The 230686-nt window shown below is 46.1% G+C and carries 173 protein-coding genes, 3 tRNA genes and 1 pseudogene (2 of these 177 cut by a window edge); 76 read left to right on the plus strand and 101 right to left on the minus strand.

Annotation, left to right across the window (positions count from 1 at the left end):
• The 4 genes from xth to ACMXI2_RS18185 form a co-directional block, all read left to right on the plus strand.
• A protein-coding gene (xth, locus tag ACMXI2_RS18170) for an exodeoxyribonuclease III (protein ID WP_483777501.1) crosses the window boundary here: on the plus strand, positions 1-268 show its 3' end. It extends 506 nt beyond the left edge of the window; the window shows 268 of its 774 coding nt (coding positions 507-774); its start codon lies off the left edge, out of view; it ends in the stop codon at positions 266-268.
• A 52-nt stretch (positions 269-320) separates the two neighbouring features.
• Entirely contained in the window at positions 321-569 is a 249-nt protein-coding gene (locus ACMXI2_RS18175; protein WP_483777502.1) for a DUF4342 domain-containing protein, read from the plus strand.
• Between the two features lie 82 nt (positions 570-651).
• Positions 652-1953, plus strand: a complete 1302-nt coding sequence (locus tag ACMXI2_RS18180; RefSeq protein WP_483777503.1) for an esterase-like activity of phytase family protein — start codon at positions 652-654, stop codon at positions 1951-1953.
• A 138-nt stretch (positions 1954-2091) separates the two neighbouring features.
• On the plus strand, positions 2092-2841 hold the full coding sequence (locus ACMXI2_RS18185) for an AAA family ATPase (RefSeq protein WP_483777504.1): 750 nt from the start codon (positions 2092-2094) through the stop codon (positions 2839-2841).
• Between the two features lie 152 nt (positions 2842-2993).
• On the opposite strand, the gene ACMXI2_RS18190 is transcribed toward ACMXI2_RS18185, so the two are convergent.
• The 12 genes from ACMXI2_RS18190 to ACMXI2_RS18245 form a co-directional block, all read right to left on the minus strand.
• Positions 2994-5270: an FAD-dependent oxidoreductase gene (locus ACMXI2_RS18190; protein WP_483777505.1), complete on the minus strand. Its 2277-nt coding sequence runs from the start codon at positions 5268-5270 to the stop codon at positions 2994-2996.
• 33 nt (positions 5271-5303) lie between these two features.
• Entirely contained in the window at positions 5304-7262 is a 1959-nt protein-coding gene (locus ACMXI2_RS18195; protein ID WP_483777506.1) for a glycoside hydrolase family 2 protein, read from the minus strand.
• Between the two features lie 2 nt (positions 7263-7264).
• Entirely contained in the window at positions 7265-8950 is a 1686-nt protein-coding gene (locus tag ACMXI2_RS18200) for a hypothetical protein (protein ID WP_483777507.1), read from the minus strand.
• An 8-nt stretch (positions 8951-8958) separates the two neighbouring features.
• Positions 8959-11793, minus strand: a complete 2835-nt coding sequence (locus ACMXI2_RS18205) for a hypothetical protein (RefSeq protein WP_483777508.1) — start codon at positions 11791-11793, stop codon at positions 8959-8961.
• Positions 11786-13666, minus strand: coding sequence for a glycoside hydrolase family 97 protein (locus ACMXI2_RS18210; protein WP_483777509.1), 1881 nt, complete (start codon positions 13664-13666; stop codon positions 11786-11788). The genes ACMXI2_RS18205 and ACMXI2_RS18210 overlap by 8 nt, the downstream gene beginning before the upstream one ends.
• A 146-nt stretch (positions 13667-13812) precedes the next feature.
• Positions 13813-15228, minus strand: a complete 1416-nt coding sequence (locus tag ACMXI2_RS18215) for an SGNH/GDSL hydrolase family protein (RefSeq protein WP_483777510.1) — start codon at positions 15226-15228, stop codon at positions 13813-13815.
• A gap of 7 nt (positions 15229-15235) precedes the next feature.
• Positions 15236-18625, minus strand: a complete 3390-nt coding sequence (locus tag ACMXI2_RS18220; protein WP_483777511.1) for a hypothetical protein — start codon at positions 18623-18625, stop codon at positions 15236-15238.
• Positions 18606-21200, minus strand: coding sequence for a glycerophosphoryl diester phosphodiesterase (locus ACMXI2_RS18225; protein ID WP_483777512.1), 2595 nt, complete (start codon positions 21198-21200; stop codon positions 18606-18608). Before ACMXI2_RS18225 ends, ACMXI2_RS18220 begins: the two co-directional genes overlap by 20 nt.
• 13 nt (positions 21201-21213) lie before the next feature.
• Positions 21214-22932, minus strand: coding sequence for a sodium:solute symporter family protein (locus ACMXI2_RS18230; RefSeq protein ID WP_483777513.1), 1719 nt, complete (start codon positions 22930-22932; stop codon positions 21214-21216).
• Between the two features lie 31 nt (positions 22933-22963).
• Positions 22964-23854 carry a DUF5017 domain-containing protein gene (locus ACMXI2_RS18235; protein ID WP_483777514.1) on the minus strand — a complete coding sequence of 297 codons (891 nt, stop codon included), beginning with the start codon at positions 23852-23854 and terminating at the stop codon, positions 22964-22966.
• A gap of 23 nt (positions 23855-23877) precedes the next feature.
• Positions 23878-25485 (minus strand): RagB/SusD family nutrient uptake outer membrane protein, encoded by a 1608-nt coding sequence (locus ACMXI2_RS18240; RefSeq protein ID WP_483777515.1) that lies wholly within the window; start codon positions 25483-25485, stop codon positions 23878-23880.
• 20 nt (positions 25486-25505) lie between these two features.
• The gene (locus ACMXI2_RS18245) at positions 25506-28673 is read right to left on the minus strand and encodes a SusC/RagA family TonB-linked outer membrane protein (protein ID WP_483777516.1); all 3168 of its coding nucleotides are present in this window, start codon (positions 28671-28673) and stop codon (positions 25506-25508) included.
• Between the two features lie 337 nt (positions 28674-29010).
• Here ACMXI2_RS18245 and ACMXI2_RS18250 point away from each other — a divergent pair, with 337 nt between their 5' ends.
• Positions 29011-30024 carry a LacI family DNA-binding transcriptional regulator gene (locus tag ACMXI2_RS18250; protein WP_483777517.1) on the plus strand — a complete coding sequence of 338 codons (1014 nt, stop codon included), beginning with the start codon at positions 29011-29013 and terminating at the stop codon, positions 30022-30024.
• A gap of 86 nt (positions 30025-30110) precedes the next feature.
• On the opposite strand, the gene ACMXI2_RS18255 is transcribed toward ACMXI2_RS18250, so the two are convergent.
• The 7 genes from ACMXI2_RS18255 to ACMXI2_RS18285 all read right to left on the minus strand — a co-directional run bounded on the left by ACMXI2_RS18255 (position 30111) and on the right by ACMXI2_RS18285 (position 41274).
• Positions 30111-31709, minus strand: coding sequence for an FAD-dependent oxidoreductase (locus ACMXI2_RS18255; RefSeq protein WP_483777518.1), 1599 nt, complete (start codon positions 31707-31709; stop codon positions 30111-30113).
• A 34-nt stretch (positions 31710-31743) separates the two neighbouring features.
• Positions 31744-33195 (minus strand): RagB/SusD family nutrient uptake outer membrane protein, encoded by a 1452-nt coding sequence (locus ACMXI2_RS18260; RefSeq protein ID WP_483777519.1) that lies wholly within the window; start codon positions 33193-33195, stop codon positions 31744-31746.
• A 42-nt stretch (positions 33196-33237) separates the two neighbouring features.
• A complete protein-coding gene (locus tag ACMXI2_RS18265; RefSeq protein WP_483777520.1) occupies positions 33238-36477 on the minus strand; it encodes a SusC/RagA family TonB-linked outer membrane protein in 3240 nt (1079 codons plus the stop codon).
• Between the two features lie 247 nt (positions 36478-36724).
• Complete coding sequence (locus ACMXI2_RS18270) at positions 36725-37918, minus strand: FecR family protein (protein ID WP_483777521.1); 1194 nt, start codon at positions 37916-37918, stop codon at positions 36725-36727.
• An 82-nt stretch (positions 37919-38000) separates the two neighbouring features.
• Complete coding sequence (locus tag ACMXI2_RS18275) at positions 38001-38561, minus strand: RNA polymerase sigma factor (protein ID WP_483777522.1); 561 nt, start codon at positions 38559-38561, stop codon at positions 38001-38003.
• Between the two features lie 158 nt (positions 38562-38719).
• Positions 38720-39475, minus strand: a complete 756-nt coding sequence (locus ACMXI2_RS18280; RefSeq protein ID WP_483777523.1) for a LytR/AlgR family response regulator transcription factor — start codon at positions 39473-39475, stop codon at positions 38720-38722.
• Positions 39472-41274: a tetratricopeptide repeat-containing sensor histidine kinase gene (locus ACMXI2_RS18285; protein WP_483777524.1), complete on the minus strand. Its 1803-nt coding sequence runs from the start codon at positions 41272-41274 to the stop codon at positions 39472-39474. The genes ACMXI2_RS18280 and ACMXI2_RS18285 overlap by 4 nt, the downstream gene beginning before the upstream one ends.
• Positions 41275-41417: 143 nt before the next feature.
• On the opposite strand from ACMXI2_RS18285, the gene ACMXI2_RS18290 reads away from it, so the two are divergent.
• Positions 41418-42602, plus strand: coding sequence for a vWA domain-containing protein (locus ACMXI2_RS18290; RefSeq protein WP_483777525.1), 1185 nt, complete (start codon positions 41418-41420; stop codon positions 42600-42602).
• Positions 42603-42631: 29 nt separating this feature from the next.
• Here the strand turns inward: ACMXI2_RS18290 and ACMXI2_RS18295 are convergent, their stop codons facing one another.
• The 10 genes from ACMXI2_RS18295 to ACMXI2_RS18340 form a co-directional block, all read right to left on the minus strand.
• Entirely contained in the window at positions 42632-43405 is a 774-nt protein-coding gene (locus tag ACMXI2_RS18295; protein WP_483777526.1) for a hypothetical protein, read from the minus strand.
• An 80-nt stretch (positions 43406-43485) separates the two neighbouring features.
• Complete coding sequence (locus tag ACMXI2_RS18300) at positions 43486-44484, minus strand: S41 family peptidase (protein ID WP_483777527.1); 999 nt, start codon at positions 44482-44484, stop codon at positions 43486-43488.
• On the minus strand, positions 44481-45140 hold the full coding sequence (locus ACMXI2_RS18305) for a hypothetical protein (protein WP_483777528.1): 660 nt from the start codon (positions 45138-45140) through the stop codon (positions 44481-44483). The genes ACMXI2_RS18300 and ACMXI2_RS18305 overlap by 4 nt, the downstream gene beginning before the upstream one ends.
• 148 nt (positions 45141-45288) lie before the next feature.
• Positions 45289-46689 carry a hypothetical protein gene (locus tag ACMXI2_RS18310; RefSeq protein WP_483777529.1) on the minus strand — a complete coding sequence of 467 codons (1401 nt, stop codon included), beginning with the start codon at positions 46687-46689 and terminating at the stop codon, positions 45289-45291.
• Positions 46690-46781: 92 nt separating this feature from the next.
• Complete coding sequence (locus tag ACMXI2_RS18315) at positions 46782-48212, minus strand: hypothetical protein (RefSeq protein WP_483777530.1); 1431 nt, start codon at positions 48210-48212, stop codon at positions 46782-46784.
• A 191-nt stretch (positions 48213-48403) separates the two neighbouring features.
• A complete protein-coding gene (locus ACMXI2_RS18320) occupies positions 48404-51694 on the minus strand; it encodes a TonB-dependent receptor (RefSeq protein WP_483777531.1) in 3291 nt (1096 codons plus the stop codon).
• Positions 51695-51722: 28 nt separating this feature from the next.
• Positions 51723-52715 carry a FecR family protein gene (locus ACMXI2_RS18325; RefSeq protein ID WP_483777532.1) on the minus strand — a complete coding sequence of 331 codons (993 nt, stop codon included), beginning with the start codon at positions 52713-52715 and terminating at the stop codon, positions 51723-51725.
• Between the two features lie 89 nt (positions 52716-52804).
• A complete protein-coding gene (locus ACMXI2_RS18330) occupies positions 52805-53359 on the minus strand; it encodes an RNA polymerase sigma factor (protein WP_483777533.1) in 555 nt (184 codons plus the stop codon).
• Positions 53360-53527: 168 nt separating this feature from the next.
• Positions 53528-54025: a DinB family protein gene (locus ACMXI2_RS18335; RefSeq protein ID WP_483777534.1), complete on the minus strand. Its 498-nt coding sequence runs from the start codon at positions 54023-54025 to the stop codon at positions 53528-53530.
• A 310-nt stretch (positions 54026-54335) separates the two neighbouring features.
• On the minus strand, positions 54336-55319 hold the full coding sequence (locus tag ACMXI2_RS18340; protein WP_483777535.1) for a GlxA family transcriptional regulator: 984 nt from the start codon (positions 55317-55319) through the stop codon (positions 54336-54338).
• A 130-nt stretch (positions 55320-55449) separates the two neighbouring features.
• Here ACMXI2_RS18340 and ACMXI2_RS18345 point away from each other — a divergent pair, with 130 nt between their 5' ends.
• The 5 genes from ACMXI2_RS18345 (at position 55450) to ACMXI2_RS18365 (ending at position 60385) form a co-directional block, all read left to right on the plus strand.
• Positions 55450-55902 carry a DUF1569 domain-containing protein gene (locus ACMXI2_RS18345; RefSeq protein ID WP_483777536.1) on the plus strand — a complete coding sequence of 151 codons (453 nt, stop codon included), beginning with the start codon at positions 55450-55452 and terminating at the stop codon, positions 55900-55902.
• Positions 55903-56042: 140 nt separating this feature from the next.
• Positions 56043-56801 carry a subclass B1 metallo-beta-lactamase gene (gene bla / locus ACMXI2_RS18350; protein WP_483777537.1) on the plus strand — a complete coding sequence of 253 codons (759 nt, stop codon included), beginning with the start codon at positions 56043-56045 and terminating at the stop codon, positions 56799-56801.
• A 152-nt stretch (positions 56802-56953) separates the two neighbouring features.
• Positions 56954-57286, plus strand: coding sequence for a PadR family transcriptional regulator (locus ACMXI2_RS18355; protein WP_483777538.1), 333 nt, complete (start codon positions 56954-56956; stop codon positions 57284-57286).
• 1 nt (position 57287) lies between these two features.
• Complete coding sequence (locus ACMXI2_RS18360) at positions 57288-59936, plus strand: ABC transporter permease (RefSeq protein WP_483777539.1); 2649 nt, start codon at positions 57288-57290, stop codon at positions 59934-59936.
• A gap of 110 nt (positions 59937-60046) precedes the next feature.
• Positions 60047-60385 (plus strand): hypothetical protein, encoded by a 339-nt coding sequence (locus tag ACMXI2_RS18365; RefSeq protein WP_483777540.1) that lies wholly within the window; start codon positions 60047-60049, stop codon positions 60383-60385.
• A gap of 159 nt (positions 60386-60544) precedes the next feature.
• On the opposite strand, the gene ACMXI2_RS18370 is transcribed toward ACMXI2_RS18365, so the two are convergent.
• The 16 genes from ACMXI2_RS18370 to ACMXI2_RS18445 all read right to left on the minus strand — a co-directional run bounded on the left by ACMXI2_RS18370 (position 60545) and on the right by ACMXI2_RS18445 (position 82329).
• Entirely contained in the window at positions 60545-61468 is a 924-nt protein-coding gene (locus ACMXI2_RS18370) for a helix-turn-helix domain-containing protein (protein WP_483777541.1), read from the minus strand.
• Between the two features lie 16 nt (positions 61469-61484).
• Complete coding sequence (locus ACMXI2_RS18375; protein ID WP_483777542.1) at positions 61485-61907, minus strand: hypothetical protein; 423 nt, start codon at positions 61905-61907, stop codon at positions 61485-61487.
• 26 nt (positions 61908-61933) lie between these two features.
• Positions 61934-62212 carry an NAD(P)H-binding protein gene (locus ACMXI2_RS18380; RefSeq protein WP_483777543.1) on the minus strand — a complete coding sequence of 93 codons (279 nt, stop codon included), beginning with the start codon at positions 62210-62212 and terminating at the stop codon, positions 61934-61936.
• Positions 62213-62218: 6 nt separating this feature from the next.
• A complete protein-coding gene (locus ACMXI2_RS18385) occupies positions 62219-63109 on the minus strand; it encodes an SDR family oxidoreductase (protein ID WP_483777544.1) in 891 nt (296 codons plus the stop codon).
• 174 nt (positions 63110-63283) lie between these two features.
• On the minus strand, positions 63284-64765 hold the full coding sequence (locus ACMXI2_RS18390; protein WP_483777545.1) for a S41 family peptidase: 1482 nt from the start codon (positions 64763-64765) through the stop codon (positions 63284-63286).
• 53 nt (positions 64766-64818) lie between these two features.
• A complete protein-coding gene (locus tag ACMXI2_RS18395) occupies positions 64819-66138 on the minus strand; it encodes a MutS-related protein (RefSeq protein ID WP_483777546.1) in 1320 nt (439 codons plus the stop codon).
• A complete protein-coding gene (locus tag ACMXI2_RS18400) occupies positions 66135-67448 on the minus strand; it encodes a MutS-related protein (protein ID WP_483777547.1) in 1314 nt (437 codons plus the stop codon). Before ACMXI2_RS18400 ends, ACMXI2_RS18395 begins: the two co-directional genes overlap by 4 nt.
• A gap of 34 nt (positions 67449-67482) precedes the next feature.
• Positions 67483-69813 (minus strand): ABC transporter permease subunit, encoded by a 2331-nt coding sequence (locus ACMXI2_RS18405; protein ID WP_483777548.1) that lies wholly within the window; start codon positions 69811-69813, stop codon positions 67483-67485.
• Positions 69813-70748, minus strand: coding sequence for an ABC transporter ATP-binding protein (locus ACMXI2_RS18410; RefSeq protein WP_483777549.1), 936 nt, complete (start codon positions 70746-70748; stop codon positions 69813-69815). The genes ACMXI2_RS18405 and ACMXI2_RS18410 overlap by 1 nt, the downstream gene beginning before the upstream one ends.
• Positions 70749-70777: 29 nt before the next feature.
• Positions 70778-71545, minus strand: coding sequence for a hypothetical protein (locus ACMXI2_RS18415; RefSeq protein ID WP_483777550.1), 768 nt, complete (start codon positions 71543-71545; stop codon positions 70778-70780).
• Between the two features lie 27 nt (positions 71546-71572).
• Entirely contained in the window at positions 71573-73033 is a 1461-nt protein-coding gene (locus tag ACMXI2_RS18420) for a RagB/SusD family nutrient uptake outer membrane protein (RefSeq protein WP_483777551.1), read from the minus strand.
• Between the two features lie 10 nt (positions 73034-73043).
• The gene (locus tag ACMXI2_RS18425; protein WP_483777552.1) at positions 73044-76343 is read right to left on the minus strand and encodes a SusC/RagA family TonB-linked outer membrane protein; all 3300 of its coding nucleotides are present in this window, start codon (positions 76341-76343) and stop codon (positions 73044-73046) included.
• A gap of 228 nt (positions 76344-76571) precedes the next feature.
• Positions 76572-77783 carry a FecR family protein gene (locus ACMXI2_RS18430; RefSeq protein WP_483777553.1) on the minus strand — a complete coding sequence of 404 codons (1212 nt, stop codon included), beginning with the start codon at positions 77781-77783 and terminating at the stop codon, positions 76572-76574.
• Positions 77784-77846: 63 nt separating this feature from the next.
• Positions 77847-78434, minus strand: coding sequence for an RNA polymerase sigma factor (locus tag ACMXI2_RS18435; protein ID WP_483777554.1), 588 nt, complete (start codon positions 78432-78434; stop codon positions 77847-77849).
• Between the two features lie 249 nt (positions 78435-78683).
• Positions 78684-81647 (minus strand): glycoside hydrolase family 2 protein, encoded by a 2964-nt coding sequence (locus ACMXI2_RS18440; RefSeq protein WP_483777555.1) that lies wholly within the window; start codon positions 81645-81647, stop codon positions 78684-78686.
• 79 nt (positions 81648-81726) lie between these two features.
• On the minus strand, positions 81727-82329 hold the full coding sequence (locus ACMXI2_RS18445; RefSeq protein ID WP_483777556.1) for an RNA polymerase sigma factor: 603 nt from the start codon (positions 82327-82329) through the stop codon (positions 81727-81729).
• 163 nt (positions 82330-82492) lie between these two features.
• Between ACMXI2_RS18445 and ACMXI2_RS18450 the strand changes: the two genes are divergently transcribed.
• From ACMXI2_RS18450 to ACMXI2_RS18480, 7 genes are all read left to right on the plus strand, one after another.
• Positions 82493-83773 carry a FecR family protein gene (locus tag ACMXI2_RS18450; RefSeq protein WP_483777557.1) on the plus strand — a complete coding sequence of 427 codons (1281 nt, stop codon included), beginning with the start codon at positions 82493-82495 and terminating at the stop codon, positions 83771-83773.
• A gap of 35 nt (positions 83774-83808) precedes the next feature.
• Complete coding sequence (locus tag ACMXI2_RS18455; protein WP_483777558.1) at positions 83809-87246, plus strand: TonB-dependent receptor; 3438 nt, start codon at positions 83809-83811, stop codon at positions 87244-87246.
• 27 nt (positions 87247-87273) lie between these two features.
• The gene (locus tag ACMXI2_RS18460) at positions 87274-89130 is read left to right on the plus strand and encodes a RagB/SusD family nutrient uptake outer membrane protein (RefSeq protein WP_483777559.1); all 1857 of its coding nucleotides are present in this window, start codon (positions 87274-87276) and stop codon (positions 89128-89130) included.
• Between the two features lie 40 nt (positions 89131-89170).
• Positions 89171-90250, plus strand: coding sequence for a discoidin domain-containing protein (locus tag ACMXI2_RS18465; protein WP_483777560.1), 1080 nt, complete (start codon positions 89171-89173; stop codon positions 90248-90250).
• Between the two features lie 28 nt (positions 90251-90278).
• On the plus strand, positions 90279-91814 hold the full coding sequence (locus tag ACMXI2_RS18470; RefSeq protein ID WP_483777561.1) for a discoidin domain-containing protein: 1536 nt from the start codon (positions 90279-90281) through the stop codon (positions 91812-91814).
• A 163-nt stretch (positions 91815-91977) separates the two neighbouring features.
• The gene (locus ACMXI2_RS18475) at positions 91978-92319 is read left to right on the plus strand and encodes a hypothetical protein (protein ID WP_483777562.1); all 342 of its coding nucleotides are present in this window, start codon (positions 91978-91980) and stop codon (positions 92317-92319) included.
• A 37-nt stretch (positions 92320-92356) separates the two neighbouring features.
• Positions 92357-92818 (plus strand): recombinase family protein, encoded by a 462-nt coding sequence (locus tag ACMXI2_RS18480; RefSeq protein WP_483777563.1) that lies wholly within the window; start codon positions 92357-92359, stop codon positions 92816-92818.
• Positions 92819-92887: 69 nt separating this feature from the next.
• Here the strand turns inward: ACMXI2_RS18480 and ACMXI2_RS18485 are convergent, their stop codons facing one another.
• Positions 92888-94270, minus strand: a complete 1383-nt coding sequence (locus ACMXI2_RS18485; RefSeq protein WP_483777564.1) for an NAD-dependent succinate-semialdehyde dehydrogenase — start codon at positions 94268-94270, stop codon at positions 92888-92890.
• A 45-nt stretch (positions 94271-94315) separates the two neighbouring features.
• Positions 94316-95350 (minus strand): alcohol dehydrogenase AdhP, encoded by a 1035-nt coding sequence (gene adhP, locus ACMXI2_RS18490; RefSeq protein WP_483777565.1) that lies wholly within the window; start codon positions 95348-95350, stop codon positions 94316-94318.
• A 579-nt stretch (positions 95351-95929) separates the two neighbouring features.
• Between adhP and ACMXI2_RS18495 the strand changes: the two genes are divergently transcribed.
• The 5 genes from ACMXI2_RS18495 (at position 95930) to ACMXI2_RS18515 (ending at position 103067) form a co-directional block, all read left to right on the plus strand.
• A complete protein-coding gene (locus ACMXI2_RS18495; protein ID WP_483777566.1) occupies positions 95930-97105 on the plus strand; it encodes an MBL fold metallo-hydrolase in 1176 nt (391 codons plus the stop codon).
• On the plus strand, positions 97105-98880 hold the full coding sequence (locus tag ACMXI2_RS18500) for a S1 family peptidase (protein WP_483777567.1): 1776 nt from the start codon (positions 97105-97107) through the stop codon (positions 98878-98880). The genes ACMXI2_RS18495 and ACMXI2_RS18500 overlap by 1 nt, the downstream gene beginning before the upstream one ends.
• Before the next feature lie 17 nt (positions 98881-98897).
• On the plus strand, positions 98898-100556 hold the full coding sequence (locus tag ACMXI2_RS18505) for an nSTAND1 domain-containing NTPase (protein WP_483777568.1): 1659 nt from the start codon (positions 98898-98900) through the stop codon (positions 100554-100556).
• Complete coding sequence (locus tag ACMXI2_RS18510) at positions 100547-102514, plus strand: hypothetical protein (protein WP_483777569.1); 1968 nt, start codon at positions 100547-100549, stop codon at positions 102512-102514. The genes ACMXI2_RS18505 and ACMXI2_RS18510 overlap by 10 nt, the downstream gene beginning before the upstream one ends.
• A gap of 142 nt (positions 102515-102656) precedes the next feature.
• On the plus strand, positions 102657-103067 hold the full coding sequence (locus ACMXI2_RS18515) for a hypothetical protein (RefSeq protein ID WP_483777570.1): 411 nt from the start codon (positions 102657-102659) through the stop codon (positions 103065-103067).
• Between the two features lie 125 nt (positions 103068-103192).
• On the opposite strand, the gene ACMXI2_RS18520 is transcribed toward ACMXI2_RS18515, so the two are convergent.
• The 5 genes from ACMXI2_RS18520 to ACMXI2_RS18540 all read right to left on the minus strand — a co-directional run bounded on the left by ACMXI2_RS18520 (position 103193) and on the right by ACMXI2_RS18540 (position 108428).
• Complete coding sequence (locus ACMXI2_RS18520) at positions 103193-104128, minus strand: ISAon1 family transposase (protein WP_483782390.1); 936 nt, start codon at positions 104126-104128, stop codon at positions 103193-103195.
• A gap of 40 nt (positions 104129-104168) precedes the next feature.
• Entirely contained in the window at positions 104169-104492 is a 324-nt protein-coding gene (locus tag ACMXI2_RS18525; RefSeq protein WP_483777571.1) for an ISAon1 family transposase N-terminal region protein, read from the minus strand.
• Positions 104493-104680: 188 nt separating this feature from the next.
• Positions 104681-104753: transfer RNA gene (locus ACMXI2_RS18530), tRNA-Lys, on the minus strand.
• 80 nt (positions 104754-104833) lie between these two features.
• Positions 104834-107260 (minus strand): penicillin acylase family protein, encoded by a 2427-nt coding sequence (locus ACMXI2_RS18535; RefSeq protein WP_483777572.1) that lies wholly within the window; start codon positions 107258-107260, stop codon positions 104834-104836.
• A gap of 52 nt (positions 107261-107312) precedes the next feature.
• Entirely contained in the window at positions 107313-108428 is a 1116-nt protein-coding gene (locus ACMXI2_RS18540) for an aminotransferase class I/II-fold pyridoxal phosphate-dependent enzyme (protein WP_483777573.1), read from the minus strand.
• Positions 108429-108507: 79 nt separating this feature from the next.
• On the opposite strand from ACMXI2_RS18540, the gene ACMXI2_RS18545 reads away from it, so the two are divergent.
• Positions 108508-109104, plus strand: coding sequence for a MiaE family protein (locus tag ACMXI2_RS18545; protein ID WP_483777574.1), 597 nt, complete (start codon positions 108508-108510; stop codon positions 109102-109104).
• A gap of 206 nt (positions 109105-109310) precedes the next feature.
• Here the strand turns inward: ACMXI2_RS18545 and ACMXI2_RS18550 are convergent, their stop codons facing one another.
• Complete coding sequence (locus ACMXI2_RS18550; RefSeq protein ID WP_483777575.1) at positions 109311-111581, minus strand: patatin-like phospholipase family protein; 2271 nt, start codon at positions 111579-111581, stop codon at positions 109311-109313.
• Between the two features lie 161 nt (positions 111582-111742).
• Between ACMXI2_RS18550 and ACMXI2_RS18555 the strand changes: the two genes are divergently transcribed.
• Positions 111743-113203, plus strand: a complete 1461-nt coding sequence (locus ACMXI2_RS18555; RefSeq protein WP_483777576.1) for an MFS transporter — start codon at positions 111743-111745, stop codon at positions 113201-113203.
• A 35-nt stretch (positions 113204-113238) separates the two neighbouring features.
• Here the strand turns inward: ACMXI2_RS18555 and ACMXI2_RS18560 are convergent, their stop codons facing one another.
• The 11 genes from ACMXI2_RS18560 to ACMXI2_RS18610 all read right to left on the minus strand — a co-directional run bounded on the left by ACMXI2_RS18560 (position 113239) and on the right by ACMXI2_RS18610 (position 122085).
• Positions 113239-114210 (minus strand): GSCFA domain-containing protein, encoded by a 972-nt coding sequence (locus ACMXI2_RS18560; protein ID WP_483777577.1) that lies wholly within the window; start codon positions 114208-114210, stop codon positions 113239-113241.
• A gap of 9 nt (positions 114211-114219) precedes the next feature.
• The gene (locus ACMXI2_RS18565) at positions 114220-115071 is read right to left on the minus strand and encodes a hydroxymethylglutaryl-CoA lyase (RefSeq protein ID WP_483777578.1); all 852 of its coding nucleotides are present in this window, start codon (positions 115069-115071) and stop codon (positions 114220-114222) included.
• 37 nt (positions 115072-115108) lie between these two features.
• A complete protein-coding gene (gene rlmB / locus ACMXI2_RS18570) occupies positions 115109-115930 on the minus strand; it encodes a 23S rRNA (guanosine(2251)-2'-O)-methyltransferase RlmB (protein WP_483777579.1) in 822 nt (273 codons plus the stop codon).
• A 20-nt stretch (positions 115931-115950) separates the two neighbouring features.
• Entirely contained in the window at positions 115951-116517 is a 567-nt protein-coding gene (locus tag ACMXI2_RS18575) for an NUDIX domain-containing protein (RefSeq protein WP_483777580.1), read from the minus strand.
• Between the two features lie 281 nt (positions 116518-116798).
• The gene (locus ACMXI2_RS18580; protein ID WP_483777581.1) at positions 116799-117239 is read right to left on the minus strand and encodes a GNAT family N-acetyltransferase; all 441 of its coding nucleotides are present in this window, start codon (positions 117237-117239) and stop codon (positions 116799-116801) included.
• Positions 117240-117368: 129 nt separating this feature from the next.
• A complete protein-coding gene (locus ACMXI2_RS18585) occupies positions 117369-118289 on the minus strand; it encodes an EamA family transporter (RefSeq protein ID WP_483777582.1) in 921 nt (306 codons plus the stop codon).
• Positions 118282-119700 carry a pyridoxal phosphate-dependent decarboxylase family protein gene (locus tag ACMXI2_RS18590; RefSeq protein ID WP_483777583.1) on the minus strand — a complete coding sequence of 473 codons (1419 nt, stop codon included), beginning with the start codon at positions 119698-119700 and terminating at the stop codon, positions 118282-118284. Before ACMXI2_RS18590 ends, ACMXI2_RS18585 begins: the two co-directional genes overlap by 8 nt.
• A 111-nt stretch (positions 119701-119811) precedes the next feature.
• Positions 119812-120297: a methylated-DNA--[protein]-cysteine S-methyltransferase gene (locus ACMXI2_RS18595; protein WP_483777584.1), complete on the minus strand. Its 486-nt coding sequence runs from the start codon at positions 120295-120297 to the stop codon at positions 119812-119814.
• Positions 120298-120305: 8 nt separating this feature from the next.
• On the minus strand, positions 120306-121214 hold the full coding sequence (locus ACMXI2_RS18600; RefSeq protein ID WP_483777585.1) for a DNA-3-methyladenine glycosylase family protein: 909 nt from the start codon (positions 121212-121214) through the stop codon (positions 120306-120308).
• Between the two features lie 59 nt (positions 121215-121273).
• The gene (locus ACMXI2_RS18605; RefSeq protein ID WP_483777586.1) at positions 121274-121555 is read right to left on the minus strand and encodes a hypothetical protein; all 282 of its coding nucleotides are present in this window, start codon (positions 121553-121555) and stop codon (positions 121274-121276) included.
• Between the two features lie 89 nt (positions 121556-121644).
• Positions 121645-122085, minus strand: coding sequence for a carboxymuconolactone decarboxylase family protein (locus ACMXI2_RS18610; protein ID WP_483777587.1), 441 nt, complete (start codon positions 122083-122085; stop codon positions 121645-121647).
• A gap of 164 nt (positions 122086-122249) precedes the next feature.
• On the opposite strand from ACMXI2_RS18610, the gene ACMXI2_RS18615 reads away from it, so the two are divergent.
• Positions 122250-123680: an aminotransferase-like domain-containing protein gene (locus ACMXI2_RS18615; protein WP_483777588.1), complete on the plus strand. Its 1431-nt coding sequence runs from the start codon at positions 122250-122252 to the stop codon at positions 123678-123680.
• Positions 123681-123969: 289 nt separating this feature from the next.
• The gene (locus tag ACMXI2_RS18620) at positions 123970-125397 is read left to right on the plus strand and encodes an aminotransferase-like domain-containing protein (protein ID WP_483777589.1); all 1428 of its coding nucleotides are present in this window, start codon (positions 123970-123972) and stop codon (positions 125395-125397) included.
• Positions 125398-125631: 234 nt separating this feature from the next.
• Here the strand turns inward: ACMXI2_RS18620 and ACMXI2_RS18625 are convergent, their stop codons facing one another.
• From ACMXI2_RS18625 to ACMXI2_RS18640, 4 genes and pseudogenes are all read right to left on the minus strand, one after another.
• Positions 125632-125763, minus strand: a complete 132-nt coding sequence (locus ACMXI2_RS18625) for an SDR family oxidoreductase (protein WP_483782405.1) — start codon at positions 125761-125763, stop codon at positions 125632-125634.
• Positions 125702-126140: pseudogene (locus ACMXI2_RS18630) on the minus strand (SDR family NAD(P)-dependent oxidoreductase). Before ACMXI2_RS18630 ends, ACMXI2_RS18625 begins: the two are co-directional and overlap by 62 nt.
• A gap of 19 nt (positions 126141-126159) precedes the next feature.
• Positions 126160-126915, minus strand: coding sequence for a glucose 1-dehydrogenase (locus ACMXI2_RS18635; protein WP_483777590.1), 756 nt, complete (start codon positions 126913-126915; stop codon positions 126160-126162).
• A gap of 152 nt (positions 126916-127067) precedes the next feature.
• Positions 127068-127337, minus strand: coding sequence for an ArsR/SmtB family transcription factor (locus ACMXI2_RS18640; RefSeq protein WP_079473476.1), 270 nt, complete (start codon positions 127335-127337; stop codon positions 127068-127070).
• A gap of 120 nt (positions 127338-127457) precedes the next feature.
• Here ACMXI2_RS18640 and ACMXI2_RS18645 point away from each other — a divergent pair, with 120 nt between their 5' ends.
• Positions 127458-127682 carry a hypothetical protein gene (locus ACMXI2_RS18645; RefSeq protein WP_483777591.1) on the plus strand — a complete coding sequence of 75 codons (225 nt, stop codon included), beginning with the start codon at positions 127458-127460 and terminating at the stop codon, positions 127680-127682.
• Positions 127683-127713: 31 nt separating this feature from the next.
• Positions 127714-128184, plus strand: a complete 471-nt coding sequence (locus ACMXI2_RS18650) for a hypothetical protein (RefSeq protein ID WP_483777592.1) — start codon at positions 127714-127716, stop codon at positions 128182-128184.
• A gap of 40 nt (positions 128185-128224) precedes the next feature.
• On the opposite strand, the gene bla (ACMXI2_RS18655) is transcribed toward ACMXI2_RS18650, so the two are convergent.
• On the minus strand, positions 128225-129124 hold the full coding sequence (gene bla / locus ACMXI2_RS18655) for a class A beta-lactamase (protein WP_483777593.1): 900 nt from the start codon (positions 129122-129124) through the stop codon (positions 128225-128227).
• 117 nt (positions 129125-129241) lie between these two features.
• On the opposite strand from bla (ACMXI2_RS18655), the gene proB reads away from it, so the two are divergent.
• Together proB and ACMXI2_RS18665 are read left to right on the plus strand one after the other, a co-directional pair.
• On the plus strand, positions 129242-130276 hold the full coding sequence (gene proB, locus ACMXI2_RS18660) for a glutamate 5-kinase (RefSeq protein ID WP_483777594.1): 1035 nt from the start codon (positions 129242-129244) through the stop codon (positions 130274-130276).
• A 12-nt stretch (positions 130277-130288) separates the two neighbouring features.
• Positions 130289-131536 (plus strand): glutamate-5-semialdehyde dehydrogenase, encoded by a 1248-nt coding sequence (locus tag ACMXI2_RS18665; protein ID WP_483777595.1) that lies wholly within the window; start codon positions 130289-130291, stop codon positions 131534-131536.
• A 29-nt stretch (positions 131537-131565) separates the two neighbouring features.
• Here the strand turns inward: ACMXI2_RS18665 and ACMXI2_RS18670 are convergent, their stop codons facing one another.
• Entirely contained in the window at positions 131566-132639 is a 1074-nt protein-coding gene (locus ACMXI2_RS18670) for a class I fructose-bisphosphate aldolase (protein WP_483777596.1), read from the minus strand.
• A gap of 65 nt (positions 132640-132704) precedes the next feature.
• On the minus strand, positions 132705-132872 hold the full coding sequence (locus ACMXI2_RS18675) for a hypothetical protein (protein WP_159454500.1): 168 nt from the start codon (positions 132870-132872) through the stop codon (positions 132705-132707).
• Between the two features lie 273 nt (positions 132873-133145).
• On the opposite strand from ACMXI2_RS18675, the gene ACMXI2_RS18680 reads away from it, so the two are divergent.
• Positions 133146-134882: a hybrid sensor histidine kinase/response regulator gene (locus ACMXI2_RS18680; protein ID WP_483777597.1), complete on the plus strand. Its 1737-nt coding sequence runs from the start codon at positions 133146-133148 to the stop codon at positions 134880-134882.
• A 13-nt stretch (positions 134883-134895) separates the two neighbouring features.
• Here ACMXI2_RS18680 and ACMXI2_RS18685 read toward each other — a convergent pair whose 3' ends face one another.
• Positions 134896-136029 carry a terpene synthase family protein gene (locus tag ACMXI2_RS18685; protein WP_483777598.1) on the minus strand — a complete coding sequence of 378 codons (1134 nt, stop codon included), beginning with the start codon at positions 136027-136029 and terminating at the stop codon, positions 134896-134898.
• 246 nt (positions 136030-136275) lie between these two features.
• Between ACMXI2_RS18685 and ACMXI2_RS18690 the strand changes: the two genes are divergently transcribed.
• From ACMXI2_RS18690 to ACMXI2_RS18710, 5 genes are all read left to right on the plus strand, one after another.
• A complete protein-coding gene (locus ACMXI2_RS18690) occupies positions 136276-136851 on the plus strand; it encodes a histidine phosphatase family protein (RefSeq protein WP_483777599.1) in 576 nt (191 codons plus the stop codon).
• Between the two features lie 17 nt (positions 136852-136868).
• Positions 136869-137585 (plus strand): response regulator transcription factor, encoded by a 717-nt coding sequence (locus tag ACMXI2_RS18695; protein ID WP_483777600.1) that lies wholly within the window; start codon positions 136869-136871, stop codon positions 137583-137585.
• Positions 137569-138927 (plus strand): sensor histidine kinase, encoded by a 1359-nt coding sequence (locus ACMXI2_RS18700; RefSeq protein WP_483777601.1) that lies wholly within the window; start codon positions 137569-137571, stop codon positions 138925-138927. Before ACMXI2_RS18695 ends, ACMXI2_RS18700 begins: the two co-directional genes overlap by 17 nt.
• A gap of 110 nt (positions 138928-139037) precedes the next feature.
• Positions 139038-139523, plus strand: a complete 486-nt coding sequence (locus ACMXI2_RS18705) for a hypothetical protein (RefSeq protein ID WP_483777602.1) — start codon at positions 139038-139040, stop codon at positions 139521-139523.
• A gap of 11 nt (positions 139524-139534) precedes the next feature.
• Positions 139535-140449 carry a bestrophin family protein gene (locus ACMXI2_RS18710; protein ID WP_483777603.1) on the plus strand — a complete coding sequence of 305 codons (915 nt, stop codon included), beginning with the start codon at positions 139535-139537 and terminating at the stop codon, positions 140447-140449.
• A gap of 88 nt (positions 140450-140537) precedes the next feature.
• On the opposite strand, the gene ACMXI2_RS18715 is transcribed toward ACMXI2_RS18710, so the two are convergent.
• Positions 140538-141281 (minus strand): hypothetical protein, encoded by a 744-nt coding sequence (locus ACMXI2_RS18715; protein ID WP_483777604.1) that lies wholly within the window; start codon positions 141279-141281, stop codon positions 140538-140540.
• Positions 141282-141382: 101 nt separating this feature from the next.
• Here ACMXI2_RS18715 and ACMXI2_RS18720 point away from each other — a divergent pair, with 101 nt between their 5' ends.
• From ACMXI2_RS18720 to ACMXI2_RS18795, 16 genes are all read left to right on the plus strand, one after another.
• Positions 141383-142231 carry a helix-turn-helix domain-containing protein gene (locus tag ACMXI2_RS18720; RefSeq protein ID WP_483777605.1) on the plus strand — a complete coding sequence of 283 codons (849 nt, stop codon included), beginning with the start codon at positions 141383-141385 and terminating at the stop codon, positions 142229-142231.
• 78 nt (positions 142232-142309) lie between these two features.
• The gene (locus ACMXI2_RS18725; RefSeq protein WP_483777606.1) at positions 142310-143221 is read left to right on the plus strand and encodes an AEC family transporter; all 912 of its coding nucleotides are present in this window, start codon (positions 142310-142312) and stop codon (positions 143219-143221) included.
• A 160-nt stretch (positions 143222-143381) separates the two neighbouring features.
• Positions 143382-144899: a glycoside hydrolase family 43 protein gene (locus tag ACMXI2_RS18730; RefSeq protein ID WP_483777607.1), complete on the plus strand. Its 1518-nt coding sequence runs from the start codon at positions 143382-143384 to the stop codon at positions 144897-144899.
• 15 nt (positions 144900-144914) lie between these two features.
• The gene (locus ACMXI2_RS18735; protein ID WP_483777608.1) at positions 144915-147053 is read left to right on the plus strand and encodes a GH92 family glycosyl hydrolase; all 2139 of its coding nucleotides are present in this window, start codon (positions 144915-144917) and stop codon (positions 147051-147053) included.
• A 390-nt stretch (positions 147054-147443) separates the two neighbouring features.
• Complete coding sequence (locus ACMXI2_RS18740) at positions 147444-148025, plus strand: RNA polymerase sigma factor (RefSeq protein WP_483777609.1); 582 nt, start codon at positions 147444-147446, stop codon at positions 148023-148025.
• Positions 148026-148102: 77 nt separating this feature from the next.
• Positions 148103-149206, plus strand: coding sequence for a FecR family protein (locus ACMXI2_RS18745; RefSeq protein WP_483777610.1), 1104 nt, complete (start codon positions 148103-148105; stop codon positions 149204-149206).
• Positions 149207-149355: 149 nt separating this feature from the next.
• Positions 149356-152814: a SusC/RagA family TonB-linked outer membrane protein gene (locus ACMXI2_RS18750; RefSeq protein WP_483777611.1), complete on the plus strand. Its 3459-nt coding sequence runs from the start codon at positions 149356-149358 to the stop codon at positions 152812-152814.
• Positions 152815-152818: 4 nt separating this feature from the next.
• Positions 152819-154210 carry a RagB/SusD family nutrient uptake outer membrane protein gene (locus ACMXI2_RS18755; protein WP_483777612.1) on the plus strand — a complete coding sequence of 464 codons (1392 nt, stop codon included), beginning with the start codon at positions 152819-152821 and terminating at the stop codon, positions 154208-154210.
• 83 nt (positions 154211-154293) lie between these two features.
• Positions 154294-155379 carry a TlpA family protein disulfide reductase gene (locus tag ACMXI2_RS18760; RefSeq protein WP_483777613.1) on the plus strand — a complete coding sequence of 362 codons (1086 nt, stop codon included), beginning with the start codon at positions 154294-154296 and terminating at the stop codon, positions 155377-155379.
• A gap of 21 nt (positions 155380-155400) precedes the next feature.
• Positions 155401-158208: a M16 family metallopeptidase gene (locus ACMXI2_RS18765; RefSeq protein ID WP_483777614.1), complete on the plus strand. Its 2808-nt coding sequence runs from the start codon at positions 155401-155403 to the stop codon at positions 158206-158208.
• Positions 158209-158578: 370 nt separating this feature from the next.
• Entirely contained in the window at positions 158579-159718 is a 1140-nt protein-coding gene (locus tag ACMXI2_RS18770) for an efflux RND transporter periplasmic adaptor subunit (protein ID WP_483777615.1), read from the plus strand.
• Positions 159719-159729: 11 nt separating this feature from the next.
• Positions 159730-162876: an efflux RND transporter permease subunit gene (locus ACMXI2_RS18775; protein WP_483777616.1), complete on the plus strand. Its 3147-nt coding sequence runs from the start codon at positions 159730-159732 to the stop codon at positions 162874-162876.
• Positions 162854-164254: an efflux transporter outer membrane subunit gene (locus ACMXI2_RS18780; protein WP_483777617.1), complete on the plus strand. Its 1401-nt coding sequence runs from the start codon at positions 162854-162856 to the stop codon at positions 164252-164254. The genes ACMXI2_RS18775 and ACMXI2_RS18780 overlap by 23 nt, the downstream gene beginning before the upstream one ends.
• Positions 164255-165358: a sensor histidine kinase gene (locus tag ACMXI2_RS18785; protein ID WP_483777618.1), complete on the plus strand. Its 1104-nt coding sequence runs from the start codon at positions 164255-164257 to the stop codon at positions 165356-165358. It begins immediately after the preceding gene.
• 9 nt (positions 165359-165367) lie between these two features.
• Complete coding sequence (locus tag ACMXI2_RS18790; RefSeq protein ID WP_483777619.1) at positions 165368-166123, plus strand: LytR/AlgR family response regulator transcription factor; 756 nt, start codon at positions 165368-165370, stop codon at positions 166121-166123.
• A gap of 53 nt (positions 166124-166176) precedes the next feature.
• Complete coding sequence (locus ACMXI2_RS18795; protein WP_483777620.1) at positions 166177-166722, plus strand: GNAT family N-acetyltransferase; 546 nt, start codon at positions 166177-166179, stop codon at positions 166720-166722.
• A gap of 98 nt (positions 166723-166820) precedes the next feature.
• Here the strand turns inward: ACMXI2_RS18795 and ACMXI2_RS18800 are convergent.
• Positions 166821-166905, minus strand: a tRNA-Ser gene (locus ACMXI2_RS18800).
• Positions 166906-167095: 190 nt separating this feature from the next.
• Between ACMXI2_RS18800 and ACMXI2_RS18805 the strand changes: the two genes are divergently transcribed.
• Positions 167096-167530 carry an acyl-CoA thioesterase gene (locus ACMXI2_RS18805; RefSeq protein WP_111579096.1) on the plus strand — a complete coding sequence of 145 codons (435 nt, stop codon included), beginning with the start codon at positions 167096-167098 and terminating at the stop codon, positions 167528-167530.
• Positions 167531-167591: 61 nt separating this feature from the next.
• On the opposite strand, the gene ACMXI2_RS18810 is transcribed toward ACMXI2_RS18805, so the two are convergent.
• The 6 genes from ACMXI2_RS18810 to ACMXI2_RS18835 form a co-directional block, all read right to left on the minus strand.
• Entirely contained in the window at positions 167592-168107 is a 516-nt protein-coding gene (locus tag ACMXI2_RS18810; protein WP_483777621.1) for a hypothetical protein, read from the minus strand.
• Between the two features lie 253 nt (positions 168108-168360).
• Entirely contained in the window at positions 168361-168627 is a 267-nt protein-coding gene (locus ACMXI2_RS18815; protein ID WP_079473448.1) for a hypothetical protein, read from the minus strand.
• 104 nt (positions 168628-168731) lie between these two features.
• Positions 168732-169181, minus strand: a complete 450-nt coding sequence (locus ACMXI2_RS18820) for a VOC family protein (protein WP_483777622.1) — start codon at positions 169179-169181, stop codon at positions 168732-168734.
• A 69-nt stretch (positions 169182-169250) separates the two neighbouring features.
• Complete coding sequence (locus tag ACMXI2_RS18825; RefSeq protein ID WP_483777623.1) at positions 169251-170060, minus strand: AraC family transcriptional regulator; 810 nt, start codon at positions 170058-170060, stop codon at positions 169251-169253.
• Positions 170061-170080: 20 nt separating this feature from the next.
• Positions 170081-170857 carry a GLPGLI family protein gene (locus ACMXI2_RS18830; RefSeq protein ID WP_483777624.1) on the minus strand — a complete coding sequence of 259 codons (777 nt, stop codon included), beginning with the start codon at positions 170855-170857 and terminating at the stop codon, positions 170081-170083.
• A gap of 4 nt (positions 170858-170861) precedes the next feature.
• Complete coding sequence (locus tag ACMXI2_RS18835; protein ID WP_483777625.1) at positions 170862-173636, minus strand: outer membrane beta-barrel protein; 2775 nt, start codon at positions 173634-173636, stop codon at positions 170862-170864.
• A gap of 229 nt (positions 173637-173865) precedes the next feature.
• Here ACMXI2_RS18835 and ACMXI2_RS18840 point away from each other — a divergent pair, with 229 nt between their 5' ends.
• Together ACMXI2_RS18840 and ACMXI2_RS18845 are read left to right on the plus strand one after the other, a co-directional pair.
• On the plus strand, positions 173866-175584 hold the full coding sequence (locus ACMXI2_RS18840; protein ID WP_483777626.1) for an IlvD/Edd family dehydratase: 1719 nt from the start codon (positions 173866-173868) through the stop codon (positions 175582-175584).
• A 10-nt stretch (positions 175585-175594) separates the two neighbouring features.
• Complete coding sequence (locus ACMXI2_RS18845; protein ID WP_483777627.1) at positions 175595-176353, plus strand: SDR family NAD(P)-dependent oxidoreductase; 759 nt, start codon at positions 175595-175597, stop codon at positions 176351-176353.
• Between the two features lies 1 nt (position 176354).
• On the opposite strand, the gene ACMXI2_RS18850 is transcribed toward ACMXI2_RS18845, so the two are convergent.
• Positions 176355-180380: a DEAD/DEAH box helicase gene (locus ACMXI2_RS18850; protein WP_483777628.1), complete on the minus strand. Its 4026-nt coding sequence runs from the start codon at positions 180378-180380 to the stop codon at positions 176355-176357.
• 157 nt (positions 180381-180537) lie between these two features.
• Here ACMXI2_RS18850 and ACMXI2_RS18855 point away from each other — a divergent pair, with 157 nt between their 5' ends.
• Complete coding sequence (locus ACMXI2_RS18855) at positions 180538-181419, plus strand: COG4315 family predicted lipoprotein (RefSeq protein ID WP_483777629.1); 882 nt, start codon at positions 180538-180540, stop codon at positions 181417-181419.
• Between the two features lie 80 nt (positions 181420-181499).
• Here the strand turns inward: ACMXI2_RS18855 and ACMXI2_RS18860 are convergent, their stop codons facing one another.
• Entirely contained in the window at positions 181500-182231 is a 732-nt protein-coding gene (locus tag ACMXI2_RS18860; RefSeq protein WP_483782406.1) for a GntR family transcriptional regulator, read from the minus strand.
• Between the two features lie 246 nt (positions 182232-182477).
• Between ACMXI2_RS18860 and ACMXI2_RS18865 the strand changes: the two genes are divergently transcribed.
• From ACMXI2_RS18865 to ACMXI2_RS18890, 6 genes are all read left to right on the plus strand, one after another.
• Positions 182478-183788 (plus strand): glucosidase family protein, encoded by a 1311-nt coding sequence (locus ACMXI2_RS18865; RefSeq protein ID WP_483777630.1) that lies wholly within the window; start codon positions 182478-182480, stop codon positions 183786-183788.
• 185 nt (positions 183789-183973) lie between these two features.
• Complete coding sequence (locus tag ACMXI2_RS18870; RefSeq protein WP_483777631.1) at positions 183974-187042, plus strand: SusC/RagA family TonB-linked outer membrane protein; 3069 nt, start codon at positions 183974-183976, stop codon at positions 187040-187042.
• A 56-nt stretch (positions 187043-187098) separates the two neighbouring features.
• Entirely contained in the window at positions 187099-188601 is a 1503-nt protein-coding gene (locus ACMXI2_RS18875) for a RagB/SusD family nutrient uptake outer membrane protein (protein ID WP_483777632.1), read from the plus strand.
• A 138-nt stretch (positions 188602-188739) separates the two neighbouring features.
• Positions 188740-191697 carry a glycoside hydrolase family 38 N-terminal domain-containing protein gene (locus tag ACMXI2_RS18880; protein ID WP_483777633.1) on the plus strand — a complete coding sequence of 986 codons (2958 nt, stop codon included), beginning with the start codon at positions 188740-188742 and terminating at the stop codon, positions 191695-191697.
• 4 nt (positions 191698-191701) lie between these two features.
• Positions 191702-193498 (plus strand): class I mannose-6-phosphate isomerase, encoded by a 1797-nt coding sequence (locus ACMXI2_RS18885; protein WP_483777634.1) that lies wholly within the window; start codon positions 191702-191704, stop codon positions 193496-193498.
• A gap of 2 nt (positions 193499-193500) precedes the next feature.
• On the plus strand, positions 193501-194787 hold the full coding sequence (locus tag ACMXI2_RS18890; protein ID WP_483777635.1) for an MFS transporter: 1287 nt from the start codon (positions 193501-193503) through the stop codon (positions 194785-194787).
• 5 nt (positions 194788-194792) lie between these two features.
• On the opposite strand, the gene ACMXI2_RS18895 is transcribed toward ACMXI2_RS18890, so the two are convergent.
• From ACMXI2_RS18895 to ACMXI2_RS18935, 9 genes are all read right to left on the minus strand, one after another.
• The gene (locus ACMXI2_RS18895; protein WP_483777636.1) at positions 194793-196850 is read right to left on the minus strand and encodes an endonuclease/exonuclease/phosphatase family protein; all 2058 of its coding nucleotides are present in this window, start codon (positions 196848-196850) and stop codon (positions 194793-194795) included.
• A gap of 86 nt (positions 196851-196936) precedes the next feature.
• Positions 196937-199339 (minus strand): TonB-dependent siderophore receptor, encoded by a 2403-nt coding sequence (locus ACMXI2_RS18900; protein ID WP_483777637.1) that lies wholly within the window; start codon positions 199337-199339, stop codon positions 196937-196939.
• A gap of 159 nt (positions 199340-199498) precedes the next feature.
• Positions 199499-199843, minus strand: a complete 345-nt coding sequence (locus tag ACMXI2_RS18905; RefSeq protein WP_483777638.1) for a nuclear transport factor 2 family protein — start codon at positions 199841-199843, stop codon at positions 199499-199501.
• Positions 199844-199934: 91 nt separating this feature from the next.
• Positions 199935-200498, minus strand: a complete 564-nt coding sequence (locus tag ACMXI2_RS18910; RefSeq protein WP_483777639.1) for a Crp/Fnr family transcriptional regulator — start codon at positions 200496-200498, stop codon at positions 199935-199937.
• A gap of 97 nt (positions 200499-200595) precedes the next feature.
• Complete coding sequence (locus tag ACMXI2_RS18915; protein ID WP_483777640.1) at positions 200596-201300, minus strand: hypothetical protein; 705 nt, start codon at positions 201298-201300, stop codon at positions 200596-200598.
• A gap of 60 nt (positions 201301-201360) precedes the next feature.
• Positions 201361-202392, minus strand: a complete 1032-nt coding sequence (locus ACMXI2_RS18920; protein ID WP_483777641.1) for a hypothetical protein — start codon at positions 202390-202392, stop codon at positions 201361-201363.
• Positions 202393-202404: 12 nt separating this feature from the next.
• The gene (locus ACMXI2_RS18925) at positions 202405-203151 is read right to left on the minus strand and encodes a hypothetical protein (RefSeq protein ID WP_483777642.1); all 747 of its coding nucleotides are present in this window, start codon (positions 203149-203151) and stop codon (positions 202405-202407) included.
• A gap of 7 nt (positions 203152-203158) precedes the next feature.
• Positions 203159-203890: an HmuY family protein gene (locus ACMXI2_RS18930; protein WP_483777643.1), complete on the minus strand. Its 732-nt coding sequence runs from the start codon at positions 203888-203890 to the stop codon at positions 203159-203161.
• 81 nt (positions 203891-203971) lie between these two features.
• Positions 203972-204646, minus strand: a complete 675-nt coding sequence (locus ACMXI2_RS18935) for an HmuY family protein (RefSeq protein WP_483777644.1) — start codon at positions 204644-204646, stop codon at positions 203972-203974.
• Between the two features lie 207 nt (positions 204647-204853).
• On the opposite strand from ACMXI2_RS18935, the gene ACMXI2_RS18940 reads away from it, so the two are divergent.
• Positions 204854-205183, plus strand: coding sequence for an antibiotic biosynthesis monooxygenase family protein (locus ACMXI2_RS18940; protein WP_483777645.1), 330 nt, complete (start codon positions 204854-204856; stop codon positions 205181-205183).
• 163 nt (positions 205184-205346) lie between these two features.
• Here ACMXI2_RS18940 and ACMXI2_RS18945 read toward each other — a convergent pair whose 3' ends face one another.
• Complete coding sequence (locus ACMXI2_RS18945) at positions 205347-206336, minus strand: helix-turn-helix transcriptional regulator (RefSeq protein WP_483777646.1); 990 nt, start codon at positions 206334-206336, stop codon at positions 205347-205349.
• 272 nt (positions 206337-206608) lie between these two features.
• On the opposite strand from ACMXI2_RS18945, the gene ACMXI2_RS18950 reads away from it, so the two are divergent.
• Complete coding sequence (locus ACMXI2_RS18950) at positions 206609-208750, plus strand: TonB-dependent receptor plug domain-containing protein (RefSeq protein ID WP_483777647.1); 2142 nt, start codon at positions 206609-206611, stop codon at positions 208748-208750.
• Positions 208751-208778: 28 nt separating this feature from the next.
• Here the strand turns inward: ACMXI2_RS18950 and ACMXI2_RS18955 are convergent, their stop codons facing one another.
• Positions 208779-209630: an enoyl-CoA hydratase/isomerase family protein gene (locus ACMXI2_RS18955; RefSeq protein ID WP_483777648.1), complete on the minus strand. Its 852-nt coding sequence runs from the start codon at positions 209628-209630 to the stop codon at positions 208779-208781.
• 78 nt (positions 209631-209708) lie between these two features.
• Here ACMXI2_RS18955 and ACMXI2_RS18960 point away from each other — a divergent pair, with 78 nt between their 5' ends.
• The gene (locus ACMXI2_RS18960; protein ID WP_483777649.1) at positions 209709-210074 is read left to right on the plus strand and encodes a winged helix-turn-helix transcriptional regulator; all 366 of its coding nucleotides are present in this window, start codon (positions 209709-209711) and stop codon (positions 210072-210074) included.
• Positions 210075-210168: 94 nt separating this feature from the next.
• On the plus strand, positions 210169-210567 hold the full coding sequence (locus ACMXI2_RS18965; RefSeq protein WP_483777650.1) for a hypothetical protein: 399 nt from the start codon (positions 210169-210171) through the stop codon (positions 210565-210567).
• Positions 210568-210766: 199 nt separating this feature from the next.
• On the opposite strand, the gene ACMXI2_RS18970 is transcribed toward ACMXI2_RS18965, so the two are convergent.
• Entirely contained in the window at positions 210767-211789 is a 1023-nt protein-coding gene (locus ACMXI2_RS18970; RefSeq protein WP_483777651.1) for an LLM class flavin-dependent oxidoreductase, read from the minus strand.
• Between the two features lie 93 nt (positions 211790-211882).
• Complete coding sequence (locus tag ACMXI2_RS18975; RefSeq protein WP_483777652.1) at positions 211883-212734, minus strand: hypothetical protein; 852 nt, start codon at positions 212732-212734, stop codon at positions 211883-211885.
• A 617-nt stretch (positions 212735-213351) separates the two neighbouring features.
• Between ACMXI2_RS18975 and ACMXI2_RS18980 the strand changes: the two genes are divergently transcribed.
• The 6 genes from ACMXI2_RS18980 to ACMXI2_RS19005 all read left to right on the plus strand — a co-directional run bounded on the left by ACMXI2_RS18980 (position 213352) and on the right by ACMXI2_RS19005 (position 219405).
• Positions 213352-215028: a tetratricopeptide repeat protein gene (locus ACMXI2_RS18980; RefSeq protein WP_483777653.1), complete on the plus strand. Its 1677-nt coding sequence runs from the start codon at positions 213352-213354 to the stop codon at positions 215026-215028.
• Positions 215025-215690, plus strand: a complete 666-nt coding sequence (locus tag ACMXI2_RS18985; RefSeq protein ID WP_483777654.1) for a response regulator transcription factor — start codon at positions 215025-215027, stop codon at positions 215688-215690. The genes ACMXI2_RS18980 and ACMXI2_RS18985 overlap by 4 nt, the downstream gene beginning before the upstream one ends.
• A gap of 609 nt (positions 215691-216299) precedes the next feature.
• Complete coding sequence (locus ACMXI2_RS18990; protein ID WP_483777655.1) at positions 216300-216701, plus strand: HNH endonuclease; 402 nt, start codon at positions 216300-216302, stop codon at positions 216699-216701.
• Positions 216702-216763: 62 nt separating this feature from the next.
• Positions 216764-217276: a hypothetical protein gene (locus tag ACMXI2_RS18995; protein ID WP_483777656.1), complete on the plus strand. Its 513-nt coding sequence runs from the start codon at positions 216764-216766 to the stop codon at positions 217274-217276.
• Between the two features lie 11 nt (positions 217277-217287).
• A complete protein-coding gene (locus tag ACMXI2_RS19000; protein ID WP_483777657.1) occupies positions 217288-218283 on the plus strand; it encodes a DUF4407 domain-containing protein in 996 nt (331 codons plus the stop codon).
• A gap of 36 nt (positions 218284-218319) precedes the next feature.
• Positions 218320-219405 carry a type I restriction endonuclease gene (locus ACMXI2_RS19005; protein ID WP_483777658.1) on the plus strand — a complete coding sequence of 362 codons (1086 nt, stop codon included), beginning with the start codon at positions 218320-218322 and terminating at the stop codon, positions 219403-219405.
• Between the two features lie 123 nt (positions 219406-219528).
• On the opposite strand, the gene ACMXI2_RS19010 is transcribed toward ACMXI2_RS19005, so the two are convergent.
• Positions 219529-220641 carry an alkene reductase gene (locus tag ACMXI2_RS19010; RefSeq protein WP_483777659.1) on the minus strand — a complete coding sequence of 371 codons (1113 nt, stop codon included), beginning with the start codon at positions 220639-220641 and terminating at the stop codon, positions 219529-219531.
• Between the two features lie 127 nt (positions 220642-220768).
• Here ACMXI2_RS19010 and ACMXI2_RS19015 point away from each other — a divergent pair, with 127 nt between their 5' ends.
• The 3 genes from ACMXI2_RS19015 (at position 220769) to ilvD (ending at position 223694) form a co-directional block, all read left to right on the plus strand.
• Positions 220769-221191, plus strand: coding sequence for a winged helix-turn-helix transcriptional regulator (locus tag ACMXI2_RS19015; protein WP_483777660.1), 423 nt, complete (start codon positions 220769-220771; stop codon positions 221189-221191).
• Positions 221192-221402: 211 nt separating this feature from the next.
• Positions 221403-221972 carry a Crp/Fnr family transcriptional regulator gene (locus tag ACMXI2_RS19020; protein WP_483777661.1) on the plus strand — a complete coding sequence of 190 codons (570 nt, stop codon included), beginning with the start codon at positions 221403-221405 and terminating at the stop codon, positions 221970-221972.
• Between the two features lie 39 nt (positions 221973-222011).
• Positions 222012-223694, plus strand: coding sequence for a dihydroxy-acid dehydratase (gene ilvD / locus ACMXI2_RS19025; protein ID WP_483777662.1), 1683 nt, complete (start codon positions 222012-222014; stop codon positions 223692-223694).
• A gap of 330 nt (positions 223695-224024) precedes the next feature.
• Here the strand turns inward: ilvD and ACMXI2_RS19030 are convergent.
• The 5 genes from ACMXI2_RS19030 to ACMXI2_RS19050 form a co-directional block, all read right to left on the minus strand.
• Positions 224025-224109 (minus strand) — tRNA-Ser (locus tag ACMXI2_RS19030).
• Positions 224110-224326: 217 nt separating this feature from the next.
• Positions 224327-225745: an efflux transporter outer membrane subunit gene (locus ACMXI2_RS19035; RefSeq protein ID WP_483777663.1), complete on the minus strand. Its 1419-nt coding sequence runs from the start codon at positions 225743-225745 to the stop codon at positions 224327-224329.
• A gap of 41 nt (positions 225746-225786) precedes the next feature.
• Positions 225787-228951, minus strand: a complete 3165-nt coding sequence (locus ACMXI2_RS19040) for an efflux RND transporter permease subunit (protein WP_483777664.1) — start codon at positions 228949-228951, stop codon at positions 225787-225789.
• Between the two features lie 137 nt (positions 228952-229088).
• Entirely contained in the window at positions 229089-230282 is a 1194-nt protein-coding gene (locus ACMXI2_RS19045) for an efflux RND transporter periplasmic adaptor subunit (RefSeq protein WP_483777665.1), read from the minus strand.
• A 343-nt stretch (positions 230283-230625) separates the two neighbouring features.
• Positions 230626-230686, minus strand: partial view of a helix-turn-helix domain-containing protein gene (locus ACMXI2_RS19050; protein WP_483777666.1) — the end only. The gene runs 824 nt beyond the window's last position; only the last 61 of its 885 coding nucleotides appear in the window; its start codon lies off the right edge, out of view — the gene reads right to left on this strand; the stop codon is at positions 230626-230628.

Raw genomic sequence — 230686 nt, forward strand, 5'->3', positions numbered from 1 at the left:
TCGCCCGGAAACACGTGAAGCATTCAGAATGCTGAGAGATCTGGGCTGGACAGATGCCATCCGGAAACTATACCCTGATGAAAAGATCTATACCTTCTGGGATTATTTCCGCAATGCGTATGGCCGTGACGCCGGCTTGCGTATCGATCACTTTTTACTGAGCCCGCAGCTCGATAGCCGCCTTGTTGCCGGCGGGGTAGACCGTAATGTGCGCGGATGGGAGAAAAGCAGCGATCATGCACCTGTATGGATAGAGTTGGCAGAGTAGCGGATTATCTCACCAATTCTTAGTACCTTAAAAGATCAAATACCTGTTTACTATGACCACAAAAGAAACGTTCACCCTCCACGGTGAGAACCTGTTAAAAAAGATCAAGGAACTGATAGCAGAAGGCAATGTAAGAAAGATCACTATCACGGATAAAGAAGGGAAAGAACTGATGACCTTCCCCCTTACCATCGGAGTGGTGGGTGCATTACTGGCGCCTGTTTTTGCAGCTGTTGGCGCACTGGCAGCCCTCATCGGCGAGTGCAGCATTACGGTAGAAAGGGAACCTGAAAAGGAATAGCAATTTCATGATTTGATAATATTCCGGTAACATAGTCTTCATACGGAAAGGGCACATTTGCGCCCTAAACGTATCAACCACTATGACTGTAGTACGCTACTTTGCTCCATTGGGATTTGTGTTCCTTTTTGCCTGCCAGAAAAACGACACCCCTCCTGACAACAATAATATTTCTTATCCTGCCAAAGCCACCCTCGCTGGTGCTGTAGTAATGACCACCAACACCGCCGGCGTAAAAGTGTATAATGGCGGTTATGGATCTTCTATTGTAAACGTACCCGGGCAGCCAGGTTATTTTTACCTGATGACTGACCGTGGCCCGAATGCAGATGGCATTATCAAGGACTCCAAAATATTTGCCGTACCCGGATTTAATCCACAGATCGGGAAGTTTAAATTAAACGGCGATTCATTGGTATTGGTAGAAACCATTCACATCAAATCCGCGGCGAACGTACCGGTAACAGGACTTCCAAATCCTGCAGGATCAGGCGGTACAGGAGAAGTGGCGCTGGATAAAGATGGTAAAACGCTTCCTGAAGACGCAGAGGGCATCGACTGCGAAGGTCTTGCCGTGGCAGCTGACGGAACTTTCTGGTTGAGCGATGAGTACGGACCTCACCTGGTACACCTCGACAGAAGCGGTAAAACGCTGGAAAGGATCAACCCCTTTGGCACCGGCGCCGGTGGCCGGAAGATCCCGAAAGTATTTGCTATGCGCCGTGCCAACCGCGGCATGGAAGGGCTCACCATTACGCCCGACGGCAAAACACTGGTCGGTATTATGCAATCGCCTTTATACAATCCTACCAAAGATGCGGTGAAGAACTCCCTGTTTACCCGTATCCTCACCTATGATATCGCCTCCGGTCAAACGAAGCAATACCTCTATAAACTGGAAAACAAAAATACCGCCAACAGTGAAATCACTGTGATCAGCAACACTACCTTCCTGGTATTGGAGCGCGACGGGGAGTTCCCTGGAGATCCGGCCAAACCATCATTGATTAAAAGGATCTATAAAATTGATCTGTCGGCGGCCACTGATATTTCTGATGCAACTGATGGCGCAGGCGGCAAACTGGTGAATGGCAAAACAGTGGAAGTATTAACGGACACAGAACTGCAAACAGCCGGTATTAAAACCGTTTCCAAATCGCTGGTGGTTGATCTGTTGAAAGATATTACCGGTTATCCGCATGATAAACCGGAAGGTATTGTACTGGTGAACAGCACTACCCTGGCGGTTAGCAACGATGATGACTTTGGTATCGTTCCTCCCGATCCGGTTAACAATACTTATATCCAGAAAATACTGCCGCTTACCGGTAAAACGGATTTTAATACAGTGTATTTTATTAAGCTCGCTACACCACTGTTTTAAACGATATATTACTTTAACCTGCAACGCCTGCGCCGAGCGCGGGCGTTGTGCGTTATACAGGCGTTTAAAACATGGATAGCGGACAGGTTACTTTCTATTAAGGTTTTCCCTTATTTTCACCCCAAATAAAGAAAAGCTATGCTTACGCAAAGGGGCTTAACAGCAATTACACTCAACAGGGAAAAGATCACTGTTCCCGGGGAATATCCTTTTAACATACCAGCGTTGAAAAACCTTTCAACCCTGCAGCTGCATCCTAAGGTTACTTATCTTTCCGGTGAAAACGGTATGGGTAAATCCACCCTGATAGAAGCTATTGCCGTGGCCTGTGGTTTTAACCCGGAAGGCGGATCGTTGAATTTCAGTTTCTCCACCCGCGCTTCCCATTCCATATTGCATCAGTATATCCGGGTAGCCAGGGCAGCAGTGCGCGCAAAGGATGGATTTTTCCTGAGAGGCGAGAGTTTTTTTAACGTGGGTACCAATATTGAAGAACTGGATAAAGAAGGTGACGCCCCGAAAGTGATTGACAGTTATGGCGGCGTGTCCTTACATGAGCAATCACACGGGGAGGCGTTCTGGTCTTTGCTGGTGCATCGCTTTTCCGGCAACGGCCTGTACATACTGGATGAACCCGAAGCCGCGCTTTCCCCTACGCGGCAAATGGCTATGCTTACAAGGATGCATCAGCTGATCGGGCAGCAGTCGCAGTTCATTATTGCCACGCACTCCCCTATTGTAATGGCTTACCCCGATTCCATTATTTACCAGCTCACAGAAAGCGGGATCAAAAAAACCAGTTACACAGAAACAGAAAATTACAAGATCTCCCACCATTTTATTAACAACTACGAGAACATGGTGAAGATCCTGCTGGAAGATGTTTAATCTTTTAAAACAGGCACCACACAACTATACGCTGTATAACGCAGTTCACTCCATGCGTTTGTTCCGGGGAATTTAATGGTAAAAAACCTCCAGATCTCCCGATCTGAAGGTTTCTCCATGCTTATAGTATAGGAATCAAAACGAACACTTCTCTAATAACAACGTACCGTAAACAACGCAGCAGGCACATTGGCAGACGGATGCTCCAGCTCAATGATCAATGTATCCGTTATAACAGGTTGCTGCAATTGAATACGGTTGTGCGTCTGGTAATTATCTGTTTTCTCTGCTACGATATTTCCGGCGGCATCTTTGATCCTGTAATGTCTTACGCAGAAAGGCATTACTGTTTCGGGATGCGACATCAATACGGATTCCATCGGATGATCATAATCTGTATCCAGGAACAGGTCGATGGTACTGATCTCTTGCGGTACATTCCATTTCAGCGTTAACCGGGGCTGCGGATCGTTCCAGTCGGCCACCCAGGCATTGGGGGCGGACGTAGGCCGGTCGGTTCCGTTACGGATATTTTCTGCCTGAAACAGATTGATGCCCTGGTGATATTTTAAATCGATATTATGCCCTTCCGGCCGGCGTTGCGGGCACCAGAACTCAAATGCTTCCATGCCGATATCTTCCGGAGGCGTTTGTTTGCCGTAATTGGAAACAGCTTTATTTACGCTATTGAATACAGACAACATCCCGGTTACTCTCTTCTCTGTAAAATGCAATTCCACCGCCGGATTTTTCATAAAGGTGACGAATGCGTAGGCGGTATTTTCCATAGATGTATTAAAGCGAAGGTCCACACAATTTCTGCCGGGATGTAACGGGATCGTTTGTTTTACCAGGGTGATATCCGGCGTGTAGTTGCCGGGCTTACTGCTGATACGCAGTTCCACTTCCAGTTCGGTATTGCCGGTGGCATCCGCATGAAAAACAAAGGGAGCCACTTCTCCTTTTTGCAAAGGCAGCATCTGTGCTACGGAAAGCGTTAACGGCTTCAGGAGCGGTTTACCCGGAAACTCTTTAAACACCAGTTCGCTGGATGCGGTGATCACAGCGGATTGTACAAGGTCCTGGCTATCCTTTAATACTAACCCGGGAACATATTGCCCGGTTTTAAGCAAGCGTTGTTGTAAGGCGGCAATGTGTCCTTTGTTAAAAATGTCTGCGGGCAAAATATTTTTCTCTTTACAAACAGCGGCGGCTACTCCCACGGCCTGCGACACATAAGCCGCGGTAGCCATTACCCGGGTGGAGGCGAACGCCACGTGCGACGCGCTGATGATGCGTCCTGCCAGGAAGAGGTTGGTGATATTATTGCTGTACAGGCTGCGGTAGGGAACCTGGTAGATGCCTTTGCTATGCCATTGATTGCAACCGGGTTTTTCACTGAAAACGCCGTCGGCGGGATGCAGATCAACAGACCAGCCGCCGAATGCCACCGCATCTTCATGGGTGCGTTGTTCAATAACATCCTGTTGTTTCATCATGTAATCTCCCTCAAAGCGGCGACTTTCCCTTTTGCCGGGGATAGCGCCAACCCATTCCAGGGTAAGCGTGGCTGCTTCGGGGAAGTTGCCGGAGTTTTTGATATAGTCCCATACGCCGTATATGACTTTCCACAACTCCCATTTGATATCTTCTGTATCGTGTACGGTATCAAGCCGGCCGCCATATTCCACCCACCAGAGGCGGCAGCCGAAATCCTTTGCGTTGAATGTTTTAAACCGCGGGATCTTTGTAATGTCTTTCAGGGCAAACTCAGGAGGGATGAATGTTACCGGCTTGCCGGTATCTTTACTGTAAAAATACAGGGTGTGTCCGAGTAGTTCTCCATAGGTGGCGGAAGGAGCAAATTTTTCACCGAATTCTTCCCTGCTTTCTGCGCCCATGCGGAAGGCGGCGCCCGACAGGAAGCCCACTACCCCATCGCCGGAGGCATCGCAGAACAAGGGGGCGCTCAATACATATTCTTTCTGGTTCTGGCTGCAAAAAGCTTTCACCGAGCTGATGGTAGTAGCGTCCTTTTTTTCGACTGCGTATACGGCTGTATTTAACAACAGGGTGATATTCGGTTCTCTCTTCACTTTATCCAGCAGCACCATATCAAATATAATAGGGTTACCTTCCGGGTTACGATAGGTATTTTCTACCAGGATCTCATCAACCAAACCACCTTCCCTCGCCCAGCGATTGTTATTGCCCATGTGTGATGTGGCGCCCAGTATCCATAAGCGGATTTCACTGCTTGAATTCCCTCCAAGTACCGGTCTGTCCTGCACCAGTACCACTTTTAATCCTTGCCTGGCCGCTGTGATGGCACAGCACACGCCTGAAAGGCCACCACCGGTGATGACCAGGTCCGCGTTGAGGGCTATGCCGGGGAAAGAGCGGCTGTTTGTTTCTCCAGATTTTATCATGATTGTACGGTTATAATTTTAGCGATTCGCGTGCTATTCCTTGATATTTTTTGTTACTACTACAAAGCCACCGGGTTTCACCAATGCTACAGTGAGCGTTTTACCGGTAACGGGTATGGTTACTTCCTGGCTTTCACCGGGCTTCAGTGTGCGTAACTCCACTGAATTGTTGCCATACCTGAGCTGGTAATTGCGTAATACGTAAGAAGGAAAGTCAACACGGGCAGTGATCTTAACAATGGCCTTATCTTCATTTATCTTTACCAGTTCAATAATAGCGGGAGAAAATTCCTCCTGCCATACAGCGTACACGGAACGCAGGGTTCTGTCAGGCGCCACCAGTCCCCATGCGCGGTAACCGTTTGCATCTGTTCCGGGATACCGGCTCATGTAGTCGTTAAACGTCCATACGGAGGCGCCAATGAGGTAATCGCACTGGCGGAATACCTGCATAGCTCTTTTGAAATAGGCGATGCGGTCTTCTTCTTTCCCGTTTTGTGGCAGCCGCATACCAAACTCGCTGATGTAAACGGGTTTGTTGGGATATATTTCATGAATATGCCGGAGATGCGCCAGCTGATCGTTGCCATAAATATTGGTGCTGATAAAATCCACGTACAGCGAAGCTTCATCTTCCGGGCGTTTTACATAATCGCGCCAAACATTAAAGCTGGCAAAGGTTACAAGGCGACTCGCATCCAATGATTTTACATATACGCCCATATCCTTTACCCAGGAAATACCTTCCGGTGTTTGCGACTGGAATTCATTTCCCAGGCTATAGGCAATGATGCTGGGGTGATTCCAGTCGCGTTCCACCATTTCCTTCAGCTGCGACTGATACTTCGCCCGCATCAGCGGATCGGCCATCTGGCGGGGCGTCATTTGCCAGTTACCGGCTTCAGTGATGATGAGCAGGCCATGTTTATCCGCCCAGTTGAGCATACTTTCAGACACCGGGTAGTGGCTGATCCTGGACAATTCCATGCTGCCACTTTTGATAAGGCCCAGGTCTTTTTCCAACACATCATCCGGATCAAGGGAACCGTACCCGGGATAGTCCAGCGGCCGGTTACAGCCGCCCATACGGATAGGTTCCCCATTCAGCAACAGTTGCGTGCCTTTAATTTCCAGCCGGCGGATGCCAAATGTTTTCCTCATCGTATCAGCACCGGCAATCACCTCCGCTTCATAAAGATCCGGCGCGTCCTGGCTCCATAATTTTGCAGACGGCAGCACGCCTTCCAGTGTTACCTGTGAAGCATTGGCGGCTGTTTGTTTAAAGCGGATACTATTTTTGTTACCCGACTGATAGATGTTAACTTTTACATCGGGCGACTGATAATTTTTCAGCGAAGTGATTACCTGAATACGGGCAGTTCTCTTTTTAAGATCCGGTTCGGCTACCACTTTTATGTTTTGTATAAAGGCAGCAGGCCGCGTAACAACATGCACCGGCCTTGTGATGCCACCATAGTTCATCCAGGCATATAGTTGTGTCACATTCGGCGCATCTTTGGCATCGCTGGCTTTGGCGCCGGGAATGGTGGTAGTGTCCCAGGCATTACTTACCGATACCGCAAGCGTATTTTTATCTTTGAGCAACTGCGTTACTTCTATTTCAAAAGGCGTATAGCCGCCCTCGTGTTCACCGGCTACCTGCCCGTTCAGCCAGATCTTTGCTTTATAAAAAACGGCGTCAAATTGCAGGAAAGTACGTTCCCCTTTCCGCAAAACAGGTGCATTGAATTTTTTAAAATACCACGCTGTTCCTGTATAGAAAAAATAACGCTTATCTACCGAAAAACTATGCGGCACCTGTACTTTATCAAATCCTGCGGAAGCAAAATCTGTGGCGTACCACTTATCGGGTACTCCCCTGCCCAGCGGGTCTAACGCAAATGTCCATACGCCATTGAGCCGCGCCTTTGAAGCTCCCTGCGCCATTGCAAGGAAAGGACATAACAATAACAGGAGCAGTATATTTTTCATCTTCATTTTTCAGTATTATTTTCAAAGATTACCTGACCGGTGTTACTAGTGTTTACTTTAAAAGATTGATTTACCGAGATGAAATGATTATTGGTAATCTTCAGCAGTTTAATACCACTGGCATCGATACCCACAGGCGCATTGGAAAAGGTACAGTGCTCAAACTGTATAGTACCAATCGCCATTGCTTCGGTACCGCTGTTGCCAATGCCTACCAGCCCGGCTTTACCTATGCGCGACACCCATCCGCTGGCATTGAAGCTGCATTCCCTGATCATCACATCCTGCGGGAAAGTGGCTTCATTATGCGTGGTAATTTCTGTGCCCAGCACCAGCGCGGGATACATTATATGATCATAGGAAACCTGCTGCAGCCTGGCTTTGGTGCATTTGATAACGCCTGCGCATCCGGCAATGTTCCTGAAGGCAGCATGCGATAACCTGTATTCATCAATATCCCAGTCGTACACCGTGATAAGTGTGCCGGCCTGTACAAAACCAGGCAGGGAATCCTGCAGGGTGATAACGCCATAAATCCCGCCATCACCTGCGGGTTCCGGTTGCCAGCCGGCCGGCATTTTATTCACTACATTATTTCCATTCCAGAGTCCGATGCTGTCGTTTAAAAAAGGGGCTATACCCGTATACCTTTTCCATACCCGTATTTTATTATATGCAAGCCTTTCTTTCACCTGGAAGAAGGAACTATGCACGTTTTGCCCGTCCCAGCGAACACCTTCCACGTACATACTATCTATTGCTACCAGGCCATTGCAGCTGTTTATCTTCCAGGCGTCACGTGGGCCTACGGCCAGTTGCCGGCCCGTGGCTTTGAATACGATTTGTTGCGCAGTGATATTTTTGCAGGCGTAAGTATGGATGCCAAACCCTGCGATGTTTACCATTGAGATATTCCGGAGAACAAGATCATTGCAGTTATTTATCGCCACCTGGAACATGGTTTCTCCGCCGAAGTGCCAGGAAACTATATCTCCCACGGTAAGGCGCAACGCAAAGCGGGCGTTATTCATCCGCATATAATTCTTCTGTTCCCGTGTTTCCAGTTGCCAGTAGAGTTGCTGCGTGGCCACATCATCAACGAAAGTAAGACTTGGTACCTGTTTCAACATACGCGCAGCGCTGTCCCATATATTGGCAGTATAACAGCCCATGCCGTTAACGGCCGGCAGTCCGTCGAATACTTCCACTACTACATGCGAGGAATCTTTCTCTATTACGGTTCCGGCAGTAGCATACTGCGGATCGTTATCAAACGCCAGGTTTTCTATCACCAGGTTACTGCACTGATCAAAACGCATGTGCGGAGGCAATACCGTGTTATTCTGCTGCGGATTCTTTTTCACCAACCATGTGGCAGGCGTATGATCCGCGCTCACGGCGCCCTGCAAGTGCAGCCCTGCATATGCGGCAAGACCCGTATAAGCATTCAGCCCGGCCGCACTTACCTGTAGCAGATCATAACGACCACTGTCGAAAAGTATGGTGGCTATATGATTTGCTTTTGCATAATTCAATGCATCCTGTATACTTTTGGCATCATCCTGTCCGTCGTTGGGGATAGCTTGAAAATCTTTTACATGTATGGATTGTGCGGACACATGGATGCAGGCAGTCAGCAAGATGACTGCTGTTGTCCTGAGAAATTTATGTATCTGCGTGTTGTACATAGGGGGTATTATTTTTTATCTCCCAACGTTATTGTTTTACTTTCTTTTGCTTTTCCATCTATACCGGTTACGGATAAACGAAATTTCACCGGTTGCGATGCCGTTAATGGCACGGTAAATTCAAACGGGTAGGTGGTATCCGTGATCTTTGTTTCTTTCCCGGCGCTGTTTGCATAATACAGGGAGACGTTTTTCAATTTGGTATCATCGTCTTCCAGGTATATATACAGGCGCCTGCTATAACTGCCGAATTTAAACAGCAGCGCGTGTGCGTTACCGGTGTTAAGTTTGGCATAGTCAGGGCTGTGATTACTGGTACCTGATAGTATCTGTTGTTGAAATCCGCTACCGCCATATACTACATCCGTAATCGCCACGGCGGCCATTCCATTAGCCGGTACGGTAACAACAAAGGCGCTGTCTTTGGCCGGTTGTGGCGCTGCACCGGTGTATGACGTCACTTTACTTCCGGCAGCCAGCTTCACCAGTGCAGGATTAACCGTAACAGTAGCGGTAACGGGTTGCGTCGATTGATTTGTAAAAGCCAGCAGCAGTTTATTATCCTTCCTTGCAGCGATGTAATTCAGCTCTGTATTGCTGATGCGCAGTAATCTTGCAGGCATCCATAGCCGCACGTTCTTATCCTGGTAAAAAGAACCCTTCTGCATACCGTACATATTACTTTGCAGGTAGGCATACCCTTCGATATAGGCGGCGGGAAAATGGATACTTCCTTTACTACGTATATAGGTGTCCGTTACCAGGTAGTCGAGCAGCATGGAAGCCATAGGCAGGATATGATTATAATGAAAAGAGTTTACGCTCTGTTCTTTGTGTTTATGCAGCGGAAAATCTGCTTTTTCATAAGCAGTAGTACGCGCTGTATTGATATGATATCCGGGAAAGTTCCTGTACCGGCCTATCACGGCTGCTTTGGCTACATTCAGGAGGAAGCTGTCTTTCGCATAATATCCCAGGCGTAACATCCACGGGGCGTAGTTAGCCATAAAAATAGCACGGTGACCGGTGGCGGTACCGGACGATTCCGGGGTCAGACCGGTTTCTGAAAGCCGCCATGCCGGTGCATTCTCTTCCGGGTAGTACATTGGCTGATGTCCTTTGGATTGCAGGTACCAGTACATGGGCGCCTTGCCGCCTTTGTTTACGGTGATCAGGCTATCTGGAATGGCAGGGCACATCCAGGTGAACATCGTATAATTGCGGGCTCCCTCCACCGCTGCGTCGAGGAAAGATTTATCACCGGTAAGTTCGTAGAGTTGTAACAGTTCTATCCACCTGTTCGTATAAGCAGGCCAGAAAAAGAAGCTGCCGGAGAATGGATCATCAAAAGCGGTTTGTGGCTGATTCACCCGTTGCGCCAGGTATTGCTTTGCTTTGGCTACTGCGGCAGCCAGGTATTTTTTATCGCCGGTGGCGCGATACAGGTGCATGGCGTTAATCCAGTTATTGCCTTTTTCTTTTACATCCAGGTTACGCACACGGTCGGTGTTATATTCCTGCTGCATCATTTGCAGGTAAAAATCATTGGTACCTTCTGACAACTCGTAGAGAGCCGCCAGCTCCGACAGTGGCGCCACCGGGCCTTTTAACCTGCGTGAGGGGCTTTGGATCTTCTGGGTGCTGTCCAGGCTGAAAAGGAACTTTTCCCTTGAGAGCATAAACTCCATTAATGGGTACGCCCTTTTTTCAAACATCGTTGTATCATCCCTTACCAGCGCCAGTTCCAACGGGTTAAGACTGGAAACATTTTTAACTGCGCCGGGTACGTCTGTAGCGTAAGCGCAGCCTTTGAGACTATCGATAAACCAGGCATAATCAGACATGGCGTAATCCACCATGTTATCCAGCGTGGTGTTGAGCGAAGAGATATCATTATGCCGGTAGTCGCGGAAGCCAAATACTTTTTCCGCAATGCGTTCATAGGTATTGTTGATGGCGAGCGGTTCCGCTACCAGTTGAAGTCCGAAACGGAATGTTTGCCCGGCGTTCATGCGGGAGCCATAGCCTCCCGGTATGGGTGCATATACCTGTGGTTGCAGTTGTTGCTGTTTGTTGAGCAGCGCAATACCAAACTGGCTGTTGGCCAATACAGGCAGTGGCTGAAAAGGAAGGTACTCCGGCGCGGCCAGCACACCTATGGTAGCGGCGCCATCGTATACCATCGTAGTAGGCAAAGTAGCCATAAATGCGGGTGTAAGATAGGCGGCATCCGGTATCCGCTTTTCCTGCCAGATCAGTGGTTGCCATATAGCAGCGACCTTGTCTCTCGCAGATGCCGGTGCGCCGGTATAACCAATACTGTAATAGCCGTCCTGCAAGGGTTGGAAGCTGTACTGCAACACCGGGTAAGGTTTGGCGGAGATAATAACATAGGCCGATAACCGGAATTTTGGGGAAGATGGGAAACGGAAGAAAACGGTGTCCTTCTTTTGTTCCATGCTATTGGCGAGGATCTCCGTTCTTTCCCCGGCGTTAAATATATTCGCGGTTCTGTACTCTCCCTTGCTGCGCAAGATCCTGTCGTCGAAGCCATCACCAGCTACGGAAGCATTTATTTTCTTCTGCTTAAAGTCGGCTTTTGCGCTATCATTTACTTTCCAGGTAAGCACATTGTATTCCACTTTTTTAATACCGGCGGGTTTTAGCGCCATGCCTGGATCTGTAGTGTTATACAACACCACAAACGACGGGGCAAACAGGTATTCGCGGCCGGCGGCGGTGATAACAATATGCTGCCGGTTTACAGCTACCTGTTGCTGTGCATTCACTGCGGTAGCAGTCATACACAACAACCCGATATTGCGATATATTCTTTTAATCATTTTCATTATTATGTGCCGCTAACTTTAAAACCAAACCGCCTGTTGCGGGGATAATTATTTTCCCGTAATACTTTGCATTGATCTTTGGAGATGCTGATGCAAAGGCGTTTCCATCAGACGTATCTGTGATCAGTGTTGCTATATATTTTCTTTTTTTATCGAGAAAAGAGGGTTGCAGGGTAAAGGCGCCTGCACTGTCTGTTCCATTGATCACGGCTACGTACCAATCGTGTCCTTTGCGGCGCGCAAAAGCCGCCATCCTGCCAATATCGCTGCCGGGCAGCACAATGGTTTCATCCCATGTTACCGGTAATGTTTTCAGCAATGGAAGAATGGGTTTGTAACTATCATTACTTAACAGCGTAACCGGGTTTTCCGCGATGCATTGAAACGGCGAATTAAAAATGTACAGCAGTGCCAGCTGATGCGTATTGGTAGTGGCTCCCCTCTTACTAAAAAAGCCGGGCGTATAATCGCCATGTCCGCAGAGAAAGCGGGTGAAAGGCAATGCAGCGTTATGCCACGCGGGAATGGGTTCTTTCATAATATTCAGTTCCATACCCCGGATACCTTCGCGGGTCATTTCGTTGGGATAGGTTTTGCTTTCCCCGGCAGGCGCCTGGCAGCCATGAAAGTTGACCATCAGTTTCCTGGCGGCAGTTGCTTTTAACAGTCCTTCTTCAAACGCGATCAACGGTTGGGCTTCGCTGTTCATAAAGTCTGTTTTAATGCCCACAGCACCCGCCAGTGCTACGCTGTCGAGGAAAGTATCCCGCTGCGCGGAGTCTCTTATCTCTTTAGAATTTTTCCATACCCATATATGTACTCCTTTCTTTGCTGCATCCTGGCACAGCGCTTTCAGCTGTTCCCATTTGCGGGGCCATTTGGTTTCCCAGCCTTCATCCAGCAAGGTATATTCAAAGCCGAGAGCGGCAGCGGCGTCGATAAACCGCGTTTCTTCCGCCGGCTCCATATAGTGTTCATTTCTTGTGATCCAGCTCCATACACTTTTGCCGGGCTTTATGTAAGCGATATCAGCAAATAAGCGGCTATCAGGACGTGGATTAAGATTTTCAATCACGTGGTTATTTACCAGCGCATTGAGATTATCTGCATACAGGATGGTACGCCACGGGGTAACTAATTTGCCTTTCACCACAAAGCCGGTATCTCCTTCTGTAAAGTTCACCTGCAAACTACCATTGGCGGACGCTTTGAGTCGCATGCCGCTATAATTGTACAACGCTGCTTCTGTAATCACCGCATACTTTTTTTGCGGCAGTTCAATCACCAGCGGCTTGCCTTGTATGGGCCCCTGCTCTGAAACGGTGGATAACTGGCTGATGGTAGTATGTTGCCACAACCCTGCGTATGACTGAAGTTTCCAGCTGTTGTTGCGTTCAAAATACCATACGCCGGACGAAGGCGGCGCCGTAAAAGAAGTGAGTTCTTCCTGCACATGCTTATCTTCCGTTCCATCTATTATATAGCGAAAGGCGCAGCCGTTATCAAACATCCTGCATGCTATGGTATAGCTGCTATTATTTTCCTTTATGCTGATGGTGTAAGCGATGCCCTCCTGTATAGCCACGGCCGCATTTAACCGGGTAGGATTGGTTTCCCGGATGATCTCCCTGCGGGAGACAGACATCTGCTGTACGTGAACGCCGCTTGTTTTATTATTTACTTTGATGCCCATCCGCGATGGCAGGATCACCCACTGTTTGCCGGCCTGTAGCTGGTATGTGAGGGCGCCCTGTTCTGTAAAAAGTTTTGTGCACAGTGTTTTATGCGGACTTTCCAGCAACAGTGTATCTGTTGCCATTGCAAAATGAACCGGCAATAACAAGGCTATGATTAACAAGCACCGCATATGAACGTGAAATAATATAATACTGTATCAGTTTTTTAATCCTTCAAATTAACAGTCTGCGCTTCGTAACTTCAAAATATCGGGCAGTTAAAAAAGTTGGGAACATTCCCATTTCACGGGAATGTTCCCATAAAAAGTTGCTGTTGTTACAGGGGCTTTCCTCTTAAAAGAATCTTCCCGATATACACCACCGTTTTATCGTACTTAGCGGGGTTCTTCGTGATATCTTCCAGTTGTTGATCTCCCAGGATCTTTATTTTATCTGCCTTTTCGGAAGATACCCGGATGGTGATAGTATGAATGCCCGGTGTAAGTGTGATGAACTCGTACTGGCCGCGGTACCGGTTATTACAGAAGTTATTGAACCGGTTAATCACGTTACTGCCATTGGGATCTGTTGCGGCCACCACTTTTAGCTGGCGGGCGCCTTTTACGCCACCGTCGGCCAATCGCGCCGGCTGACCATCAATGATGACTTCCACCTGTCCCATTTCGGGGCCGCCGATATCAAAAAAACCAAACATGCTGCCTTTGAATCTAAAGGTAAAGGACGCGCCTGGCTGATCTGCTTTCATGATATAAGGAAACCATCCGGTGAATTGTTTCTGGGGAGAATTAGCGGTGTTAACGCTGCTCCAGCCGGCGCTGAATGTAGCGATGTTCTGCGGGGCATACATACCCGCGTCTTCCCAGTTGTCTGCTATCAGCGGCGTGGGTAATACGTTGGAAGATATAACGGTATGTTGTTTCAACTTATTCATACCTCTTGCAATGGCTGCGGCATACAGGTTGCCGCCAGCTGTTACCGGGTGTATGCCATCGTGCGAAAAAACAATTTTACCCGGTACAGTGACGCTATCGCTCTTCCACTCCAGCTTTCCCTCTTTCTCCAGCACGGCGATTTCCATACCGAGATGTATAGATGGCAGCTGATAATGCTCCGCTATTTTTTCGAGCCCCTGCACGTTTTCAGGGATGTTGCCTTCCAGGTAAGTTTTTAAATGTCCGTTATGGACCGTATAGATAAAGCAGATATCGATGGTAGGATCATATTGGCGTATCTGCCTCACAATGCCTTCCATCCCATCTGTATAGGCGCCATTCACGGCAAACTCCACAAATACCAGGTCGGGGTGATATTGCAGCAGCTGATCCCGGAGGCGGCAGGCGCCCAGATCAGTTCCGGTTCCGGAAACACCGGCATTAATGCCTTTCATGGTTACAGACGGATACATGGACTGGATATAACGGGTAGCCTGTGGCCGGTAGCATTGATTCCCCTGCGTAATACTTCCTCCGATAAAGCCGATAGTGACCGGCTTTCCTGACGACACTTTTTTGAAGAAGTGAGGCGCGCCATTACGTACCGTGCATTCCGCCGGGTTATTAAAGTTGCCGGGCGCTATTAATGGCGCCGCGTTATCAGCCGGGTTAAAATACAGCGGCGAGGCGCCTGCCTGCGAAACGGCGATCAGTCTTGCTCTTTCGGCATCTTCTTTATTCTGTGCTGTTATTTCCAACGACATCCCTATACATAATACCAGGATAAAATAATGCTTCATATGAGTATCATTTCGAGTTGTTATCAAATGTGATGATTCCTTCTTTTACCTGTCCGCCGGAGGTGGTTACCTTTACTTTCAGCACCGCTCCTGCGGTTGTGTTCACGGGATAAAACGAGCTTTCATAAGGATAAGCAGTGATAACACGGCTGTCTCCATTTAAACGGAAGGTTGCCTGCAAACCCGCTTCAGGTGGTGATTCCAGGTAGGTATATATCGCATCCCATCCGAAGGGAGAACGTATCCTGAAGGCATAGCATTTGCCGATGCCGGCGCCGAGGTCCAGCACGTGCATGCCGTTCTTTACCGGTATTACTTTTTTTACTTCGTTCTTTGTTCTCAATGGAAATGAGACGGCAGAAAATCCCTTACCGTCAACGGCTACACGCAGTTTCCGGTTATTCATCTGAATAGTGGCCGGCGAAGCCGTGGCTGTTGCATAATATGCGGCAGCCACATTATCCTGCACAGCTACTTCTTTTCCAGTAAGAATATCAGCAGATACTTTTTCTGTTGACTCATTCAATAACAGCAACCAGAAGCGATTTTCGGAAATAGCGGTCACATAATTCACGGCGGGGTTTCCTATTTGCACCAGCCCGCGTTTCATCCAGAGGCGCACCGTTTCATCATCAAATACTTTACCGATGCCACCGCCAAATACCCGGTTGTTAAACCACACAAAGCCATCCTGCTTGCCATAAGGAAAATTTACTTTCCCGTGCGAACGCTGCATGGCTTCGGTAATGAGGAAATCCAGCGTAAATGCGAGATGCGGCGGTATATGATGATAATAAACGGAGCTTACATCCGGGCCTTTGTAAGGAAAATCCGGTTGCATGGTAATATCGGTAAAGCCGGTAGCATAGTAACCGGGATAATTTGTAAAGCGGCCTATCACTGCATTGCGGGCATAGGTTTCAAAGATCGTCCTGTTATCTTCAGAAAATAAACGCAACAGGTGAGGCGCCCAGCTGCTCATGAATACCGGCCGTACCAGCTTACCCGGATCAAAGAGTGTAAAGGGTTGTTCAAACCCGAGTCCTACGGGAGATACCAGGCTTTGCGGCACCTGTTTCTCCGGTGCATCACCCTTCTTTCTTGGAAATCCGAGGCGGTACTTTTCTCCGCCTTTCCACCATAAGGTTGTGTTACCATCATAGGTACTGCCCGGGTGAATTGTTTGCAGCTGATCCTTTACTTCCGGGTAGGCCCTTATTCCTGCCAGCGTTTGAAAAGCGGAAGTTTCCGCGGCGCGCAGGAAGAAAATATCTTTTGTTACGTCGTAGAGGTCTGTGAGGTCCCACCAGTAGGCGTAAAAGGAAGCATTGTAAAAAGGTTGCTTACTTAATGGCGCAGTTTTAGCGCCATACACATCCGTTGAAATATATGCTTTCGCATGTTTTGTGGCAGCGGCCAGCCAGCTTTTATCTTTGGTGAAACGGTAAGCTGCCAGTTCCTGCGTCCAGGCGGGGATGTTCACGGAATATCCTTTCGCGGGCCTGATGCTATTTCCGGGAAGCGCGATTTCCTTTAGCCAGGGGTTGGCTTCACCCAGCAACTGGTGTAATCCCTCGTAGTATGCCGTGGTGAATTGTGAATTATAAGGACTCAGCACCAGCGATTGTTTATCTTTATTAAACGGTGTTCCGGCAACGCCTCTCGACCAGCGGAAGCCGCTGCGGGACAGCGTATACTCGATGGTAGGTAATGCCCTGCTGATATAAAACGCTTCGTCCTTTTCCAGCACCGCAGCCGACACTACTGCCAATGGTGCAGCCTGCACAACGGTAGGCGTTACTTTCGGATCTGCTTCAATGTCGTAAAAGCCTTTCAGTTCCGGCGCCCAGCCGGCGGCAGTATCGTTCCGGATCAGGTCTGTAATATTGAAAACGGTTTCTGTGAGAGAAACCTGCCCCTGTGTGCGGTAATCTTTTACTTTATAGATACTGTCTGATATATACGCCAGTGCATCGTTCCAGCCTGATGCTAATGCACCCAGTGCAAATTCGCGAATGATGGATTGCCCGGCTGCGCGCCTGGAATCATCCAGGCCAAGCACTGGTGATAACGCTACCGGCTGTACGCCGTTCTCTTTATTCTTAATAGCAAAGCCCATCGGCGAAGTACTGGCTTCTCCCCAATCCAATGGAAAATCTGCCGGTGTTCCGGAAATGAAAGTAGCGATCCGCTCTTTCGTTTCCATTATTGCCAGCGGCTGCGGCATCATGGCGGAAGGTAACATTACCGGGTTATCCGGGATGCGCTGGTATTGGAACATGGGAGGCAGCTGGATGGCGGTTACGTCTTCTTTTCTTACTCCTTCAAAAGCGGTTACTGCCAGGCTGTAATACCCTGTCTGTTTTGGTATATACGTTAACGTTAGCAGCAAATGACTACTGCCCGGCTCCAGTTGCCAGGTACCTTTCAGTATTTGTCCGCCGGCAGTTTGATAGGTAACTTCCAGTTTTTTGTCCGATAGCTGCTTCACAGCAGCAGGCACGCATTCCTGCAATTCCCCTGCGAGGAAAGGATTGGTAAGACTTTCCGGGGCCAGTACCGTGAACATTTTACCTCGGCTCTGAAAGCTGCCGGAGGCGGTTGCCCCATTCCAGGAAGGGAAAAAACTGCCGAAGCTGATCTGCGGATCTTTGGCGGTGAGCAGGAATATTTTACTTCCCTCATTGTTGATCCACTGGTTGCCTTTCCGGATACCGTTACCCGCAACTATCTGCTGACCAGATGTTTTCAGGAATTGAAGCCGGAGTTTGCCGTTGTTAATACCAGCAATAGCTGCGCCTTGCCCGGAAATATTTTTCACAGCAGCAGTAGCCGGTGCTGGTGGTATATACTTCACCGTTAGTGACGCTGTTTTAAAACGCTGTAGTGAAGCCAGCGGCTCCGCGTTCGGATCAAAGCCGGCAGTAGCGAGTAAGATCGCATCACATCTTCCAAAATTACTCTTCGTATCGTGCAGTGCCATTACATTTTCACCGGCATCGAGTGTAGTAGTACCGGCTTTCTCCCAATAGTAGCCTTCTTTGCCATGCTGCCCCGATTCCTTTTCCAGTGGTTGCTCGTTGATAACTACCTGGAACAAACGGGTGCCGGGTTTATTCGCGGGATAGTCCGGGGTGCGTACCCAAACGGCAAAGGCGCCGGCGGTTTTGCAATTGATCACGGTAAAGGCATCTGCCGCCTTTACCTTACCGGAAAATACACGGAGAATAGTGTTACCGGACACTTGTTCTCCCGGAACTTTTTCCAACTGCCATCCGCCTTTGAACTGGAAATCTTCCGCTTCCACCAGGTAGCCGGTTTGCGCCTGTGCTGCTGATATGCTGCAGAGGCATATCATTACAGCAAGGAATAAATATTTACTTAGCGGATGGTTCATAGTCTATTTCTATTACACTCAGGCCATAAGGCGTGATGTCTTCCCGGAATGAATGTGTTATGTCAGTGCCCTTTTTACTACCATTTTTGCTGATCCGGTAGCAGGCAACTGGTTTGATGGTTTTATCAGGCAATACTTTGGTATAATCGATATCCAACGTGCATTTCAGCGGATCATCGTCGCTGTTCAGCAACAGCAGGAACAGCTTCTGTTCTTTCTGATTGATGGCGCAGTAATAATCGAGGTAAGGGTTAGCTGTTTTCAGCAATCCATCTTTCAACAATAAATCTGCACTTGTACCATATACCTTTCCCGGAGCGAAACCATAGGTTTGATGCGGACCCACTTTTGGCGTGATAAATCCTCTCGGGAATTGAATTTTCCCTGACGACCGCATCTCCATTTCTGCCAGCAGGTAATCGGTGATCCAGCCCACCTGCCACCAGGCGTGATGCGGGTAAGGACCCGCGCCTTTATTCATCACATCCCAATAGTAAGAGGCTACACTGGTGGTGCTGTCTACAAACGCGTCCCTTCCCAAAGCACCGGCCCTGGCCATGTTCAGGAACAGGGAGTCGCCGGTGAGGGAGAACATGCGCACAAACATACCGGCATGACTGGCCAGCAGAATGGGGCCGCGATGATTGGCAGAACCGAGGATACCGCCATGCTCGAAACTTAGTCCTGCCTGGCTTATCTCCCAGTCCTGCCGTTGTATACCATTCACCTTTTTACTTTTGGCGGAAGGAACAGGGTGAGTATAAACAGAAGTAGTATACAATTGTGCGGTGCTCACAGCTGCCTGCAAATACCTGCGTTCTTTTGTGATGTCGTAAAGATCCAGCAGCGCCTGCGCGCTTTGACCGGTGGCAAAATCCGGCGCAAAACGGGTATCGCCGCAAACACCGAGAAAATGGCCTTTTGCAGTAGCGTGCCGGATGTACCAGTCGGCTCCCCGCTTAGCGGCATCCAGGTATTTTTTATCTTTCAATATTTTCCAGGCTATCACCAGTCCGTAGAAAGTAGGACGCAGGTCTTCCACTTCTGTAAACATTTCCTTTTGAGAAGCGTGATCGTAGGCAACAGCCCATTTCCCTTCGGGCTTCATCCAGGTGAGCAGCCTGTCGGCAGCGGATTGCAGCTCCTTCTTCAATACCGTGTCCCGGGGACTGAACAGCAGGATATTCCCCATGTCCATCATCATGTAATAGGTAAGCCCAATGGGTTCCACATAGGGCCCCCATTCTTCGGTAAATCTTTTACTTTTTGTAAGATAATATTGTCCTGCTGCGGCGCCGTGGAAAAAGCCGGGGTTATTATCCTGTTGCTGCAGTTTAAAATTGCGGGCATAAGGCAGGCGCGTTTGCTGCAATACGCTGTCGCCTGTAACAGTAGCCAGCATCCACATAGCGCCATAGTCGGAATTCTTCATGGCATCTTTTTCGGATCCATACACACCGCCCAGGTAGGCTTGTGCGCCTATATCGATGCCCTTATAATTTTCGATATTCCACAGTGATGTTTTACTATCCACTACATATTTGTGCATGGACAATATGCGGCTGGTGAGTGATTGCCGCGTCTTTTTCAGGGCGAGGAAATCATTGAAATGGTAGATATCATTCACGGCATGTTTGAACACCGTGTACCAGCCTGCCTGTTGAAGGGTGTACCTGAAAGAAAAGGTTACTTTATCGCCTTTCTTCAGCAGAGAACCTTTTTCACCCAACACCGGGTGATAGAGTGTAGGCGTGAGCGTTGCTTTCCTGTTCATCAGGGAAAGGCCCAACAGCCAGTCGCTCTGCGTTTTAGTGTCATCCTCCCAGGGATCTCTTCCCGTGCCGGGGGCAGGTATTACTGCCAGTGTGAGGTTGTTTTTTGTATGGATGAAAGGCGACAAAGTAGCCGCAGTTCTTTCGCGGACAATCACCGGTTTATCGGGGATGCCCTGCATATACGCGTATGCTTTTATAAAATCTTTTTCAACGGCATTGCTTTGAAAGTATCCCGGTATGCCTGCCCAGGCCAGTTCATTTTCCGGAACAGTAGCCAGCGTGGGTGTTGCCAGGGAATAGTAGCCGTCTTCCTTTGCCTGCAGGGATATTTCCACCAGGATATCTGTCCGGAATTTTTCATCCAGGCGCCAGGAGGAAGTAATAGTGGCTTTGTTGTTATCTGCAATGAAGGTTAGCTCATTGTTATTTTTTTTTACGGAAGATGGATAAAAATACATCGCTTCACCGGCAGTATTCATGGGAACGGGTTGCAGGGCCGCTTCCCATAAAGGGGTAATGTATCTATACTGCGGCTCCAGGAAGCCGCTCTTTTTATCATACCCCGTTGCAGGTGTATTCCCGGGCTTGTTCTTCGCGTACAACAACGTGTATTCACCACTGGTATGAGGCAGCCGCTGCCCGTGTACAGAAACGTTTTTTATATGCCATTGCCCGTTTTTGTTTATCCAGGAAAGATGCAGTGCATTATTGTCAAGCGTAGTTTGTTGCTGCGCCTGTGCGGGCATACTGCATACGCACGCTGCATAAAATAATATACCGGCTGATAATATTCTTCTCAAAGGATCATCTTTTTTAATTTACTAAATGCGCTGCCGGCGATGTCACCGGGTCAACTTTCACCTTCCGGGACGCCCGGAGCGGGATGGCAGCTGTTAACAGGATCACCGTGGCAATACCAGCTACCAGTGTGGCACTTTTTCCGGAAAAGAAACACAGTCCGAATAACAGCAAAGCAATAAACGAAAGGGAAAAAGCGATTACTTTCAGGCCGAATTTGTTTTGCTTTCTTATCTCCAGTTCTTCTTTTTCATCTACTTCCCGTATGGTTTCCCTGCGTTGTGTTCTCAGCGCTTTGAGCTGTGTATATTCATTACTGGTGAGTCCTTTATAATAAGCGTATGCTTCGTACAACGCAAGCATTATAAAAGGCAATCCTACACCCAGCAGCATCTCGTTGGCGCGGCTTAAACCGGTACCATATACCAGCGGAAGGATGATCTTAAATACAAGATTAGTAGCCAGGCTGATACCGGTAATATATAGTGTAGCCTTGCCCGTTAGCCGTTTTGAAAACAGCGCCCATATAGGCGGCGCCAGCAACGGACCACCGGTAACAGCGCCTATGCTCAGCGTAAATTCAACAATACCACCGATATAAGGAACAATTAAGGCGATGCCAATCATTCCCAGCCCAAAGAACCAGGAGGAGATCCGGGCAATGCTCATCAGTTTTTTGTCAGATGCTTCGGGGTTGATGGAACCTTTATAGATATCATTTGTAAACACAGCCGACACTACATTCAGCGCGGTATTAGCCGATGCAGAGGTGGAGAAGTACATACCCGTAAGAATGAGTCCCATGAGGCCGGCCGGCAATACGTGCTGGCACATCATCAGGTAGGCGTTTTCCGTTTCCAGTCCCTGCAAACCCGGGTTGATACTTTTATACAACATGGGTGGCAGCATCCAGAGTACGGGACTGATGATATACAGTCCCGCGAAAAGATAAGCCACTTTTGATGCGGACCGGGGTACATCCACGCTGGTGTAGCGCTGTACAAAGGTCCAGTTGCCACCGATATAAAACACGTGGTACAATGCAAAGGCCAGGATAAAGCCCCAGGTATATTCTCCGTTCACCACGCTGAAAAAACCTTCGGGTGAGAAATGCAGAAAATGCTGCACACCACCGGCGGCATCAAAGGCCAGGGGGATAATAATCAATATGGCGGCCGTGAGGATCACGAACTGCAATATATCTGTTACCATTACCGCCCATAGTCCGCCAACGGCGGTATAGGCAATCATAAACAGGCCCAGCACCACGGTAGACGGCATCAGTGGCAGTCCGAGCGAAGCGCTTACCAGCCTGGCCACAGAATACAGCACAGAACCTTTGATCAGTAACGACACCACCATGAAAATGTAGATATAAATCTTCTGCACCTCTACACCCAGGCGTTCCCTGATAAATTCCGCTGCGGTGAGGTTACCGGTAGCCTTCCACCGGGGAGCGAGGTACAGTCCTGTTACGAGTCCGCCGATACACATGGTCCATTGTATGGTGATGGCCACCCATCCGTATTTATAGGCGATGGAACCCCATGCCACGAAAGTGCCTGCGGAAAAGAAGCTCATGAAAAGTGAGAGTCCCCCGATGAACCAGGGTACTGATTCGCCAGCGGCAAAAAATGACTTGAGGTTTCTCCCTGTCCTTGAAAAGGAGAAACCCACCAGCATAATAAATAAGGAAAATACAATAATGACTGACGTATCGATTACAGTGTTCATCAAATGTTTCCGTTTAACCCCCGCTTTTCAGCTATGGAGTGATAGTTAATGTAAGTTCTTTTGTTGTTCTCTTTTCACCATTATAACGTACCGCAGATACATCAAATACTACTTTATAAGTACCCGGTTTGGTGTAAGTGTATTTATACGAAGGCAGCACGGTGCTGATATTTTTCAGCGCTACCCCGGCATCCGGCTTAATATAGAAGGGATCAAACCCTTTGGTGATTACCCAGTCTTCATTATCATCTGCATCTTTATTACCGCCAAACATCAACAGCTGTGCGGTGGTAACCGACCACACGGATGCGGGGTTTTTAAAGTCGAATGCTTTCCATCCCCCGCTGGATAGTACGGCTACCGGCGATACTACGCCATCGGCTGAAATATTATTGGCTTCAAAGGTCCGGATCACCCAGCGGTTTTGTCCCTGTGTTTTTTTATAGTCTGTATATTTAAAAGCAACGTAAATGCGGGCGGCGGTATTTTTCGGGTCCGCAAATTCTTTCAGGCTGATGGTACCTGACGGTGTATTGTCCTGCCCGGTGGAAAATACGGCGCGGTCTGAAATATCCGTCCAGGTGGCAGCTCTTACATTGGTGGTATCTGCTACGCCGGAATAGTTGTTAGATACCAGCAGTTGCAGATTTTTATAGATCAGCCCGAACTGCACCCATGTTTTAAAATTTATCTGCAGATCGTTTTCTGCGCTGGTGCGGTCCCTGAATTCGTAGTTGTGGCCGGGTTCGCCGGAATAGAAGGTGATATTGTCCGGATTGCCGGCAAAGTTAAAGGTAACGGTATCTCCTGCCTTATAGGTAAGTGAGGAGGTAGTTACTTCCAGCGATGGTGTCGTTACTTTCTCCTTTGCACAGGAGATAAATATAATAACAATGATCAACAGGTATATTGAATTTCGCATATTAAGTACATTTTAGCGCGGTGTTACCAACCCTTGTTCTGTTCTGCCAGGTGATTAATGGTTGTTTCTGTAGTAGGAATAGGAAACAGTACGTTCCTGGCCGTTGTATTCTTTGCGGCATTACCTGAATATTTCCATGCAGATGGTGCAGATGCGGCCACTTCAGCGGCCAGCGACTGCATCCTGGACAGGTATAGTCCCCAGCGGATCAGGTCGTGCTTACGTGCTCCTTCAAAGCTAAGCTCCCTGGCCCGTTCGTCCTGCACGGCTTCGAGGAATTCATCTTTCCCCAAACCTGCTGGCAGGTCAATGGTGGCATCCGGTGTGGCCGGTGGTTTGCCATAGCCCCTTCTTCTTACCATGTTAATCGCGTCGTAAGCCTCTGCTACCGGTCCGTTCACCGCATTTTCTGCTTCCGCTTTCATCAGCAGTACATCTGCATACCGGATCACCGGGAAGTTGGTAGAATTATAGGACCTGTTTTTGGGCGCCTGCGTTTCATACTCACGGCGCCATTTGCCGGCGGTGCGTTCATAGATCTGCGCGGGGGTATACGCCACTTTGGTAACAACGCCATTCACGATGGAATACTTGTACGGCGCGATGTTCCAATCCCTTCGCTTATCTTCCGCCGCAAACAGGTTGAATAACCTCGCGGAAGGATGTACCGGCCCATTTGAATAACCTACGTTATCATCCGGCGATTCCACACCATTTTCAATACCTACTCCGCCTGCGAGCTGCGTAGATCCCTGTTGATTGCCATACATGCCTATTTCCCACAGGCATTCCTTCGACTCGTTAATGTCTTTAGAGTGATTGATGAAGATAGCGCTGTAATCCGGGTTCAGGGAGTGTTTGCCGGAGGTGATCACTTTGTTGGCATAGGTTAATGCGTCCGCATATTTTGATACATCTTTCAGCGGTTCGCCGGCCATTGTGAGGTATACCTTTGCCAGGATGGCCTGCACGGTGGTAGTGGTCACCCTTTCATTGTTGGTATAGGTACTGATATCATTTACCAGCGGTTCGGCTGCTTTCATATCGTTGAGGATGGAAGCATACACCTCTGCCACGGAAGAGCGGGGCAGCGCGGGTTCTACGGGCGATTTGGTAGAAGATAATTTCAATGGCACGCCACCGTAGTTATCCACCAGGATAAAATAATAGTAAGCCCGTAAAAAAAGCGCCTGGCCTTTAATAGCGCCTCTCTTTTTTTCATCCATCTTTGGCTTGTCTACATTTTCGAGTAACAGGTTGGCACGGTCAATGCCCTGGTAGGCAACTTCCCAGAGTTTGCCTACATCCAGCTGACCGGCGTCAAAATCCATCACCTTCAAATTATTCACGGTAATATTCTTGTAGAAGAATTCATCGCTTATGGCCAGGTAGCTGTACAGGCCCCGTGAGTACATTCTCCCGAAGTTATCTATCAGCCTGTTGTACACGCCATTCAGGGCCCTCTCAAGATCTGCTTCTGTATTATAATAATTTTCCGGTGTTACGAAATCTTCCGGCTTTGTGTCCAGGAATTTGTTGCAGGCAGTGAATGTGCTGCCGGCAAGGATGCATAGCAGGAAGAGCTTTGTTATTTTTCTAACGGGAGATAATTTTATGTTGCTTGGTTTCATAATCGCAGCTTTTTAGTTCGTTAAAAGGTCACATCCAGTCCGAAGGTGATGGTTCTTGCCTTCGGATACGCCGACCAGTCGAAGCCCGGTGTTAAAGCCGATTGCCTTACAGAAACTTCAGGATCGATTCCTGAGTAATTTGTCCAGGTAATGAGATTTTGTGCAGAAGTATACACCCGCAGCCCTTTTATTTTAGCCCGTTTCAGTAACGGCGCCGGCAAATTATAGCCCAGCGCCACAGTTTTGAGACGCAGGTAAGAACCGTCTTCAATGGTGCGGGAAGAATATACCAATGGTCCCTGTCCGCCTACTTTATATAATTTGTTGGTTTGATTTTCCGGTGTCCAGCGATCCGCGTAGCTGGCAAACATATTCAGGAAAGACCTGGTTACATCGCCGTTTTCAAATTCTATGCGGTTGGCATTCAGGATATCGTTGCCATAGCTCCACTGGAAGAATACGTTCAGGTCGAAGTTTTTGTACGTGAAATTATTGGAGAGCCCGCCGGTGTGTATCGGGTTAGGATTACCGATGATGGTGAGATCGCTGTTATCCACCTGTCCGTCGCCGTTGATATCCTTAAACTTAATGTATCCCGGTTGGATGCTACTTCTTGGATTACCGTTGTTGGGCACTTTATCTTTCAGCACATAAGTTCCGTTAGACTGATCAAAGTCGCTGTACTGGTAAACGCCGTCAAATATAAATCCATAAAACGAGGCGATCGGATGACCCGGTATAGCGATATATGGATAAGCGTTATTAAAATTACCCCAGGTGATACGGGAAGCGTAACTGGGTTCGCCTTCGTTCAGCTGTACCACTTTATTGCGGTTGAAGGAGATGTTGAAGCTGGTAGACCAGGTGAACTTTTTATGCTGAACGTTCATGGTGTTCACAGAAAATTCCAGTCCTTCGTTAGACACTTTACCGATATTCCGGATACCGCTCAGGTAACCTGAAGATGGCGCCAGGGTGGCGTTTAGCAACAGGTCTTTTGTATTCTTCTTATAATAATCAGCGGTAAACATGATCCTGTTTTTCAGGAATCCCAGGTCTATCCCGATATCTGTTTGTGCAGTGGTTTCCCATTTCAGCTTAGGGAATCCCAGGTTGCTGGGAATAATGCCCTGAACGGGCGAGTTCCCAAAGCTGTAACCGGAGTAAGGGAACAACTGCAGGGAGGTAAGATAGGCGAAATCCCCTACCCGGTTGTTCCCGGTGGTGCCGTATCCTGCGCGTATTTTAGCATCTGACAGGAAAGATAAATTTTTCATGAAAGATTCTTCGATGATCCTCCAGGCCACAGCACCGGAAGGGAAATAGGCCCAGCGGTTGTTGTCGGGGAATTTGGAAGAACCATCGGCACGGAACGACAGCGTAAGCAGGTAGCGTGATTTATAGCCGTAGTTAACGCGGCCGAGGAAAGACATCAACGCATTGGATGATTTTGCCGTGGGAGCGGTATTGATAATCCCTTCATCCAGTCCGCTCATACCCAGCGATTCATTGGGCAGCTGGCTGGCAGAGAAGCCATAGCTATAGTAAGCGAACTTCTGCATCGTGAAACCGCCCAATACATTCAGGTTATGATCTTTATTGATCACCCTGGCGTAGGTGAGGGTATTTTCATTGAGCCAGTTGGTTCTTTCCAGGTTGCTCACGGAGCCATTGATACCGAGTATACTGCTCTTTGGATTTCCGAGGCGGGTATTGGAATTATTGAATATTTCTTTCCGTTGCGCTTCTTTGGTAATACCACCGGCCACTCTTAATGTAAAGTATTTTGCCGGTTTATATTCCAGATAGGCATTGGCGATAAGGGTATTATTGAACAGCGGGTTATATTCATTTTTTGTAGAGATGACCGGGTTCATGCGGTATTCATTCAGCGGGTCCACATCCGGATCAAATGGTTCATCTACGAGGGAGGCATCGCTGGCGGAGTCGCCGGTTACCGGCCGGTAGCCCCAAACACTGTACATCAGGCTGGAGGTTGGACCGTTGGGTGTTGGTGAAGCTACGGCGCCATAAGTTTTGGTAGCCGTATAGTTTACGTTGATGCCGGCTTTCACTTTATCGTTCAGCCGCTGATCCACCACAGCCCTTCCCTGGTACCGCTTAAAACCGCTGTTAATGATGATACCGTTCTGGTCCAGCAGTGAGCCGGAAAGGGAGTAGGTTGTTTTATCGTTACCGCCTCTCAGGGAGAGACTGTGGTTTTGCATAAATGCTTTTCTGAAGATTTGATCCTGCCAGTCGATTCCCTTTACATTCTTATAGTCGTCGAGCGTTTTACCTTCGCCGAGATAGATGGGCGTATAAAAAGCCGAGTTCTGTTCGATCTGGTATTTCACGAACTCGTAAGGGCTCATCATCTTTTGCTTTTTGATATTTTCCTGGAAGCCCATCCAGGTTTGATAGGTAACTGTTGGCGCGCCGGTTTTGCCTTTTTTGGTAGTGATAAGGATAACGCCGTTGGCGCCCCTGGCGCCGTAAATAGCGGTGGCCGAGGCATCTTTCAGTACTTCGATGGAGGCTATTTCCTCCGGGTTGAAGATGTTGTTGGACGGGTTTTCCATCGGGAATCCGTCTACCACATACAGCGGAGAGTTTTCCTGCGTTACGGAGTTATTACCGCGGATTACGATGTTCAATGCGGATCCGGGCTGACCATCGCTGGCAGATACCTGTACGCCCGCAACGCGGCCTCCCAGGGCTTCTTCGAAGGAAGGTACCGGCGCTTTTGCCAGGTCGGCAATTTTAAATTCGCCTACCGACCCGGTAACATCTTTTCTTTTTACAGTTCCGTAACCGATTACCACCACATCGTTCAGCCCTTTTATGGAAGGCTCCATCACGATATTGTACACGCTTCTTCCGGCGGTAAGTTTTACCTCCCTGTTCAGAAATCCTACATAGCTGAATACGAGCGTTGTGCCAGGTGCGTTACTGGTAGTGATGTGATAGATCCCGTCTTCATTGGTGATGGCGGATGTTTTGTCGTTTTTCACGCGGACCGTTACCCCTACCAGGGCGGTGCCTGCGGCTTCCGTTACTTTACCGGTAATTGATATTTTGTTAGCTGGCCCCGTGGCGGGCTGCTGTGCTGCTACATCCGTAGCAGGGAAGATGATAAAGAGCAGGAGCAATAGATACCCTGCTGATAAGAAAACATTTTTGTGCATACCCCCAAACGTGTTTTAAAATTTTAGTCTGTATGATTCATTCACATATTTTTATTGTGCGCCGGGCAAATCGCCGGTGGAGGTACCTACTCCATGTAATGGTGCAATATGTGAAACGTGGATGATTGGCGTAAGGTGACAGGTACAGGCACGGCTGGCGCAAAAGAGGTTGAGAGCAACAGTTCTTTCATATCGTGAGAATTTATGTGTCCAAAGATTATAACTAACTGTTACCCGATGGTAAAAAAAATGATGATTTTGCCATTGGGAACATTCCCATAAATTGGGAATGTTCCCATTTTTGATATAATTGTGTTTCTTTACATAAAAATAACCCATGAAGCGACACCAGATCACCATCGTTGACATTGCGAAGGAGCTTAATCTTTCTAAATCAACTGTGTCACGGGCTTTAACCGGGCACCCCAGTGTGAACGCAGTAACAAGGCAGGCCGTGCTGGATCTGGCGGAAAAACTCGACTACCAGCGCAATATGCTGGCGATCAGCCTGGTTACCAGGAAAACAAATACCATAGGCATCATCGTTCCGGAATTTACCAGTTCTTATTTCCCAAATATCACCATCGGCGCGCAGGAAGTAGCCAGCAAAGCCGGCTATAACACGGTCATCTGCCAATCCAATGAAACTTATGAAACAGAAGTGGCCAACACTAAAGTGATGCTGGCAAACCAGGTAGACGGTGTATTGGTATCTATCACCAAAGAAACAAAGAACTTTGATCATTTAAAGATATTCCAGCGAAAGGGTATTCCCATCGTATTTTTTAACCGGGTATGTGATGAAATGGATGTACCCAAAGTAATTGTTGACGATTATGATGGCGCATTCCGCGCCGTAAATCATTTGATTGAAAGAGGCAGGAAAAGGATCGCGCATTTATCCGGCCCGCCTTCGCTCAAGATAAGTGAGAAAAGACTGAACGGCTATAAAGCCGCTTTAAGAAAGAACAATATTGAACTGGATGAAGACCTGGTAATCCCATATGATCTGAACCTCGATAAGGTACATATCTATGTAAACCATCTTTTAAACCTCCCCCATCCTCCGGATGCCATCTTTGCCATCAACGACCCTACCGCCATTGAGATTATACAGGTGGTGAAGAAAAGAGGCTTACAGGTACCGGAAGATATCGCAGTAGTGGGTTTCAGCAACGACTTTGCATCAGGACTTATTCATCCTTCTTTAACCACGGTATCACAGCCGGTAAAAGAAATCGGCGGCACGGCAGCACAGCTGCTTATAGACCAGATCAGCCGCGATGTAACAGAATGGAAAAGTATTATCCGGGTGTTGAAAACGGAACTGATTGTGCGGAACTCCAGCTGAGGAAGTGCACAAATATGATTTATATCTTAAAGAGAAAGGAGGACGCCTGTTCAAGGCATCCTCCTTTCTCTTTAACTAAAAGATCATTATTTCTCCTCCGACACCACAGGCAACTCCAACACCTGCCCTTTATCCTTTAACCTTTTTTGCAGCTTTGTTATATCCACCTGTTGCACTGCCACGCCATCTTCTACCGCAATGGCTGCTGCAATGCCTGCGCTTTCACCCAATATCATCCAGGCGGGTTCCACCCTTACGGAAGAGAAAGCCACGTGCGAGGCCGACAGGCAAACGGGTACCAGCAAGTTTGTACATTCTGCCTGTTTGGGAGTGATAGCCTTGTAAGGCAGCTGATAAGGATACCCTATCTTTCTCGATTTTATGCGTACAGGGAATATGGTGCCTTCGTTAATGAAGCCACTGTCGGTGCTGATACGCTGACAGTCGTGCGAATCGATAGGAAACGAACCTATGCCGATAACATCCTGTTTTTGTATTTCTTGCTGGATATCTTTCTGGGTCATGAAATATTCGCCCACCATTCTCCTGCCTTCGCGAACGTATAATACGGGAGGAAAATGATTTGATCCGCTGAATTCGTCTTTGGCATATCCCAGTTTGCTCATCTGCGTGCGCACCTTTACTGGCACGGCAGTATCAGTACTCAGGAAATACAGCAGTCCTTCGGTGTAGCTGCGATGCGCGTCCCAGATGGCTTTCCTCTTGCGTGGCGTGGCTTCGGGATAGTCGTGGTTTTCACCAACAAGACCGGTTGATATTTGTCCGCCGATACTGTTGTTGCCATCTATCTTTTGTCCGGGTAGCGGGTACATGTCAAAAGGAATGCCCATCTGCGGATTGGCTTTATAAAAGCGGCGGAACAGTTCATACCTTGCGGGATCGTAGTTAGCCGGGCGGGAAAAGGGCGCCTGGTTATCCGGAGCGGTGGAAAGGCAAAGGCGGAAGCTGTAGGTCATGATCCTGCGGTCGCCTTGTCCTTCTGGTACACGTGTATTGCCGGTAATAAGCGGTAATGGTTTATGGCGGCTATCAAAGGCAGGTGCATTCACCTCCTTTTTCGGATAGATGGCGCCGGCCAGCGGCTCTCCGAATTCCCCCCGGCTTTCGCGGCCTACACGGTATTTAACACCCGCGGCAGCCAGCAGATCGCCTTCATAGCTGGCGTCTATAAATACTTTACCGCTGAAAAGCTTACCTGAATACGTACGGATCGCGGAGATCTTCCCTTTGTCAACAACGGCCGATTTCAGTGTTTCATTCAACCATACCTTTACGCCTGCTTCCTTCAACAGTTCATTAAATACTTTTTCAGCAATATGCGGTTCATAGGTCCACGGTTTATTGTCTTTTTCGCTGATGTTGTACGGTAAGGTAAGTCCGGCAGCGACGTATTCTTTTTCCACCCGTTTATGGAATTCTTCAAAAAGACTGCGTAATGTTTCGCGGGCCATCTGGTTGGAATCACTGAAAGATAAACCGCCGCTCATCATACCGCCGACTAACGGAAGCGGCTCAACGATTGCCACGGTACGGCCTTCTCTTGCGGCGGCTACACCTGCCAGCACGCCAGACGGCGTAGCGCCGTATACTACCACATCATAAACAGTAGCTGCACTGACCCCGTTGAACAGGAGCAGCAATAAAATGGTGAGAACTCTTTTCATATATCTTATAATATTTTAAAGCTGATGAATATATTCAATACCCGGGATTCTGATCTCTGGCAGGGTCTAATGCCTTATTGTAGTTCATTTCAGAAAGTGGTATTGGCCAGAGATAATGTTTCTCTGCGATGGTTCTGCCGGTTGCCGCAAGGATCACGGCTTTGGCGGTACCCGTGCGTTTAAGGTCCAGCCAGCGTTTTCCGGAGATCTGAAATTCGTAGGCGCGTTCCAGTAGTACCCTGTCTGCGAATGTAGCGCCATTGTAACCGGCCAGTTGAAGATCGGTTTCAGATGGTACGCCCGGTGGCTTACCATAAGCGCGGCGGCGTACCCGGTTCAACGCTTCCATGCCGGCGGCTGTTGGCGCATTACCCGCTCTGCAGGATGCTTCTGCATAAATCAGCAATGCATCTGCATAACTGTAAACAGGATCGTCGTTGCCGGCGCCTTCCTTGCTGGCGGCTTTTGTATCAGTATAGCGTGCGCTGATCAGTGTATTGGCGCCAAGACCAATATCCAGCTTGTCCCATAGCACTTTCCGCAAATCATTGCTGTCCCAGTTGCGGAAAAAGCTACTGGTTTCATCTGCATATAATACATACGATCCTCCGAAGTTGAACAATTTAGTACCGGGGTGGTTGGTGATCCATAACATATAGTTCCCCTGCCCTGCCTGCCGCATGTATTTCAGGTAAAATATTTCTTCCGTGGTACTAAGTAATTCCGGCCCCAATACCTTGTTCTGAAAATCGCTTTTCGAAGTAATGGGTACCAGGGAAAACTGGCTGGATTTAATGACCTCATCTGCCCTGTCGCGCGCTTCGGCGTACTTTCCCAGTTGCAGGTAAACGTCTGCCAGCAAGGTTTTAGCGGCCCATTTCGAAGGGCGGCCGATGCTGGAGGGTTTCTCCGGCAGCACCACTTCCGCATTGCCCAGGTCGGATAATATAAGATCGTACACTTCTTCTGCTGTACTTTTTTTCAAATCCACCTGGATGATATTTTCTTCTGTGCGTAATGGTACACCGGCCCAGTTGCGTACCAGCTGAAAATAGCAGAATGCCCGCATAAATTTTGCTTCCGCGGTATACCTGTCAGCATCTGTTTTACTGATCGATGTTCCATTAGGCGCATTACCAATCACCAGGTTGGCATTGCGGATAGCCAGGTAAAAGGAATTCCATAAACCGGATACCCGGGTAACGTTTGCATCGTTCAGTCCCTGGAACTCGTGCATGGCTGCCCAGCTTCCCCTGCCGGCCGCATAATCGCTCTGACATTCCAGGGTGGCTTCATAAACGCTCATATTTGTAGCCCGCAACGGCGCAAAGATGGCGTTCACCGCAGCTTCGACTTCTGCTGCAGTATTATAGAAATTTTCTGTTACGGCCGATTTCGGCGATTCCTCCAATAACTTGCTGCAGGAAGTACACAGCCACAACAGCAGTATGATTAATCCGGCTTTATTGATGGTTGTTATTTTCATTTTCTTTTTTTCAGATGATGATAAATAAGATGCACACATAAATCAGAAACCTGCGCGGAGCCCAATGGTAAACGACTTATTCGAAGGATAGGAATTGAAGTCGATGCCCTGGGAAGTAGAATTACTTCCACCATTTGAATTTACTTCCGGGTCCCACCACGAATATTGTGTGAAGGTCAACAGGTTTTGTCCGCTTACATACAACTGCCCGCTTTGTATTCCTTTGAGGCCCCATTTCCGGAGTGGAAGATTGTACGCCAGCTGGATATTTTTGAGTCGCAGATAAGAACCATTTTCCACAAACCGGTCAGATACCCTTACGGTAGTATTACGACTCAGCACCGGGTACTTTGCATTGGTATTGGTTGGTGTCCAGTGGTTGTTGTATACGTCGCGTGGCATATTCAGTCCGAAGCCATAATCAATGGTATTGGCGATGGCGCTGGCATTGAAGAGATCATTCCCCTGTACTCCCTGGAGGAAAACCGTCAGGCTGAAATCCTTATACGACATGGCAGAATTCAGTCCGTATATAAAATCGGGATTAGGGTTGCCGATATAAGTTTTATCTGTTGCGGTAATGGCGCCGCTTTTATCCAGGTCGCGGAATCTGATCTTTCCCTGGTCGTCATATCCATCTTCCAGGTATCCCCAGTACTGGCCTATGGGCCGGCCTTCCCGCAAAATATTTGTAACGTCATTGATCACTATCACATTCAGGTTTCCGCCCAGCACGTCATTTCCGCCATAGAGCTTTACTACTTTATTGCGGTTGAAGGAGAGGTTGGCATTAATATCCCATTTGAAAGTGCCATCCAGTACCCTTGTATCTATACCCAACTCCAGTCCTTTATTCTGTACCTGTCCTACGTTCTGAATAGTGGAGGTAAAACCCATTGAAGAAGGCAGGGCCACGGTGTTCAGCAGGTCCTTCGTATTTTTGATGTAGTAATCAATGGTAAGATTCACTTTGTTATCCAGCAGGCCGAGGTCCATTCCGAAATCCAGTTGTGCGGTGGTTTCCCATTTCAGGTTACCGGGTAAACGGGTACCGGGAGAGAAGGTATTATAAAGCGCATCATCAAAAACAGTTTTCCCGCTGCCAAGTTGATTGAGAGTAGCATATGGACTGATAGCCTGACTGCCTGTGAGTCCCCAGCTGGTGCGTAGTTTCAGGTTAGAGATGAGCGTATTCCCTTTCAGAAAATCTTCATTCGATACTCTCCAGGCCAATGCTGCGGAGGGAAAGTACCCCCACTTATTGCCTTCGCTGTACCTGGAAGATCCATCTCTGCGGATGCTGGCGGTAACCAGGTATTTATCGTTAAAGTTATAATTCACACGGCCCAGGTAAGATAGCAGTACTGCTTTGGAATAGCCCGAGCCCGGTACGCCTGGAATATCTGCGGCGCTGAGATCATAGGTTTCAAAAACATCACTCAGAAATCCGTTTCCGCTGCCGGATAATGTGGTAGTCAGGAAATCCTGGTAGGTGAATCCTGCCAGCACGGCGATGCTATGCCTGTTAAAAGTTTTATTATAGGAGATGGTATTTTCATTCAGGAGGCTGGTGATCTGATTGGTGGTAACAGCGGCGGTACCGTTTGAATTAACGAAGCTGCGGGTAGTGTAGGAGTCGGTGCGGTCGTCGCGGTTTTCTATCCCACCCATTACTTTGATAGTAAGTCCTTCTACCGGTTTATACATCAGCGCCGCATTGGCTAATACCAGGTTAGCTTTGATGGCATTGCGCTGTTCATTGATAAAGTTCAGCGGGTTGATAAGATCAGTCGCTACAAACGGATAGGCAATAGCCAGTACGCGGTAGCTGCCGTCATCGTTGTAGGGCGTTAGTGTAGGTGGTGCAGAAAGGGCTGCCGAGATCATGGAGTTGCCGCGACTACCGCCACCACTGTCTTTCCGATCGGTCTTCAATCTTGATAAAGTAGCATTAACGCTCACAGAGAACTTATTGCTGATATCATGGCTAACGTTTGCCAGCAATGCGTAGCGTTTATAGTTGCTGCCATTTACAATGCCATCCTGGTCGAAAATACTGCCCCCGATGGCGAAACGGGTTTTCTCATTTCCCCCGTTTATATTCAGGTTGATGGTTTTCATAGGCGCGGGTTTAAACACCAGGTCCTGCCAGTCGAACCCGTTGCCAAAACCTTCTACCTGTGCCGGAGTAAAGTATGGAGCAAGACCATCATTGGCGGCCTGTTCATTATAAAAAGCGGCATACTCTTTTCCGTTCATCATGTCCAGCTTGCGGATCAGCGTTTGCGTGGTATAGCTGGTTTCCGCGTTCACATTGGTTCTTCCTGCCTTGCCCCTTTTGGTAGTAATGATCACCACGCCGTTGGCGCCCCTGGAGCCATAAATGGCTGTTGCAGATGCATCTTTCAACACTTCAATACTTTCTATATCTGCGTTATTCAGGATAGTAGGGTTACCGGCCGTGGGGAATCCATCCACCACGTAAAGTGGTTCGTTGCTGCCCTGTATGGAGTTGGTACCGCGTATACGCATACTCACAGACGCGCCGGGAGCGCCCGTATTCTGCAATACCTGAACACCGGGCGCTCTTCCGGATAACGCCTGGAACACATTGGCGGAAGGAAAAGCATTGATCTCCTCAGATCTTACCCTGGTGATGGCACCGGTAAGATCACTTTTTTTCATGGTACCATAGCCTACTACGATTACTTCATCTATCCTGGCGGCATCTTTCTCCAGCACAATGTCCAGGGTAGCATTGCCATTCACCGGTACTTCCCGGTTCTTCAATCCTATAAATGAAATGATCAGGATGGCATCATCCGGTACTGTAAGTTTAAATTTACCATCGTTGCCGGTTGCCACACCGGCGCCGGCTTTACCTTTAACAGATACGGATGCGCCGGGGAGCGGTATCCCATCGGGTCCTCTTACAACGCCCGACACGATAATATCTTTTAGCACCGGGTTACCCGCATCCGGCGATGGATGTTCCGGCGTGATGATCACCGTACCAGCAACTACTTTATAAACAAAAGGGCGCCGGATGATGATCCGTTTCATCACTTCGTTGATATCAGCCTCCTTTACCCGCAGTGTAACGGGTGGCGCCCCTTTGAGGAACTCATCACTATAGAGGAAGCGCACTCCCGACTGCTTCTCTATTTCCGTGAAAACATTTTCAAGTGCTGCATGTTGGAACGACAGGGTAAGCTTCTGCGCTACTCCTGTGGCATTTACCCCAGCTACCATTACCAGTAGCAAAAAAGCAGTTACTTTCATAGCGAGGATAATTTTGCAAAATAAAGGGTACAGGTGTACGTCCCTGTTTATTTTGCTGAATAAAAAGGAATTCATAACTTGGAACTGTTAAGATGTTAAATAAATTTCGCGCAACGGACTTTACGGATACGTCTTATCCAAACGGAGGTGCCACGAACACTTCCGTTTTTTTATTCGTATCAAACGTGGATGTCAATAATTGTCAGATCATATTTTGTTTGATTGATATAAAACAGTGGAATATTTCTTAGAAAGATACTTTCAGGATGTTACCCTTTAGTTCAAAATGAGCACCAGTAAGCGTTCCGAGCATATCCAATACTTCAGATAATTTTGCATTCCTGCCGATGCTTCCGCTGTATCGCATAGCCGGTACCGGACCTGCGTACTGTACGTTGAAGTTATACCAACGGGATAACTGGTTCATGATACTGCCCATATCCGCTCTTTTGAAACGGAACTCCCCATTTTTCCAAGCTACTGCCAGTTCCACATCAGCATCGTTTACCAGTTGTATATTGCCCGCCGTACTTACCTGCGCCTGCTGACCAGGTTTCAGCACCTGCCTGTTATCAGCGCTGACCACCCTTACCGCCCCTTCCAGTAACGTGGTATTGATACTCGCTTCATCCCCATATGCACTGATATTAAAATGTGTGCCTAGCACTTCTACATTTACTTCATTTCTTCCGGGCTGCGATGGTGGCATCTTTACATAAAAAGGTTGGGCGGCATTTTTTGCAATCTCAAAATAGGCTTCGCCTGTGAGCGTAACGGTGCGGTCTTTCCCGGTAAATGCAACAGGATAGCTCAGGGAGCTGGCCGCATTCAGCCATACTTTACTCCCGTCAGGCAAATTCAACTGGTATTGACCGCCCCGCGGCGTTGTGAGCGTATTGACCTCAACGGCGCCGGGTTGCGTTGCAGCATTATATGCCAGCTGCCCGTTATCCAGTTTAACGATCTGCGTATTGCCTTGCTGCGCCAATGTACCATTGGCGGCGCTGTCGAGTATAATTTCCCGGCCGTTGGCCAACCTCAGAATCGCTTTGTTACCACCGGGCATCACTTCACTGTTCTCCTGCACAATAACCATTTTAGATGATCGGTTAGCAGTGCGCCACAGCTGAGTCCCTGCGATGATCAATAAAATAACAGAGGCTGCTGCTGCCAGGCGATACCTGTTCATAAATACCCTGGGGGCCGGTCGCACATCTTTACTACCGGTTTCCCGCTTAAATGCTGCATAAGCCGCCGCCGCCTGCCCGGGCGCACTCATCCCGGAAAATTTTTCTACCTCAAAATCATTGTCCAGCGCAGCTTTAATGACAGCCTCATTCTCAGGAAGCTGTGCTTCCTGAAGAAAAACAACTAGCTCTTCTTCATTTAGTTGTTGATCAATATATCTTTTTAATAATATACTAAATCGCTCGCTGGTCATTGAAATGGTATCGGGCTTTTTTATCCCTTACTATATGAAGACACGCAACTCAGAAAAAAGTAGGGTATGGAGGGAAAAAAAATTATTGACGGATAGAACAAAAGAAAAACAGCACCAGTAACTCATCCTTATGAGCCAGCAATAATTCCCTGATCTGCCGGAGCGCCCTGGACATATGCTCTTTTACGGTAGCCAGCGATATATTCATCTCTGTGGAGATTTGCTCGTAAGAAAGGCCCCTGATCCGGCTTAACCGGAATGCTTCCTGTTGCCTCACAGGCAGTTTACCGATAATAGCCTCCATCAGTTTTCCCTTTTGCTTTATGATCAGCAAATCCTCCGGCGTAGTGGCTTCCTGCGAAAACAACTCCCGGATAAACGCCTGGTAATTATCCTGAACCGACTGACGCCGGAAAGTGTTCATAATTTCATTCCGGGCAGTGATAAACAAAAAAGAATCAATTTTCCGGACGTCCCCCAAAGACGACCGCCGCTCCCACAGCTTAAAAAAAACCTGTTGCGTAACATCCTCGGCTATTTCATGCGCTTTCAGGTACATCAGGGCAACAGAGTATATTTTATCATAGAAGCCGGTATACAAATCGGCAAATGCAAGTTCATCCCCATCAGCAATACGCTTCATGAACTCCGGTCCAATATGTAAATCCTTTTCAGACAATGTGTATATAGTTGGTTGACCAACTAAATGTAGGCAAAAAATATTCACTATTAAAAGTTGGGGAATCAATTTTAAACATTCCGTGATGATATAAAACATCTGGTGATTTTTTAATTCCCCGGCTACTGAAACGCCTTCAGCAAATTATCCTTATAAGCCGCCGATACCTCCACTGCAGTACCATCATTCAAACTTACATATCCACCTGCGCCTTTATGATAAGACTGCACATAATGGATATTAATGATATGTGATTTATGCACCCGCACAAACGGATGGGGTAACATCCCGGAAAAATGTTTCAGAAAACGGCATACCATCTTTTTACTTCCATTGGTTAAATAAACATCTGTAAAATTGCCATTCCCCTTCAGGCGTACAATTTCATTCATCTTCACTACATCAAATCCGTCCAGGGTGGGTAATATTACCTGTTGCATACCGGGATTATTTTCCCGGACGTTTTCCAGGATGATGCGGTTCCTGTTCAACCAATGTTTCTGTTGGAGTTGCTGCTGCACTTTATTCACTGCCAGGATCAGTTCTTCTATGCTTACCGGCTTCAGTAAATAATAGGCGGCGCTCTGGTTGAGTGCTTTCAGGGAATATTCGGAAAAGGCCGTTACAAAAATAGTTTCAAACTGGAGATCCTGGCAGCCATCCAGTACGTCAAAGGCGTTGCCAAAAGGCATTTCCACATCGAGGAATACCAGCTGCGGCCGCAACTCATGCAATAGCGCGATGGCCTCCCGGCTGTTCTGGGCCGTGCCCGCTACTTCTACCTGCGGGCAGAATTTCCCCAGGTAATTTTGCAAAGCGGCCATTGCAGCAGCTTCGTCTTCAACGATCACTGAAGTGATTTTTTCTGTTAACATCATTTTTTATCCATTAAGGGAAGTTGCAGCACTACCCGCGTACCGGTGGCGCCCTCCAGCGTTATTTCTTCCATCTGCAGCCGGATATGAAGATGGTAAATATCATTCAGTAAACTTATCCGTTCCGTGGTATTGGTAATGCCCCTTGATTGATACGCTTTCTGGTGAATAGTTTTCAACTTACGGCTTTCCGTGAGCCCGATTCCATCATCTGCTATCACCACCTGAATAAACTGCGCCTGCTTTTGAAATGTTACCCGGAGCAACCCTTTTGTAGCTTTATACCGGAGCCCGTGCCATACTGCATTTTCCAGGTGTGGCTGGATCAGCATATTCGGAATCATTACGGCGTCGGTGTCCAGTGTTTCATCGATATCCAGTATGTACACAAATTTATCGCTGAAGCGCAGCTGCTCCAGATCCAGGTAGCTTTTCAGCTGTTCTATTTCGGTCGACAAAGGAACAAAATCCTTATTGGAATGTTCCATCACATTCCGCATCAGGCCGGAGTAGGAAGTGAGATACTTGTTCGCTTCCACCTCCTTGTTTTCGGCAATGTATTGGTTTACGCTATTCAGACTGTTGAAAATAAAGTGCGGATTCATTTCCCGCCGCAACGACTGCAACGCAATTTTCTTATTCTTGATCTTAATGGCGTACAGGGAGCGGACAATAAAGAACAGCAGCACCACCATTGCTAAAATGGAGGCAATCAGGAAATAGTTAAGTGTATTTTTATTGCTGATCAGCGCCAGTTGTAATTCCTTTTCCCTTTCCAGGTCTTTGATCTTTCCTTCTGTAATGCCGAACAGGCTGGCATCCACGAGGGAGCTATCCGTCCGGATAAGTGTATCCAGGCGATGGAGGAAGTCGTCATACCTGATCATGGCAACAGCTTCCTTTTGCTGCTCGCGGTAGTAGCTGGTCAGTGCCAGCAGGCAGTCTTTCGTTTTTGACGTATTCCCGCTTTTAAATGCCAGCGCGTATGCTTCCTCTAACAGGCTACCCGTTTTTTCCGGTAGTTTTTTCGTGGTATATAGTTGGGCCAGTTCCCGCACCTGGTCTATCTGCAATTCAATATTATCCTCCTGCTTTGCTTTTTCCAGGATCGCTTCATTCATGCGGATAGCGGCATCAATATTATTCCCTTCAACATATACCTTAGAAATTTTCTTGCTGATGTCAGCAATCTCCCGGGTATTGTCGGTTTTCTCGATCGCTTTTTTATAACTGGCGATAGCATCTGAAGTGTTGTTTTCCAGCAGCAAACTGTTTCCCAGTTGCTTATAGGCATCTGTGGCCTCTTCTTTCCTGCCGGTCTTTTCAATGATGTCTACATTGGATTGGGCGTAATTCGTTTGCGCCCGGGGGTTGCTGTTGTTCCGCAAACGGTTGGCATCATTGAGATTGATGTTCACCAGGCTTTTATCTATTGCTACATCACCGGCGGACTGGTAGTTTTGTATGGCCGGTATGATCTTGTTCTGCATTTCCTGCACTTTTGCCAGCGCGCGACCGGCAGCTGCCGCATCTTTATGATTTAATCTTGTGTAGATGTCCAGCGCTTTTTTAAGATATTCTTCCGCTTTGGCATATTCACTTTTATCCGTCAGCTCTTTTGCCAATGCTTCATATTTACCGGCTGTCTGCAGTTCATCATCATTATTGGAAAGCGATTTTTTCAAGGCTTTTGCCGCCTTAGACACAGGAAAAGTACCACGCTTGCCCACAGCAGAATCCTGCGCAGTTGCTGCAGACAACAACCCAAACAAGATAAATATGCAAATACAGTAACGTACCATGATCATTGATTCTACCGCAAAATAAGACTTTTCAGAACGGGCAGGCCCGTATTTCACCCATTCAGCATACCCTTTCACCAAGTGGTACCCCGCCGGCTAAAGAAGACCCTTTATTTTCATGGGGCAATCTAAAATCAAACATCATGAAAACGACACTATTCGCCAGCGCACTGCTGGTATCGGGCTTCCTGATATGGAAATATAATACCGGTCAGACGATCCCGGAAACAAAAAGCGTAACAGCCGCTCTGCCACCAGCTATCGTTACCGCTCCTTCCGCCGCCGACAATACCCGTATACAAGTAGCCTTGCTGCTGGACACCTCTAACAGCATGGATGGCCTGATAGACCAGGCAAAATCGAGGCTCTGGAATATTATCAATACCCTCACCACCCTGAAATACAAAGGAAAAACACCCCTAATAGAAATCGCGCTCTATGAGTATGGCAACGACGGTCTCTCCCGCTCGAATGATTATATCCGGCAGGTAACCCCGCTGACCACCGACCTCGATCTTATCTCCGAAAAACTATTCGCCCTTCACACCAATGGCGGATCAGAATACTGCGGCGCGGTGATCGCATCCGCCGTAAAAGCGCTGGAATGGGGAAAAGATGAAGCCGATATGAAGCTCATTTATATTGCAGGCAACGAGCCTTTCAACCAGGGACAGATAAGCTACAAAACAGCCGCCGGGCAGGCCATCAGCAAAAACATTTTCATTAATACCATCTACTGCGGCGATAAACAGGAAGGAATAGCCACCCATTGGAAAGACGGCGCCGACAAAGGTGAAGGCCAATATTTCAATATCGATTCAGATAGAAAGGTAGTTTTTATTGAAACCCCTTATGATAAAAACATTGAAGCCTGCAATGAACGGATCAACAAAACCTATATCGCATATGGCGCTTCCGGTGAGCTAAGGAAAAGCAACCAGGTAATGCAGGATAAAAATGCCAGATCTCTTTCTTCCGCCAACTCTGTAGAACGATTTGTAAGTAAATCAAAAGCTGTTTATAAAAACGACAACTGGGATCTTGTAGACCGTGTGAAACAAGATCCCAACGTATTAAAAGGCATCAGCAAAAGCGAGTTACCCAAAGAGCTGAAAGAAAAAAGCCTGGCAGAGCTGACAACACTGGTGGCAGAGAAAAGCAAAGAGAGGGAAAGCATTCAAAAAGAAATCGCCGTGCTGGGCAAGCAACGGCAGAAATATATTGATGAGGCGTTAAAGAAAACTGATAAAATGGACGACCTGGGCGCTGCCATCAACCAGTCTGTTATCCAGGTGGCTAACGCAAAAGGATATACCGCAGAAAAATAATTGAAATATGGATTGTTTTGGAGAACCATTTAACGGGTGCGTCCACGTCTTGCAGTAAGCAGGCGAACGTACCCCATCATTGCAGCAAATAAAACAAGACAGAAAAACGTACACACCGCCACCGCCCATACCGGCATATCCGGACGGAGTCCCATGAAATACTGCACTACCGCGTATCCCATGCCTCCTAACATAAACAGCATGGCTAAAGGTAAAATGAAATATAGCAATATGGTCATCCCGAAATTAAAGTAGGCTGCCATTTGCCATCCCATTGCATAGATGATACCAGCTATCGAAAAATACCCTATCACCAGCAACATCACCGCTGCTCCACTCATTAACAGATACTTGCTTCCGGAAAACTCCCCTGCGGCCGACATACCGGGTTTGTAACCTACGATAATGATCTCCCCTATCTCCGGCTTACCGGAGGAGGATACATCTGTTTCCATTTCTACGGGCGTTCCGTCTTCCGTTGTGAAAGCAACGGTGGAGCGATACATGATCGTATTTCTATTTTTGCTGTCTTTCGATACGTAAGAGGAAACGCTGACCACCTTCGCTTTGTACCGCGGCAGCGTAAAAGCGTTCACCACAAAGCCGCCCAACGCCCCTGCAAGCACGGAAGAGAAACTAAGCAGGCAAAACACCACCAGTGAAACATAACCAATGCCCATGCAACCAGGCTTGCTGCCGGGGTTATTCCGTTTTAATATTTTAACTGCTACCAGTACAGATAATACTACAAATGCAATGGCTGTCCAGCCGTAGCCTGTTATACGCAGTAAGATGATCAACATAGATTCCGGGTTCCGGTAAACACCCATTTTGGGGGTATGCAATAATTTTTACAGCTTGTAATATAGGAATTTAAGATAGACTATTGCAGGTGTTCCAACGCAAATTTAAAAATAGCGTCTCTCCCGTTACTCTCATCATCCAGGCTATTGGATATCAAATAATCCGGGGTAACCCCGTCTTCTATGTTTGCTCCGGCAACAGAAACAGCCATAGAAGCAGAATACTTCAACACCCAGCCATTGGGCAGCTCATAATCAAATGGGGTACCGCCTCCACCACCTGTTTGGTCTCCTATTACCACTACGTTTGGCAATTCCGACATATACAGCACGAAATCATTACAGGAACTGAAACATCTTCTGTTTGTTAATACCAGGACCCGTTTGCCCGCCAGCATATTATTCCGGGGAGAGAGATATTTCGCCTCCGGCGGATAGAAGTCATCATGCCCGGGCCCGCGCTTATAGATATCATACTTCAGCAATATCTTCTCCGGGATAAGCTTTTCAACGATCCTGTCAACTTTTAGAGAGCCGCCACCGCTGTTATCTCTTACATCAATGATCAACCCCTGAACATTCGCTAATTTCTCAAACACCCTGTCGATATCCGGCAATGTTAATCCTTCGCCAAAGGAAGGAATGTGTAAATATCCATACTGATTCATAAAAGTATAGGCCAATATGCCCTGGTAGCTGACAACCGGGAGGTATTTTTCTTTCAACAGGTCGAAACTAAAATTATGAGGATATGAATTATAGTAGCCATTATAAGTATACTTCTGCTCACCGTTAATAAGGGCCACATGGCCATCCGTCAACTGATCGAGCATAGCGGTGCAGATATCGAACAGTTCCGGGGTACTGGTCTTGTCAGATACCATTGGCCGGTATTTCCGGTATACTTCTCTCCAATCTATCTTCTTATAACTGAACAGCGCATACTTTGTATCCAAAGTACTCCAAAGGCTTTCAAAGACAGCAACAGGGTGCTGTTTCTCTTCTTTTATAACCGATTTCTCACAGGAAATGATGAAAATCATCGTCATCATTAATATACGAACAACAACGTTTCTCATAGTAAAAAAAAGTAGTTGACGGTTAAACTATGGATAGCCGATTGTACCTGGTTTGCTTCTTTGATCCGGTAATATTCCCATTGATAGTGCAAAGACAAGCCGCTGTTTTCGCGGACCTTTATCTTTGCGCCTGTATTCCATTGAAACCTGCTAAGCTCATTCCGGCCTGCCAGGTTAATGTTTTTAGTAACCGTTTGGAGGGAGGGCGAATGTAAACCGGCCTGCCCTCCGTAGGCCAAATAGGATGTAGAAAGCGCAGATACAACAGGATAAAAAACGCCGGTGTTTACTTCCCAGTTCTTCTCCGTTTGTTTGCCGTGCCACGTAAATGCATATTTAAATTTAAAAGCGGGGCCAATAGAGCTGATAAATTCATAATAATCGCGGTTGTTCACATACTGCAAATGTTCCCGGAGGTTAAGATAACTATCCAGCGCAGCGCCCAGTTCACACCGTATCTTGTCTGTTTTCTTTACTGCAAACAGCAAACTGTAATCCAATCCAAAAAACTTTGATCGCATGCCGCCGGCGCCATTCTTTCCATGTAACCTTCCAAACGCCCCACGGGCGCCTACTTCATGTAATATGACAGGGCCCGTACTCAAAAAACGGGCTGCTATACCGGGGGCGGTTCCCTGGTAAACAAGGGCAGACATTCCCGCGTCCTTTACCGTATGCCTTGATAAAAACACGCCCGTTGAAACCATTTGCTGTGCCCCGCTGCGATGGCAGCATACTACCATAAAAAGGAAAAAGCAAAAACTGCTTTTACGGTTCAATATGTTTAAATATCTTTTAATTGGCTTAGTATTTAATACTTACAGGATAAAAATTTGTCCAGTTCTGCATCCAGTTTTCTGTTCCGAAAGCCCCTACATACGTCACTTTCTTAAAAAATCCCTGGAAGGGTTCCCCGCTGAAATCCGCGCCGGACAAGGCTGGCGCGCCGGCCGCCGGCAATAGCCCGGGAAGCGAAAAATTGAAAGGGTTGGTAAGGTTTATTTCTTCCGGCTTAACATACATCTTGTTGTGATGATTTACTGCGTAATCAGTAACACCAGCTGCATCTATTGAATATACGGCTCCGGGATCTACGGTAAAAGCATCTGCTGAAATATTACTGTGTACCAGGTTGGTAGAAAATTCTGTTGTGCCATCAATTAAACGTTGTGCAGCTATATCATCGCTGAATTTAATTCCGCCCTTTGGCATGCCCATCAAAATAGAATTTCTCAGTACAAAAGCGCCGCCATAACTTACATTTAAGGCCGCGTTCCAGGGTAAAGCGCTATTATAGCCAGGGTTGCTATAGGGCCCCACAGTGGTAACATTCGACAATACCGGGCGTGTATCCGGCGCTACCGGGTATCCTTTAATATCGTTCAGTACCAATAACGCATCACAGGTACTTATAAAAGCGCCCGGAGCAGCAAAGTAAGGGTGTTTGTAACTAACGATAAACTGCTGCATACCGGTATAGCCATTTGAGTAAACAAATCCCGCCACCCTGTTATTAAAAGCCACCAGGTTCTTTGCATTAACCGTTCCGCCAAAGAAGCCAAACCCCGAAGTTTGCGTATAGCTTGCCTGTACATTTTCAATAATGGTACCGGCCCCAACGCCGATACAGGCCAGTCCGTAGGATTCGGCTGATCCAACTCCCGCAAATTCGATACGCACGTATTTGAGCACACCGGAATTATCCCTGGGGTCAGTTCCGCCACCGGCAGGCAAAAGCGCTCCCAATCCGGTCAGGGTCATCTCTGTAGCTGCGCCGCCGGTATTTTCATCATAGGCGCTAACCGGGGCTTTGCCAAAAATATATAGTCCTCCCCAGTCGCCATGCTGCTGGAACCCGGCGGGTGTACCGGAAGTAAATACAATAGGCTTCTCTGCAGTGCCTTCGGCCATAATTTTGGCGCCTCTTTCTATCGCAATGTAACCGGACCTCCCGGTACCATCTGCTGTACTCTTGCTCTTAATAACCGTGCCCGGCTCAATAGTCAACACGGCATTATCCGTTACGTTCACGGATATGCCAAAGGTATAAACGGTATCGCTTTTAAGTGTGCGGTTCGCGCTTATTCTTTCCGGTAAGGCTACTACCGGTTTGGTATTCTCTAATTTTTTATCATCCTTTTTACATGACAACAAACAAATGGATAGAAAGGCATTGAGCATCGGCAGGCAATAGTTTCTGTTCATCTGGCTTTATATTATTTTGACGATAGTATATTACGAAGGTGAGACCGGCAATATATGCCAATCTCACCATCATTAAATGTTATGAAAATCGATTAGAATCTTGTCCATCCGGTAGTACCTGATCTTACAGTTGCCCAGTTTGCACCACCTGCAACGGGGAATGCACCACGGTAAGCAACAGCGCTAAATCCGGTTGAGAATTTACCACCGGTGAAATCGGCACCTGTAGCAGGAGCAGCACCAGAAGTAATAAAGAACTGAGTTGAGTTAACGCTGCTCAGGTTAAACGGATTAACCAGGCCGGCGCCACTTGCAGCAGCCAGCTCAACATTCGCATTGGTAGCGTTTGTCAGGAAAGCTTTCAAAGTTGCATCTGTATAAGAAGTGGTTCCTGCAGCAACAGCAAATGCTTTTCCGGCAGTATTTGAATGAACGAAGTTCTTTCTGAATTCTGATGTACCGTTGGTCAGAGAATCAGCAGTAACATTTCCATCAATTAACAAACCGGCAGCAGGGAAGCCCAGGAAAATAGAGTTACGAACTGCCAGCGCCGTATTTCTGCGGAAATGCGCTCCTGCCTGGAATGATCCGGGAGCACCAGTTGCAGGAAGATTAGGATTAGAATCCGCAACACCGTTATTACCCAATACTGTTAAGTTGGAAATGATCGGACGGGTGCGCGGTACGTTAGTAGCAACACCGGTATTGTCATTATCACATTCGATACCATTAGACTTAGACTGGTCATTAACCTGGGGATCGCGTAAAGAAACCAGGAATTGTAATTTACCCTGATAACCGAAATCAAAGTCGAAATCGTCATCAATAGCGCGATAAGAGATCAGGTGAGTGGGGTTTACTCTACCACCAAAAAACTCAAATGAATCATCTCCGCTAAAGCTCACCTGTACATGGTTTACCACTGTACCGGAACCAACGCCGCCAAATGTGATACCGTTTACTTCATTATTGCTTCCGAGTGCACCCTGAAAAACACCACCTGCATACTCAATACGGGTATAAGTGATGCTACCGCTGTTATCAGCAGGAAGTGTACCACCGTACTGAGAGTCTGAAGTATTAGGAATACCTTCGATGAAAGTAGTAACCGGCTTGTTGGTTGGCGCCTGGCCAAGAATAATGATACCACCCCAATCGCCATGTGCTTGCCCAGTTGTTTTAATGGATGTAAAAATAACCGGGTTGTTCAAGGTACCGTTTGAGTTCAATTTACCGCCTTTAGCCACTAACAGTACGCCTTTTTGTCCTGCAACATCAAAACCTCTGATGGTAGTTCCAGCAGGGATATTCAGTATCGCTCCGCTTTTTACAGTTACCAGACCTTTTAAAATGTAAGTTTTAGTTGCGAGCAAATTAACAGTACCAACAACATTTCCTTTAAGGGTGTCAACAGCGGGGTTAGGGCCGGGTACGATGTCGCGTTCAACGTTTCCGTCTTTCTTACACGCTGCAAAAGATGCTGTCAGGGCTGCGATAGTTAACAGTTTACTGATCGTTTTCATTTTTGTTAAAATTTTTTAATGATAAAGATGGGTTTCATAAAATGGACATCAGCGCCTTTATAAAGGGTTAAGACAAGGCATGCCCACCGGCAACTATACTTAGTAATTGCCGTTGTCAGCAGTACAAAAATCAATTACAGTTTTACCAGGTTGTGCGCGCACACATCAAAAAACCGTTCTCTTTCTTCGTCCTACTTTTTAAAATTGTAAGAAATTGTGAATGTGTAATTACTAAATGATTTCCGTGAAAAAGTTGTTCCGTCAAAAGTGTTTCCTGAATATTTGCCGTTTAAATCGAAATCCTGGTATTGTATGTACCTGTCGTTGAGCAGATTTGCTGCGTTCAACCTAAGTTCCAATCGTTGTTTCAATAGCTTCTGCGAAAGTTGTAAATCCAGCTGGTTACGAGGGTTTTCATATATATCAGGATAGGCCCCGATTTCAGACCTGTCTTCAGCCGTGGTTCCAACAACAACAATGCGCCGGCCGGTACGATTAATTGCTGCTGAAAAGCTGAAAGTATTTTTAAATGCGTTAACAAGAAGTCCTGCATTGATCAGATAGGGCGATTGTCCCATCAATGGCCTCTCCCGCAATTTCTGTGTAACCTCTAATCCTGAAGCCGCGGTTTCACCCATTATTTTGGAATGTATCCGGGAATAGTTACCAAAAATGATAATGTTGCGGAGCCATTCAGGGCCTGTTCCGAAATACAGGCTTTTACGCAACTCAAACTCAAGTCCCCACACCAATGCCTCATCCACATTTCTATAAGTGCGTACAAACTTGGTGGTGGAGGTGGTTGCCTGTGTGGTTAGTTCCACCGGATCATGTAAATTCTTTTTGAAAATGGACGCTGATATAATCTCGGCAGCAGAAGGAAACCACTCCACCCTAAAGTCGAGGTTCTGGATGGTTCCCCTGTTAAGCTCCGGGTTGCCAATAGTCATATATCCACTTACAAAATCAAAGTAGTTGTAGGGGCTTATTTCCCTGAATTCGGGCCGGGTCAACGTTTTTGAATAGGCGGCCCGCACGTTCATGGATATAACCGGGCTGTAAATGATCGTCGCCGAGGGCAATACATCTGTATTATAACGGATATAATCTATCGGCGTCTGGTCATCTCCTGTTCCACCGCTTCCGGGTAACTTACGGTTTAGCTCCTTGCTGGTACTCAGGCTCATGGCATAAAATTCCACCCTTGCCCCATAGATCAGTTTAAGATTATCAAGCAGCTGGCTCTCTACGTTTACAAAAGCGGATGCCAGGTTAGCCCCGCCGGTGTACTGGTTTGCAGGCAACTCATAGTTTACTACCACCAACCCGCCGGGCCTGAAGTTTTCAGGGCTGAGTATTTTATCAATTGGCTGTCCGAAATTGACGGCGGAATCACTTGGAAACCCTTGTGTGTCATTACCGGTGGTTAACCCACGTGCTGCATCAAAATATCCAAGATTATAAGTGATATATTCCCTCTTCCGGAATTGCGTAAAAGCGCCTGCTTTAATAATCTGCGGTTGTCCTGCCACCTTAAATGGCGTAGAAATAGCAAAATTAATATTGTAAGCGTCTTCCTTTAAATCGGAATATAGTCTACTTGAATTTTCAACAGAACCGAATTCGGGTTCAAAATAATTATGATCCTTATATCTTACGGTATCCGACCTGTATAAATTCACGTAACCTGAACGTACCTGGTTGGGCTCATACTTCCTGATCTTATTATAGGAAACATTCCAGGTAAATGTAACAGGCGCTTCTACCCCCAGCCGGTGCTCCCCCTGGAGTTGCGCGCCCAGTAAGGTTTTCTGGGTGGGGTGCATATCCACCAACCTGCTGTCTACAATATCGCCAAGTCCCTCGCCCAATGTTTTTTCACCAATTTTGATAGTTGTTACCGTTTCAAAGTCCTGGTTGAACATGCTCTTAACACCTATTTTATTTTTTCCGAACTGGTAGGTGATATTCAGCAAAGCTCCTGTATTTACAAGATAACGATAGGCTTGTTCGTTAAAATAGGAGCGCAGAAATTGTACAGTATCCCCAGGGCCTGCAGTGCCCTGATATTTCTTATACCGTGCAATATCATACCGTTCCACCTGGTCAATGGTTTGATCCTTACGATAATTTGCCAGTGCCACAATGCCCAACTTAGTGTCGTTTTTGAAGTGAATGGTCTTGCCATAGCCAATCTGCACCTGCTGTATGGGTTCTGCTTTTCCGCTGCTTACCGGCTCCCATCCTTTGCTCAGCGCATTGCTGATCCTGAATCTTTCCTCCGGATAAAGCTGGTTCAATTCACTGGCTTTTAGTTTAAATTCGTCCGGTACTGCACGTTTTCCATCATCAAAGCCTATCCAATCATTTTTCCCGTTACGGTCTTTAAAAAAAGCTTTCCCTGTTTGCCCGTCATAAAACCCGGTTCCGAGCGAGAGCGTAATAAAATCCTTGTCCGGAAAGTCTTTCGTATTCACCTGTACCACGCCGCCGGCAAACTCTCCCGGCAGATCTGCCGTAGCTGTTTTTGTTACCACAATGCTTTCAACAGCGAGTGCAGGAATCAGGTCCAGGCTGAAAGTACGCCTGTCTGGTTCGGTACTGGGAAGCAGGCCTCCGTTTAACAGTGTATAATTATAACGATCTGCCAATCCTCTTACCACTGCGTATTTCCCGTCGAGTACACTTACCCCTGTCACACGTTTAATAGCGTCTCCTGCGTTCCTGTCGGGCGTCCGGCGGATCAGCTCTGCCGAGATCCCATCTGTAATAGCCGTGCTTCTTTTCTGAAGGGCATACAAGGCGGATTGCGATTCGCGGCGATACGAACTGGTGATCACCACATCTTTCAACCGTTGCGACGCCTGTTGTAAAAGAATATCTAACGAAGTGGTTTCATTTTCCTTCACCACAACATCTGTGATCACTTTTGTCTGGTAACCCATGTACCTGAACTCCAGCTTATATTGTCCGGGGGGTAGTTTGAGCACATAGTTCCCCTGGATATCTGTGCCGTAAGAGGAACCGCCGGAAGCTATAATGGTTACACCAGGGATAGCTTCACCGGTTTTTCCATCTCTTACCTTACCTGTTACACGTCCCGGATCCGCCCGTTGATTGCGTTTATTGTTATCTAAGTTGATAAGAATATTATGATTAACAACCTGGTAAGAGAAATCTGTTTTCTCCAGCATCCTGTTCAATATGATATCAAGCGGCGTATCCCTGAATGACATTTTGGGAATACGGGTTTCTTTGAAAAGGTCTTTATTATAAGCAAAATATAAACCTGTTAATGCTTTCAGTTTCTCAATGCCGGTCGCTAGTTTTTGGTTCTCAAAATGAACCGTCAGTTTGGTGTCGGAAAGTTTCTGCGCCCTCACATCTGCTGCGCCAACCAGGAAGCCGGCATTAAGGATGTAAAGGAGGCACAGTACCGAAATGCGTAAAAATCGCTCTAAAGATGCTACAGTTATTCTCATTCGTTTTAACAGGATTACACCGGGTTTATTAATACATTACAATTGTCTTGTCAGTAATCGAAAACTTAGTTTGATTAATGGAGCTCAGGAGTTTCATCACATCTTCAATGCGGTCTGTTTTTTTGATGGTTGCCGAAAAATGAAGATGGCTTAAATCCCGTTTACCTGTTTTCAACACATAGTTATAGTTATTAAAAAGAATAGCCTTGAGGCTTTCAAAGTCGACATAATCGAGCATAATAGCGCCCGACCGCCAAGAGCTTACCGCGCTTCCATCCCTGGTGGTTTTTATGGATTTATTCAACAGCAGCTTATACTGGATCTCTTCATTGGGGGTTAAAAATCCAATCACTTCTTTTCCACGGTTTACGCCCACCTTACCGGTAGCCACAGATATTTTCACGCATTTAGAGAAATTATAAGCGTCGATATTAAAGGAGGTTCCCAGTACCTGGGTGCTCAAACCCTTGCTGTGTACAATAAACGGCCGGTTTGTTTCATGTGCCACATCAAAAAAAGCCTCGCCTTCCAACAGCGTCACCTCTCTTGTTTTATCCGAAAACTGCTTTGGATAACTAAACTTAGTGGCGGCATTCAACCATATTTTGGTACCGTCCGACAGCTCCACCAATTTCATTTTGCCTTCAGCCACCTCAATTATATTCATTGCAGCTGTATCTATAACAGCAGATAATTGTTGTTTATTAGCAGACCTGGTAACAAAAAAAGTAAGTCCCGCGGAAATCAAAACAAAACTTACTGCAGCCGCTATTTTTATCTTGTTGCCAATCTTTCTTACCGGTATTTTTTGCGGCTGCGATTTTAATTGATGATGAATACCTTTTAAAATAGCACGATGCGCATCTTCCTCTTCCTTTTTAGTAGAAAATGCCGGTGGAGTATGATGGTTGCCATCATAGGATGAATACCATGCCTCTACCTGCTCGCTTTCGGCTGGCGATAGTGTACCATCCAAATACTGACCTAGCAGCTCCCTGATTTTTTTTTCGTTTAGATCCACAAGTTTTCCTTTATGCTATATACTTCTCTCCAAACGGGAAGAAGTACCATAAGGCATGAGGGAGATAACAATTCCTTAATGTTAGGGGACTAGAGAATATTAGCGTTTTCGAGTGATTCCCTCAATCTCTTCAGGGCCATAGAGATTTGGTTTTTAACAGTTTGGGAAGATATGGAGAGCTGTTTGGCAATCTCATCATTGGGGAGATAGTGTTTCCTGCTCAGCAGGAAAACCTCTTTCATTTTCACCGGTAAATTATCGATCTCATTATTCAGGAACGCTTCAAGTTCTTTGGCGTGGAGGGGATCATACTGGCCGCTTTCCTTTATGAAATCCATCTCGCTGATATCGGTTAACGATATATGTGAATTGCTTTTGTTCTTATAAATGGCATCTATCACCTTATACTTTAGTGATTTAAACAAGTATGGTCTGAGTGATAAATTTTCGTCGATGTTCCCTGCATTGTTCCAAATAGAGATAAAAATATCCTGGATAATGTCCTGCACATCATCTTTGGAAAGTAATCTTTTATAAGCGGCATCATAAAGTTCTTTACAATAACGAGAATATAACTCATTAAATGCAAGGATATTTTGGTTTTTGAGTAGCGAGATTAGGGTCTTTTCAGAAAACGTTCTCACATTTTTCTATATTTAGAGGATGTATGCAAACATAATGCGGAGGGGTTATGTTGAAATGAAAGTAATATTAAAATAATGTTAACAATACTCGTATTCCGGACACAGCACGAGCTTTTATGATTCCATGAATACTAATAAAACGGGCCTTTTCATCTCCCTGTTCTAAAACTATAAATCCATCTTTGTTCTGGATACCCAATCCGGCGCATCTTTCATGCCCTGCCGCAACAATAAATTCAATTGCGCAGTATGATGCTGCACATGGCGCATATTATAAATTAGTATTTCAAGTATACTGTAATCTTTATACTCGCTAACAAAACGCTTCGTTAGAAGATCTTCAGCAGTTAGCCTGGTCAGCAGATCCCGTAACTTCTCACGCCCAAACCGGAGATACGTCAGCAATGTTGCTTTATCATATACGCGTTCCGGCATGCCGGTGCCAAATTCAGATAACGTAAACGGCGCCGGTGGTAAAAAGTCCTTTTCCATTGGGGTTTCATCAGACAAATAATAATCCAGGAAAAATAAAGTGTGATACCCCGTATACCAAAAATGAGCGTCGGTATCCCATAGCTCATCCGGACAAAACGCTAAGGCATTTTCAAGCATGTCTATTGCAGCCCCGAACTGTTGCCATAATACTGTTTTCAAAGATGAATCCATAAAAGTTCTCTTTAAAGATTGCCAGTAAAAAATTATCTGACTTCTCTTATCTTATTCCCCTTAATGGGCGAATAATCTGTTTTTGAAACGCCATTTACTTCCAATTACTATCAAACTGGCCATCATTGTAATATTTTTCAAATTTTGCTGATGTATACCTGCTCTCAGCGCTTTCTGTCTGAGAAAAAGCAGTGGTAAGAGTTAAGGACAACAGAATTGTTAGAATAGATTTCAGGTTCATTTTTTCAGCGTTTAGGCTTATTAGTTGCTGAAAGTATTCAAAATAATTGTGAAGATGCCAATCGCGGCCCTACACCGTTTGGGTTCTATATTGATTCCTGTACTCCACCGGCGTGGAGCCGGTAATTCTCTTAAATACTGTTCTGAAGGTTTTTAAGTCGTTATACCCTACGCTATACGTAATAGCCGCAATATTCGTTTCACCGGCTTCAAACGCCTTTTTCGCTGCTTCTACTTTTATTCTCTGGATAAATTCTATCGGGCTCAATGACGTAGCGCTTTTAAACCGGCGGATAAAATTCCGTTTACTCATATTTACCTGCCTGGCGATTTGCTCCACTGAAATATCAGATTCAAACTTCTTCTCGATATAACTTTGCGCCTGATGAATTTCATCATCATTGTGCTGGCGACGCCCTGAAAAAACAGTGAAGATACTTTGCGAGGTTCGTCCATAATCCAGGGCATAGAATTTACTTAATTCCACCGAAATCTCTTTGCCGCAGTTCTTCTCTATAAAATATAACAAGGCATTTAATGATGAAAATCCACCGCCGCCGGTAATAATTGCTTTTGAATGGGTAACAACATGGTCGGCTTTAAAATCTATTAACGGATACCTTTGCTGCAAATCTTCTATGGCTCCCCAATGGGAGGTAGCCGGCATGCCATCCAGCAAGCCACATTCTGCCAGGAAATAAGCTCCTGTACAAAGACTGATGATTTCCGCTTTACTATTATATTTTTCCTTTATCCAGCCAAGCAGTTTTTTGTTTTTGGAGAGCAGAGAATTTATGTCTGTCAGATCCGTACCCATTGGCGGGATGATAACGATATCTGTATCAAATTCGTCTGATATGGTTTTACTGCAATAAAACTGTAGGGGCATATTTAACGCTGCATTCTTCAAACGGGTTCCGATCAGTTCTATCTGGAAAGGAACAGGCCCGCCTTTCTTTACGGCGGCTTCATTCGCGCTGGTCAACAGGGCTGTGGTGTTGGCTACCGCCGTTGGCAACACATCTTCATATATTATAATGGATATATGTTTCATAACTACGGGTGCATTACATAGTCAAATCTATATAAAAAAATGGCACAAAATACACCTTTCATTGTCACGTTAGCACAGTGACCAACTTCCGGCTCCGTCCTACTTTTACATCAAAACCAAAAAAAAAGTTATGAAAACAATATTCGACAACGCAACCAGGGCTGAATTGATCAGCAGGATTAATTTACTTACTAAAAATAATACCGCCCAATGGGGTAAAATGGATGTTTACCAAATGACGAAGCATTGTACAATATGGAACAATTGGGTGTTAGGAAAAAATCAATCCGCCTATACACAGGGGTTATTAGGATGGTTTTTTGGCAAAATGGCGCTGAAGGGCCTGGTAGGAAATGAAAGACCCATGAAAAGAAATATGCCTGCCGGATCTGTTTTTCTTACAAAGGAAAAGAATGGAGATGTAGAACTTCAAAAAAAAATCTGGATAGAACAGGTTGCTGAATATGGGCACTTCTCAAATCCGGACTTTATTCACGACTTCTTTGGCAAAATGAAAGTGGACGAAATTGGAATTCTTGCTTATAAACATTTTGACCATCATTTGCGCCAGTTCAATGTGTAGGGGTATAATGGTTCACCGGCGAAAGGAGACGATGGCGGTGTTCGTCCTGCTTTATGGCTCAAACATGCTTTGCAGTTACTCTAAAAAACCTATTTTTATACAATCAGCAGCAGAAAATCTATAAAAAACTGTAAAAACAAATGAAAGTCGCCATAAAAACACTATTAATAATTGTATTCTCCGTAACAATCCTGAACTGTTACGCTCAAAAAAACAGCCTGTTCAAACCCAAAGTAGTTTACAAATCTGATGATTTGATTGTAACCCAAATTTCAAAAAACTCATTCGAACACACTTCATTTTTACAAACGCAGGATTTTGGAAACGTTCCTTGTAACGGTCTGATTGTGAGCAATAGTAATGAAGCTGTTGTTTTCGATACTCCAACCAACGATAAAAGTTCAGAAGAGCTGATCAAGTGGATAAAAGAGACCCTTCATTGCAAAATAAATGCGATTATTCCTACTCATTTCCACGATGATTGTTTAGGTGGGCTAAAAGCATTTGATAACAATAACATTCCTTCCTATGCGTATTTCAAAACAATAGAACTTGCAAAAGAAAATAATTTTACTGTCCCCGAAAACAGTTTCAAAGATTCTCTGGTTCTTAAGGTGGGTAGTAAAAATATCATCGCAAAATTTTTCGGGGAAGGTCATACAAAAGATAATGTTGTAGGCTATTTCCCTGGCGAAAATATAATGTTTGGCGGGTGCTTAATAAAAGAACTCAATGCTAATAAAGGATATTTAGGAGATGCCAATGTTGCAGCCTGGTCAAATACCGTTGAAAAAGTTAAAAAGGAATATCCCAATGTAAAAATTGTTGTTCCCGGTCACGGAGAATACGGAACCAAAAAATTACTTGATTATACCATTAACCTGTTTAAGACTAAATAATAACATAGTACAGACAGAATGCGGGTCATGCAAATTACTGACCCACAAAACCGGCAGGCTCATTTAGATAAAGAAGGCGCCCAATTAATTATTCACCTTTTGTATGTATAATACAAATGTTTTTACATACATTTACGTAATTAATATCGAAGATGAAAGGTACAAACCTCGGAGAATTCGAAGAGCTGGTGCTACTCACCGTTGCAGCGTTGATAAACGAAGCATATAGCGTGGCGATATGTGACGAGCTTTCGGATCATACCGGCCGTTCCGTGAAACTTGGCGTAGTGCATGCGGTGCTCAACCGTCTCGAAGAGAAGGGACTGGTGAAAAGTGAGCTGGGTGAAGCAACGAAGGCCCGTGGCGGCAAACGCAAAAGGTTCTATCAGCTCACTATGCAGGGAAAGGCAGCATTGATTAATGCCAAATCGATGCGCGATCAGCTGTGGGCCAGGATACCGTCGCTTGTCTGGAAAAAAATGTAGCATGAAAGAACAACGGGAACACCATCCGCCCTCCTGGGCGCAGCGATTTGTAGAATGGTATTGTAGGCCCGGGCTTGTAGAGGACCTTACAGGGGATCTCAACGAATGCTTTGAGCGGAATGTACAATCCCTGGGGCCACGCCGTGCAAAGCTGATCTACATAATTGATGCCTTCAAGTTCTTCAGAAGTTATACGGTACGAAGATCAATATTTGTCAATCTTTTTATGAACCGGATCATGATCGGAAGCTACGTCAAAACATCAGGGCGCAACATCATGCGCAACAAGCTGTTCTCATTCATCAATATCCTGGGTCTTTCCATCAGTATGTCCGTTGGATTACTGTTGATCGCGTTTGTACTCGACCTGCGTTCCTATGACAGGTTCCACAAAAATGGCGAGAAGATCTATCGCATCACCAATGTATTGACCTCCAAAAGTGAAGATGGCGGCAAGTTTGCGTCCACATCCATAAAAACGGGAAGGCTCATCCGCGAGAAGGTAACCGGCATTGAAGAAGTGACCATTATGCGCAACGACTTTTCGGGCGATGCAAAGGTGGGCGACAATATTCTCCCCATCAAGGGTTTCTGGGCAGAGCCATCGTTTTTCAGGATCTTTACGTTTCCGATGGTGGAAGGCAACCCCGAAACGGCGCTGAAAGATCCGTATTCGATTGTTCTCACGGAGACGGCAGCAAAGAAGCTGTTCGGCAACCAGGCTGCGGTTGGCAAGGCAGTCAAAATCGATACACTCGTTTACCAGGTGACCGGTATCATGAAGGACGTTCCCTTCTTTTCGCACATCAGTTTCGAAGCGCTGGTGTCGTTGTCCACGGCTGAACAAATCAATAAAGGCGATAACCGTTTTGCCGCATGGACAAACATGTGGTCCAACTCCGTGTACATCCTGCCCTCGAAGAATGCCGACATGGCTGCAATCCGGTCGCAGCTCAATGCGCTGGCCAGAGAGGAAAACCTCGCCGAAGAAAATACTAAGATCCGGCTCGAACTGCTTCCTTTATATAACATTGTGGTTGGAGAGAGCCTCCGTCAATCTGAGGGCGGCCCTGGCTTCACCGGCCCTCACATGCCCCCTGTTGTGCTTTGGATACTTGGCGGACTGGCATTTGTTGTGATATTGTCCGCGTGTTTCAATTATACCAATCTTTCAATAGCGCGCGCTATGCGCCGCGTTAAGGAAATAGGTCTTCGCAAGGCTATCGGCGCCGGAAAGAGCCAGGTACAGCTGCAGTTCCTGGCCGAGGCGGTCATGATCTCCCTGGCAGCCCTTCTTCTTTCATTTCTCCTGTTCCTCATATTGCGGCCGCTGTTGATCAACATGGCTCCGGAGATGCAGCGCACGGTGAAGCTCCATCTCACGCCATTGATGGTTGCAGCCTTTATCGTCTTTTCTGTTGCCGTAGGTGTTATTGCCGGCTTCCTCCCTGCTATATTCTTTTCCAAAGTCAGCCCCATCAATGCGTTCGGAAATGTTTCACCGGTAAAAATGTTCAAACACCTGACACTCAGGCGCTCTTTGGTAGTAATTCAATACACCGTTACGCTGATCTTTATTACAACAACCGCGATTGGCTATGTTCAGTATAAGAACATACTTGCATTCGACCTGGGATTCAATACGGCAAACATTCTGAATATCAACATGCAGGATAATAAACCCGACGTTTTGCTTAAGGAACTCAGTGAGATGCCGGAAGTAACTGCACTGTCCCGGTCCCTGATTACCACCGGCGTAGGAAACGCCTGGGGCGGCAATATGAAGTACAAAGATTCGCGGGATTCTGTTCTGGTCATGACTAACCACATTGATGAAAACTATTTGCCGCTGCATGACTATAAACTTCTTGCCGGCGGAAATTTTATTGCCCGACCCGTTACAGCCCAGGCTGTTGGCGAGGTGATTGTTAACCAACAGGTTTTAAAACGATTCAACATAGGCGGCAACCACCCGGAGAAAGCAATCGGGGAACAGATCACATTGAATGGACGCAAAATGACCATTGTTGGCGTGATGCAAGACTTTCACTATGGTAAGGTGGAGAACCTCATCGGGCCGGTAGCATTCACGTTTTGGACACCCGATGACAGGGCCATCATCAGCGCCAAAATACAAAGCGCCGACATGCCGGCCACAGTAGCCAGGATCGAGTCCATATGGAAGAAGATCGATCGTGTCCATCCATTTATGGCTGAATTCTATGACAAAGCAATAGAAGATGCTTACAGCGAATTTTCCACTATGATCAAGATCATTGGCTTCCTTTCCTTTTTGGCCATTTCCATCGCATCAATGGGATTGTTCGGAATGGTGGTATTCACTACTGAAACAAGGCTAAAGGAGATCGGCATCCGAAAGGTGATGGGCGCCAGCGCCGGCAATCTTATATACTTACTGAGCCGCGGTTTTCTATTTCTGCTGTCTGTATCGGCACTCATTGCCCTACCGGTAACTTACTTCTTCTTCAAAATCGTTGTGCTCCGCAATTTCCCATATCATACACCCGTACAAATCCCCGAACTGTTCGTTGGCTTACTGGCGGTGCTGCTGATCGCGTTCATTATGATCGGGACGCAGACTTTGAAGGCCGCGAGGAGCAACCCGGTGGCCGTGCTAAAGAGTGAATAGGATATCCCTGAGTCAATTCCCGGTAATTTCTCTTCATTCACTTTGAAATACAAAGTACTTTCATTTACTTTACATTTCAAAGTTTTCCTCTTCATCATAAAAACAACGTCATGAAAACTTCAAGAAAAAAATTTGTTCTCCTCTTCCTCATTGCCGGGTTTGCCTTTCTTTTTCTATATAACGTAATTTTTCGCTCCGTCGTCCGGCTCATTCCTGAAAGCGGGGAGTCTTTTCTAAGCACTGAATCATTAACAGGATGGAAGCACATTGTATCCGCAATTCTATATCCTGTTAAAATTGTTTTGGTAGGCCCCATGCTTCCTCTTATCAATTTGCCGGATTCGCCACCTCCATTTTTGGTTATTGGGTTTGCTATTTACTGGACGATACTGGCCCTGGTAATTCATTATTTTATCGGCAAAATTAAGCGCTCACAACTAAAGGCATGATTTTTAGCAGGATCGGAAGTTGGTGCAATTATGTTAATTGTTAGTAATTGTATGTGTTGTAAACACCGGTATCTGTAGTACGGCATAGTTCGTGCATCGATAAAGCTTGCACCTACCACTTTCTTCCCCATTTGTAAATATTAATATACCTTAAACAAGTCAATTAAAAGAACGACGGAACTCCAGCGGCGAGAGGTTGGTCTTGGTTTTAAACAGTTTACTGAATGATTGCAGATGTTCAAAACCTAACTCGTAGGCGATTTCGCTGACGGAGAGATTAGTTGTCGATAGCTTCTCTTTAGCCAGCTCGATCAGCTTGTTGTGCAGATGCTGCTGGGTATTCTGACCGGTAAGGGATTTGAGTAAACCGCTTAGGTAACCTGGTGAAATGTTTAAGTTTTCAGCAATATACGTCACACTGGGCAGTCCTTTTAGGGCAAGGGCGCCGCTGTTAAAGTAACCAGCGAGCAGATCCTCCAGTTTGGTGAGTACCTCATGGCTGGCAATCTTGCGGGTAATGAACTGGCGCTGGTAGAATCTTTCTGAATAGGTCAGCAGGAGTTCCAGTTGGGCGATGATCACGTTCCCGCTAAACCGGTCAATATTGGCATGGTACTCCTGCTCAATATTCTGCGCAATGGTGGTGAGCATCGTTTCTTCTTTGTCAGATAAGTAAAGCGCTTCGTTAACAGCGTAATTAAAAAATTCGTATTGTCTGATGTTTTTAGCCAACGGGGTATTCCATAAAAAATCCGGATGGATCAGGATCATCCAGCCTTCGGGATGGTGCATTATGGCACTTTTTTCAAATTCCACCCCAAACACCTGTCCGGGAGACATAAAGAACAGCACGCCTTCATCAAAATCGCTGGCTTGCTGCCCATATTTGAATTTCGCGTTCTTTACCCTTTTCATGGAGATCGAATAAAAATCATAGATCAGGCTGAACGGGCTTTCAGCAAGCGGCCTGTTCAAATCATCCATATGGACCACGCTGATCAGCGGGTGTGCCGGGTTAGGCAGGCCTGCAGCCCGGTGATATTCGGTGATAGTGTGAAAACGGAAAATCTGCGGATTGTTCATCGTCAATTAAAGTTCGTTATTTTTTCTGGTAGACAGCAGCAAACTCCGGGGCAAAATCAGCGAGTTTGACCTTACCCATTTTCGGCCGGTTCTGGTGAAAGTTCTCCAGGGTCTTGCCACTGTGCATGGCGGCCTGCATTTCCACGAGGGTCCCGGCCAGCTTCTCCGGTATTTTAGCCATTTTCAAACCTTCCAGCATCTCCTTATCCGAAAGCAGCACCCACTTTAACCAGGGCGGCTTGCCCACCGCGGTGCCAATAACCCTGGCGGCCTCGTTACAGGTCATTTCCTCGCTGCCCACGTAACGGATAGTTTTCTCTTCAGGTAATACAACCAATTCCTCGGCAACGGCATCAGCGATGTCCTTTGGCGATACAAACACAATGCGATCCTCTCCTCCGCAATTTCCCATCAGCAGGCCGGTCTTGCCGGTTAGCAAGGCCCAAAGGCCGGAATAACGAAGCGTCAGGAATTTTGCGCCATCCGGCGCTGGTAGCCGGTCAGATCAGGCTCGGTAAAACTCAGAGGAATCATAGCATAAACTGCGTCTGCGTTTTTGAAAGTATTGGTTAAAAACCTGACATCGGAAATCGAACCAATGGCGGGTATCGCACCTAGGTTTTCGATAGCTGCTTTTTTTTGGGGGTCACTACTGATAACAGTCACCACATGTCCCTGTGCGATTAATTGTTCTGTCAGCGGCTTACTGATGTTTCCTAAGGAACCCGTTACAATAATTTTCATCGCTTCTTATTTGGTATAAACGCCGTTTTCAATATCAGTTAGCAAAGTAGCATGCGTTGGGCGCCAGTTCAGATGCTCCTGTGTCCATATGCTCGACGCCGGACAGTCGATCGCAGCCATATGTGAAAACCAGCCAAAATGTTCAGCGGCAGCTTCCGGCGCTACCGAAACTACCGGAAGATTCAGTTGTTTGCCTATGGCTTTGGCTATCGTTTGAACTGTAATGGCTTCTTCGGTTGAACCATGATAGCGGGCTCCCGGCTCAGCGTTCTCTAAAGCCAATCGGAACAAACGGGCAGCATCCTGCCGGTGTACAGCATTCCAGCGATTCTGGCCCTCGCCGATATAAGCGGACACCCCTTTTTCTTTAGCGATGTTAACCAGAATGGGTATGAAGCCATGCTTATCGTCGTCGCCATGCACCGATGGCGATAAACGGATGGTTGCTGCACGGACTCCCAGCGCGGCTACGGCATCTGCTGCCTGTTCAGAAGCCCGGGGCCAGCCCGGGTTGAATGGCGGGATTATATCTTCAGTAGCCAGTTTGCCCGGGGAGACCAGCGCTGTGCCGGAAGTAACGATAAAAGGACGGTTAGAACCGGCTAGTACTTCGCCGATGGTTTCGATGGCTGTTTTATCCACCTCGCATACTTCCTTGAATCGGCCAAAGTCATGGATAAACCCTGCATGGATCACGCCATCCGACTGAGTGACGCCGCTCCGAAGGCTTTCCAGGTCTTCAAGGTCGCCCCGATGAACCCCGGCGCCTGCTTTGATAAGTCTTTGGGCAGCTGCATCCGAGCGGGCCAACCCTAATACCTGGTGGCCGGCGGCTGTTAATTCCATCACAATGGCAGTGCCGATGAAGCCCGTGGCTCCTGTAACAAATATGCGCATGATTATTTTTCTTTTGCTGATACAAAGATCCGCTGCTTTTGTCAACCGGATTTATCCAAATCTGCGTTTGATTTAGCTAAAACCGTAAAAAAAAACAATCATCCTCAATTACAGGAAAAGGGCGCCTCTTACGAGCCACCCTTTTTCAAATCAGCATATAATTATTTCCGGATACTATTGCTTACCGGCCCGGATCATATCCAATGTATATTGGATCTCCGGATCTTTGCCAGCACGGATATATTGCTGAAAGCTTTCAAAGGTTAACTCTTTGTCGGGGCGACAACCTCGTCCGTTATCCTGCTTAGCTTTCATAAAATACACTTCGCTCATCGGAATGGTTAACTTACTTTTCGTTTTAGGCAGTTTATAGGTATTGAACCATGCCGCTGTAGTAGATGCTTCACCGCTACCGGTTTCGGCGCCTACCAACACACCACGTTTGTTATTCTTAACCAGTGCAGCAAAGTAGGTGGCCGCGCTTACCGTACCGCCGCTGATCAGCACATACACGTTACCTTTAAAGTTATTCTTATCCGGCGGATAGTTGGAAATGGAACCTTCCGTCAGGCGCGCATTACCATAGTAGAACCCTGCCGCGCTGTCGTAATCGAACCGTTGTTTCAGGAAGTTCTCGGTCTGCTTTACTTCTTCCTCCCCCATCTTGGTTCCATAACCATTCAACAGGTTTTCGGGATCATGCATCTGTATGTTCTTTGTCCGGTAATTGAATACATTATCGAACGGACGTAATGCCACAAAGGAATACAGCAGGGCAGACATATTCGGGTTACCTCCTCCGTTCGACCGGATATCTATAATGACGTTGTTGATATTACGCTTCTTTACTTCCGCGAAAAAATCGTTCAGCTCCTTATACATGGCATTTTCCTGCAGCATAAATGTAAGAACGGTCAGGATGGCCGTAGATTCCTTATCCTGGTATTCCTTCGTTACATAAGCACGCTTCAGGAAAGTATTAAAGGGCAGCTCTCCCAGGCTCCGGTTATGGTAACCGGTTTTAGCGTCTACAGCTTTCAGCTGTATGGTAGTGGAATTTTTAGCGTCCTGCTCTTTGTATACTACTTCATAGTTGGTGGCTTCCGGAAAAATGAGGCTGATAAACAAACTAAGACTTGTTCCGGTGCGATCGGCGCCTGTTCTGATAAATCCATCGCTATAAGTAGCGTAGCCGATTTCGCTCAGCAGCTTTGCCGCAGGCATTTTATTAATACTCAGTATCTCTGCACCGAAAGGAATGGTTTCTCCTTTCGCATTAACAATGATCCTGTCTTTAAAAGTGGTGGTAGCCAGCGGAAAGTGATTCATACCATAAAATACGTCCACCACACGCTCCTCATCATAATCCATTTTCAGATGCACATCATTGAATAACTGTACGGGAGAATACCGCAAACTGCTTAATATCGACGGATCTTTATCCAGCCGGTTCATCAGGGAATCCATTTTACGATTAAACGTAACGGTGTCCGTGAACTTATAAGGATTTGGATGTTGTTTCTTCAACAACTCAACGGCGTATTTAAAATCATCTTTCAAATCCTGCCTGGTAAATCCGGTAAAAGGTTGTACCTGGGCCATAACAGATGTGGAGAGCAGGGACATAAGTATCCCTGAGGCAAAAATTTGCTTCATGCTATTGTGATTTTTTAAAATAGTGATATGTTCAGGTGAGCGTTTCTCCCAGGCTACATTTTATTGATAAGCGCAATGATTCCCTCGTTTTCGATAATCATCATACCCTGCCGGTCTTCGGTAATCCCTTCGTGTAAAGTGTAGGTGTACCTGGGCACATTTCCTTCCAGTACAGTAGGCATAAACCGAAACTGCACATTGGACAGGTCTTCCAGCGCTTCTCCCACTTCGATGATATGAGTGGATACGATAAACAGGCAATTGTTGTATTCGGAGAACCCTCTCGTAACGGCCAGGGTACCATCAAAGGCATCTTTTACGTTGGTGCCCTTAAACAATTCATCGAACATCAGCAGCAGGTGTTCGCCGGTGGCTGCGGCCAGCGCAGCATCCTTCACCCTTACTACTTCCGCGTAAAAATGACTGTACCCCATTGCTATGTTGTCGGCCACGTTGATGCTGGAGAAGATGCCTTCGCGTACCGAAAACACCATTTCGGAAGCGGCTACCGGGAAACCGATATGCGCCATGTACATACCGATGCCGATAGATTTCATCCAGGTAGACTTACCCGCCATATTGGCTCCGGTAAGGAACAGGACATTACTGCCCTCCATCATTTGTATATCGTTGCCTACCGCTTTTGAAATACAGGGATGCCTGAGCCCCCGGGCATGGAACAGGTTTTCGGTTTTTTCCACTGCCGTTGCGTAACAAAAATGCCGCTCCCGCGATACATTGCTGACTGCGATGTATACATCTGTTTCCGCAATGAACTGCAGCACGTCCTTCATAGCTTCGTTGTGCCGGTTGCGCAGCAGGAAATCATACTCGGATACCGTTCCCGTTGACATCGACTTGTAGATGTCGCTGTCCAGGATTCTGCGGATGTCTTTCTGCTGCATGATGGCCAGTAAGGCTTTTACACGGTCCTGCAAAGGACTGTTTTCCCGTTTCAGTAACTCCAGCAGTCCAAAACACTTTTTCAGCGTTACGATCGTTGCCTGCAACTGCAGCAGCGTGTTTTTGAAACGGCCGTCTTTCGTGAGGCCCGCCAGTAACTTTTGCAGTTGTATGTCCACCGTCACCGCCCATTGCGATTTTCCTGCCGTAGTATCAATATATTCCCGCATCAGGGCAACCTGGTCGGCCTCAAAAGGAAATGTGACACCTTTCTCTTCAAAAAACTCAAAAATCGCTACCCGCCGGTTGATAGCGTTGGCATCATTCAGCGGATGTGAAAACATCTCATCCATCAGCTTCTCGCCGATCCTTGTTTTCACTTTATTGAATAAAAAGTATACTGACCCCTGACGGAATTTCCCCATTAGGTTCAGCTCCCCTATCGATTGGCGATCTATTTTAAAACTCATAATTGCTTATTTAATTTTTTTTCGCCTTTGTTTCCGCGCTTAAGAATGTCCAGTATACCTTCGTTATTAATAATAATCATTCCATGCTTATCATTGGTAACGCCTTCCTGCAGGGTATACGTGTATTCAGGTACAGTCCCTTTCATCACGGTGGGAAGAAAATAAAACGCGGCGCTTTCCTTTTTCCGCAACTCGTCTGCCGCTTCTATAATATGGGAAGAGATGATGAACTTACTGTCTTTCCGGTTGGTAAACGCATTACAAACAGCCAGGGTTCCTTCCAGCGCATCCTTCACATTCGTACCGCGGAACAATTCGTCGAACAATACAAACAGTGATTTTCCTTCACTGAGTTCCTGTCCTATTTTCTTCACACGCAATACTTCTGCGTAAAAATGGCTGGCCCCGATGCCCAGGTTATCAGGCAGGTTGATCGTTGTATATACGCCGTCCATCACAGAAAACTCCATAGCCGCCGCGGCTACCGGGAAGCCCATGTGCGCGATATAAACTGCGGTACTGAACGAACGCAGGAAAGTGGACTTCCCGGCCATGTTGGCGCCCGTAAGAAAAACCAGGTTACGGGAAGGTCCCATATGCAGACTGTTCGCCACCGCATTTTTTAAAAGCGGATGGTATACACCATCCACTTTTAAAATGCTGGTTCCTTTCGGATGCACCACAGGGAATACCATGTTATGTTTCCGGGTAACCTGCGCCACGGAAACATATACATCGATATGATAAATAAAATGCAGCAGTTGCAGCACTTTCCTTTTCTCCTTACTACGGATCAACACATCAAAAGCCGTAACGGCGGCGAATGAAATCCTGGCGTTCGGGTTTTCGTTAAACACCGGTATAAAAACCGGGTCATTCAACACCCCGATAGCCGCCAGCCGTTCTTCCTCCAGCTCTTTCACCCCTGCCATTTCCGGCGACTCCAGGTACTTTCTGAGTGCATGGAAAAGATCGATTATTGAAATAATCCCATTCTGTACTTCCTTTTCGCTGAGTGAAACTTTTGTTCCGCCATCCGGGTTATCGTCAAAGGAGATGTATTTCTCTGCCTGGTCCAGCATGGCGCCATCGAAAGGAAAGGAGGCCTTCATTTTCACAAAAGCAGTAATGATTTTGATCCGTTTGATGATCGCTTCCCTGTTGTTCAGTGGTTTCCTGAACATGGCTTCCATAATGGTTTGCCCACCACGGGTAAATGAATGATTATAAATATCGAAAATACCCTGTGTGTCTGCTTTCGAAAACAAGCGCAGATCATCCATCGTCTGCAAATCTGTCTGCAAATACATAATTATACTTTTTATGAAACAATGAAAGTGCCTGCTATTTGCGTTTTCTTCTTATCAATACCACGATACCGGCAGCCAGAATAAGGGCAGGTATAACATATTGAAGCACCATCTTCAATGTTTTGGCCGGGACCTTTTTGATCGTCAACCATATATCTGTAGGCACCGGAAAATTGTGATAAACCGGGAACCTGTTATCCACTGTGTAGCTGTAGAACGCATTGCCATAATCCTTTCCGTCTCCTTTAGCAGCAGACATCATGTCTGCATCGCTGGAAATAATGATCTTCTGCAATTTGTTGCCGATTTTGCGGGTAAGCTGCAGGCCCACCGGATAGGGCGCTTCCCTTCTGTAGTCCCCTTCCGCGCTATTGAATATAGGCGCTGCGGAGTCCACAACCAATGTGCCTCTTTCTACCCAGGTATTTGCATTGTTATGTATTGTGGTAATCTGTTCTACTTTAAATCCGGTGGTATCAGAATAGCTTAATACGCTGGCGCCAATGATATTGGTAGAGCAGCCATTGCCGATACCGTTTTTGACGTAGAAAAACGGTTGCTCATCCGCCATGTCCATACCTTTTTTGGCAATCAATCCGGCAAACTTGTGCGGCATATCCTGCGGGTTCGGCTCTACAAGGGTGCCTTCGTCTGAATTTACCCCCACATGATTCAGAATCGGGTTCATGATAAACTGCTTGCCTGGCTCGGAATAGAACATGGCATTTCCTCCTCTGTCGATGTACTGTTTAACGCTATCGACAATGGCCTTATCCAATACTGATTTCGGATCGGATATTACCAGTACGTCTTCAGGCGTAAACTTACCGGCACCCACACCCACGGCCGGGATAGTATCGAAATTCAATCCCATATTAATCAGCGCGTTCCTGGATGATTTATTCATGGCATGGTTCCCATATTCCCGTTCGCCGAACTTAAGGGCTGAACGCTCATAGTGCCCTGTCAAAAATTTAAACGTAGGCGTTGTATCATTTATTAAACGCAACAGGCTACCGGAAACATGCCTTTCGTTCGGAAAAACCTCCGGGTCCGAGTACGTTCTCAGGAACGTTTTTTTCCCTTTATACTCCACCTGCATCAATAAGCCTTTCGGTTCCGACTCCAGGTTGATGAGACTCCTGATTTCTGCGGGTGTTTTATAGATAGAGAGGTCGGTTTTATTCATTTCCGCGTATTTCTCCGCTATTTCCGGCAGCGTTTTGCCCGGGTACGTCAGATATATCGAGCTGTCACCATCGTTCACATCGTAATAGTACACATACTCAAACTCCATATTATTATAGAAGCGACGGTACCTGGCCCAGAAGTTCCACAGATAGGTATTGCGCGCGGTAGGTACGCCATTGATCAGATTATACCCAAACAGGTTTGTATACAGTGTTACTTTCAGCGGCGATCCGTCCAGCTGCTTCAATACCCCCTGGGTATTTTCATGCAGTGTATTTATTTTGCCTCTTGTCACATCCAAATAGCCAATAAGCCCGTGTATCGAGGTAACAACGAGTGCAACCACCACTATCGCGAATGCCAACAGGTATCTGCCTGCAGACACACGCCATGACTTCGACTCGGTAACGGATTTCGTTTTGATGATGGTAAAGATGATAAAAAGGGAAACAATACTGAAGAAGTAAACGAGATCCTTTGTTGTAATCAGACCAGCCAGGAAGCTCTCTATCCTTCCCGAACTGGAAAGAAACCAGGTGACATCCCGCACATAATCCGTTCCCTGGAACATCATGCCTAAAGTTGAGAACAGGATCAGCACCACAAATGTTCCGATCCCGGCAACAATCGGGTACGAAGTTAAACTGGAAATAAACATCCCTACTGCCACATACATGGCCGCCAGTAAAAAGAAGCCCAACACCATCGACATAATATGCAGGAACTCTACATTCTTAATAGAAAAGGTCAATATGCCCACCTCCACCGTAAAAATCAAGATCATCAGGCATACAAAACTGTACACACCCAGAAACTTACCCAGGATGATCTGGCGTGTTTTTACAGGCGACGAGTGAAGCAACTTAATAGTCCCTCCCGCATATTCACGGTTGATGACGCCCATAGTCAACAGCGGAATGTACAAAAAGAAGATCATCAGCACCGTATCGAGCCCCTTGCCGATTACCATTTTGGTCAGCGGCGTATTGAGAAACCCCGGGAAAGCATCGCCCTGCAACTCCAGCATGGCGTCCTGCTGCATTGCAGTATCCGCCAGGTTTCCCATGATAATGCCCGCACTGGACATCAGGAATAAAATCAATACAAACCATGCGATCGGCGAAAAGAAGAAGTATCGTAATTCTGCCCGCGCTATATTAAAAACTACTTTCATTAGTGTAAGATTGAAGAAGAATTTGATGATAATTGTTTGAATACATCGTCCATACCGGAAGATTCTGTGTGAATAGCAGTGAGCCGCCAGTTTTTCTCTGCACTCTTCTTCACAATTCTTTCCGCCAGATCGTCGTTGGGCTGGAACCAGATCCGGCATTTGTGATCCGGCAGCAACTCTACTTTCTGTACATCTTCTATCGCCATCAATTCTTCCGGCGCAGGCATATGGAGCATCCTGGCCACCATGGTATTGGGCTGGAGGATGTTATTGAAAGCATCGAGAGTATCAGAAAACACCACCTGCCCGGCTTCGATCATAATGATCTCTTTGGCAAGCAGGTTAATTTCGGACAACACATGCGACGACAACAATACCGCACGGTCCTTCGCAATTTCTTTTATCAGTTTCCTTGCTTCAATGATCTGGTTGGGATCGAGACCGTTGGTAGGCTCATCGAGGATCACCACTTTCGGTTTATTGATGATGGATTGCGCGATCCCTACCCGTTGGCGATAACCGCCCGACAGGTTCTTTATGAGGCGTGACCTCATCTGCGTAATAGACGTTTTCTCCAGTACTTCATCCACGGCACTTTTAATCAGGCGCTTATCCATCAACCTTAACTGCGCAGAATACTCCAGGTATTCCTGCACGGTAAAGTCCATATACAGAGGCGCCTGCTGTGGCAAAAAGCCGATCTGCTTTTTATATTCAATAGGATCATCTTTGATGTTCAATCCATTGATGGAAACATTTCCTTCCGTTTGCAGCAGGGTGCCGCAGATGATATTCATGGTGGTAGACTTGCCGGCCCCGTTGGAGCCCAGCAATCCTATAACACCGGTATCATTGATCTCAAAATTTATTTCGCGTATGGCCCAGGAACTGGCATACTTATGCGATAGGTTCTCCACCTTTAATATAGGCTGCATATAGTGTTGCTTATGATTTAAAACTTGGATTAATAATGACCAATACTGGTTGCCCTGGCCGAAAAAACGCCCTCGGAGGTCCAGGTGCCGGTTACCAGCATCGTACGTGCCTTAAACAGCCAATCGGCATTTGGCGTGGTAGTACCCGGTAAAATATTTTCCTGGGACAAGGTGGCCAATGTAACGCCAGTTGCATGATCTCTTACCTCGAAGCGGTAGTTCTGTACCGCTACGTTGGTAGGGACTTTTATAAAATCAGACAGTTGTTCATAGGCCAGATTGGAGACCATAGTTCCAGGCACCGGTTCCAGCTCTACCACGTCGATCGGCCGGTTATCGAAGAGATTAATGATCCGAAGATTGGCCACACTATCATTCACATTGCGGGAAGGAAGCTGTTCTTTTACGGTTTTTTGTTTTATCTCCGTTGGGCTACCGTACACAAAATGCGTGAAGATCCCGCCGGGTTCCAGTTTCAGGCTGGTTTTTGCGAAGGGCTTATTTGGCTGAAGCGTATCGTTGTTCCTGAACAACGTAAGCGGCAGGTCCATTTTATCGGTGGCATAATCAAAAGAGCGGCCATTGCCTACATAAGAAAGCCTGATGTAGTACCTGGGCTGTGAAGTTCCAAAATAGGCGGTCAGGAAGGAGGTATTATCGTTAATACCATTTACGATCGTCAAAGACGCCGGAAAAATCTCCGCTGGTACGTCCTTCTTACAGGCAGTAACGAGCAACATAATGCCTCCTGCCAACACGCCTGCTTTGAAATATTTTTTGAAGCTGAATTGAAACATCTTTCTTGATTTAAGATTGATTACGTTTTAGTTGTAGCCGATATTCTGGGAGAGATTGTTGTCCAGGCGGATCTCGTCCGGAGGAACCGGGTATAGCAACTGATACGGATTCCACGGTTGTTTGTAGGAGATCGTTGAAAGCACGTCTGTAGCCTTGTTCGTCCTTTTGAGGTCCAGCCAGCGGTGTCCCCATTCAGCAAACAACTCTACGCGCCTTTCCTGCGCGATGGCATCCGTTACCTGCTGGTCGGTTAAAGTATAAGGCAAACCGGTTAACCCTGCGCGCGCCCTGATGATGTTCAGGTCATCGATCACGGCATTTTTATTGGCCGCGTTCCGCAACATGTTCGCTTCCGCCCTTACCAGGTACATTTCCGCGAGCCGCATCACTACGTAATATTCGGACAGGTTCCCTCCTACCACACGGTTGTTCATATTGATCTTGTACTTGGCCGGCGTAAAACCGGCAGGTGTATATTGATTGCCGGCGATGGTCGCGACCCATGCAGTTTTCCTGTTATCGCCCGTTTCGAAAGCATTCATCAGCATCGGCGAGAGGTAACGGGTTGTCATACTATACCCTTCGGGCGTGGCATTGCCGCGTACCCCCGTAGTATTAGTCTGCTTCAATTGGAAAATAACTTCCCGGCTGGATATGCCGAACACGTTGTTCAGGTTTTCCAGTTGGAACAGGTCAGTGTGGCCAATCACCTCGTTCGCATTCTGCCAGGCTTTGTCGTAGTCTTTGGTAAACAGGTATACCCTTGCCAGCATTGCCTTCACATACCATTTATTGATCCGGATGCGCTCCGTGTTGTTACCATCGTAATTTTCGGAAAGATATCCCGACGCCTCCTCCAGGTCACTGATGATTTGCTGATACACGGCGGCAGGGTTGGCGGAAGGAAGTTTTTGTGTATCGTTATAATCGATGGATAAGGCGAGGGGAATTTTTTCGAACAGGTTCACCAGGTAGAAATAGCTCATTGCTCTTACGGCCATCGCTTCGCCCAGGACCCGTTTCCGGGAGGCCTCCGTAAACTCTTTCGACGTGGCGCCTTTCACTCCTTCTATCAGGGCATTGGCATTGAAGAGGCCCTTATAGGCCGTCTTCCATATTTTCGGGGAATAGCCCGTGTTCTGCAAGGTGAGCCTGGCGGCCGTTTCTGCATAGTACAGGTACCCGCCGCTGAGCGAGGGCGCATATAATTCGTCTGCCGAGTGCCCGGCGGCCTGCGTAATTCCTCCGGCACTGTATAGATCACCGCCCAGTTCCCCGTTCGAATAAACTTCGTTCGCTCCACCGTTGATCAGATAAGAATACAAACCATTGAGCGCAGTGCCTGCCTGCTCGTCGTTCTGGAAAACCTGGTTGGTAGTGATCGAATTTATCGGGTCTTTTATATCCAGCAGCTTATTGCAACCTGTTACCAACAGGCCTGACAATAGCACACTGGCTGCAGTTATATTGAAAGCAAATTTTTTCATACAATTAATTTTAGAAGCTTAATCTCAGGTTAGCGGCAATTCTTCTGATCTGCGGCGTAGTGCCCAATTCAACATCCGACAGTCTGTATTGCGAGAGTTTGAAGATCTTCGATGAATTCACGGAGACCGTACCCTGCTTCATGCCCACCTTCTTTATCCATGCTACAGGCAGCATATAGGCCAGGCTAAGGTTGTCCAGGCTGAAATAGGCGCCTTTGGCATAGTAGGCATCCGATCCGGAAAGTCCGCCGCTGTAAATGCTGGAATACCTCTGGTAAAGCGCTTTGTCGCCTGGTTGCTGCCAGTGCCTGTCTGCGATCTCGTCGTACAATACCCCGTTAGCCTTACCGCCATACCCGATGTCATTCAACTGGTCTGCGACCAGGGAATTTTCGAAGCTGAACTGTGCATCCAGCGACAATACCCGCTTGAAGTCTATCCGGAAGCCCGCGCCACCGAAATATTTAGGGTTGAGGTCTATCACCTTGTAACGATCATCCAGCTCTGTATCCGGGTAGTTCACCCCCATCCCGGCCGGCATGGTCCCATCCCCGTTACGGTCCTCAAACACCGCTGTTCCTTTCATTGGGTTGATACCGATATAGTGTGAGTAGGACTTGGCGGTTACAGAGGCCCCTATCCTGTACATATCCTTGTAGGGAGAATCTTCCAGCCCCGGGAAAGCCACCAGCGTATTCTTGTTCCTGCTTACCTGGAAACGTGCGGTAATACCCCAGGTATTGGTGTTCACGATCGTTGCATCCAATATCAACTCCAATCCTTTGTTCCGGATCACTGCAGGCCAGTTACCCGTTACAGCACCAAAACCTGTGAATGCCGGCGTAGTAATGCTGGTAAGTTGTTTTCCGTCCCGGTTGATGTAGAGGTTACCTTCGATGTTCAACCTGCTGTTGAAAAATCCCAACCGGGCGCCCACTTCGAACTTGCTGGCGCTGGACCAGCTATATTGCTGGTTAACGGGTTGTACGAGCGTATAAATGGTTTGACCATCATAGTCCGGCAATTTATCCAGGGCATCCGTTGGAACGTTCGACCAGCGTGAGAGGTATTGATAATCGCCCACGTTGGCATTGCCCATTACGCCATAAGTAGATCTGAGTTTTACAAACGACAGCCAATTCATGTTAGCCTTCTTAAACCATTCTTCGTTGGATAAAATCCATGAAGCGCCCACAGATCCGAAGTTCCCGAAACGGGACCCGCTACCGAAGCGCGACGAGCCATCTCTCCTGCCATTCAAATTAACGATGTACTTACTTTCCCAGTCGAAGGAAACCGTTGCCAGCAAAGAGGCAATTTTCAACGGAACAAAATTATTCGACGATTGTAACATCTGGGCATTGGAGTAGCTTTTGAGGAGGTTATCGTTAGAGAACATAAATGCCATCACCGATACCAGGTCCTGATCTGCATAACTGTAGTCTCCCGCCACGGAAGCAGATACCCTTGCGCCACCGAACAGTTTAACGTAGTTAATACTTGGCCTTACCAGCAGGCTTTTCCCGGAACCATTGCTGAAAATTGCGTAGTTAAAGGGATTATACAAGGGATCTTGCCCGGCTTTAGGGGCATAGGCACCGCCTTTATTGGAGAAAAATTCCCCGCTAACGCGAACACCCACCGTCAAATCCCTGAATATTTCGTAAGTAAAACCAAGATTGGTTTGACTTTTCAGCGTTTGATTTTCTCCCCAGCTCTTAATATCCTTGAATGGATAAATGCTCCCATACTGGTTTCTGTACGGAACAAAATTATATTCCCCGTTTGCATCATACATCGGTGGTGCATTGGGCGCCAGCGAGTAAAGGTTTAATGTAGGGGCAGTTTCATTGTTGGAATAAGTATTATTGGAAGAAAGTTCCACTGCGAACTTTCCGTTCGGACTGCGGTGATTGAAAGATATGCCCACCGTTAAACGATCGTTTCCCCTGCCCTGGTTGTACATTTCCGTTGTAGAGGTATATCCCACACTGATGCGATAGGTATTGAGCAGCATGCCACCTTCCACACTCAGTTGCACATCATTCGACTGCGCATTTTTGAAGTAGGCGCGTTGCCAGTCGGTATAGGCTTTCTGGTCCCAGATCGTAAGGTCCGGGGCACTCAACTGGGTAGGAAGCACTGCATCATTCATAAATGCTTCTTTTCTTACTGCCAGGTATTGCTCGGTGTTCATCATATCCATATAACGCTGCACGCTCGAAAACACTTTGGAGTAGCTTACATTGAACCTGGTAGGGCCAGGCTTTCCCTTTTTGGTGGTGATCATGATCACCCCGTTTGCACCCCGGGAACCATACAACGCAGTGGCATCCGCATCTTTCAGCACGTCCACGCTTTCAATGTCCAGCGGGTTGATCATGTACAAAGGGTTTTCGGATATAGAATAACCGCCCTGAACAGGTTGATTTGCACCGTATGGATTAACGGATAAAGTGGCTATGGGTAATCCGTCCACCACATACAGTGGATCCGTATAACTGTTTTCATTCAGCACATTGCGTCCGCGTAACTCTACTTTCCTTGCCCCGGCGGTGTTGGCCGACTGGCTGATACGGAGGCCGGGAACGCGGCCTGCGAGCGCATCCAGCACATTTACGACGGGTTGTCTTTCGATATCACTGGCTTTCACCGTGCTGATATTGGCAGTGCCGGTCCTTTTATTGGTAGTGCCCAGCACCGTGACCTGCACCTCATCCAGTTTATTTGTGGAGAGCACCATCTCTGTGTTGTATGCTCTGCCAGTAATAATTGCTTCCGTAATTTTAAACAGTTGGTCCACATACCCGATGTAGCTGATCCGCATTTGATCGCCCAGCCTTACCGGAACCTGGGCCGACCCGTTTCCGGCGGTGAGATAGTTCCGCTTGTCGGTAAGATTGCTGACGGTGGCGCTGCCCATTGGTGTATAACCGGGGGAATAGACATAAACATTTATCAATTCGGGTTTCGCCGGCACCGTATCAACGGATTGGCTGACTTCAGCCAGCCTGAACTCCTTCCGGGATACCAGAATGTTTTTGTCGATGATCTTGTAGCTCAGTGACTGGTTCTCGAATACTTTGTTGAGAAAGGTTCCCAGGTCAACTCCCCGGGCACTGATGGTGACTGGTTTTGCCACCGATAAGGCGGTAGCCTTGTACAGGAAAACATAATCGGTTTGCGATTCTACCGCTGCAAACACTTTTTCCAGTGCAACGTTTTTACCGTTAAAGTTGATAGTCTGTGAAAGGCCTCTGGCAGATACCTGCAACAGGGCAGCGGTAAGGAGAAAAAATGTTAGTTTCATGACTAACAGAGATTTGGTTGAGCCACGTTTCCATCCATAGGGAACCCGTATGCAATAAGAAATAATTAGCATAGCTTTGCATCGTCCGTCCTTTTCATAAAGGGCGGAATGTTTAAGTGAATAAATAAGCAGTCTTTAACCTGATTGTGATGATTACATTACTTGAACATCTACCGGGAGTGTCGCAAGCACTTCCGGTTTCGTTTAAGCAACCTCTTTTATTACTTGCTATCTTACATACAAAATATTTCCCTTCAGTTCAAAATTAACATCCATCGTTTCCAACACTTTTAATACATTAGACAAATTGGTGTTGCGGTGCATTTTCCCTTTGAAGATTACATTATCCGGCTTTCCAACGTATTGTATATCTATATTGTACCATCTTTCCAGCTGGCGCATGACACTGTATAAATCCATGCCGTCAAAATTAAACAGGCCGTTTTTCCATGCGATCACTTTGCCCGCGTCAGGCGTTTCCGTTACGGTCAGCGTAGCCCCCTCCGATGCATCCGGTTTGCTTAAAATCCCTGTCTGGCCGGGCACAAGCACCTGAGGCGGAGTAGTATGCCTATTGTCTGCCAGCGGCGTTATTTTCACAGCACCAGTCAACAATGTTGTGCGGATTGTTTTTTCATCATCGTACGTGTTAACATTAAATGAGGTACCCAATACTTCCAGTTTCATCCGATCGGTTTCCACTACAAAGGGCTGCCAGCTTTTGCTGGCTACTTCAAAGTAAATCTCCCCGCTGATTTTCACCCTTCGCTCCCGCTCCTTGAAAGCGACCGGATATTGTATAGAAGACTCGGCATTCAGCCATACTTCCGTTCCATCGGGAAGAATGACGTGGTACTGACGGCCTTTAGGTGTGGTAATGGTATTATGGGCCACCTCGTCTGTTGCGGCGGAGGCGTCGTATTTAAGCTCGTTATTGTTCAGCGAAATTTGCGTGCCGTTTTGTGTAGCAATTTTCCCTTCGCCCAAACTGTCCAGCACCAGTTGCGTACCGTCTGCGAGTGTCAGGATAGCGCCGTTTTTACCCGGTGGAATGTCCTGCTGGGCGGATTTCCGGCCAAAAGGATCAGAATTTTGCGCACCAGGTGTGAGGAGGAAATAAGTAGATATGCCTAACGCCAGTACTAGCACCGCGGCCGCCCATTTCCATGTGCGAAGGAACTGCATCCGGCGTACATTTGATGTTGCAGGTTTGTTGGAAAGAAAACGCTCCACCGCAGCAGTTTCATCAAACCGGGCCATAGCCCGCACGTTTTGTTGTTGTATGTCAGTATTGTTCAATTCCATCCATAACTGCCGGTTTTCGTCGCTGGCTGCGATCCACGCATCCAGCTTATCCTGCTCGTCGGCTGTAAGCATGCCCTGTTGCGAACGGGAAATAAGCGCTGCTATGATGAATGGATCGTTTAAAGAAGACCCCATGTCTAACCTGTTTATCTTATTACAACATGGTATCCCGATTGTACTAAAAGAACCGAAAAAAAATTATGAGTGGAGGGAAAACGACAGGAATAAGGCCACTACAGCCGGCGACAGGCGCATTCTCAGCAGCTTCATGCCCCTGGTTTTCTGGTTTTTAACCGTTTGGAGTGAGATAGAAAGGATTTCGGCGATCTGTTCGTTTTTCAGCCCGTCAATGTAACTCATACGAACGATCTTTCCGCATTGCTCGGGCAGGTTGCTGATCTCGCGGTAAATCACCCTGAAAACCTCCATGCGGATGATATCCCGGTCCTCCGCGGCGGCCGCCTCTTCCTGCTCGTGGAGAAATTTGGCCTGGCGTTCCTTACTATGCTGCGCCCCCTTCAAAAAATTAAGGGCTGCATTACGTGTAGCCTTGTACAGGAAATCCTTCAGATGCCGGAGATCCTCGAAGGCATATGGCTTCTGCCATAATCTTTCAAAAACATCCTGCACAATATCTTCCGCATGCCCGGGCTCACCGATGATCGATTCGGCGTAGTGGCAAAGCGCATTATAATACTCTTTAAAGATATAAGAATAATGCAATGTATCTCCCGAAGTCAATCCCCGCAAAAGCTGATACTCATTATAAAAAGATTTCCGCGACAAATTTGCAGCTCGATTTTAGTTGAAATGTAAAAATAATCAAAAAATCAAGCTATAAAAATGCAATTCATATAGAATTGATCCCATCATTTGTACTGCTGGCGATAGTGTTACAGGTAATCTGTCAGAGATGAATAAAGAGCAATTCATGATTGGTATTCAGCAGAAGTTACATTAGCCCCCTCCCATTCTCCCTTCCTTGCAGGCGTTTCCAAACAATTCCCTTTCTTCGGTTAACCTGAAAGCCGTCTATCAATTCCCATCCACTTTGCCAAATAACAAAATCTCCTTAACCGCCACACGGCTGCTCTCCGGCTTAATCCCAGTAATGACAAACCGTACATAACGCACCTGCCGGTTGCTAAACCGCACCGGTTTATAATCCTGTCCGCTCGACAATTTATCAGGGCTAACAACCGTCCAGGTATTACCATCTGCTGACGCCTCTACACTATAAGTATACCAATCACTGTCTTTTCCCCAGAATACCTGGCTACCTGTCAGCGAACAAGCCTTATCCAGATGGAGTGTGATCACCAGCGGGAAAGCGCTGCCGGCAGCCGTCCAGCCGGTCAGGTTATTGTTATCGGTCAACATCCCGGATCCCGGCGGGCTTACCTGGCCGTTTACGCTGATCTCTGCATTTTTCAATGACAACTCCTGCAAAGTATTATCCTGTTTGCTTTGAGTAGCTGCTTCAGTATAAACACGTTCATATTCGTTCACCCATACGGCATGCCATGCATCTGGTACCGTCTTCGTTGTACGCGCCTTTGTTTTGATAATTTTCACAGCGCCTTCCAAACCATTCGCTGTTGCGGTGATGCTGATTCGGCCTGGCTTATCTCCGGTTCTGATGAGTGCATATCCAATGCCCCCCTCGGTATGTTGTATAGCAATTTCTGCTGATGGAATATTACCGCCTGCCAGATGCCCTTCACCTGTAACCCGGAGCCTGATTTCGTACGATTGCCCGGCTTGGGTGTTGGCAATCACCATGCTTTTTTCATCACAAACTTTGATATAAACCGGAATCATATCCGCGCCGTCGGCTACAGGCTGCCGGGAAGGCTCCGGTATAGTAATCACCAATTGCCTGGGCGATCCGGGAGTGCTGATAGTATGACTGCAAACAAGTTTCCCGCCCAGCCATCCTTCAGCACGGAGTGTACCCGGTTCGTAGCTGCCTAAGGGGAAGGTATAAAGCGGGCTGCCGTTTTTGGCAGCTATAAATGGTGCTGTAACGGCATTGGCCGAACGGGTTTTCCATCCAACCAGCTTATTGTTGCGATACAACATAACAGTATCACAGTTGGAGAATACAATGATGCTGGAATCAGTATCCGGCAGGTTATTGTAACTGGCTATGAACACCATAGGACCGTAAGCTTTATTCCTGGCTGACTGCATGGATTGTAGCTGAAAGTAGCTGAACTTTTCATATCGATCCATATCTACTACACCGCTGAATGCAGTTATCGGATCGCTTCCACGGGTATAGTCGTTATAACTCCATACGAAGTACCCGCTGATACGGGGATTGGCATCCAGCCGGGCATGATCCCAATATCCGCCCCGTTCCTCCCGGGTTTCTCCGTTGAGCGCTTCCTGGCGCAGAATGCACTGATTGATCAGGCCCCGGGGAGTATATCTCCTGGAGGCCCGCAGCCCATTCTCTTTTGCCGGATCTGCTATCCAGGTGTCTCCCCATTCACGGGTAAGAAAAGGCTTATCAGGAGCGGGGTCTGTCATGTCCGGATTTACAAGTTTATAGAAAATATCATAGTAATCGCGGCTTCGTTGGTTATAGTCGTCTGCAGTAAACATCTGATCACCGGGCATTTCTTCGTGCGCAATCCGTACGGCCTCCTGCATCCAACTGGAAGGAGTTGGAGACTCATTCAGTGAAGTTTCCCATAGAAACACGGAGGGGTGGTTCCGGTCGCGACGGATCATCTGCCTGATATCACGAAATGTGTTTGTCTTGAAAACGTTGTCTTCACTATAGTACTGCCAGCCAGGCTGGCACTCTATTACTAATAATCCCAGCTCATCGCACGCACGAAGAAAATCCGGCGATGCCGGATAGTGAGCTGCACGTACGGCATTGAACCCTCCTTTCTTGAGCTGCCAGGCATCCCGATATTGCATGGAAGCCGGGGCGGCATCGCCTATATACGGATAAACCTGGTGCCGGTTAGCGCCTCTCAGGTATAACTTTTCTCCATTGATATAAAAACCATCAGCTTTCCCCTCAGGAGAAGTAAATGACAAAGTACGTATACCCGTTTGCGTTACCAGGTTGTCTGCCAGCTGCCGGCCATTATATACTTCAGACTCCAACCGGTACAGGTAGGGATGGTCGGGATGCCAGAGATGCGGAGCTGTGATCCGGAGCTGCTGCCGGAAAGTAGTATATGTTAGTTTATTTATTAAGATCGTTTGTTGCGCGGAAGCCACTACCCGGCCCCTTTTGTCTACCAGCTTAGTAAGCAGGCTTGCTTTAACCGGTTGTCCACTGGCATTGACCACCTCTGTACCAACCAACATTTCTGCTTTTTCACGGGACACATTCCTGCAGGTAACAAATACGCCTCCTCCTGCTACTTTGTTAGCTTCCAGTTCATCGGAAATATGGAGCTGACCAGTAACAGTAAGGGATACCTTCCGGTAGATGCCTCCATAGTAGTTAAAATCCAGGGTCGACATTTTCTTGCCCGGAGGCGTTTGAGGATTGTCAATGTTGGAAACCCTTACAGCCAATATATTTGCCCCGCCATATAACACGTTGTCCGAAATGTCCACAGAAAATCCCATGTATCCCCCATGATGTTCGCGCAGTTTTTTGTTATTAAGATATACTTCGCAATCTGTCTGCACACCTTCAAACGAGACGTAAAGACGGCGTCCGGCCCAGTTTGCCGGCACTGTAAAGTGACGGCGGTACCAACCTACACCCTGGTATACCTTTCCGCCTCCATTGTGTTTAGGCGTAATACCCATTACATGGGGAATGGCCACTCCTTCCCACGATGAGTCGTCGAAGCCTGCAGCTGCTGCACCATAGATGTCCTGTTGACAAAACGCCCAGTTATTATTGAAATCCAATTCCTCTCTTGCTGACGTAGGAGATTGCGCATTTGTGCTGCTTATAAACGTTAGCAGGAAAAAATACAATACGGTGATCAAATACCTTAATGAATGTTTCATGTTCATACCATGCTAAATTTTCTGATAATGATTCCTGCATTGATGATGCAGACACAGGAGTTTTTATGATGTATTACGGAGCTGTTCAGAATTTCGTGTGATTCTGGAGAATAGTAGCAAGCGGTATGCAGAGGAATGGAATACCGGAATGGAGCTTTAATTTATTACGGAGGATCTGTAATGCTTTCGCTTTCTGGTTTCTGACGGTTTGATTGGAGAGCGATAACTTATCCGCTACCTCCTGGTTAGTGAATTGTTCAATATAACTAAAGATAAAGATTTGCCGCATTTTTTCGGGAAGGCCGTCAATAGCCTTACGTATGTGAGCCAGCAACTCTGCATACATCACTTCATCAGTAACCTGCGCTGTCAGTTGTAGTTCGCTATAGGCCGCATGTTTCAACCGTTCTTTTTGCTTGTCCCGCATAAAATTAAGGCTGGCATTCCTGACTGTCAGGTACAGAAATGCCCTCACGGCAATGAAATTTTCAAAGGAAGTATGACGTTCCCACAGCTTGAGAAATGTTTCTTCCACAATATCTTCAATGGCACTTTCGTCATTAATGATCCGCCTGGCATATCCACAAAGAACAGGTCCGTATACCCGTATCAGGTAATATAAAGCACTACTGTCTCCTTTTTGCAGCAGCTGGAAATAATACGTGTCACTGTTATTATCCTTTTTCATTGGTCGATCAGAATCCCCGTGGTAAAGTAAATGTTTTTTGTAAGAATATTATAACCGTAGACTCCGGAAATGTTGGTGTTATGACAAATTAAAAAAAAATTGAGAAACAGATGGTACAACCCCGGTAGTGAAGTGTTTCTATATAAGGAGCTGAATAAACCCTATGGAGAGGAATAAACTAGAAGAAGCTTTATATATAGCAGAACTGATCATCAAACAAAAAGAGGAACGATGTTCGGAAGAGGAATTGTTATATCTGGAGGAATGGATAAAGAGACACGATGATAATGCTCTCCTGAATCAGCGAATGATAGCAGGGAGGGGACTTTTGGAGGATCTTACTGCATTGGAGCATTATGATACAGCCGCAATGGCGGGCCGGATTTTTTCACGGGCCGGATTAGTTTTTCCGCCTGATAAAATACCAGAAGAAATACATCCTGTTGCGGGATCTGGTAAATGGCGATCGTTACGATGGGTGGCCGCCGCTTCAGTAGTGGGATTATTGCTGGCATGCACTTTCCTGATGATACAGCGCCCTACCGGTAAACAAAACAACGGTATGGCAGCAGTCGCCGGCAATGCAAAACGGCCGGGGAGTAAACAGCCCGTGCTTACATTAGGGAATGGCGCCACCATAACGCTTGACAGTGCGGTCAGCGGAATAATAGCCAGTCAGGGTGGCGTGAATGTAGTACAATCGGCAAACGGGCAACTCCGCTATCTTCCCGGTAGCACATCAGGAGCAGTACTACAATACAACACAATAACGGTGCCCCGCGGTGGAAGTTACGAACTGATTTTGTCAGATAGCACTTATGTACGCCTCAATGCCGAATCTGCGCTGACTTATCCGACTGCGTTTACTAATGGTGAAAGAGTGGTGAAACTCAGCGGGGAAGCTTATTTCGAAGTGAAACGTCAACCAACTGCCGATGGAAAAGGGAAGATGCCTTTTGCTGTGAAAATACTCCGGCCCGATAAAATAGATGCGGAAGTGAAGGTATTGGGAACACATTTTAATATCCACGCGTATGGAGATGAAACTTTGGTGAGAACTACTCTGGCAGAAGGCGCGGTAGCAGTCCGGAAAGGAAGCAGCGAGGTACGCATATATCCGGGTCAGGAAGCCGTATTTACCGCCACGTCTGTTCCTGTAGCACGGCAAGCAGATCTGGAAGCCGCGCTGGCATGGAAATCCGGCCGGTTCCTTTTCAGATCTTCCGATATCAGGGAAGTGATGCGGATGGTAGCGCGCTGGTATGATGTAGATATTACTTATCAAGGAGATTTATCTGATGTCAATTTTTCAGGAGATATGCTCAGGAAGGAACGCCTGAGAGATGTACTGGATATTCTTGAAGCTGATGGCCGCCTGCATTTCACTGTAAATGGTACCCGGGTACTGGTTTCCAAATCAACCAATTATACTCTGCCTCGCTAAGGCTTAAATATTAATAACAACCAAAATATAAGTGAATGATGAATCCGCTTTTGCCGGGCAATTGGTTTGCCCTATTGGAAAGGTATGTAGTATCGTCAAGATCCCGACCAGGTTTTAAGGTACACCTGCTGCTGCTATTAGTTCTATGTTTGCAGGTACAGGCTGTCGTTTACGGACAACGTATAACCATTTCCGGGAAAGGACTGCCCGCTCAGGAAATTTTTCAGCAGATCCGGCAGCAGGGCGGCTACCAGGTCATGTATGCTCCCGAATTGCTGAAGAATATAAACGCAATAGATATCAATGTTACAGATGCTTCGGTAAACACCGTATTAGATCATTGCCTCAAAAACACCGGTCTCGTTTATGTGATCACCCATAATACCATTGTGATTAGAAAAGCTGACACACCGGCAGCCGGCCCCGGTACTGTTTCCCGCCGGTTTGCTGTTACCGGGAAGGTAACGGATGAAAGGGGGAATACGCTGGAGCGGGTAAGTATTACAGAAAAAGGTACAACCAACGGTACCTACTCCGGGCCGGCAGGGGAATTTAAACTGGCTGTAAAAGACGACAGCGCAGTACTGGTGTTCCGCTACCTGGGTTACCTGCCCGATGAAATACCGGTAAATGGCCGCAGTTTTATTAGCGTGCAGTTGAAGTCTACAGCACTGAATATTGATTCCTTCGTAGTAACGGGTTTCAATACACGTTTGAAAAAGATCAGCGTAGTAGGAGCTATTACTACCATCAATCCAAAAGAACTGTCGACACCTAGCAGTACGCTGAGCTCTTCCTTTGCTGGCCGCCTGGCAGGGGTGATCGCCACACAGCCTTCCGGAGAACCCGGCACGGGAGCTCAGTTCTGGATCAGAGGCGTATCTACTTATGGAGGAACCGGCGCGCTGATCTTTCTGAATGGCATAGAAATTTCTTCCGGGGATCTCAACAGTATTGATCCCGCCAATATTGAGAACTTCTCCATCCTGAAAGATGCTTCCTCAACCGCATTGTACGGCGCCCGCGGCGCTAATGGCGTAATTCTGATTGAAACAAAACGTGGGCGGGAACTGGAAAAACCACGGATCTCCGCACTGGTGGAAAATACGGTAAAGTCGCCTACCAAGATCGTTAACTTCACCGACGGGGTATCTTATATGAAATTGTACAACGAAGCACTGAAGAATGATAACCCGTTTAATACAGATCGTTATTCACAAGATAAAATTAATGGCACGTTAAAGCAGCTGGATCCATATGTTTATCCTGATGTGGATTGGTATAAGATGCTGTTTAAAAATGTTGCTTTAAGTCAGCATGCCAATATGAACGTACAAGGTGGTGGTAAAATAGCCCGTTACTACCTGGGCCTGGCTTATTACCGGGATGAAGGACTGCTGCGCAACGGGATGATCCGGACTTTTAAGAATAATATAGAGAACAACCGCTATAATTTTGTTAACAACGTTAATGTGAACGTGACCAAAACAACAGAGCTGGAGTTAAATATCAATGCTGATTTTTACCAGAATACGGGGCCGGCTACCTCTGCTTCTGATCTCTTCTCGGAGGTAATGGGCGCCAACGCAGTCGATTTCCCGGCATACTATCCGACTCCGGCCGACAGCAGCAGCCAGGATGCTCATATCTACTTTGGTAACAAAACAGACGGCTTCCTTACAGCCAATACGCGTACTAATCCATATGCGCAAATGGTGACCGGCTATGACCAGAGTGCCGCTTCTACCATACTCAGTACGCTGCGTCTGAATCAGAAACTGGATGCCATTGTACAGGGGCTTAGCTTCAATGCCCTGATCTCACTGAAGAATTATTCTATGAGTTCCATTACCCGAAGATATACGCCCTATTACTATAGCCTGGGCAACTACCGCCAGGATCCCGATGGGAAATATCTCTATAATCTCGACTGGATCAGCGCAGCAGGAGGTTCTACCGCTTTGGCGCAGACTGGTTCCAACAGCGGTAACAGAACCATGTACATACAAACTACTTTGAATTACACTCGTACACTGAATGAGAAACATGAGGTTTCAGGTATGTTGGTATTCCTAAGAAAGGAGTATAATATCAATACCCCTGGTTCAGATATCATCAGTACACTGCCCTCCAGGCAACAGGGATGGGCAGGCCGTTTCGCTTATGGATACGACAGCCGCTATTACATGGAAGTAAATCTCGGATATACAGGCTCGGAAAACTTTGCTGAAGGTCATCGCTACGGGCTTTTCCCCGCGGCTGGAGTTTCTTATGTGCTTTCCAATGAATCCTTTTTTAAGAAGAGTACTGTCCTCGCGCCGCTTACACTGTTGAAAATAAGGTCGTCTTACGGACTGTCCGGCAATGACCAGATCGGTGGCAACCGTTTTCCATACCTGAGCATTGTGAATGTGAATAGCGATGTTAACGGGTATACTACCGGGCTGAATTTTGATAATTATAAGAGCGGTATCCTGATCACCCGCTATCCGAATAACGCAATTCAATGGGAACTGAGTAAAAAGCTGAACATTGGCCTGGATCTGGAAGTTGCCCATGAACTTACGCTTAATATAGATTGGTTCCGGGAAATCAGGAGCCGGATCTACCAGCAAAGGGGAACTATTCCAGCTACAGCAGGGGTTTTCAGCGCCCTTCCTTATTCCAATATTGGAAAGGTATTGAACAGTGGAATAGATGCTACTTTACTGTTTAACCGTTCTGTCAATACGAACCTGCACATTTCATTCAGGGGCACCTTTACCTATGCGCATAACAAGGTATTGCGCTTCGATCAGCCCAATTATGAGCTGCTGGGGCTGGGTAATCTTTCCCAGGTAGGCCAGCCGCTGAATACCAACTGGGGACTGATTGCAGAAAGGCTCTTTATAGATGACAAGGAAGCGGCGGCATTGCCGGTATTCACTACTTCCAAAGCCGGAGATATCATGTATAAAGATCTGAATGGCGATGGACGAATCAACAACAACGATCAAACGGCACTGGGGTATCCTTCCGTGCCGGAAATAGTATATGGGGCAGGGTTTACCATCGAATACAAGAAGGTGGACATTGGCTGCTTCTTTCAGGGAACGGCACACGTATCCAATTTTATCGGAGGGTTCCGGCCATTCGGGCGTAACCAGAATAACGTGTTAGCTGCAATCGCTACTGATCACTGGTCTGAAAGCAATCAGAACCTGTATGCATTCTACCCAAGACTCACAGCCTTGGAAACAGCTCCCAACAATGAGCAGAACTCTACCTGGTGGCTGCGCGATTTCAGCTTCCTTCGCCTGAAACAGGTGGAAGTTGGCTACTGGCCTGCGAAATTCGTCCGGCTATATGCGAGGGGTGTTAACCTGCTGACTTTCTCTAAATTCAAATTGTGGGATCCCGAACAAGGCGGAGGGAACGGATTGATGTATCCTCCGCAGCGCGAATTGAACATAGGCGCTCAGTTCAATCTGTAATCCCGTTAAGTTAAAATATTCATAGATATGCGTAAAACTACTTCAACATACTTACTGGCTGGATGTATGCTGTGTCTTACAGGCATGCTGGCTTCTTGTAAAAAATACCTGGACATCGTTCCTCCCAATACGGCAACGATAGGATCGGCTTTCCAGAACTATAATTCCGCATTGCAGTTTCTTTATTCCCTGTATTCCTACATGCCCCGGGAAAATGCCGGCGAGGGCGCCATCAATGCCTGTGCTACTGATCAGGCGATAATGGTGTGGCAAAATAATTTTGTATCCAGCCTGCTTAGGGGCGAGCAAAGCACTTCCAACCCGCTTTTCAATTACTGGGAAGGCAAGAACTGTACCCCGGCCATCAGCTCCTTTGAAGGGATCCGGCAGTGTTACATCTTCCTGGAAAATGTAGACAAAGTACCGGGCGTATCCGAAAATGAGAAAACCAGGTGGAAAGGCGAAGCTACCTTTCTGGCGGCCTATTATCACTATATCCTGTTACGGCAGTATGGCCCGATACCCATTGTAGAGGGAATATCGGATTTCAATGCCACGAGCGGAGAGGCTATTTATCCCAAACGCCAGACATTCGACTCCTGTGTGAATTACATCGCCCGGAAATTTGACGAAGCAATGGGGATGTTGCCTGTTACGGTTGCACAAAATGAACTGGGAAGAATTACCCGCTATGCTGTAAGAGCGTTGAAGGCACGCATGTACCTTACTGCTGCTTCGCCGCTGTTTAACGGCAACAGCGAGTATTACAGCAACTTCAAAGGAAAAGATGGAGAAGCCATGATAACGCTGGCCTATGATAAAGAGAAGTGGAAACGTGCTGCAGATGCGCTTAAACTGGCCATTGACGAAGCAGAAGCAGCTGGTAAACGCCTGTACCAATTCAGCGATTGCAAGAATCCCGGGAATGCTTTCGAAAAAACACGTCGCGACAGCAGCATCATTGCCACCCGCTTTACCATGGTGGATCCATGGAACATAGAGCTGATCTGGGGCTACTCAGGCAACCCTGAAGGATGGTATGGCTGGCAGCAGAACTGCGCTCCGTTAACCGGTCAATCCTATAACGGGATCGGCCCAAGTCTTAAAACCGTGGAAACGTTCTATACCAGCAACGGGTTACCGATAGATAAAGATCCAACCTGGAACTATCAACGCAGGTATGAAGTAGATGATAACGCTCACACCATAAAACTGCACCTGAACCGGGAGCCCCGCTTTTACGCAGATGTGGCTTATGACAGAGGACTGTATTACATCAACGGCCAGGCAGAGGTGATGAACTTCCGCGCCGGTGAAGCGCATGGATGGCGTTCCGGCTCCACCAACTATTCTCTTACCGGTTACCTTGTACAGAAACCTGTGCACCCGCAAACGGTAGCTACCGATAATAATTTTACGCTCATCAAATATCCGTGGCCGTTAATGCGCCTGGGTGAGCTGTATCTGAGTTATGCAGAAGCCATGAATGAATATTATGACGGGGCACAACAGCACCTTGTGCTCGATTACCTGAACAGGATCAGGACCCGTGCAGGTATTCCTTCCGTGCAGGAAGCCTGGGCACTTACAGGCCACAGCGCCTCCTTCACGCAGGAAGAATTGAGGACTATTATCCGCCAGGAGAGAACCATAGAACTGATGTTTGAAGGCCAGTACTTCTGGGATGTAAGGAGATGGAAACAGGGTGAAACCCTGAGCAAAACAGTTTATGGCCTGAATTACCAGGGAGCAGATGAAAATACGTTCAACAACATAGTACCGGTGATCAACCGTATTTTCAGAACGCCTGTGGATTACCTTTTCCCTATAAGCGTCAATGAACTTAGTAAAAACACCAATCTCGTTCAGAATCCCGGCTGGTGAGTGGGATTATTCTTTAACGCGCTTGAAAATATTTTCGGATATGAAAAACATATATATACTGTTGTGCTGTGTTATCGCTTTTGGAGGTTGCAAAAAAGATAACGATACAGGCACACCGCCTCCGTCAATTACCGGTTTGAAAAGTTGGGCTGGTTATGGAGAAGCATTTTTTACCTGGGTAGGAATAGGCAGTACCCCGGCAGACTCGGTTAATTTCCTGTATACATCTATCAGTTATGAAGATGAAACAGGCGAACAGCATGAGTATAAATTCAGTCGTTATACGGATACCGCCGTTATTACTGGTTTATCCGATAAACCATACATCTTTGCTATTAAAACAGTGGGGCCTAAAGGAGCGGTAACACTGCTGCCCGCCGTGCAACTGACCCCTGATCCGCCGGTATTTATTGCTATTGCGAAAACCCTGAAGATCATAGCCAGTATAGGTGGCGCAAGAGTAACATGGACCAACAATTCCGGTAAAACCGTGAATGTAAATGTGTCTTACACAGATGCCGCTACCAACAAAGTGATAACAAAATCATTTACTTCCAGGGAAAAGGAAGGTGTAGCGTTTATATCCGGTATTACAGCGGGCAGCCCGGTTACACTGGAGGCCACAGTGGCAGATCAGTCTAATACCCCATCCGATCCTGTTACTGCTACCATTACACCGCTCGTGGAAACAAAACTACCCAACAGCGCCTGGACTATTGCAGGATTCAGCAGTCAGGAAGCTGGAGGGGAAGGGCCGGTGAACGGCTATGCCACCGCTGCCATTGACGGAGATATCAACACATTCTGGCATACGCAATGGAACGGCGATGAGCCTCCGTATCCCCACTGGGTCGCGGTTAATATAGGCAAGGAGGTAACGGTTTCAAGGGTTGGATTAGTAAACAGGCAGAATAAAACAGACGGACAAACAGAAATACAGTTAATGGGCAGTATGGATGGCGTTACATGGACCAACCTCGGCACATTTCCGTTTCAGCAGAAAAATGCGGAGCAGTTCTTTACGGTGGCTCCCCAATCCTGGAAGTATATAAAAGTCGTGCTGACAAAGGGCCCATACAACTATGGTTTCCTGGCGGAAATAAATCTGTATGGCGCATAATCGTTTCATTATAAAATAAATAATAACTATGAAGCTGATCAGGTTTTCTTTAACATATTTCGCTCTACTCAGCTGTTGTTTGTTCCTTACCCTGAATAGCTGCAGGAAAAGCAGCGCAGATACCCCTCCCGGAAAAGAAGAAGCAGATACCATAGGTAAAAATACCGGCCCCTATAAACTGAATGTTATCTACTTCCTTCCCCAGGGGCAGGATTCATTGTTGGACTATCAGCGAAGAATGAGCGAAATGCTTTTCTTTTACCAGGACTTCTACAGCAAAGAGATGGAACGTAACGGCTTTGGAGGAAAAACCTTTTCCCTGCAAACAAATGATAACGGAAAGCGTGTAACGCTTACCGTTATCAAGGGAGTGCTCCCTGCCTCGGGATATCCCTACGAAGGAGGTAGCGGCCCTATGATGACGGAAATCAAGGACTACTTCGCGGCACATCCGCAGGAGAAAAAAAGTGATCATTACCTGGTTATTACGCCCGTACCGGATATTGATCATGCAGATGTACCTTACTATGGTGTCGGTAACTGGGCTTTTGTCCTGGATCACAGTCAACTGGATATAAAGAAATATGGGCCGGCAGGAGGCTGGGTATCCGGCAACGCGCATGAACTGGGTCATGGACTGGGATTGCCACATGATAAAGGCCGGAAAAGCGACGCCGCTACATTGGGCAATTCGCTCATGAGCGTATCCGATTTTACCACCGGATCCATGCTTACCAAAGCCGCCTGTGCTATCTTGAATAATTGCCAGTTATTCAATAGCGCCGCGGTAAATGATTACCAACAATACAAGACAGCCTATACAAAAACCCTGCATATCAGCTATGAAAACAACGATATAGTGGTATCAGGAATCTTTTATACAGATAAGCCGGTAAATGGAATTAATTTCTATCAGGATCCGGATGCCAATGCAGATGCATATGATGCTCCCAGCTGGTTTGCCGCACCGATCAATGAAGATAGTTTTTATGTAAGAATGCCGGTGAGTGAGCTATGGGAGCCAGAGGGAGGGTATAAATTGCGGATAGATGCATTGGGGACTAATGGTAGCAGGATGTCTATAGGCATTTATAACTACTCTTTCATTAATCAGCATCCTGTACTGGATCCCGCTATCGGATCAAAACCGGAAATTGCAAGAGCGGGATGGACCATTGCCGACGTTGATTCACAAGAACCCGGTTACCCGGCAGTAAATGTGCTGGATGCAGATCCTTCTACCTACTGGCACACGCAGTATACAGGCGGAGAACCGGTACATCCGCACCAATTGACTATCGATATGCAGCAAGCACATACACTGAATGGTTTGACATTCAGAGACCGCGCAGGCGTATGGCCTGGAATAAAAGAGGTAACCGTATACACCAAAGAAGAAAACGGAACGTGGAAACAGGCAGGAGTATTTACGTTGAGAAAAACAGATCTGTCCCAGTTTATTTCATTCCCTCAGCCATTGCAGGCAAGGTATTTCCGCATTGTAACTGCCAACAGTTATGACGATGGCCGTTCCTGTGCTTTGGCTGAAATAGGCGCCTGGTAAATCGATCTTAAAAGCATCTCGGGCCGGGCGAAAGTAAAGGAAGCAGAAGGCTATTGAATTGAGCGGAACCCGGTGCAAAAAAGGTCCCAATATACTTTTTATCAGTATCGTCCGATTAGAATAAATCAATAAAGCATTAAAAGGTTGTATCAAAAATAATTTTTTGCCCGATTCTATTCAGGTACCCGATGAGGAGAAATTTCGTTTATGCGATTCTCATGCCCATCAAATTACTTTTGATACAACCTTACTAGTAAGACCGTCGTCCGAAATCATTTTGGTACCAACTATAAAAGCCGAATCATCCGATGCTAAAAATACTGCAGCATTTCCGATGTCAGAAGGAAGTCCTTCTCTTGCCTGGGGGCGTAATATCAATCCAAACTTGTTTCACCTGTTCCAACTGTTCCCGCAGTACAATTTTTCCAAAACAGGCGTATCAATAGAGCCCGGCATGCGTATGGGTGAGCAGGAAAAGAAATTTTTGGATTTAATTGCAAATTAATTCTTGAAATAGTGATCAGTAACAACGAAATAATAACATGAAAGCACATAACAATATTGTCCACCATGCAATTGGTTACTTCCGTATTAGCATCAAAGATCAATCTTCCTATACGCTACCTTATCAGGACAAGACCATTCGTGAATACTGCGACCGTAACAATCTTGATCTTATAAATATTTATAAGGACAACGGCGAACATAGCAACCCCTTTGATGGTCCTGGCTGGCAGGCGCTGGAGCGCTTTATCAAGCAACACGAGGGGAAGGTCAGGTTTCTGATAATAATCGACTATAACTGGGTTAGCTGCGATTTGGCAGAAATGCTTTTAAAGATAAAAGAGTTAGAATTAGAATTTGGTGTAAAGATCTTATCCACCAGTGAGCATATTGATACGGATACACAAGATCCTACGACCCTTATGATGCGCGCTTTTAAGCTTATGATGACCAATCACGAATTAATTAATATTCGAAGAAGAACACAAATTGGTATCTGACAGAGTAGTCAGCAGAACTTCTTTTGGATTTAAGAAACCATCTTTCGCCTGCAGACGATATACGTTTTATTAAAATGGATCGGTAAGCTCACTAATCCGGATAAGTTTTTTATTGACGAACTCTTCGATACCCGATTCCGATAACTCGCGTCCGTATCCGGAACGTTTGGTACCACCGAAAGGAAGATCTGCCTGTGTCCAGGTGGGATGGTTGATAAATACCATACCGGTATCTATCTGGTCGGCCACTCTTTTGCCCCGTTCGATATCCTGCGTGAACACGGAACCACCCAAACCAAAGTCAGAGTCATTGGCAAGCGCGATAGCTGCGGCTTCGTCCTTAACCTTATAGAAGGAAGCTACAGGTCCGAACAGTTCTTCATGGTAAGCGGCAATGCCGGGCCTCAGGCCGGTGAGTATAGTAGGTTGCATAAACGCCCCTTCTCTATCACAACGCTTGCCTCCCACTAATACGGTAGCACCCTGTGCAACAGAGCGGGCGACCTGGTCGGCCAGCTGCACGGCAGCGGCTTCACTGCTCAATGGCCCCAATTCCGTTGCAGGATCCATTGGGTCACCTATTTTTACCTGTGTGAACTTTTCTCTGAACTTCCGGAGAAACTCATCAGCTACCAGCTCAACCACAATAATCCGTTTAGAGGCAACACAACATTCCCCGTTATTGTTCAAACGGCCTACCATAGCCCATTCCACAGCTTTATCGATATCAGCGTCTTCCAGCACAATAAAGGCATCATTACCTCCCAATTCCAGCACTGATTTTTTTAAGTACTTGCCAGCTTCCATAGCTATACTGGCACCGGCTTCTTCGCTGCCTGTAAGTGAAACACCTTTGATGCGGTTATCGGCGACTAATGCCGACGCCCTTTTACCGGAAATCATAAGATTGGTATAAACACCTGCGGGAGCATTTGCCTCTTTGAACAAATCTTCAATAGCGATAGCACATTGCGGCACGATAGACGCATGTTTGACCAGCACCACATTACCTACCATAATATTGGGTGCAGCAAAACGGGCCACCTGATAAAAGGGAAAGTTCCAGGGCTCCACTCCTAATAAGACACCGATGGGACTGTAACGGATAAAAGCTTTACCATATTCCGGTTGAAGTGGTTTGTCGGCTAAGAATTGCTCCCCATTGGTGGCGTAATAATCGATAATGTCCGCACTCAGGTCTATTTCGCCGTAAGCCTGTGAAATGAGTTTCCCCATTTCAAGGGTAATCAGGCGAGCCAACCTGTCGCGCTGGCCACGCATCAACGAAGCTACTTTATGCAAAAGGGCGGCACGTTGTTCATAGCTGGCTTTACGCCAGTCTGTATAAGCAGCCACTGCAACAGTTATGGCTTTATCGACAGCGGATTCTGTCATCTCTTCAAATGTCTGCACTACTTTGTTCGTAGCCGGATTAATCGTTTGGATAGACATAATTTTTCAGTTTTCTTTAGATAATTTAGATACTGCATGCAAACCCTAAGGTGTTGCAATCTGTAATACGATACGGCCTTCTATCTCCCCTTTTCTCATTTGATCAAACACGGTATTAATGTCTTCCAGTTTCGCCGCATGAATGGTGGCCTTTACTTTCCCTTCCACTGCAAATGAAATAGCCTCCTGCATATCTTTCCGGGTACCAACAATAGAACCTCTTACTGTATAACGATTGAGTACTGTATCGAAAATGGGCAGATCAAAACTGCCCGGCGGTAATCCGTTCAGCGCGATGGTACCCTTACGGCGCAAGGCAGAAAGGCCTTGTTTAAAAGCGATAGGCGATACAGCTGTTACCAGTACGCCATGCATACCACCTGTTTCCTTTTTCAGGTAAGTGCCCGGATCATCATGCAGGGCATTAACGGTAAGATCTGCACCCAGGTTGCGGGCAAGGGCAAGCTTATCTTCTGATACATCTATTGCTGCTACATGCATCCCCATAGCCTTTGCATATTGTAAAGCCAGATGTCCTAGCCCACCAATACCGGATATAGCCACCCATTCGCCAGGTTTGGTCTCTGTTTCTTTCAACCCTTTATACACAGTAACCCCCGCGCAGGTAATCGGCGCCATTTCCATAAAATTGATACCAGCAGGGAAACGGGCTACATAACGGGCATCGGCAACTACATATTCAGCATAACTTCCGTCAACGCTGTAGCCACCATTCTGTTGAGATTCGCAAAGAGTCTCCCATCCAGTGATGCAATACTCGCAGTAACCGCAGGCACTGAACAGCCAGGGCACACCTACAATATCACCTTCTTTGACATGTTGTACACCTTTACCCAAGGCCACCACGTAACCTACACCTTCGTGTCCGGGTATCAGGGGGAGTTTGGGCTTCACCGGCCAGTCTCCTTCACAGGCATGAAGATCGGTATGACAGACGCCGCTGGTAATTACCTTTACCAAAACCTGGTTTTCGCCTGGTTCTTTCACAGGAACCTCCTCAATTTGTAGCGCTGCACCGAAAGCATGCAGAACGGCGGCTTTCATTGTTTTGGGTATCATCTGTTGTGTATTTAAGTGATAATGATGGATAATTTTTGCATAAAATGCAATAGATTACTGCAAAGAAACACCAGGATAGCCTGGCATTCAATGACAGCCGACAGTTACAGTAATGACGGATATCAGCTTTTCCTGGCTAAGATGCTGCCGAGAAGATTCAACGTAAATATTAATTGCATTCCCTCCTAAAAGGATTTTTTATAGTTAAAGTCCGACACTATTTTTGTTAGTTGAAAATCGAACTCTGCTGGTTGATGGGACTAACATCCACAAAAGATGGTATAACCCTATTAGTAATGTTACAGGATCTTACAGAGTAAATATAAAAGTTTCTATTATTGAAAGTTTAGGGTGGCTATATAATGAATCTGTATTGACCTAGAGACCGTTTTGAATGAATTAATATCGATATTTTCTATTTTGTTATACTGAAGAACGAATTTCATACAGTTCCCGGAATATTAATATCAGTGATGATGAATTGTTAATTTTATCATATATTTAACTGGTATTCAATACCCAAACAGACTATGAAAATAACTATAAACTCTTTGTTTCCCCATTTAACGTTTATTCCGGATGATAAAGATTAAGATGTTTTGCGCCGAAGATGGTGATTCTTTTTTAATACATTTTGGAACAGCGTGTGATTTTAATATTTTAATTGACATGGGTAGAAAACATACCTATACTACCTATATAAAGGATGAACTCATAGCACTGAAAAAAAAAGATCGAAAATTAGATCTTTTGGTTATCACACATATTGATGAAGATCATATTGAAGGTGCAATTCCATTTCTGGAGGAAAACGGAAGCAATAATTCTATAATAGGAATAGAAGAGATATGGCATAATACATACAGACATCTGCAATTCAATAAACACAAATCCCAACATATTTCAAAGGAAGAGAGAGAGGCTTTAAAGCAACTTATTAATCAGAATATAGGTCGAAGAGTACCTGACGGATTGAGCGATATTTCCGTCGGATCGGCTGTATCTTTTGGTAGTCTAATTTTAAAGCACAAGTACAATTGGAATAGCTCGTTCAATGGCCTGGCTGCGAGTGTAGAGAATCAACCCGAACAGTTCCGATTTCCGGTGAAAATGACCTTGTTAACCCCTGGGGTTAAAGAGCTGACGGAGTTAGGAAAGAAGTGGGAGCGAAAACTGGAAAGTATTTTTTATGATTTTCAATTGAGTGAAGAAGAAATATTTGATGATGCATTTGAATATGCACTGAAAAAAGATACGGACGCAAGTACACATTTTTCGGAGATCAGCATTAGCAAAAATAGAACCATAGAGGAATATGCGCGGGAAGAGCGGAAGGATGGATCAAAAGTGAATGCGTCTTCTATAACTTTTATTCTAGAGTATAATGGAAAAAAATTGTTGTTTCTAGGTGACTCTATTCCAGATAATGTGGTTCAAACACTTCGTTCATTGAAAGATGCGGGCAAAAGTCTCGATTTTGACTTAATTAAAATATCGCATCACGGTAGTAGGGCGAATACTTCTTGTGAGTTGATGCAGCTGGTGAATGCGAAGAGATATTTGATCTCTACAAATGGTGTTCGCCATAATCACCCATCAATGGAGACTATTTCAAAAATATTGGTAAAGCCTTCAAAATATCGAAAGGAACTTATTTTTAACTATAGAGTAGAGGTGTTCGAATATTTAGAAAAAACTGATTTACAGTCTAAATATAATTTTACAGTGCGTCATTTGAATGAAATAGAATTGTAATGATCAACAAAATTAAAGACAGTATTTGTTTAGTGCAATGCGGAAATAAGTCCGGGACAGCATTTTTGCTGAATAATAAAACTGCAATTACTGCATATCATGTAATAGCAGATCATGAAGTAGCTTCGATCAATCTTAAGTTTACGTCCATTGGGGAAACATGTGAAGCTGAGTATGTTGTATCTGATGCAAAATATAAACGCCTGGATATTGCATTATTGTCTTTAAAGAAGGGGGTCTCGGTGCAAACTTTTTTAAAGCCTGCCATAAAAAGCCTGGAATTGAAGCAGCAATGGTGTTCAAGGGGATACCCCATAGCAAAGCAGATGCATGGAGAGAACTTTATTTCTAATGATAATATAATCAATCAGATTTTTGATAGCCCTGAAGACAAGTTTGATATTCAACTTGACCTTGGGTTAAAATTTGATAGTTATGAAGGATTATCGGGTGCGCCATTGATTGTTGATGGTCATGCTGTTGGACTGATAAATACTCAGTTGAATCAAAATGGTACTACACGTGAATTGTATGCACTGTCTGTAAGATATTTTGAGGACCTCCTTGTTAATAACGGTATATTAGTTACAAAAATAGCAAATGTGTCGAGCGCAGCAACACAGAATGAACAGGCCAAGGGGGCTGTTCAAAGCGGAGAAAAAAATATCACCATCAATTTATTGCTTATCCGAAGACTGATGGAAGCCATTGGGAAAGCCGATGATAGTGCCAGGGATAGTCTTATGTTAGCGGAACAAGCAGATGTTAACTGGGAAAGACGATGGAAATTTAATTTGAAGGCAAGAGAATTTATTAATAAAAGTTTTTTTGCAATATTTGGTATACCAAAGTTGGTAGCAATAGGTGAGGATGTCCCGTTGATGAAGGATGTCGTAATATTGCGGAAATATTTGGAATGTGCTGCCCTTATAACCAAACGGGTACTTCGTTTCTCTTGTTTTATATTGTTGTCTGAATTGTGGAATGTTAAAGAAGGTAATAATGTTATCTATGCTGAAAATCAGCGGAGGATTTTAACAGGGTTTTTCGATGATGAGTTTAATGCTGAGATAAGTTCAGATTTTGATCTGTTAGAGTCATTACTGAACATTTTTCATTCCAATAATTTGATATACCCTATTGCGGAGTTAGCAGGGTTGAAGGAAAGCGTCAGTAATCAAGATTCATTTTATTGTGCAGTTCAGTATATGCAAAATCTGGATGATCTGGGGAGAGGGCTACCCACCTTTGAATATTGTTGTGAAGTGGAGGATAATCTTAGCATTTTCCTTTCACATTTTTGGTTCCTGGTGAGGTATAATATGGTTTCCGTAAAAGGACTTATGTATGATGAAATGTATAAGTCAGAAAAATATTTTATCCATAGGTATTATCAACTTGTTCCAAATAATAATAGCCAGAAGGGAGATAAAAAGGCGTGTGGAAGCGATGCAATCACAACGGATTCGGTTGTGATTTATGATGAAGATTTTCAAAAAGGAATTAATTTATTCCCATTTCTGATCGATATAAATGCATTTAAGTCCGTGGATCAGTCAAAAATATACTTTTATAACAGGCCTGATGATGGTGGTGATTGCCTGAATTATTCATTTATCGAAGACCCTAATGATATTGAATCAATAATAAGAAATCAGATAGATGTAAGTGTTGGTCTTAATACCATATTGGAAAATATGGAGATGTACCCTAAATACAAGTTGGATAAAGTAAATACACTGTTTCAACTCGCCAGAAATACAATTTTAAGTTAGTTATCAGATCACCTGAAATGAAGAAGTATCCCTTTAAAATATTGGATTCATATACTCAGTCAGACGCAGATATTTATTTTGGACGCGATGAGGAGCAAAAGGAATTGTATGGAATGGTGTTTCAGACTAATATTCTACTAGTCTATGGGCCAGTGGGAACAGGTAAAACAAGTCTGATTCAGTGCGGTCTTGCACAGAAGTTCGATTCATATGACTGGTCCTGCATGTTTATAAGAAGGAATAATAACCTGAATAAGTCCTTTTTACAAGCTGTCAAAGAACAAGTGGAAAAGACGCTTAATGAAGTAGAATGGGAAGAGCAGAAAATAGAGAATGGCCCAATGGGACTTTCCCCATTATTTAAATTACTGTATTTGAGCACATTTAAACCCATCTATCTGATTTTTGATCAGTTTGAAGAATTGTTCATCTTAGGCGACAAAACGGAGGAGGATGAGTTCATTGATTTAGTAAGGCAAACACTGGAAGTGGAAGAGCCAGTAAAAATGATATTTTGCCTGCGTGAGGAATATCTTGGACACCTTGCAAACTTTGAACGAAAAATTCCCGAGATCTTCAAGAAAAAGATCCGGGTGGAACCGATGGGTTTTTTACAGGTGGAGAAAGTTCTAAAAAGTGCTACTTCTCTTCCAAATTCGAGTATAAAGCTGAAAGAAGGAGAGGAAGATGCAATCTGTAATTCCATCTTTAGCGTAATAAAGGGAAATGATAAAGTAATCAGAATTCAGTTACCGTATTTACAGGTTTATCTGCGTAAGTTATATACAGCGTTATTAAAACCGGGAGAGGAAACTACTACCTTGACGCTGCAGGCAATTAAAGATCAGGGTGATCTGGGGGATGTGCTGAGCGATTTCGTTGAAAGTCAGGTGCGTATCCTTGTGAATGAAAAACTTACGGAAAGCGATATCTGGATGATTTTATCGCAATTTGCAACGTTGGAGGGTACCAAAGAACCTATCAGTATGAAAACGCTTTATGAAAAGGTGCCGAAAATCCCCAATGATGTACTTGATTCTACTATTCAGACTTTTGAAAAAAATAAGATCCTACGATATATAGAGGAACGTAGACTATATGAATTTGTACATGATTCGATTGCCCAGAAAGTGGCTGAAAAAAGAGATCGCGATGAGGTGAGTTTTTTGAAGGTGAAGCAATTGATAAAGAATCAGCTATCTAGTTTTAATACCATTCCCGTATACTTTGATGAGCATCAGTTGAACTTTATTGATGGACACATTGAGCTTTTGAATAGCCGTAATTCTTTATTAGAGAAGGAACGTGATTTAATCGCAGATAGTCGGGAAAAAGTCAATTCAGCGAAAAAGGAAATTGAAAAGAAACAATCGGAGGAGTTACGTAAAGTCAGGCGTAATCTGAATTATGTAGTTATTGGTTCTGCAGTGGTACTTATGTTCCTTCTTACTACATGTTATTATTACGTGTCTTTTAGGAATGCAGAAGATAACAGAATACTTCAGACCAGGATTCACGCTGCCAGTGCCCTTAAAGAATCTGGAGATGAATTCTCGCGGCTTGGAAAGCTAAACGATGCTTGTGATAGCTACACTAGAGCATTAGATACATTAAAAGGTACACCCGGGGATCTATTATATGATGAGTTGGTAAAACGTAAAAAAATATGCGAATAAATTTTTGCTTAATACTTTTTGTTGCTTCATTGAATTCTTACGGACAAAAGTGTCCTAAGTATGAGAGGGCCGTTAAAGCAGGGGATGAATTTCTCATCGGGAAAAAATATAAAGAAGCCATAGTCGAGTTTCAGGCTGCACAAATTGCAGCCAGAGAGTGTGGACAACAACCAGATCTTATTGACAGATTTAAAAAGGTTTTTGATGGCCTTGCAAAGTTGAAAGACGAGGCGGATGTTAACAGGCTACTTGCCGAAAAAGCTACCCTTCTCGCAAGAAACCGGCTTTTAAGCGAACAGGTGGAAAAAACCAAAGCTGAGAGATTGAGAGATGTAGCGAAGTCGCAGGCCTATGCAAATGCTGCATATGTATTCTGTGAGAAAGATCCGACGATGGCGATGTCGTTTGCTTTCAGTTCCCTTGAAATTCAACGCAACAGGATGGCATTGATTGCCATGCTGAAGGCTTTTAATATGAATTCCTGGTTTTATAATAAGAGCTGGGACGACTATAAGGATGCTGCTTTATCTTCGGATGGTCGTTATGTGTCGGGGATTACAGCTACTGGAGGTCTGGAAATAGAGGATCTTCATACCGGGAAAAATCAAAAAGTTCAGGTAAGTGGAGATAATATTTTATTCTTGCCCAATAATAATATTTTAGTCTGGTCAAAAACGAAGTACGGAAAGTCATTCGGCACTATAACGTTAATGAACCAGAAGGGGCAACTGATTTCCACGAATGAACTGAAGTTCCTCTATCTGTCAATGGATGAAAAAGGGACAGTCACAATTCCAGCGCTTGATGTCGACGGTAAATTGCAGTTCAATATTCTGAATTCAAATGATGGAAAGTTAACTAAACTGTTCATTCCTGAAGAATACAATAGCTTGTCATTGGTGTACGCAGTCTCCTCTAAATTTGCAATTCTGAGCAATGATTATCCTGGGAATATTTGGGTCGCAGCGAATGGGGCAACAGGGATATTTGTCCCAGCCCCACCAAAGAAACATATTACCAGTATTGATATCAGGGGATTTAAAGCGATATTTTATCTAAGAAGTAGTATCAGGGGTGAGGCAGACGTTGTAGGTGTTTTTAACCTCAATGGAATAAATGCAGGAAGAAAAATGAACTTTTATCCATTAAGGGAAACTTTAGGTAATGACGCTTCTGGTAGCGTGAAGTTTCTTGATGACAATAATATCATTGCCACGTCAACAGATGGATGGTCGAAAATAGTTAATCTGGATTCTAGAGCAACGTATTCAATTGAAGGGCTCAGGCCTGTGGATCAGATAATTTCTGTTGATGGCGACAGTACGTTTGTTTTGGCAAGGAGATCGGGTGAAATTACTATTTATGATTTTAAAGGTATCCCCATCAGTAATTTGCAAAGCACTGAATCTTCTGATGGAATAAATTACGCTTTTTCAAAAGTGATGGTTGATAAAATTGGTCAGCAAGTGTTGACTGTATCCAGGAATAATTCCCGGTTATGGCAACGGCCAAGATATCACCTGAAGTCACGTGGTTCTATATTGGATAAGGATACTAAAGATGTTAATAAGTCTTATTTTACGAAATTTAACTTTAGTGGAATGACAGATTTAGCAATAGTCGAGTCAGACCCGTTATTGACTACTCCTGTTAATAATTTCGGTGAAATATTTTTGCAATTTCATCTGGCCGGTTATACGGATTTATTTAGAGCAAATTTATATACGACTATCGAGAATGTTGTGACATTTGAGCAAGAGGACGATATTACCTACACGATTTTTACCGATAAAAACTATAAACGGAACTTTGTACTTAAACCCGACCTGGTTTTCAGGTTAGTGAAGAAGGAGTTTGAAGATGGAAGAATCTTGGAGATACCAGCTTCCATCAAGTCAAGATGGGTGGAGTCGGATGTGTATATAGATAGTAATGCAAGAAGTAAATTAGTCCATTAATCCCTATCTGAAAAAAACGGTTACAGAGGGAGTGTTAAGATAACTGTGTAAACTGTATATCCTGTTCATAGCTGTAAGTTGCTTTAATGCCTTGCTTACCATTTCCTCTCTAGAATTAATGGTGATTTACAAAAACTTATATTTGGCGGTCCATACTTGGGAAATAATACATAGCAATAAAGCAGTATATCTCATTATTTATGAAACATTAAATACTTATCATAAATACAATAAGGAAATATATAACTTGCTAATTAAGGAGTATTCAAATCAGAAAAATTCATATGAAGCAATACGGGCGGCAATTAAAGACTTTCAAAAGAAATTTGGTTATCCTAAGGAAATCGGTAATATCAGAAATGTTTTGGCTGGACATATCTCAAATAATTTCCCCCTTTACTATGATACTTTATTAAAACTTGATACTGAAAAAACAAGCCAAATGACTATGGCTTTTTTGCAAATCATACGAGACCTTCAAAATTTTACTAGCGAGCTAAATTTAACTACTAATAGCTTGCTAGATACAAAGGATAATCGAACAACTTTGTGAAACACACCTTCATTGTTGCTTAATTTTAGTTGTAAAATCATATCTTTAACAAGATACGTCAACCCAAATAAAACTAAGTAAGCCGAAACAGGATCAAGTTGAAAAGTTGGGGGATAGTGTAAATTTTAAGCATACAGTTTAGTTAATCTATAAAGAAAGAATTCCACATCCCGTACCCCTCTTAGGGCGTTTCTAAAGGACTTTATTTTTGCATTAAAAGATTCGGCAGCGGCGTTAGTAGCCCTGTTATTGAAGAAGTTGAGGATGCCCAGATAATGAGTTCTGATAGTCCTGGCAACGGTTTTGAAGGATAATATCCCCGCTTCCTCTACGTCATTATACCACAAAGCCAGTTTCTTAAATGCTTCTTCTTTACACTTGCAGTGCTTATAAACCTCACCCAATCGAAGGGATAGCTGGTAAGATTTATGAATAAGAGGATAGTTACTAAACAAGAGCTCCGCTCTCTGCCGCTGCTCCCTGGTCCATAGCCTGGGATGTTTAAATAGCAAATATCTGCTTCTGGCTAACAGCTGCTTAGCGGTGTCGCCATTGGGTAGCTTGACAGGCTCATATTTTACTGCTGTTCGTTTTGCCTGTTCATATTCCAGGTTCTCCTGTTCCAGAGCCTCCCAACGATGTTTTATTCTTATTTCCTGTACCGCTTCAAAAGCCAGGTGTTGTACGTGGAAACGATCTATTACCCGGTGAGCATTAGGGAAACAGGCTTTTACTGCCTTATTCAAACTGCCGGACATATCAACAGTGACTTCGTGTACTTTCCCGCGAAGACGCTTAGGAATTTTAAATAGAATTTCTTTCAGAAATTCAGACTGAGTACCCTTGATCATAGCCACTATTGAGCCTTTACGTCCTTTAGCTAGCTTATTAGTAACGATGGTATACAGTTCTCCACTTGAAAAGGCTGTTTCGTCTATGCTTAAAGTGGTGCCGATATTTTGCTCGAATAGCATCCATTCACAAGCGTGTTCCTTTTGATCCCAGGTTGTAAAATCACTAAGATGATGCTTGTATTGCTGGCCTAACTGTTTTCCGTCTATCTGATAGAAATGGCCTAATTGTACTGGGCTTACAGGATATTTATCTAAGTAATCCTTTTAAAAAAGCACCGAACTCTGGAGTCATTCGCGTGCCTTTTTTTACTATTTCCCAATCTCTTGTTATTATTTCTCCATCCTCTAAAACCTCCCACCGCCGCCGCTTGGCATGTAGGGTGACCCTTTGACCACGTATAGGAAAATCTTGAATTGCAATTTCTGAGAAGAAGCCTTTGGAGTGTGCTTTTTTATGCTGATGTTCTACTGGAATCTTATTCTTTTCCTCCAGATATATATTTATACCCTCTTGGTCCTGGCTTGAATCTATTAAGTCAAAATACTCTAAAACCCCTGCGGGTAATAGCATCTCTACAAGTTTACGAAAGTTCTGATCCATGTGCGTCGTTGGCTAATCTGCTGCAAAACAACTATTTTCTACGCTATCCCCCAACTTTTCAACTTGATCCCCGAAACAGCGAATCTGCACTTTGATAGACTAACAAATAGACCAAAACAACAAAGCCCGCGACCAGCGCGAGCTTTGCAATCTTCCAGTGATCCCCTTGGGACTCGAACCCAAGACCCATACATTAAAAGTGTATTGCTCTACCAACTGAGCTAGGGAATCTTTTACCCCGTCTTTTTGTTTAACGGAGTGCAAAGATAGGAATTATTTATTTCCAGCCAAATTTTATTGAAATTATTTTATCACTTCCCCGTAAACACAAGCTTGTAGCGGATTACAGGATCATCTTTTTCCTCCGCACTGAAAATATGCAGCATATAATATTTGCCCGATACCCAGTCATTTACACTGTTATCATAAAACGGACTACCCGGATTTCCGCTCTGTCCGCCGGGATAAATACCATATGCTTCTGTTTTGTCCGATAGCTGCACCACCATACGCCAGGAAGGTCCATGTGTTTGCTTGGTGGCATTCACAATATGCTGGCCACCGCCTGTATTCAGGTGTAAAGCACTGAAAGCAGGAATACCGCGTGAAAGGTGATTGATATCTGTACCGCGCGCTTTTCCCAGTTCGAGCCTGCCCGCTTTGTTCAGCTCCGACAGCTCCGTTACTGTTTGCACAAATGCGCCTTGCAGCAGTTGTGATAAGGTTTCTTTTTGTGGTGTATTAACGTTATCTATAAAGTGGAAGGTGGTATCATGCAGCAGTAATTGCAATGTGGTGATAGACTGCGGATAAGTCAGGATGGTAGTGTCTTTGGGATGCAGTTCATCCTGCCAGATGGTATCTTCCAGGTGTGCCCATAGCGCATTAAAAATGCTGGCTGCTTTGCTGTCGGGTGTGGCCATAAAATCCCAGGAGGTTAACAGCTGCCAGTAGGGCTGTTGTTGCGCAGTGAGTGAGCTGGTATCAATGTGTTTCCGGATCATGGGCATGGCCGCGGCGGCGAACAGGTTTTTGTCGTCATTTTGCAGCTGCATCATATCCTGTGTGGTGATGGCGCTCATAGCAGATAGTCTTTCATTGATACGCTTGCCACGGAAAAGATCGTATTCCCCGTACAGGGCATATGGATAGGTGCTGTCCGTGGGGCGTTGATTGGCGGAGCTAACAAATCCTCTTTCAGGATTTTTTATATGCGGCAATTCCTCATGAGGAATAAATCCCTGCCAGGCATAGGTGCTGTCGCTGCCGGGCATGATCCATTTCCCCTGATCCTTCCAGCGCAGCGGGTACTGACCATTATGCCAGATGGCGATATCACCTGCTTTATCGGCAAATACAAAGTTTTGCGCAGGACAGGTATACCTGTTAAGTGCATTCAGATAATCGTCGTAATTATGGGCTTTATTGAGCTTGTTAAAGGTGGCCAGTTCGTTGGACGGGTCCAGCGCTTTCCAGCGCATGGCCAGGAAGGTTTGTCCGGCTGTTTTATCCGGGAAGGTGTTATCAAACATAACAGGCCCAAATACAGTGTAGGCAACGGTATCACGAACGGTGGCGGCGCCCCGTACCTTTATTTCTTCTATGCGCAGGTCTGCTTTGCGATAGCTGCCATTGTACAGGTATTCAGAGAGGCCATTACGAAATTGCATGCTGTAATAATCTTTCACATCTTCTTCTCCGTTGGTAACGCCCCAGGCGATGTGGTCGTTGAAACCGATGATCACACCGGGTGCGCCCGGAAGAGAAGCGCCGTATACATTCATATCAGGTGTATGGATCTGTACTTCATACCAGAGTGAAGGCAGCGACAGGTTAAGATGTGGGTCACTGCAAAGGATGGGCGCACCAGAGCGGGTTTTGCTGCCGCCTACGGCCCAGTTGTTGCTGCCGTTATCCGGATCGGGTTTGTCTGTTTTAAATTTCATGTATGCTGCTGCCGCGGCCAGCACGCTATCTGGAGGCGTAGTGGGTTTCATGGTGGCGGCCGGATAAGGAGTGCCTTTCGGGATAATGGGATCAGTGGCTTCGTGAAAGTCAGGATACATCAGGTCAAAGTCCTGCAGGGAAAATAAACGGCGCGCGTTGGTGAACTCGAGGTCATTGGCGAACCCCGCGAGGTCATGCGCCATATACTTCAGTAACAGGGCCGACTTGATAATATCCCATCTCTCCGGTTTATAATCCAGTATTTTATATTCTACAGGATAAGTGGCAGGGGTAAGGGTGGCAATATAAGCGTTAACACCGGCGGCGTAAGAGGTTACAGCTACTTTGGTAGCCGGATCTGCCAGCATCTCTTTTACAGTGCCTTCTGCAGCGTATACCATGCCGAGGCGGCGTTGCTTCCGGTCGTACTGCACCAGTTTGGGGCCCAGTATTTCCGATAAGCGGCCGGCGGCGGCGTAGGTCTGCAACTCCATCTGCCAGAGGCGGTCGCGCGCAGTTACATATCCCTGTACATAATAGGCATCTCCTTCGTTTTCTGTAAAAATATGCGGTACCATACGGTCGTCATACCAAACTTCTGTTTTACCGGATAGCCCGGGTAACACCAGCTGTTCATGGGGGAATTCTCCAATAGGTTCTGCATTTTGCCAGAAGCCCGTCTGCGGACTTAGCAGCTTTCCCAGTGGCGGTATCTGTCCCAGTTTATGACTGAAAGCGTATGTAAGCGATAAGGTAATTGCTGCGGTGATAACTGCGGGGATGATTCTCATATTACATATCGGATGTAATATGTAAAATACATCAAATTTGATTCATAACCGCTTATGACTGTAATACTTTTATTAGATGGGCCACCTCTTCCGGCGTATTAAAACTATGCAGTACAATGCGTAGGCGCTCCGCTCCTTTTGGCACCGTAGGATGCAGGATAGGCCGCACATCCAGGCCGGCCGACTGCAACCGTTGAGCAATACCGCGGGTATGCTCATTACCGCGTGTAAGCACCGCCTGTATAGGTGTTGTACCAGGTAACAACTCTGCATCAACAATACCGGCGCGGAATTGCGCAATCAATTCCGACAGCTTTTTTCTTTCTGCCTGCATATAGGGAAATGCAGCATACCCGGCCTCTATTGCAGCCAATGCAGCGGGTGGTAAGGAGGTAGTATAGATAAAGGACCGGGAGAAGTTGATCAGGTAATCACGTAATATCCCGGAACCCAGCACCACGGCGCCATGACAGCCAACTGCCTTCCCAAAAGTATGAATACGCGCAAAGCAGGCTCCTGTCAATTGCAGGTGTTGCACCAGCCCTTCTCCCCTGTTGCCGATGATGCCGGTAGCATGTGCCTCATCCACTATCAGGTGCGCGTTATATTGTTCGCAAATGGCTGCTATAGCGGCCAGCGGAGCCAGGTCACCATCCATAGAATACACCGATTCTATGGCTACAAAAATATTCCCGGTAGCATGTTTCAGTTTCTTCTCCAGGTCAGCAACATCGTTGTGCACAAATGAAAACGCCTGTGCAGCCGATAAACGCACGCCATCACGGATAGACGCATGGATCAGCTGATCGTAGATGATGGTATCTCCTTTGCGTCCCAAACAGGAAAATACGCCCAGGTTGGCGTCGTAACCGGAGTTATAGAGCAAACCGGCTGCCGCGCCGTGAAAATCTGCCAGGTCCTGTTCCACAGAAACAATCCACTCATAATTACCCGCCAGCAGCCTTGATCCGGTGCTCCCGTGGGCCGGATGCCTTTCCTCCATCAGCGTATGGATATATTCCCTCACTTCCGCATTCCTGGCCAGTCCGAGGTAATCGTTGGAACAAAAATCTATTTTATCTCCCGGCAGCCGCAATTCGCGGAACGACTGCTGTTCCCTGCGCTCATCAAGCAACCGCGTTAAAAAAGAAGTACTGTCTTTACTCATTGATCTGTCTTTATCGATGCACAATTTAAACTTTGCCGTTATCTTCGCAAAAAAGCCGCAGGCTAACCGTTATTTTAATATGAGCAAAGTATCAATACTCGGACTAAAACTGCCTACCGATCCTCGATGGGTGAATCTGGCAGCCATTTCATTACAGGACATTCTTACGGATCACGCCTATTGCGAACAAAAAGCGGCATCTTCTGCCATTTCACTGATCCAGCGCAACCCGGAAAGAACAAGGCTGGTAGAGGAACTGGCGCCCATCGTTACGGAAGAATGGGGACACTTCCGGCAGGTACTTGCTGAAATGAAAAAACGCGGCCTCTCTTTAGGTCGTCAACGGAAAGATGATTATGTAAATGCACTGATGGATAACCGGGTGAAAGGTGGTCATGCCGACGACAGCTTCCTCGATGCCCTGCTGATCTTTGCATTGATCGAAGCCCGCAGCTGTGAACGTTTCCGTTTATTGAGTGAAGGTTTGGAAGATGAATACATGCGCGAATTCTACCGCAAATTCATGATCTCCGAAGCAGGACACTACCGCCTTTTTATTGACCTCGCCAATGAATATTTCCCGGAAGAAAAAGTGCGGAACCGATGGCAGGAATGGTTAAAAATGGAAGCCGAAATATTGCAGAATATTGATGTCCGCGGCGATCGGATGCACTAAGCGGATGTTGTCTTTTTCAGGATTAGACTGATTACACTGATTTTGTTGATTTTACTTTTTTGGATTTTATAAATGATTTTAAAAAGATTTTGGGAGATGTAAGCAGATATATCCACTTACATCTCCCAAAATCTTTTTAAATCAACAATGATCAAATCAACAAAATCAGTGTAATCAGTCTAATCCTGAAAAAGACAACATCCGCGTTAGAAATTAAACCCGAGGTTTACATAAAACTTCAGCCGCCCCGACTGATCATTATACATCACCGTGGCTTCTACTGGTCCCAGGCGGCTGCTGTAACCCCCACCGAGGCCGTAGCCGGCAAGGTATTGATATTTTCCGCCGCCGGAAATTTCTCCATCATATACCGCTGCGCCAACCCGTGGAATAGCAAAAATATTCCTGAGCACTTCGTACTGCCAGGCTACCTGCACCGCGCTGATTTTTGGCGTAATCACTTCCCCCTCGTATATCCCCACGAAAGGCACCTGGTTACGGGTGATATTGGTCATACCGCCCACTACAAAAGCATTCACCACCGACTCTTTATAATTAAGATTATAACCAATGTTACCATCCAGCTCTATGGCCGACTTGCGGCCCACCGGGATATAATATTTCAGGTTCAGCGCCAGGCGCTGATAGTCGTGGAAGTTTACGCCAAGTGTATCATAGTCCTGCTCCACTCCCTGCGAGCTCACTTTAATGCCCGGGTGCTGGTTGTAGATATGCCCCGCTTCCAGGTCCAGCAACAATCCTTTGGTAGGATATATTTTCTGGTTGAGGGAATTGATACCGAAATTAATATAGGTATTCAGCTGGTTGGTACTTCCCCGCACCTCCATAAAATTAGACAGCTGCGGTTTGTATTTGATATATTCCCAGCGTGTTCCCGCTCCTATAGACATATTGCGGGTGAAGGTATACTGCATATCCACATTTACATTGGCATACTTACTGCGATACGGTTGTAGCTTATTAAAATTAATATCGTAAAAAGTAAGGCCATTATTCTCGTAATAGGTACTTAATCCAAACCCAAAATTACGACTGCGTCCCAGGTACTTGAAATACTCTGCTTCCAGTCGCGGGTTTTCGCTGATCACCGCCGTTACAAACGAACGCGAGTTGGGCACAATGAAATTCCGCTGTGTTAAATTGATGATGGCATTTGCGCCTGTAAACGTGTTATAGTTCAGGGCAAATTTTACATACGTAAGCGGGTTTTCTTCTACCTGTATGTCCATCCGGCTTTTGCCATATCCTTCCGGCACCAGGTTATAGGTAATGAGTTTGTAGAAGCGGGTGCCATATACATTCAGGATGGCATTTCTCAGCTGCGTAGGCGTATAACAGCCGCCGGGTTTGAGATGCAGCCGTTGCAAAAAGAATTTCTGATCGGAGTGAATCAGGCCGTTCACATGCACACTGCTCAATTCTATATCTGTAGCAAATGGCAGACGGTCGGCCACAAAAGGAGGTTGTGGATATAATGCATTCAATGAATCTGCGAGATGCTTAAAAACCGGGTACATCTCCCTACCTTTCCTGCGTCCTGCTTCAATAATAGAGTCCACGCTACCAAAGCTGGCGGCAGAGTAGTTCTCCAACTCCCTGTTCATCGGCACATAAATATCACATTGTTTGATGGCTTTGGTAAAATCGTCCGCATCTTTATAAAATCCCAGCTGGTAAAGGATATCAAAGGGGGTAACCAGTTGATCTGCTTTGCGCAGGCCACCGCTCACATTGGCGCCAATCACGATATCTGCGCCCATTTCCTTCGCGGTGATCACGGGGAAGTTACGGACTACCCCTCCATCCACCAGTTTGCGGTCGCCGATTTTCACGGCGGTGAAAATAGAAGGGATAGCCATGCTGGCGCGCAGGCTGGTCACAATTTCGCCGCTGTCGAGCGTTACAATAGCGCCGGTAGCTACATCGGTAGCAATACATTTAAAAGGGATATTAAAGTCTTCAAAGTTTTTGATATCCTTCACGGGCCAGCACAGCTTGGCCAGCTCCAGCCACAGCGCTTCCCCCGAAATTACGCCGGAAGCCAGCTTGGGTTTACCATATTCAAAAGGAATTTCAATGATGTATTTATTGTACTCCCGTTTTTCTTCGTAAGAAATATCGGTAAGAACGGGCTGGTTAGAGAACAAACTGTTCCAGTTCAGTTTACGGGCGGCTTCTTCAATTTTGTTCCCGGAATATCCCATTGCATACAGGGACCCCACGATGCTTCCCATGCTGGTGCCGGTTAGCAGGTCTACTTTCAGCCCGGCGCTGTCTATTGCTTCCAGGATACCGATGTGCGCAAGGCCCCGGGCTCCGCCGCCGCTGAGCGTTAATCCTATCTTAGGTCTGTTGCTGATCGTTTGCTGAGCCTTCACGGTATAGTGACACGTAATACAAGCTAACAACAATAAACTGATAGCCCGGCTAATGTGAGCTTTTGATCCCTGCTTCATTGTAAATAATTGGCCCTTATTAAAGATAAGGCTTTATAGACATTCCCGGATGTTAAGCACAAGAGATTTTTAGTTGGACATTTGCTCCCATAGTAAATATTCATTATCTTATTCCCCGCAAAAAGCTCACTACTAAAAGCTAGCGTTTACAATTAACACGTATGAAGAACTCGCTCCCCTCGCAAAACATCTGGCAGGTTATCATGGCCTCGTCGGCTGGTACGCTCATTGAATGGTACGACTTTTACATCTTTGGCAGCTTATCCGCCATCATTGCTGAAAAGTTTTTCCCACCCAGTAATCCGCAGCTGGCCTACATTGCCACGCTGGCTACCTTTGCGGTAGGCTTTATTGTGCGTCCCTTTGGCGCTATTGTATTTGGCCGCCTCGGCGATATGGTAGGACGTAAATACACGTTCCTCCTCACGCTGCTCATCATGGGTGGCTCTACCTTCGCTATAGGCCTTATTCCCAGCTATCATACCATCGGTATACTGGCGCCCATACTGGTACTGATACTCCGCCTCGCGCAGGGCCTGGCCCTGGGTGGCGAATATGGCGGCGCCGCTACCTATGTGGCAGAGCATTCGCCCGACAACCGCCGTGGTTATTACACCAGCTTTATACAAACCACCGCCACACTGGGCCTGTTTGTATCGCTGGGCGTAATCCTCGTTACCCGCATGCTTATGACGCCCGATGATTTCAACAACTACGGCTGGCGGATACCTTTCCTTTTGTCGGTGTTACTGGTCATTATGTCCTATTACATACGGATACGCTTGCACGAATCCCCGTTATTTGCGCAGATGAAGAAGGAAGGCAAAACCTCCACCAACCCTATCAAGGAAAGCTTTGCCAATAAGGAAAACCTGAAACTGGTCATGATAGCGCTGTTTGGCGCCGCGATGGGTCAGGGTGTGGTTTGGTACACCGGTCAGTTCTATGCGCTTTCTTTTCTCCAGAAAACTATGAACATAGAATTTGTGCAATCCAATATCATCATTGCCATTGCGCTGCTGCTGGGTACGCCCTTCTTTATTTACTTCGGCTCGCTGTCCGACCGTATCGGCCGTAAAAAGATCATGCTCACGGGCATGCTGCTGGCAGCTCTCGCCTATTATCCGATCTATAAAGCGATGGATAATATCGGTAATGTGCAGCGGAAACAGGAACAAACGGAGCTTTTCAGGATAGAAAGTAATTCTACCCAAAGTGAATCCGGGGAACTGGTACTCAAAACCACCCGTGTGCACAGCTATACAGATGGCAGCATCCTGAAGGAAACGGCTGATAAAAAGGAACTAACCGTAAGCCGTATGAATATCCTGTGGCTGGTGATCCTGATATTCATCCAGGTACTGTTTGTAACAATGGTATATGCGCCTATTGCGGCTTTCCTGGTAGAACTATTCCCCACACGCATCCGGTACACGTCCATGTCACTGCCCTACCATATTGGTAACGGCGTTTTTGGCGGATTGCTGCCCACCATCTCCACCATCCTGGTTACCAATACCGGCAACCACCTGGCGGGATTGATCTACCCGATCGGTATTGCTGTGATCTGTTTTGTAATTGGTATTATTTATCTGAAAGATAAAAGAGGCATTCCGTTGTAAACGGGGTAAAGCGGAGGGATATTCCCTCCGCTTTACTATTGAAAATGTTGCAGCAAGTCATCCAGCTTCAGCTGCGGATGAGCCGCCATCAGTTGCTGTACCTTTGCCGCATAATGCTGGAGAAACTGCCGGTGCTGGGTACTTTCAGGGTTAAAGGGCCGGTGATTGGCCGCCCGGTTTATTTCCGCAATGCTGTGCAGCAGTTCCTGGCTGGCAGAACTGATACCCGCCTTCACCACCTGCTCCCAAACATAGTTAACCGCCAGTTCATTGGGATGCACCATATCTTCTTTATAAAAACGGTAATCGCGTAAATCATCTATCACCAGCTCATATGCCGGGAAATAGAACAACCGGTTAAACTTAGTCACCAGGTGATGAACAGCCTGTAGTAGTATAGCTTTGCTGAGATTATTTTCTACTACCCCATCACGGATGTAACGCACCGGGCTAACGGTGAAGAGTATATTAATTTTCTTGTTACGGAAAAACAACCGATGCATCACATTGTCCAGTGCTGTCACTATTTCATCTACTGTGAGCAGGCGTTTATAGAAGTTTCCGGCCGGCACCTTATGACAGTTACCTACCAGGCGGTTATTTTCTTTTAAGAAGTAAGCATGTGCGGACCCCAGCGTAATAACGAGCCAATCGGCGTTTTCAATAGCGTGCGTGGCGGCTGCCTGCATCCGTTGAATGTTGTCCAGCGTGGCTTCCGGCGTAAGGCCGGAGAAACGGCTGTGATGATCCCAGCTGTTCCAAAGGTCATTGTGCTGGAAAAGATCTTCTGGCGTATATACTTTCCCGTCGAGATAGGAAGTAAGGGCTTTGGTGATGCTAAGCGGATTGTATAGGATGCCGTGAGGGTTCACCACGGTATTAAAGCGGTGCTCCTGCAGCCTTTCGCCGATTTCTTCTGCAAAACAGGATCCCATCAGCAACAGCTCATGATCATACTGGATAGCGGCAGACAATGGCGCCACCGGAAAACTTAAATGAAATTGCATGTATTACAGTTAATCTTTAAAAACGGCATCTGCCAGTCGCTGTGCGCCCCTCAGTGCTGTCATATCCAGTGTGAGCGGCTCTTTCCGCTGATGGCAGAAAGCAATCATGTTTTCCGTAGCCAGGTTGCCTACCAGCTCATCTTTAGCCATAGGGCAACCGCCGATTCCTTTGATCGCGCTGTCAAATCGTTTGCAGCCCTGCTCATAGGCAGCCAGCACCTTATCTTCCCAGTTATGCGGCGCTGCGTGAAAATGTGCGCCGAACTCCACATCCGGGTACGCGGGGATGAGGTGTTTGAACAAGCCGGTAATAGTAGCGGCATCTGCAACGCCTACCGTATCAGCGAGGGAAATAACGCCGATTTCCATCTTCACCATTTCTTCTACCCACTGTAATACAATTTCCGGGCTGTAAGGATCTCCATAAGGATTACCAAAGCCCATAGAAATATAGATCACCAGCTCTTTCCTGTTTTTAATGCACAGTTCCTGCATGGAATGTACCTGTTCCAGGGATTCGGCAATTGTTTTATTGGTATTTCTTAACTGGAAAGTTTCCGATATGGAGAAGGGAAAGCCGAGGTAATTGATTTCATCAAATACCACCGCTTCTTCCGCTCCACGCAGGTTAGCTACAATGGCCAGCAGCTTACTTTTGGAGCCCGACAGCTGCAGCCGGGGGATCACGTCTCTGGTGTCTGCCATCTGGGGGATGGCTTTGGGAGATACAAAGCTGCCAAAATCGATGGTATCAAAACCTACTTTTAACAGGGAATTCAGATACTGCACTTTTTCATCCGTACTGATCATTCTGTGCCAGCCCTGCATGGCATCACGAGGGCATTCAACTAGTTTTAGCATAGTAAACCATTTTCTTTGCGGGTTCCCGCGGGTCCGCTTAAATATTTACCGTTCTTTGTTTCAGCGCTTCATATAAAATGATGCCGGCCGCCACAGATACGTTGAAAGATTCAAAATTGCCAGCCATCGGAATGCGGAACAACACATCAGAAGCCTTTATCAGCGCCGGGTACACGCCTTTATCTTCCGAACCCATGATCACCGCCACCGGCTCTTTAAGATCGCAATCGTACAATTTTATTTCTGTTTCCATTTCACTCGCCATTACCTTGATACCGTTGAGATGCAGGGTATCAATAGCTTTGTTCAGGCTGTTGACCCGGCAAACCGCGATACTTTCCAATGCGCCGGCAGATGATTTCACGGCCTCTTCATTCAGTGCGGCAATGCCTTTATCGGGAATAATGATGGCCTGTGCGCCGCAACACACGGCACTCCGGGCAATTGCGCCTATATTACGTACGTCTGTAATACCATCCAGTATGAGGAACAGCGGGGTTTCGCCCTTTTCTGTAACATGCGAAATCACATCCTGCAGATCCAGGTAGGTTACGTTGCCGGCAATGGCTACCACTCCCTGGTGATTGGCCTGGGTTAGCCCATTGAGCTTTTCCACCGGAACATAGTTGATGGGGATATTGTTGGTTTGGGCCAACTCCCTTATTTGCGGAATGATATCGCCGGTAGCGGTGCGCAGCATGAAGATGCGCTCAATAGACTTCCCGGTGCTCAGGGCTTCCAATAACGGCTGACGGCCAATAATCATGGTAGATTGCTTTGGCCGCTGCGTTGCATATTTTTTCGGACCTCGTTGCCCGTCTCTTCTTTCACCTTTGAAAGCGTTAAATTTCCTTTCCATTTGCTGCAAAGGTAACGGGTTTATTTGTTTAATAAGCCTTCATAGCCCATTAGCTTTACTTTTTGTATGGCCGCTACCGATAAGGAATCCGTGATTTCAAAGTCATTTACCATCCGGTAGGCTTCTTCAAAAGGCACTTTTTTAACGATCAGCTGCTCTGTTTCTTCCGGTTCGGCCTCCCGTTGCTCCAGTCCCCGTGCCAGGAATACCACTCCTTCTTCATCAGAAACCGAATTGGAAAGCGCCATGCGCGTAATCACTTCCCAATGGGATGCCACCAGGCCGGTTTCTTCCAGTAATTCCCTTTTAGCGGTATCCAGCGCGGTTTCCCTTCCCAGCGGAGCGCCCCCTTCAGGGATTTCCCAGCAAAACTGCTTTAACGGGAAACGGTATTGCCCTACGAGGTAAATATTCATATCATCGTCCAGCGCCACCACTCCTACGGCGAGGTTCTTAAAATGTACCACGCCATAAATACCGGCGCCGCCGGCAGGATTTAATCCTTCATGATGCCATATACTGATCCAGTTATTGTCATATCTCATTTCCCGGGAATGAATGGTCCAGGGATTCTTTGTTGTGTCCATCGTTTTGCGGAGCGGGGGGATCGCCTTCGGCGATTTTAAAATGTCTTGGAGCAGGATTACGCTGATTATACTGATTTTTTTGATTTTATTTTCTTCTGATTTCTTTATTGATATATTTTGATTTTAGTAATGAAGGGAGATATCAGCAAGTATATCTACATCTGCTTTCTTAATTATCTATAAAAATCAAAAGAAAAATCCAGAAAAATAAAATCAGTATAATCAGCGTAATCCTGCTCCAAGACATTTTAAAATCGCCGAAGGCGATCCCCGCGCGTTTTTTAAAGTGCCTTATAATAGTAGTAGGAGTTCGTATCTTTTATGAACCCTTCTTTTTCGTAGAGCTTCTGCGCCCCGGTGTTGGCAATGTAGGTTTGCAACATCAGCCAGGCAGCATTGGTAGACTTACCGTATTCCGCGGCTTTATCCAGCAGGGCTTTGCCAGCGCCCATACCGCGATGTTCTTCCAATACATACAAGTCGTTCAGCAACCAGCCTCTTTTCATTCCCAGGGAAGTGAAGATGGGATATAGCTGTGTGAAACCAATAATTTCGGCATCCAGCATCACCACAAATATTACGCTGTCTTTTTGCGCAATCCTTTCTGTAATGAAACCCAATGCGCCTTTGAAATCGGGCGCCTGATCATAGTAACCGCGGTAGGCATCAAACAATACCGCCACTTCATTCGTGTGTAACTCCGTTGCCTGAATAACGTCCATAAGATAACAGATTTAAGAATCCATCTCAATTTAATTCATTTCCATAACAAAAGAAAAGATGCTCCGTCCGGTAAACACCGGGGTGAGCATCTGTCTATTAACTTCTACCTTAAAAAATTATAGCTATTACTATTTTGCAGCCGCAGCAAGGCTTTTCTTACTTTTATTTACCGCACCGTTCACCAGGTACACACCACCGATGGTGATCACTGAACATACACCGGTTAGCCAGGTGAGGTTTTCATGCAGGATGAGCCATCCCAGCAACACCGCTACCACCGGGTTGATATAAGCATAAATAGATACCTGTGCAGGCGGAAGATTATTCAACGCAAACACATAAGCGGAATACGAAAATACCGAGCCCACCAACACCAGGTACAACAGGCTTTCCCATAATTCAGCGGTAAAACTTTGTACCTCCACATGCTGCCCCAGGAATAAAGTAGCCACCAGCAACATGATGATTCCGCTGAAAAACATCTGGAATCCTGCACCATACAGGTAATTCACACCCAGCACCCACTTGGCCGTGAGCACAGAACCCAGTGCCCAGAATATACAGGAGATAAAACCAATGATAATACCGAACTGGAAATCCGGGTTCATGAGGCTTGATAAATAATTATAGAAGATACCTGCCACGCCGCCGAAGCCCAGGATCATACCAATGATCAGCTGTAAACTAAGCCGGGTGCGTTGTACCAGGAAATAGCTGGTGATGGTGATCCAGATGGGAATGGTAGCTGCAATGATCGCTCCCAGGCCGCTGGGAATATATCTCAGCGCCCAGGTAAGCAAACCGTTACCACCACATAGCATGAGTGTACCAATGACAAATAATTTCGACAACACTATTTTCCCCGGTAACTTATATCCCTTCAATAAAAAAAATCCGGTGATCAGAAATCCGGCGGCTGCCTGTCTTATGCCTGCCAGCATCACTCCGTGCATGTGTCTTACGCCCACACTGGATGCCAGGTAAGTGGTTCCCCAAAAAACACTTACAATGGCAAGCGCGATGTAAGCATTTGTATTTGATTTACGCATAAGTATATCTATTCACTATTTTCTCTGCCAGTACCTTCATGGTATCATAGGCCATCAATACATCTTTTTCGCTGGTGCGCCAGTTCACCAATGCCGCGCGGATGGCCGGCCGGCCGGCATAGGTGGTTGCGGTCATACATACCACGCCGCTGTCGTTCAGTGCATCCAGGTATTCCTGCACGGCCGCTGATGCTGCTTCCGGCGCCACTTCCAGCGTGAAGCAAACCACGCAGAGCCTTACCGGCGACAACACCACAAAATTCGGATCTGTGTCCAGCAGGCTACCCAGCTGTTTGGCCAGTGAAATATTATTTTCAACGAGCCAGCGATACCCTTCTTTGCCGTACGCCATCAAAGAAAACCATGCCGGCAAAGCACGCTGGCGCCGCGAGTTTTCGGGAATATGATTAATGAAATTAAATTGCGTGGCCGGATCGCCTAAGTATGCAGCGCCTGCATTCTGGAATACGGCCGATTGTAGTTGCGGATGTCTGCAAAAGATCATTGCGGCATCATAAGGCACATTCAGCCATTTATGTGCATCGATGGTGATACTGTCTGCCTGTTCCCATCCGTTCAGCAGGTGTTTCCACTGATCGCTGCAGGCGGCAAATCCGCCAAAAGCGGCATCTACATGTAACCAGAATCCATATTCCTTTTTCAGTTGTACCAGTGCGGCGATATCATCAAAATCAACGGTATTCACGGTGCCGCCATTGGCTACATAAATAATGGGAGTTCCTTTGTTCGCTTCGAGGTATTCCTTCAACGCGGCGATGTCCACACTTTCACGGTCAGGCAATACAGGAACACGCACCAGGTTATTGCGTCCTATTCCCATCATTGATATGGCTTTACCGATACTGGAATGCGGCACGGCAGATACCACTTTCAGTCCGGGCAGTGCGGCAATACCATCCGCTGCAATGTCCACGCCATGCTGCAATCCCACCCATTGCCGGCCGGTAGCCAGGCCGGTGAAGTTGGACATGGTAGCGCCGGAAACAAAGCATCCTAAAAATGCTTCCGGCAGCCCGAATAATTCTTTCAGTAAAGCAATGGTTTCCGTTTCAATATAATATGCGGCTGAACTTTTATCTGAAGAATTGAGGTCCATTGAAGAAGCGAGCCAGTCGCCCATCAGGGCGGCAGGCGTAACGCCGCCGGTTACAAAGCCCCAGTAGCGCGGCCCTGCGGCTGCGGTAATGCTGTTGCCATATTGTTGCAGGAAAGCTTCCAATGTAGCTGCACCACCTATTCCCGTACCGGGCATGGATACACGGCTATTGATCTGCACCTTTTTATCGGCTGCCAGTTTATCTATTGCGGATAAAAACCTGCTGCTGAAATCTTTGGTTAACTGTAATAACTGATCTGTATGTTTCAGGTCTTCCTGCAATTTCAATTCCATGATTACTCGTTGTTGATGAGAATTTTCGGGTGGTAATGCAGGAACAAAATTGAGACAATTTATTATCTGAAAACAGATTCAGTTTTCGAAATATTGACCATATCAGATTAATCAGAACAAGCCGGTAAATAAATCTGTGCGCTCATGCTCCAGGAGCCAGCGTTTACGCCAGAGGCCACCCGCATAGCCGGTAAGCGTGCCATCGCTGCCAATTACGCGATGACAGGGTACAATGATGGCCAGTTTGTTTTTACCATTGGTGGTACCTACGGCACGGATGCTTTTGGGATTATGGATCCGGCGGGCGAGTTGCTGGTAAGAAATGGTTTGTCCGAATGGAATAACAGTTAGTTGGTGCCACACCGTTTGCTGAAACTCCGTTCCTTCCTGGGAAATGGGCAGATCAAAAACTTTACGGTCGCCCGCGAAATATTCATACAGCTGTTGGGCACAATCCAGCAGTAGTGCGGGCGCCTGCGGAAAATCCACTACGGGTTTATCTGTAAAAGAAACAGCATTTATAAAATGAGCTGTACCACTGATCAGCAGCGGTCCAACGGGGGTGTCTATACGTAGATGATACAATCCGTCTTCCATGAATTAATCTATTGGGGTAATAGTGACCTCCACAAATAAAAAGTGGCGTATGCTGCATGTTCCTTCCACGGCTTTGTATACTCCTGCAATGCTGACATAGAAGGCTTCGCTTCCAAATTTAATCTATTTTTTATTGCATTCTGCAAACCAACATCTTCCAGTAAAACGGATTGTGGAAAACGGCGGTACTTCATCAGTGCATAGTTGGCCGACCAGTTGCCGATTCCCTTCATGGCAACCAGGCTTTCACGCGCGGCCTCATAGCTCATAGTATCCAGCGTAACTTCGCTGAGCGCACCACTGGCCATTTGCCGGGCTGTTTCCACGAGGTATAATGCTTTACTGCGGGAAAATTGCATGGGCGTGAGCTGATCCGGTGTTAGCGCGGCTATCACCTTTGGATGCGGGTATAAATAAAAATCGGTGTTGTCCAGTACCACATGATACCCAAACTGCCGGATAAACCGCTGCCGCAGCGTATAGGCGAATGCGAGGTTTATTTGCTGGCCTATCACAGGCCAGGTGATGGCCTCAAAAAGATCGGGCATACCAATCAGGCGAAGGCCATTGTATTGTTCTGCCAGTCCTTTTAAGAGCGGGTCTGTTTGTGTATACTGATAGAATGGTTGGAGGTTCGCATCCAGGTGCCACCAATGCGTGATATACCTGATAATGGGCGCTTCTGCCACGGCCTCTCCGGCAGGCGCCAGGATGGTTACTTCCAGGAAGTTGTTCTTTGAGCCAGGCGCAATTTCCACTACCACTGGTTCACCTTCCGACAACAGCATGCGCCGCACTTTCCCGTTGTGTATATAATGCAAACATTCTTTATCCGATCTCCCCAGGAAACGCAGGCATTCTTCAAAGGAGAAATGCGCAGGGTCGTTGATGGGGATCATTATTCTCTGCAAAGCCATGTTGCGAAAGTACGGAAAGCGGGGATTTTTGATTTACGGTTTCTTGCGGATTTGCCCAATTAAGCGAACGTCCATTGGTATATTAACGCTCCCGGCAACATACCTGTAATACCGCCGATAATACTGGCCACGGCATCCATTACATCGTAGCGCCCTTTGCCGGTAATTAATGAAAACAATTCAAAGCCATAACTGATAACGATTACCACGGCCAGGGCCACAAGGGCAGCCAGCAATGGCCTACCAGGAAACGTTAATGCCGAAACCACTTCGAGTACCGCCCCCATGAGGATACCTGCGAAAAAATGCTTCCATTTGTCAGGCGCTATCTTATTAAACATATCCGATATAAAATTACCTGCGGGGAAGATAATATATATTCATGAGGGCGTCTCCAACTAATCCTTCAGCCGGAAACGCCTTTATGAAACTATCCCTGCGGCAATGTCCTTGAAGTAATCGCAATGCGGTTCCATGAATTAATGACAACAATGGCCATTGTGATAACAGCAATTTCCTGTTGCGTAAAAACAGCCTGTGCAGCTTTGTATACCTCGTCCGGTACGCGGGTGGCGCTTACCAGCGTAACGGCTTCTGTAAGCGCGAGGGCCGCACGTTCTTTGTCGGTATAATAAGGCGCCTCTTCCCAGGCCGGCAGCCCGTAAATGCGTTGCTCTGTTTCTCCCATCTGGCGGGCTTCTTTGGTGTGCATATTCAGGCAGAAAGCGCAGCCATTGATCTGTGAGGCGCGGATCTTAATAAGTTCCGTGAGGGTTTTATCAAGACCGCTTTCATTAACAAATGTCTGCAATCCCATCATGGCTTTATATGCGCCGGGCAGGAGTTTGTAGATGTCCATTCTTGCTTCCATAATTATATTTTTTTAAGATGATTAGTAGAAAAACTGTTCGCTGATAATTTTACCGGCGCGTAGTCATGATTGTCGGTTTAGGATTACAAAATAACGGCAAAAAACGCCACCAAAACAGATACAGAATTATCGATATTAAACCATAACAGATTAACTTTGGAAAGATGAAAAAGAATAACGGGTTTATCTATCTTCAGCTGGCGGAGAAGATCCAGCATATGATCAGTGAAGGCGTGTATGCGGTGGGCGACAAGCTGCCCTCTGTAAGATCCCTGCACCAGGAACACGGTATCAGCATCAGTACAGCCCTGCAGGTGTATACCCACCTGGAAAAAAAAGGCTGGGTGGCCTCCCGGGAAAAATCAGGATACTTTGTACACTATTCAAAAAAATTACGCCCCGATCTGCCGCCGGTAACAGATCCGTTGCCTACCGCATTGAAAGTACAGATCAATGAAAAGCTCGCCATGTTCCGGAAAACCAGCGGTTCGCATAAAACTATTTCGCTGATAGGCGCATCGCCGGATATAGCACTGCTGCCGGATTTGAAGCTGAAGAAAGCGCTACAGCTGGTAGCGCGCGAACTGGATACTTCGTATATCCCTTATGGTGATATTTACGGCCATGAACCTTTCCGGAAACACATTGCCAGGCATTGTCTCAACTGGGGCCGGGCGGTATCACCACAGGATATTATTATTACCAACGGCGCTATTGAAGCTGCTGGTCTTTGCCTGCGTGCGGTAGCCAAAGCCGGAGATACCATTGCTATTGAATCGCCTACTTTTTTTGGGCTGCTGATGGCCATTGAAAGCCTGGGCATGAAAGCGCTGGAAGTCCCCACCGACCCGGTAACCGGCGTGAGCCTCGATAAACTGGAGGACGCTTTTAAACAAAAGAAAGTACAGGCATGTCTTTTTGTAAGCAACTACAACAACCCGATGGGCTGTTGCATCCCCGACAACAGCAAGGAACAACTGGCGAAGCTGCTGAAAAAATACCAGGTGCCGCTGATAGAAGACGACGTATACGGCGATCTGCATTTCGCACCGGAGAGACCAAGAACCGTGAAATCATATGACGAAGAAGGACTGGTACTTTACTGTTCGTCCTTCTCAAAGTCCATTGCCGCGGGGCTGCGCACGGGCTGGGTGATTGGCGGCCGTTACCAGGAAAAAATTGCACAGTTGAAATTCATTGCCTCCGGCAGCACCGGGATGTTGCCGCAATTAGTACTGAGCAAATTCCTGGACCAGCAGCGGCTGGATCTGCACCTGAAATCGCTGCGGCAATCGCTGAGCATGCAAACCATGCAGATCACAAAGGCGATACAGGAATATTTTCCGGAAGATACACAACTGACGCGCCCCAACGGCGGCATCAGTTTATGGGTCGTACTGTCGCCCAAAATAAACACCTGGCAGCTGCATGAAGAGGCCGTGGCGCAAGGGATCACGTTTACGCCCGGCGCACTGTTCTCCAGCCAGGACCGCTACCAGAACTGCATCCGGCTTACCAATGCCAATCCCTGGAGCGACGACCAGGACTGGGCCATTCAAACGCTGGGTAGGCTGATAGGGAAGCAACTGCGATAAAATCGCCTTCGGCGATTGAAATTGTCTTGGTTCAGGATTAGGCTGATTATGTTGATTTCGCTGATTTGATTACGTTTTGATTTTTTTGATTTTAAATAGATAAAGTGAAGATGGAAGCGAAGCATCTGTTTCTATCTCCCATAATCTTTAAAAATCAAAACGTAATCAAATCAGCGAAATCAACATAATCAGCCTAATCCTGAACCAAGACAACCTCCGCCCACGCCGAAGGCGTGCCATAAAACAGATTTAATTTTTGTATTTTTGACCAGATCAGATTAGCAACACCATGATAAAAACCGCCGATCACCTGTACCTGCAGGTGGCTGATAATATTGAACAGCTGATAGAAAAAGACGTGATGAAAATCGGGGAAAAGCTACCGTCTGTGCGCATGCTCAGCAAGCAACAGGGGATCAGTTTAACCACTGCCTTCCAGGCGTATTATCACCTGGAATCGAAAGGACTGATTGAGTCCAGGCCAAAATCCGGTTATTACATCCGTTTTAATTCCAGGCGCATGCCTGCCATGCCGGGTACCTGTGCACCCGTAAAGAAAGCCAGTGAAGCCACCGTGAGCGATATGGTGATGGAAGTGTTCAGTCATATGAGAAACCCGAACATCCTGAACTTCTCTGTGGCTACGCCTCCGCCTGGATTGATGCCAGCCGCCAAAATGGCGAAGGCCGTGGTGCATGCGCTGCGTGACTTGCCAAACAACGGTATTGGCTATGAGGAGTTACAGGGCAACAAGTTGCTGCGCGGGCAAATAGCCCGGATGTCGCTTGCCTGGGGCGGCGCCTACACCGAAGATGATATTATTACTACGAGTGGTTGCATGGATGCGCTGACATTGTGCCTGTCGGCCGTAACACGCCCGGGCGACACTATTGCGATTGAAAGTCCCGCCTATTACGGCTCTATGCAGCTGGCGGAAAGTCTTGGCTTAAAAGTGCTGGAAGTGCCTACCCACCCGGTTTCCGGCATTGATCTCGATTACCTCGGCAAAGCCATTCCGCGTCATAAGATTAAAGCCTGTTTATTTGTTACCAACTACAACAACCCGTTGGGTTCCTGTATGCCGGATAAAAATAAAAAGGCGCTGGTAGATATGATGGTGAAGTATGATATAGCGTTGATAGAAGATGATATTTACGGCGATCTGTATTTTACGAAACAACGTCCTGCCATTTGCAAAACGTTTGATAAGTACGGTCATGTATTGTTGTGTAATTCCTTTTCCAAATCACTGGCGCCCGGCTACCGCGTTGGCTGGACGTTACCGGGGAAGTACAAGGAAAAGGTGCTGCTGATGAAGCAGAATCACTCTATTGCCTGCGCGTCGCTGCCGCAGGCGGCAGTGGGGCATTTCCTGGAAATAGGCCGGTACGAATTTCACCTGCGCAATTTGCGCAAGGTGCTGCACACCCAGTGCTTACGGTATTCACAGGCCATCAGCGAATATTTCCCCGAGGGCACCAGGATATCACGGCCGCAGGGAGGTTGTGTGCTATGGGTAGAGCTGGACGAATCCATCAATACATTTGAACTGTTCCAGCAGGCGCTGAAACATAAGATCAGCTTCTGTCCCGGCAGGATCTTTTCTTTGCAGAATAAATACAACAACTGTTTACGTATCAGTTTTGGTCCGGTATGGAGTAAGCAGGTTGATGACGGGTTGAAAACGCTGGGGAAACTGATCCGGAAGATGGGCTGAAAAAGCGAAGACCGGAATAAGATTATTCCGGCCGCTGTTAAACCTACAACTTAAAATTTTTAAAGTTGCTGCCAGATACCCGTATAGCAAGCGGCATCCGGCAGGCAACCAATGGGGTTTGCAAACATCCTAAACAACCGTTAACTGTAAATCAACAAAGAATTTCTTTTTAAAGTCCCTGCTGCCGGTGCAGCATTTGCACAATGCTGCACACTGCAACGCCAGGATCATTTATTAAGCGATCAACGGGTACACCATAAGGCCGCCGTCTACATTATATTCTGCACCTGTAATAAACGAAGCATCATCGGATGCCAGGAAAGTGACCAGGCTGGCGATATCTTCCGGTTGTCCTAACCTGCCCAGGGGCGTGATATTGCTCAGGTGTGTCTGGCTTCATCCGGTCTGAAAACGCATTCAGGGCCGACAGCAGCGTGACAGAGCCGCCATCGCTGATGAGGGGAAGTAATTGCTGGATGGTGAAATCAGCACCTTTGAAGTTAATGTTCATTAATTCATCGTATAGTGCCTCTGTTACCGTTTCAAACGGCGCTAATTTCGCCACACCAGCATTTACAAATAAGGAATCTGTTTTCCCGAAACGGCCCTGCAGGTATTCATACAGGCTGACGACCTGTTATCAAAACCTTTGCTCCTTTTGCTAAAAATGCCTTTGCTGTTGTATATCCAATGCCACTGTTACCGCCCGTGATAACAACTATTTTGTCTTTCAGAGATGACATGAATGATGTTTGTTTGAGATTAACCGATTAATGGATGAACACTGAAACCACCGTCGGCATTATATTCCGCACCTGTAATAAAAGATGCGTCGTCTGATGCCAGGAAAGAAACCAGTTTGGCAATTTCTTCCGGCTGGCCAATCCTGCCGATGGGTAATAATTTGCCCATTTGTTCTTCATTAACCGCTTCTTTTGGAACGCCTGATTTTTCAAAGATAGGCGTAGCCACGGGGCCGGGGTTTACAATATTTACCCGGATCTTCCTGGAAGCCAGTTCTCTTGATAAGGTGCGTCCCAATGAGTTTAAACCTGCTTTGCTGGCGCTGTATACCGCTGCTCCCGGCATACCTGCATAAGCATTAATGGAAGACAATAAAATGATGGTACCACCGTCGTTGATCAGCGGCAGCAGATGCTGCACGGTGAAAAAGGCGCCCTTCAGGTTAATGTCCATTACCGTATCAAAGGAGGCTTCTGTTACATCAGCAAATGATGCAAACGCTGCTACTCCCGCATTCACAAACAGGATGTCTATTTTGCCATAACGGTCACGCACATACTCCGCCAATTTTTGCGAATCGCCAGTTATGCCCTGATCCGCGATAAAACTATCCACCTCTCCGCCTAACGCTGCCACGGCCTGCTGTACGGCTTCCGGCTTGCGTCCTGTAATCAATACCTTTGCTCCTTTCGCCAAAAAATCTGCTGCTGTTGCATATCCTATACCGCTGTTACCGCCCGTGATGACAGCTGTTTTATTTTGTAACTGATCCATTCTATTGATTAATTTAAGTTTATCGATATATTATGTTTAAAAAAAAGAGAAAATCTTTCTCTATCAATCCATTAATTTAAAAGTATCAATATATATAAGTATAAAAAAAGCTGTTGGTTACCCGCCCGGTAGCACCTCAGCCCGTTTTGTACCTAACTTAATTGTAAAAAGAACATAGACAACTGTTTCATCATCTCTTTATTGAGCGTCAGCTCCAGAGATCTCCCATTTTTCACAGAATGCAGTACGCCACTATCAACCAGGATCTTTACGTGATGCGACACCGTAGGCTGCGACAAACACGTAAACCCGCACACATCACCACAAACCAGCTTTCCCTTCTTAACAACCTCCATTATAATAGATAATCGATGTTTGTCGGCGATGGCATTTGCTGCTTTTTCTATAACTGCTAAATCCATGAAGCAAAAGTAAGACTATTTTTGAAATATCGAAATATTTCAATGAATATTTTTTTTTAGCCCCTCATTTTTGGTCTGAACCTGTTCACTCACCTGTACCTGATTCCGAAACTAAACCAGGTGGATATACAGTATATTCATCTCTCTGATCAATTTACCAACGGTAGTTTACCGATCCTTTCAAATTACATTGGTTTATTACGGCAGCAGTTTAAAAACCGGCTGATCCTGGCAGGTGCTTTTACAGCAGGCAGTGCAGAAAAAACACTGCAACGAAATGAAGCATATTGCGATAGTTGCATGGGGTATATTTTATACTATCTTTATGCCATTACACTGCTGTAAAGTGTAACGAATATGCCAAACAACTATTGCTATGAAAACCATGAAAAAGCACCTTATCTTACCTGTAGCGCTCATTACTTTCTATGCATGCCAGGAAAGAAAAATTCCCGAAGAAAAAATTCCGACAGATGCGGCTCCACCCGTGCAGGCTGTAACCGAAAGCGCCAGCCAGATTATACATCCCTGTGCAATACTTCATACGCCCGACAGTATTCAACTGGAACATCTGAAAAAAGACAACGGGGAAGAAGCATTTTATACCATCAATGAAGATTACCAGAACTACATGACAGATGCCCGCGCCTTCCTGGAGGAAAAGGATATGAAGATTATTGAACCTGCCGGTGGCAAAATCAGTTTTCATTCTGCCAAAGGAAGTGCCGCTACACTCAATTTAAGTGATGTAAAATACAATTGGGAGATATGGTTATTTGACGGGGACAAACTCCACAAAGTAGATGTCATGGATATTGAAAATGAGTATAAGAAATACATGAAATAATTTTCAGCAGGCAGTTTCTAAAATGAAACTGCCTGTTTTTTTATTTGCTCCAGTGATCGTATGCCGCTTTGGCAATTTTAGCAATCGTTCCCTCCCGCTCTTCTTCACTTGCTTTTGCATCAGACACAAATACCGTAATAGCCAGGTGATGTCCGTTTGGCAGGGTAATGATACCAACGTCATTGGTGGCACGGGTTAATCCGTCTGTGGTCCACGAAGTGCCTGTTTTATGCGCTACCACTGTGCCGGCCGGCAGTAATCCTTTTAATCTTTTTGCACCGGGCCTTGAGGTCGTCATCAGGTGCATCAGGTAATTTTTGCTGCTGTCGGACAATACCGGTTCCTGGTGGCATATCTTCAGCAGCTGCGTCATGGCCATTGGGGTAGACCAGTTCTTATACTGGATCATTTCGCTGGGCACCTGCACTTTTTCCGTAGTGGAAATGGCTATTTGTTTTACGCCCAGGCTGTGTACATAGGCATTTGCTTTGGCGGCGCCCCCCAGTAAGCGCAGCAGCACATCACAGGCACTGCCATCGCTGGCGCGGATATTATAATCGATCAATTCTCCCAGTGGCATATCAAAATTTCCTTCCGGATGCTGGTCCCGGACCGGGCTTACCCCTCTCGGTCCTATCAGGTCGTCTTTTGTGACATGTATGGGTTGATCCAGCCGGAACCTGTGCTGGTCCACCTGCCGGAGCATGGCCATTGCAATCGGGAATTTATACACGCTCTGCATCGGGAAATGCTGATCGCGGTTAAACGAAACGGTGTCCTTTGTTTCCAGGATTTCCGCATATACTCCAACTTTCCCAGATATATTTCCGGCGATACCTGCAATTTGCTGACGGAGTGTTTGCTGGCCGCTGGCCGTTGGGAGATAAACAATAGAAACGGCCATAGTGGCTGTTATAAACATGGCAACATGCTTTCTCATATAGCGAGTTAAATCAATGTAAGAAGCCAAAATAGGGTTTTTCCGGCGACCGGAACAAATTATGCATTTAGAATTTCGCCGCGTTAATATTATTTTAGGCTCCAAATAGAGCAGAAATTGAGTAAACCGATATTAGTTATAAAATTTGGAACAGCATCGATCACCCATCAGAATGGTGACCTCGATGAAACCGTGATTGCCGGTATAGCGCGGCAGGTAGCAGAGTTACATGCAGATTATCATATTGTGCTGGTGTCGTCCGGGGCCGTGGCCGCCGGCAAACAGTTTTTACGTCATTACAACGGCACCATCAGCGAGCGCAAAGCCGCGGCAGCCGTAGGTAATCCGTTGCTATTGAATAAATACAGCCGTTATTTTGCCCCTTACAGTATTGCGGTAGCCCAAAGTCTTTGTGAACGCCAGCATTTCTCCGACAGGAACCAGTTCCTCCAGTTAAAACGTACTTACGAGGAACTGTGGGCCAGCAACATTATCCCCATTGCCAACGAAAATGACGTAGTGAGCAGCCTGGAGCTGAAATTTTCCGACAACGACGAGCTGGCCACGCTGATAGCCGTGGGTTTTGGCGCGCAGTTATTGTTGTTCAGTACCTCCGTAGCCGGCGTACTGGACAGGGAGGGACAGGTGGTTCCACAGATAGAGGTTATTGACAAGGCAGCCCTGGGATTGGCAGATAAAGAGAAATCCGCCCTCGGCTTAGGCGGCATGGTATCCAAGCTCACCTTCGCCCGCCTGGCCACCAGGATGGGCATCAGGGTTGTTATTTTCGGCATCCGCACGGAGGATGGCATCCTCAATGCCATTGCAGGCAAAACAGGTACCTTATGCCTGCCGCAGCCCTGCAGCATGCCCGCCCGCAAAAAGTGGCTGGCCAGCGGCAGCCTGGTTACCGGCAGGATCAGGATCGACGCCGGCGCACAAAAGGCGCTGGAAAAACGTCACAGCCTCCTCGCCGTAGGTGTGCAGGCCGTACTCGAAAAATTTGAATGCGGGGAAGTCATTGAAATTGTGAACGAAGACAATATCGCCATCGCAGTAGGCAGGACGAAAATTGCTTCAGACATCCTGGACACCCAACACAAAGCACAGAACATAGAAGTGGCCCACGCTGATGACATCGTGCTGTTATAAAGAAAAACAATCATGCAAACGATACAACCACTACTGGAAAAAGCGCAACAGGCAGGCGTTTCCATACGTACCCTCCCTGATGCACAGAAACAGGCTTTGCTGCTCAAACTGGCATCCGTGATCCTGATCCGGTCGGAAGATATTATCACCGAAAATAAGAAGGACCTCGACCGGATGCCGGACGAAGACCCGAAAAAAGACCGGCTGCTGCTGACAGATGCGCGCATCCGCGATCTCGCGTCCAGCCTGGAAGATATTGCCGGCCTGCCCGATCCCGCCAATGTACTGGTGCTGGAAAGAACCCTCGACAATGGCCTGCTGGTACAAAAGAAAACCGTGCCCCTCGGCGTGGTAGGCGTGATCTATGAATCGAGGCCCAATGTAACCGTGGATGTGGCAGCGCTCTGTATCCGCTCCGGCAACGTGTGCGTACTGCGTGGCGGCACAGATGCCTTTTATACCAACACCATCCTCGTAGCGCTGATCCAGGCCGTATTGACGCAGTTTGGGGTAGATGAACATGCCGTACAGCTGCTGCCTGTTGACCGCAGATTTGTAATGGAAATGCTTACTGCCGTAAAGTATATCGATATCATTATACCGCGTGGCTCCGAACAACTGATCGAGTTTGTCCGCACCAACTCCAGGGTTCCGGTCATTGAAACCGGCGCGGGGGTATGCCATACCTACGTGGAAAAAACTGCCAACCTGCAACAGGCTGCAGCCATTGTTACCAATGCGAAAGTTTCCCGCCCGTCGGTATGTAATTCACTCGACACCGTGCTGGTAGATGAAGCCGTGGCAGCAGGTTTCCTCGCACTGCTGGCGCCACAGCTGCAGCACTACGCAGTAGACGTATATGCGGATCCGTTAGCATTCGATATCCTGCAGAAAAATAATTATCCGCATCTCTTCGCAGCGCAGCCGGAAGATTTTGGCCGGGAATTCCTTTCGCTCAAATGCTCCGTAAAAGTAGTGCCCGACACCAACGCAGCGCTATCGCATATTCAAAAATATTCTTCCCGCCACTCGGAAGCGATCATCTCCGGCGATACCGCCATCAGTGAGCGTTTCCTCAATGAGGTAGACGCCGCAGCGGTATACGTGAACGCCTCTACGCGGTTCACCGACGGTGGCGTATTTGGTTTGGGTGCGGAAATAGGCATCTCCACGCAAAAACTGCATGCACGGGGACCTTTTGCACTGGAAAAACTGGTAACGGAAAAATGGTTTGTACGTGGCAACGGCCAGGTAAGATGAGTGGAGGGAACTTCCCTCCACTCCCTCCGCTACGCGATCGTGATCTGTTCATTCAGGTATACGTCCTGGATGGCATTCAGCAATGCAGCTCCTTCCACCATTGGGCGTTGAAAGGCTTTACGCCCCGAGATCAGCCCTACGCCACCGGCTCTTTTATTAATCACTGCGGTGCGTACTGCTTCTGCCAGATCGGCCTCTCCTTCGGAGGCGCCGCCGGAATTGATCAGTCCCATGCGTCCCATATAGCAATTAGCTACCTGGTAGCGGCACAGGTCAATGGGGTTATCTGAAGTAAGTTCTGTATAAATACGTTCATCCAGTTTACCATACGAAGATGCTCCGGTATTCAATGCTTTATAGCCACCGTTTACTACCGGTAACTTCTGCTTGATAATGTCCGCCTGGATAGTTACACCGAGGTGATTGGCCTGCCCGGTAAGATCCGCTGAGAGGTGATAATCCACATCTTTCTTAAAAGCATCATTCCGCAGGTAACACCAGAGAATAGTAGCCATGCCCAGTTCATGCGCCCTTGCAAAGGCCCTCGATACTTCCACAATCTGCCGGTCGGATTGCTCAGAGCCGAAGTAGATGGTGGCGCCAACCGCCACTGCACCGAGGTTCCAGGCCTCTTCCACGGTGCCGTACATCACCTGGTCGGCCCGGTTGGGATAAGTGAGCAGTTCATTATGATTGAGCTTGACAATAAAAGGAATGCGGTGCGCATAGCTGCGAGACACCGACGATAACACGCCAAAGGTGGAAGCCACTGCATTACAGCCGCCTTCTATAGCCAGCTTCACAATATTTTCAGGATCAAAATAGGCCGGGTATTTGGCAAAAGACGCGCCGGCGCTGTGTTCCACACCCTGATCTACAGGAAGAACGGACATGTAGCCGGTGCCTCCGAGACGGCCGTGCTGAAACAATTGCCCCAAACTGCGCAATACCTGCGGGTTACGGCTGGAAGGTTGGTAAATTTTATTGACGGTATCCGGTCCGGGCAGGTGCAGCAGGTCTTTACTGATAGTTTTGCTTTGATGCTGCAACAGGGTATCGCTTTCTTTGCCTAATAATTCGCTGATTTTTTCCAAGGATAACATAAGCATGACTTTTTTTGATACACCTAATTTAAGGATTTAATACCGCACCGGTATGCGGCAGTTATTCAGTAAGGGGTCGGGCCTTTCGGACGGGGCTGGTCTTCCCGCTCTTCCGTTACCATTTCCGTGCCTTCAAATGCGCCTCCGGAGCCATCATGAATAATGGGTTCCGGCTTTACTTCGTCTTCCTTTTTAACTGGTTTTTCTTCGTTGGGATTGATACTCATTTCCATAATAACAAATGTACTGATTACTTATAAATCGTTATTTGGGCAGGACATGAAAAAATGAAATGAATTTAACTTTAGGAATAAATACTATAACTTTGGTTGCCAGCGTTCATACCCCATAAAAAGGATGCCGGAAGAATTATCAATAGGATAATAACCCTCAGAAGATCATTAGGTTTCTATGAAAAGATTTTTTTGCCTGCAACACAAACTGTTATAGCCTTTTTATTTAAGGCTATCCCGAGCTTAACTTACTTAAACCCTACGATGCTTAACATGACTATTAAAATTATTACACGGATTCAACAAGCTGTAAAATCAATTATAAGAGCAGGTACACAGGGTCAAACAGACGATGAATTGGTATCCAGGATTATACTTGTCAATACACTCAGCCTGGTACTCGCCTCCTTAATCCTGGTTATAGGAGCTATATTTATGGTATTCACGAGAGAATTATCTATACTTATACCTGCTTCCATAGAATTCCTCTTTACTGTTTCGGCCATTTATCTGAATCACAGGGGATACCACAGGATCGCGGCAGCCAGCACTTTTTTGGTACAATGTTTTGCGTCTGTTTACTTTGGAATACTGCTCAGTAACATTATTGAGCTGCAGGCAATGATCATCTTCCTGATCTCCATTATATACCTGATATTTCCAGACAGAACATCGAGAAGAATATCGCTGGTGGTGGCTGTAGGCATTCTTTTACTGCTTGAAACCTATTACCATTATCATTTTGTAGAAGCGATACACCTTCAGAAAGATGTGGCATTTATTTTCCGCATCTCTGCTATGGCAGGTGTTTTAACACTTATCATCCTGGTAAGCAAACCATATGTTCACAGTAATGATTTCAATAAACAGTTAAAGAGAAGCAATCACTTTAAAAAGATATTTGTATACCAGGTATCACATGAGCTGAGAACACCGCTGAATGCCATCTTTGGCGTAGGACAGTTGTTAAAGCGGGAGATAAAATTAAATGAACAACTGAGGGGGATAGAACCATTGGCAGATCAACTGTTACTGGCAAGCAACCATACCCGCAATATTGTAAATGACGTGCTGGATATGGCACAGATAGAATCAGGAAATTCAGAAGTACTGAACAGCGAAGCTTTTGAAATAAAGCCGTTCATTCAAAAGTTAGTGGACATAAACGGGATAATAGCAAAAACCAGGAATATTAAGATTAAACTAAGTATAGGTGAAATCCCTCCTGTGATTTTTGCTGATCCCTTAAAACTCAACCAGGTTGTAACAAATTTATTGGGGAATGCTATTAAATATTCCAACAAAGGAACTACCATCAATTGTTACATTGCTGCCGCTAAAGATACCTGGTCACTGCATATTGTTAATATGGGCGATCACATCACGGATGATAAGTTAAAAACGATATTTGATCCGTTTATTACAGATAAAAGAAAGTACACAGAAGGTGCAGGACTGGGACTTTATATTGTACAGAATAAAGTCAGTTCCATGAATGGTACCATTACTGCCGAAAGCAGCCCTACAGGGATAAACAGTTTCAAAGTAGTGCTTCCCCTGGTACCGGGCAGATATGAAGATCTCAAAGCGGAAAACAATGATGAAGATGAGATTACCGACCTGAGCGACATTCATGTAGTGGTTGCTGAAGACAACGAAATGAATGCCCTGCTAATATCCAGGTTCCTTACACAAACCGGCTGCTCTATTTGCCTGACCGCAAACGGGGCTGAAGTACTGGAGGAAAGCAGGAAACACACACCCGATATCATCATCATGGATTACCATATGGACATTATGGATGGGAAAGATACCCTGGTTAGTCTGAAAAAAGATCCGTTATTGAAACATATCCCTGTTATTATCGCCACCGGGGATGCCTTTCTAGAGTCGCGCGAGCTAATGATGAAAGCTGGCGCCAGTGCCTTTATTGAAAAACCGATTGACTATAAATTCCTGATAAAAGTACTTAGTCAGCAACTGCACCCACTCAGTGGCGAATTACAATAAAAAATGAGTACGCTTAAACTGCCGCAGCAATAGCTGGCACTAATTGCGTTTCCTTCCAGATAGAATTTGACCGTTTATAACGTTTGGTATAAACCTGCCATACCCAACTGGCTTGTACGCATCGTTCCAGGCCGCCAATATGTGCATCCAGCTTATCCACCATTTCTGAACCAGCAGGTAATTGCTGATAACTCCTGTTTCTCACCCTGGTCACCAGCAATGCAAATTCCAATAAAAACTGCTGTACAATGGCAGCAGCCTTCCTGATAATTTCCTTCAGTGAAAGACCCGGATCATTTAACGCAAGGATCATCAGCAGATTTGAATCTGAACTGTTGTCGATCACCTCTTTTTCAAAAGAAAAAAGATCATTCATCAAACAGCCAATAGCAGCGGTAACATATTGAAGGCGCTGCATATCAGTTTTGATGCCTGCTGTTTCCATCCATTTCCAGTCAAGAAACTGCCCGTCACTATACTCAATGAGCTGTATGGTATGATGCATTCCGGAAATATGCCCCCGCATGTCAATATATTCTTCCACCGTAGGAATATGTCCGAGGGAGTTGGTATTGCAATCCAGGTGTGTTACATCAATGTGATAGTTATACATCTTTTTAAATTCGCGGAACCAATGGGCTGGCGAAGTATTATAAATATCCAGCAGCATTTCTGCATTGGCAGTTTCCACGCCATGAGCCTCCGGCACGCTTTCGAAAGGATAATCCATCTTTCCGATACGCTGCCTGACCACATTGCAGCGTTGCTGTTCACCGGCGCTCAGGTGCGTAAAAACTTCCCGTCCCATCGTATCATTCAGAAAAAAGTCTACCGTACAGTTCTTAAGAATATTATTCATACGATACAAATTGGCGGTGGGGAACAGGTAGATGGCACAAGTGACGTAATGCTCGGCATTTTCAAGCCAGATACCATAACGCTCGCAAAACTCCTGGGCCACCCGTTTAAGCTGGCGGGAATAAGGGTGAGGTCTGAATGACTGGCAAAATTCATCCAGTCTGAATTCTTCGTGATTAAATAATTGAAATAAAGAAAAAGGTGCTGCCCCTTCCCTCATCATGGAAGCATATTCTTTTTGCATTTTTTGCATTCTGGCATGTGCCAGCATCTGAACATTGTGTTTCATAAATGTTAATTTTTGAGTAAGAAATGAAGAAAACTGTATTAATTGGATCCAGCTATAGGGCGCGCTGATTTTCACAGGAACAAAACAGCTATGGATGAAAGTAAGTATGGGCGATACTCCAAACAAATATATTATACTTTTAATATACAGAACACCACTGAATTCTGCCTGCGCCTTGAATTTTTAACTATTAACCCCGGGGCGTTTTATATATATTTGTCCCCCGGAATGACTAAAAGACCCAATATGACCCAGATCGCTATTATCCGTCACGGTACCACTTCCTGGAATAAAGCAGGCAAACTGCAAGGCCATTCAGACATCCCCCTGGATGAAGAAGGCATTACGCAGGCCCTGAAACTGGGACAGCGGCTCACCGGCGAAACCTGGGACCTCATTTATTCCAGTCACCTGCTCCGCGCCCGGCAAACAGCGGCCATCATTGCACAGGAGCTTAGTATAGAAAGTGTGATTGAGGACCAACGTATCGGGGAAGCCGGCGGCGGCCTCATTGAAGGTACCACCGAGGAAGAGCGCATCCTCCGGTGGGGAGCCGCCTGGAAACTGATGGACCTCGGCATGGAAAGCAATAATGCCGTGGTAACAAGAGGACTCTCCTTTATGCAGGACCTCCTCTCCGAAAATAGCGGCAAAAAGATATTGCTGGTGAGTCATGGCAGCTTTATCCGGCAAATGCTGGACGCCCTCCTGCCACAAATGCATCCTACTCCCGCCATGAAAAATACTTCCATCACAAGGCTCCAGTTCTCCGACGAAAACTGGAAATGCGAACTGTTTAATTGTGTGAGCCACCTCGAATAGAATTATATTTGTTGTTCATGAAACTATTACTGATAGAAGATGAACCTGCTGTAGTATCTGTTATTACCCGCGGCCTCTCGGAAGCCGGCTACGAAGTAAGCGTGGCCCCCGATGGTACCAGCGGACTGCAAATGGCGCTCAATAACCCATCATTCCGGCTGATCATACTGGATGTAATGCTGCCCGGCATGAACGGCATAGAAGTATGCCGCTCCCTCCGCAAAGCACAGCTGGAAGTGCCCATACTCATGCTCACCGCATTGGGCACAACAGAAAATATAGTAATGGGCCTCGACAGCGGCGCCGATGATTACCTGGTGAAACCATTTAAGCTTCAGGAGCTGGAAGCCCGCATCCGCAGCCTTATGCGGAGAAAAAACCCGGTAGATACACCCGTTCCCGTTACCTCCGCCGCTATACTCAGCATGGCAGACCTGGAGCTGGATACCGATACCAAAGCCGCCAGCAGGAACGGAAGAAATATACAGCTCACCGCCACAGAATACCGGCTGCTGGAATACTTACTGAAAAATCCGAGGAAAGTGCTCTCCCGCCTGGAAATACTGGAACAGGTATGGGGCATCGAATTTAATATGAATACCAAAGTGGTGGATGTTTACATTAACTATCTCCGGAAAAAAATTAATAAATACAACCCCACAGAACTGATACATACCGTAGTGGGACTAGGTTATATGATCAGGGAAAATAAGGCTGATGAAGATACGCACTAAGATATTACTGTTATTTGCCGGATTAACGATTTCCACCATCCTGGTGATGAGTGGACTGGTGTATTATTTTACCGACCAGCACTCCTTTGAAGACTTCTACAAACGGCTGGAAATACGCGCCTATCTTACTGCAAAAGCGACCCTTCCCTATTATGAATCCGACTCCGTGATCTATAACGAGATCCGGGAAGAACACCTGGAAAAACTGCCGGCCGAAAAAGAATATTTCCTGAAGGTAGCCGCCGATGGCGCCGTTCATAAAGATGAACAACTCACCCTCCCCAACTCCTTCTACGAACAGATACACCGCGAAAGCAAGGCTACCTACCGCGAAGGCGACCGCTTCTACGAAGGCGTGTTGTATAAAAGCAAACAGGGACTGTATATCGTGATTGTATCGGCTATTAATCAATACAGCGTGGAATACCTGGGATGGCTGCGCAAAATCCTGATCATCTGCTCCGTGGCCTCCAGCGTCATCCTGGTAGGCGCCGGCATTTTCTTCTCCCGGTATATTCTAAAACCCATCCGGCACATGATGGTACAGGTAAAAAGCATCAGCTCCCGCAACCTCCACCTGCGGCTGAATGTAGACGACAGCGGCGATGAAATAAACGACCTGGCTGGTACCTTTAACAATATGCTGGACCGCCTGGAAACCGCCTTTGAAACACAAAATAATTTTGTCAGCAACGCCTCCCATGAGCTGAGTACCCCCCTCACCGCCATCATCGGCGAAGCAGAACTGGCACTTAATAAAGAACGTACCCAGGATAAATATATATACTCCCTGAAGAATATTCTTCATGAAGCAGGGCGACTGGAACATATCACCAAAAGCCTCCTGCACCTGGCTCAAACCGGCTTTGATGGCAAGAAACAGGAATGGGGTCAAATCCGCAGCGATGAACTGCTCTTCACCGTAAAAAACACCATCGATAAACTGCACCCGGGTAACCACGTGGAAATAGATTACAGCCTGTTCCCGGAAGAAGAAGAAAAATTAATCATCCCCGGCAACGAACAACTGCTGGAACTGGCGCTCAGCAACATTGTAATGAATGCCGTGAAATATTCCAACAACGAACCGGTGTCTATTGCACTGGCCGCTACAGAAAAGAAAAATATTATTATCGTAAAAGACCAGGGCATCGGCATCCCCCCGGAAGATCTGCCTTATATCTTCTCCCCTTTCTTCCGCGCCTCTAATACCGGCCGTTTCAAAGGGTATGGTATCGGGCTGCCACTGGCTATGAATATTATCCGCATGCATAAGGGAGACATCATTGTAAACAGCCGTGTAAACCACGGAACCGAGATCAGGGTGGAACTTCCACTGTAGCGACTGCTTTTCTTACCGGATTCTTACCACATTCTTACTACCTTTTAACGCGGCTCTTACTGGTTACTTATTTGACAGCAATAATTTTGTTGTTATAAAAGCTACCAGATATGAAAAATATACTCATACCCACAGATTTCTCTATCCGCTCACTCAGTTATGTACACAACATTGTAGCGCAGCATCCCAGCGAGCAGGTAAATATTATATTAATGCACGCACTGGAAATGCCGGACTCCTTGTTTGACCTGATGACCTACACCCGCAACAGCCGGCACCTGGAACTCATTTCATCCGACTTCCAGGATGGTTGTGAAATAATCCGTAACAAATATTCTTCTGCCATTAACCAGCTGAAGATTGAATTCTTTCATGGCAACACCCGTGCAGCATTACGCAATTTCCTGCTGGCACAAAACATCGACCTGATCATTCAACCTACCGATCATGAATTTAATGCGCCTTCCAAAAGAAGCTATGATCCGGAAAAACTGATCAGCAAATGCAATTATCCAAAGATGAAGATTCAACTCCAGAAACGGAAGTATGTGGTAGACAGGTCTACCATCTCAGCACTTTTGCTGGCAACAGAATAAAAAAACAGGTTATGTTACTGAAAGATAATATCCCCTTAAATTATGTTTTTGGTAAAATAAAGATAGAGATCCTGCTGGTAACCATCTACTCACTGGCTATTAATATCCTTTATTACCAATATGATTTCACCAACCTGGTTATTCCTATAGCTGTGCCAATGGTGCTGGGAACGGTGTTGTCATTATTACTCGCATTCCGCTCCAACCAGGCCTACGACCGCTGGTGGGAAGCCAGAACAATATGGGGGGCCATTGTAAATGATTCACGCTCGCTGACAAGACAGGTACTAAGCCTGATGGATACTACGTATCAATCAGAAGACCTCACCCTTTTCCAGGAGCGTTTTGTAAAGCGGCAGGCAGCATGGTGCTATAGTTTGGGACAATCGTTACGTAAGACAGATCCGCTCAAAGGTGTAGACAGATTATTATCAAGAAGGGAATTAAACTATGTGATGAGATATGATAATGTACCGGCTGCCTTGTTGCTTTTACATGGAAAAGACCTGAAATATGCGATGGAACAGGGTTGGATAAACCAATACCAGCAAATTGCCCTGGACCAGACGCTGACCAGGCTATGCGACGCAATGGGTAAATGTGAACGTATTAAAAATACCGTGTTCCCGGCTACTTATAGTCTTTATACACACTTCACCGTTATCTTCTTTATACTGTTATTGCCGTTTGCCTTAATAGATGTACTGGGCTTTATGGAAATACCCCTCGTGGTAGCCATTGCCGCATCTTTCCTGCTGATCGAAAAAATGGCGATCAACCTGCAGGACCCGTTTGAAAATAAACCTACAGATACACCGGTAACTACCATTGCCAGGAAAATTGAAAATGATCTCCGGCAAATGTTGCACGAACAGGACGCTGCACCGGAAGAGCAGGTGGAAACACCCGCTTACTACGTACTTTAAAGCTGATTTGTGTTTAAGGCGCCCTCTTCAAAGGGCCGTAATTTATAGCGTTAAGACAAAGGCTCCGGTATCCACCGGAGCCTCTTCTTTATAAGGTAGCCAATTCTTTTTTTGATAACCATACCCACTTGCGGATCGTTCGCCTCACATAACGGGGATGCAGATCAATTTCCTGCGCCGTTTTTTCAAACTGTACCCGCGCTTCACCGGTCCGGCCCTGCTTCTTCAGCAACAATCCATAATAATACATTGCCTCCAGTGAATGATGCACCCGGATAATTTTCTGGTATTCTTCTTCCGCCCTGCCGGTTTCCATTGTTTGTTCCAATGCGCGCGCATACATCAGCTCATCTTCTGCCTTACTCATCCGCACACCCTTGAAAGTATTTACTTTATCAAAGCTCACAATACTCGCTGCATACTGCCCGTTCAGGAATTGGAGCCGGGCCAGTTGCAGGATAATACCCGGATCTTTGGTAAAAGTATTGGCACACTCCAGGGTCAGCGCAATGGCTTTGTCGTATTGCTTTTGCTGTGCATAGGCATCTGCCAGCTGCATTTTGTTGGTAACAGTATCGGATATACGTACTCTCTTCTCCCACTCCTGGATACGCCCGTTGGGCCACAACGTGCGTAACAGGTTTTCACCCAAGCTGCCATTGGTAATATCCGGCAATATCTCGCGGATAAAATAAACCACCACACCTATCACCGGGATAAACAGGATAAAAAATAACCACTCCCTGCTCCTCCCCGATTTCAGGACATGCACAACACATACAATCTGCAGAATGATAACAAGATAATAATAGTCACTCCAAAATGGGAACATAGCAATTTTAACAACCAGGGTTAAGAAAACTGATTCCCGGCAAAAATAATAAAATATGCTAATTTGTGGCTCAAAGGCATATTGTAAATTTGAACCGGGCTATGAAAGATTTTATTCCGCGGCAGCTATTGCTGGAAACCAATCCGGTTCACCTCATCAGCATGAACCAATATGTACATGAGCTATCCACGGTAGCGCACCGTCACGATCATTACATGATCATGTGGATCACTAAAGGCCACGGTACCCAAATGATCGACGGACACGAGCATCAGATGCTGACCAACAGGGTATTTTTCTTCCACCCCGGGCAGGTGCATAAAATGAACGATTTTGAGCGTGATGGCTGGATGGTGATCTTTGATGAACCCATCTATAAACTGTTCACCCGCTTTCATCCGCAGGAAGAACTAAACGGCATGATGCAGCAGGGCGGCCACGAACCTTTTGTAGACCTGGATGAGGACACCGCAGTACTTTATGAGCATATCACCACGATGATTCAAAAAGAGCTATTGAAATCACCAAAAGATTTTAATATGCTCATCCACTTTGTATCCCTGTTACTGCTGGCAGGCAATAAACTGCACGAACAGAAAAACACGCTGGAACTGAAAAATAAAAACAGCTCCAAACACCTGGTACGCAACCTCACCCTATTGATTGAGCAACATTTCAAGAAAGGGAAGCCGGTTTCTTTTTATGCCAATGCCCTGAACCTGCAGCCCAGAAACCTTAACCGCATAGTCAAGGCAAAACTGGGCTATACCGTGCATGATCTGCTGCAGGACAGGCTTCTCACAGAAAGCAAGATCCTGCTGACCTCTTCTCCGCTTACTATTAAAGAGATCAGTTATAGTCTTGGCTTTGCCGATCCTTCCTATTTTAACCGTTTTTTTAAAAAGAACACCTACCTCACCCCGGCTGCCTTCAGAACAAAAGGCGTTTAAGTCCCTGCACAAAAGTGCAATTGTACTACCAGAAAGTACAATTAACCCTTCTTCCTGGTAACTAGCTTTGCTGTTATTATGATCAATTTTATAATGATAGCAGTCTGTATAATGGCTGGTATGATAATGAAGTCCGCTCGCATCATTCATCCGGAGGCGCACAAAGGAATCAACACCTGGATATTATACATTGCATTGCCCGCAGTATCCTTCAAATATCTCCCAAAAGTAACCTGGTCTACGGCCATGATCCTGCCGGTGGCAAGCACCGTAGTAGTGGTAGCGGGAGGCTGGTGCTTTATGAATATCTACTGCCGGTACAAACAATATTCAAAACGCACCCGCGCTACCCTCGAACTGGCAAGCGGGTACAGTAATACGTCTTTCATTGGCTTCCCGCTGATCATCGCCTACTTTGGTGAGCAGTTTATAAGTATCGCTATCATCTGCGATCAGATGACATTCCTGATCTTATCTACCATCGGTATTATTACGGCGCTGAAGGGTGGCGCCTCCGGTAACTCCCCTGTTAGTGCAGGATTCCTTCTGAAAAAACTCCTGACCTTTCCTCCTTTCCTGGGTTGCGTGCTGGCGCTTTTGCTCAGCAGGCTGACCGACCTTTCTGTGGCTGAACCATTCTTTGATAAACTGGTGGCCACCGTAGCGCCACTGGCCTTATTTTCTATCGGCCTCCAGTTAAAATTCAATGGCTGGAGAAAAGAGATTTCTCAAATATCGGTGGTGCTGTTATACAAACTCTTGCTGGCGCCCGCGTTGGTGGTAGTGGCGGCACTATTGCTTAAAGAACGCAGCGATATCGCCAGGATCAGTATTTTTGAGGCCGCCATGCCCACGTTAGTAACCTCCGGCGTAATAGCGGAACAATTCAGACTGAATACCAGGGTCATAAATTTAGTTATTGGTATCAGCATCCTGGTGGGCTTTCTGACTACCGCCGCCTGGTTTGAAATACTCAAACATGTTTTTTAACGATCCCGCCATTTTAACAAGATAAGATTCAACCCCATAATGAGACCTTATAAGGAAGGAATGAGATGTTTTAGTGAAAAAACATCCGCATAACCTTCTATTTTTGTTCCCACCGGTTTCTGATCCACGTTACCCGGCTATTCCATAAATGACTATAAAAATGAGATGTAAACTTCCGGTACTGGCTATCTGCGCACTTCTGACAGGTACTCATGCTTCAATAGCCCAGCAGGCAAATATCCCCGGCGACTTTGCAGATCCTTCCATTATCCGGAAGGGCAGCAGCTTCTATGCCATCGGCACGTCCAGCGAATGGGGGCCGCATTTTCCGATCTTCCGGTCAAATAACCTCCAACAATGGGAACAGACAGGTTTCTTATTCGAGAAAGCGCCTTCCTGGACATCCTCCTCGTTCTGGGCGCCGGAATATTTTTATCATCACAATACTTATTACGTTTATTATACAGCGAAAAGAAAGAGCGATGGCGTTTCCTGCATAGGCGTAGCCACCTCGGCATTTCCGGATCATGGCTTTAAAGATCATGGCATTATCATAGAATATGGCAAAGAAGCCATCGACGCATTTGTATTTAACGACAACGGGCAATTATACATCACCTGGAAAGCCTATGGCCTGGATAACCGGCCCATTGAGATCCTAGGAAGTAAACTCTCCGATGATGGACTTTCACTGACAGGCACGCCTTTCACCCTGTTGAAAGATAATGCCCGTGCGGGTATGGAAGGACAAAGCATCATAAAAAAGGGGAACTACTATTACCTCTTTTACTCCGCAGGTAATTGCTGTGGCGTGTCATGCAGCTACCTGGTTAACGTAGCCCGCGCAACAGCCATCACCGGGCCTTACCAGGAAGATACCAATAACCCCGTGCTGTCTGACAACGGGAACTGGAAATGCCCCGGACATGGCACCTTTGTACAGGATACCGCGGGCAACGACTTTTATATTTACCATGCCTATAACAAAGCCAGCAACGTGTTTACCGGCAGGGAAGCATTAATTTCGTCTTTGTCGTGGAAGTCCAACCAGTGGCCAGTGCTGCGGCCTGTACCTGTGGAGTCGAACAGCAAAGAGAACATTCATCTTCATTATGACTTTGCACAACCAACAAAGAAAATTTTCTGGCAGTGGGATTTTAGAAATATGAAGCCGGTATTCAGTCAAACGGGTGGAAGGATGCAGCTGTCGGGGTTATACAACAGCAACCATCCGGCCGGTATAGCGCTCACCCTCAGACCCTATGCAGCGGCTTATGAAATCAGTACTGCCGTATTGAATAGTAACAAGGCAGGCAAAGGATTGATCATTTATGGAGATGTAGCTGCCGCTGTTGGCATTGCTGTACGCCAGGATAAAATAGAATTCTGGACAATAAAGGATGGAAAAAGAAATGTACTCAGCGAACAGAAAGTACCTGATACCGGTAAGCCTGTATACCTGAAAATGGTGATGCTGCCGGACTTTACCTGTAAGGTTTATTGGAAGCAACAGGCAACCTGGGAAGAGCTTACCCCTGATAAAAAAGCATACCCTGTTGGGTTCCTTCCTCCCTGGGACCGCAGTCCGCGGCCTGGACTGAACTTTCAGGGCAGCCCGGATGAAAACGCCGCATTCCGTTTCTTTGATATCAGGTACACAGGTGGAATACCACAATAAATAAATCACACAGGAATGAGAAAACAAACTTTAGGCACGTTATTGATGCTGCTGTTTACTTCCGTTGCAGGTAGCAGTCAAACCTATACAAAATATGTAAATACTTTCATCGGTACCGCGCCGATGACGGATCCTAAAATCCTGGGATATGAGTTGCCACGTGGCTGGAGATCATGGGCCGGACTTACCTTCCCCGGCAGCTCCCTGCCAAATGCAATGGTGCAGTTGAGTCCTATGACAGAATACGGTTCCGGCGCAGGCTATGAGTATGAAGACTCCGTCATCTACGGCTTTACCCATACCAATAAGGGACACTGGAACCTCTGTAATATTCCCGTATTACCGGTTTCAAATCCCGGTGAGAAATTCGGCTCCCACTTCTCCCATAAAAAAGAAAGTTCAGCTCCCGGGTTCTACCAGGTATACCTGGACGACTACGAGGTGAATGTTAGTCTTACTTCCACTTTAAGATGCGGCTACCACCGGTATGAATATAAAAACAACACCAACCGGCAGATCCTCTTCGACCTGGCGAAGGCCAACAATAAAGTAAACGGCTGGAACATTGAACAGGTAAGCGCTTCCGCATTGCAGGGCTACCAACAGGCAGGCGGCAGGATTTACTTCTATGCCATCCTTAATACCAATATTGATAAACTGGAAAAGAAAGAGGAAGGTAAAAGCAACGGCTTTGCGATGGTGCATTTAGCCAATGGCAGCACCGCGCCGGTTGAACTGAAAATAGGAATATCGTTTGTTAGTACAGAGAACGCCAAAGAAAACCTGGAGAAAGAGATCGGCCATAAATCCTATAACGACATCCGAAAAGAGGCTACCCAGAAATGGGAAACGCTTTTGTCCGCTATCCGGGTAAAAGGCGGCACTGCCAAACAAATGGAAATGTTTTATTCCTGCCTGTACCGCTCCTTTCTGTGGCCCGCCCTGCGCAGCGATGTAAACGGGCAGTTTACAGATGCAAAACACCAGGTGGCAAAAGCTGATTTTAATTATTATACCGAGCCTTCTTTGTGGGATACCTACCGGAATAAAGATGTGCTGTTAGGCCTTATTTCCCCGCAGGTAACGTTGGATGTGATTAAATCTATGAAAGATGTGGGAGATAAAACCGGGTTTATACCTACCTTTTTTCATGGCGATCACGGTGCGTCATCAATTGCAGGAGCTTACGGGAGAGGCATTGATGACTTCGATATCAAAGGCACGTATCAAATACTACTGAGAAACGCCACCGTAGAAGGCGGAGCGCGGCCGTATATCAAAGAATATATGGAGAAAGGGTTTATCAGCGATCCTGCTGTCACTAACCCCCACGTAGAAACGAAAGGAAAAGCAGGCGTGTCTAAAACACTGGAGTACTCCTACGACGACTACTCGGTGGCGCAGATTGCAAAAAAGCTTGGGGACACGGCTAATTACAACATGCTGATGGCCAGGTCAAAGAATTACAAAAATATGTTTGACCCGTCTACCCGGTTTATGAGAGGAAAACTGGAAAACGGAGAATGGATTAAAGATTTCAATCCACAGTATCCTTACTACGAATACATGTACCGGGAGGCCAATGCATGGCAGGTGTCTTTTTTTGCACCGCACGATATGCCCGGCCTGGTGGCCCTGTATGGCGGCGCCAAAGGGTTTGAATCCAAACTGGATTCGTTCTTTACCGTTCCCTGGAATCCCAGCTATATTGCGAGGAATGTAGAAACGATGATAGGCCAGTATTGTCACGGCAATCAACCGGATCATGAAGCGCCCTTTGCTTATTATTTTATCGGAAAACCGGAAAAATCACAAAAGATCATCGACACTATTTTAAATACTTTATACGGCATCGGCGATGAGGGGCTGGCGCTTTGCGGAATGGATGATGCGGGCGAAATGTCGTCCTGGTATGTATTCAGCGCATTGGGACTTTACACTTTTTCTGCTACCGATCCGGAATACCTTGTTACCGTTCCGTTGTTTGATGAAGTAAAATGGAGAACCAGCAATGGTAAACTGCTGACTATTTCCAAACCGGGTAAAGGCAGGCATCTGACCACCATAAAAGTAAATGGCAGGGAGCATAAGGGATATTTTGTATCTCACGACCTGTTTAAGAAGGGAGGAAAGATAGAAATTGTAACGAAATAAGCGGTTCATCATACTAAACAGGAGGCATTCAAAAAAGGGGACATAGTGCATGGATAGTCCATGAGGAGTGCATTAGGAGTCCATGAGGAGTCCATGCTAACAGTATAGATAGTGCATGGATAGTCCATGATATACGCAAGTCCGAAGCATTGGCGAAGCATCCGGGAGGCAATAGCGATATCAGTGGTGGTGTAAACAGGCCCATGTCAGATTTCGCTAATTACCAATTGATTTTCAAACGATTAGGATAAAATCAAGTGGTTTATTGCTAAATTTTGCCCGGAAAGCCCGGGATGTGGTTCCTCAGGATGTAGCTATTTACATATAAAAAATAGTAGTGTTTAATGTTCATTTTTTATTTTGCTAACTTTATGGATTGATTTTCTCATTATGAGTGTGTATCAGCAATTTACAGATCAGGAATTAACAGATCTACTTAAATCGGGGGATCAGCAGGCATACATTGAAATTTATGACCGGTATATCTTCGTTTTACTGAACCATACTTATAATAAGACCCGCGATCGTGAGGAGGCAAAAGATATTGTGCACGAGGTGTTTACCAGGCTTTGGGCCGGCCGGGAGCAGTTGCAAATAACGGGTAACCTGGCGGGGTTTCTCTATACTGCTGTCCGCAACATTGTGTTAAACCAGATTACGCATAGGAAGGTAGAAGCGAAATATTTTAATTCTATTCTGAAATTTCTGGAGCAGCCTCAAACCATTACAGATCACAAGGTCCGCGAAAATCAGCTGGTCGCTATCATCGAAAAGGAGATCGCCGCACTACCTCCTAAAATGCGGGAAGTTTTTGAACTCAGCCGCAAGCAACACCTCAACCACCGGGAAATTGCTCAGAAATTAGATATTTCGGAGCAAACTGTCAGTAAACACGTTACCAATGCCCTGAAGATCCTCCGTATTAAACTGGGCCTTTTTGCTTATCTGCTCTGGATCATCTCCTCTAAATAAATTTTTTTTCATTTTATTTACCTGTTCCGCCTTAGTTGATTGTCTTCTTAATATTAAGGATACAATTTCCTAATCTTATGCAGGAACAAGAACTTAAAGATCTATTAGCAAGAATACGTAATGGAACAGCTACTGATGCCGAAAGAGCGTTTCTGGAAAACTGGTATCTTCAATACGGGGGGGAACCTCCCGCTGAATATTCACTGGAGGAGCGTTTAGAAGATGCCGCTGCAGTTTGGGCGAAATTGCAGCCGGTCATCGCCCACAGGAAACAAAGCCGGTCCTGGCAACGTATCGCCGTTGCAGCTTCTGTATCGATTTTGTTAGGCGCCGGCACCTGGGTGCTGCTGAATAGAAAAGATAAAACCAACCAATCAGGCAATGATGTTGCGCCTTTCACAGCATTGGCTGTTTTGAAAAGTGGCGGGAAGACCATCCTGCTGGATAGTACCACTAATGGTAAGATAGCACAAACCAATGCGACAAAATCCCCGGGCGAACAATTGGCCTATGAAGCCACCAATGGCGCCTATACCGCTGTTTATGATACGATGCAGATTCCTGCCGGAGGAAGACCATATACTGTAAAACTCACAGACGGCACTAAGATCACGCTGAATGCTGCCACTACACTGCGCTACCCGGCGGCATTTTCCAAAAATAGGGAAGAAGAAATTGAGTTAATAAGCGGAGAGATATATGCAGAAGTAGTGCACACTGAAGCCGCCCCGCTAAAGATTAAGGCGCCGGGGCAAATCATCACAGACATTGGTACGGCATTCAATATTGCCGCCTATCCCGATGATCCCGACTCGCGGACAACATTGATAGAAGGTACGGTTAAAGTGAGTGCTGCCGGCGGGGAAACTACCTTGTTGCCGGGTAACCAGGCCATCCTCAAGGGAAACACGCTAACAGAATCAAGCGCTAACCTGGTCCAGGCAACTGCGTGGAAAGACGGTTTATTCCGTTTTAATGGGGAGTCTGTCGATGCTATTATGCGCCAGCTTTCCCGGTGGTATAATATAGAAGTTAAATACGAAGGTATGATCACCAGCGAAGTTTTCTATGGCCGTGTGGCCCGTACACGCAACATCAGTGAAGTGTTACGGATTTTAGAAAGATCAAATAAAGTATATTTTAAAATTGAAGGAAAAAGAGTAACAGTATTAAGTAAATGATGAATCAACCAATCGCCTAAAAAAAACATCCCGGCGCTAACCAGGATGTAAGTAGGCCAACCAAAACGTTTTGAGCATTTTAGAACCGCGTTCAGCCTTAGCCATCGTCGAAAATGCAAGGCAAAGCGCATTAAACCAACCTGACACAAATGTACAATTTTTTCCCTGGAAATTCGGGGCAGGTGCGTTCGCGCCTTATTGCCCGTAAACTCCTGCTGATCATGAAGCTAACCACCCTTATATTGGTCACAGTCATGCTGCATGTAAGTGCATCCTCATTGGCACAGAAGATTACACTTGTAGAAAAGAATGCGCCATTAGTGGATGTATTTAATCACATCAGTAATCAAACAGGCTACGATTTTTTATTTACCGGCAGCGACCTTAAAAACGCCAAGCCCATTTCAATCAACATGAGGAACGTTGATTTAAATGAAGTATTGGCCAGAATATTCGAGGACCAGCCACTGAATTACAGCATAGAGAACAAGTCGGTTGTGGTTACCATAAAACAGGTTTCCCTGATGAGCCAATTATCAGATCAGGTGAAGACAGCCCTTAAAGTACCCGCAAACATAAGCGGAACAGTATCCGATACACTGGGAAATCGCCTGGTCGGGGCATCTGTTGGGATAAAAGGAATGGCATTTTCCACGCAAACTGATAGTAAAGGGAACTTTAATCTCCCCAATGTACCACAGGGGAAATATACCCTGGTAGCTAGTTATATAGGGTATGAAAAATCAGAGGTCACCATTGCCAATGCCGGTGCAAATCTGCATATAGAATTTATTTTACACCAGGGCACATCTCAATTGGACCAGGTACAGGTGATCGCTTACGGAACAGCATCCAGGCGTTACAGCATCAGCTCAATGGCTACAGTAACTGCTGAGGATATTGAAAAACAACCGGTGTCCAATCCTCTGCTTGCTTTGCAGGGACAGGTACCGGGGCTTGCTGTTAATGCCACCAGCGGCATACCTGGATCGCAGGTACTGGTGCAAATCAGGGGGCAAAATACATTGAACCTTAACCCTACCAATAATCCTTCAAAGCCCTATGACCAACCCTTGTTTATTATAGACGGTGTTCCATTCGCCTCACAGAATAATAATATCAATCAATTTGCTTCTTTGGTGGCTGCACAATCTAACCCGGGGGGTGTTAGCCAATCCGTGGGTCTCAGCCCTTTTAATAATATTGATCCTGCGGACATTGAAAGTATCAGCATACTGAAAGATGCGGATGCAACATCTATTTACGGTACACAAGGGTCTAATGGGGTGATCTTGATTACCACCAAAAAAGGGAAAGCAGGGCCCACTACTTTTAACCTGAATGTAAATACAGGTTTCAATTCAGTTGGCCGGCCTGTTAAAATGTTAAATACACAGCAATACCTGCAATTGCGGAAAGATGCTTTTGCTGCAGATGGTATAACGCCCGGTAACAGCCCGGCTAATTATCTGGCTTATGCACCTGATCTGACAATTTTTGATCAGAACAAATATACGAACTGGCAGAAAGTAATTTATGGCCGGAATACCAGTAATGTAGATGTTCATGGGAGCCTTTCAGGTGGTTCACTTAATAATACTTTTCTCATTTCAACCGGCTACAACAAATCAAGCTATAATTATCCCGGTGATTTTGCCGATCAACGATACACATTACACAGCAATATACACCATAGCTCAAAAGATTATCGCCTGTCAGTTGATTTAACAACTGATTTTGGATATCAGCAAAATAATTCGGCAGGATACGGCGGTGCACAACATACGCTTTTGCAGCCTAACTTACCCGATTTGCGGAGTCCTTCCGGTGACTTAATCTGGAATTATCAGGGCGTAGATTTAACTACTTATCAATTTTATAGTTCTCTTAAGCAACCCACTAATCTGCAGAATTATAATTTTAATACTGCATTCCAAATTTCTTACAATTTGTTTAAGGGGTTTACAATTAGTGCAAATATGGGCTATAACCGGAATAGTACAAATGAAACCTCTATAAACCCAGGCGTAGCGCAGAACCCAACGTATATTAACAGGCAGGCCAACTTTTCTGTTAACAATTATCAAACGATTAATATAGAACCACAGATTAATTACAACAAAAATATTGGTAAAGGTAACTTAAGCGTGTTAGTGGGTACCACTTATAAAAAGAATACAAACAATTCAACTTATACAACCGGACAGGGATATTCAAACGATAACTTTCTTGGGTCAATTAACGGCGCTCCTACGGTAAACGCTATGGATGCGTCCAATATTTACAGATATAGTGCAGGTTTTGCCCGGTTGAATTATATTTATAACAGTGAGTTCATCCTTAATTTAACAGGCAGGCGGGATGGTTCCAGCAATTTTGGCCCGGGGCACCAATTTGGTAATTTTGGCTCTGTTGGTGCAGGGTGGATATTTTCTGAAGAGCAAGCCTTTAAAAAATTATCTCCTGTATTTAGTTATGGTAAAATATCCGGCAGCTATGGAACTTCCGGGTCCGACGGTATAAAGGCATACCAATACCAGGCATTATACCAGGGCTTTCCGCCTTATTTGCCAAATTTCCAGGGTATTAATCCAAGTTATCCGACTAATCTTTACAATCCTGATTATAGTTGGGCATTAAAGAAGTCGCTGAATATAGCGATAGACCTTGGGCTTTTTAACAACCGTCTTTTATTTAACACCACTTACTACAGGAACCGGGAAGGCAACCAGTTGGTAGATTATCCTTTGCCTATACAGGTAGGCCGGCCATCAGTATTGGGAAATCTAAATGCTACGGTTCAAAACCGGGGGATCGAGTTTTCGATCAACTCAACCAATATTAAAACGAAAAATTTCTCCTGGAGATCCAGTTTTAATATATCATTCAATCGTAACAAACTGTTGTCGTTCCCTGATCTGGCAAGTTCTTCTTACGCTAATGTGTATGAAATTGGCCAGCCAACTTCCATCATCTATGGATACCGGTATAAAGATGTAAATCCTAAAACCGGCCTTTTTGAATTTTACGCAAAAGACGGAACAGTTACCTCCAATCCTGTATATGGACCAGCCTCCACTGGTGGTGATCAGGTTCCTATAAACAACCAGGAGATAAAATACATGGGAGGCTTCGGCAATACTTTTACCTGGAGGCAATTCAGTTTGTATGTTTATTGCCAGTTTTCCAGCCGGAATGCGCCTAATTACCTGTTCCAGATCTATAATTCCAACCAGCCTGGTTTTGCATATAATCAACCTGCGGAAGTATTGGGTAATTATTGGAAGGAGACCGGGGATATTGCCCGGTTACAGCGGCTGGGAAGCAGTTACAGTTCTGCCGTTATTGGTCCCGCACTGAGATTTGCACAATCAAGCGGCGTTTATAGTGATGATACATACCTGCGTGTAAAAACAGTTTCCTTATCATACCAATTGCCCAATGCCCTTTTGAATAAAGCGCATATGAAAGGAGCAAGTGTTTTTATGAACGCACAAAATCTGCTGACGTTTACAAACTATAAAGTGGGAGATCCTGAAACACCGGGTTCATTCTCCTCATTCCCTGTGCAGCGTGTCCTGGCATTTGGTTTAAATCTCAAACTTTAAGAAAATGATCATGCTTTTTGATATAAATAAAATAATAACCGGTATGCTGATAGCTGCCGCCTCATTGACATCCTGTAAAAAATTAATCACAATACCTTCCAATCCGCCTTCATCCATTACGCAGCAACAACAATTTGCGGATAGTGCAACTGCAATCACTGCTGTTGCCGGCGTGTATGCTTATAATGCAGGGAACGGCTTTGCATATAGCAGTGGACAATTAACTACAGCCTGTGGCCTTTCTGCTGATGAATTGTTGTACAATAATACAGATGACGTACAACAGTTTTACAGCTATAACCTCACTCCCTTAAACAGCAGTATTAATACCTTATGGGGATATCCTTATCAGAGTATTTACCAGGTCAATGCCGTGTTGAATGGTATTACCGGTAATGCCAGTTTATCCGCGGCCTTCCGGCAGCAAATTACAGGTGAAATGGAGGTGGTACGCGCCCTGTATTATTTCAACATGGTTAATCTGTTCGGAGGTGTACCACTGGTTACTTCAATATCTTACAAAGAAACGCAACGTTTGCCCAGATCCTCCGCTGCCGCCATTTATAGCCAGGTGATGACCGACCTTACGGATGCAATAGGAAAATTAACAGTCAGTTACCCATCGGCAGGACGGGCCCGCCCCAATTTATACACCGCCATCGCATTGCTTGCCAAGGTTAATTTATACCAGCATAACTGGCAAAGTGCTTACAATGAAGCTGATTCGGTAATTAAATCGGGGCTCTACAACCTGGAGAATACTCCTTTAACCGGCGTATTTCTGGAAGGCAGCCAGGAAGCAATATGGCAGATCCCCGGAAACCAGGGTTATTACGGCGTATCAGATGCACAACATTTTATTCCCAATTATCCGGGAGCTATTCCCAACTATATATTAACAGCATCCTTATTAACAGCTTTTGAGACCGGAGATAAACGTTTGCAGAACTGGGTGGGCTCCTCAACGGCAAACGGCACAACGATTTATTATCCGTATAAATATAAAAATGTATCGGCAAGCAGTACGCCTACCGAAGATCAGATGATCCTGAGATTAGCTGAGATGTACCTGATCCGTGCCGAAGCGGCTGCACATCTGAACCACCTTACGGAGGCTTTGGCAGATGTAAATATCATACGTGCCAGGGCCGGATTAGCTGCCAGCACCGCAGATCCCGCATCGCAGACTGCTGTGTTAAATGCTGTCATGCATGAACGCCGGTTGGAACTTTTTTGTGAATGGGCGAACCGCTGGTATGATCTGAAAAGAACCGGAACTGCGGAAGCCGTGCTTGGTGCCGTAAAGACTGGTTTCAGCGAGAATGCCGCATTATATCCCATCCCGCAAACACAGATACAATTAGATAATTTATTAACCCAGAATCCCGGTTATTGATACGCCTGTTTACATTCACACCCCGGGATATTATACATACCCCGGGGTGGTGACCTTTATTTAAATACAAAATGGAATGTTATATGAAAAGAAAGAATTTATCAGGCGGTATACTGCTTATCGCACTGTCTTCGCTCACCTTAACAACACGGGCTCAGAACACAATACTCTCTGGTCAGTTGAAGGGTTTATCAGGCGCAAATATTGAAATTAGCTACAGGGAGAACGGTATTCTCAAAAATGATACCGTTCCCTCAGTAAACGATTATTTCACCTGGAAGGCCAATTTAAATGAACCGCAGTTAATTGGATTGACAATAAACCATAATGGCAGTTTCTTTTATGTAGAGCCAGGTCATATCAGGCTTACCGGCGTAAAGGATTCTACAGAATCTTTTATCATCACCGGTTCTCCAACTCAGCGGGATGCGCAATTGTTAGGCATATCTCTTGAAAAACTGACAGATCAGCAAAACCTGCTACGCGCCGGATTTAAGGAAGAATCAATTAAAGGGAAAGCTACATTAGACCAGAAAATGAATGATCTCGAAAAACAAAAAGAGAACGTGGTGAATCAATTTATAGCCCGTCATCCCAAAAGTTTTTATAGCCTGTGTCTTATGGAACAGCGTACGTCGTTTGCTTCTGATTACAACGAGATGAAACTCATGTATGACAGGCTTGATAAATCAGTAAAACAGACGGAATCGGGTAGAAAACTTGCCCAAACGTTGGACTTGCTGAAAAGAAGCCGGTTGGGAAAGCAGATGCCGGATTTTATGCAACGTGATACCAGTGGAAACGCCGTGCAGTTCAGCAGTTTTAAAGGGAAATATGTATTGGTAGATTTTTGGGCCAGCTGGTGCGGACCCTGCCGCGCCGAAAACCCCAATGTACTGAAAGCCTACAATGCATTTAAAAACAAAGGATTCACTGTTGTTGGCATTTCACTGGACGATAAAGCGGCCAACTGGAAAAAAGCGATCCTCGACGATAAAATGCCCTGGATACAACTATCAGATTTGAAGGGGTGGAAAAACCAGGTATCTGCCGATTTTGGCATACAATCCATTCCCAGTAACCTGTTGGTTGATCCGTCCGGAAAAATTATAGCGAGGAATCTGAGGGGAGCCATGCTGGAGGATAAACTGAAACAATTATTAAATTAATTATTCCTGAACAATCAAGAAATGAATATAAACTTTCGCATAGCAACACAGATGCTTCTGGTATGTGCATCTCTTGCATCATTTGCACAAGCGCCTGCACAACGGGGAAGAGATCTTGCACTTGACCCTGCGGTGCGCACCGGTAAATTACCAAACGGTTTTACATATTATATCCGGCATAACGAAGAACCTAAAAACCGGGTGATATTTTACCTGGCTAATAAAGTAGGATCGATCCTGGAAACCGATGAACAACGTGGCCTTGCTCACTTTATGGAGCACATGAGTTTTAACGGAACCACACATTTCCCTAAAAACGAGCTGGTTGATTACCTGCAAAAATCAGGTGTAAAGTTTGGAGCTGACCTGAACGCTTACACCAGTTTTGATGAAACAGTTTACCAGTTACCACTGCCATCCGATCAGCCGGAACTGTTGCAGAGGGGATTGCAGATCATGCGGGATTGGGCGCATGAAGCCATACTGGACCCGGTGGAAATCAATAAGGAACGTGGCGTTGTGGGCGAAGAAAAACGCCTTGGTAAAGGGGCCGCCCAACGGATGCGCGACGTATATTTTCCATTGATCCTGAACCGCTCCCGTTATGCCTACCGGCTGCCAATCGGTGTTGACACGGTATTGAATTATTTCAAACCAGCTACCCTGAAAAATTTTTACCAGGATTGGTACCGACCCAACCTGCAGGCGATCATCGTGGTGGGTGATATCAACGTGGATGAAATGGAAAAAGACATCAAAGCCAGGTTCAGTGACCTGAAGAACCCCTCAAAAGAAAAAACACGGACCGTTTATCGCGTTCCGCTGACCGGGAAGAATCAGTTCATTACAGTGACCGATCGGGAAAATAAGACGACTTCCGCAGAGATCCTTATCAAACACCGGGAGGAAGAAGTAAGGAATGCTGCTGACTATCGTAAGTTTATTATCCGTTCGCTGTTCAATGACATGATTGCCGCCCGTTATGATGAAGTAATAAGACAAGCGGATCCACCCTATATTAACGGAGGAGCGGGCATCAATAATTTTATCAATAGCCTCGATGTCTATTCCGCTAATATAGTTGCCAGCCCCGGTAAACTGGAAAAGGGCCTGAAGGCGTTATGGCGGGAAACAATAAGGGTGGACAGATACGGCTTTACCGAACCCGAACTGGAACGGGCTAAGAAGAGTTACCTGAATCTGGTTGAATTTAGTTTTAATGAAAAAGATAAAACCGCCTCCAACAGGTATGTTAATGAATATCTGCAGTACTTTTTAAAGGGCACTGCCGCACCGGGAATCGCTGAGGAATACCGGATGACGAAAAGTGAGCTATCAACCATCAGTGTAAAGGACATTAACGCAATTTGTAAAGAATATATCCGGCCGGCAGACCGCGATATTTTAATTACAGCCCCTGAAAAGGATAAAGCAGATTTGCCCAACCAGGCAACTGTAGAAAGTTGGCTGGCACAGGTAGAAGGAGAATCATTGCAGCCTTATAAAGATAAAATGAGCAATCTGCCGCTCCTTTCGCATGAACCTGTAGCAGGTAAAATCGTTAAAGAGGAAAGAGACGGGATACTCGGCACGACTGCCCTGACACTCAGTAACGGTGTTAAAGTGCTGCTAAGGCCAACGGATTTTCAGAATGATCAGATCTTGTTCACCGGTTTCGCACCGGGTGGCAGTTCCTTATATAGTGATGCCGATTATCCTTCAGCAGCCTATGCCGCTATTGTTACAAGTGTCGCCGGGCTGGGAAATTATAATGCAACAGAGTTAAACAAGTATCTTAGCGGCAAACAGGCGGGAGCCAGCGTGTTGATTAGTGAACATTACCAAACCATTGGTGGCGGGGCTATTATGAAAGACCTGGAAACCGCATTGCAACTGGTGTATGCCGATTTTACCGAACCCCGCATAGACAAGGTATTATTCGATGGCTTTATCAGTCGCAATAAGGCCAATCTTGCCTACCGGGCCAACGACCCGGTGGGGGTTTTCGGAGATTCAGTTAACGCTGTCCTGAACAGGGGCAGTATGCGCCGTTCCGGCCCATCGGTAGCCAAACTGGGGCAAATTAACCCGGAGCGCGCGCTTGAGATCTACAAGGAACGTTTTGCAGATGCATCAAATTTCACCTTCGTTTTTGTCGGCAGCTTTAAAGTGGATGAACTGAAGCCTTTACTCGAAAAATACCTGGGTGGACTGCCAGCCACACATAAAGGCGAAAACTATAAAGACCTGGGTATATATCCACCTGAAGGCCGGATTGAGAAAACCGTTTATAAAGGTACGGCATCGAAGGCTACAGTCAACCTGGTGTTCTCGGGCGCCTTCGATTACAGTGCAGCTGAAAAAATACAACTGGATGCCCTGAAAGAGGTGCTGCAGATCAGGCTCATTGAACGCCTGCGCGAAGATGAAAGCGGTGTATACAGCCCCCGCGTGAGTGAAACCGCGAGTAAGACCCCGGATCCCCGCTATATGTTTACCGTTTCGTTTGGCTGTGCCCCACAGAATGTTGAAAAACTGATCGCGTCGGTGCTGGATGAGGTAAATAAACTAAGAACCTCCGGACCACCAAAGGTCAATGTTGATAAATACAAAGCTGAGGATCAGCGCATGCGGGAAACAAACCTGAAAACAAATATCTGGTGGTTTGATTATTTAGTTACCAGTCTGCAGGATCAGAGCGATCTGCATGAACTGAGTAGCTACGACAGTGACCTGTCTAAAGTGAGCCCGGCCAGTTTGAAAGCTACGGCAGATAAATATTTAAGCGGAAAGAACTTTATCCGGCTGGTATTATTACCGGAAAAGTGATGAGGTAAGGCTGATAAAATACTAGAAAAAGAAGCCTTGGGATAAAAAGGAATAAAAAAGAAGATTAGAAAGAAGATCCCTTGCTAGAGCAAGCTGACATTGACTATTTATTATTTTCTTAAAAAATACCTGATTATCATAATGATGATTAGTACATCTTTTTGCTAAAACAAGGAAGCCGTCCCAATTAATTATGAGACGGCTTCTTCTTAACCTTTTCGGACTATTTGTAGCAGGGATGAGCTGACAAGCTTAGTCCTACATTTCCGCATTTCGGTTTTCAATTTCATCACTTCCGTCGGTTTTAGCTTATTATGTGAACAAAGGTCTTCTATTTTTGACGATCATAATTGTCAAAATGAAAGAGCCAATGAAGCATCTTACAAAGAAAAAATTTAAGGCACTGACCCTTTTTTTCGCGGTGATATTCTTCCTTCAAAGTTGTAAAAATCCCGGTAAAGAAACCCCACAGCAACCCGAAACTGCAAAGGTAGAAGTGCTTACCCTTCAGCCAACCGAAGCGGTAATCGACCAATCGTTCCCGGCAAGTTTGCAGGGAAAAGATAACATACAGCTACGCCCGCAAATCAGCGGATACATCGACAAAATATATGTAGATGAAGGCAATTTTGTAAGAGCAAGACAGCCGCTGTTTCGCATCAATGCCAGCGTTTACCAGGAGCAAAAAAATACCGCTTTGGCATCTTTGGCAATGGCAAATTCGCAATTGGCATCGGCACAACTGGAACTGGATAAATATAAATTACTAAGCGAAAATAAAGTAGTGGCAGACTTCCAGTACCAAAAGGCAAAAACCAATTATGAAAATGCAAAAGCTACCGTTAAGCAACAACAAGCCCTGGTTGCATCGGCTGATGTCAATCTTGGTTTTTCTGTAGTGAAAGCTCCCTTCAGTGGCTATATCGGCAGGATACCCAATCGTGTCGGCGCACTGGTGGGACCTAATGATGCACAGGCCCTGACCACACTTTCGCAGGTGAATGAAATCTATGCCTATTTTTCTCTGCCTGAAAAAGAAATCCTGAAAATCAATAATTCCCGTTCCGGGAAAACCTTACTGGAAAAGCTGAAAGGTTTTCAGAACATCACCTTATTCCTTGCTGACGGGAATCCATATAGCCACACGGGAAAAATTGATATGATGGACGGGCAGTTCGATCAGAACACGGGCTCCGCAACGCTCCGCGCCTCTTTCCCTAATCCGGAAGGGCTGTTGCGTACCGGCAATACCGGCCGTGTCGTGCTGAAAACAACCGAACAGAACATCTACAAAATTCCCCTAATGGCTACTTATGAAGTTCAGGATAAACTGTTTGTCGGTTTACTTCATTCTAAAAATGAAATGAAGCGGGTAGCATTGAAAAATTATATTAAGTCAGGAGATTTCTACATCGTAAAGTCCGGCTTTAAACCGGGAGACCGGATCATCGCCAACGAACTGGCAGCTATTCCGGAAAATGCCATAATCACTCCCAAAGCCGTTAAATAAATCTGCCGACAATGTTGAATAAAATTATCAAAAGACCGGTACTGGCCACCGTCATCTCCATTATATTGGTGCTGTTGGGCATTGTCGCGTTACAGCGTATCCCGATGACACAGTTCCCGGAAATCGCTCCGCCCACTGTTTTTGTATCGGGCGTATATCCCGGCGCCAATGCACAAACCGTGATCCGCTCGGTTGTTACCCCGCTGGAGCAAGCAGTTAATGGAGTGGAAAACATGCAGTATATGACTTCCAGCGCCTCCAACGACGGAAGCTTTTCCATTACCGTAATCTTTAAACAGGGTGTAAATCCCGATCAGGCTGCAGTCAACGTTCAGAACCGGGTGGCACAGGTAAATGCCCAGCTTCCTGCGGAAGTCATCCGGCTTGGGCTCACCACCACCAAACAGCAGACCAGCAATCTGATGGTGGTCAATATCAACAGTGAAAAACCTGATCTGTATGATGAAGCCTTCCTTCAGAATTATGCCAACATCAACCTGATTCCTGAACTTAAAAGAATTCCAGGAGTCGGAAATGTAAGCTTATTCGGCGCCAAAGACTATTCTGTCCGTGTTTGGATCAACCCGTCCAAACTTGCTGCTTATGGGTTGGTGCCTGCCGATGTGGAAACTGCCATCCAGAACTACAGTTTTGAATCTTCACCTGGAAGCCTGGGTGAGGAGACAGATGCTTCCCTGCAATATGTGCTGCGGTACAAAGGCAAGCTGAATAAGCCTGAAGAATTTGAAAAGATCATCCTACGGTCAAAAACAGACGGTTCCGTACTGCGTTTGGGAGATGTGGCGCGCATCGAATTCGGGCTTTCCAATTATTCCAGCGATACCTTTACCGACGGAAAACCTTCAGTGGTATTTTCAGTTATCCAGGCCAGTGGCTCTAATGCCAACAATATAGCGATTGAAGTAAAAAAAACGCTCGAAAGATTCCAGTCCAGTGTACCGGACGGTATCCGTTTTCAGATCATCCAGAATATGAAAGACCGATTGGATGCTTCCATTTCCCAGATGAAATCAACGCTTATCGAAGCTTTTGTCCTGGTATTTATTGTGGTGCTGGCTTTCCTTCAGGATTTCCGTTCTACCATCATTCCTGCTATTGCGGTTCCTGTATCCATCATCGGTACTTTCTTTTTTATGTATATGATCGGTTTTTCGGTGAATGTGCTGACTTTGTTCGCTTTGGTGCTGGCCATCGGGATTGTGGTGGATGATGCCATTGTCGTCGTCGAAGCCGTTCATGCGAAAATGGAAGAAACCGGAGAGAATGCCCAAACGGCAACCGCGTCGGCGATGAGTGAAATCAGCGGAGCGATTATTTCCATTACACTCGTAATGTCTGCGGTATTCCTTCCCGTTGGCTTTATGGAAGGTCCTGCCGGCGTCTTCTACAAACAGTTTTCCTATACACTGGCCATTGCGATTTTGATCTCGGCGGTTAATGCTTTAACCTTAAGCCCTGCCTTATGCGCTTTGTTGCTTAAGAGTCATCATGCGGGGGATAAGAATAAAGATTTCACCCAAAGGTTTGCCCAGGCTTTTAATACGGGTTTTGACCGTTTAACTGATAAATATGTCGGTACCATCAGGTTTTTAGGAAAAAGAAAGGTAATTGCGCTCGGAGGATTGGCCCTGATTGTTTTCGGTACGTTTTTCCTGATGACTCATGCGCAGAAAGGTTTTGTGCCGGAAGAGGATGATAACAACCTTACTTTTGTAGTTAACCTGCAGGCCGGAGCCAACCTGCAATACGTTACCCGGGAAATGGAAAAGGCCACGGAAATCGTCCGACGGATGCCTGAGGTAAAAAGCATCAGTACCGTTTCCGGTTTCAGTCTTTTCAGTTCTGGCTCAGCTCCCAATTCCGCTATGGGGTTCATTACCCTGAAAGATCCCAAAGACAGAGGAAAAATATCCGATATGAACCAGATGATGGCTAAAATCGAACACACACTTAAAAGCCGGATTAAAGGAGAAATTCTCATATTCCGCAACCCGGCAGTAGAAGGATTTGGTACGGCCGGCGGTGTGGAGTTTGTTCTTCAGGACCGGGCCTCCGGAAATATTTCCGATTTTGAAGCCGTAAGTAAAAAAGTGATCGCGGCTTTAAGCAAACAGCCAGAAATAGGTACTGCCTTTACTTCCTTCCGGAGCGACTATCCTCAGTATGAAGTTGTGTTGGATGAAGACAAAGCTCAGCAACTGGGCCTTACGCCAAAAGAAATCATGGATGTGATGCAGCTGTACCTTACCGGCTCCCAGACAACGGATTTTGTCCGTTTCGGAAAGTTGTACCGGGTCAACGTGCGATCTGAATCAGAATTCAGGAAAGATGAAGCTTCGCTGAGTAATATAATGATCCGTAACAGGGAAAACAAAATGGTACCTGTATCTACACTGGTAACGCTTAGAAAAGTCTATGGACCTCAAGGCATCAGCCGTTACAATCTGTACAACAGTATCACGGTAAATGTCAATGCTGCTGGCGGGGCCAGTACCGGTAAAGTGATGAACGTGATTGACAAGGTGCTACAAGAAGAACTTCCGAAAGGCTACAGCTATGAATATGGCGGGCTAAGCTTGCAAGAACGTAATTCAGGCTCCCAGATGATCTTTATTTTCGGCCTGAGCATCCTGTTTGTGTATTTCCTTCTCTCTGCCCAGTACGAAAGTTACCTTCTGCCATTGGCCGTGATGCTGTCTTTGCCAACAGGCATTCTTGGAGTATTTCTGGCAACGGGACTGGCCGGCATTGATAATAATATTTATGTTCAGATCGCTCTCATCATGCTGGTGGGACTGTTAGCTAAAAATGCCATCCTGATTGTTGAATTTGCCGTACAACAACGCAAAGCAGGCCTGTCTGTGTTTGAAGCCGGCATAGCAGGGGCAAAGAAGCGTCTGCGCCCCATTCTGATGACCTCTTTTGCTTTCATTGCCGGACTTATACCGCTGATGTTTGCCAAGGGCGGGACCGCTGTAGGTAACCAGTCCATCAGCATCAGTGCAGCCGGAGGAATGTTAAGCGGCGTCATCTTAGGGGTTATAATTATCCCTGTTTTGTACATGGTTTTCCAATGGCTACAGGATAAAGTGTCAGAAATAAAAATTAGAAAAGATGAAAGTATTAACACAATATAGTTTTATGGTGATCATACTGTCAGGACTGTTACACTCCTGCAAAGTGACGAAGGATTATAAACGTCCGGAACTCGATCTTCCGGCTTCGTTCAAAAACGCGGATGAGACTAATGCCAGAAGTGTATCTGAAATACCTTCCTATCAAAAGTTTTTTACAGATGCAAAGCTTGTCAAGCTGCTGGATCAGGTGATGGAAAAAAATCCGGACCTGCTGGTAGCTTCCGAGCAGATACTGGCTGCAGAAGCCTCGCTAAAAAGTGTAAAGCTCAACTACTTTCCCGACATCAGCCTGCAGATGAACACCGGAGTGCAGCGGCTTTCAAAAAACAGTATGCAGGCTTCCTTCGGCGGCGGCCTGATCTTTCAGGAATATAATTTCTCACCGGTAGTTTCCTGGGATGTTGATTTTTGGGGGAAACTGAAAAGGCAGCGTGAAGAATCTTTAGCCAGTTATTTGAGCCGGGCTGAAAACAGGAGGGCTATGCGTGTGCAGTTGATCAGCCAAACCGCCCAGGCCTATTACAATTTATTGGGCCTGGACGAACAGCTTAAAATCACCGGTCAGGTTGAAAAAAGCATGCAGGAAACTCTGACGATGCTGAAAACTCAATATTCGGTAGGAGAAGTAACGTCGCTTGCCTTAAAACAGGCAGAAGCGCAGTTAGCCGAAACCCGGGCGCTGATTCCCGAGATTAATGCCGGTATCAAAGCCCAGGAAAATGCCCTGCAGGCTCTGTCTGGCAGCTATCCTGATGCAGTAGAACGTTCATCAGTACTTCCGGATGAAGCATTTGCCGCTGAGCTGGAAGCCGGCATCCCCGCTAATGTACTGGCTAACCGCCCAGATGTAAAACAGCAGGAGTTTCAGTTGCAGGCAGCTTTTGCAAGGGCAGGTATTACCAAAACTGAATTTTATCCGAGCCTGAAGATTACGGCACAGGGCGGTTCCAATGCTACAAATCTGGCCAGTTGGCTTTCCATTCCGGGGTCTCTGTTTGGCACGGCTACCGCGGGGCTCACACAACCACTTTTCAACAGGAGAATTATTAAATCAGCTTATGAACAGGCTGTTCATCATCGGGAGGCCGCTGTTAACGAATTCAGGAAATCGGTAATTGCAGCGGTTGAAGAGGTGAGTACGGCGATAAGTAACATAAGATATACGAAAGGGCAATTGGCGGAAGTGAACCACCGTAAAACGGCAATGGATAAAGCCATTTCTGAGGCGCAACTACTATACAAATACGGGGAGGCAACCTATCTGGAAGTGCTTACAGTACAGCAAAGTTATTTTCAGGCAGAACTGGCCTATATGGCTACCCGGCAGAAAGAAATTAATACCTATATTGCTCTTTACAAATCTTTAGGCGGAAATTAAATGAGTACCCATACAAAGGAAAATACCGGCTTATACCGAAAAAGGCTTTTCCAGTGGAGTGGCGTGCCGGTTTCACTGGGCCTGGCCATAATCATTCAGTATCTTTTGAACCCCTCAAGCAAATGGTGGGATTTCTACAGTGAAGCTGCATGGTCGGAAATAGGGATTACTCTTTCCGGCGGTATCATTATGTATGCAATTCTTTTCGGCGTGATCCGGCTCCTTTCAGGATGGGTACATCGGCATGCGGTGTACAGGAACAATATCCTCGTCCATTTTATGGTCACAACAGGGGTGGTTATCATTTGTATGTTAGTACTGCTGTATCTGGAAGACGCCATTTATGACTGGGTCTGGCCAGAACCCTCAGTCTATGACAAAGATACAGAGCTTGCCATCCGGAGCTACCTGGTGGTAAATCTTATAGTTGCGGCATTTGTCAACAGTTTCTACTATTCATTTTTCTTTTTTGAACGGTGGAAGGCAAAGATGACCGAAACCACTAAGCTTGAACTTTTGTCGCATCAGCTGAAAGAAAATGCCCTTCAATCCGAATTGCAGGTGCTGAAACTACAGCTGGACCCCCATTTCCTGTTCAATAATTTCAGTATCCTAACCCAGCTGATTGAAACAGACCGGAAGGCCGCACAGGAATTTCTCTCTAATCTATCAAGGGTGTACCGATATATCCTGACAACCGTTAAAACAGATGTGGTGACGCTTGAGGAGGAATTGCAATTTGTAGAAAAGTATTTTCACCTGATCAGGATACGGCATGGCGGAACCATTCAGCTTTCAGTACACATTACTGAAGAAGATAACAAAAAAGGAATCCCGCCGGCCACACTGCAATTATTATTGGAAAATGCCATCAAGCATAATATTTCTACCCTGAAGCAGCCGCTAAAACTGTCTATAGAGAGCCTGGGGAATGGTAAAATTGTAGTGAGAAACAATCTGCAACGCATCAACATCGATTATAAAAGCACCGGATTGGGTTTAAAAAACATCCGGGAACGCTATCAGTTATTGGAAAACAGAAAACCGGAAATCATAGAAACCGGAACTTCCTTCGAGGTGGTTTTGCCTTTGTTGAATTTATAATTAAAGTACATGGATTATATCATCATAGAAGACGAACAGCATAATGCAGAATTGTTGAAGAGCATGGTAGAAAAAACAGCTGATTCAGCTCATTTACTCTCCATTCTTCCTACCGTACAGGAAAGTGTGGAATGGTTTAAGGCTCATCCACAACCGGATGTTATTTTTATGGATGTACGCCTGGCTGACGGTTTATCGTTTGAAATCTTTAAGCAGGTCAATATCAAGTCGCCGGTAATTTTTACTACCGCCTATGACGAATATGCTTTACAGGCATTTAAAGTTTACGGGACGGCTTATTTGTTAAAGCCGATCGTACAGGAAGAACTGCAAGGGGCATTGGAAAAAGTAAAACGGATAAAATCGCAGTTTTCAGGTGATGATGCAGAATTGCTTTTGGAAATGTTTCGGACGCAGCAAAAAAAATATAAAAGCCGTTTTCTACTGCATTACCGTGAAACTTTTAAAGTGATACCGGTGGAAGAAATTGACTATGTTTTCCTGGAGCATAAGAATGTTTATTTCATGTTATTGAATGGCTCTTCTATCGCAGTTCCTTATAACCTGGAAGAACTGGAGGAGCAGCTTGACCCGCAGTTTTTTTTCCGGGTAAACAGGCAGTATATCCTGCACATCAACAGCATAGAAAGTATCCACAAATATTTTAATGAAAAATCTAAAATTGTATTGAAACGCGACCGGAATGCGGAAGTAATTGTAAGCCGCATCCGGATGCCTCAATTCAAATTGTGGTTAGACAGGTGAATGCCGGTACAAGAGCTAAAATTCAATTTTACATTTTTTCAGATTATAACACAATGGAATATTTCAATACAGAAAGATTAACAGTCCGCAGATTTAGAGAAAGTGATGCTGCCGGATTACTGGATTATTTTGCAGCACCACGCGTAAATTGTTTCGCCAGTGAAAAACTTGCAAATATGGATGAGGCCCTTGCCGAATCTGAAAAGAAAAGCAAGGACGATACACAGTTTGCAGTGTGCCTGAAGGAAAATGATATGCTCATCGGAAATTTTTTTGCGATCAGCGAAGAGGATACTTACAACGTAGGGTGGAATTTCAATTCAAAATTTGAAGGGAAAGGATTGGCAAGTGAAGCCGCGAGCGGATTGCTGGATTATTTGTTTACGCAGAAAGAAGCACGGAGGATTTATTGCTATGTGGAAGAAGATAATATTCGCTCCCAAAAACTCTGCGAACGCCTGGGAATGCGAAAAGAAGGATTATTTCTGGAATATATTTCATTTGTAAAAAATACAGACGGCACACCGAAATATGAAAACACAACTCAGTTTGCCATTCTAAAAAAAGAATGGGAACAAAAGCGAACCGGGCTTCGTTGATAATATCCAATCAGATGAGGGGGCTATAGAAAAGAGTTAGATAATGCACTTTCACTATTAAACAAAAAGCTCTGAAAATCAGAGCTTTTTGTTATCTGCGGAGAGTCAGGGATTCGAACCCCGGGACCTGTTACAGTCAACAGTTTTCAAGACTGCCGCAATCGACCGCTCTGCCAACTCTCCAGGCTGCGAAAGTATAAAACGAATTGATTCTAAAAAAATTTGTTTTACTTTTTTTATTAGAAAAATTTCGTTAAGAAGTAATCCCCTGGCAGACATCCTGCTACCAGGATAATTTACGTATAGCCGTTACAGATATAATCCCAGCCTGTTTGGCCCGGCTTTTTTACACCACTTTTCCGTAAATTTAAATATGAACATATTCTTTGAAGGACCAGTACTATGGTCACAGATAGACGCTAATATGCACCTGCGCCACTCGGCCTATGCTGATTTTGCCGCACAGGCCAGGCTAAGTCTCCTTGAACAGGTAGGGCTTACCGCGGTTCATTTTATACAGCAACAGCTGGGACCCATCCTTTTCCGGGAAGAGCTGTTCTACCACCGGGAAATCAGCCCCAACGACAAAGTGCGCGTAAGCTGTGAAATGACCAAATGCCGGGCAGATGGCTCCCGCTGGTCCATTAAACACGAGATTTTCCGGGGCGATGGTACCAAATCCGCTACCGTATTGGTAGATGGCGCATGGATAGATACCCGTAAACGCAAGCTTACAGGCCTTCCCCCTGAACTTATGGAGAAATTCAAAGCCATACCACGTAGTGAGGATTTCGTGGAAGAAGCGTAGTTTGTCTTATCCAGGATTAAACAGAAACAAATTAATCCTGGATAAGACAACATCCGCTTAGTTACCTCGCTGTAAGTGGTTTCGCCAGTTTATCAGATTCCAGCGCTTTTATAAAAGGCAGCTGGTTCTGTAGGTATACCCTCGTCGATTGCTCCAGGTAATTGTCCAGCTGAAAGAACTTGGCCGCCCTGGTGGCGCCCAGCAGCTTGTTGAACTTCCGGAAATAACGCATTTGCAAACGCCCGAATTCCAGGTCATTGTTAATAAACTGCCGGGTAAGAGAATTCATCTTCTTCTCATCAATAGAAGAAAACTCCTCGTTGTACATCTTCAGTAATGCGATACGCTCCGTTAACCACGGACTCTTCTCCGTTTCATACTCAAGGAATGCAGATTGAAACGCCCGTTCTTCCAAAGGGGAGATTTTTAAAAAGTCATTCAACAATGACTCTTTGTTTTTGCCAAAGATTTGTGTTACAAGATCCTCCGCCGGCAAAACAGCTACAGCTGGCGTAATTTGGGCAGTTAACCGCCAGGCAGCACCCAGGATCATGAACAAACAGATAAGCTTTTTCATGCACTGAAAATTTAGGATTAATGGCAGGTTCAGCCACAAGCCTATGTATCCAGGGGGTAACGAACACCGGCTCGGAATGGTGTAGTAAAATAAGAAGCAGGTGTAGTGCCCACTACATTATGGCAGTGAATCCACCGTCCTATATAAACAATATTCAGGAAGAAATGGTTGCGGTAAGCATCAAATAATAAAAAAAGGCAGCCAGAAAACGGTTACTTTCAGGCTGCCTCTATTGAAAAAACGGTGAATGGGTTTAGTTCATGGACTGTTGATTGGATTTCATAAATGCATCATATGCTTCTTTTGTCCAATGCTGATAATCTTCCAAATGGATGCCCAGTCGCTCATCCCGCTCTACTTCTTTATATTCCCGGCTGTCCCAATAACCCTTTGCCAATGACTGAATATTCTGGGAAACCGTGGCAGGTGCTACTTCGTAATCATCAGGATAACTTTTGTAGTTGCCGATTGCCAATACCTGGATTTCTTGTTTTACTGTGTCCTTGCTTTGCTTTGCCATGGTTAAAATTTTTTGGTTAACCCCAGTAAAACAAAAATGGTTCCTGTATGGCGCCAATCGGGGACCTTTTAAGATTATATTAACTTAAAATTATGTTAACAACGTCAGGGCTGCGAATAAGTTACCACGTCAATACCCACGCCATTAGGGTCTTGTATGGCAAAATGCCGGTCGCCCCACGGCTCATTACGGATCGCTATCTTAATGTCCACTCCTTTTGCTTTAATGGCTTCATACATCTTGTCCACATCCTCCACTTCAATGGTCAGGTACACGCCCTTGCCATTAAAAGCCGATTTAAACAAAGATTGCTGCGACGCATGCTCCGGCAATAAAAAACTGATTTCCGCCTGCTTATCCGGCGTATGCAGCAACAGGTAAAATTCGTTTTCAAAGGACACTCCAAATCCCAATATCTCTGTATAAAATTTTTTACTCTCCGCTAATTTAGCAGTGATAACTCCTGCATTCAGTTTCATTTTACCTGGTTTTGCCTGTGAATAAATATTGGATATAAAGAAGAAAAAAACAAACAATAACAGCCATCTTTTCATACGTTTCTCCGTTTTACAACAGCAAAATTAAGACAGCCGGGAGAACAAAAATTGTAAAAAACGGACAACTTATTTACCGAACACCTTAGCCGGGGTAAGGCCATAAAGCGTTTTAAACTCCCTGATAAAATGGGCCTGGTCGTAATACCCGGCATCGAGGTAAGATCTGTTCCTGCGGATATGGTGGGGATGATGGGTAGATTGCAGTATCTTCTGAAAACGCACCACTTTACTAAACGTCTTGGGCGTATCTCCAATATAAAATTCAAACAGGCGCCTCAACTGTCGGGAGCTGATTCCCGGCGACAGTTCCTTTTCAATACTGATAACCCCCGCATGCTGAATGATCAGATCCACGGCTTCCAGCAAGCGATTATCTGCCGGCAATACTTTTTTTGTGACATGATCCAGTAAAAAGGCATCCAGCAGGAGTTGCAGCTCCTCTTCCTTCATTTCTTCATGAAAGCGGTCCGTCAAAAAACGGGTAACCGCCGGCGCCACGTCTTCCAGCGTGGTAGTTTGTTTACTTAATTCAGCAGCATTCAATGGAAACAACCGGGGAAACATGCCCGGCAAGAAACGGATACCCACATAATTAAAATCCCCTTCCAGCGGGAAACAGGTATAAGCGTCACTGAATCCCATAATGAGGCTCTGCCGGGGATCGCGTAGTTCAAAAAAAATATCCATACAGCCATCGGCCACCACCCGGTAATGAAAAGGTCCCGTAAGCGGACGGGTAGTTTTAAGCTGCCAATAACAGTAAATGTATTCCTGCAACCGCAGATCCGGTAAAAATTCCCGGTAAACGACCGCTCCCTCCGGCTGCGCTGCAAACGGCTGTACTGGCGTATATATGTGGGAACTGTTTTTCATCATCTGCCCGGATCGTTCTGCAATTATAGCATAATTGCCCTGATATACGCGCTTCCATAATTCCCCCACTTGCCCAGTATTTTTGAAACAGATTCGCGGATTCCTTTATTGTCCACCGGTTTTCCTTTTACAGGAGGCTTCAGCGCTTCTTCTTTTATATCGTCTATCAGCACTTTGGTGGCAAACCAGGTAACATGTTCGTGCGGCAGGGCCACGCCCAGGATCATACCGGGTAAACCACTGAACGACTCGGGTCCGCCGGGCGTAACAATGGCATCGGTATAAAAAGCTACTACGTAAATAGAGTCCATGATAACCGCATTGGCACGCCGGCAATCAAACCCGGCGATCTTACGGGTTTCATCAGTAATCTTCCAACGGATCTGCCGCATGGAGTCCTTAACGAGATACAGCTGCTCAAATACCTGCTTCTGCGAAATACTCTGCATACTATCGAGCCGGGAATATACCACGTTCACTTCGGCCGGAGCGGATTCCCATATCGGATTCTTATTGTCAGGATTATCCCTTCCTGGTTTATAGAGGGACGTTTGATGCGAAAATGAATAATCGAAATAGGTGACCTGGTATTGCGACATCCCCTTTTTCAACATATCCGTCCACGAATTATCCTCTCCCTTACTCATGTCATCCATGCGGGCAAACAGGTTTACCCGCTTCTCAAATTCTATCCGCCCCTGCTGCAAAAAAGTGGCATGCTGCGCCTGTGCTGATAAAACAACAACAGCGCAAAGTATAACGGTCAGGAGCACACGAATTTTCACCATAATATTTTTCATAACACTATTCTTTTGGAGCGGCCGCGCCTAGTTTGTTAAAGTTCCAGATAAAAGACAACAGGCCATACCGGCCAATGGTGCTGTACGTCCGCTGACTGATCGTATTGGTTGCCACCGATCTGTTAAAGCCGATATTCTGATTCAGGATATCACTCATGGAAAAATTGATCTGCACCAGCTCCTTTTTTCCAAACTTCTTTGCCACATAAGCATTCAGGATAGCGGCATTGTTGTTAGTGGCAAACACGGGTGTTTTCTGCCGGATATTATAGTTCAGATCCGCATGTAACACCAATTTAAGCGGCAGGAAAAAACTCAGGTTAGGCGAAATATTATAGGTCCAGTATTGTGTCCGTAAAGTTTTATCTACAGAAGATACGCTGTTGTTAAAGTTCGCCTCTGTTTCCAGGGAGTATTCATACTTTTTGTCTTTGTACTTTCGCAGGTTGATTCCTAAGCCTAAATTGGAAGAATTAGTGGTATTCAATAGTCCATTCACATAATTTACATTCCTGTTCAAACCACCGTTGGCCCTGCCTCCCGCCCTCAGGTCCCACGGATTAATTTTCCAATCTATATACAGGTTGAAATTCGCGTTCCGGTTCCCATTCACATTCACAGCCTGACTGGTACTTACCCCAGAAGTGTCTATCACGCTCCGGGTGCTGATGGCATTAGTGGTAGATCCATACCTTACAGAGGCCCAGATACTCCTGTTAGTCATTACCTTATAATCATTAAAATTGATGCTGAAATTATTATTAAAAGATGGTTTCAGCGCAGGGTTACCAATCTGCAGGTGGAGCGGATCATCATTCACGCGGATGGGCTGCAGCTGATTAATGCCGGGCTGACTGGTATAACCGTTATACTCAAAAGTAAGGCGTCGCTGCTGTGAAAAACTATAGCGGAACATCGCCCGCGGATACCAGTTAACAAAGTCACGTTCCACTTTGTTGTTCCGGAACATGTCCTGCTGGCTGAAGCTGGTAAGACCTACATTACCCCCTATGTTAATGCGGATCTTATTTTTCGTATAGCCGTACCGGATACCACCCTTATGTGTTAGTATATTAAATGCATAATCATTACTGTATAACGAATCCAGGGCGGTATACTTACCATCGGTCTGCTGGTTATAAGAGTTCCTGTTGGAATGATTATTATCTATATTAACACCATAGTTAAACAGCAGAGAAGAAGCCACAGACAATGGTTCCGTGTAAGTAAGATTACTCACAATACTGATACTTTCATTGTTGGTGGTTTTAAGCTGATCTGTGTTTTGTACTGAATCTAACTTGCTCTGTTTGTAATACTCTGTATAGGCATCCAGCATTCCTTCCCCGTTGGTCCGGGAATAATTTTCCGCGAGGTTCAGCGATATAGTGCGTCCTTTCTTCTTTAGTTTTTTACGCCACAGCAGGTTGGCGTTCATGCTGCCAATGTCCGATATATTGGAGGTTTTACGCTCTCCCCGGTTCACGATCATATCGTTCATTTCCATTCCGCTGCTGCTGGATCTATTGGATATTTTGTGATCCAGGCCGCCATCTACCTGTAGTTTTATAGAAGAACTGGAATCAAGTTGCCGCTCATAGCTGCCATTAACGCGGTTCCGGAGGATGCTGTTGTTGAAATATTCTTTAGAATGATTATAATAAATGGTATCAGGTAAGATATTCTGGGACATGCTTTCACTGTTCCCGTCAATATATAGTTTCATCAGCTTGTAGTTGGCGTTCAGGTTTTGCCGGTCCCTGTCCCACTTATCCGAATAATGTAATCCGCCGGTTTGTACCAGTGGGTAGCCATCGCCGCCATAGCGGCCATCCCAGCTGTCCAGGTCATCTCCCTGGAAACTAAACTCCATATCGCCATCGTCGTTAAAGGAAAGATCGCCGGTACCAGTGCCGAACTTCTCCCGGTCGCCCCAGTCGAGTCCCACTTTGCCAGTGTTGGACACGATGCCGAAGGCAGCCAGTTTCTTCTTGCCGCGGAATACATTCAACATCGCCTGGCTATCGTGAAAACCATTATTGCCTGCGCCTGCAGCTACTTTACCAAAGTAACCGCGTTTCTTATCTTCCTTCAGCTGGATGTTAATCGTTTTCGACCGCTCTCCATCATCGATACCTGTAAATGCCGACTGGTCGCTTTTCTTATCATATAGCTGTACTTTATCTACCATATCTGCCCGCAGGTTTTTGGTGACGAGTGTAGGATCATCTCCAAAAAATTCTTCCCCGTCTACCAACACTTTCTTTACCGTTTCGCCCTGTGCAGTAATTTGCCCTTTGCCATTTACCTGTATACCCGGCAGTTTCTTCAACAGCTCTTCCACAGAGGCATTGGCAGCAGTTTTATAGCTATCGGCATTAAATTCCGTGGTATCTCCTTTCATTTTTATAGCCGCCACTTTTTGCTGTATCACTACTTCCTGCAATAAGCGGGATTTCAGTGTCAGCATAATATTATTAAGTTGCACAGCAGAGGTATCTGATAACGTTAAAGGCTCTACGTAATCTGCAAAGGCAGGATAGCTGATCAGTAGCAGGTACTTTCCGGGTTGCAGGTGCTTTAATTCAAAATGTCCTTTTTCATCGCTCCGGGTAAATTTATATAAGATGGAATCCTTTGCCTGAAGCAGTGCCACTACGGTATTGGATAACTGCACATGATTAAGTGTGTCTGATACATTTCCCTTAACAGTGGCTTGCTGCGCCAGGCAGCAATGGGTAATGACCATACCGAGAATCAATCCGGATAGTTTCTTCATTTGTGGATTATACAGGTTATGTGTACAGATGCTATGAAATTAAAATTCCATAATAAAAATTGAACTTTTGTTGCCATGTGTGATAAACATCTGTTAAATGAATAACCTACTTATCATGTAGAGAAAGAATATTAATAAAAAGATAACCAGCCATCTGATAACAAAATCTGGCAGTGTTCATTTTTGAAATCCATAATTTATTGTATCTTTTAAAATATCCACTCCTGTTATGAAGCACGAAAATTCACTGAGAAGCGCTAATTGGTTTGCCCGTGAAGGCAAAGATGGTTTTATTTACCGTGCCTGGCTAAAGAAGCAGGGCATCCCTTCACATGAGCTGGAAGGCAAGCCTGTAATAGGTATTTGCAACACCTGGTCGGAGCTCACGCCCTGCAATTCCCATTTCAGGGAGCTGGCGGAAGCCGTGAAACGCGGGGTACTGGAAGCCGGTGGTTATCCATTGGAATTCCCGGTCATGTCGTTGGGAGAAACACTCATCAAGCCCACCGCTATGCTGTACCGCAACCTGGTAAGCATGGACGTGGAAGAATCTATCCGCGCCAATCCTATCGACGGTGTAGTGCTGCTATGCGGTTGCGACAAAACCACGCCTGCATTGGTAATGGGCGCCTGCAGCGTAAACATCCCCACCATTGTGGTATCGGGCGGCGCTATGCTCACCGGCAGGCACCGGGGCCATAGTATTGGCACCAGCGATATTTGGCGGTTTAGTGATGATGTAAGGGCAGGCAGGATGACCAACGAAGAACTCGCTATGGCAGAAGCAGGCATGTGCCGCAGTGATGGCCACTGCGCAGTGATGGGCACCGCCTCTACAATGGCCTGTATGGTGGAATCCCTGGGACTGTCCCTTCCACAGAACGCCGCTATTCCCGCGCCCGATGCCGCCCGCAAAGTGCTGGCACAGCTGTCGGGCAACGAGATCGTAAAAATGGTACGGGAAAACAGGCGCTTAACGGATATCCTCACAAGAGAAGCTTTCGAAAATGCCATCCGCGTGAATGCTGCTATTGGCGGCTCCACCAATTTTGTGATCCATTTGCTGGCCATTGCAGGCCGCATAGGCGTGGAACTGAACCTGCAGGACATGGATACCTTTTCTGCCAACATCCCGCTGATCGCCAATTTGCAGCCCTCCGGCAGTTATTTCATGGAAGATCTTTACTATGCCGGCGGACTACCAGCTGTGATCAACGCCCTGCTGGAACATCTTCACACGGATTGTATTACCGTCAATGGCAAAACTATCGGCGCTAATTACGCCGATGCCATCAGCTATAATAAAGAAGTGATTTCATCACTGGATGATCCCTTCAATGCAGTGTCAGGCATCGTGGTATTGAAAGGAAATATTTGCGAGCAGGGCGCGGTGATCAAGCCATCTGCCGCAAGTCCGCACCTGATGCAACATACCGGCAAAGCAGTAGTGTTTGAGGATATCGACGACTATAAAAAACGGATCGATGATCCCACGCTTGATGTGGATGAAAACAGTGTGCTGGTACTAAAAAACGTAGGACCCAAAGGCTATCCCGGGATGCCTGAAGTAGGCAACCTCGGCTTGCCCGCAAAACTGCTGGCCAAAGGGATTACAGACATGGTACGCATTTCGGACGGACGGATGAGCGGTACCGGCTTTGGCACCGTAGTACTGCATATATCGCCGGAAGCCGCTGCCGGCGGGAACCTTGCCATTCTCCGCGATGGCGACGTTATTACGCTGGATGTACATCAGCGCAGGCTGGAAGCAGCTATTTCTCCCGAAGAAATTGCCCGCAGAAAAGCCGCGTGGAAACCGGTTTACCCACAGTCTGCAAGAGGGTATGTACAACTATACCAACAGCACGTAGAGCAGGCGCATCTTGGCGCCGACCTCGACTTTCTCAAAGGCAGTTCCGGCAGCGAAGTAACCAGGGACTCACACTAAAAAACGGCTTATGACATTTCAAAATAAAGTAGCGATTGTTACCGGCGCCGGCCAGGGCATCGGGTTTGAGATAAGCAAGCAACTGGCCCTGCAGGGCGCCACCGTTATACTGAATGATATTGACGCACAGCTGGCACAACAGGCTGCCAGCGCCATTACTGCCGCAAAGGGGCAATGTATAGCCATGCCCGGCGACTCCGGCGATATTGCCTTTATTCAGCAAATGGTAAATACGGCTGTTACACAATCCGGGCGGCTGGACATTGTAATTGCCAACGCCGGCATTACTTTATTCGGCAACTTCTTTACCTACACCCCCGAAGCATTTAACCGCGTGATGCAGGTGAACCTGGGCGGTACTTTTTTCCTGGCGCAAACCGCCGCCAACCAAATGAAACAACAACCACAGGGCGGCGCTATTTTATTCACTTCCTCTGTAACCGGCCACCAGGCACACAAAGACCTCGCAGCCTACGGCATGAGCAAAGCAGCGCTCGAAATGCTGGCAAAAAATTTAGTGATTGAATTATCCCCCTTTAAAATTACGGTGAACACTATTGCCCCTGGCGCTACCCTCACAGAACGCACGCTGGACGATCCCTCCTATGAGCAGATCTGGTCCAGCCTCACGCCTATGGGACGCCCTGCTTATACGCAGGACATTGCCCATGCCGCATTGTTCCTGGTATCCGACCAGGCGAAGCATATTACCGGTCAAAGTCTCATCATCGATGGCGGTTGGACCAGTATCAGCCCCTCGCCGTTCTGAGCTATCTCTCCGCGATCAGCTCCAGTAATTCTTTGGCGTTGAGCTTACCTGCCCGGTCGCTGCCTTCCAGCAGTTGATCGGCCAGATCCCGTTTGCTGTTATGCAAAGCAATGATCTTCTCTTCAATAGTATATTGTGCTACCAGCCGGTAAATGGTCACCGGCCTGGTTTGCCCGATGCGGTGCGCCCTGTCGGACGCCTGCTCTTCAATAGCCGGGTTCCACCACGGGTCCATATGAATCACATAATCGGCAGCGGTTAAATTAAGTCCTAGTCCACCCGCTTTCAGGCTGATAAGAAACAACTGCCCCGTGCCTGCCTGGAAATCTTTTACCAGCTTATCCCGTTGCGATATCGGTGTGCTGCCATCGAGATAGAGATAAGTAATCCCCAGTTGATGCAACGCCTCCCTTACCAGGTCGAGATGCTTTACAAACTGGCTGAACACCAGCGCCCGGTGATTGTTGGATACCAGCTCTTCCACGATTTCCCGGAATACCATTAGTTTGGAAGATGGAATATCGGTTTCAGCATCCACCAGCTGCGGGTTACAGGCCGCCATCCTCAACCGGCTGATTTCTGCCAGTGCCCGGATATGCTGCTGCGCCATACTACCCTCCTGCGCCCTGATATTCTCCAGCGCCTTCCTCCGCAATGCTTCATAAAAGGACGCTTCATCCGATGATAAGCTCACCAGCTTTACAATCTCGGTCTTAGGTGGTAATTCATCCAGCACGCCTGTTTTGGTACGCCGCAATATAAAAGGCGTGATCAGTTTTTTCAGGTGCTGCTTCACCGTACTCTCCGGGTTCCTTACAGACGGAAAAACAAATTGCTTGTTGAAGTGATCCAGTGTACCCAGCAGCCCGGGATTGAGGAAGTTAAACAGGTTCCAGATCTCGCCCATATGGTTTTGTATAGGCGTTCCCGTTAGCATGAGTTTAAATCCTGCCTGCAGCGACATGGCCGCTTTGGATGTTTTGGTCTGGAAGTTCTTGATTGTATGTGCCTCGTCGAGTACCAGCGTTGGCCATTTCACAGCGGCCAGCAATGTTTCTTCTGTCTGGAGTAAGCCGTAAGTAGTGATCACCACATCAAAAGCACCGGCGCTTTTAATCAGGCTTGCGCGGCGACCGTTGTGCAGGAACACCACATTCAGGGAAGGCGCAAAGCGGCTGATCTCATTGCTCCAGTTGTTCACCACGGAGGCCGGGCAAATCACCAGCGCCGGGCCATCCGGTGCGCGATGCAGCAGCAACGCAATAGCCTGGATGGTTTTCCCCAGCCCCATGTCGTCTGCGAGGCAGGCGCCGGCTCCCCACGCGGCCAGGTGTGTCATCCACCGGAAGCCTTCCTCCTGGTAGGGGCGTAAAGTGGTTTGGAGTGTAACCGGTACCGTTACAGCCAGTTCCATTGCAGTAGTGCGCTTACGGGAGAAGGCTTTCCAGGCGGCATCTGTAGTAACACTGCCTGCCTGTTCCAGTAATTCATCCAGCACCGGCGCGGCATACGGCTGAATAGTTACATTGTTGCGATCAATATTGGCCACACTGGCCATTTCGTTTAGCCGGCGGCGTAAGTCGCCGGTTAACGCCAGGTATTCGCCGTTTTGCAAAGCAATAAATCTCTTCTTCACGGTGCGGGTGGTGTCCAGCAGGTCTTTCAGCGCCAGCACGGTGGTTTCATCTACCTTTAATTCACCGGTACACATAAACCAGTGGTCTTTTTCTTTCAGTGAAATGCTCAGGTGTGCAAAGCCTGCCTGTTGTTTCACTTTGTAACGCTCGCCTTCCGGCCACTCAGCCCGCACCAGTTCGGGATGGTGATGGATAATTTCAAGCAGTTGCAGGCAGTCGAGCGGATCTTCAAAAATGATGGTATCATCGGAAAGGTCCTGTTCTATTGCTCCCTGGATGAGGTTCAGGAGGGCCGCCACGTTACTCTTTTCTTTTGCCAGGTCACGGATCGCCTGCCAGCGTTCCCCGTTGCTGATACCAATAATATTATGCGCGCCAATGCCCGGCTTGCAATACGGCGGGTCACTGGTAAATGGCTTTACATAAATACCTGCCTTCAGTCCATCTCCCAATGGCAGCAGCTGTATCACAATACGGCTGTCGGCCGGGCGACGGCTGATATTGGCGGCAATGTCGCCCATATCCGCATGGATAGTCAGGTGCGCGCCGATGCTCCTCAACACCTGGATCAGCTTATCCTTACCGGCCGCCGGCACTACAGGGATCTGCTGCAATGTTTGCAGCAGGCGTCGTTGCTGGGCGGTGAGGTGGATGATCTTCAGGCGGGTGTTGGTTTCTTTTACAAATACCGTTTCGCTGATATAGTCGTCCACGTTAGCACTGAAGGTATACCCCTGCCCGGACCTGTTAACGCTCAGCTCCGGTTGGGCTTTTATAATTTCTACAGAAATAGTGATATCATCTGCAGAAAATAATAACGGATGCCCGGCAATTTCTTCCCATACGGTTTCCGCAAAAGAATAGGACTCTCCGTCGTAGTTATAATAATGATCTTTCTGTACAGTGGCGCCAATCCTGAAATCCTGTTCCGTCATGGCTTCCGCCTTTCCTTCTTTCAATTTTTTCAAGGCCACATTCCGGCCGCTGCTCCAGGTATTATTGCCCTGGGATGTTTGCAACACCGGCTGTATCTTATACCGGTCGAAGTCTATCAGGTAAATTAACCGGGAAGCAACTACATTTTTTTCTTTTTTTGTAAGATGTGTATCAGCACCCAGTAATGTATTTAATAACCGCTCCCAGTCGGGCGTTTGCTCCATCTGCGAAAATACCGGCGGGTGCGCGGCAATAGTACCGGCTTCCCCGAATATGCTTTCATATCCCTGGTAATCATCTCCCTTAAATAAATATAAATATTCGTAGGTCAGTAACCGGTAGTGACGCTCCATGCCCAGCGCCAGTAATCTTGCAGTGGTAGTACTAAAAGTGCGTAACAATTTACTTTTGGGATGCAACAGCTGCAAACACAATACCGACAGGTAACTCAGCAGGTTGCTTTCACCGCCTTCCAGTATCAGCAGCAACAACTGCTCTCCTTTCTCCTTACGGCCTGCATGAAAATGCAGCAAACAAACAGCCGGGGTGATAGCAGGGAATAGCTTGCGTTCATAAGCGGCCACAATTTTGGCTATCAGCGGATTCGTTTGCTCACCGGGCAATACAGCCAGCGTGAATGCGTAATAAAAAGCAAACAACGGCGACAGCGGCATCGTATTCTTTTTATCGTACTGCCGTTGACGTTTGATCCCTTTTTCAAATGTTGTCAATGCTTTTGCCGGTTGCCCGCTATACAATAATATCACAGCTTGTGCATAAAGGTCATCTGCAGTTTTATCTGCCGGAGGCAAATCGAGATGCCCCTGTAACAGCGACACCTCAGGAAAATCCGCGCCATATTGCCGGCGAAAACTTTCCAGTACTTCCACCGGCGGCATTTTCAGCAGGTTATACTTTAAGGCAAAAGACACCATCCGGTCGAGGCTCTCCTGGCTGAAAAAAGGCAACAGTTCTGCATAGGCGGGGAAATACAACAGGTAAGATAAATAAGGCTGATATTCGTCCAGCTCCATTTCCAGTTTCCTTACAGGTGGCGACAACAGGAAACGATCGCCTGTAAAATAAGCAGTAAGTAGTTGTTGCAGATCCTGCAACCGGGCGCTCATGCTGTAAAATGCATGTACGGCGTGCCTTGTCCTTTCCAGCAACGCGGAATAAGCCGGCTGTTTTATATTTACAGGGAACAGCAGAAAATTCATTTCCGGTACCAGGGAATAATTGCCTGTTACATTTTTAATGGCCAGTCCTGCCGCTACCAGGTGCTTCAATATTTCACTGACCCTGGTGCCCTTCATTTCTTCCACGCGGTTCACAGCATCTGTAATAGTAAATGTTTCCAGCGGATACAGGTACACAGACATTACGTCCATTACCAGCCGGGTATCCCTTTCCTGCGATTCATATTGTTCTGAATAGAAACCTTCATTGACCATAGCCGCAAAAGTAGCTGAAAATATTTTGCGGGGCAGACAACCTTTTTCCTGTTTTTAACGAATACGCATAAGTATGAATTACCTACCCAGGTTGTTACGTATCAACAAACCGCAATTGCGTATTGACTATTTCAAATTTCTAAAAAATTTTAACAGCATGAACTGCGTAAAAAACTCCCTGCTTTCATTGATAGCCTTGTCTGGTATCGTTTTCTTCAGCGCCTGCGGCGGAAACGACGATAACCCCGACACTCCTGCGCCTAAATCTTTGGTACAACTCAGCGCCAGCGCTACTTTGGGAAATCACCTGACAGATGTGGATGGTAATTCCCTCTATTATTTCTCCAACGACTTCGATGGCAAAAATAACTGCACCGGTGGATGCGCAGCGGTATGGCCTATTTATTATGCCGGCGACAATCTTGCCCAGGCGGCGCTTGGCACCGGCCTGGACGTCAAAGACTTTACCACTATTACTACTAATGGCCAAAAACAAACTGCTTATAAAGGATGGCCACTGTACTACTTCGCACCTGCGGTGGGTGGCGTTAACGTACGTGAGGCGCCCGGTAAAACAGATGGTGAAGGAGTTAATAAGGTATGGTATGTAGCCAAGCCCGATTACACCATACAGCTGATCAATGCCCAGCTGGTGGGCGCCGATGGCAAAAACTACCTGGAAGACCATACCGAGGGTACCGGCAAAACCATGTATTTCAGTGATGGCAAAGGTCTTACACTCTACTCTTTTGCCAAAGACAGCTTTAATATCAACAAGTTCACCAAAGCTGATTTTTCCAATAATGCGGTATGGCCTATCTACGAAACAGACCAGATCGTAGTGCCTTCTACGCTTGATAAAACATTATTTGGCAGCATCACCGTTGCCGGTAAAAAACAATTAACCTACAAAGGCTGGCCGCTGTATTACTTCGGACAGGACGCAGGAGTAAGAGGCGCTAACAAAGGCGTAAGCTTCCCTGCACCAGGCGTATGGCCGGTAGTTACAAAAGACGTGGCAGCCGCTCCTAAGCAATAAACAGTAACCGTAAAACGGAACGGCTCAGTATTAATACTTATGTATTAATGCTGAGCCGCTGTATTTAATAAAATATAAAGTTATTCCCTTCTGCTTTCCACGGTGTACACGAAGCTGTCGGCACGGTAGTACCCCAGGTTGTATTCGATGGGGCGTTCGCCCTGGTCGTATACAAACCGTTTCCTTACGAGGATGGGATGACCGGGTTCCAGTTCCAGCTTGGACGCAATAAATTTGTCGGCTGACTTAGCGCTGATTTCTTCTTTCGATAAAGTAGCCACCGTCATGTAATCTTTCTCCAGGATATCGTACAAAGGACGTTTGAAATCCTCCTCACCGGTTAGCCCCACGCGTGGATGGAAATAGGAAATGAAATATACAAAAGGGCCTTCTGCCTTGCCTCTCAGGCGCTCCAGTTTGAGCACTTTTTTGGTTGGACTGATTTCAAAAAAGTTGGCAATGGTTTCATCGGGCAATACCCAGGTAACATGCAGCTCAAAGTTTTTGATGATGATACCACGCGCCGTCATTTCCTGTGTAAAGCTCAGCCAGTTCTTGGATTTAGAGCTGATGGCCGCTTCCGCCACTTTGGTGCCCACTCCTTTTTTCCGGGTCAGCAATCCTTCGTATACAAGTTTGTTTAAAGCATGACGTAATGTAGATCGGGAGATAGCGAGTTGTTTCGCTAACTGAACTTCGTTGGGTAAAAATTTTCCACCAGAATACTGTGGATCTTTTATCATATTCCTCAACAGGTTTTCCGCCTGTATATGAAGTGGTAAAGGATTTTTATGATCTATACTCAAATTCATGCCTGCAAAGCAACTGGAAATAAACAAGAAAAACAATTTTAGGCCGCCTTATTTTGGGCGTATGTATGCTCCGGCAGAAAAAACAGGATTCGTGCAAGGTATCCACATCTTACAATCCATCATCATATAGATAACAGGTAATCAGTTACTTACAAGATAAATTCCGCGTTAAGGTAATGTTAAAAACTTTTCTTGCATTAATTAATTTATGTTTATATGTTTGTACATAATATCCAGGGCCACATTATGAAAAAAACCTTTTCTATAATTTATATTATTGCTGGTATCGCCGCTCCTGTATTCCTTTCAGGAAACGCGACTGCCCAGAATAATACCAGGACCCTGGCGGCGGCTGTATTGGCAGACAGCCGGCTGGATACGGTACAGGCCCGCGCGTTAAGATTACTCACCGGTTTTTCTGCCGGCACTTCCTATGGAGAAGTATGGATCAGGGATTTCAACACTTTCATCAATGGTTCCCTGCAGGTATTGCCTCACGACCAGGTAAAAGAGATGCTGCTGCTGTTTTTCCGGATGCAGGGTGCAGATGGAAATATTCCCGATGGCGTTATTCCGCGCGAAAAGGCCAGTGTGGGTTACCAATACCGGTATTCCGACCTGGCCCCTCAATGGGCGGCTCACAAGAATACCGTGGAAACCGACCAGGAGTCTTCCCTGATCCAGGCGGTGAGAAAATATATCGCTGTTACAGGCGACAATGCCTTCCTTTTTTTGGCCATAAATGATAAAACGATTTTGCAACGGATGGAAGCCTCTATGGCTTATCTGCTAAAAGAGCGTTGGTCAGAAAAATACGGGCTGCTTAAAGGCGCTACCACTATTGACTGGGGCGATGTGCAACCGGAAACCGGGTGGGGCGTGGCGATCAATGAAAAAACGAAATGGGCGGTTGATATATACGATAACGCCATGTTTGTGATCGCTATACAAGATTTCCTGGCGATCAAACCAAAAAGCTATCAGGCACAGAGAGACTGGCACAAAATAGCAACGGATATCCGCAAAAATGTACGCAAACATTTATGGGATAACAGGGCACAGAAATACATACCACATCTTTATTTGAACGGAAGCCCGTTTTCCCCCTCATTCAACGAAAAAGAAATCCTCTACACAGGAGGCAGTGCCTGCGCAATACTGGCAGGATTTCATACACCAAAAGAAATAGCGGCCATTAACCGGCAAATGACGCAGGCCGCCGCCAAAGAAAAATTCGCCACCATAGGGATCACGGTGTATCCTCCTTACCCGGCAATGGAATTCCCGAATATGCATCCTTATGTGTACCAGAACGCCGGCGACTGGACCTGGTTCGGCGGACGCATGATCCAGGCACTCATTATAAACGGATTTATACACGAAGCCATCGCTGAGCTTAAACCCATGACCGATCGCGTCATTGCTCAAAACGGCTTCTTTGAATGGTACGACGTTCAGACTGGCACGCCAAAAGGATCAGGAAATTTTCGGGGAGAAGCAGGTGTTTTATCAGATGCCATTACACTTTTGAAAAAGTGGGCAATTAGTCAGCAGTAGAATAAACAATTGGGCCTGCTCATTTATTATTTATTCGTCAACCGGATCTTATTAAAAAACATATCATTACCATGATCTTAAAACCTAATCTCACTTGTTATCACGGGGACTTCCACGTACAGATCCTGTGATTACTATCAACTGAAACACACCGGCTAATATTACCTCATCACTAAAGACTTGTTATGAAAGCAAAACTTTTTTATGTGCTTGCATGCCTGCTACTCTCTATGCATGCAATGGCCCAGATTAAAATAAGCGGTAAAGTCACCAGCGCCGCTGACGGAACCGTAATTCCCAACACTACGGTGGCCATTAAAGGTACTTCCAGCGGAACCATCGCCAACGTAGACGGCGTATATTCCCTGTCGGTGCCCAACGAAAACGCCGTACTGGTGTTCTCGTTCACCGGATTCGCCACCAGGGAAGTCAGGGTGGGTAGTCAAACCAACATCAATGTATCACTGGAAGTACAGGTGAATACCCTAAGCGACCTCGTGGTAATTGGTTACGGATCGGTAAAAAAATCTGACCTCACCGGCGCTGTAGCGTCTCTCAAAGGTGAGCAGGTGATGGACAAACCCGTTCCAAATATCTCGCAGGCCTTACAGGGCAAGGTGGCCGGCGTGGACGTAAACATCAACAGCAGCGCCCCGGGCCAGGCAGCTAAGGTACGTATCCGCGGTATCGGTTCTATCAACTCTTTTGTGGATCCTTTGTATGTGGTAGATGGTGTGGCGGGCGTTGATGCGAATGCGCTCAACCCAAATGATATCGCCTCCATTGAAGTACTGAAAGACGCTTCCTCTACTGCTATTTATGGTGCAAGAGGCGCCAACGGTGTAATTATGATCACTACTAAACGTGGTAAATCAGGTCCTACCCAGGTAAGCTACCAGGGTGATGTAAACGTAAGTACACTGGCCAGTCATCTCCCCACATTAAATTCAGAACAGTTTGTAAAAGTATACAACGAAGCGTTTGCCAACGCCACCAAGTTTGATCCGGACCACGGTACGTGGACGCCGACTGCTATACTGGATCATGAACATTTCCCTTTGCTGTTTGACGAAAACGACAAACCGCTGTACAACACCAACTGGGAAAAAGAAACTTACAAACCAGCAGTGTCTACCAGCCACCAGGTGAACTTCCAGGGCGGTACGGATAAATTGCTCTATAGCGCCTCACTCGGTTATCTGGATCAGAATGGTTTAATGATAGAATCATGGTTCAGAAGATATTCTGCCAGGGCCACTTTCGATGACCAGGTAAAAGACTGGCTGAAAATTGGCGGTAGCCTGAACATCGTATCCAGCACACAAAGAGTAGTATCTGACGGTAACGGTTCCTTAAACGTACCAAGAATGGTTACGGAAGAAGTGCCTATTGTACCGGTAAGGTATCCTGACGGTAAGTGGGCCGGCAACTACGATATACCCGGGCTGGAAGGTGGTCCAAACCCCGTACAGATTGCGCAGAACAGGTATACCCTCAATAACCAGGTGCATACGCTGGGCAATTTCTACATGCAGTTCCAGATCAACAAGGACCTGAATTTTAAAACTGACTTTGGTTACGACCAGATCAGCAATAAAGCCAATTTCTATTCCGCCGGCAACCTGCCCCACCTGTCGCAGGATCAGGGCGGTGTAGCCAGGATCACTACTAACTACAACAAATACTGGCAATCAGAAAACTATCTTACCTATAACAAACAGTTCAAAAATAACAACAGCCTGAATGCAGTAGTGGGTATTTCCTTCCTGCAATTCACCAATGAAAATGCGCTGGCGGAAACGCAGAATTTCCTGTCTGATTACTTCCAGTGGAATTCCCTGGCCGCAGGATCAGTGCGAAACAACACTACTTCAGAAACCCAGCCCTGGTCGATGAACTCCTACTATGGCCGTGTTAATTATAACCTGAAGAATAAATACCTCTTTACCGCTACCGCGAGATATGATGGTTCTTCTAAATTCAGTAAAGATAACCAGTTCGCCTTCTTCCCGTCTGTTGCAGCAGCATGGCGTGTTTCCGAGGAAGACTTCCTAAAGGGCAGTAAAACTATCAACAACCTGAAGATCCGCGCCAGTTACGGTACTTCCGGTAACCAGGAAATCGGTCAGTTCCAATACTCTCCGCAGTACCGCCCTGATCAAACCGTAATAGGCGGCGCCAATCAGCCCACCCTTGTGCCTGGGTACATAGGTAACCCGGATCTTAAATGGGAACGTTCCAACCAGATAGATGCCGGCGTGGAACTGGTGATGTTAGACAACCGCATCAACCTGAACGTGGATTATTATAACCGTAAAACATCGGACCTCCTGCTGGCAACACCAATCCCGTGGTCTGCCGGTATGTTCACCTCCAATGTATATAAAAACGTAGGTGAAGTAAGAAACACTGGCCTGGAAGTAAACCTGAACACGGTGAACATCCAGAAACCAAACTTTACCTGGTCCACCACTTTCATTTTTGCTACCAATAAAAATAAGATACTCACCCTTAACGATGGTAACGCGGATATCTTCCCTGGCCCCAATTTCCTGGGTCAAACCAATATCCTGCGTGTAGGTGAACCTATCGGTTCTTTCTATGGAATGAAAAGGTTAGGTACCTATGGTACTGACGAAGCAGCAGAAGCAGCCAAACACTCCCTGTTGCCCGGCGACAGAAAGTACGAATACGATTCCGCCGGCAATGCAGTATATGATATCATTGGCCGCGCCTATCCAAAATGGACCGGTACTTTCAGCAGTACCATTAAATACAAAGGATGGGATTTTACCTTTGACATCCGTTTTGTACAGGGCGTGAATACAGCCGCTGCTTTCAAACACTCTGTGGAAGACCGTCAGACACTGGCTAACAGCCTGGCTACTGTATTGAATGCATGGACACCGGAAAATCAGAATACCCACATTGCACAGGTGCGTAGCTATAAATTTACACAGGATTCTCATTTTGATACCTGGTGGGTAGAAGATGGTTCCTATATCAGGGGACAAAACTTCACTCTCGGTTATACCTTCCCCGAATCCTGGATGCAGAGAAGCCATATCCGTAGGTTCCGTATCTATGGCAGCGTGCAAAATCTTTTCCTCATTACCAAATACACCGGTTATGACCCTGAAGTAGACACTTTCAATTTTGGTTATGGCGCCAACACCGGCTTCTCCCAGAACATCGACTTCTTCCCTTATCCCCGCCCGCGCGTGTGGAACCTGGGTGTGAATCTTGATTTCTGATGAAATCGTATACCCGTTGATGTGATAACCTTTTTAGTGATTAAAAAAATACGAAAATGAAAACGACTAAACATATCATACTCGCGTTGCTGGTGTTGCTCAGTTGCTCCTGCAAAAAATTCCTGGAACAAAAACCCACGAATTTTCTGCCGCCGGATGCCGACCTCTCCGATCCTAAAGTAGCACGCGCGCTGGCAAACGGTTCATACCAGTACCTGCAGGGTTTCTTACAGGGACAACCATCTTCCTATGGCGGTAATGTTTACAACCTGATGGAATTCATGACCGGCAAGGCAAACAGTGATCTCGGGCAAACCGGGTTCGCCACCTTTCAGAATCTCAGCTATAACGCCACTTCCTTTTATGTTGATACCTGGTGGCAACGTTTATACCTGGGCGTAGGCGCCTGTAACCTGGCCATCGAAAAGCTGCCGCAGGCAGCCGTGTCTGATGCGGATAAAACCAATATGCTGGCAGAAGCACATACCCTGCGGGCACTTTATTATTTTCACCTGGTAAGATTGTATGGTGCAGTGCCAAAAGTAACCGAGGTGCCTAAAGACCTGAACCTGAACCTGCCCCGTACAGAAGCAAAGGCGATTTATGATGAGATCATTATCCCGGATCTGCTCACCGCGGCAAAATCAACACTGCCCTGGTCAGATAAAACCGGTAAAGTATCGATGGGACTGGTTCAATCGCTTCTCGCAGATGTATATCTTACCTACGCCGGCGCTGCTATTAACGGAGGTAACCAGTACTATGCGCTGTCTGCCGCTGCTTCCAAGTCAGTAATTGACAATGGCGGTTATACGCTGTTCCCGGAATACACAGACATGATCAACCCGGCTAACAAAAATCTCGGGGAGTTCATTTTCCAGGTACAGTACGCAGCTGCCGTACCAAGCCTTAATCCGCTTACACCGCTTACCATTCCCAACTACGCAGGTATTTCACAATATTCTGATGAGTATGGATCCGTATATCCTACCCCGCAGTTTATTGCATCGTTCCCTGCCGGTGATAAAAGGATACAGGAAAGACAATTCTTTTACACCAGGTATAAGAAGAAAGCGCCCAGTACCGATACCATTACCTTTAAAGGCCGGTATATTTACAAATGGTTTGATGTTTTAGCGGTGACAAGCACTGCAAAATCAGATCTCAATTATACCCTTTACCGCCTGGCGGATGTATACCTGATGTATGCAGAAGCTTCCAACCGTGCAGGAGGTGGTCCGAATGCAAGTGCCATCAGCTATGTAAATGCCATCCGCGCCCGCGCTAAACTGGCGCCGCTGCCTACGATGTCACAAGCCGCTTTTGAACAGGAAGTATGGCTGCAGCGCTATTTTGAATTGTGCTTTGAAAATAAAATGTGGTTCGATATGATACGGACCCGGAAAGTGCATAACGATGTGACCGGCAACTGGGATAATTTTGTTGGACATAGAACCGTATTCGGCGCTACATTCGCGGCAAAACAATTGCTGTTCCCTGTTCCGAAACAGGAAAGTGATGTGAACCCGCAATTGTTGCCTAACAACCCGGGATTCTAACAGTTATTATTAATAAATTATCTGGAGATGGTAAGATGCAGGCACCTGCATCTTACCATTTTCTTTTACCGGCATTCTCAATCCTAAATTCCTTTCCGAATATTGAAATATGTATGTATGTTTGTACATATGAAGCATATGATAACAAAACTCCTGTTATGTAGCTGCTTTCTGGCCTCCGGCGTAAACGCACGGGACCTGAAATTTCCCGGCAGGCATAACAGGGATGTAGCCCTTTTCCTGGCTGACGCTAAATTACTATGGGAACAACTACACTTTACCAGCATTGAACTGCAACCCTCCATCGCTTACTTGAATCATCACGGCACTCCCGCCCGTATGGTAAGCATGCGCTTTCATGGCGGCAAAAGCTACCAGCCCGCAATAGTGTATATGTATTTTAATGGCCATGTGGACAGTCTCACGCTGCCGGCCAGCCCGGACGGGATCCAGGATTACGAGTTGCCGCTGCCCGGCGAAGCAGTAGACAAAGACACCCAGCTGTTTGTTCGCCTGCAGAGCGGCGGACAAACCTATACGGCCCGCTGTATTGTTTCACCCACCCGGCAATGGAACGTATACCTCATGCCCCACTCGCATGTGGATGTAGGGTATACCAATGTACAGGCGAAAGTGCTGGCCATTCATATGAACAATATCGATGAAGCCATTAAAATAGCCGCCCGTACGGCCAGCTATCCACCGGAAGCCCGCTTTAAATGGAACACAGAAGCCCTTTGGGTAGTAGACAAATACCTCGCCGCCGCCAGCGATGAAAAGAAACAAACATTCCGCGAAGCCGTAAAAAAAGGATGGATCAACCTCGACGGCGCTTACGCCAATACCAATACCAGCGCCACCTCACCGGCACAACTGCTGCAACTGTTTGCCACAGGTGCACGGCTTGCAAAAAACTATGACATTACCATTAACACCATGTTCCAGGGAGATGTTCCCGGCGCCTCATGGGGACTGATCAGCCAGTCGGCCATTACCGGCATGAAGTACTTCCTCAGCGCCCCCAACGCCAACGACCGCATCGGCAGCTCCGGGCAATGGCGCGATAAACCCTTCTACTGGCAGGATGCCTCCGGTAAACAACAGGTCCTCTTCTGGCAGTCGTCGCCCTACTCTATCGGCTACACGCTGAAAGGAAGCAAAATACCTAACTTCTTTACCATAGAAGATCCCAAGCCTTACTACACCGGCAAACCCAGCGAGAATTTTCTCAACCCCTATCTTTTTGATTATCTCTCCCGGCTGGAACATAATCACTTCCCCTATAACATGACACTCCTCACCTGGGCCATGAGCGATAATGCACCCATAGACCCTGAGCTGCCGGACGCCGTAAAAGCATGGAATGAACGATATACATCTCCCAAACTCATTATTACCTCGGTAAGGCAATTCTTTCACGACTTTGAAGCCGGATGGAAAGACAAGATCCCTGTGCTTAGCGGCGACTACACCGAATACTGGACTGATGGCATCGCCTCAGCCGCAAAAGAAACCGCCATCAACCGGAACGCCTCTGACCGGCTGCAACAGGCCGGCGCCATCTGGGCTATCAGGGGGAAAACCGGTTACCCGGCAGACTCCTTCCGCAATACCTGGACGGACCTCATCATGTTCAACGAACATACCTGGGGCGCTTTCAACAGCGTATCCAATCCGCAGGATCCAAAAGCCGTTGCCCAATGGCAGTTTAAGCAAGCCTTTGCGCTGGATGCCCAGGCCAGGTCGGAAGCGCTGCTGCGCAGCAGTACTAACGGTAATGGATATCCCGGCAACAACACAGGCGTACAAGCCGTAGACGTTTACAATACCCTCGGTCATGCACGCACCGCATTGGTGCGCATCCCCACCACCCTCAGCACTTCCGGCGACCTCGTGAAAGACCTTAACGGCAGGAAATTACCATCGCAAAGGCTCAGCACCGGCGAACTTGCCTTCCTGGCGGCAGCCCTCCCTCCTTTCTCCAAACAACGCTTTACTATTCACCCGGGCAGCGGAGCCTCGTTTAAAAAAGCAACTGTTACGGATTACAGTCTTGATAACGGCATTTATTCCATCCGGGTTGATCCAAAGACCGGCAACATTATTCAACTCCATAAAAAAGGCTATAACAACAATTTTGCCGACTCCGCCGGATTAAACCAATACACTTATATGCCCGGTGACTCCGCGGAAAAAATACAATACAGCGGACCGGCGGATATTCATATCAAAGAAAAAGGCCCGCTGGTGATAAGCCTGGTGATCAACACACCGGCGCCCGGCGCCCGATCGCTCAGTCGTGAAATACAACTCACCGCAGGTACCGACCAGGTAACCCTGATCAACACAATCAATAAAATTGCCATCGGCAGCAAAGAAAGCGTGCACTTTGTATTTCCGTTCCGTATTCCTGGCGCACAGGTGCGTTACAGCATCCCGTGGGGAAGTATCACTGCCGAAGCAGATCAGTTGCCTCATACTAACAGGAACTGGTATACGCAGCAACGTTGGGTAGATGTATCCGGAAAAAATACCGGCGTTACCTGGTCAAGTCCCGATGCGCCCCTGTTTGAAATTGGACAGTACCCCACCGCGGGGCTGCTCGGCGGACTACATAATTCTCCCCGCTGGATTTCGTTTATGGAGCAACAGCCGCTTATCTCTTCCTGGGTAATGAACAACCTGTGGCATACCAATTTCCGCAGGGACCAGGAAGGGATCACTACCTTTCACTACTACCTGCAGGTGCACGGTCCGTTTGACGCCGCCGGTGTCAACAATAACGGGTTGGAAAATCACCAGCCGCCCGTTGTTACTGATGCGGATGGCGCTTCTTCGGAGCGCCTGTTCTTTGACATCAGCGGGAAAAACGTGTATGTAGAAAACCTCTATCCCGCAGCAGATGGCAATGGCGTATTACTGCAACTGGTAAATACTTCCGGTCATGCGGCCACGGTTACACTCACATCAAAAAATAAATCCATTGCTTTAAATATTTCAGAAAGCGACATACTGGAAACAAACAAGCACACACTTCCCGATAATTTCACCATTCCCGGTAAAGGAATAATAATGATCCGTGTGGCAAAAAAATAAGATTATGATCTGGCGAGAATCAGCACAACCCTTGCTGCCGGAACATGCAGCAACCCCTCCACCCGGTACCTATAACAGGTACCCGGCCCATCCGCTTGGCAATGGAAAGATACAGACAGGCTACGAATCGCTGGCCAGGTGGATGGTACAATATCCGCTGGTGCTGATAGACGGTTATGCTGGCATTTTCTGGGATAAGATCCACACGGCGCTAAAACTGGAATTTGCGCGTATAGGCATCAACGTTAAGTGGCATGATACGCAGTGCCTGTTAAAAAGTAACGATTGTATACAGGAGCTGATTAGTCCCTTTATTGGCAACGAAGGCGATGTGTGGGGTACAAAAACTTCTTTACAGATCACTGATTTCTTTGATGATGAAAAACTGGCGTCCTTATCATTCGACGGCCCCTACGATCTTCATATTGTATCGGGCAGCGGCGCAGCACTTACTCATACTGCTGCCCCGCTGATATACCTGGATCTTCCAAAAAACGAACTCCAGTACCGCATGCGCGCCGGTACTATCACTAACTTCGGCAGCAATACCCCAGGCGGCAGCGCTGAAATGTATAAACGGTTTTACTTTGTAGATTGGGTAATACTCAATAACTATAAACAAACCCTGCTGCCACGCATTCACATCATGGCAGATACCCAATGGCCGGATCATATTGCATGGGCATTTAATAAAGATCTACAGGCAGGCATTTACCAGCTGGCCCACTCCACTTTCCGGGTGCGGCCCTGGTTTGAAGCCGGCGCCTGGGGTGGCCAATGGCTGAAAACGCATATCCACGGCATCAACACGGAAGAAATAAATTACGCCTGGTCTTTTGAGATGATTGTTCCGGAAAACGGGGTGCTCTTTGAAAGCGATGGCTTCCTGATGGAAATTCCCTTTGAATGGCTGATGTATGCACAACACACCGCCATCCTGGGCAATCACGCCGGTATCTTTAAGTATGAATTCCCTATCCGCTTCGACTTCCTCGATACATTTGACGGCGGCAACCTCTCCATTCAATGCCATCCTTCAATGGATTATATCCGTACGCATTTCGGTGAAACATTCACACAGGATGAAACCTACTACATCCTGGATTGTAAAGCCGGCGCCACCGTGTATCTCGGCTTCCAGCATGGGATTGATCCGGGAGTGTTCAGAACCAGACTTGAAAATAGCCGGGATCTTGGTATTCCGATAGAAATAACGGATTTTGTACAGCAACATACGGCAGATAAACATACCTTGTTCCTGGTGCCCAACGGAACGGTGCACAGCGCCGGCGCCAATAACCTGGTACTGGAGGTCAGCGCCACCCCTTACATTTTTACGTTTAAAATGTACGACTGGCTGCGGCCTGGTCTGGATGGGAAACCCAGGGCCATCAATATCGATCACGCCTTTCATAACCTGGATTTCAGCAGGCAGGGTAACACCGTAAAAGAACAATTGATTGCTGCACCGGTAATAATAGAGCAAAACGCAGACTACCAGCTGGTGCATCTGCCCACGCATGCAGCGCATTTTTACGATATACACCGGCTGGAGTTCAGCACCAGCGTAAATATCACAACCAATGGCAACTGCCTGACGATGATGCTGGTAGAAGGCAGTTCAGTAACGGTTACTACCGCCAACGGGCATACGACAATATATCATTATGCTGAAACTTTTGTGATACCGGCAGCGGCAATAGCCTGCCGGATCGCCAGCAATAACGGGGAACAGGTGAAACTGATCAAAGCATTTTTAAAGCCATCGCATCCGGTTTATCAACAAATAGCATCCACCTGAACATGCAGCAACACGGCCAACATCTCACCTTCATTACACTGGTAGCCTCCCTGGGCGGCTTCCTTTTTGGCTTTGACATGGCCGTGGTATCCGGCATCCTGCCCTTTGTGGAGCATCAGTTTTCCTTATCGCCAGCACAACTTGGTTGGTTTGTTTCATCGGCACTGGCGGGCTGTATTGTGGGGGTAATTTTTGCCGGCGACATCAGCGACCGGCTCGGCAGGAAAAAGCTGTTGTTCCTGTCGGCCGCCCTGTTTGTACTCACCGCGCTGGGCTGCACTTTTATCCCGGTATTCTCCTGGCTCATTGCAGCTCGCATGCTCGGCGGTATGGCGGTAGGCATCGCCTCCAGCGTGGTACCGCTCTATCTTTCTGAAATTGCCCCGGATCACCTGCGGGGTCGCCTCGTTACCTATTACCAGCTGGCCGTTACCGTCGGTATTTTCAGTGCTTACGGCAGCAATGCCCTGCTGCTGAAATACGCCGCTACCCCTTCTCAAAGCGGATGGCTGCTGATTACCGGCCTGGAAGTATGGCGCAAAATGTTTGGAGTGGGTATTTTCCCGGCACTGCTCTTTTTACTGGGCATTACTTTTATACCGGAAAGCCCGCGGTGGCTGAAGCAACAACATATCACTACAAGAGGCAACGCCGCCGGCTATACGCAGTTATTTGCACCACGTTTCCGCCGCGCTTTACTGATTGCTATTCTGCTGCCATTGTTTTCGCAGTTCAGTGGCATCAATGCTATTATTTATTATGGGCCTACCATCCTGCACCAATCCGGGCTTACCCTGAACAGCTCTCTCATCAGCCAGCTGTTTTTCGGCGCGGCAAATGTGCTTTTTACTTTTATTGCCATCTGGAAAGTAGATAGTCTTGGCCGACGGCCCTTATATCTGTGGGGGACCGCCGGAGCGGCGGTGAGCCTGCTGCTGACAGGCATCTGTTTTTACGCAGGCGCCGTGAACGGTATCTATCTCCTGCTTTGTGTATTGGCCTTCCTGGCTTGTTTTGCTTTTTCTATCGGGCCGTTGAAATTTGTGATTGCTGCGGAAATATTTCCCGACAGTATCCGCGCGAAAGCACTATCACTCAGCATTATGGTGATGTGGACGGCCGATGCTATCATGGGACAGCTAACGCCCATCATGCTGGCGTCTGTAGGAACACCTCAAACATTCTGGTGCTTTGCCTTGTGTTGTGTATTCGCTTTTATAACGGTATATAAACTGGTGCCGGAAACCAAAGGCCAGTCGATGGAAGCCATCCAGCGCCACTGGGAATAGCATCCTCACCTGATATCAAATACTGTTAATACCGCAGCATGATCAGATGCCCACACATCATCTATCTCCGGCGCTGTTCTGATAATTTTGGAAGATACTGCTTTAATGCCCGGGCCTTTATAATAAATAAAATCTATCCGCGACGTTTGCAGGTGCCCGTAGATAGCGGCGAAAGTACCTCCCTGGTGCGTCACTTCGTTAGGCTGCAATTCCCGGTAACTATCGTGGTATCCCCGTTCCAGCATAAACCTGGAAGCCGGCAATAACACCGGACCATATCCATAGTGTAAAAATGCAGCCCGGGCGGTCCAGTCGAGATGACTCCCGGAATTAAAGTCACCGGCCAAAATCACCGGCAATGACGTATCTGTCGCCACAACAGGGTCAATATCCTGCTCCAGGTTTTTTCGTGCATCCGTTACCGCTAGTTCACTATCTTCCTTAACCCAGTCGTTAGTATTTAAACCCGGAATGGGATAAAAGTCGGTGTACTCATGTTTACTGGCATATCTCAGCCACCAGTTGCCTATCAGTACTTTGCGGTTACCAGGCAGCTGAACCACAGCCGTATTGGATTTGAAATTATCATTGGAGGGATGTTTCTCCAGCGGATACCTGCTGAACAACGCCAGGTTAGCGCCGGGTGCAGATGTTTGCAAATGGAATCCCAGCGTATCATTCAGGAACTGCTGCGTACCATAGGCTTCCTGCATACTGATAATATCTGCATTGGTCCGCAGCAATAATTCCTTTATACGGTTTGGGCCATTGTTGCCCACATGCACGCCACCATGCCAGATGTTCCACTGCAGCAGCTTTACCGTATACTGGCCGGTGACAGAAGAAGACACTACCGTTTTTATAATATTGGAGTGCGCGGCCTGCGGCGTATAGGCGACACCGTTTAATGCAAAGGAAGCAACATCTGCATACAAAGTGTCTCCTGCCATTGCTTCTTTCTTCACATCAAAAGTTACCAGGAAATAATTTACCCCGTCCTGTAAGGTATATCCATCTGCCGCAGGCAAAATTAATGGCATTCTTTTCTGCGGTATTTTTCCAGACCCGAACAATTCCTTCCTGGTAGCGGAACGCGGCGTTTTACCGGCATAATATACATGTACAGCCGCAATATCAGATAAGGTGGTATTACGCGATAGATCCAGCTGCAAAGCAGTTAACTTCAAAGGAGCATTACTACCGTTGGCGACTATACGCAATTTAAGTATCTGGTCGTTAGTGCTACCCTGATCAGCATCCCATTCGCTTTGCATGGTAACGGCGTTAAACAGCTGTTGTTTGCCGGTGGGCGTTTTAAACAAAGCGTTATCATTTTTCACCAACGTAGCCAGGGGTAATTTTCCTTTATAATTCTTCCGGGTATTCCTCATATGATATGCCTGGTGGCCTTTCCCAACCAGGTTAAGGCTTACATCGTCCTGCATATCATCAAAAGTATAATAGCCTTTCAATGCTTTGAAATCAGGATGACGGGAACTCAGTGGTTGATACATCCATTGGCGGATAACAGCGGGCGGCAACGCCACCGTCCATATCCTCATTTCATCTATGCAGCCGCCAAAAGTGCTGGAATCCATATCATTGGTGCCTATGGCGCCGGGCAAAATATCTATGGCGCCTTTTGCCCGGCCAACCTCCTGTCCATCGAGATACAGTTTGGTTTCCACCCCATTGCAGGTAGCGGCTACATGATGCCAGTTACTATCCAGTATGTCCGTTGCCGTTATACCTGCTTTTCCACTGTGCAGATGACCGTTCCGGATCATTAAAGGACGATTGTCAATATGAGGATATTCCGAATATTCGCCTCCGCCGATAATGACCTCCTTCGCCTTCCAAATGTTATCATTCCCTTTAATCCAGGCTTCCACCGTCCATTGTTTCCGGATGATATCCATGCCGATACATGGATTATTGTCGTTGCCATCCAGCAGGAGCGCCTGGTTGCCGGTTTGCGCCCGGGATACCAGCACACCGGCAATTATATATATGGCGGTCAGGCTCACCTTTTTCCAGTAATGGAAGCACAGGTTGATGTTCATTGTTGCTTTTTTATTGTTCACTTCTTCCACAAAATAAAAAACCGGTTTGAGATAAACCGGTTTTTTTATTTTTTCTTCGGAAGATATCAGAAGCGGTAAGTCACATTAAACCTGAAATTACGCCCGGCCTCTGTTTGCCAGGAATAGTACCCTGCCCAGTCTTCATAAGTACCGGAATAAAGGTATTTATCAAGAATATTATAGATATTGGCGGTTACCCTTACTTTACCTTTTTCCCAGAAAAGACTGCCATCCAACCGGAAGTAATCCGGTAAACCCGCTATGTTATCATGACCTGTCCAGGTCCAGCTGTCGCGGTCCTTCAAATAAGTAAAGCCTCCTGCAAACCCAAGCCCTTTTAACGCACCCTGTTCCAGCTTGTAACTTAGCCAGGCGTTCACGTTATGGGTGGCATAACCGGGAACACGGTCGCCTGGTTTCAGTTCTGGTATCGCTTTGGTAGCTTCGTCAATTTTGGAGTCGGTATAGGCGTAGTTGATCAGGAGATTTAATCCCGGCAGCAATTCTCCTTTCATATCGAATTCTATTCCCTGTGTTTTGGTTTGTCCCAGCACCACGGAAAATTGTTCGTTCTGCTGATTGTTGGGATCTGATCTCAACTCATCCTTCCGGATAATGCGATAAACAGCTAACGTAGTACTCCATTTACTGTCCATCCAGTCTTTTTTTAAGCCTATCTCCAGGTTGTTGCCTGTTTTCGGTTTGATCTGGCTGCTGTCTCTCAGGAAACCTGTTTGCGGAATAAACGATTGGTCATAAAGTGCATATGCCGATGTTTGTTTATCAATAGAAACGCTCAATCCCACGCGCGGTGTAAACTTCTTTGCATCGTAGGAAGGACCGCCTTCATTCTGCTTTACATAGGTATACCGGCCTGCGAGTGTTAACCGGATCCTGTTTTCCAGGAAGCCCAGTTCATCCTGTAAATACAATCCCGTGTAAGACTGGTCATTAATGCTTGGATTCCGTTGTTCAAGAGGTGTGCTCCAGTCCCAGACAGGATAGCCATTATTAGGAGGACCATAATTTGGATGATGCGAATCAAATTCTCCTCCAACAGAGTCGAGCAGGAAATACTGATTAAAGTCGGCCATGAAGTTTTTGGTACCCATGTCCAGTCCGCCGAGTATGCGATGGCGTATCTTACCGGTTTGTACGTCGCCGTTCACATAGGCTTGTCCGAATTTATACTGGCTTTTGGCATCCCAGCTGCCCATCCCACGGGTGATGGTGCCATCGGGGTTTACAGCATCCGGCCATATGTTGGCGCCGCGTTGCGCATAGTTAAAATAAGACAACTGTGCAGTGAGCTTCCATTGGTTGCTGATCTGGTGTTGTAAATTCACAAATGCGCTGTGATCGTCGATGTTTGTGGGGGTAAGGCCGGGGCTTACTAGGGTAAAGTCCCGTGGCAGCACCCCATACCCTTCTGTAGCAAAGGAATAGGCGCTTCCCGGATCAGACATCTTCACATGCTGGTAAGTATATTCTGCGGTGAGGGTAGTTTGATCACTGATCTTATAAGTGATCACCGGCGCCACGAGGTAGCGGTTATTGTATTCATAAGGACGGAAAGAATTTTTATTTTGTCCCATTACATTCAAACGGTACAGCAGCTTCCCGGTTTTCTCCAGTTTTCCGTCGAGATCCAGTGAAGCGCGGTACAGGTCGAAGCTACCGAGGGTAAAAGAAGCCTCTCCGTTAAACCCGGCGCCTGTTGGCTTTTTTGTAACCACGTTATAAATTCCGCTGGGTTCGCCGTTACTCATCATAAAGCCGGCCGGGCCTTTTACAAATTCAATGTGATCTACCATGCTCATGTCTTCACTGAGAGGGCCCCAGTCGGAAGTTACATTCACCCCGTTACGGAAAGCGCTGGCGCGGGATCCGCGGGTATTGATCCGGGTATACAGGTCGGCCCAGTGTTCCACGCGGGTAGCGCCGCTTACCAGTTTGTTCACACCGTCGGCCATTGTCAGCATTTGCTGATCGGCCAGCACCCGGGAGGTAATGATCTGCACATTCTGGGGAATTTCTTTCAGTGGCTCATTCAATCGCAGCGAAGAAGAAGGTATATCTGCTTTATAGCGGTTCTTTTTTTCGGTAACAGATACTTCCAGCAATTCGCCGGTGATTTGCACCAGGGTGAAATCCGCCACGGTGGTTCTTCCGCTGCGAACGTTTATTTTTCGCTCCTCCTGCCTCACGCCTACACCGGAAACACGCAGCAGGTAGCTGCCGGCAGGAACAGCAGATAACAGGAAACGTCCTTCCGCATCAGTAGTTGTTCCTTTATTCAATGCAGGAACCGCTACGGTAATAGCTTCTGCCGGGTTGCCTTCCCGGTTGAGGATAATCCCGGTTACTGCACCGGGGCCCTGTTTTTGCGCCTGCGCCATTAAGGATGTAAACAGGCAAAGTATAATGATCGCGGGGATGAAATGCTGGCGGACAATAGCTTTCATCATAGCCCCTATTGTGTAAAAAAGATTCATTGCAGTAGTTGTGTTTAAGCGACACAAAACTACTGGCATGGGAGGCTGCCAGGTTACGCAATTGGGAAAAATACTTACGCAATAAGGAAAAAGAAAGCAATAGCGTGGAACAGCCACGCTATTACCAGGCAACTATTTCGCCGCCTCAAGCAACGGCCGTGGGTCAAACACCACCTGGAACGACCGGATACGGCCTTCTTCCAGCTGATACCAGCCACAGCTCAATATGGGTTTGCCATCCATGATCACATCGTACCAGAGGCACACGTTGTTACCGTCGGCAAACACCTTCCTGATGTTATACTTCAACTTCATCCGTTCCATATCGGTAAAATAGGCATCAGCGCCGTGACGGGTTCCCAGCACGCCGGTAAACGTAAGATCGCCGGTTACACATTCGCGTGCCGTGGTAAAATCTTCTTCATTCAATAAATTAATGAAGCGTAGTACGGTTTCTGTTGACTGCGTTGTATTCATATACCCTGCTGTTAAATGATGTTAAATTAATGGTACAAAGATCCACAGATCCAACCACTTTAACCTGTGACGATCGTCACAAACAGTGTACCTATCTCCTGCCACGGATGCGGCTTAATGTTTCCCTGGCTACTCCGAGGTAGGAAGATAGCTGCGTAAGCGACACCCGCTGCAACAAACCGGGGTCATGCTCTTCCAGGAATTCGTAACGCTCCTGCGGGCTCATTAATTTAAACATGGTCGCATGCTTTTCCTGCTTTGCTGCAATCTGCTGAAGACATTTCCGGCCCAGTGCTTCTATGGCAGGGTCCAGCAGGGATACTTCGCGCAGCTTCTTTATATCAAACCGGATAGCGGTCAGCGGCTCCGATACCTGGATGGAGAAAGCCGACTTTTCGCCGGTGGCCAGGCTATTAATATTGGCAGCGATATCATTTTCAAAAAAAAAGGCCGTGTTAATATCCTGCCCGTCCTTGTTATAGAAGGCCCTGCAGTAGCCACTGCTCACAAAAAACAACGCATCACATACATTTCCTGCCTGCAAAAGGTATTCATCTTTGGAGAATACTAATGTTGTTAATGCCGGGGCAAGCGCCTGCCAGTTACCTGGTGTGAAGCTGGTGAGAGAATGGATGTACTTCAATAAATTTTCCATACCCAAACTTATAACAATCTAAAAAGAAAAGCGACTGTTTCCACAGCCGCTTTTCTTTTTATCAAGGAAGCATTACAGCAGTAATTCCCATTGGCTGTTATAAAGTTTTGTAACGGAAGTGATAATATGGGAAAGTACCACCTGTAACCTGGTTCTGGTAGATAGAGATGATCTCAAATGCTACCACAGTGGTACCGGATTTGAATAACAGCGTACGACCGCTAACAGGTGTAACGGTGTGTCCTGCACTCCAGTTGTAAATATACCAGCCCTTGCCGTTGGCGAGCGCCGATACTGCCGGAGGAATACCTGTACCTACTACGGTATTCATACCAATAGTATTGGCAACAGGCACTATAGCGGTAGTCCAGTCGGAGGCTACCACACTTGAAAATGCTTTGTCTACAAAACGCAGTTCGTCTGTGCCGCCGGCGGTAATATCACCTGTAGCGACGCCAGAGAATTTGATATTATAGCTGGCGGGGGTTCCGGCATCATTATCTGAAAAACGCCAGAAGAAAGTGCCATTGGCTGGCTGACCCGGATCGGTTGAATAAATTTGCTTGAAATTTTCAACGCGGTATACAGTACCGTTGCGGTATACTTTACCCTGGCCATTGTTATTGGTAATATCAACGTTGCCGCCATCAGGAACAACAACATCTGCCTGTACACCGCCATTCAGTGACTGCAGGCCGGGAGCGGCAACATCATTGTTTTTGGAGCAGGATGCGAGGAACATTGCACCTGTTCCCAACAACACCCATGATAATTTTGAAAGGTTTCTGGTTAATCTGGTCATTACGATAGGGTTTAAATTAATAATGATTAAAAAAGGAATACTGCTATAATAAGTTTATGATTAGTCAGTAATCGTGATCGTCACAGATCCGGTTACCTCCGCATAGTTTTTCCTGGTGTTCATCCAGTTCCAGAACGAGAAGAAATCGCTGGTACGAAGTTGTATCCCCATGCCTTTATCGTCAAAGCCACCTAATTCGTAGGTTCCTTTGGGGAAATCAGCCGGTACTTTGTAAGTGGCCGTTGTTTCTGTAAAACTTTCCAGCGTAAACGTACCAATCTCACGTTCAGACCAGTCGGCCTTATAACCGTATACCCTGGCATCTTTCATATCCACAAAGCTGGTTCCGGAGAAGGTAATATTGCCGTTCCGTTTTACGGTAATGGAGATGGTTAAAGGAGTGGCTTTAGGACGCCTGCTTTCAGGATAGATGATTCCCACTAATGCTTCCCCGGTGACAGCCGATACCTGGCCGCTGGTAAATTTCAGTTTATACGCACCTTCGCTGAAGCTGATATTTTCAGGAATAGTGACATCCACATAGTGAATATTATTTCTTACCTGGAATACTATACTCAATATTTCTTCTTTACCGGCTGTATTCACCAGGTAAGCTTTGGTACGGGCGGCATCTTCTATCAGGTATTTTACATCCCTGTTAGTGCTGATCGAGAAAGTGCTGCCTTTCGGCGCTGCGTAAGAAATATTTTCATTAAACTGGATACCGGGTTGATTAAGCACCAGCTTCAGGAAATAATCTTTGGTGACGCCACTTTGTGATTTAACAGTAAATTTTGTGCCTGTCGCCAGGTTTACCGGAGTACCGGAAGCGGGAATAACGGTGGCATTATCCGAAACGCGGATCACCGGGGATACTGTTGCGGGAAGTGCTGCATAGGCAGGCCAGTAAACCAGGATGCTGTCGCCATTTACAGCTGCGTTGATCAAACCAGTACCGTTGGTAGTTACAACGAAGTTTTCTATCTTATTATAGGGAGAGTGGGCATATTCTTTTTCCTTTTTGCAGGATGTTATCAGCGCTATGCCGGCAGTGAGTAATCCCCAATATATAAGTCTGGTAATACGGTTCATGTCGTTGATTAATTATTTCTTGTTGAGCAGATTAATACGGATTGGATTTTTTGTGGTGGCCACTTTCGCATAGGAATACACCCTGATCCGGTAGCCCCCTTCTGCCGGCAGCGTAGCAAGGATCGGGTCTGACTGTTCTTTATACCGTATAACGGTAAAGTCTAAACGTGTGAGATCGGTTGTATTGAACCTGCTGATGTTGAGCGGGCCGTATTCCTTGTTCTGTTCATCCACCAGCATCACCCTGATCATGTCCAGGTCAGCCGCAAAGCCGGCGCCGTCCAGTCCAAAGGAGAAAGAATCAAAATCAAGATTCATGTTAAGGGAATAGGTATTCAGATTGGCGGCATCCGTGCTTACTTCCTGCAGGGTGAGGTCCGGTTGTTGTACCTGGATGTGCAGCGTATAGGTTTTCACTTTCCCATCTTTCCCTTTCACATTGTATTTTATCTCACGTCCCCTGTGAAAGAGGTCCAGCAGATCCTCGATCATAGTACCGGAGACCGGTGTAACGGTGGCGCCGTCGCTCACTTTCATCTCAGGTTCCAAAGTAATCAGCTGCAGGTAAAATGGCAGGTAAACGGTGATGGAGCTGTCTTGCTGATTGATAGCGCCGTAAATAGGACTTCCCTGCACATTCACAATTTTGTATTCCAGCAACTGGTTGTCCGTTTCCGGCGTGAATGGAACTATTTCTGTTTTGGTACAGGCAGACAGCATAAAAAATACTGCCAGCAGTGTGTAGTAAAATTTCTTCATCTCAGTATTATTGAATGTCCAGGTTTTTGCTGCCGTCCATCTGGATGGCGTAACGGAAGGTCACATATCCGGGCTTATTGTCCCTGTTGGGATCCAGCGGATTATCTTTATAAATATTTTCGATGATCACTTTGGCGTAGTGTCCTTTAGTGGTTTTTACCACGATCACTCTTGGCATGGCATACACCACGTGTGCTTTTTTGGGGTTATCGGGAAAAAGACTGCCATAGAAATCGTAATACCCCCATCCGTCGAAATTATTCTGGAAATGATCCAGTCCGGCATCTCTTACCACCATTTGTTCGTCTGTAACGGGTACTGTTTTGACGGATTTGAATGCGGTTGTCCAGAGATCGCGGGCGATAGGCAGTATTTTTGGTTTGAAGTTGATGGTATCATAATACTGTGCATCGAATTTACGGTCGGTGATTACATAGAGTTTGGCGTTGCCAGGGCCACCATATCCCGGGGAGCCAACAGAAGCGCCGTTATTGGGATAGATGCTGCTGTTGTAGATACCATAAAAAACGATATCCCATTTATTGGTTTGCTTTAATGAAGCAGGGATTACTTTGTTTTCTTCCAGGCTGTAGTAGAGTGATTCTGCATTGCCGCCGGAAGTTGCACTGGTGTCGGCCACCAGGTTTACCACCTGGTAAACGCCCGTTTTTACTGAGCCGGGATCGCCGCCGCCAGGATCAACGGTGTCGTTATTGTCGCTCTTTGAGCAGGCTGCCATAGAGCAGGCAAATAATAGCATAGCAATAGCTGTTCGCCATGAAGGGTGCGAAATCATAATGATTGGAATTTCTGAAGATGATTACCTGTTTTTAAGATTCCGGCTACCGTCTGTTTGTACGAAATAGCGGAAGGTAAGGTAAGGCGCCGGCCAGAACAGATCTGTTACCACCGGCGGATTACCTTTATAGATATTGAGTAGCTCCAGCTTTGCAAAATTGCCGGTCGCCGTTTTCAAAACGAAAGTCCGGTTTCTAACTGGAACGCATATATGATTATTTAGTGAATAGAAAAACCATCCCAGGCCGTTGCCGTTATCCCAACCAACACCAGCCAGTCCCTGGCGCTGAAACACTTCATCGGAAGGCGCTGTGGTAATGTTATCAAATGACTGTTCCACAATTACCAGGTTGCCCATTCCGGGGCCTTTATAACCTGGTGTGCCGGCTATCTCACCATTATTAATCACCACAAAAGAGTTATACTCTTTGGAGAAGGCAATATCCCAATCTGCGTTCTGTAAATAGTTGGCAGAATCGGCCGCATTACGTATCACATGCGTTTGCTGGTTTTTGAAACTGAAGGTCATTGTATAAAAAGGACGCTTTTCTTTTCCATCCACTCCTTCTCCCATAGAGGCGGCGGTATCTGCAGGCAGGTCACGTATAGTAATGGCCGCATCTGCCGGTTGCACTGCATCATTGTCCTTGCCGGAGCAGGAAGCCATCAGCAGCGCAGCAGCAAATGACACGGACATCTTCCAAAAAAAATTCTTAAACAGCATAACAACAATTGATGACGCAAAGGTGAAGAATACCATTGACCATGACCGGAGAAAAAGCAACCACGAAAGGAAAAAACCGCGTCAGCAGTTATTTTCCGGATATGGTAAGTGATATTCCCGAATAGGCGTTTGACATAATCATGACAATGGTACTTTTGGTGTATCAAAACTAAATTGACTATGAACAAGCATTTTGTGGCTATCAATTACATACAATGTAACAGCGATTACGCCGAAAGATTTGAGCAACTGTTTTCCTCCAGGGCGCATGCCATTGATACCATGCCCGGTTTTATCAACATGCATGTATTACGGCCTGCCAAACCGGAAGATGATTACCTGATTGTGAGCTACTGGGAACATGAACAGGCATTTAAAGACTGGACTAAATCAGAAGCCTTTATCGCCGGCCACAGGCGCGGCTTTGAAGACCTGGCAAAAGCAAGGGCGGAAGGAAGACCCGCACCGATGCGCAGCGATTTCAAAATCTACCAGATAATCAGTGAATAATGGAAACAACATCCAGAAAACAAAAACTGATCAAATGGCTGAAACGCCTCGGCTTTTGGGGATTTATATTCTTTCTCCTGAAGGGCCTTTTCTGGCTGTATCTGATATATTGGGTTGCCAGGTAAGTCCGGCAATAAAAAAAGAAAAGGTAAGTCTGCGCGACTTACCTTTTCATTATACCCGGTGAAAATCCGAAATGCTTTTTGAAAGCCCTGGTGAAGTGGGCGGTATGTTTGTACCCGGAGAGATAAGCCACTTCCGACACACTCTTTCCTTCCGACAACAATTCTCTCGCATGTATCATTTTAATATTCTGCAGATAGCCGTATACGGTAGTGCCGAATACCTGTTTGAAATGACTTTTAAGATAAGCATCATTGGTGCCTACCTGGTGGGAAAGGTCAATCAGTGTACATGGACTGTTAATATTCTTCGTAATAATATCCCTTGCCAGGTACATTCTGTCTACATCCTCTTTTTTTAGTTTTCTGAGAGATGATTCCTTTGCGGAAATACCTGCCATTTGCTCATAATGGGTGAGCTGTATGGCCAGCAGCTCAATGGTTTTAGCTTTTATAAACAGCTGCATGTAACGCCCCTCCAGCGGACAATTCAGCATATCAAAAAGAATAGTGCTGATATTTGCCTGTAAGGGGAAGTTATTTTTACTGAGTGGAGCCGGCGCATTGTCTTTCACACTTTTCTGGAAAACATCAAACAGGGGATGTTCTTCCGGCATGAAGTTGAGTAATAGCTCAGGACTTACGCCCAGTTCAAAAATTTCCAATGGCTCTTCCGGCTCCCAGCGGAGCTGAATTTCCTGTTCAGGGAAAAACAAGTAGTTGTACTGCTGCCTCCCCATACTGGCCAGTACCGTTTTACCACTGTTTACATGATAACTTTTACTACCACTGAGTGTATAGCTCAATTGAAGAAAAGGCTGCTGATTGCTGAAAACTATACTGCCGCCCTTCTCAGATTTCAGGCTGTAGTAACCCAGGGTAATACCGTCGGGGCTGTACATTTCCTGGATAGTACCGATATGTCCGTGTTGACTTAGTGCACGCTTCCGCTGCCTGAGCGTTTCCTCTCCGAGGATGTTAAACGGGCAGGGATTGAATAGTTTGTTATGAGTATTGGCTGGTGCAGACAATGGGACTGTTATTAATTTCAGAATACAAGAACAAAGCAATATTAAACCATTGGTCATTCAAAGCATTTGCGCAAAGAGGAACTTATTTTACGAATACGGGAAGACCCTTTGTCATGCCATATCTGACAATTCACCTTTTCCGTTTATGGTAACTTTTTTTCCCTTGTGGATAGCCACGCCGGGAGGGCGCTTTCCGCAACTGGTAATATTTTCTCCATCTATGGCTGATGGAATATTGCATCTTGCCTGATCTTAAATGCGCCAGAGAACCAATGTGTACCAGATTCATTTTTCCCGCTTTCCTGCTGCTGGCAGGAAATACCTATGCTTCCGCTCCGGTTGCCGACACCGCTGGTTTACCAAAGGTGCAGCAATTGAACAGCATCGATGTACACGCCCACTACTACAAAAAAACGGATGATCTTATTGATATAAAGAAAATTGCAGCTCCTACCCTCGTCATAGACGCCAAAACCATTCAGCGAATGGGCAGCAGACGCCTGGATGAGGTATTACGTGAACAGGCTGGAATGGCAGTTGTGAGCGACCTCGGAGCCGGTAACCGGAGCATTGGTATCCAGATGCAGGGCTTCAGCTCGGCCTATGTGCTGATACTGCTCAATGGCTTACCGCTTTCCGGGCGCTTCAATGAAAACTTCGATATCAGCCGCATCAGTGTACAGCATATTGAACGCATCGAAATTATTAAAGGCGCTTCCAGCAGCCTCTATGGCAGTGAAGCATTGGGCGGGGTTATTAACATCATCACCCGGCAACATGTACACAAGCCGGAGGCGACCCTGTCTGCCCTGTATGGCACGTATAATACGGCAGATATCAGCGCGGCTGCGGAAACACCTTTTACACATAAAAAAGGATCCGTTCACTTATCGGCCGACCACTACCGGACAGATGGATTTAATGTCAATACCGACTATCTGAAAGATGGCCAAACGGCTCCGCCGTATCACAGCTTCAGTGGCCAAACCCGTGCATCCCTGCAATTAAATGACCGCAACACGTTACAGCTGAGTGCGAGAGCCGCTAACCGCAATTCCACCATGACGCGTTCTTATGGCACACAGCCCTTCCGCGATCAACTCCATGAAACGGATATAAACGCGGCGTTATCTTTACGTACTAACCTGAACGAATATACGCGTTTACTAACCCGGTATTATTTCACGCACTACGGCACCGACCAGGATGTACAGATCATAGAAACCGGAAAGTTATTGCAGGAAAACAGGTTCTCCCAGCAGATCCAACGCCTGGAAATACAGGGCAGCAGGTTATTCCGTGATGGTCGCCTGAGTCTGACAGGCGGTATGGGCGGAGAGTTGCTGCATATGCGCAACAACACGGTGGCCGGCACTCCCGATCAGCAAAACTACTTCGGGTATATGCAGGCCAACTTTAATCCCAACCGGAAATACGGACTGATAGCAGGCTTACGCTACGATGGTAACAGCCTGTATGGCGGTAAACTGAATCCGACTGCCGGCGTGGAATATACGCCATTCAAATGGTGGCAATTAAAAGGTTCCGTCGGACAAGGATTTAAAGCGCCTACCTATGCACAGTCTTACCAGGTGTTCACCAACATCACACAAGGCTACACCGTGGTGGGCGCCAACACTTTCAATACCGCTGTGGAAGACCTGAAGAAAGCAGGTTTGATACAGTCGGTATGGAGCAACGCCGCTTCCATTAAAGCACTGGAAGCGGAAACATCTGTATCATGGAACCTGAGCAGCAGGTTCACCATCAAAGAAGGCTATACGTTTTCAGTCAATGGCTTTTACAACAACATCCGGCACCTGATCAATACAGAACAGGTGGGTATTATGCGTAACGGCCAGCAACTGTTTTCCTATCTCAATCTCGGAAAAGCCTATACAACAGGTTTGGATGCATCGCTGGAACTAAGTCCGCTGCCAGGATTAAAGTTGACCGGTGGCTATCAGTACCTGGTGGCCAAAAGCCGTGATGTGGAGGACAGTATCCGTAATAGTGCAGGAGCATATAGTAAAGTGCGTTCCGATCATGGTATCCGTTCTGCAACTACCCGCGATTACTTCGGCCTGCCTAACAGAAGCAGGCATATGGCCACTATGCAGGTATATTACACGTTCCGGCCGTGGGCACTGCAAACTTCCCTCCGGGCCAGCTATCGCAGCAAATATGGCTTCCTGGATATCGACAATAACGGATACATCGACAACTATGACATATTTGTGAAGGGATATGCATTGTTATATCTCTCTATTCAAAAATCCCTGCTGAAAGAAAAACTGATGCTTAAATTTTCCATTGATAACATCAGTAATTATACCGACTACCTGATGCCGGCCCAACCCGGCAGGGTGATTATGGGAGGGGTTGGTTACAAATTCGGGACAAGAGAGAAATAACTTATCCGGACATCATATAACAGGTTCACTATTTCAGACTCCTGAGTATTTCTTCCAGTTTCAGTTCACCTTCCACGGTTTGAGCGCCATGCTCCATTGCTCCTTTCATAATGTTTGCTGTCTCCGGAGAAAATGCCAACGCTGCCCAGGCATCATTCTCCGCTTTAAAACCATCCATATTGCTTATGGGAGGTAGTATCTCTTTTGTTTTTTCTATTACACCTTCCGGCAAGGCTGCAATATTGCGAGCCAAACGGCCAACGAAGGCATCTATTTCAGCAGCCGGAATGGCACGATTGATCCAGCCATAACGTTCAGCGGTGGCGGCGTCGAACAAATCGGCCCCCAGGATAACTTCCAACGCACGGCCACGTGTCATTATTGATGAAAGGTATTGTGTTGCCCCTCCTCCGGGTATAATACCCATCAATGCTTCACATTGCGACAGCTTTCCCTTTTCCAGTGAGGCAAAGCTCATATCTGCAGCCGCCACAAATTCTGCACCGCCGCCACGGGCTATCGCTTTTAATTTTACAATGGTAACCTGTGGTTGTTTTCTGAGCATTTCGCCAACAGCCTGAAAGATATTCAGTCCTTCCGGTGCGACCTTTTGCAATTCTGTCAATACATCCTGTTCTTCCAGGATATTAATATCTACATGGGCGACGAAAAAATCAGGATTTGCACTGTCAAACACTATTACTTTAATATCTTTATCTAAGGACATGTCGTAGAGTAACTGTCGCAATTCTTTGATCATTTTGCCGCTTAATGCGTTTACCGGTGGATTGTCGAGTGTAATACCGGCTACACCGTTTTCAATGTTGAGATGCAGCAATTTGTAGTCTTTCCCCTTAAAGCCTGCGTTTATCATTATCATTTTCTAATTTTGTTGTTATTTAGTAAAAATAGGAGATTTACTTACCATTCTTTAACATGCTATAACCAATCATAGCACATGAGGAAAGAAGAGAATACAGGAAAGTTGTACGTATGTACAATTAAAGATCAGGAAGAAATCAAGTATGCCCAGGACGCCCTATATGTGTTAAATGGCAAATGGCGTATGCAAATCGTCATAGCCTTATACAACGGCCTGCATCGCTACCGGGAAATTGCCAGGAATATACCAGGTATTACGTTTGCTATGCTGTCGAAGGAATTACAGTTAATGGAACTTAACAACCTTGTGCAAAGGATTGAAGATCCGGATTTTCCCAAAACGGTAGAATACAGGCTGACAGCATATTGCGAGTCTTTGTATCCTATTGTGGAAAGTTTGGTGATATGGGGGAAACAACATCGTAAAGTGATCAGTTCCTGAACCTGATACGTCAAAGGTGAATGTATAAACTTGTCGCTTCTGTGCTATCATTTAATAGTAAGGAAGGCTAATTTCATTGCCTAAATACTATTTTATGGAGAATAAAAGAAAGCGATGTTTAAAATGGAATACAGCGGCTAAAACAGTTGCTGTACTTTTAATTGGGTTATTGGGATCATTGTCGATTCATGCCCAGACGCTTCCTCCACCCCGACCTAATCCGTCCGGGCCTGTACTTTCTGAATATGAACGGGAATACAATTACGGTTACGCGGAAGGTGAAAAATTTGCCGGCAGAAAGGACCGCGCGAATTTTGAATATTTCCTCAGAAGATATTATGAGGGAATAAGAATGTATCCGGAAAATGATGATTTCTACCGCGCAAGGTTCGAGGGTCTTACCTATGGCTGGATGGATAATCAGCCGGAGCCGGATTGGACGCTGTATAATAAATTCAAGGAGGCATTAGAGCGTGACCGGACTGACCCTTGAGTTGGAACGCGAAGAGGCTGCCGGTGGGCAGCCTCTTATTACAATTCATTTACCCTGTTTACAACCGTAATTACCATCCCATCATGATCTTCAACACCACCTTACCAATTCCAATATCTACTAGTTGTCTACTTTTAAAAAAATGTCTTCATTCATTTTGTTGTCAATTTTAATTGTATGCTAACCTCATTATCAAAACTCAACGCCAACCTAATCCGGGCGCCACATGCTCTAAAATAGAAGACAGTACATGCACATTGTAATCAACTCCTAATGTATTGGGTATTGTCAAAAGGATTGTATCTGCCTCTTGAATAGCTTCGTCCTCCGCTAACTCCTTTATGAGTTGATCCGGCTCCGCGGCATAGCTTCTTCCGAAAATGGCGCGTTTGTCCGGTTCAATCATCCCGATTTTATCGACCCGGTTGGTTTCCTGCCCAAAGAAATAGCGATCCTGATCGTTTACCAATGCGAAAATAGACCGGCTTACAGAAACTCTCGGTTCACGCTTGTGTCCCGCTTTTTTCCAGGCCTCTTTGTACAACCTGATTTGCTCGGCTTGTTGTATGTGGAAAGGTTTGCCGCTTTCGTCGTACTTCAGGGTAGAACTTTGAAGATACATTCCGTTTTCAGCCGCCCAAACAGCAGTTGCATTAGAAGCGGCTCCCCACCAGATACGTTCCCGCAATCCTTCCGAATATGGCTCCAGACGCAGCAAGCCCGGTGGGTTCGGAAACATCGGGGACGGATTAGGCTGTGCAAATCCAACACCTTTTAACTTATCCAGGAATTCCAACGCTTTACGGCGCCCCATATCCGCATCGGTTTCACCTTTGGCCGGTTCATATCCAAAATAGCGCCACCCATCGATTACCTGTTCCGGTGAACCTCTGCTGATTCCCAATTGCAATCTCCCCTCCGAAATTAAATCCGCTGCTCCGGCATCTTCCACCATATACATTGGATTTTCATAACGCATATCAATTACACCCGTCCCAATCTCTATTTTGCTTGTTTTGGCGCCGATAGCCGAAAGTAAAGGAAATGGCGACCCTAACTGAGCTGCAAAATGATGCACACGAAAATAGGCGCCATCCAAACCAATCTCCTCGGCAGCAACAGCCAGATCAATTGATTGAAGCAAGGTGTCACTCGCAGTACGGGTCTTATAGGCAGGATGGTTAGACCAATGCCCAAACGATAAAAATCCTATCTTCTTCATAACTTCTTTTTCGTGCTGAAAAATAAACCTTTATTATCTATTTTTTGCACGCCTTTTCGGGAAGAGAAGAGTTTGGCGGAGCGCTTTTAGTTACTATTTCGTGATCATACCCGGGAGGATATACTTATCAATAATATAGATGGTAATTGGCTTCAGCTGATGGTCAAAAACCACCGGATGCTCTCCCCCATATGTATAGTATTCGAATTTGCCATTAATTTTAGAATACCAAACCTTTCCTATGGCCTGGTAGGTGATGGTGTCGGGCCTGGTTATCTTTCTGAAATTTTTCAACTTCATGGTATCTAACGCTATGACCCTCACATTGGGTATTTTCTGGTTACAGGCTACCGGCTCGTAATGATCTTCATGCCAATACATGCAGTTACCACCGGGGCCCGGCTTATCTTTCCACCACCACATGCTACCTGTTCCCAGTGCCAGCGATAATATAACCGCGGCCGCCAGTGTTTTCGTGGATCTCCCTCTTAATTTTTTCTGATTACTGGTTTCTACGGTTTTAACATCCGCGCCTTCCTTATTTAACGCAGGGACTCCATTTTCATCATCATCATCGCCGGAAACCGTTTTCCCCCTTTCCCAGGGCCTCCCAGCAAAATCAATCAGCCAGGCCAGGAGCTCGATATTCTTCTCATCTGTACTTTCTGTCTTCTCTTTCAGATAATTCACCAACGGCCGGAACTTATCTGTGTCGCATCGCTGCATAATAGCATAGCAGCTTCTCCCTTCATTCAAATCTCCACAGAAATCCCTGATAATCTTTTCGTCCCGCCTATTTACATCTTTTGTGCATTTCTTCACGCATTCCTCTTTGAGTTTCGCAGGGGTGAGGTACATCAGGCCGTGAGGTAGCGTATTGTTTACCTTCTTTCGTTCATACGCCCGCATGACGAGTTGCTGGTAGTCAGGATAATGTGTCGCCATAAGTAAAGTTATAGAACTGAATAATCGGAATTAGACCCGCATTCCCGGAATTACAAGCGGAATAGCAGGAATTACCGGAATTAATGGAATTGTTTGTAAATCAACCACTTACATCGACCTATCTTTGTTTTGCAATCGGGTAATGCTTCCTTAGCTAAGAGGCACTCTGTACAGAACCGATTCACTCCCGGGCAAAGAAAGCGGAAGCCGGTTACCGGCTTGGGAAGCGGTTATCAGCTTCCGTAATCCACGCCCACACTTCCCTAAAAAGCAAGAAGCGCTTCTTCACTGATTCTAAACTCCGCTGCCGGCTGCCCGGCAACCGGCAGCCTATTTCTCAAACATTCAAAAAAATAAAACTATGTTTCACATCATATTTAGTTTTTTCATGGCATTCTTATGCCCCAGCCATTCCAGTAACGATAATCATAATAATGGCGAACAGGTTACTACTTTGGATGATACCGGTGGCGAAACCGGAACAATTCCTCCAAGAAAACCCTGATATATAATCTACGTGAGGCAAGACGGTTCTTGCCTCACTTTTTTTGGTTACCTGTCAATTAATAATTCCTCAAAATTGAGAAATTCAATACTTTTAAGATAAATAATCCCTGGTGCGTCCCTCAAGTGTCATCCTACCCATACTCCTCGGAAGTCTTTTAGCCTGTACATCCAACCGGGAGTCCCCGCAACTGATTTCTGCCCCCACGCTGGAAAAAGGGGAATCATTCTTCAATAAAAATAACGACTCTGCCTTTTATTATTTTAATCTCGTTGCAACGGGTTCTACAGATAGTTTGGAAATTGCAATGGCTTATACTTATATGGGTATCATCCAGGCATATGAGGGAGACCATTATGGAGGGCAGGAAAGCCTCTTGAAATCCCTTACTTATCTCGATGAACACAAAAAAGAAGACCAGGAATGCCTCAGCTCAAATTACCATGAGTTGGGCAATATCTGTCTTAATCTTAAAAACTATGAAGCAGCTGTCGACTACTATCGCAAGGCGCTCAAATATATAAAACACCCGAAGGCCGAGGCCATTGCCTTAAACAGTATAGCCCTTACTTACCAGAAGAAAGGCGATTATGATCAGGCTATCGATTTATACAGATCTCTGCTGGTTAAGAGCAGGGACAAGAAAAAAGAATATGCCCGGATACTTTCCAACTATGCCAAAACTAAATGGTTGAAAGATTCCGCTTATCCCGCCGGGCCTGAGCTGCAACAAGCACTGCAAATCCGAAAGGATTCAAATGACATCAGGGGACTCAATGCCAGTTACGCGCATTTATCGGACTATTATTCGCTCTCCCTGCCTGATTCGGCGCTTCATTATGCGGTGAGAAGGTACGAAATCGCCAGGGAAATGAATAGCCCGGACGACGAAGTCGAAGCACTTTCAAAACTTATTACACTTAGCCCCACCCATCTGTTGAAACCTTATTTTGTCCGCTACCAATACCTGACGGACAGTATCCAAACGGCAAAGAATACTGCCAAGAACCAATTCGCATTAATCCGGTACGAAGCCGCGAAAAATAAAGCCGACAATCTTCAGCTGCAAAAAGATAATGCACAAAAGAAAACCCAGCTGGTGGTACAGCGGTTCATACTGGCGCTAACCATCCTGTTCTTCATTACCGCCGGAGTTATTATAATCCTTCGGTACCGCAGGCGCCGGCAACAGATAGAATTTGCATCCCGGCAGGCGATACAGGAACATCAGCTTAAAACCTCCCAGAAAGTGCATGACGTGGTAGCAAATGGCTTGTACCGCATCATGACAGACCTTGAGTATAAAGCATCTATAGACAAGGAGGAGCTGATAGATAAGATTGAGGTACTGTATGAGCGATCCCGCGATATCTCGTACGAAAACCCCACTGTCTCAAATGTTCCATTTCACGTTAAAATCGACGATTTGCTGGAATCCTTTGGGGCTGACCATATCAAGATCCTGATCTTCGGCAACGGCCCTATGCTCTGGAGCCGGATCAGTGCGCAAATCCAGCATGAAGTTGAACATATTCTCCAGGAGTTGATGATTAATATGAAAAAACATAGCCAGGCTAATTCGGTAATGATAAAGTTCGAATGTCAAAACGGCCAGGTTCAAATTTATTATACCGATGATGGCATCGGTATCTCCCCGCAAGTTAAGCATGGGAACGGACTGCAAAATACGGGAAACCGTATTAAAAGCATTGGCGGACAATATACATTTGAACATCCTGTTAAAGGATTAAAAATTCACATTTCCTTTCCAATAGCTCAGTCCTCATGATTACAAAGGTACTTATTGCTGAAGATCACGAAACCGTCAATATTTCTGTGCAGAAAACACTGGAAGATCTCGCAGTCATGGATATAGCACACGCCTATTATTGCGATGATGCGTTGTATAAGATAACACAGGCTGTTAAGGCTGGCAGCTCATTCGATCTCCTGATTACAGATTTGTATTTCCAACCAGATGGTTATAAGCAGGTATTATCTGGCGGTATGGATCTGATTGTCGCTGCCAGGGAAGTACAGCCCGATCTGAATATCCTGGTCTTCTCGCTGGAAAACAGGCAGGCTGTTATCGACCAACTTTACAACAAGTATGACATAGACGGCTTTGTTCTCAAAGCCAGGAACGATGTCCGGTCGCTTAAAGAAGCCATCAATGAAATAGCCCAACACCGGCGTTTTTATCCGCATCATATCAGGCAGTTGAACAACAAAAAGAACGCCTACTCATTTTCAGAATTTGATATCACGATCATAACGCTGCTTGCACAGGGAATGCTGCAGAAAGACATACCTGCGCACCTTCAACGTAACGGGATAAAACCATCCGGTCTAAGTAGCGTAGAAAAAAAACTCAACCAGATGAAAGACGCACTTGGCTTTACTAAAAATGAGCAACTGGTGGCTCACTGCAAGGATTTAGGCGCTATATAAGCATCTTAAAAAAAATCCAAAAGAAAATACCGGATTACGGTTTCCCATAAAAAAAGGAGGTTGATGAAATATACTTTTGTTTCATAAATTAAAATTAATACCATGAAACAGAAGTATTATGTAAACAACAACGCCCAGCCCGAAGGCGATCACGAGGTTCACGTCCCTACCTGTCCTTACTTTTCTATGATGTTTAGCCGGACTTATTTGGGAGAATTTGAAACTTGCCAGGAAGCCGTTCGTGAAGCAAAGAAACGCTATCAAAAGTCGAATGGCTGTTTTGAGTGTTCCAGACCCTGCCATACAAGTTAAACAGTAACGCCAGTTCCTTTGTAACCCCCTCCTGAATCAATTGAGCCATGAAACTCCTATATGTATGGCTACTTACCAGCTATAGTTACTGCAACCAAACAACGGTGTATGTCTGCGACAGCAAAAATGCTACAAAGTATCATTATACACAGAATTGCCGTGGGCTAAGTAATTGTAAGCATCGAATCATCAGCATGTCCCTTGAAAAAGCAACGGCAACCAGAACCCTTTGTAAGTGGGAGCAATAAATTGGCTGCGACCAGAACTATATTTCAATAAACTCCAACCTGTACTATTATGACAACTCCAAACGATGCGCCCTATAAATACCTGCAGTTTAAGAGAGATCAGTTTTATCGCAGATATATCCAGGAAGATATTACTGCAAAATCTCCTCCTGCAAAACCCCAGGAACAGGACCTCCTGAACGTTAAATCTCATGGCAGTTATGGCGCACTGCTATTTCACCCTCACTGGAAGGCAAAACGAAAAGAAATGCTGCACCGCGACATGCATCGTTGTGTGCATTGCCGCAGCGATAAAGACTTGCAGGTGCATCACCGGCAATACCACTTTATTGCAAACGAGCAAAAATTCCGCCTTCCCTGGGATTACCCCGGCCATTTACTCATCACGCTCTGCGAATCCTGTCATAACAAAGGGCATAATAAATATAAAGTGCCGACAATCACTATTTAATAAAACATATGAGCTTATTCAATATTTTCAACCGGCAACGCCAAAATGGGCATGCCCACACTATGGCAATTGAAAACACAACACCCGATATTCCGGAAACTACCTTCATTGAGAAGGACGCCCCGGAGAAAGAACAGCCTGACGGGAAAACTGGTACGCCACTCAATGGTGGGATACATCTTCTATACGACTTCCTCGACAAGAACCATGAATCCAGAGGGTATAATGATGCATTGATAAATCCGGATACAACCCATCTGGACCAAAATGTGATCGCGTTGAAGAATGACCTGGAAAGATCTATCCGGAAGGTAAAAACATTCTACGAAGACTTTATCCGGCAAATCAATTTCCACATCTCCAGCAGAAGCAGAAGTGGAATGATAGATACGGTGGAAGAGCTTACCGTTAAAAAGGAAATTGCCGAGGGGCATATCAAACAGGTCAAAGAAATTGAAGAGCAGGCAAAGATCAACGAAGGTGTCGGGCATGGCATCATTATCAGCTATACACGCGGATTCAGGAATGGTCTTGCGGCAATTTCCAGTCACATTATTCTGAATAAAAACTTCTAAAACCGAGCGTTATGAAACATCTCTGGATCCGTTTCGGCTGCTTCATGACCGGATACAACTACAGCATCCTGCGAAACTGCAGCGAAGCCGCTTTTAAATCCGTGAAGAAGTATACCGCAGCCATGCTGATCGTTTGCATACTGTGGTTTTTTATTGGTTTTACTTTTGCGCATCGCTATCTGTCGCTTGGCCTGCCGGGTTGCATGCTGGCAGGAATGCTCTCAATCGTAATCATTGTACAGGTAGAAAAACAGATTGTCTTGTCCATTAATCCGGGCTGGATACTACGATTCTTTAGATTCTGCCTGGCTCTAATTATGTCTATCCTGGGCGCGGTGATCATCGATCAGATATTGTTCGAAAAAGATATTGAGACCGAAAAGATTTCCTATGTCTCAGAAAAAGTAGACAGATTATTACCCTCGAAAACGGAAGAATTAAGAAAGCAGATTGCTGCCCTGGACACAACGATTAGTAAAAAAGAACAGGAGAGAGATACTTACGTGGAGGATATCAGTAAACATCCAACCACAACTGCCATAACTACAACGACGGCAACAAAAAGAATGCCTGTGCAAACAGTAACATCTTCCGGGAAAGATACCACTATCTGGAAAACGACAAGTGATCGTACTGTTGGAACAGTGCTGGTATCAAATCCGAAAATAGCATTGCTGACGCCCCTTGACTCTACCATTGGCGCTATGCGGCAACAAAGAGCCCTGAAGGAAAACGATTTGCTCCACATCAAGCCTGCGCTTGAAGAGAAAATGAAAGCGAATACAGGATTCCTGGATGAGTTAACGATCATGCAACGGATGTTATCTGCATCTTATGTTGCATTGGCTTTCTGGTTGCTGTGGGTCCTGTTTTTCCTGTTTATAGAGATGCTGGTACTATTCAGTAAAATGGGCGACAGGTCTAATGATTATGAAAAGGTTGTACTGCACCACATGAACTTACAGATGCGACGGCTCGATGCCCTTGGAAAAGGATTTGAAGGATAAAATTTCTGACAACATCAATATCGAAAAAAAATTCCTATGGATTTTAAAGATGAAATTAAACTCTTCGGCGACAAAGTCGAAAAGCTTAAAAACCAGATTCAAACAGAAGAAGCTACCAAGAATGCTTTTATTATGCCCTTCATTAAAGTGCTGGGCTACGATGTATTTGACCCGTTTGAAGTAATGCCGGAATTCATTGCGGATATCGGGATCAAGAAAGGCGAAAAAGTCGATTATGCGATCCTGAAAGAAGGCAAGCCTTCTATACTCATTGAATGTAAGCATTGGGGAGAAAGCCTGGATCCGCACAACTCCCAGCTTTTCCGGTATTTCCATACCACAGCCGCTAAATTCGGTCTATTGTCCAACGGAATAATTTACCGGTTTTATACTGATCTTGCGGAGCAGAATAAAATGGATGAAAAGCCATTCTTTGAATTTAATGTTACGGATATAAAAGACAACCAGGTCGAAGAATTAAAGAAATTTCACAAGTCCTATTTCAATATAGAAAACATTCAAACTACCGCGAGCGATCTGAAATATATGAATGAGCTCAAAACGTTGATAAATGTTGAGTTTCAAAATCCCTCCGAAGGGTTAATTAAACTCTTTTCCAAACAGATATACAGGGGAATGTTAACTTCAAAAGTTGTTGAGCAATTCGGTGCGCTAACTAAGAAGTCAATACAACAATACATCAATGATCTGATAACTGAAAGGCTTAAATCCGCGCTGAAAAAGGAAAATGATACGGAGCAATCTGATCCTGAAAAGGAATTAGTAACAACAAATACCGAAGAAAAGGGTTCAGTGATTGAAACTACCGAGGAGGAAAAGGAAGGCTATATGATTGTAAAAACAATTCTCCGCCAAAAGATAAAGCCTGCCAGAATAGCATATCGGGATGCGCAATCCTATTTCGCAATACTACTGGATGACAATAATCGAAAAACGATATGTAGATTGTATTTTAATGGTTCACGAAAATACATAGGCACTTTCGATGAACAAAAAAAGGAAACGAAGACAGAGATTTTAACTGTCGATGACATCTTTAAATTCGAAGAGATACTTCATAAGACGGTTGATTGGTATGATTCAGAAAAAGTTCAGGCATAAACATGTGAGATCCTCTCTCAAATCGAAAACACCTATCACAGGATAAAAAACAGGGGCCACATTATTCGTTGGCTCCTGTTTTCCCTATCTGTACAAGAAGTATTTACTTCAATGTCCTGAATATTAAAACACCGCTTCAGGATAATCGGTATATCCATTTTCGTCCCCACTATATAACGTATCCCGGTTCATTTCTGACAATGGCAAATTATATTTAAAACGGACTGCCAAATCGGGGTTGGCAATGAATGGTGTACCAAAAGATACCAGGTCGGCTATGCCTTCTTTTAGGATGGCATTCCCGCTTTCCTGCGTAAAGCCCAGGTTAGCCATCAACCTGCCGCTGTAGTGATAGCGGAAATGGCTGAAATAATTATCCTGCAGTACTTCTACCGGTGTACCCGTTAAAGTTTCTGCAGGCCCAACAATGTGCAGGAAAGCGAGATTGTAATCATTCAGTTTTTTAAGGATGTACTGGAACATTGGAATAGTTTCTTCGTCCGGCGTCACGATGCCCACATGGCTATATGCGACCGGTGTAAACTTGATGGCTACCCTTGTGCTTTCCCATACTTCTAAGATGACATCCAGTATTTCAAATATAATACGTGCACGATTTTCAATACTGCCACCATACTCATCGGTACGATGATTAGTGGCCAGGCTTAGAAATTGAGGAATTAACATGCCAGCCTGAGCATGTACTTCAACGCCATCAAATCCTGCTTCTTTAGCATTCTTAGCTGCCTGCCTGTAATCCTGTATAGTTTGTTTAATTTCAGCAACGGTGAACTCGCGGGGCGTTTGTGTATCTTTAAAGCCCTGGGGGGTATAAGAATGGTTTTGCGGATTAATGGCGGAAGGGCCTGCGGGCAATTCGCCATCAAAAAAATCTGGATGAGATGCAGAACCAATATGCCCTAATTGAGAGAAGATTAGTCCTCCTTTGTTGTGTACTGCCTGGGTCACCGGTTTCCATCCTTCAATCTGTTCCTGCGTATAAATGCCTGGCACATTAATAAAACCAATAGACTTCGAACTCACCCAGGTGCCTTCACTCAAAATTAAGCCTGCTGAAGCGCGTTGTGCATAATACCTGGCCATTAATGGCGTAGGAACGAGGCCTGTATTGGTGGCACGTCCACGCGTAAGTGATGCCATTACGACCCGGTTTTTCAATTTCAAATCACCTATCTGATATTCCTCTAATAGAGGTTGTGCTGTATTTTCCATCATTTTTTTACGCAAACTTCGGGCATATGCCCCAGCGTTACAATATGGGAAAAACTAATACCATAGGGATAAATTTATCCCCTATAGGAATTAAAATACAATGCCTATTTTTGAGTAAAGTGAACAGCATATGTACGAAAGAAAGACTCCCCTCACAATAGATTGCGGGCTGCACCTGACTAAAGAAGTGCTGAATGGCAAATGGAAGCCAGCCATCCTCCGTGCTATTTCGATGGATGTAAAGCGTCCAAGCGAGATACTACGCTTATTTCCTGGCGCTACCCGCAGGGTATTGAACGTACAACTCAAAGAATTGGAAGGACATGGCATGATAGAGAAGAAAACCTATCCGCAACTGCCGCCTAAAGTGGAGTATTCGCTTACGGAGATCGGCTGTTCGTTGATGCCTATTATTGATGCCATGAACCAATGGGGTGATGCTAACCGCAGCTTTTTGGAGAATGTTATTAAGCAAGCACCTAAGATTAGCGAAACTTCAAAATCGACATGCCAGATTTATAGACATCTGACTATAGCGCGTAAGATCGGATAAGGTTTGGCTATAGGATTTCTGCCAATCCAATCTCAATTCCCCAATCCCTCAAAATCGAAAAAGCCTTCAAATCTTTCGACCTGAAGGCTTTAAAGCTAGCGGAGAGTCAGGGTTATGTTATCATAGCTTTGAATACCGTTGTCGATTTTGACCTTCATCAATTTTTTTTAAAAGTATTTGCTGCAACTTTGTATGGTATAACCAATTACAAATGAAAGTACTGGCAGATCTTATAAGAAAAATAACAGGCATTAATGACGAGAAACTTTCCGTCGCTTTAGCCTGCTTTAAAACCCTAAAGGTTGATAAAAATGAACATTTACTTCAACAGGGAGCAGTTGCAGATCGTCTTTTTTTTATTAATGAGGGCTGCCTCCGATTATATTATAGCACCGAAGACCATAATATTGCAACGCGTTTCATGGCTTTTGAACATACCTTTCTTACGTCAATTGTCAGTTTCATCACCAGGGAGCCATCTCCAGAGTACATCCAAGCCATAGAACCATCTGAGTTATGGACAATTTCACATATTGATTTTATCAATCTTCGGAAATTGATTCCGGAGTGGGATAAAATGTATATCTACATATTGGAATATGGGCTGACTGTTATAAACTCCAGGCTCAGTAGTTTATTGACCCAGAATGCCAGCGAGCGTTACCGTAGCCTTTTAAAAAATAATCCGGAGTTAACACAACGGTTATCCAATCTCAATCTGGCGGCCTACCTCAACATATCACCCGAAACACTTAGCAGGCTGAAATCACAGGTTCTTTAGATTGATTTTTTCCAGTACTATATAAATTCGATAATATTTATGAGAAGTGATGAAGTGAAAAAAGGCGCACATAGAACCCCGCACCGAGCGCTATTGAGAGCAACAGGTTTAACGGATGAAGACTTTTCTAAGCCTTTTATTGGTGTGGCGAATTCATTTATTGAAATAATTCCAGGTCACTTTTTCCTGGATGGGGTTGCCCAAATCATTAAGAAGGAAATCCGGGCAAATGGATGTGTTCCTTTTGAGTTCAACACTATTGGTGTTGATGACGGTATTGCAATGGGACATGATGGAATGCATTATTCATTACCTAGCCGGGAAATTATTGCCAACTCTATTGAAACAGTGATGAATTCTCATAAGCTGGACGCAATGATTGCAATACCTAATTGTGACAAAATTGTTCCTGGAATGATCATGGGCGCGCTTAGGGTCAATGTGCCAACTATTTTTGTAAGTGGAGGACCAATGGCAAAAGGATATAAAAAGAATGGAACACCCATTGACCTGGCAACTGCTTTTGAAGCCGTTGGAAAGCACCAGACTGGAGAAATGAGTGACGAAGAACTTCTTGAAATTGAATGCAATGCGTGTCCCAGCGGAGGTAGTTGTTCGGGAATGTTTACTGCGAATTCCATGAACACGTTAATGGAAGCGATGGGCATAGCACTGGTTGGCAACGGAACAGTTCTGGCAAAAACTCCAGAACGGGAATTGCTTTATAAGGACGCAGCCCGGCGGATTTGTGAAATAGCGAAGGAACAATCAGCGCGTGAGAAGTTTAAATTGAAAAATATTCTCAACAGAAATGCCATAAAAAATGCATTCGCTGTAGATATGGCAATGGGTGGAAGTAGTAATACTGTCTTACACATGCTTGCTATAGCTCAAGAAGCTGAGGTCGATTTCCATCTGGGTGAAATCAACTCGATTTCCAAAGCTGTCTCACATATCGCAAAAATATCACCCAGCCTTACGACCGTTCACATGGAAGATATCAACAAAGCAGGTGGAGTTAATGCGGTGATGAAAGAGATGACCGCAAGAGGCAATGATGTGCTGGCAGATAACCTTACTATAACGGGTGAAAGCCTATATGAAAGATTTGCAGGAGCAAAAACACTTGATGCAACGGTCATCCGTACATTAGATAATCCATATAGCCCGGTAGGTGGATTAGCTATTCTCTATGGCAATCTTGCAGAGCAGGGTGCTGTAGTGAAAACAGCAGGAATTATCGGTAAAAGAGTCTTTACAGGAAAGGCAGTATGTTTTAATGGTCAGGATGAGGCGATAGCAGGAATACTTTCCGGAGGTGTAGTCGCCGGAGATGTTGTCGTGATAAGATATGAAGGGCCAAAAGGCGGTCCGGGTATGCAGGAGATGTTGACACCTACAAGCCTAATTATGGGTATGGGACTTGGGGCCTCAGTTGCACTCATAACAGACGGACGTTTTAGTGGCGCGACACGGGGGGTGTCTATCGGACATGTTTCACCGGAAGCAGCCGAGGGTGGTATGATTGGCCTTTTGCAAGATGGAGATGAAATTCATATTGACGTCGATAACTACATACTATCAGTGAATTTAAATGAATACGATATCGAAGAACGGAGGCGTCAATTTCTTCCCATGAAGAAAGAACTTAAGTCAAGATGGCTCAGGCAATATCGGCGCCTGGTGACGAATGCAAGTAATGGCGCTATACTGAAAGCTTAGACATACCAATTGTAATGATGGGGAAGGTTTTTACTAATTCTTCACTCAATTCCTTTATCCTATAAAGGAAAGATTATCCCTACCGCCTTCTTCTATATCAGCGTCAGCACCGATGAACAAGCCATTAAAGGTTTCTCCCAACGTAGCGAGGAAGATCGCCTGATGAAATAACTGGATTTGTCAATCCCAGAAAATAAGACAATCCTTGCCGCTTACCTTGCAACATCAGAAGCCGAAAACCGCTTTTCAAATCGAAAGCATCTGATAAATACCTCTTAAAACTAAAAATGTGATACAAAATTCAATAATGAACTTTTGTATCACATTTTGCGGAGAGTCAGGGATTCGAACCCCGGGACCTGTTACAGTCAACAGTTTTCAAGACTGCCGCAATCGACCGCTCTGCCAACTCTCCAGGGACGCAAAAGTATAAAAGAAATTGAAAATAAAAAAAAATTCATAGATTATTTTTCAAACCAGCCAGCAGCAAGGATTCTAAAAATAAAAATCCCGGCTTACGATCCGTAAACCGGGATGATATGATGAAAATGACGGACCTAAGCGATCTGTTTCTTGTAATGATTCAAAAGCTCTCCTGATGGTCTTTCGCTTTGATCCGTCATTTGCTGCAACTATTTCCAGCCACCGCCCAGAGAGCGGTACAGGTCTACCATCGCGCTGAGGCGCTGACGGTCTATGTCGGCCTGGGCCAGTTCAGCCTGCAGAGAACGCGACTGCGCAGTGATTACTTCGAGGTAGTTAGCCATACCGCTGCGGAACAGCAGTTGGGCCTGTTGTACTGCCAGCTGGGAAGTATTTACCTGGCGAACCGCAATTTCCTGCTGCACCTTTACTTTGTCCAGCTTTACCAGTGCATCACTTACCTCTCCTACAGCTGTGAGGGCCGATTGTTTAAACTGGATCACGGCCTGTTCACGCTGGATTTTAGCTACTTCCAGTTGCGTTTTTAACTGACGGCGCTGGAAGATAGGCTGTGCCACGCTTCCGGCCACTGTACCAAACAGGGAGGAAGGAAGATTAAACCAGGTGCTGGCTTTGAAGGCATTCAATCCACCGCTGCCGGTGATGGTGAGCGTAGGATACATGCTACCCTGCGCCACGCCTACCTGTGCGTTAGCGGCTACCAGTCCCATTTCGCTGGCCCGTACATCCGGGCGGCGGCTGATCATAGCGGCAGGAATACCTGCCGGCAATGATTCCGTTACCTGGAAGTCGCTCAGTTTACTGTTACGTGTAATCGTTGACGGTAGCTCACCGGTTAAAATGCGCAACGCATTTTCCTGGATGGCAATACCTTGTTCCAGCTGTGGTATCAGCAGTTCCGCAGTTTGCTGCTGCGAAATAGCCTGTTGTACACCCAGCTCGGTTACTTCACCGGCGTTTTTCTGCAGGCGGATCATCTTTACGATGGTGTCGCTGAGCGCCAGGTTTCTGCGGGCCACACTGAGCTGGTTGTCCAGCATCAGCAGGTTGAAGTAACTGTTGGCTATTGCTGCTACCAGCCCGGTTTGCACGGCGTGCTCACCTTCGTATGATTGCAGATAGCTGGCCAGTGCAGCTTCTTTCTGACGTTTTATCTTACCCCAGATATCAATTTCCCACGACATACCTACACCGATGTTAAAATCTTCGATATGGTCGCCGAGGTTATTAACAGAAAGGTTCAATCCATTGAAACTATTCTTGGAAGGGAAGTTGGTACTACCCGATGCAGTAGCCGTAAAAGCCGGCAACCAGGCTACTTTGGCCTGTTTCAGATAGGCCTGTGCCGTTTCTACTTTTTTCACCGCCAGCTGCAGATCATAGTTGCCGGTGAGGGCCTGGCTGATCAACTGCTGCAAGGTGGCATCTGTAAAAAATTTCTTCCATTCTATTTCTGCTATACTGCTGGTGTCTGAAGGCGCAGTGTCATTATTGAACTGCTGTGGCAGCGCCACCGGGGGCCGCTCGTAATTGCGGCCTACCCGGCAAGCTGCTAACCCTACAACTAAGGACAACAGAATTAAAAATGAGCTATAACTTGTTTTCATTTGTCTTTTTTCTGATTCTGATAATAGATAATGGTAATCTTTTAGTGTACCAGTTTTGCCTCATGTCCTTCTTCCACTTCCACTATCGGCTTGCGGCTGACTTTCTCTTGCAGGAACTGGAAAATTACAAACAGCACAGGTATGATGAATACTCCCAGGACCACCCCGGTAAGCATACCACCTACAGTACTCCAACCGATCGAATGATTTCCTTTGGCAGATGCACCTTGTGTAAAGATTAATGGCAACATACCAACAATAAAGGCAAAGGAAGTCATCAATATTGGACGAAGACGAAGCTGTGCTGCTTCCAAAGCCGCCTCCACAAGCTTATAACCCGCCCTTCGCCGTTGTATGGCAAACTCCACGATCAGGATCGCATTTTTTGCCAATAATCCTATCAACATGATCATACCTATTTGTACGTAGATATTGCCTTCTATGCCGCTAAGGCCAATGAAACTATATACGCCTAATATACCCGTAGGTACGGTAAGGATTACTGCCAGTGGCAGGATATAGCTTTCATACTGTGCAGCCAGCAGGAAGAATACGAACAATACACTCAATAAAAACACGAACGCAGTTTGGTTCCCTGCTCTTATCTCTTCCCTGGTAATACCTGTAAACTCATAGGCATATCCTTGTGGCAATGCCTTTTTCGATACTTCTCCAATGGCTGTAATTACATCACCGGTACTATAACCTGGTTTGGGTGTAGCATTAATGGTAACAGCACTATACAGGTTGTTTCGTGTAACCGTTTCCGGGCCATATACACGTGTGAATTTGGCCACTGTACTTACCGGTACCATCGTACCCAGGTTGTTCTTTACATAAATAGCATCCAACGAACTTTTATCCATCCGGTATGAAATATCGGCCTGCGCCATTACGCGGCTATATTTCCCGAAGCGGTTAAAGTCTGAAACGAAACTACTACCATAATACGTTTGCAGCGTATTCAACAAATCACCAACAGATACACCCAATTGTTTCACTTTTACATCATCTATATCAATGGTGTATTGTGGATTACCCGTATTAAAAGTAGTGAACGCACTTGCCACTTCCGGCCGCTGACTTAATGCACCAATAAAACCCCATGCCGTTCCTGCTAATTTTTCCAGCGATCCGTTTGTTCTGTCCTGCAACATCATTTCTACCCCGCTCACATTACCGAAACCCTGTATTGTTGGAAAACCAACAAAAAAAGTTAAGGCATCATGTACTTGCATTGATTTGCCTAACAAACCGCCTGCAATAGCAGTCGGGTCTTTTACAGCACCTCTCTCCTTACGATCTTTTAACCGTACAAATATCGCAGCATTAGGGGAAGCATTCGCATTTGTTACGAAGTTCATCCCATTTGCAGCCCATACATCGCTCACCCCCTCATCTTTCATCGTAATTTTACTGATCTGGCTCGTTGCATTCTCCGTTCTGCTAAGTGAACTACCGGGAGGTGTTTGGGTAATACCAACTACAAACCCCTGATCCTCATCTGGAATAAACCCGGTAGGTGTTTTTTTGATCAGCCAAACTGTAGCAACCACCACAAGCAATAATCCCGTAATGGCCACCCATCTGTTCTTCAGCAGGAATTTGATGCTCCGTATATATCTTGCCGTCATTGCATTAAAAGCGGTATTAAACGCATCGAAGAAGCGGGCGCCAAAACCTTTTTTCTCTCCACCTTCGCCTATATGCTGATTCTTTAAGAATAAAGCACACAACGCAGGACTTAGCGTTAACGCATTCACCGCAGAAATAACGATAGCAATGGCCAGTGTAAAGGCGAATTGTTTATAGAATACGCCTGCAGGACCCTGTACAAAGCTCACTGGTACAAACACTGCTGCCATTACCAATGTGATCGAAACAATCGCACCGGATATCTCACTCATCGTTTTAACCGTTGCCTCTCTTGCCGGTAAATGCTCACGTTCCATCGTTGAGTGTACGGCCTCTACAACCACAATTGCATCATCCACCACAATACCAATAGCCAGTACCAATGCGAACAATGTAAGCAGGTTAATACTAAAGCCGAATAACTGTAAGAAGAAGAAGGTACCTATAATCGAAACAGGAACAGCAATTACCGGGATCAATGTAGAGCGCAGATCTTGCAGGAAAACGAAAACCACGATGGCCACCAGGATGAACGCAATGATCAGTGTTTCTTTTACCTGGTCGATAGATGCATCCAAAAACTCCTTCGAGTTGTACATGATCTTAAACTTCATACCATCGGGTAACGCCTTTTCAAATTCTCCAATCTGACGTTCCAGTTCGGTAAGAATTTCATTGGCATTGGAACCCGGTGTCTGCACAATACCAAAACCAGTAGCCGGTTTGCCATCAAGCAAATTCGAGGCAGTATAAGTATAGCCTCCAAGTTCAACCCGGGCCAAATCTTTAAGGCGAAGAACAGAACCATCGTTATTTGCCTTAATCACCATGTTTTCATACTCTTCAGGCTTATTTAACTTTCCCTTATATTTAATAATATACTCGAAAGATTCTTTACTACTTTGTCCCAAACGCCCTGGTGCAGCTTCTACGTTCTGATCTTTGATCGCATTCATCACCTCTGTTGTAGAAAGATTATTAGCAACAAGCCTGTCGGGTTTCAACCAGATACGCATCGAATAATCCTTTGAACCAAATGGCTGTACCTGTGCTACCCCTGGTATACGTTGTAACTGAGGGATGATATTAATTCTTGCATAGTTATTTAAGAACAGTTCGTTATACTTAACGCTGTCCTCGCTATATATCGCCACAAACATCAGGAAGCTGCTCTGTACTTTCTGTGTAGAAAGCCCGGCTTGTAATACTTCGGGAGGCAGCTGGCTATTGGCTTTAGATACACGGTTTTGTACGTTTACCGCCGCAATATCAGGATCCGTTCCTTGTTTAAAAAAAACTGTCAAGACGTAGCTACCATCGTTATTGGAATTGGAGGTCATGTACGTCATGTTCTCCACACCATTTACCGATTCTTCTATCGGGGTAGCAACTGTACGGGCTATCACCTCCCCGTTGGCGCCAGGGTAATTGGCGATAACCTGTACGGATGGCGGCGCAATCTCAGGGAATAAGGCCGTAGGCAGGGAGAATAAAGACAATCCTCCCAGTATAACCAATATGATAGAAATAACCGTTGATAACACCGGCCTTTCAATAAATCGTTTTAACATAAATAACAATTATGGGTTGCGGTATGTCCGCACGAGCACAAACAGTGCATGTGTGTAACAACACTGCCTGCGTCGCAATTTGAATAATGTTTTGTGTAAACGTTCTTAACACTGGCGTGTTTTCACGCTTAATTACTTTAAAGCAGCGGCTTTGCTTTCAACAAACTATCTATAGATACCATTTGTGGCTGAATAACAACGCCATCTTTTAAACCACCCATCATCATGGTAGATTGAGAAGATAATACAATCTTATCTCCCACCTTTACGCCATCAGTAACAAAATAATAATTAGACGTTTTGCCAGAAATGGTGAGTGGTTTTGTAACAATTTTGTTACTATCGGCCACGGTATAAACGAACACTTTGTCCTGCAGTTCAAACGTGGCTTCCTGGGGAATTACCAATGCAGAAGCATGTAAAGTAGGTACTCTCACTTTACCGGTGCTACCACTTCTAAGTACTCCCTGTGCATTAGGAAAGCTGGCACGTAAACTAATTGCACCAATAGTTTTGTCAAACTGCCCTTCCACTATTTCAACTTTTCCTTTTTCAGGATAAACACTTCCATCTGCCAGGATTAATTCTACCGCTGGCATTCCTTTTACTTTTTCAGCAATACTATTACCTGGATATTTTTCCTTGAATTTGAGAAAATCGGTTTCACTCAAAGAAAAATAAACACGCATATCCTTTACTTCAGAAATAGTAGTCAATGCGCCTGCCATTCCTCTGCTAACAAGGCTTCCTGTTTTAAAAGGAATACTGCCCACATAACCATCGCTGGGTGCACTAATATTTGTGAACCCAAGATTGATACGGGCGGCTTCTACCTGGGCCCTTGCCTGGGCAACATTAGCTTTCGCTGAATTGTAACTTGCTTCGGCCGATTTCAATTGAACATCCGATACCACATTATTACTAAGTAACGGTTTCAATTTATCAACGTTGATTTGTGCATTCTCTAATGCCGCTGTTGCAGCTTGTAAATTTGCAGTGGCATTGTTGAGTTGCTCTGCATAAGGTCTTCTGTCGATCGTGAAAAGTGTTTGACCTTTTCTAACGTAGGCGCCTTCATCTACTGAAATATTCGTTAGATAGCCATCTACCTGTGGTCTTATTTCCACATCACGGGTTCCTTCTACCGAAGCAGAGAAATCCTGAAACGTTGTAGCAGGTAATGTAACTGCTTTAATTACAGGTAAAGACGCTGGTGGCGGTGCTTCATTCTTTGCCTGCGATGTGCTGCAGGCAGACAGTACCGAAAGAACAAAAAAACTATAAAGTATGCCTGCCGGCAATGTGGTCAATGTTGATTTCAATGGTTTCATACTACTTTGTTTTAAACGACTAACAATAAAATTCCCCGGTACGATCAAGGCCAATACATGGCAGCCTTGCTTCGCAGCAATCAATATAGTGACAGCAATCGGGTTGTGAAATACAGGTAGGTAGTCCCGCAACACTCAGACACCTATAATGTTACAGCACATTATACGTTTGAGCACAGCAATTTGTTACTACTGTAAAAAAGAAATTGAAGGTTTGCGGTCGGCCGCTAAAAAATTCTCATCGGTTTTCAAAATTTTGAATGATGCACGGGCGACATCATTATTTTAAAGACAATGCAAAAATAGATATTTAAAGTTAACGGACGTTTAAATTATTACGGGTTTAATTGTACTTTTCACGGATACTCTTTTGAAATGATGCAGGAGTGAATCCGGAATGCTTC

The organism is Chitinophaga sp. G7 BAM 1005 (genome assembly GCF_057126945.1).

What these genes read in the sequence shown, in the direction of transcription:
- ACMXI2_RS18175 (WP_483777502.1), top strand. Translation starts at nt 321, where the DNA reads ATGACCACAAAAGAAACGTTCACCCTCCACGGTGAGAACCTGTTAAAA.
- ACMXI2_RS18180 (WP_483777503.1), top strand. Translation starts at nt 652, where the DNA reads ATGACTGTAGTACGCTACTTTGCTCCATTGGGATTTGTGTTCCTTTTT.
- ACMXI2_RS18185 (WP_483777504.1), top strand. Translation starts at nt 2,092, where the DNA reads ATGCTTACGCAAAGGGGCTTAACAGCAATTACACTCAACAGGGAAAAG.
- ACMXI2_RS18190 (WP_483777505.1), bottom strand. Translation starts at nt 5,270, where the DNA reads ATGATAAAATCTGGAGAAACAAACAGCCGCTCTTTCCCCGGCATAGCC.
- ACMXI2_RS18195 (WP_483777506.1), bottom strand. Translation starts at nt 7,262, where the DNA reads ATGAAAAATATACTGCTCCTGTTATTGTTATGTCCTTTCCTTGCAATG.
- ACMXI2_RS18200 (WP_483777507.1), bottom strand. Translation starts at nt 8,950, where the DNA reads ATGTACAACACGCAGATACATAAATTTCTCAGGACAACAGCAGTCATC.
- ACMXI2_RS18205 (WP_483777508.1), bottom strand. Translation starts at nt 11,793, where the DNA reads ATGATTAAAAGAATATATCGCAATATCGGGTTGTTGTGTATGACTGCT.
- ACMXI2_RS18210 (WP_483777509.1), bottom strand. Translation starts at nt 13,666, where the DNA reads ATGCGGTGCTTGTTAATCATAGCCTTGTTATTGCCGGTTCATTTTGCA.
- ACMXI2_RS18215 (WP_483777510.1), bottom strand. Translation starts at nt 15,228, where the DNA reads ATGAAGCATTATTTTATCCTGGTATTATGTATAGGGATGTCGTTGGAA.
- ACMXI2_RS18220 (WP_483777511.1), bottom strand. Translation starts at nt 18,625, where the DNA reads ATGAACCATCCGCTAAGTAAATATTTATTCCTTGCTGTAATGATATGC.
- ACMXI2_RS18230 (WP_483777513.1), bottom strand. Translation starts at nt 22,932, where the DNA reads ATGAACACTGTAATCGATACGTCAGTCATTATTGTATTTTCCTTATTT.
- ACMXI2_RS18235 (WP_483777514.1), bottom strand. Translation starts at nt 23,854, where the DNA reads ATGCGAAATTCAATATACCTGTTGATCATTGTTATTATATTTATCTCC.
- ACMXI2_RS18240 (WP_483777515.1), bottom strand. Translation starts at nt 25,485, where the DNA reads ATGAAACCAAGCAACATAAAATTATCTCCCGTTAGAAAAATAACAAAG.
- ACMXI2_RS18245 (WP_483777516.1), bottom strand. Translation starts at nt 28,673, where the DNA reads ATGCACAAAAATGTTTTCTTATCAGCAGGGTATCTATTGCTCCTGCTC.
- ACMXI2_RS18250 (WP_483777517.1), top strand. Translation starts at nt 29,011, where the DNA reads ATGAAGCGACACCAGATCACCATCGTTGACATTGCGAAGGAGCTTAAT.
- ACMXI2_RS18255 (WP_483777518.1), bottom strand. Translation starts at nt 31,709, where the DNA reads ATGAAAAGAGTTCTCACCATTTTATTGCTGCTCCTGTTCAACGGGGTC.
- ACMXI2_RS18260 (WP_483777519.1), bottom strand. Translation starts at nt 33,195, where the DNA reads ATGAAAATAACAACCATCAATAAAGCCGGATTAATCATACTGCTGTTG.
- ACMXI2_RS18265 (WP_483777520.1), bottom strand. Translation starts at nt 36,477, where the DNA reads ATGAAAGTAACTGCTTTTTTGCTACTGGTAATGGTAGCTGGGGTAAAT.
- ACMXI2_RS18270 (WP_483777521.1), bottom strand. Translation starts at nt 37,918, where the DNA reads ATGACCAGCGAGCGATTTAGTATATTATTAAAAAGATATATTGATCAA.
- ACMXI2_RS18275 (WP_483777522.1), bottom strand. Translation starts at nt 38,561, where the DNA reads ATGAAGCGTATTGCTGATGGGGATGAACTTGCATTTGCCGATTTGTAT.
- ACMXI2_RS18280 (WP_483777523.1), bottom strand. Translation starts at nt 39,475, where the DNA reads ATGATGTTAACAGAAAAAATCACTTCAGTGATCGTTGAAGACGAAGCT.
- ACMXI2_RS18285 (WP_483777524.1), bottom strand. Translation starts at nt 41,274, where the DNA reads ATGGTACGTTACTGTATTTGCATATTTATCTTGTTTGGGTTGTTGTCT.
- ACMXI2_RS18290 (WP_483777525.1), top strand. Translation starts at nt 41,418, where the DNA reads ATGAAAACGACACTATTCGCCAGCGCACTGCTGGTATCGGGCTTCCTG.
- ACMXI2_RS18295 (WP_483777526.1), bottom strand. Translation starts at nt 43,405, where the DNA reads ATGTTGATCATCTTACTGCGTATAACAGGCTACGGCTGGACAGCCATT.
- ACMXI2_RS18300 (WP_483777527.1), bottom strand. Translation starts at nt 44,484, where the DNA reads ATGAGAAACGTTGTTGTTCGTATATTAATGATGACGATGATTTTCATC.
- ACMXI2_RS18305 (WP_483777528.1), bottom strand. Translation starts at nt 45,140, where the DNA reads ATGTCTGCCCTTGTTTACCAGGGAACCGCCCCCGGTATAGCAGCCCGT.
- ACMXI2_RS18310 (WP_483777529.1), bottom strand. Translation starts at nt 46,689, where the DNA reads ATGAACAGAAACTATTGCCTGCCGATGCTCAATGCCTTTCTATCCATT.
- ACMXI2_RS18315 (WP_483777530.1), bottom strand. Translation starts at nt 48,212, where the DNA reads ATGAAAACGATCAGTAAACTGTTAACTATCGCAGCCCTGACAGCATCT.
- ACMXI2_RS18320 (WP_483777531.1), bottom strand. Translation starts at nt 51,694, where the DNA reads ATGAGAATAACTGTAGCATCTTTAGAGCGATTTTTACGCATTTCGGTA.
- ACMXI2_RS18335 (WP_483777534.1), bottom strand. Translation starts at nt 54,025, where the DNA reads ATGGATTCATCTTTGAAAACAGTATTATGGCAACAGTTCGGGGCTGCA.
- ACMXI2_RS18340 (WP_483777535.1), bottom strand. Translation starts at nt 55,319, where the DNA reads ATGAAACATATATCCATTATAATATATGAAGATGTGTTGCCAACGGCG.
- ACMXI2_RS18345 (WP_483777536.1), top strand. Translation starts at nt 55,450, where the DNA reads ATGAAAACAATATTCGACAACGCAACCAGGGCTGAATTGATCAGCAGG.
- bla (WP_483777537.1), top strand. Translation starts at nt 56,043, where the DNA reads ATGAAAGTCGCCATAAAAACACTATTAATAATTGTATTCTCCGTAACA.
- ACMXI2_RS18355 (WP_483777538.1), top strand. Translation starts at nt 56,954, where the DNA reads ATGAAAGGTACAAACCTCGGAGAATTCGAAGAGCTGGTGCTACTCACC.
- ACMXI2_RS18360 (WP_483777539.1), top strand. Translation starts at nt 57,288, where the DNA reads ATGAAAGAACAACGGGAACACCATCCGCCCTCCTGGGCGCAGCGATTT.
- ACMXI2_RS18365 (WP_483777540.1), top strand. Translation starts at nt 60,047, where the DNA reads ATGAAAACTTCAAGAAAAAAATTTGTTCTCCTCTTCCTCATTGCCGGG.
- ACMXI2_RS18370 (WP_483777541.1), bottom strand. Translation starts at nt 61,468, where the DNA reads ATGAACAATCCGCAGATTTTCCGTTTTCACACTATCACCGAATATCAC.
- ACMXI2_RS18380 (WP_483777543.1), bottom strand. Translation starts at nt 62,212, where the DNA reads ATGAAAATTATTGTAACGGGTTCCTTAGGAAACATCAGTAAGCCGCTG.
- ACMXI2_RS18385 (WP_483777544.1), bottom strand. Translation starts at nt 63,109, where the DNA reads ATGCGCATATTTGTTACAGGAGCCACGGGCTTCATCGGCACTGCCATT.
- ACMXI2_RS18390 (WP_483777545.1), bottom strand. Translation starts at nt 64,765, where the DNA reads ATGAAGCAAATTTTTGCCTCAGGGATACTTATGTCCCTGCTCTCCACA.
- ACMXI2_RS18395 (WP_483777546.1), bottom strand. Translation starts at nt 66,138, where the DNA reads ATGAGTTTTAAAATAGATCGCCAATCGATAGGGGAGCTGAACCTAATG.
- ACMXI2_RS18400 (WP_483777547.1), bottom strand. Translation starts at nt 67,448, where the DNA reads ATGTATTTGCAGACAGATTTGCAGACGATGGATGATCTGCGCTTGTTT.
- ACMXI2_RS18405 (WP_483777548.1), bottom strand. Translation starts at nt 69,813, where the DNA reads ATGAAAGTAGTTTTTAATATAGCGCGGGCAGAATTACGATACTTCTTC.
- ACMXI2_RS18410 (WP_483777549.1), bottom strand. Translation starts at nt 70,748, where the DNA reads ATGCAGCCTATATTAAAGGTGGAGAACCTATCGCATAAGTATGCCAGT.
- ACMXI2_RS18415 (WP_483777550.1), bottom strand. Translation starts at nt 71,545, where the DNA reads ATGTTTCAATTCAGCTTCAAAAAATATTTCAAAGCAGGCGTGTTGGCA.
- ACMXI2_RS18420 (WP_483777551.1), bottom strand. Translation starts at nt 73,033, where the DNA reads ATGAAAAAATTTGCTTTCAATATAACTGCAGCCAGTGTGCTATTGTCA.
- ACMXI2_RS18425 (WP_483777552.1), bottom strand. Translation starts at nt 76,343, where the DNA reads ATGAAACTAACATTTTTTCTCCTTACCGCTGCCCTGTTGCAGGTATCT.
- ACMXI2_RS18430 (WP_483777553.1), bottom strand. Translation starts at nt 77,783, where the DNA reads ATGGGGTCTTCTTTAAACGATCCATTCATCATAGCAGCGCTTATTTCC.
- ACMXI2_RS18440 (WP_483777555.1), bottom strand. Translation starts at nt 81,647, where the DNA reads ATGAACATGAAACATTCATTAAGGTATTTGATCACCGTATTGTATTTT.
- ACMXI2_RS18445 (WP_483777556.1), bottom strand. Translation starts at nt 82,329, where the DNA reads ATGAAAAAGGATAATAACAGTGACACGTATTATTTCCAGCTGCTGCAA.
- ACMXI2_RS18450 (WP_483777557.1), top strand. Translation starts at nt 82,493, where the DNA reads ATGGAGAGGAATAAACTAGAAGAAGCTTTATATATAGCAGAACTGATC.
- ACMXI2_RS18455 (WP_483777558.1), top strand. Translation starts at nt 83,809, where the DNA reads ATGATGAATCCGCTTTTGCCGGGCAATTGGTTTGCCCTATTGGAAAGG.
- ACMXI2_RS18460 (WP_483777559.1), top strand. Translation starts at nt 87,274, where the DNA reads ATGCGTAAAACTACTTCAACATACTTACTGGCTGGATGTATGCTGTGT.
- ACMXI2_RS18465 (WP_483777560.1), top strand. Translation starts at nt 89,171, where the DNA reads ATGAAAAACATATATATACTGTTGTGCTGTGTTATCGCTTTTGGAGGT.
- ACMXI2_RS18470 (WP_483777561.1), top strand. Translation starts at nt 90,279, where the DNA reads ATGAAGCTGATCAGGTTTTCTTTAACATATTTCGCTCTACTCAGCTGT.
- ACMXI2_RS18480 (WP_483777563.1), top strand. Translation starts at nt 92,357, where the DNA reads ATGAAAGCACATAACAATATTGTCCACCATGCAATTGGTTACTTCCGT.
- ACMXI2_RS18485 (WP_483777564.1), bottom strand. Translation starts at nt 94,270, where the DNA reads ATGTCTATCCAAACGATTAATCCGGCTACGAACAAAGTAGTGCAGACA.
- adhP (WP_483777565.1), bottom strand. Translation starts at nt 95,350, where the DNA reads ATGATACCCAAAACAATGAAAGCCGCCGTTCTGCATGCTTTCGGTGCA.
- ACMXI2_RS18495 (WP_483777566.1), top strand. Translation starts at nt 95,930, where the DNA reads ATGATAAAGATTAAGATGTTTTGCGCCGAAGATGGTGATTCTTTTTTA.
- ACMXI2_RS18500 (WP_483777567.1), top strand. Translation starts at nt 97,105, where the DNA reads ATGATCAACAAAATTAAAGACAGTATTTGTTTAGTGCAATGCGGAAAT.
- ACMXI2_RS18505 (WP_483777568.1), top strand. Translation starts at nt 98,898, where the DNA reads ATGAAGAAGTATCCCTTTAAAATATTGGATTCATATACTCAGTCAGAC.
- ACMXI2_RS18510 (WP_483777569.1), top strand. Translation starts at nt 100,547, where the DNA reads ATGCGAATAAATTTTTGCTTAATACTTTTTGTTGCTTCATTGAATTCT.
- ACMXI2_RS18525 (WP_483777571.1), bottom strand. Translation starts at nt 104,492, where the DNA reads ATGCTATTACCCGCAGGGGTTTTAGAGTATTTTGACTTAATAGATTCA.
- ACMXI2_RS18535 (WP_483777572.1), bottom strand. Translation starts at nt 107,260, where the DNA reads ATGAGAATCATCCCCGCAGTTATCACCGCAGCAATTACCTTATCGCTT.
- ACMXI2_RS18540 (WP_483777573.1), bottom strand. Translation starts at nt 108,428, where the DNA reads ATGAGTAAAGACAGTACTTCTTTTTTAACGCGGTTGCTTGATGAGCGC.
- ACMXI2_RS18545 (WP_483777574.1), top strand. Translation starts at nt 108,508, where the DNA reads ATGAGCAAAGTATCAATACTCGGACTAAAACTGCCTACCGATCCTCGA.
- ACMXI2_RS18550 (WP_483777575.1), bottom strand. Translation starts at nt 111,581, where the DNA reads ATGAAGCAGGGATCAAAAGCTCACATTAGCCGGGCTATCAGTTTATTG.
- ACMXI2_RS18555 (WP_483777576.1), top strand. Translation starts at nt 111,743, where the DNA reads ATGAAGAACTCGCTCCCCTCGCAAAACATCTGGCAGGTTATCATGGCC.
- ACMXI2_RS18560 (WP_483777577.1), bottom strand. Translation starts at nt 114,210, where the DNA reads ATGCAATTTCATTTAAGTTTTCCGGTGGCGCCATTGTCTGCCGCTATC.
- ACMXI2_RS18565 (WP_483777578.1), bottom strand. Translation starts at nt 115,071, where the DNA reads ATGCTAAAACTAGTTGAATGCCCTCGTGATGCCATGCAGGGCTGGCAC.
- rlmB (WP_483777579.1), bottom strand. Translation starts at nt 115,930, where the DNA reads ATGGAAAGGAAATTTAACGCTTTCAAAGGTGAAAGAAGAGACGGGCAA.
- ACMXI2_RS18575 (WP_483777580.1), bottom strand. Translation starts at nt 116,517, where the DNA reads ATGGACACAACAAAGAATCCCTGGACCATTCATTCCCGGGAAATGAGA.
- ACMXI2_RS18580 (WP_483777581.1), bottom strand. Translation starts at nt 117,239, where the DNA reads ATGGACGTTATTCAGGCAACGGAGTTACACACGAATGAAGTGGCGGTA.
- ACMXI2_RS18585 (WP_483777582.1), bottom strand. Translation starts at nt 118,289, where the DNA reads ATGCGTAAATCAAATACAAATGCTTACATCGCGCTTGCCATTGTAAGT.
- ACMXI2_RS18590 (WP_483777583.1), bottom strand. Translation starts at nt 119,700, where the DNA reads ATGGAATTGAAATTGCAGGAAGACCTGAAACATACAGATCAGTTATTA.
- ACMXI2_RS18595 (WP_483777584.1), bottom strand. Translation starts at nt 120,297, where the DNA reads ATGGAAGACGGATTGTATCATCTACGTATAGACACCCCCGTTGGACCG.
- ACMXI2_RS18600 (WP_483777585.1), bottom strand. Translation starts at nt 121,214, where the DNA reads ATGGCTTTGCAGAGAATAATGATCCCCATCAACGACCCTGCGCATTTC.
- ACMXI2_RS18605 (WP_483777586.1), bottom strand. Translation starts at nt 121,555, where the DNA reads ATGTTTAATAAGATAGCGCCTGACAAATGGAAGCATTTTTTCGCAGGT.
- ACMXI2_RS18610 (WP_483777587.1), bottom strand. Translation starts at nt 122,085, where the DNA reads ATGGAAGCAAGAATGGACATCTACAAACTCCTGCCCGGCGCATATAAA.
- ACMXI2_RS18615 (WP_483777588.1), top strand. Translation starts at nt 122,250, where the DNA reads ATGAAAAAGAATAACGGGTTTATCTATCTTCAGCTGGCGGAGAAGATC.
- ACMXI2_RS18620 (WP_483777589.1), top strand. Translation starts at nt 123,970, where the DNA reads ATGATAAAAACCGCCGATCACCTGTACCTGCAGGTGGCTGATAATATT.
- ACMXI2_RS18635 (WP_483777590.1), bottom strand. Translation starts at nt 126,915, where the DNA reads ATGGATCAGTTACAAAATAAAACAGCTGTCATCACGGGCGGTAACAGC.
- ACMXI2_RS18640 (WP_079473476.1), bottom strand. Translation starts at nt 127,337, where the DNA reads ATGGATTTAGCAGTTATAGAAAAAGCAGCAAATGCCATCGCCGACAAA.
- ACMXI2_RS18650 (WP_483777592.1), top strand. Translation starts at nt 127,714, where the DNA reads ATGAAAACCATGAAAAAGCACCTTATCTTACCTGTAGCGCTCATTACT.
- bla (WP_483777593.1), bottom strand. Translation starts at nt 129,124, where the DNA reads ATGAGAAAGCATGTTGCCATGTTTATAACAGCCACTATGGCCGTTTCT.
- ACMXI2_RS18665 (WP_483777595.1), top strand. Translation starts at nt 130,289, where the DNA reads ATGCAAACGATACAACCACTACTGGAAAAAGCGCAACAGGCAGGCGTT.
- ACMXI2_RS18670 (WP_483777596.1), bottom strand. Translation starts at nt 132,639, where the DNA reads ATGTTATCCTTGGAAAAAATCAGCGAATTATTAGGCAAAGAAAGCGAT.
- ACMXI2_RS18675 (WP_159454500.1), bottom strand. Translation starts at nt 132,872, where the DNA reads ATGGAAATGAGTATCAATCCCAACGAAGAAAAACCAGTTAAAAAGGAA.
- ACMXI2_RS18680 (WP_483777597.1), top strand. Translation starts at nt 133,146, where the DNA reads ATGACTATTAAAATTATTACACGGATTCAACAAGCTGTAAAATCAATT.
- ACMXI2_RS18685 (WP_483777598.1), bottom strand. Translation starts at nt 136,029, where the DNA reads ATGAAACACAATGTTCAGATGCTGGCACATGCCAGAATGCAAAAAATG.
- ACMXI2_RS18690 (WP_483777599.1), top strand. Translation starts at nt 136,276, where the DNA reads ATGACCCAGATCGCTATTATCCGTCACGGTACCACTTCCTGGAATAAA.
- ACMXI2_RS18695 (WP_483777600.1), top strand. Translation starts at nt 136,869, where the DNA reads ATGAAACTATTACTGATAGAAGATGAACCTGCTGTAGTATCTGTTATT.
- ACMXI2_RS18700 (WP_483777601.1), top strand. Translation starts at nt 137,569, where the DNA reads ATGAAGATACGCACTAAGATATTACTGTTATTTGCCGGATTAACGATT.
- ACMXI2_RS18705 (WP_483777602.1), top strand. Translation starts at nt 139,038, where the DNA reads ATGAAAAATATACTCATACCCACAGATTTCTCTATCCGCTCACTCAGT.
- ACMXI2_RS18710 (WP_483777603.1), top strand. Translation starts at nt 139,535, where the DNA reads ATGTTACTGAAAGATAATATCCCCTTAAATTATGTTTTTGGTAAAATA.
- ACMXI2_RS18715 (WP_483777604.1), bottom strand. Translation starts at nt 141,281, where the DNA reads ATGTTCCCATTTTGGAGTGACTATTATTATCTTGTTATCATTCTGCAG.
- ACMXI2_RS18720 (WP_483777605.1), top strand. Translation starts at nt 141,383, where the DNA reads ATGAAAGATTTTATTCCGCGGCAGCTATTGCTGGAAACCAATCCGGTT.
- ACMXI2_RS18725 (WP_483777606.1), top strand. Translation starts at nt 142,310, where the DNA reads ATGATCAATTTTATAATGATAGCAGTCTGTATAATGGCTGGTATGATA.
- ACMXI2_RS18730 (WP_483777607.1), top strand. Translation starts at nt 143,382, where the DNA reads ATGAGATGTAAACTTCCGGTACTGGCTATCTGCGCACTTCTGACAGGT.
- ACMXI2_RS18735 (WP_483777608.1), top strand. Translation starts at nt 144,915, where the DNA reads ATGAGAAAACAAACTTTAGGCACGTTATTGATGCTGCTGTTTACTTCC.
- ACMXI2_RS18740 (WP_483777609.1), top strand. Translation starts at nt 147,444, where the DNA reads ATGAGTGTGTATCAGCAATTTACAGATCAGGAATTAACAGATCTACTT.
- ACMXI2_RS18745 (WP_483777610.1), top strand. Translation starts at nt 148,103, where the DNA reads ATGCAGGAACAAGAACTTAAAGATCTATTAGCAAGAATACGTAATGGA.
- ACMXI2_RS18750 (WP_483777611.1), top strand. Translation starts at nt 149,356, where the DNA reads ATGTACAATTTTTTCCCTGGAAATTCGGGGCAGGTGCGTTCGCGCCTT.
- ACMXI2_RS18755 (WP_483777612.1), top strand. Translation starts at nt 152,819, where the DNA reads ATGATCATGCTTTTTGATATAAATAAAATAATAACCGGTATGCTGATA.
- ACMXI2_RS18760 (WP_483777613.1), top strand. Translation starts at nt 154,294, where the DNA reads ATGAAAAGAAAGAATTTATCAGGCGGTATACTGCTTATCGCACTGTCT.
- ACMXI2_RS18765 (WP_483777614.1), top strand. Translation starts at nt 155,401, where the DNA reads ATGAATATAAACTTTCGCATAGCAACACAGATGCTTCTGGTATGTGCA.
- ACMXI2_RS18770 (WP_483777615.1), top strand. Translation starts at nt 158,579, where the DNA reads ATGAAGCATCTTACAAAGAAAAAATTTAAGGCACTGACCCTTTTTTTC.
- ACMXI2_RS18775 (WP_483777616.1), top strand. Translation starts at nt 159,730, where the DNA reads ATGTTGAATAAAATTATCAAAAGACCGGTACTGGCCACCGTCATCTCC.
- ACMXI2_RS18780 (WP_483777617.1), top strand. Translation starts at nt 162,854, where the DNA reads ATGAAAGTATTAACACAATATAGTTTTATGGTGATCATACTGTCAGGA.
- ACMXI2_RS18785 (WP_483777618.1), top strand. Translation starts at nt 164,255, where the DNA reads ATGAGTACCCATACAAAGGAAAATACCGGCTTATACCGAAAAAGGCTT.
- ACMXI2_RS18790 (WP_483777619.1), top strand. Translation starts at nt 165,368, where the DNA reads ATGGATTATATCATCATAGAAGACGAACAGCATAATGCAGAATTGTTG.
- ACMXI2_RS18795 (WP_483777620.1), top strand. Translation starts at nt 166,177, where the DNA reads ATGGAATATTTCAATACAGAAAGATTAACAGTCCGCAGATTTAGAGAA.
- ACMXI2_RS18805 (WP_111579096.1), top strand. Translation starts at nt 167,096, where the DNA reads ATGAACATATTCTTTGAAGGACCAGTACTATGGTCACAGATAGACGCT.
- ACMXI2_RS18810 (WP_483777621.1), bottom strand. Translation starts at nt 168,107, where the DNA reads ATGAAAAAGCTTATCTGTTTGTTCATGATCCTGGGTGCTGCCTGGCGG.
- ACMXI2_RS18815 (WP_079473448.1), bottom strand. Translation starts at nt 168,627, where the DNA reads ATGGCAAAGCAAAGCAAGGACACAGTAAAACAAGAAATCCAGGTATTG.
- ACMXI2_RS18820 (WP_483777622.1), bottom strand. Translation starts at nt 169,181, where the DNA reads ATGAAAAGATGGCTGTTATTGTTTGTTTTTTTCTTCTTTATATCCAAT.
- ACMXI2_RS18825 (WP_483777623.1), bottom strand. Translation starts at nt 170,060, where the DNA reads ATGATGAAAAACAGTTCCCACATATATACGCCAGTACAGCCGTTTGCA.
- ACMXI2_RS18830 (WP_483777624.1), bottom strand. Translation starts at nt 170,857, where the DNA reads ATGAAAAATATTATGGTGAAAATTCGTGTGCTCCTGACCGTTATACTT.
- ACMXI2_RS18835 (WP_483777625.1), bottom strand. Translation starts at nt 173,636, where the DNA reads ATGAAGAAACTATCCGGATTGATTCTCGGTATGGTCATTACCCATTGC.
- ACMXI2_RS18840 (WP_483777626.1), top strand. Translation starts at nt 173,866, where the DNA reads ATGAAGCACGAAAATTCACTGAGAAGCGCTAATTGGTTTGCCCGTGAA.
- ACMXI2_RS18845 (WP_483777627.1), top strand. Translation starts at nt 175,595, where the DNA reads ATGACATTTCAAAATAAAGTAGCGATTGTTACCGGCGCCGGCCAGGGC.
- ACMXI2_RS18850 (WP_483777628.1), bottom strand. Translation starts at nt 180,380, where the DNA reads ATGGTCAATGAAGGTTTCTATTCAGAACAATATGAATCGCAGGAAAGG.
- ACMXI2_RS18855 (WP_483777629.1), top strand. Translation starts at nt 180,538, where the DNA reads ATGAACTGCGTAAAAAACTCCCTGCTTTCATTGATAGCCTTGTCTGGT.
- ACMXI2_RS18860 (WP_483782406.1), bottom strand. Translation starts at nt 182,231, where the DNA reads ATGAATTTGAGTATAGATCATAAAAATCCTTTACCACTTCATATACAG.
- ACMXI2_RS18865 (WP_483777630.1), top strand. Translation starts at nt 182,478, where the DNA reads ATGAAAAAAACCTTTTCTATAATTTATATTATTGCTGGTATCGCCGCT.
- ACMXI2_RS18870 (WP_483777631.1), top strand. Translation starts at nt 183,974, where the DNA reads ATGAAAGCAAAACTTTTTTATGTGCTTGCATGCCTGCTACTCTCTATG.
- ACMXI2_RS18875 (WP_483777632.1), top strand. Translation starts at nt 187,099, where the DNA reads ATGAAAACGACTAAACATATCATACTCGCGTTGCTGGTGTTGCTCAGT.
- ACMXI2_RS18880 (WP_483777633.1), top strand. Translation starts at nt 188,740, where the DNA reads ATGATAACAAAACTCCTGTTATGTAGCTGCTTTCTGGCCTCCGGCGTA.
- ACMXI2_RS18885 (WP_483777634.1), top strand. Translation starts at nt 191,702, where the DNA reads ATGATCTGGCGAGAATCAGCACAACCCTTGCTGCCGGAACATGCAGCA.
- ACMXI2_RS18890 (WP_483777635.1), top strand. Translation starts at nt 193,501, where the DNA reads ATGCAGCAACACGGCCAACATCTCACCTTCATTACACTGGTAGCCTCC.
- ACMXI2_RS18895 (WP_483777636.1), bottom strand. Translation starts at nt 196,850, where the DNA reads ATGAACATCAACCTGTGCTTCCATTACTGGAAAAAGGTGAGCCTGACC.
- ACMXI2_RS18900 (WP_483777637.1), bottom strand. Translation starts at nt 199,339, where the DNA reads ATGATGAAAGCTATTGTCCGCCAGCATTTCATCCCCGCGATCATTATA.
- ACMXI2_RS18905 (WP_483777638.1), bottom strand. Translation starts at nt 199,843, where the DNA reads ATGAATACAACGCAGTCAACAGAAACCGTACTACGCTTCATTAATTTA.
- ACMXI2_RS18910 (WP_483777639.1), bottom strand. Translation starts at nt 200,498, where the DNA reads ATGGAAAATTTATTGAAGTACATCCATTCTCTCACCAGCTTCACACCA.
- ACMXI2_RS18915 (WP_483777640.1), bottom strand. Translation starts at nt 201,300, where the DNA reads ATGACCAGATTAACCAGAAACCTTTCAAAATTATCATGGGTGTTGTTG.
- ACMXI2_RS18920 (WP_483777641.1), bottom strand. Translation starts at nt 202,392, where the DNA reads ATGAACCGTATTACCAGACTTATATATTGGGGATTACTCACTGCCGGC.
- ACMXI2_RS18925 (WP_483777642.1), bottom strand. Translation starts at nt 203,151, where the DNA reads ATGAAGAAATTTTACTACACACTGCTGGCAGTATTTTTTATGCTGTCT.
- ACMXI2_RS18930 (WP_483777643.1), bottom strand. Translation starts at nt 203,890, where the DNA reads ATGGCAGCCTGCTCAAAGAGCGACAATAACGACACCGTTGATCCTGGC.
- ACMXI2_RS18935 (WP_483777644.1), bottom strand. Translation starts at nt 204,646, where the DNA reads ATGTCCGTGTCATTTGCTGCTGCGCTGCTGATGGCTTCCTGCTCCGGC.
- ACMXI2_RS18940 (WP_483777645.1), top strand. Translation starts at nt 204,854, where the DNA reads ATGAACAAGCATTTTGTGGCTATCAATTACATACAATGTAACAGCGAT.
- ACMXI2_RS18950 (WP_483777647.1), top strand. Translation starts at nt 206,609, where the DNA reads ATGTGTACCAGATTCATTTTTCCCGCTTTCCTGCTGCTGGCAGGAAAT.
- ACMXI2_RS18955 (WP_483777648.1), bottom strand. Translation starts at nt 209,630, where the DNA reads ATGATAATGATAAACGCAGGCTTTAAGGGGAAAGACTACAAATTGCTG.
- ACMXI2_RS18960 (WP_483777649.1), top strand. Translation starts at nt 209,709, where the DNA reads ATGAGGAAAGAAGAGAATACAGGAAAGTTGTACGTATGTACAATTAAA.
- ACMXI2_RS18965 (WP_483777650.1), top strand. Translation starts at nt 210,169, where the DNA reads ATGGAGAATAAAAGAAAGCGATGTTTAAAATGGAATACAGCGGCTAAA.
- ACMXI2_RS18970 (WP_483777651.1), bottom strand. Translation starts at nt 211,789, where the DNA reads ATGAAGAAGATAGGATTTTTATCGTTTGGGCATTGGTCTAACCATCCT.
- ACMXI2_RS18975 (WP_483777652.1), bottom strand. Translation starts at nt 212,734, where the DNA reads ATGGCGACACATTATCCTGACTACCAGCAACTCGTCATGCGGGCGTAT.
- ACMXI2_RS18985 (WP_483777654.1), top strand. Translation starts at nt 215,025, where the DNA reads ATGATTACAAAGGTACTTATTGCTGAAGATCACGAAACCGTCAATATT.
- ACMXI2_RS18990 (WP_483777655.1), top strand. Translation starts at nt 216,300, where the DNA reads ATGACAACTCCAAACGATGCGCCCTATAAATACCTGCAGTTTAAGAGA.
- ACMXI2_RS18995 (WP_483777656.1), top strand. Translation starts at nt 216,764, where the DNA reads ATGGCAATTGAAAACACAACACCCGATATTCCGGAAACTACCTTCATT.
- ACMXI2_RS19000 (WP_483777657.1), top strand. Translation starts at nt 217,288, where the DNA reads ATGAAACATCTCTGGATCCGTTTCGGCTGCTTCATGACCGGATACAAC.
- ACMXI2_RS19005 (WP_483777658.1), top strand. Translation starts at nt 218,320, where the DNA reads ATGGATTTTAAAGATGAAATTAAACTCTTCGGCGACAAAGTCGAAAAG.
- ACMXI2_RS19010 (WP_483777659.1), bottom strand. Translation starts at nt 220,641, where the DNA reads ATGATGGAAAATACAGCACAACCTCTATTAGAGGAATATCAGATAGGT.
- ACMXI2_RS19015 (WP_483777660.1), top strand. Translation starts at nt 220,769, where the DNA reads ATGTACGAAAGAAAGACTCCCCTCACAATAGATTGCGGGCTGCACCTG.
- ACMXI2_RS19020 (WP_483777661.1), top strand. Translation starts at nt 221,403, where the DNA reads ATGAAAGTACTGGCAGATCTTATAAGAAAAATAACAGGCATTAATGAC.
- ilvD (WP_483777662.1), top strand. Translation starts at nt 222,012, where the DNA reads ATGAGAAGTGATGAAGTGAAAAAAGGCGCACATAGAACCCCGCACCGA.
- ACMXI2_RS19035 (WP_483777663.1), bottom strand. Translation starts at nt 225,745, where the DNA reads ATGAAAACAAGTTATAGCTCATTTTTAATTCTGTTGTCCTTAGTTGTA.
- ACMXI2_RS19040 (WP_483777664.1), bottom strand. Translation starts at nt 228,951, where the DNA reads ATGTTAAAACGATTTATTGAAAGGCCGGTGTTATCAACGGTTATTTCT.
- ACMXI2_RS19045 (WP_483777665.1), bottom strand. Translation starts at nt 230,282, where the DNA reads ATGAAACCATTGAAATCAACATTGACCACATTGCCGGCAGGCATACTT.